The organism is Kordia periserrulae, assembly GCF_003054265.1.
Classification (GTDB): domain Bacteria; phylum Bacteroidota; class Bacteroidia; order Flavobacteriales; family Flavobacteriaceae; genus Kordia; species Kordia periserrulae.
Genome location: NZ_QBKT01000004.1, coordinates 1 through 230,686, shown reverse-complemented (window position 1 = coordinate 230,686; position 230,686 = coordinate 1). Strand labels below are relative to the sequence as shown.

The following is a 230,686-nucleotide window of genomic DNA, read 5'->3' as shown; positions in this document are numbered from 1 at the left end:
CTTACAGGACCAAATCGTGCTATTTTGGCGGATTATCTCAACATGACGACCGAAATTTTAAAACAAAAACAACTCGAAGAAAAAAATCAATTTGCCACAAATACCTTGCAATTTATTGATGAAATGATTTCTGGAGTGGAAGATTCGCTGCGAAAAGACGAGCAAAAACTCAAAGAATACAAGCAAGATAACAAAGTTTTCAATCCGTCACTCAAAGGAGAAGAAGTGTTCTCGAAGCTCAATCAATATAGTATTGAGAAAAACGGGTATATGCTCAAATTACAATACTATAAGTTGCTGGAAGATTACTTAACAAACAGTACAGACTTCCGTTCGTTGCCTGCGCCAGCATCTTCAGGAATTGACGACCCGAATATTGTCAACAATGTGTCAAAAATTGTGAGTTTATCGATTCAACGTGCAAAACTGGGTGAAACGGTAAAAAATGATATTTTCTTTAAAGAAATTGACCAAGATATTGAAGCCACCAAACGCGTTTTGCTCGAAAATGTAAAAACCGCACGTTCTTCTACCAATATTGATATCGAAAATGTGGAAAGTAGAACCGCTAGAGCCAATGCGGAATTCAGAAAATTGCCAGAAGAAGAGCAGCAATTGTTCAATATTGAGCGTAGTTATAAGCTAAGTGAAGCTTCGTACACGTTGTTGCTGGAAAAGAAAAACGAAGCAGGCATTGTAAAGGCTGCCAATGTTTCCGACGTAAAAGTTATCGATAGTGCTAAAGATTTGGGACAAGGTTCTATTTTGCCAAACACGCGTAAAAACTATTCCATTGCGCTATTTTTAGGTTTATTATTACCGCTGGGATTTGTCTTTTTAGTAACGGTATTGGATAATAATATCAACACACCAGAAGACATCAAAAAACTTTCCAACATTCCAATTTTGGGAATCGTAAGTAGAAGTCGTACAGAATCGAATTTAACGGTCTTTGAAAGTCCAAAATCGTCGGTTGCAGAATCGTTTCGTGGCATTCGTTCGAGTTTGCAATACATGTATAAAAATCTAGACAAAGACAAAACGAAAACCGTTATGGTAACGTCTTCGGTCAGTGGCGAAGGAAAAACGTTTTGTTCTATCAATGTCGCTTCGGTATTTTCCTTAACGGGAAAAAAGACGATTCTTGTGGGATTGGATTTGCGCAAGCCGAAAATCTTTGGCGATTTCGGAATTGACAATGATACGGGAGTTGTCAACTATCTCATCGGACAAAAAGAATTGGATGAAGTGATTCAATCGACAAAATACGACAATTTAGATGTCGTGACTTCAGGACCCATTCCGCCAAATCCATCAGAATTGTTAATCAGTCAAAAGCTGGATGAATTCATCACTGAGCTCAAAAAGCGCTACGAATACATCATTTTAGATACGCCGCCATTAGGATTGGTGTCAGATGCGTTAGATTTAATAAATCATGTAGACGCAACAATATATATGGTTCGACAAGACTATTCTAAAAAAGCGATGTTGAACATTATCAACGAAAAATATAAAAAAGGAGAAGTCAAAAATATCAGTTTCGTATTCAACGATTATCGCCAAAAAGCCAAATATGGCTATGGTTACGGATATGGCTACGGATACGGATATGGTTACGGAAGTTACGGAAACGGATATCATGAAAACGAAAACCAATCGCTGTTATCGCGACTCAAAAGAGCCTTTAAAAGAAATAAACACTAAAATCCCCAAAAGGAATATTCTACGGAATGTTTCTAGATGAACCGAATGATGACGATATTAGGAATATCCGCATTTTACCACGATTCTGCCGCAGCAATTGTCCAAGATGGCACAGTAGTCGCTGCCGCGCAAGAAGAGCGTTTTACACGTAAAAAACACGATCCAGCCTTTCCAACCAATGCTGTAAAATACTGCTTGGAATATACAGGAAAAACCATTGATGACTTGGATGCAATTGTCTTTTACGACAAGCCATTACTCAAATTTGAACGTTTACTAGAAACCTACTATGGCTTTTCGCCGAAAGGTGTTTCGTCGTTCATCACTGCAATTCCAGTATGGTTAAAGGAAAAAATGTTCCTAAAAAAGCTCATCAAAGACGAATTAAAAGAAATTCAACCGTTCAATAAAAAGAAGCTAAAACTACTATTTCCAGAACATCACTTATCGCATGCGGCAAGTGCGTTTTATCCGTCACCGTATCAAAAAGCGGCTATTTTAACCTTAGATGGTGTAGGCGAGTGGGCAACAGCTTCTATCTGTTTGGGAGAAGGAAAAGACATTACGATGCTCAAAGAATTGCAATTTCCGCATTCTGTGGGATTGCTCTATTCAGCATTTACCTATTTCTTAGGATTTAAAGTCAACTCAGGAGAATACAAATTGATGGGATTGGCGCCGTACGGGAATCCGAATTCGGAGCGCGTCAAAAAATTTAAGGAAATCATCAAAACGAAGCTGATTAAAATTCACGATGATGGTTCTATTTGGTTAGATCAACAGTATTTTAACTATGCGGTCGGATTGCGCATGGTCTATGATAAAAAGTGGGAGGAATTGTTCGGTTTCCCAAGAAGAACCTCTGAATCAGAATTTGAACAACAACATTCGGATTTAGGCTTGGCAATTCAGGAAGTCACGGAAGAAATTATCATCAAGCTAGCAAAACACGCCAAAGAAATTACAGGAGCAGAGTATTTATGCATGGCTGGCGGAGTTGCGCTCAACTGTGTCGCGAATGGAAAATTACAAAAAGAAGGTATTTTTAAAGATATTTTCATTCAACCAGCAGCAGGAGATGCAGGAGGTTCGTTAGGAGCAGCATTAACAGCGTATTACACCTATTTCGAACAAGAACGAAAAGTAAATCCAAACGACGCGATGAGCGGTTCGTATTTAGGTCCGGAATTCTCAGATTTAGACGTTGAAAAAGTCAATCGTAAATACAATGCAACAGCAACGCACTTTTCAGACTTTAGCGAATTGACCAAAGAAGTCGCAAAATACATCTCTGAAGGAAACGCCATTGGCTGGATGCAAGGTCGTATGGAATTTGGGCCACGTGCTCTCGGAAGACGAAGCATTCTAGGCGATGCACGCAATCCTGAAATGCAGAAAAAACTCAATCTCAAAATAAAATATAGAGAATCATTTCGTCCGTTTGCGCCATCGGTACTTTCGGAAGATGTGAACGAATTCTTTGATTATGAGGGAATTTCGCCATACATGCTGTTGGTACACAAAGTACATCCAAACATCCAACACGAAGTTCCTGCAAACTATCACGCGTTGCCAATTCGTGAAAAATTGTACGTACAACGCTCGTCATTACCAGCAATTACGCATATTGATTTTTCTGGACGAATTCAAACCGTACACAAAGAAACCAACGCAGAATACTGGGAACTCATCAACGAATTCAAGAAAATTACAGGTGTCGGCGTCGTAGTAAACACAAGTTTTAACGTTCGTGGAGAACCGATTGTATGTACGCCAGATGATGCCTATCGCTGTTTTATGCGAACGGAAATGGACTATTTGGTGATAGGAAATTTTGTCTATAAAAAAGAAGAACAACCAAGTTGGCAAGACACGGACGACTGGAAAGAAGAATTTTTATTAGATTAGTAGTTATCTATGTGGAAAACAGTTAAATACAATCTCATTGTGCTGTTGGTGCTTTTAGTGCTGACAGAAATTGTGTTGTGGTTTTTTCCAGTGCCTGATCCGTATGAAAATGCCAAGCAAAACATGTTTTATCCGCCGATTGGAAACATGTACATTGAATCGCAATTTGACCCGAATCTAAAACTACAATTTGCTACAGAAGAAGGCTTATTAGGATTTGAAAATTACAAAGACACCACAAACTTCACGATTAATAATTACGGTTTTCGCGGTGATAAACTCATCATGCCGAAACCAAGTAATGAATATCGTATTTTCGCGATTGGTGGCAGTTCTACAGAAAGTCTTTATATAGACGATGCAGATGTGTGGACGCAAGTGTTGCAAGAAAACTTAAATCGTGAAAACTATCAAAACAAAATCGTAAAAGTCTACAACGCAGGAAAATCAGGTGATAACATCCAAGATCATATTGCGATGTTATCACACAGAATCATTCACCTACAACCTGACGAAGTTATTGTTTTTTGTGGCATCAACGACGTTACACGTTTGATGCTCGATGACAATCCACTAAAATTCAACACTACCGAAAAAAAGGACAACAACGTAGGTTTTGGAAAAATGTTGGGTGTATTTCTATATGAATTTCAAATTCCGCGACGTTTGTATTACGCGTTCAAAAGTGAAGAAGATGCTCTGGAAACCATTGAAATTGAGTCCAATTACCAGAAAAAGGTTAAAAAAACACAAGCGCGACCTGTTGAAAATCAATTACCTACAACCGATTACGGCAATTATGCAAATAAAGTAAAAACCTTAATCGGGATTTGTCGAGCGAATAATATAAAGCTTATATTTGCCACACAAGTAGTCACTTGGGATACGGAAGATAAAGCCTTGCAAAACTGGCATTGGATGACCTCGCGCGGCGGTGTTCGTTACAATGCACAAAAGTTGCAACAAAAAGTAGACAGCATTAACGATGTTACAATCAATGAAAGTATGAAATTTGGTGTTCCTGTGTTCAAAACAGATTCTATCATTCCAAAAACGAGCGACTATTTATACGACGATTGCCATTTCAATCCTGCGGGAAACAAAAAAATGGGCGAGGAGTTGGCAACATTTATAAAGACCTTAAATCAATAAAATATGGAGTTTTTAAAAGATCTATTCAGATTCTTAAAAGAACGAAAAAAATTCTGGCTTTTGCCAATGATAATCGTACTATTATTACTAGGAATCATCTTGGTATTAGGCGGCGGATCAGCCATTGCACCATTTATCTACACATTATTCTAACAGATGAAAGAAAGCAATTCAAAAGTAATATTGGTTATTGTAGTTGGCTTTATGTTCATTGCTGGTTACTTATTTTGGAAAACTGATTATGATACATCAGCTACTGTTCTATTTTGTATTGCTCTAGGTGTTGGTATTTTGTCTTTTTTCATAGAAAGTGCCATTGTATGGGTTTGGGAAAAGTTTGCCTTAGCACTTGGTTGGATAAATACAAGAATTATTCTATCATTAGTATTCTTTATCTTCTTAACGCCATTTGCAGTATTATCGCGCGTATTCTCCAAAAACAGCAGTTTAAAGCTCAAAAACAAGGAAAACACGACGTTTGTAGAACGCAACCATACCTACACGAAAAAGGATTTAGAAAACATTTGGTAACCTAAAAAGCAATCCGTTTGGACAAGCCCCAAAAACATACGTGGTTATTTGAAATATCGCCAAAAAGCAATCTACTCGATTTCAAATTCAAAGAAATTTGGCAATATCGCGACTTATTGATGCTTTTTGTGCGCCGCGATGTGGTGACGTTGTACAAACAAACCGTATTAGGTCCGTTGTGGTACTTAATTCAACCCTTATTAACTTCGGTAATCTTTACCTTAGTTTTCAACGGAATCGCCGATATCAACACAGGAACGGTCAACGCTTTTCTCTTTAACCTTGCAGGAATCACCATTTGGAATTACTTTTCGGAATGCTTAAAAGCAACGTCTGATACGTTTAAGAAAAACGAAAATATCTTTGGCAAAGTGTATTTTCCGAGAGTCATCATGCCATTATCCATCACGGTTTCCAATCTCTTAAAATTTGGAATTCAAGTCTTAATCTTTATAGCGTTTTATATATTTTTTGCGATTGAAGGAAGCGCAGGAAGCATCTCACCATACTTGGCATTATTACCATTAATCGTATTCATCATGGGAATGTTAGGACTAGGCTTAGGAATGATCATTTCCTCTATGGTGACAAAATACCGCGATTTAACCTTTTTAGTGCAATTCGGAATTCAGCTCTTAATGTATGTTTCTGCCGTGATGTATCCACTTGCGATTGTATCACAAAAACTGCCATCATACGTTTCGTGGATAGTAGAATACAATCCGTTAGCAAGAGTTATCGAATCCTTTAGATACATGGTGTTTCAAGAAGGAGAACTAGATTTAGGATTTATATTTCTAACCTTAGGAATCTCCATAATTGTATTTTTATTCGGGTTGATTATTTTCAATAAAACAGAACGTAATTTTATAGACACGGTATAATGCAGGAGAAAGAAGTCATATTACGTGTAGAAAACCTATCCAAACAATACCGCTTAGGCGTCATTGGCACAGGAACCATCAGTCACGATTTGAATCGTTGGTGGCATAAAATTCGCGGCAAAGAAGATCCGTACACACGAATTGGTGAGCGAAACAAGCGAAATACCGTTGGAAAATCAAACTATGTGTGGGCAATCAAAGATGTAAGTTTTGATGTGCGTAGAGGAGAAGTGTTGGGAATCATAGGAAAAAATGGTGCGGGAAAATCGACCTTGCTTAAAATTCTCTCGAAAGTTACCATGCCGACACAAGGAATCATTCGTTCTAAAGGTCGAATTGCTTCCTTATTAGAAGTCGGTACAGGATTTCACCCAGAATTGACAGGAAAAGAAAATATATTTCTAAATGGTGCTATTTTGGGAATGACCAAAGCAGAAATCAAATCGAAATTTGACGAAATTGTAGAATTTGCAGGAGTACAACGTTATGTAGACACGCCTGTAAAACGCTATTCTTCAGGAATGAAAGTACGTTTGGCATTTGCCGTAGCCGCACATTTAGAACCCGAAATTTTGGTAGTTGATGAAGTCTTAGCCGTTGGCGATGCAGAATTTCAGAAAAAAGCCATTGGAAAAATGCAAGACATCGCAAAAGGCGAAGGTAGAACGGTTTTATTTGTAAGTCACGACATGGACGCGATTCAAAAATTGACACAACGAACTGTGGTTTTGGCAGATGGAGAAGTCATTTTTGACGGTGATACTGACAAAGCCATTCAAGAATATCTCAATCAAGGATTGGACACGAAACCGTATCACGAATGGGAACGCATGGAAATCGCGCCAGGAAACGATTTCGGACGCTTAAAAAGTGCCGCCATTCGCAATGAAAAAGGCGAATTGTGCAATCGTTTCAGCGTGCGAGACGACATTTTTATTGATGTAGAATATTGGGATTTAAACACCGAATATCACAATACAGCAATTATTCACGTGGTAAACGAGCGTGGGCAACGTTTGTTTGCTTCCAACGAATTCAACGCGCCAGATTGGTTGGAATATCACGACAAAAAGAACAAAGGAATCGTGACAGCAACTTGTACAATTCCACGTCATTTCTTGGCGGAAGGACAATTTAGTCTGTTAGTTGCGGTTGGAAATTACAATCCAGAAATCATTCACGCGGTAGAAGATAATTTGCTAAGTTTTGAAGTCTTTGACGATACCACTGGCGATGGCGTGCGCGGACCGTATGCTGGAAAATGGCCAGGAATTCTGCGTCCAATGCTCTCTTGGAAGATTAAAAAAGAACCGTTAGACAAAAACTAATCCGAACATGAATCAAGCCTATATAAAACTTCGAAAAGATATCATTTCACTCATAGAAGGCGAAAACTTAAAAGTCTTGGATGTCGGTTGCTCCAACGGAATCAACGGAAAATGGCTGCTCGATCAAGGAATGGCTACAGAAGTAATTGGTGTAGAAACACATGAGGAATCTGTAAAAAATGCCAAACAAAACATCACGAAAGTCATTGAAAAAAGCATTGAAGACCAAGAATTATTAGAAAGTTTGAAAGGTGAAGATTTCGATTATATCATTTTAGGCGATGTGTTAGAACATTTGATTGATCCGTGGCATGTATTGTCAGAACTGGAAAAATCATTAAAATCGACAGGAAAAATGATTATTTCCTTGCCAAATGTACAACACTTGGAGACTATCAAACACTTGGTATTCAAAGGAAAATTTCCGTACGAACCTAGCGGATTATACGATAAAACACACATGCGTTGGTTTACCCTCAAAAACATTGAAGATTTGGTAGATCAAGCCAATATGCACATAGAAAAACTCACGCGTGTAGAACGCTACAGCGCCTACAAAGGCGGATTTCCACTCATACCAAGAATTCTCAGAAAATTGGGATTATTCAAAAACTTCTTTACATTTCAGTACGTATTTCGCTGTGTAAAAAAATAACATGTTGTTTTCTGCCATCATACTGTCCAACACCAAAAGTCAATCGATTTTCGACATGACTTTGCAGTGTATTGAAAGTATGATAGCTGCGGAAAAAGACAATTCTGATGTCAAATTTGAAGTCTTACTCATAGAAAGTAATAAGCAAATTCACGAGGTATCTTTCAAATTTCCAGAACATGTAAAAGTCATCATTCCGACGGAAGATTTCAACTTTCATAAGTTTCTAAATATAGGAATCAAAGCCGCTTCGGGCGATTTTGTTGGTTTGTTCAATAATGATCTCATCTTTCAGAAAAACTGGTTGACAGAGATTTTAAAAGTCAAGCAACAATATCCAAAAGTGCAATCATTTTGTCCAGTGGATTACGATAGTAAATTTACACCAAAAACCTTTTTTAACGGCGAAAACTATCAATTTGGTTACAAAGTCCGTCGTCATATTGTCGGTTGGTGTATCATCGCGGAAAAATCTTTATTTGACAAAACAGGTTTGCTAGATGAGCGTTTTAGCTTTTTCTATGCAGATGATGATTATAGTTTGATGTTGCAGAAATACGGTCAACAACATGTATTGGTTGCAAATTCAGAAGTTTCACACTTAGAAAGTAAAGTCTCGAAAGAACTCGAAAAAAAGAAAAGTGCCTTTTTTGACGATGTAGAAATTCCCGAAAAGGACATTCCGAGATACATATACACAGCGCAAAATCGTTGGATGTTAGAACGAAAAAAGCTCTTACAGGGACACATCATTTTCCATAAAAAATGGGGAAATCCTAAAACAGTAGCGATTAAATCAAAACTAGCGCGTATCTTCATTGCAAACGGACTCGGTTTTTTAAACAAATACTTTCTGTGATGAATGTACTTTTTCTGGTCAATAACACGAAAATCTCTCCGAATGCCAATGGCGGCGCATCCGTCTATTTCAGTCATTTGCAATTATTAGCGAAGCTGAATTACAAAGTACATGTGCTATTGGTGGATTTTCAAGATGGGAAAAAGGCAAGACTTTCGTCAGAAGTAAACTCAGAATACATTCAAGAAATTGATGGATTGTACAAGGAAATACAACACTTTCAAGTCGCGCAAATTCATCCAAAAGGTATGTTTAATAGAATCAAAACGGCACTATTTCAACCTGAAAAATTTGAATATTTCTTTGTGAATTCAACCAATGAAGAAATTTTAAAGCAATATATCTCAAAAAACAATATCAATTTAGTGTGGGCTGAATGGCGTTGGACAGCGATTTTGGCAAACTATTCCAAACTCAACATTCCAATACTATACGCGCATCACGATTGGGAATTCAAATTGCGAAAGTTAAAAAGCAAACTTTCATTCATCCAAAAATTTCATCTCAAGCAAAAAAAACGCGTCGAATTGAATGTGGTCAAAAGTGTTTATGCTTGCGTTTCAGCTTCCTACACAGAAACCCAAGAAATCAAAGATTACGGAAACAAAAACGCATTGTACATTCCGCTGACCTATAAAAAAGTGGAATTGACAAAAAATGATGCAAAAACTCCGTCAATCGTGCATTTAGGTGGCATGGGAACGACAGCAAACCGCATCGGATTGGAACGCTTTTTAGAAGTCTGTTGGAAGGATTTAAAAGAACAAATTCCAAACGTCACACTAAAAGTCATTGGAAACCTCAAATACGCTTCCGAATCGCTCAAAAAACGTTTAGAAGACGAACAAATTCAGTGTTTAGGTTTCATAGAAAATTTACAATCTGAGCTAAAACCCTACGATTTGCACATCATTCCGTGGGAATACAACACAGGAACGCGCACACGAATTCCGTTGGTATTCAACTACGCACAAGTATTGGTCAGCACCAAAGCAGCGGCAAGTTGTTATCCCGAAATCGTTCACAATCAAAACAGTATTTTGTGTAACGATTTATCACAAATGACAACGCAATTGATAGATTTGTATAACAACGCAGAAAAGCGGATATTTATAGGCGATAACGCGCGAAAAACGTTTGAAGAAAACTTTACAGTAGAAGAACAAGTGGAGAAATTGAAAAAGTTTTTTGAAATGTTAAATTTTGAATGATGAATTACTGAAAGCGTCAGTTCGAGTGTTTTTCCGAAGGAAAAAAGTATCGAGAAGTACTATGAAGTAAAAAGCATGTAAATTTCAAAGCTGTTCTTGATACAAATTTGCTCCGCAGAAGGATGTTATTAAAACTAGATTTGAGAATTAGGATTCAAGACAAATCAACGAATCGACAAAAAACAAATAACCAAAAAGCGAAGCGACCTAACACCCAAAACCCAACACCTAAAAAAAATGAAAACAACCTATATCATAGCAGAAATCGCGCAAGCACATGACGGAAGTTTGGGAATGGCACACGCGTATATTGATGCTGTGGCGAAAACGGGCGCGGATGCGATTAAATTTCAAACACATATCGCTGTGGCGGAAAGTAGCATTCACGAACCTTTCAGAGTAAAATTCTCAAAGCAAGATGCAACGCGCTACGAATACTGGCAACGCATGGAATTCTCATTGGAGCAATGGAAAGGCTTGAAAGCACATTGTAACGACGTCGGATTGGACTTTTTATCGTCACCATTCAGCAATGCGGCAGTAGATTTGTTGGAAGAAGTCGGTGTGAAATGTTACAAAGTTGGTTCTGGGGAAGTCAATAACTTTCTATTATTAGAAAAAATTGCAAAAACGGGAAAACCGATTATCATTTCTTCGGGAATGAGCTCGTTTGCTGAATTGGATGCAACTGTGACTTTTCTTAAAGAAAAAAACTGCGAATTCTCCATTTTACAATGTACGACGTCCTATCCAACACAACCGAAACAATTTGGTTTAAACGTGATTCAAGAACTCAAAGAACGTTATCAAGTAAAAGTTGGATTCTCGGACCATTCAGCAGGAATCGAAGCGGGCATTGCAGCAGTGACGTTGGGCGCAGAAATCTTGGAGTTTCACGTGGTTTTTGATAAAGAAATGTTTGGGCCCGATGCAAAATCATCCTTAACAATGGCAGAAACGACACAATTAGTCAAAGCGGTTCGAAACATTGATGAAGCGTTGTACCATCCGATTGACAAAAAAGACAATTCACAATACGCTGAATTAAAACAAATCTTTGAAAAATCCTTAGCCATCAACAAGGATTTACCAAAAGGACATATCTTGACTTTTAACGATTTAGAAGCTAAAAAACCTAAAAACTATGGAATCTTAGCCTCAAAATTTCAAGAAGTCATCGGAAAAAAGCTAACAAAAGACATGAAGCAGTGGGATTTTTTGAATGAAGAGGATGTTGTTTGAAATGGTAAATTTTGAATCATGAATGTTGAATGTTGAATTTAAGGTAAATGTCAGTTCAAGTGATTTTTGTCATATTAAGCGCAGGCGAGATAGACATAAAATTGTATCGAGAATAGCTTTAAAATTCAAATCAAAATAGCTTCTGCATCAGGTGCGGAATGACACATAAACAAATTGAAGAAAAGTCAAATTAATAAACACCAAAAGCCAAAGGCTAAGAGCCAAAAGCAAAAAAAAGAATGAACAAACGAAAAATATGTGCCGTAGTTACAGCGCGACCGTCGTATAGCAGAATCAAAACTGCGTTGAAGGCGATTCAAGAGCATCCGAAGTTGGAATTGCAATTGGTCGTGGCTGGTTCTGCGTTGTTGGGACGATACGGAAATGCAGTGAAAGTCATTGAAAAAGACGGTTTTACAATTAATGAAAAGGTGTTTATGGTACTCGAAGGCGAAAATCCGACCGCCATGGCAAAAACGACGGGATTAGGTGTAATGGAGCTTTCCAACGTATTCTACAATCTAAAACCAGACGCTGTCATCACAATTGCAGACAGATTTGAAACGATAGCCACAAGTATTGCAGCGGCGTATCAAAACATTCCGTTGGTGCATATTCAAGGTGGAGAAGTAACGGGAAATATCGATGAAAAGGTCCGCCATGCGAATACAAAATTGGCAGATTTACACTTAGTCGCTTCAGAAGATGCACGCGACAGAGTAATAAAATTGGGAGAAGATCCAACATATGTCATCAACACGGGTTGTCCGTCGATTGATATCGCGAAAGAAGTTTTAGATACAAACGATTACAATTTCAACCCGATTGAAAAGTATGGTGGTGTAGGAGCTAATTTGGATATTTCTAACGGTTATTTGGTGGTGATGCAACATCCAGAAACGAATCGTTACGAATCGGCGCGAGAAGACGTTTTATGTACCTTAAAAGCAATTCACGAACTCAACATTCCGACATTTTGGTTTTGGCCAAACGTTGATGCTGGTTCAGACGGAACTTCGAACGGAATTCGATACTATCGTGAAAACTTTAATCCAGAAAACATTCGTTTCTTTAAAAACATGGAACCGAACGACTTTTTACACTTGTTAAAAAATAGTGATTGTTTGGTGGGAAATTCGAGTGTAGGTATTCGTGAATGCTCATTTATTGGCGTTCCTACTGTAAACATCGGAACACGTCAAAACAGAAGAAAACGAGGAAAAAATGTCGTGGATGTAGATTACGATACCAACGAAATCAAAAAAGCGATTCAAGAACGAATCTCACAAAAAGGCTTACTATCGGAGCATATTTACGGAGAAGGAAACTCAGGAAAACAAATCGCGGAAGCACTAGCAAACACAGCGCTCATTGCACATAAAACGATTATGTATTAATTTGAATAATGAATGCTTGATTTTAAATTTTGAATTATTCCAACCATCAGTTCGAGTGAAATTCTTTCAGAATTTCACTCGAACTGATGGTCTGAAACAAACAACAAACAACAAACAACCAAAAAGCGAAGCGACCCAACACCTAAAACCCAACACCTAAAAAAATGAAAACTCTAGCCATCATACCAGCACGCGGCGGAAGCAAAGGAGTTCCGGGGAAGAATAAAAAACTACTCCACGGAAAACCCTTGATTCAATACAGTATTGATGCTGCGTTGCAATCGAGCTATATCTCAGAGGTTTTGGTCACGACGGATGATTTGGAAATTGTGGAACTAGCAAAGTCGCTTGGCGCGAATGTGCCTTTTGTACGACCGAAGCACTTAGCAGAAGACAACACGCCGACATTGCCTGTAATACAACATGCGGTTTCGTTTTTAGAAAAGGAAGGAAAACACTTTGACGCGATTTGTTTACTGCAACCGACAAGTCCCTTTCGATCAAAAGGTTTTTTGGACAGTGCGTTGGAAACCTTTCAAGAAAGGCAGACAGATTCACTAGTTTCTGTGTTGGAAGTGCCGCATCAATACAATCCACATTGGACGTTTGAGGCGAATGAACAAGGTATTTTACAAATTGCGACAGGCGAAAAAAATATCATTACGCGCCGACAAGAATTACCGAAAGCGTATCACAGAGATGGAAGCATTTACATCATGAAAACAAACGTATTGATGGAGAAAAATTCGCTGTATGGCGATTCCATTTCGTATATTGTTTCTGATGAAAAATATTATGTAAACATTGATACGCTTGACGATTGGAAAAAAGCTACGGAATTAGCAAAAACACTTACGCTGTGACATTTGAAAAACATACCATCACCAACTTTCATATTTCTTTTAACAAGAACAAATTTGATGTGCAATTGTTCAAAAAGGAAAAGCAAGGAAGTTTGTTGTATACGTTTGACAGCGAACTGTTTGAAATTATTTGGTATTCGTCCGATCATACGCAAGAAAAAATACTGGATTTTATTAAAGAATTGCATGTTAATTTTGAGGAAAGTTTAAAAACTATCTACAATCAAATTGGTGGTGTTTTTGAGATTTTTATTTATGATAAAAAAAATAATAAGCTATTTACTGTAAGTGACTTATATGGGGTAAATGGAAGTTTTTATTTAATAAAAAATAATCAGATAAACTTCTTCTTAAACTTTCAAAATTTTGTTGAATTTCAAATGCCGTTACAATTTGATAAAATCGGAGTACAAGCACATTTTGCGTTTGGCTATCAAGTGCAACCTTTTCCATTGCCATACCAAGGAATTTCACGATTAGAAGGTGGAAAACTACATGTTTTTGATGAAAATCTAAAAAAGACTGAAAAATCCTTAAAAATCGATTTTTCAACCGAAAAACCATCATTTTCTTTAAAAAATGCACTAAATGTGGCGAAAAATCTGTTTTTTGGCGCTACAGCAGGAAAAGATAGTTTGACTTTGTTTAGTCAAGTCGAAGAAGGCAATGCAACCATCAAAACAGGAAATTTTGGCGAAGTCTATTCCGCAGATGTCATTCAAGGAAAAGAAATTGCAGTAAATTTAGGTGTTTCCTATAGTCATACAACCTTGTGTGACGAAGAAGAATTTGAATACTACGCCAACCAAATTGCTAATATTTCTGGTGGTTTGGCTACGATTTCCTATGTAGACATGCTCAAATTTGTCAATGAAGGCATTCCTCACGATTACAGTTTTGTGATGGGCGAAGCGGGCGAATGCGTCCGTATGTTTTTTCCTGAAGATTCCAATCTCGCGAAAGCGTTGCACAATTATCTCACACCAAAAGAATTTCTATCAGAATCATTTGTGTCTGATTATGAGTCTTTTATAAATGAATATCCTGGGAATATTTCAACAGAAATTACAAAAAACTATGACGGTAATTCCAACGCTGAAATTTTAATCAATTTCTACAGAAAAGGGCGTTTGCCAGGGAATTTTGGGAATCGTCACAAGATTTTATCCGCGTATCGAAATAAAATTACGCCATTTTTGCATGAAGATTTTATCAAACAAACTCATCATTTACCATTAAAACGCTATCAATACGATCAAATTCATGAGCAAATCGTTTACGATTCCAATCAAGATTTGCTGACGTTTTTTAAAAATCCTATCAAGTCTGATATTTCTGTGCAGGACTGGAATCATCGCATTTCCAATGAAATAGGAGAGCAGTTGTACAAAATGCTCAACAAACACATACATGCATTAAATACGGTCTTTGATATTGAAAAAGTACTACAATTAGCCAAACAGCAGCAAAAAAATCCAAATCGTGGCGTATATTTTCTTTTTAGAGTCCTTTCAATGGCTATATTTGCGGACAATATCAACAACGCGATAGCCCCATGCGAAAAAAGATAGTTTCCATATTTGTGGGATACCAAAGTTTTGAAAATCATTATGCAAGTGATTTCTTTGAAACTCCCGAAAACATTGACATGTTGGTTTGGCACAATGTAAAATCATCTGCCTTGGAAAAACTTCCAAAAAACATAGAAACACAACAATTACCAAGCTTTGATTACCAAGGGAAAACGGACTTTTTACGCTATTTAAAAGCAAAATCTACCTTACGATATAACGATAAAGCACAAAGGAACAAAAAGCATTTATTATACAGAGTTTCGCCAGGAAAGAGTACTTTCAAGAAAAAACTCAAGTTTGGATTAATCAGTTTTTTATCAAAGTTTTACGCTTCTAAAAAAGGAATCGAAAAGCTTGAAAATACTTTCTTCAAACAAACCCGAACTTCCAATTATTACAAAGAATGTTTGGCATATTTAACTGCAAACATGCCCGATTTAGTGTATTGTTCGCATCAAGTGTCGAGTTTGTCGCTAGCGCCTGTATTGGCGGCACGAGATTTGGGAATTCCTGTGGTGAGTTTTATTCATTCGTGGGACAATCTTCCGAAAGGAAATAAAATGCTCAAAGCCGATTATTACTTTGTTTGGAGCGATTATATGAAGGAAGAAATGACAACATATTATCCTGATGAAGTTCAACAAAACAACATTTTTGTCACGGGAACGCCGCAATTTACATTTTACACCAAATCGGAATACTTGATTCCCAAAGAATTATTTTACAAAGCGTATAATTTACCAACGGATAAAAAACTGCTCTGTTTTTCAGGAAACTTCACATCGATAGGCATGGATGATCCGTTGTATTTAAAGGATTTAGCGGAAGCTGTAAAGGCTTATAATCAAAGGAGTACGGAGCAATATCACGTCATTTTACGAGCAAATCCAGCAGATTACAACGAAGGTTTTAAGCCTGTGTTGGTGCAATACAAAGATGTGATTACGGAAGTCATTCCAACATGGAATCATGATGATTTTCCACTGCCAGAAAGTTATACGGTTAACTCAAACTTAGGCGTTTTATACAGTACATTGCAATATAGTGAAGCGATTTTCAATATCGGTTCCACGATGGCGTTGGACGCGATTTTACTCGGAAAACCTGCATTTTACTGTCGTTATCGTCAAGAAGATGGACATCAAGATTTTAATATTGAGCGTTTGTATCAATTTGTACATTTTAAAACCTTTGACAAGCATCCAAAAGCAGTATTTCAAGTACGAAAATCCGCTGAATTTCTTGAAGTTTTGCAAGATTTTGATACTTTAGAACAACAAAATAGCGCAGAGCGACTCGAATGGGCAAAAAGTATTGCCAAACATCCGTTGGATAAGGTCAGCGAGCGCATGTATCACGCTTTTCAAAACCTGTTGAACTAATGCACATTGCGTTTTTACTTCCTGAATATCCTCACGAAAAACTCCCAAAATCTGCGGGCATTGGAACAAGTACGAAAAACTTGCTCAAAGCGTTGGTAGACAAAGGTTTGAAGATTACGGTATTTACCTATTTTCAAGACAAACAAGAAGTATTTCAAGACGGAAAAATTACCGTTCACAAAATAAAATTGCGAAAATATCCCGCGTTGACGTGGAAATTGAATGAAGGAATCATCAACAAGTACATCAATAAAACTATCAAAAAAGAGCAAATTGATGTCTTGGAAGTGGTGGATTGGACAGGCATTTCGGCAAACATGAACTTTCCCATTCCACAAGTCATGCGTTTGCACGGAAGCGATACATTTTTCTGTCATTTGGAAGGAAGAAATATCAAACAAGCGAATTATAATCGTGAACAAAAAGCATTTCAAAAAGCGGATACAATCATTGCGGTGAGTCAGTTTGTAGCAGAAAAAACAAGTTCTTTATTCAAAACAGACAAAGAAATCACTGTGATTCCTAACGGGATTTATATAGTTGATTTTCAACCAGATATCAGCAAACAAAAAGAAGGCATTGTGTTGTATTTTGGAACCTTAATTCGCAAAAAAGGCATCTTAGAATTGGCGCATATTTTTAACGAATTGATACAGAAAAATAGTCATTGTCAATTGATTTTGGTGGGAAATGATGCCAAAGATGCAACCACACAACGTGCTACGTGGGAACTTTTTCAAGAAATACTTTTTGCAGAAGCGAAAGAAAAAGTAACATATTTGGGAGTTGTTGATTACAATCGCATGAAAGAATTGATCAATGAAGCCAATGTGTGTGTATTTCCGTCGCTGGCAGAATCGTTCGGAATGGTGACGATAGAAGCGATGGCAATGCAAAAACCGATTGTAAACACCAATTATCCGTGGGCAACAGAAATTGTAGATGATGGCGAAACCGGTTTTTTAGTCGATCCAAAATCGCATAAGGAATTCGCAGAAAAGATCAATTTATTATTAACAGATGTGGAATTGGCGTCTGAAATGGCAAAAAAAGCACGAGAAGTTGCTTTGGAGCGTTTTGACATTGCTAACATTGCTAATCAAAACATACAAGTGTATCAATCGCTCATAGAAAAATAATTATGAAATTTACACTCATCATTTGTACATACATGCGTCCAAAACCCTTGCAAACACTATTGCAATCGGTTACAAAGCAAATAGTGTATCCAAATGAAATCTTGATTGTAGATGGTTCTCGAAATGACGAAACGAAGGAAATGTTGAAGCAAAATTTGTTCGAGAATTTACATTATTTCAAAGTAGATGATTCTAATCGCGGATTGACCAAACAACGAAATTTTGGAATCAAAAACGTTTCTCAAACCAGTGAAATCGTTTGTTTCTTAGATGATGACACGATTTTAGACAAAAATTACTTTAAAAATCTACTAGAAACCTATACAATTCATCCAAACGCATTAGGTGTTGGCGGTTATATAACCAATGAAATTTCATGGACGAAAATCACAGAAAACACCAAACCTTCTGCTACTTCTTTCGTGTATGATGGATGGTTCCGAAAAGAGCCGTTACGCTTCCGATTGCGTAAAAAACTAGGTTTATTGGACGACACCAAACCGTGTTATTTACCATCGTTTGCACATGGTCGTTCGGTAAGTTTTTTACCGCCGACGGATAAAATTTATCCCGTAGAACTCTTTATGGGTGGGGTTTCTTCGTTTAAAAAGGAAGTTTTGGACAAAACAAAATTCGCCACGTATTTTGAAGGCTACGGATTGTATGAAGATGCTGATTTTACACTGAGAGTTTCCAAATTTGGAAAACTATACGTAAATACAACTGCAAAATTAGAGCATCATCACGATGTGGCTGGACGTCCAAATCAGTATCAATATGGAAAAATGGTCGTAAAGAATGGATGGTATGTGTGGCGTGTAAAATATCCAAAACCTTCGCTAAAAGCAAGAATACAATGGAATCTTACGACGCTGTTTTTGGCGTTTCTCAGATTTACAAATATATTTACCCAATCTAAAAAAAAGGAGGCTTTTACAGAAGCATCAGGACGATTTTTCGCCTGGTTTTCGTTATGGTTTCAGAAACCTAAAATAAAAAATTAGTACAGCTTAAAAGCTATAAATTAATATGAATTTCCTAATCATCACACACGTTTTACATGCTGAAAAAGATTCGGCATACTTTGCGTACGCGCCGTATGTGAAGGAAATGAACTTGTGGTTACAATATGTGGATACGGTAACAATTGTAGCGCCGTTGTTAACCGATAAAGAAATTCGTCCGATTGATAGCGCGTATCAACATGATATGATTGATTTCAAGAAGATTCCCGCGTTTAATTTGTTGAGTTTGAAGTCAAGCTTACAAACGCTTTTGGTGTTGCCAATCATCTTTTTTAAAATCGTTGCTGCCATGCGAAAAGCCGATCACATTCACTTGCGTTGTCCAGGAAACATCGGATTGATAGGTTGTGTGGCGCAAATTTTCTTCCCAAAAAAGACAAAAACAGCTAAATATGCTGGGAATTGGGATCCAAATAGCAAACAACCACTAAGTTACCGCTTGCAAAAAAAGATACTCTCCAACACCTTTCTTACCAAAAATATGAACGTTTTGGTGTATGGCGACTGGAAACAGCAAACGAAAAATATCAAACCATTTTTTACGGCTACGTATAGAGATAGTGATAAAGAAGCTGTTGTAAAACGTACTTTTAAAGATACAATTCGCTTTAGTTTTGTCGGTTCGTTGTCGCCCGGAAAACGTCCGTTGCTTACAATTCAAATTATTGAAGAACTCATCAAACGCAACTATAATGTGCAATTGGATGTGTTTGGTGATGGTGTAAAACGACAAGAACTAGAAAATTACATCAAGCAACATCAACTAGAAAAACATGTGATTTTACATGGAAATGTCACAGCCGAAACCGTAAAAGAAGTACATAAAACGGCTCATTTTATGATGTTACCGTCTAAATCAGAAGGTTGGCCAAAAGTAGTCGCAGAAGCCATGTTTTGGGGAAGTTTGCCAATTGTGACTAAAATTTCATGCGTTCCGTACATGTTAGACGAAGGAAATCGTGGAATTTTAATTGAACCGACGGTAGAAAGCGCTGTTGCAGAAATTGAAAAGGTATTACAATCAGAAGATTTATATCAAGAAAAAGTAAAAAAAGCCGTAGAATGGAGTCGAATGTACACATTAGATACATTTGAAACCGAAATCAAATCCTTGCTCTGATGTTACACGTATATACAGATAAGCAATTCATTGAGAAACATCCGAAAGGAGAGAAGTTTCCGCTGATTTATGCGTTGTTGTTTGACGAGCGAAACGAATTTACGGAAGTCAAAAAGTATTATCAATTGGTTGATTCCATTGACAATGCCGAAGTTGCGTTTTTGCCATTTTCTTGGAATTTTTATTTAAAACATAATTTACAGCAAGAAGCTGAACGGTTCATCGACGAATGTCACGACAAACAATTAAAAGTGTTAACGTATATTTCGGGAGATCAAGGTGTAACGCCGACCAACAAAGACGTGTATGTGTTTCGAAATAGTGGTTACAAGAGTAAAAAACTTAAAAATCAGATTTCGTTTCCTGCGTTTTTCAAAGATCCGTTGGAGCATTATATTGACAAAAAAGAGCATCAAATTCGTGTAAAAACAGCCAAACCTGTGATTGGATTTGTAGGTCAGGCAACGCCAAATTTACTCAAAGCCGCGAAAGATATAGGATTGATTATCTACAGAAACCTAAAATTTCGTTTGGGAAAAAGTTTGTTGGAGCCACAACAATGGTTTGCCGCGCCATTTATGCGTTACAAATATCTAAAACGTCTGGAAAAACATCCTGAAATAGAAACGAATATTGTGTATCGTGAGCGTTATCGTGCAGGTGTTCGGACAAATCGTTCTGTAGATAAAACAACGTATGAGTTTTATGAAAATATGAACGATTCCGATTATATTTTTAATTTGCGTGGTGCAGGAAATTTTTCAGTTCGATTCTATCAAACCATAGCTATGGGACGAATTCCGGTGTTGATTGATACCGATTGTTTGCTTCCGCTAGAAGGAATCATCGATTGGACGCAACATTGTATCCGAATTCCGCAAGGAAAAGAACACGAAATGGAGCAGCGATTGTTAGAATTTCACCAAAATATGACTCAACAAACATTTGAAGAAATCCAAAAAGCCAATCGGAAACTCTGGGAAGACTATTTAACACTCACCAGTTTTTTCGCAAGAATCCACGATTTGATTAAAAATGATGAATTATAAATGTTGAATGTTGAGTGTTGAATTGTAAATTTTGAATGAAGTCAGACGTCACTTCGAGTGTTTTTCCTGTCATTGAGCCTGTCGAAATTAAGGAAAAAAATATCGAGAAGTACTATGAAGTAAAAAATACATGAATTTAAAAGCTGTTCTCGATACAAAATTTCCACGAAATTTCACTCGATCTCACGGTTTGAAACAAATCGACGAATAACGAAGTTAAAAATGTAAAATAAAAAACCGCAAAATTTAAAATGAAAAAGTACTTTTAACCAGCAACCAGCAACTAGTTATAAGTTAAGAGTTAAGAGTTAAGAGTGATGAGTAACAAATAAACGAATAGACAATAATAAAAAAGTAACCTAACACCTAAAACCTAAAACCCAACACCCAACACCAAAAAAAAATGAAAACCCTTCAAATCATAGACACACTCGAAACTGGCGGCGCGGAAAAGCTGGCGGTTACGTATGCGAATGCGTTGGTGAGTGAAGTGGACGCTTCGTTTTTATGCGCAACGCGGAAGGAAGGCATGTTGAAAAATCAGGTGTCGGAAGATGTTGGTTATTTATTTTTAGAACGCAAACGAACCTTAGATTTTGGTGCAATAAAACGATTAAAAAAGTACATCAAAGAAAACGAAATTGATATTGTACATGCGCATGCAACGTCTTTTTTTATTGTGTTTTTGACAAAATTAATCTATCCGAAATTTAAAATGATTTGGCATGATCATTATGGAAATAGTGAGTTTTTGGCTGAACGAAAATCGTTGATGTTAAAAATTGCTTCATACGCCATGAATGGCGTTATTTCGGTAAATCAACAGTTAAAAAAATGGGCAGAGAAGAAGTTGTCCGTTTCAAAAGTTATCTATTTGTCGAATTTCCCTGTAAAGAGTGAAACCGTAAAGGCACAAACAAAACTACAAGGAACTGATGGAAAACGGATGGTGTGTTTGGCAAATCTACGTCCACAGAAAGATCATTTTAATCTATTACTTGCGTTTGAAACGGTTGCTAAAAACGGTTGGACGCTGCATTTGGTAGGAAAAGATTTTGAAGATGACTATTCGCGTCAGCTAAAATTGTTTATTCACGATCATCAATTGGAGGATTCTGTGTTTGTATATGGAAGTCGGGAAGATGTTTCAAACATTTTGAATCAGTGTGACATTGGTGTATTGTCATCAAAATCAGAAGGGTTGCCAATTGCATTGTTAGAGTATGGATTGCACAAGCTTGCCGTTCTCGCTACCGATGTCGGCGAATGTCACAGAGTTGTTTCTGACGAAACGAAAGGCTATCTTGTTCCTGCGAAAAACGAACAGGTATTTGCAGAGAAACTCCAGCTTTTAATAGATAATCAACAGGAACGTCTCGCGAAAGCGGAACAATTACACACACACGTACAAAAACATTTTTCGCAAAAAGCAATCATACAACAACTGCTGAGTTTTTACAACGAAATCTAATGGCAACACGCACAGAATACATGGAAAAACAACTAACAATACTTGGGAAATCTGGTTTCCTAAAGTTGACGTTGTTCGTGATTCTGATTTCGTATTTCTACAATGTGGCGGTGTTCAATTACAGCATTACAGGAAATAACGAATTGCGTTTGTATGATTTTGTAGGCGTGGTGGTTTTGTATCAATTTTACCAACATCGTATGGTACTTCTGTGGTTTATCAACCAAAAAAAGTACCTGTATTATTTGTGGACATTCATACGTTGGTGCATGTTCATGATGATTTTCACCTTTTTCATCAGTTACCTAAACGGACGCTTGACGTGGATTTTACGAACAACTTTGTTTATGTATCACTTTCTGATTTTTTACTTTTCGTTTGTCTTCTTTTTAATTTTAATGCGACGCGGAAAAGTGCTAAAACAATTTGTGTATTTACACATTATCATGGTGATTGTTGCCGCGATGGTCGTGCTTTTACAGCATTTTGGAGTCATTCCGTACTTGTGGAGCGATTTGGACAGAAAAGCCTATGGAGGTTTTCTTTCGGGTATTTTAGGACCGAATAAAATTGTGCTGGGAATGGTCATGTACATTTCGCTGATAACGTTTATCGGTGTTTTTATTCAGAAGGAATTACGAGTTAACAAGTTGATGTTGTTAGCGGGAATTCTCTTTGCTGTAATTGCGTTAGGTTTGAGCGGTTCACGAACGAGTTACGTGGGTTTATTGGTGTTTTTGGTATATTTCTTTTTCCGCTCAACGGGAAAATTTATTTACATGTCCGTCATGCTTGGCGCAGGATTTTTAATTGTTTCGATGTACAATTCAGAAATCTTCACCATGATAGAAAATGTCATCAACGGACGTGTATTTAGCAAAATATCCGATCCTTCACTAATTACACAAGGAAACGTAGACCAATTGTATGAAGATTTGGGTTCAGGGCGGAAAAACCTCTCGCTCATGTATATCGATTATTTATTAACAAACGTATATGTTGTGCCGTTTGGTTCTGGCTTTAACAACTTTATTTTGGTAGGAAATTCGGCGCATAACATCTATTTAACGCTAATTAATGAAGTTGGTTTGGTGGGATTGTTCTTTTATGTGCGATGGTTGACGAGTTACTTTAGCTTAGAATTTACAAACTTTACACAACTGGGAATTGTATTAAAAGGATTGGTGTTGGCAACAATGGTCACCTTATTATTTGGCGAACAATTGTATGTTTACCGACCTGTTTTTGCTATATTGGGCCTGTTTTTATTTGCAACAGCCATTTTAGTAAGCCCTCGATATTATAAAAAAACATGACAAACGTTGCTGAACATACTGTAGGAGTCGTCATTCCGTACTACAACGCCGCAAAACACATTGAAAATGTAGTGCGAAAGTTGCCTGAATTTATTGATAAAGTCATTATTGTGGACGATTGCGGCAAAGAACCAATTCCTGAAAGTCTGATTGCGCAAGCTGAATTGGGTGAAAAAATTGTGATTGTTCGCAACGAAAAAAACTCAGGTGTTGGTGGTGCCACAAAAAATGGTTTTAAAAAAGCCATCGAATTGGAACTTGATTTCGTCATCAAAGTAGATGCGGACGATCAAATGGACAGCAAATACATTCCCGAATTACTGCAACCATTATTAGAAGAAAAAGCAGAATACGCCAAAGGAAATCGTTTCAAAGACTTTAAAGCCTTGCGACAAATGCCGTTTGTTCGAAAAGTGGGCAATTTGGGCTTGTCGTTTTTAGTCAAAGCAGCTTCTGGCTATTGGAATAATTTTGATCCGACAAATGGTTTTTTTGCGGTGAGAGTAGATTTGCTAAAGAAACTCAACTTTAAAAACATTCACCGCGATTATTTCTTTGAATCATCGCTCATTGCAGAATTGTATTTTCATGAAGCTAGAATCAAAGACGTACCAATGCCCGCCAATTATGGCGATGAAAAATCGAGTATGAAAGTCTGGAAAATTCCGTTTATTTTCATTCCAAAACTGACCAAAACCTTTTGGAAACGCATCATCAAAAGTTATTTTGTGTACGATTTTAACATTGCGTCTATTTATTTATTATTCGGATTGCCAATGTTTCTCTTCGGAGTTATTTTCGGAATTTACAACTGGATATACTACTACAATATTGGCGAACTCACACCAACAGGAACCATCATGCTCATTACGGTTTCGTTGATTCTCGGGTTTCAGTTATTGCTGCAAGCCATCCAATTTGACATTCTAAAAGCTCCAAAATCTGTGTGATGAACAGCAAACACCTAATCGTCATTTTGCTAAATGTTTGCATTGCTTTTGGCTATTATTTGGGGAATTTGGATGCGAACGAAACACATTTGAGTTCCGATTTGCACAACATCATTCCAGTGTGTCTCAAAATGGACGATCCGAGTTTGTTTCCGCATGATACTTTTGCAAATGATTTGGACAACGTAAAATATTACACGCCTTTTTACATTGAAACCTTACGCTTTTTTGCCAATTTCACCGATGGAAACTATGTGCAAGCGTTAAACATTTTGACGTTTATCTGTCACATTCTATTTGGTTTGTTATGGTATTTTTTATTGTTTAAAATTACCAACAACTTCTGGATAGCCTTCTTTGTGTCTGTCTTTATGCGCGGTATAGTGTGGGTTCCAGGCTTTGAATATTGGGGAATTTCCGATTTATGGTCACTATTGCCACGCGTCGTGTATTATGCGATGATGCCTTTGCCTTTTTTGTTAATTAACTTTAGCAACAAACGAAAACTATATCTAGCGGCATTTTTAGTCGGATTGATCTTTAATTTTCATCCAATCACAGGATTGAGTGGTATTTTGCTCTTTATCGGTTACATCGCAATACATTCGTATTTCAATAAGAAACAACTCAAAGCAATAGTTAGTCTGCAAAATCTAATCCTTTTAGGAATCATTTTTGTTGGAATGCTGCCGTTTTTCATCAATTATATGGCGAATGTTTCGGTAACTGCAGATTATGATGTAGCGTTGTACAAAGAAGCCTTAGCACTCAAATATCCAAGTTTTATAACGGAACCAACAACCTTTTGGAAAGAATGGCTCACTTTAAAATATGGTTCCTATTTCTCAGTAGTTTTTGCGTGTATCGTGTATGCTTATTTAAAAGGAACTGCTCAAGACAAATTGCGAGTGAAATATTTGCTAATTCTCAGCGCGTTACTATTCATACTACCAAACTTAGCAACCTTTGTAGAATTGGCAGCAAATTCAGTCTTTGACCTCAATATTCGCATGTCGTTTCAGTTAGTGCGCATGCAAAAACTATTGATTCTCGCCTTTTACTTTGCCATTGCTTTTGGATTGATGATGTTAGTACGAGAAAAAAATATTCAAAAACTATTTCCGTACGCGGTTGGTTTTTATTTGTTACTCTTAGTAGTTGCAAAACACAATGAATTTGACAAAATTCCATTCGTATCAAATGATATCATTCGACGTGTATTGCCAAATTCTTTATCGGTTGGAAGCATTGTAAACGGGAACGAAAGTGACGATTTAAACGATGTTTTACTCTATATTCGAGAAAATACTCCAAAAGATGCTATTTTATTTGCGCCAGACATTGGTCGTTCAGGCGGACAACGTTCTGTAGTGTTAGACAGTAAAGGCGCCAATATGCTCATTGAAGGAAATCCGAAGCGCTATATACAATGGTATCAAGACTATCAAAATTACAACAAACTATCGCGCAAAGCGTCAAACCAATTTTTACGTGATTATGGTGTGGAATATGTATTAATTTATATAGATTTACCAGATTTTGAATTGCTCTATAAAAAAGGCAAATGGCGATTGTATGATACGGGAATTAGGCATTAGGTATTAGGGAATAGTATTTTTATCGTTGTCATTCCGCACTTGATGCGGAATCCAATTTGAAAATACTTGGACTTTGTGGATTCCTGCCTACGCAGGAATGACAGAAAAATAAAATTGAACTTGAAAATCATAAAAAAAATAGCAATCATACTATTCATCCTCGGATTTCTCTTTTCGGGATATATCGGGTATTGTTATGTGATGAAAAAACCTGTGCCGTTTTTTGGACGAAAAATAACAGGCGCCTATTATTCAATTGCGACGGGAATTAGTCAAAATCCACTACAGTGGAATGTGTCTGAAGCGAAGGTTTTTAATCGAGAATCCAATGAAATTCCTGAAAAAGTACTCATGGCTGATCCGTTTTTACACGAAAAAGACGGAAAATGGTATGCTTTTTTTGAAATCATGGGCGAAACACATGCCGATATTGGCGTTGCAGTAGAAGAAAATGGCACATGGAAATACCTCGGAATTGCGCTAGATGAAACAGTGCACTTGTCCTATCCAATGGTTTTTGAAAAAGATAGTGTTACGTACATGATTCCTGAAACCAAGCGTCACAGTCAAGTGCGATTGTACAAAACCACGAACTTTCCATTCGGTTGGGAAGTAGATAAAATACTCATCAATGACAAACGCTTGGTAGACGCAACCTATTTTGAAAAAGACGATGTTTCGTATTTGTTTGCTACGGAAGACAAAGAATTACGTTTGTACATCGCAGATAGTTTACACGGTGAATGGACAGAACATCCAAAATCACCAATATTGAGTGGAAATTATACACGCTCTGCGGGAAGAATTTTGACGTATGACGGACAATGGATTCGCTTTGCGCAAGATCATTTTGGCGGGTACGGTCGCGCTGTCTATGGTTTTTCCATCGATTCCATTTCAAAAACAGATTACAAAGAAACATCACTAAAAAATAACCCAATTCTTAAAAATCAAGGAGATACTTGGGCAAAAAACGGAATGCATCACATTGATATTCATTTACTTAAAGATGGCAGTTTTAAAGCTATTTTTGACGGTTATGGATATGGAAAAGAGAACATTACGTTTAGCCTAAGCAACAACTTTTAACAAAACATCATGAAGGCAACAAAAAAGCTTTTTAAAACAGAAATCGTAAAACGACTCAAAGCACAAGGAACAGACGAAGTATTATCAGAAGCGGCTTTACCAGCGTACGCACATAAAAATCCCGTAATTGACCACATTTTTTGGAAACGATTAAAAGTTGTGGCAAATTATATTCACCAAAAAAATAAAAAATCATTAAAAGTGTTGGATTTTGGCTGTGGGACAGGCGTAATGTCGTATGAATTGGCGACAAACTCACACGAAGTCGTTGGTTTGGATTTGGATTTGCGTCCTGTGCATTTGCTGAAAGAAAACATCAACTATCCAGATTCGATTACCTTTATGGAAGGCGATTTGTTTGATAAAGATTTAGAAGAAAACAGTTTTGATGCGGTGATTGCGCTAGACGTTTTGGAACACATGAACGACGAGCAATTGCGAAAATATATGGGTAAATTCAGAAGTCTACTAAAAGATGGAGGAGAAGTGATTATTTCTGGACCAACAGAAAATTTCTTGTATAAAATCGGGCGTAAGTTGGCGGGACAAGATTTTACAGGCGATTACCACGATTCTGAAATTCAATCAATTCGTAAAATTGTGAGTGAAACCTACGAAGTGAAAAGTTTAGCAAAAATTCTACCAATTTTACCATTATTTGACGTTTTTGTAGCGCATAAAAAAGCATGATTGTCTATGTTGGAAATATCATTTCTGGTCACGGAAAAACCGCAACAACCATTGAAACGTTGGGGAAATTACTCCAAAAAGAAGGTTTTGACGTTACTCTAACTTCCAACAAAAAAAACAAAATCATACGCTTAATGCACATGCTTTGGACGGTTTTTAAACACCGAAAAAAGCTCAATTACGTACTGATTGACACCTACAGCACGACCAATTTTTTATACGCGTACTATGTGAGTAAATTGTGTATTTGGTTGAAATTGAAATACATTCCAATTCTACATGGCGGAAATTTGGAAGCGCGACTCAAAAATAGCAAAGCAAAAAGTGATGTGATTTTTAAAAATGCGCATGCAAACGTTTCACCTTCGTTGTTTCTAAAAACGGTTTTTGAGCGTTACGGATACACCAATGTGACGCATATTCCCAATAATATTGAGCTTTCTGAATATCCGTTTACAGAACGTAAAAGCGTTGACGCAAAACTACTTTGGGTACGTTCGTTTGCCGAAATTTACAATCCGACATTGGCTGTAGAAGTGTTGTACGGTTTAAAACAAAAAGGAATCAAAGCTTCATTGTGCATGGTTGGACCGCGAAAAGATGCTTCTTTTGAGCAAACACAACAACTTGCAAAAGAATTAGATGTTGCCGTAAAATTCACAGGAAAACTGTCAAAACACGAATGGATTACACTTTCTAAAGAATATGATATTTTTATCAATACGACCAATTTCGACAATACACCTGTAAGTCTCATCGAAGCAATGGCACTAGGAATGCCGATTGTTTCTACCAATGTTGGAGGAATTCCGTTTTTAATCAATCATGAAGAAACCGGAATCCTAGTCAATCCGAATTCAAAAGAAGAAATGATAACTGCGATTGAAAGTTTAATCAATTCTCCCGAAAAAGCACAAAAACTATCCCAAAACGCTCGTAAAAAAGCAGCAACTTTTGATTGGGAAGTGGTGAAGGAGCAGTGGAAAATGTTGTTAATGTAACAATGTGTCAATTTGCTAATTTGAAAATTGGTTGATTTGAAAATGTGGTTTCCTAGCAGTTATGAGTTTCAAGTTCAGTTTCAATTTCAAGTTAAAGTAAACCATTGGTACATTTTCAAATTATCAAATTTGCACATTAAAAAAACCGTCACTTCGAGTGGATTTGCTGCTTATTGAGCTTGTCGAAATGGAGCAAATTTGTATCGAGAAGTACTTTTAAACATGATTTGCCTTTTAATAGATTCCTGCCTACGCAGGAATGACAAGTTGTGAAAAATAAAAGCCTTGAATCCTTAAATTTTTAAATCTTTGAATTGAGCGTAGCGATGAACAGAAAAAGTCTAAAATCTAAAAGCAAAGCGTTCTAGGCTCTAAAAGCGACAGCGGTCCAAAAGCGAAGCGAGTCTAAAAATCTATTCTTCCAATACGAGTGACTCCGAATTGATACAAAAACGCAATCCACTTGGTGGCGGTCCATCAGGAAATACATGTCCCAAATGTGCGTCACAAGTACTACATGTAACTTCTACACGTACCATTCCGTGCGAACTATCTTTGATATAATTGATGACATTATCCTTTACAGGTTCTGTAAAACTAGGCCATCCGCTACTGGAATCAAACTTTAAATTGGAATCGAAGAGCGGTGTTTTACAACAAACACAACTGTAAACTCCAGGATCATAGCGACTGCAATGTTCACCTGAAAAAGGACGTTCCGTTCCTCGTTGACGTGTAATGTAATATTGCTCAGGCGTCAATTGCGCTTTCCATTCCGCTTCCGTTTTTTCTACGCGTGTATCTGGTTCTTTATTGCCGTGTGTGGCATAGTGGATAATATCTTTCCAAGTAAGCATATTTCTTTTTTTACAAAGATAGGAATTTATCGATGGAAAATTTCACGGGTATATTCTAGCAAAAAACACAAAAAGTCCAACACAATATTGTGATTGGACTTTTAAAATAATTTCCGAATCATTCTTCCATTTTGGCTTCTGTTATTCGAAATGGATAGGATTCTTGAAGAATTTTAAGCTCTTCTTCGGTCAAATCTTCTACAGCTTTGTTGAATTTCTGCTTGCTCAATTCTTTCCGCAATTCAAAATACGCGCCCATCAATTCGTTTTGCACGCTAATGTACGTGTTATAAGAAGTTCTGCGATCTGTTTTGATGGAAATTACTGCTTTTTGTGGGTTTTCAGAGGAATGCTTATCCTTTGAACCGTTGCAATACGCGCACGAACTGTCGCCGTTATTATCCACAAAAGCTTTGATATCTTCTCTTAATTCTTCTAAAGAAATCAACTCGTTATTTGCCAATAATTCATCTTGTTGGTTGAGTTGAATGGTAAAAATATTCCGCTCTCTAATTTCGGAATTGCAATCAACGCCTTCGGGACAAGGTTTGGGAATGACACCTTTAATGCCTTCATCTTCGGTAAACGTAGTTGTTACTAAGAAAAAAATCAATAATAAAAACGCAATATCAGCCATAGAGCCTGCGTTTACGCCGGAATTGGTGTTTCTGGACATTTTCATACTAAAATCGGTTTTAATGTTAATGAAATGTTAACATCAAAAGTAGTGCCGAAATTACTTGAAAAAGAGTACTACAAATTTTAAAATATCGAGCTAAAAACTTCTGAAATAGACGAAAGTAGATTAGAAATGCTAGAGATAATCGCTAGTTCACTATCCATTCCTTTACACACAATATACACTACAAATAAGACATACAAGGTTATCAAAAAATAACCATGTGACTTTTTGATAGCTTTTGGAAGCAGATACACAAAAAAGGCAATAATAGTAATGATTAAGAGTAATACACGCAATTGACTAATGTTCTCTAAAGTATCGTTACTTATGGTAATTGGTCCGTTGATAATTGTGAACAAAAACAATGGCAAACCTAGCGCAAAACAAATGTCAAAAATATTGCTGCCTAAGGCATTGGCAACAGCATCATCGTAATTTCCTTTCATCGCGTCTTTCCATGAAATAATCGTATCAGGCACACTCGTCGCGGCAGAGGCTAAAATTACGGAAACAAAATACACAGGCATGTTTACAGCATTTCCGAATTGCTCACACGCTTCCACCAACCAATAACAGGCAATTCCAATAAAAAAGATAGAAATTAGCAGTAGCAACCACGCTTTTTTACGGTTCATGGTGCCGTTTCCTAATACGGTTGTGGCAAAATCTCCTCGAAAAAAAGCAACTGCACGATTGCCGCCATTAGCACTGGCTTCATAGTCATCATCAACACTTCCTTTTCCTTGACTCACCAACATATAGGTAATGTATATAACGTACAAAATCATCAATGTCAAACCATGATACCAGTCCAAAGTTGTATCAGAAATCAGCAGAATGAGTACGATTTCGCACAAAATCAAGGAAATTCCGTCGCGTTTGATGACTTTTTTTGAAATTTGAATTCGGTCAACAATTCCTTTTCCAATCACAGCCATAATTACCACTGCGGGAATAATCATTGCATTAAAAACCGCACTTCCAGCCGTTGTTCCGATGCCGCCCGAAAATCCATCTTTATCTTTCAATACAAAAAGAAAAAAAAGTGTGGTAAATAATTCTGGTAAACTGCTTCCAATGGCATTAATGGTAGCGCCTTTGATGCCGTCTTTCAAATTTCTCCCCAAATAATCAGAAGCCATTTCAAAGCCGTCGCACGCGCGCCAAATCACAATACATGTGATAATAATTAAGCCTAAAGCAGAAAGTAGTTCCATCAAAAATCAATTAAGTTGCAAAACTACAGTTTTCGTTAGACTTTCAATAGCGAACTCGCATTCCAATGACTTTTTTCTGTAAAAGTATGCCAATGTCTTGGGAATGGACACTGAATGAAAATTAGTTTTTGTAGCAAAGGATGTGTAAACGAGAGCGAAACTGCATGTAGAAACAACTCAGAAATATCAAATTCAGCCTGAAACATTCGGTTGTGAAAACGATCGCCGTATTTTGGATCGCCAACGAGTGGATGGTTGATTTTATTGAGATGTATGCGCAGTTGATGCATTCTGCCCGTTTTAGGCAACAATTTCACCAAACTATACCGCGACGTTTCAAAAGGTTTCACGGCAATTGGCAATTCAACCGTTGCCAAGGTTTCAAAAGCTGTCAAAGCATCTTTATACACCTTCGCATCACGCCCTTTTACGGGAGAATCTATCTGTCCGTTTTCGGGAGAAAATCCTCTGACAACACCGTAATATACTTTTTCAATCTGATTCGTCATAAAAAGGTGCTGAAACGCAGAAACATATTCCTTTTCTTTCGCACACAACACAATTCCAGAGGTTTTTCTATCCAAACGATGAATCGGGTAGAAGTGCTTATCAAACTTTTCATAAAGTAATTCGAGTAACGTTGACTCTTCCGACTGATTTCGCGCCATCGACGAATGATGTACCAATACATTATTGGGTTTTGCTACAGCAATTACAAAATCATCTTCGTATAAAATCATGCACAAAACTAGTAAACTATTGTATTTTTACAACATGACGGAAAAATTAAGAGAAATACTTGACTTGGAATATCAAATTCTAAGTTATGAGGACACAGAACGTAGAAAAATGCCGGATGTAGAATTTTTATTATTAGCGTCGAATTTTAATGTTACATATCCAGAGAATTTAAAGCAATTTGCGCATGAGATTGGTTTTGGAAAAGCGATGTTACTGCAGCAAGATTTCTACGATTGTTTATACAATTATTTTCATTACAAGGTAGCACTTACAAAGGATTTTATTAAACTTCTGTTAGATTTAGAATTTTCCTATTCTGAAATCGAAAACTTGGAATTTGATATTATCAAAGAAACTTTTAATTATCCAATGGTAGATGAACTCTATCAAGAATTTTCAAAAGATTTTGACTGTGTAGAAATCGCTATTAATACATTTGACGATGCGTATAATTGTCATGTCGTTTTAGTATTAACAGGAGAAAAACAAGGAATGATTTGTTTTGAAGAATGGCAACATATCCAGCATGATTCACATGATTTTAGTTTTTCCAGTTTTAATCCCAAAGCATTACTTGAAGATTTCATAATTTATGATATGAAAAAAGTACTTGCTAGAAATAGTCGGTAATGTAGTATCTTTACATCACAAGAATTGCTACACATGAAACTCAATATAAAAGATACCTTCAATAAAGAATTGCCTGCAGATTCCAACAAAAACAACACACGACGCAAAGTGTTTGAAGCGTGTTATTCGTACGTGACACCGCGAATTCCGTCTAATCCAAAACTGGTTCACGTGGCCGATGAAGTGGCGGAAATGCTCGATTTGGAAAATGATACGCAATCCGAAGAGTTTTTAGCGGTATTTTCAGGGAAAAAAGTCTATCCAAAAACACAACCGTATGCGATGTGTTATGGCGGACATCAATTTGGACATTGGGCAGGACAATTAGGTGACGGCAGAGCGATTAATTTAGCGGAAATTCGTGCCAATGGCAAACAGTGGACATTGCAACTGAAAGGAGCAGGAGCAACGCCGTATTCGCGTACAGCAGATGGTTTGGCAGTATTGCGCTCGTCTATCCGAGAGCATTTGTGCAGTGAAGCGATGCATTATTTGGGCGTTCCAACCACGCGTTCACTTTCGTTGGTATTGACGGGCGACGACGTTTTGCGTGATATGCTATACGATGGCAATCAGGAATATGAAAAAGGAGCGATTGTGTGTAGAGTGTCACCAAGTTTTGTACGCTTTGGAAACTTTCAACTATTTGCTGCTCGAAAAGATCATAAAAACCTTAAAAATCTGGCAGATTATACGATTCGACATTTTTATAAAGACATTCAAGCAGAAGGAAAAGAAAAATACATTGCCTTTTTTCAAAACGTAGTAAATGCGTCGCTCGATATGGTATTACACTGGCAACGCGTCGGATTTGTACACGGTGTGATGAACACCGATAATATGTCTATTTTAGGATTGACCATCGATTACGGACCGTACGGTTGGTTGGAAGGCTACGATCCAAATTGGACACCAAATACGACCGATAGCAGAAATCATCGGTATGCGTATGGAAATCAGCCTGGAATTACCTTGTGGAATTTGATTCAACTCGCAAATGCACTCTATCCACTTATTGAAGATGCCAAGCCTTTGGAAGCGATTTTGGAAGGTTATCAGCAAGATTTTGATAAAAAATACGTGGAAATGATGTCAAAAAAGCTCGGTTTAACGCAAATCAACGCAAAAACGGAGCAATTGATTGCAGATTTAGAAGAAAATCTTCAACTCACAGAGACGGATATGACCATCTTTTTTCGTGAATTGCCGCGTGTACAAAAGAAAAATACAGCTCAAGAAGCGTTTCAAAAAGTACATATTTCATTCTATAAACCTCTGGAATTAGCAGGAAAAGTAACGGCTGCGTGGCTGAAATGGTTTGAAAACTATCTTTCATTATTACATTTGGAAGAAGGCAAAGACGAAACGCGAAAATTCAACATGTACGACGTGAACCCGAAATATGTATTGCGAAATTATATGGCACAACTTGCCATTGATGCGGCAGATAAAGGCGATTATTCGGTGATTGAAGAATTGTACGAATTGCTAAAACGTCCGTACAATGAACAACCCGAATATGAAAAATGGTACGCCAAACGACCTGAATGGGCGCGAAATAAAGTAGGTTGTAGCATGCTTTCGTGTAGTTCGTAATGTTTCGTATTTTTAACGTACTAAATCTATGTGAAAACGCACGCAGATAAAAACAATCCTATGAAAAGTACTAAACTCCAAATAGTTAATAAAAACGGACATCAATTACACGCTTATTTAGAATTACCTGCCAATCAAAAGCCCAATTACTACGCTATTTTTGCGCATTGTTTTACCTGTAGCAGTACACTCTCTGCGGTAAAAAATATCAGTAGAGCCTTGACGACTCACGGTTTTGGCGTGGTTCGATTCGATTTTACAGGCTTGGGTAGGAGTGAAGGCGAATTTGCCGAAAGTCACTTTTCTGCGAATGTTTCGGATATTTTGGCGGTTCATGAATTTATCAAAGAAAATTATGATGCGCCGTCTTTATTAGTGGGACATTCGCTTGGTGGCGCGGCAGTGTTGGTTGCAGCTTCTAAATTAGACGATATCAAAGCTGTAGCAACCATTGGAGCACCATCTACCGTAAGTCATGTAAAACATTTATTCTCGCATGATATTCACGAACTTCCAGAAAACACAGAAACAGAAGTAAATATTGGTGGGCGTCCTTTTGTGATTAATAAAGAGTTTGTGAACGATTTTGATAAAACGGATTTGCCTGCGATTGTAAAAAAGCTTCGCAAACCATTGCTCATCATGCATTCACCGATAGATACGATTGTCGGAATTGAAAATGCTAGAGAATTGTATGTGAAAGCACATCACCCGAAAAGCTTTATTTCGTTAGATAATGCCGATCATTTGTTGCTAAAAGAGCGCGATAGTGTGTATGCCGGAAATATGATAGGAGCGTGGGTAGACCGTTATTTTCCACGACAGTACAATGAAATGCTGGATACAGAAGGCGAACAATTAATCGCGCATTTGAATTTGGTAGAAGATAATTTCACCACGAAAATTCAGATGAAAAACCACGATTTGATTGCTGACGAGCCTATTTCTGTTGGTGGAGATGATTTTGGTCCGTCGCCATATCAATTGTTGTACGCGAGTTTGGCGGCATGTACCACCATGACACTCAAAATGTACGCTGACCGAAAACAGTGGGATTTACAAGAAGTATTCGTCTATATTTCACACAGTAAAAAGAAAAATACCGAACTCGGCATCGAACTCGAAAAACCCACACGATTAGATTTTATCACCAAAAAACTCAAATTCGTCGGAAATTTGACGGATGAACAGAAAGAACGCTTAAAAGAAATTGCTGCGAAATGTCCGGTGCATCGTACGTTGGAGAGTCAGGTGGTTTTTGAGAGTGAGATAGTGGAGTAGATTTGTTAGAAGTGCTTTGCTTTTAGGTTCGCTACGCTGTTAGAATCTAGACCGCTTTGCTATTAGATTTTAGACCTTTTTCGCTTTGTTCAATTCAATATTTAGCATTTAAAATGTATAACTTCAAAGTACTTCTCGATACAAAATTTCTACGAAATTTCACTCGAAGTGACGTTGTTTTAAAATTGAATTTGAAAAGATGATGTTTTTTCAAGCAAGACAATCGAAAGCAATGCGTGTCTATGAGATTTATGCGAAAGCAGAAACAAGTCTAACAATCTAAATTCGTCTATTTCTTTATCACTTTTTCTTGAAGCAGTATTCTTCCTGCAGTATCATATCCTTTTAAGAAATACAAACCAGCTTGTAGGTTTGGAATGGCTATCGTTTTTTGAGTGGCGTTGATGGTTTCTGTAAACACCAAACGTCCTTCAATACTGTATAAATCTACTTTGGAAATGGTTTCGTTTGCGGTTTGAATTGTGAGTTGATTGGTAAATGGAACTGGATATACTTTTGTGGTATTTTGTGTAGATTCTTCAGTGCTTAATACGCCGTTGAAATAGTTATTTGCTTTGTTAAAAGCATCAACGCCCACTTGGATTCCGATGATACGCCCGCGAATGTCATCGATTGGTGGATGAATTCCGCCCCAAATTCTTGATAGACTTGTTTGATCAGAAGCATCACGGTAGGTTGCCCATTGTAATGTGAATGAAGCACTCGGTCCTTTTTCAAACACTAAAAAGTTATCTTGTTGAATGTCAAAAGTTCCCATTCCGCCAGGGAAAAATTCATCTCCCGTTAATAATGTCATGACTTCTGCAGCCGCTCTTGAAAAGGTGGAATGCCCTGAGAGATATCCTGCAAACGGAGGCGTTACAAAGGTTCCACGTTGGTATGGCCACCATCTACTTGCCAAAATCCAGTCAACACCTGCAATATCTTGAGTTGGGTCAGTGATATAGTCTGGTCCTTTCCATGCATAGACTTTTACTTTCCCCACGTTTTCATCATTGGTTCCTGCTAACGGATCGCCCGTTTCTATCAATTCAATAAAATTAGGAATCAACGGCAAACCATGTGGATCGTAGCTTGGAAGGGAAGCATCGGAGCTTTGTCCTTTGGCAGCCATGTATCGTATTGCAGAAATTGGTCGAATGTAATCGTAATAGCCTTTAACTCCCCATGTATTCACAGCCGCATCATGCATCGCGCCACCGAGCGCTAAATAACATTTTACATCCCATTCTAAATCGCTCAAAATTGGTCCTGTACCGTTCAAACGTTTTTCCAATTGTGGATGGTCACTTACATAGTTTAAAATCGTAAACCAGTGTCCTGGCGGCGTTTCTGAATCAGGTCCGTCAGCCCAAAATTCAGCCAACACACGTGCGTAATCTGCTCTTTTCACCATTTGTGGCGTATACGGCATATTTGTCGCAGGATTGATAGCATGTCCTGTACTTGGATCGCCACCATTGATGATATCGTAAAACGCTTGATATTCTTGAAATGTCGTTGGAAAAGCGGATGGCGGCAAGTTTCCAAGTGTGCCTGGCGAAATATCAATCATGGTATTGTCGGCAGGATCTAAGTGAGACGACCATAAAGCAACGAGCGCAAAGTGCCACTTGTACGGATCGTCAATACCATCTTCATTAGAGTTTTGAATGTATTCTGGCGCTCCAGGATCGTTATACACATAACAATCAAATCCATTATTGATGATTTGTAAATCTTGCGGTTTTAACGCAAAAGGAGTTACTTCTCCCCATTCTGGACTTAAAAATGCGGGTGTATTTAGCGGAAATGTATTTCCACTTTGGTCTATATATACATCAAAAGCTAGTGGTTGCCATTTATTCGGATTGATGTTGTCATTATCTTCATATAAATCGAGAATTAACGGACTGTTCGCGGGTTGATAGTGCTCGTTAGCGTAATCATTTTGTTCGTTAGAACCATCTTGCAGACCAAATGTTATGATTTCATCCGCAATGTGATTTCCTAAAGCGGCGTACGAACCTGTGCTGTAATCGGTTGATGTAAAGTTGATATCATAGCCGTACGATTGATGTAGTGTTTCAAATGAATTTAATGAAGCAATGTAGCCAGGAGCATTTTGAAAACGATGTTTTAGCAATCGGAACATTGCGTAACTCATGGCTTCATGTCGTGCAGCATCTACATCTGTCGGTGTAGCGATTCCGTTGAAGGTACTTGTGTAGTTTCCAAAGGTTTTTCCTAAAAAAACAGTTTCTGATGTAGCATCAAATACAGCCCAAATATCATACATGACAATGGCACTGTGAAATAGGTTTCGTGCGTGTACTGTAGGACGCGCAAAGTCGTTTCTGATGGCGTTCAACAATTCTTCATTCCAGTCACGAGCTACCGAATGTTGTGCGTTTACAAAGGGAATACTAAGAAATATACTTATGAAAGCTGCAATAATAATCTTTTTCATATTTTGGTCAGTCTAGGTTTCGCCGTAAACTTAGGTAAAAGATTGTTTTTTTACAAACTTATATGGTTGACAATGAAGCTGTTTTTCTCTCTCGATAATCGAAATTTATAATGCTCCGACGTTTACCTCGAAATGTTTCAATAGTTTCTACTTGATGCTTCGTGGAATTGCCTCCGAAGTAACTGATTTTTTTAGCATGATTAAAATTCCAATAGATGTTACGCCACAAATTAAAAATCCGATAAATAGAGGAGAAGCGGTATCTGTGATGAATCGTCCAATATAGGTTGCAATCGGAACTGCCATGATTGTTGAGACAAATCCGTTGATAGCGGCACCGACTCCCGCAATATGTCCGACAGGTTGCATCGCCAACGAGCGTAAATTCCCGAAAAGGAAACCTATAGAGAAAAACTGAATGGCAAAGAAAGCTACCAATACGTATGCGTTAGGATTTGGTTTTCCAAAATAGAATAGTAGGTATATGAGTGGAATGGTGGTGAACGCGATTAAAAACGCACGAACCAATTTGTACATTCCGAATTTTAGCACCAATGTTCCGTTTAAAAATGTAGCAAAACCCACCGAAATGGCGAGTGCGGCAAAGATGTATGGAAATTCTTCTTTGAGATTGTATTGATTTTGAAATATGTCTTGCGAAGCACTTAGATAGACCATGAACGAACCTGTGATGAATCCAGAAATTAGGGTAAACGCAATTGAGGTTTTAAATTTCATAAATTCTTTTAAACCATTGATAAATAATTCTTTAGATAGTTTTATTTTATGTTCTGGGTGAAGTGTTTCGGGTTGTCGTTTCCAAAGCCAAATCATGATGATTGCACCAAAAATTAGTTGACTGTTAAAGATGGCTTCCCAACCGAACGAATCGAGCAAAAGCTTTCCTAAAGCAGGTGCAACGACAGGAACTAAGATGAAAATCGCGACAATAAACGACATGATTTTTGCCATATAATCACCGCTAAAACTATCGCGAACCATCGCAATACTGATGGTTCTTGGAGCGGATAATCCGATACCTTGTAGAATGCGCCCAATAATCATGATTTCCAAATTTGGCGCTAGAACGCAGATAAAACTAGCGAGTACAAATACTGTAAACCCGATATAGATGATCGGTTTTCGTCCCATACTGTCGGAAAGCGGTCCGAAAATCAATTGTCCGAAGCCCAAACCTAGAAAAATCATGGTAATGAGCATTTGATTGTTTCGGTCGTCTGTAATTCCGATAGAATTTCCAATAACGTCTAGCGCTGGAAGAATGGCGTCAATGGACAGTGCTACAATGGACATCAGCGATGCCATAAGGAGAATAAATTCCGTTTGCGATTGCTTTTTTGAAATCATTTTGCAAAAGTACGGTGTTTTTTTGGGTTGTTCGTTGTTTGTTTTTTTGTTGTTTGTTTTTTGGTCGCTGCGCTTTAGGGTTTTCTTTTAAATGTTTGGAGTTTGTTGTTTGGGATAGAGCGGTGTGCTTTGGGATTGTTGGTGATGTGTTCTGTTTTCGTATAATTTTCTATTTAACATAATATAAATTATAGAGTAATTGTATTGTGTAATCTATGATTGCTTTGAGTTTAGCCTAATTGTGATATTCTGTACGATTGTCAATAATTTTTTAAATACGCGATTCTCAGCGATTGGATTATTTTGTGTATTGTGAAACTTTAAAATGAATTTATTGAAAATGTGAATAAGAAACTAAAAGATGAAATTATAGATTTTAAAAGTTAATTATGGAACTGGGAAGTTTAAGTGAAATGATCTTACATTATTTGTTTATAAAGTTGAGACAAATAATTTATAGAATCTCTTAAATGTTCATCTTTCGGATTTAGGTACAAGCCAAAACTTATTTTCCCCATTAGGTTAGTTAAAAATGTATTACTATTTATATTATTTCTCTCCATATGAGATTCTAGACCATATTTCTTTATATAATACAAATGCTGTCTAATTTCTTTTCTTGTTTCTTTATCTAATTGAGGTTTATCATTAACAACTATTCCTGTAACTATTTGCCTTTCACTATAAAGCATAAGTTTAGTTTTATCTTTATTCAGAATAAAATTATTTTCTGTCATAATTTCATTTATATAATTAAGTAAAGATGTTTCATCAAAATCTCCAGAAAAGGTTAAATCATCAGCATATCGTGTATATCTTATGTTTAAATTTTTACAATAAACAGCTATTATTTCGTCTATATTTTTAAAAATTAAATTAGATATATACGGGCTAGTTGGAGCTCCTTGAGGTAATTTTTCCTTAAGGCAACAAAGTTTAGCTAGGTAATTAGATAATTCTACGGAGTAACCTATAGTTAAGAATATATTTTCTACCTTTTCAAAAGTAATCGAAGGAAAAAAATCTTTTATATCTATGGATAGTACTTTTTTTTGACCTTTATGAAATCTAATATTTTGCTTTAAACCTCGCTTTTTTACATATGCTTTTGCATAAGCGCTAGGCTCAATTTTTTCCAAAATATTATGTAATAACCAATACTGAATTGCTTTTAAATTAGGTAGAGGTTCTTTTATTTTTCTAACATCTCCATTTTTTTTTAAAACTTTATGATATCTATAATATGCTTCTGAATGTTTAGATGCTATAGCAGCTTGAATAATATAATTTTTTTCATACCCAACTAATCTGCTTAAATGAGTCAGATTATAAATTATAGGTAATCCTTTTTCATATATTGGACTAGCATAATCAATACACTTAACAATATTGCTTTCTGAGTAACCTAAATTCTCAGCCTTTTCCCTAAACTTTCTTGTATAAATTTCAAAACTCATAGTTATTTAAATCTCAAATGGGACCCGAAGGTCCCAATATTTTGGAAGGCCGAATCAAATGCGACGACTCTGGAGGAGTATTTGATTCGGAACTGCTCTGAAATTATATTCCCTATACAGATATTACGACTCGCATATCCAATACAAAAATAGCTTTTTTTTTATTTTTTTCAAAATGTTAATTCGTCTTCAGAGGGAATAAATACATCATTTAGATTTATCAAATCTATTTTCTTACTAGACAATTGTGGCATTACAAATTTTTCAAGTTTTTCTATTTTTAATAACTCAATTAATCTTTGTTTTTCTTTTATTCCTTTTTTTGTAATAACTAACTTATCATCTACGAATTCTGCATTGTTATTTGAGATTTCCTCTTTTAAAAATTTAGTGATTTGAAAATATTTAAATCCTGCATTGTAGAGGTCATCAATACTTCCATTTTTTTCAATTATTAGCAAGACTCGTAGTTTTATTTCTTCTTCATTAAAAGCATTTTCCTTTTCCATTCTTTTTTACTTATAATTAACATATCTCTTAAATGGGGCAATCATATTTTTAGTCTCATACCAAAAGATTGGTAAAGTATTATTTGGGCTTTTATTCATAATAGAAACTAAAGCTTCAGACTTCTCATAACCTAGACTCCATTGTTTTGGAATATTTATAGTTTCTTCCATAGAAATTGCTTGATTCATTTTTTCTTTTAATTCATTACCTTTATAAAAGTCACTAACTGCTTTTCGCTTTAAATATTTAAAAAATGTAACAACTCTATTCGTATCATAAATTGAATTTGCGCCAATTTCTTGTGCTACTAATGTTAGTATAATTATATTATCAGAGTTAAATTTTGTATTGGTAAATATCGATTTAAGAATGTCATTTGCAGTTCTTCCTGAACCAATGAAATCATCTACAAGAATTAATAAATCTCTTTTTTCATCAAAAGACTTTTCAATTAAAGAAAAATTATCAGGTAAGTTAATTTTCTGAGAAAATTTCAACTCTCTATATTCATTCAATTCAATAAATAACTTTATTTTTTCTCCACTTTTTATTTTTGGTCTAGCTATTTTATTTTTGGTCGTTTTTTTTAAATCTATATATGGCTCTACCAATGGAAGTATATAAATCTTATTAAATGACTCTAAATAATCATCGTAAATTTGATTATATGAATCTTTAAAAATAGAATACACTTCACTTTCTTTTATTCTTAAAAACCTTTTAGAAAGTTCAATAAACAATGTTCTGTCAGTCTTTTTAATCCTTTCGTACCTATCAACAAATTTTTGATATAATGATGTCCTAATATCTAAATCTGGTTCAATTTCCCAATCTTTATCTTGAAATAATTGTTCAATTTTAATAAGCTCTACAGGTTCAATCTCTTTTTTCTTCATTCATTTTATAGTCTAGTTTTCAATTATATTTAATTGTTTTTGAACTATAATACCTTCATAATATTCTGTACAATTGCTATTATCTAGATAACTGTTAAAAATATTATCTGCCATAATATTTGCTGTACTTTCATTGTTAGCATAAAGAAACGATTGTAATAAAACAATTGATGAATTATCAATAACCGATACAATTTTTAATTCGTATTTATTCATATTTTTATTTAGAAATAGTGATATAATTGAAAATTTGAAATTATTAAAATAATAACTAAATATACTAATTTTTAACAAGTAATATTTTATAAAAAACTTCATAAACTAAAAAATTAAGTAATACTTATCCTATTCAACGACTATTCCACTTCCCTCCTACACTTCGGCAAGCTCAGTGCAGGCGTCACTTGTGTAAAAATTATTCTATTACCTTTCGTGAAGAAACTTTCTAGTAATAACTTTTTTTTAAAATTTGAGCACAAATAACGCTTCATCAATATCTCAGAGCGATTAAACACAAAACAAAAACGGTCATATTAAGATTGTTACCCCTAACAGAACCCCATAAAAGCGGTTGATGATAGGTTCTTTGAGGTTGTGTAATCTTTGTTTTGGATGTTTTATAGAAATTAAGGGCTTGTGCAACCGAAGGGAAATAATAAACAACTCTAAAAATTGATGAATGAACCGCTTCGCTTCTATTGTTGAACCGAATTTTAGGATTGTTTTGAGCAAAAGATTCTTTATGTAACCGAAAAGAAAGATTAATCAACCGAAAGTAAGGATTGTACAAGGTTATACTTTATTTTGATTTTATTTGTTGAATGTATGAATTCCGTTTTATGAGAAAGTTGTTAGAAAACAATGCTTCGTTCAACTTAGCTCTCCTTCCAAAATATTCCACCAATTAAACGAACGCCAAAGTATGCAATCCAACGTTTTAAGAATCCGACGCCTTCTAATTTCATGTGTTCTAAAAAGATAGAATCTGCCTCGTGCCTGCTGATATGAATGATTTCGCCTTCCTCAGAATCATTGGCAAGACTTAGCATTTTTTGATTGTTGATTTTTAATTTTCCTTTGTTGACATATAGAAAATCATGTACCAAAGGCGCAATGATGGAAAGCTCAAATGGCGCGACAAGTCCCCACAAAAATCTAGGAATTGTTGACAAATCAAACTTAAATCCTTTGGGGATTTTTACGCCAACAACTTTTGAAGCCTGTTTTGAGTTGATGTTTACGTTGACTTCTTCTTCTAAAATCCAAATTTTACTGAGTTGATTCCAACTGATTTTTGGATCGGGCAATTTAGAACCTTTGATGTAAATTCGAGTTTCTGAAATCGATTTAAACGGTCGCAACGCCACAAGTGTTTTCGGAACAAACCAAATGAGAAGAATCATCAAACCGTCTAAAACTGTGTGAAATAGTAGTAACTTATTTTTACGCTGTACTTTCTCTAGTTTCTGCCCTTTTTGCCCTTGGTCAATTTGCACAAGTGCATATAAGTTACGTTTTTCACCTGTTTTTTGTTGAAGTTCAGTCGCAATTGCATCTGCTTCTTTGTAAAGAATTCGTCGTTCTTCGTTTACATCATGCAATGCGCCATAATTTGCATACGCAAAAACAGCAAATCCGATAATAACAATAACACGCGCCAATGATGAAGACACATGTTTTGGAAATGAAATCATGGCTGCAATAAGTCCAATAACTACGGTGGTATAGATGCTCCAAAGTACTTGAAAAGCATCAAAACGGTTGTATATTAAATCTAAAACGTGATATAAATCTTCATTTTGCATGGTGTAGTTGTTGTTGAATACACTCACAAAATACAGAAAATATTTCAAACCTTTTTTAAAATTGACTTACCGCTTCCGCGAGGTAATAAAATACACGCCAATCAATAAGATTCCCGCAGCAATGAGCGATTGTGTGGTGAGTGTTTCGTCTAAAATCCACCAACCTAAAAATAAGGCTACAACGGGATTTACATAGGAAGCCGTCGCAACTTTTTCGGTAGAAACTTGTTTTAAGAGATAATTGAATGCGGTAAATGCTACCAAACTTCCAAAAATAATCAGCAATGCCATTGACCATTGTACATCGGTGCTCCACGCCAATGGAGATGTCCACTCCTCGCCTATTAGCAGACTTATAATTGCCAACATACAACAGGCAATACCCATTTGATAGCCTGTACTGATGAGATGATTTTTAGGCAAATCGGCTTTGGATACAAACACGCTGGCGTAACTCCAGCCTATCACACAAGAGAATATGATGAAGATTCCTAGCAAGGTGTCTTCATCCGTAACCAATTCGCGTTGACTTACCAAGAGATACATACCCACAATTCCGAAAACGATTCCAATGATGGACTTTTGACGCATGCGTTTTTTATCAATTAATCGCATCAATAGCAATACAAAAAGTGGTTGTGTAGACGCTAATAAAGCGGCAAATCCGCTATCTAAGAACTTTAATGCCCACACAAACAATCCGTTTCCTGACACCATAAATAGAAAAGCGACAAAAATGGAGTTTCGAAGTTGACGTTTGGTAATGGTGAGTTTTTTCCCCGAAAGGGCAGCAATTCCAAACAATAATACGCTGGCACATAAAAAACGAAAGGATGCTAAAAAGAACGCCGGCAACTCTGTAACCGCAATTTTGTTCATCAAATACGTACTTCCCCAAATAATGTAAATCGCGATAAACGCAAGAATAATGAGGACTCTAGACGAGATTGGCTTCATGTGCAAAAAAGTAAAGCGCAAAAATACAACCTTCGCGTCACTTCTCGCCTATTTTTTTTAGGGTTTAATTTTTTAAATGTTCTTCTTTTGGATGTAGCTATGATACTCTTTAATACGCTCCAAAAGAAAAGCCTGATAACAAATTTGCTATCAGGCTTTTCTTTTTCAATATGATTATTAAGTTATGAAATCACGTATTCATCGCGTTTTGCGACTTTGTCCATGGCTTTTCCAATTAAGGTTTCTCCAGTTAAGATTTCGAAAGTTCTGTTGTGAGCTGCATTGTCGTGTAACGAACGCACTAAGGTTTGTGCAACATCATCTCTACTTATAGAACCAGATTTATCTAAGCTATCGCCCAATTGAATTTTTCCAATCCCTGCTTTATCTGTCAACGCACCTGGACGTACAATGGCATAATCTAACGTACTGATACGTAGATAATCATCGGCGTTGGCTTTGGCTTCCATATATTCTCGCAATTCGCCCGCCAATTCAGGTTTGTCTGCGCCCATAGAGCTTAACATGACAAATTTTTGCACACGTTCTTTCTTAGAAGCATCCATCAAGCGTTTTGCTCCTTCTCTATCGACAGTATCTACTTTTTTACCATTCGATCCAGCGGCAAACACTACTTTGTCAATATTTTTAGTGACGTGTGATACATCTTCTTCCAAATCGCCCAAAACCGTTTCAATATTGTCCATTTCAAACTGTGCTTTTTGTGATTCTTTTCGAATCATCGCAACAGGATTAAAATATTGTGATTCTTTTAATAAGTTAATTACTTTTCTTCCAGTGGCACCAGTAGCTCCGGCAACCAATACATTTTCTTTATGCTTCTTCATGCTATCTTTTCTTTTTTTATTTGTGATTAATTATTTAGTGTATACAATTATATTCTATGCGTGCGTTTTCATCATTTCCTTACGTTTGCGCAACTGACGTTCCAACTCGCTAATCGATTCTACAATCGATTCTCTAAACGAATCATTGCTCGATTCCGCAAACAAACGTGGTCCAGGAAGACTCAAACGAATATTGCAAATCATTCCTGTGTCGGTTGATGTCGTATTTTCAGTTTTTAAAAACACATCGGCACGAATAATCATTTGATATTTGTCTCCTAGTTTGTTTAATTTTTCTCTTGCGAATGTTTCTAAAGATTCACTTGCGGTTACGCCGTCGTATTCGAATATAATTTCCATAGTTTTTTCTCTGTTTTTTAGTTAATAATTGAATTTATTTCAATATAACCTCACAAAAAGAATCTGCTTTGCTCGAATGCTATTTCCTTGAACTCATTTGCTTTTTTGTATTATTTTTACGGCTAAACTGTTAAATTTTGTCTGTTTTGTAAGATTTTGTATTTTCAAGAAACTAAGTAACGTGAGTTCAATGTAATAATTTTAAGATACGTTTCTCTATGAGCGATTTATGCCAAATGTCAAATCGAGCATTATCGTAGCTACCGAGCGAAGCTACAGAGATTCGATTGAAACTTTAGTTTTTCTTAACGTTCTCGACTGCGCTCGAACTGACAAGTGTTTATTTATTAGTAAATTAAGTGAAAAACAGGAATTTCTTATATCTAACTCACTTTGAAAGTTATAAAACGCAACCTTTTGTATTTTTTTACATCTAGTTAAAAATGTATAGTTATGAAAAAAATTATCTTCCTATTTCTAATTGCTTCATGTATAATTGGCTGTTCGGCTGATGATACCATTGAAACACCTCCCGCAATTGTATTTAACGGGAATTTAGTCTTAAAAACGCAAGCCGATGTGGATGCTATTGGTACGCAAGGCTATAATGTCATTAGCGGAACTTTAGTAATTGGTGACTTTTTTACAGGAACCAATACACCTGTTCCATCAGATATTGTTGATTTAACTCCATTAAGTACCATCACAAGTGTTGGACGACAGATAGAAATACAAAGTAATCCATTTTTAACATCTCTCGACGGATTGTCCAACTTACGCGTCACGTCTGGTTTGATTATTAGAGACAATCAAAACCTTACCTCTTTAGACGGATTGACAAGTTTGAACAGAATTGACGCAAATCCGATTCTTACAGGGCAAACTTTCTTTTCTGGAGGTGCCATTGTGTTGATTGACAATCCTGCGTTGACTTCTATTGAAGCATTAAGCAATATCAATCCGCAAGTGATTCATGAAGTTACCATTAAAAATACAGGTTTGGCTTCGCTTGAAGGTTTGGGAAATCTTACCGAAATCATACGATTGCAAATCATCAACAACGACAATTTGACCTCGCTAACGGCATTAGAAGGCTTGACTTCTGTAGAGAACACCGTTTTTATCTTTGGAAATGATTCGTTGAGCGATTATTGCGCATTGCAAACTTCCTTACAAAGCAATTTAGACTTGACCATTTATAATGTGTTTGATAATCAATTCAATCCGACATTTCAAAATATTGTTGATGGAGATTGTGTTCAATAAAACAACTATTAAAACTGTCTAAAAAGGCTATAAAGACGAAATTTTCCTTTTTAGACAGTTTTACGTTTGTATCTTAATTTGAGTTTTCCTTTTTTTCCGCATCAAAGTCAAACGGACTCCACGGTAAGAAGTGAAAAACATGATTTATGATTTCTTCACCAACTTTAACAAGTTTACCTCCTACTTCTTCAAAAGCTTCTCCAATGGCATCGGCAGTATACCCTACTTGTTTCATCAAATCGGCAATACCTTCTGCGCTCATACCATATATGTTTTCTAATATTTCAGCGGTTTCTTTCGCTCCTATACCAACACCATAAAAAATTTCAGTAACTAATTCTTGCCCAGCGTTAAATGTTGTCTTTAATGCTGCAGCTACTTCCTTAGAAGGCAAATATGGAACTTTAAGCAGCATTTTCCCTGTTTCCTTAATCACGACTTCACTTTCACCATATAATGATTTGATAGCTTCCGTAAGTTGTTGCGCGGAAATGTGATACATTTTCCCTATTTCACTAATATAAGGTGTCATATCAGGAATGGGAATGCCTAATTTTTGCAGCATCGACGTTAAAAATGTAGCGGCTTGCTCTATTTTCTCTATTAAAATGTGTCCCGTTTGGAATAATTTGATGAGCTGTAATGGATTCGCCATTAAATACTCCATGAGTATCGCGGGAAGTTTTTCAATGAGTTGATTGTTAATCACTTCCTGTATTTCTTCTATTGAGCTACAATGGCTAATATCAATGGAATAAATATTGTGAGTAGTCCCCATCAATTCAAATTGTATTTCTGCCATAAAATTAGAATGAGTGATGGTACTTGCTACAGCGATATCATTATTGAAATTATATATGCCCATGTTTTCAAGTAATGGAATTTTCACATCTACGTGAGAAGTATACGCAACATATACTTGATTATCATAAAGAGAAAATTGTATGCTTTGATGTATAAAATGGGAAATTTGAGTTCGAGTATCAAACGATATTTCATGCTCGTTTACATTCAAATCTACAATGCCCATTTCCATATTCAAGAACGTAACCTGTGCACTTCCAAAAATTTCATGATCATTGGTATCTACATTGATTACAGCTCCACCGCTTTTGCAAATAGTTTTTGGTTGGCTATGCTTAATTTTATAAGCATCTTCAGAATTTAATGGTACTTCCCAATTCTTAACTTCAGGATTTCCTAAAATCGCTTTTCCTTCCCCTGCTAGCGCAAGAATATTTTTTCCGTGAAGCGAAAACGTAAGCGGACCATCAAACTGTAATAAACATGATTGAAATTGTCCATTGTTTTGTTTAAAAGAAGCGTATACTTGAAATCCAAATATGTCTGCCATTCCTTGAAATGAAATACCAGGAGAAGCAGTAGTACCATTAATTAACGGCACTGATTTTTCACACCATGTAAACTCAGGTTCTTTTAAAACAACTGGAATATTGGCTAACGCTTCTACTTTCATTGCTGAAGGATTTGCAAACTGTAATGCTTCTGCGAGTGTAATTTCTCCAAATGAAAATGATATATACAATGGTGCAAAGTCAGCATCGGGTGTGCAAATAATAGCAAAATCATCAACGTGTAGCGTTTCCTTTGCTGTTTTTACTGTTCCGCTCGCACTAATCCCTAATAAAGCGATTGGCGGTTCAACAATCATTCCTGCTTCAATCCCTAAGCTTTCTGCATTTAAAGTCAAGCCTTTCAATTCTGGCGGAAGCGAAAGTAATTCTTTGGGTTTTGAAAATGTATGTGAAAGACTTCCCGCAAAAGAACTGAGACTTTTGTTGGTAAAATCTACTTGAAAATTAAGCAATACAGGATACGTTTTTGAATCAAACGCAGAGATGTTCACGTATCCCAAGAAATCTATAATGGTATCTGCTGACTGAAGATTCAACGTGATATCAAGTGTTGGCGTATCTATGTCTGCATTCACGCCATCAATGTGAATACTGAAATTTTGAATTCCATAAGCAATTGTGAGTGTATTTTGTGATTTGGTATAGGTAAATGTGATGCCAAATTTTCCTGATTGCAACTGCAATCCAACAAAACTCAAAAAGATTTTTAACTCAGATATCCAATAAAATGCGGATTGCCCATTTTGGAAAGGCATCACTGTAGCGGTCACTTTGATTTGATCGCCATTGTTCTGCAAAATTTGAGGTTGAGCAATAGTTATTTCTGGAAAATAGCGCGGCAAGAGGTAATGTTGACTTGCCAAAAACTGAGGAATTGTAGTCATAATAGTTTGGTGATTACTTGTATTATTTATTCTAAAACTAGTAGTTACTCTGTAGTTATCCTAATATTTTTTACCGTGTTTTAAAAATTACATAGAATCACCTAGCGCATCATACTGAATTTGTTAATATAATAGTCAACTACTTCAGGGCAAGCCTACGAAGCATCTAGTAGAAACTATTAAAACATTTTGACACACAAGCGTCGGAGCATTTTTAATCTCGATTATCGAGTAAATGTATTTGCATCAATGATTCTTTCGTTTGTGTCAAGCTAATTCTATAGAGGATAGTATATTTAGAATGAACAAAAAAAGAAAGATTATGAAAAATAAAGACAACAATTACAATTCTAATATTACTAAAGACGATGCTCAAGCATTACGTGAACGTACCGAAAACACAAGAACTGACGGTGGCGATGACCGAATGTTGCGAAATCGTGAAAAAGCAGTAGATTTTACAGGGAAAGATTTAGATGTTCCTGGAAGAGATTTGCCAAACGGAAAACAAACCACTTCTATCAAAGATGAAGAAAATCAATTGTACAGTCAAGGAAGCGATGAAAATGCTGATTTGGAGCGCAATACCAATCATATTGAAACGGTATCGTGATTTTTAGGTAGTAGGTATTAGGGAATAGGCATTAGAAATAGAAAACGCGTAACTTTTGATTACGCGTTTTCTATTGTTTTTATTTGATGATTTTAGACGTCATTTTGAACTTGATTCAAAATCTCATCACCGTGAGCTTCAATAGTATTTGTATGAGATGTCAAATCAAGTTTTACATGACGAACTAATGTTATATTCCTTATTTTTATCATCTTACTTGATAAGTCATCAATAGAGTATACGATTTCTCATGTTTTGTTTGCTTTACGCTAATATGTAGTTCTCCGAGGTTTTTTGGAGTGTAAGATAGTGTAAAGACGCCGTTTTCTCTTTTAAAATAAGTCCAGTTGTTTTTACTATCGATAATCGTCATTTGATCAGCTTCTGGAATTTCAAATTTAAAATCAATACTTTTTTGAGCTTTTAGGGTTTTGTACTTTGGAGCGGAAATCATTTTAGCAGGAATATCAAGAGTACTACATTTAGGAAACTTTACATGTTTGGTTTGGTGAATTTTTTTATATGTTTTATAACTATCAAATCCCAACAAAAAATACCCTTTTCCAACATTCGGAAACTTCATAAAAGTTTTTAAATCCATTTTTGGATTGACCGTGACAAGGTTTTTATCTTCTGGCAAATGTGTAAAAATACTAGTGTACGCATCAAGATTAAACCAGAACTCATCAAACTTTTTCTTACTCTTCAATCTCCCACCAACGGTAATACCATCTCCTGCTGCCCAAGTAGCATCAAAAAATCTCCATTCGTCGTTAATCTTAATCAAATTCCATGCATGGTTGGAATCTCTAAATTTAAAATTCAAACTGTAGCCATATCCTTTAGCATAACCAGAAACTTTCTTGATTTCTAAATTCATAGCTTTACCTAAAGCTAAGTACAAATTACTAAATCCTTCACACACTGCAACTCGGTTTTTCAATACGGATTTCGCATCGTAATCTTTATAATTTCCTGAGTTATACGCATAATCATCATAATCAATATTGTAGGCTAACCAAACATAAATAGCTCTTGCTTTTTCTAAATCATTTGTACAAATTTCCCCTAAATACTCTGCTAAACTGACAATATCTTTTTCTACATTGCTTGGGCAATTTTTTGCATGTGAATCAACTGCTTCAAAAGAATTTATGGGTTTATGATTTACAATAGATGCATCAACTATTTTTGAAGAAAAAGTGCTGCTATTATGCGACATATCAATTTGGAATATCCACAATAGTAGCGCAAAATGGAATATGTATTTCATGAGTGTTTCCAAGTTTTTTGTTAATTTCTAAATTTATTTTCAATTAAAAAAACTAACAATTTAAAAAATTATTATGCTTTTTTAGTCCGTAACATTACTCTAATCATCTTAACTTTGAATTAATATCACATAAAGTCACTATTGAAGCTCTCTCTAATAAGGTTTTAAATCAAGTTCAAAATGACGCTTCGAACCGTCAAAAAACAAACAACAAAAAACGCATAACCTTTAAAAAAGGTTATGCGTTTTTTATGGTTTCTAAATATTCAGTATCTAGGCTTTTTTTAAACTTTCCATGTCAATTACAAAACGATATTTTACATCATTATTTGTCACACGATCAAAAGCAACGTTAATATCTTGCATGTCTATCATTTCAATGTCAGACACAATATTGTGTTCTCCACAGAAATCTAGCATTTCTTGGGTTTCTTTAATGCCGCCAATCAGCGAACCAGCAACTCTTTTTCGTCCCATGATTAGATTTCCTCCATGCATTTCTTCTAAAGGTTCAATAGCGCCAACCATGACCATTGTGGAATCTCGTTTTAAAAGATTCAAATACGGATTGATATCATGTTTTACAGGAACGGTGTTTAGTAAGAAGTCAAAAGTTCCTTTGTGTTTTGCCATTTCATCTTCATTTTTGGAAATCAAAACGCCATCAGCACCTAATCGTTTGGCATCATCTGCTTTTTCAGGCGATGTCGTAATCATGATGGTTTCTGCGCCCATAGCATGTGCAAATTTGATTCCCATGTGTCCCAATCCGCCAAGTCCAATCACGCCTACTTTGTCACCTTTTTTTACATTCCAGTGATTTAGTGGAGAAAACGTGGTGATTCCCGCACATAATAATGGCGCAACACCTTTGGTGTCTAGATTTTCAGGAACGCTTAATACGAAATCTTCTTTTACGACAATACTTGTAGAATAGCCTCCGAAAGTTTGTTTTCCGGTATGGACATTTTTTCCATTATACGTTCCTACCATGCCTTCTTCGCAAAATTGCTCCAAATCGTCTTCACAGGCACTACATTTTTGGCAAGAATCGACCATACAGCCAACGCCGACCAAGTCACCTTCTTTGAATTTGGAAACGCTGCTACCAACTTCCACTACTTTTCCTATGATTTCATGTCCAGGTACTAATGGATAGGTTGAGTTTCCCCAATCGTTTCGTGCGGCATGAATATCACTATGGCAAACGCCACAATATAAAATGTCTATTTTGACATCATTTTCTAAAATATTTCTTCTTTCTATTTCTAATTCTTTCAAATCAGCTTCTGCCGATTTTGTTCCGTATGCTTTTATTGTTGTCATTTTGTTTGTTTTTTTATAAGTTAATTTTTGTAGTTGCTTTTGGATAATCTGTATATCCTTCTTTTCCAGTGGTGTAAAATGTATCTTTATCCCAATCCGCCAAGGCAACACCATGTCGAAAACGTTCTACCAAATCGGGATTGGAAATAAACGGTTTTCCGAAAGCGACTAAATCTGCATCACCGTTTTCAATGACGTTATTTCCAGATTCTTGATCAAAATTGGTGTTAATCATCAATGTTCCATTGTATAATGGGCGAAAATGCTTTGCAATATTAGTTACAGCGTGTTCTACTTCAGATACATCTGTAAAAGGCTCTGATAAGTGTACGTATGCCAAATTGTAATCGTTGAGTTTTTTAACGATGTATTCAAAAGTTGGAATGGTTTCCTCATCAATCGTAATTCCAAACAGACCATGTAACGAAGGATTAAAGCGAACACCTATTTTTTCTTCAGGCATTACTTTTTTAAGCGCGTCTAAGGTTTCAAAGAAAAATCGAGCTCTGTTTTCAATACTTCCGCCATACTTATCTGTACGCGTATTGGAACATTTGGTAAAAAACTGATGAAATAAGTATCCGTTAGACGAATGTATTTCCACGCCGTCAAATCCAGCTTTCATGGCGTTCATTCCTGCTTTGACAAAATCCTGAATAGTTCTGTCGATATCTTCTTGTGTCATTGCTTTGGGCGTTACCGTGTCTTTATTGCCTTCTGGAGTGTACGATTTTGTTTCCGGATTGATGGCAGATGGCGCTAATGGTAAGTTTCCATTGTGAAAATCGGGATGCGAAATTCGTCCCACATGCCACAATTGAATAAAAATCTTTCCGTCTCGCGCATGCACGCGTTCTGTTACTTTTTTCCAACCTGCTACTTGCTCTGTAGCGTAAATTCCTGGCGTATTGATATAGCCGACAGCTTCTTTGGAAACTTGTGAACCTTCTGTGATGATTAATCCCGCAGAAGCTCTTTGCTCGTAATACAAACCGTGTAAATCGTTGGTAGGAACATTTCCTTCATTGTCCGCTCTACTACGTGTCATCGGCGCCATAATAACGCGGTTGTTGAGTTGTAAACCCTGTAAAGTATATGATGATAATAGTGGTTGATTGTTCATGTTTTATATAGTTTAATTTTTTGTTTAATCAAAAATACGAAACAATAAACAAAGTTCTAAATCATTCAACCAATCAGGTTAACAATTGTATGGATTGGATTAAAAATAGGTCGTTAGAAGAACCAAAGCGTTGAAAATAGCATACAAATGTACTGTTTTAGTATGAAATGGTTTTGATGAATTCACCATTTTCATCATAAAAGGTCCAAAGACCTGTTCGGCGTTTCCAGTGTTTAAATGTGCCTGAAGCTTTAAGTTTTCCGTTGGAATGGTAGAGTTTTACAGGACCTTCTACTCTATTGTCTACATACGTTCCGACTTCTTTCGGATTGCCATTTTCGTAATAATTAATGTAAGTACCATTACCGATTCCGTTTTTATATTCTTGCAAGGTGAGATACTTTCCATTATCAAATTTACCGTACAAAACGCCTGTATACGGTGTTTTTGTGCCTTTTTTAAAGTATACGCTTCCTACTTTGTATGGTTTTTCGATTGTAGCACTCATGGGAAGCATTTTTTGTTGTAAGGTGTCTATTTGGGCAAATCCGAATGTCATGGAAAAGCATAAAGTAATTGTAAAGAAATGTTTCATAGCGTTTTTATTTTTTGTTTTCTTTTGTTGAAATCAACTCGTTATGTTGATAGGTTTCTGTTTTTTCTAAGATACCTGCGCTATCGTAATATTGCCAAATTCCGTGTTTTTTTCCAAGCAACCAACTTGATTTTTGTGCGACTTGTCCATTGTTGTAAAACTCTCTAAAAATTCCTGTAGCGCGATCTAAATCGTAGAATTCCTCTTGTCGCAACACACCATTTTCATGGAAATATTGCCACAATCCATGACCTTTTCCAGCTTTCCAATACGCGTTAAAACGCAATTGTCCGTTTTCGTACCATTCTTGCCAAAGTCCGTCAATAATACCTTTGTCAACAGAAATCCACGATTTAGGTTTGCCATTTTCGTAGCTGTCAGTCACCGCGCCAGAATACAATTGATTGTTGTAATAGATTTTCTCAATACCGTTTTCCTTCTTTTTAGTAATTTCTTTAGATGAAATATGCTGTTGTGCATTTGTTAGGGTAAATGCGGTAATACAGATGATGATGGTTAAAATGATTCGCATGTGACTGTTGTTTTTTTAATTGAATAATGATTTAAGTTGTAAGTAGTTGGATTCTATACTATAAATGTTCCAGATGTCTTCTTTTTCTTTGTATTTTCGGTTGCTTACAAAGAAAAAATACTGTCCATCACGTGAAAATTTCGGAAATGCATCTTCGTTTTTTGAGTTAATCAACCCTCCTAAATTCAAAGCTTTCGACCAACCGTTTGCTGTTTTTTGACTGACATAGATATCTTCTCCGCCAAAACCACCTTCCACATCATACGCGTTAAAAAGCAAATAATTACCGTCGGGTGACAATGTTGGCGAAGATGTCCAATACGAATCTTTATCAAATAAGCCTGTAATTCGCTTTGGCGTTGTAAATTGTTGCTTTTCAAGTGTTGTTGTATATATTCCGATAGCATCCGTATTCCGCATCATTGTTGAAAAGTAGAAGGTTTTTCCATCTTGTGTATACAATGAACTTTCGTTGGAAGAAGGCCATTTTTCGCCATCTATTTGTACTTTATTGATGATGGAATCTAGTGGTTTGGTAGTTTTCCATGAATCTTTTTCGAGATTCGTCACCCAAATATTCATATCAAAATCACCCTCACTTTCACGATTTGGAATTGGTCTGGTTGAGGCAAAATACACGTGTTTTCCATCAGGTGTAATTGCTGGCATTTCATCTCTGCTCAATGAAAAGTCTGCCACCGTAGGCGTTGTCCAATAATTTTCTTTGAAGTGTGATACGAATATTTTTTGCGGTTTGCCTTCTACTCTACGCGTAAAATAGATTGTTTTTCCGTCAGGTGTAAAATCGAGATTGAATTCGTTGTGTGCTGTTGAAATGATACCTTCTGCAAAAATAGCAGGGGCTGAAATCGTTTCTGAAACATAGCGCACTTTGGGTGAATTGGAGCAAGAAATCATTCCCACGAAAGTGATTCCAACAAAAAGTTTCGCAATATGCTTCATGAAGTATAGTTTAAAATTTGCATCCAGTTGTCGCGTAAAATTTGGGCTGCTTCTTGTGTTTCGTTCTTTTCTAAAAGCACAATCATTGTATCATGATGATGTTCAGATTCTTTGTAGAAACCGTTTTCATCCATAAATCCTTTTTCATAGAAGAAAATCCGAATCTTTAAATCGCTCAAAATCTGCGCACTTATTGGATTTTCGTATGCAGAGGTAAGCACTTCATGAAACAACATATCGGCATTGATACGCTCGATTGCGGTTGTAGTTTGTTGAAAAATAGCTTGTTGTACTTTTAATTTTTGTATGATTTCAGGCGAATACGTCGAATTTTCTACTGCCAAACCTTCCAAACACGCCACCAATTCGTATAAATTTTTTACTTCTTCATGTTTCAGCGTTGGCAACACAAATCCGCGATTTGGAATGGATTCGATGATGTTAGCTTGTTGTAATTGCGTCAATGCTTCCCGAATTGGCGTTACGCTCACGTTTAACTCACGCGACAATTGTGCAAGTGAAATCTTATCTCCAGCTTGCATTTCGCCAGATTTCATGCGTGCTAGCAAAATATTCCGCACCTGATCTCGATAACTAATTTTTTCAATCATGACGTAAATATAATATATCGTATACGATTTAACAAATAAAATTATGCTTGTCAATTATTTTTGAATATTTAGTTACATTTACAACTCAAAAATAATATTCCTAATATGCCCATAGAAGTCGCCATCATATTCATGCTTGCTTTGTTGACATTTCGTTTGTTAACAACCGTGATTCATGAGTTGGGACATGCGATTCCAGCGTTGTTGTTGACGAATGAAAAAGTCACGGTGTATATGGGCTCGTTGGGAAATCCTGAGAAATCGTTGCAGTTTCAATTCGGACGCTTGGAATGTTTTTTTAAGTTCAATTTGTTTTATTGGAAAGGCGGTTTATGCGTGATGCATGAAAAAGATATTTCTGTCCGAACGAGTTTTTTAGTGACTATTTGCGGTCCACTACTCTCGTTGATTGTCGCCACGATGGGTATTTTAGTCCTTTATTATAATCAATTCGGTGACGTTACGAAGTTGGTCATTTTCGCTTTGGTGTTTTCGTGTTTGCTGGATTTTATCAACAATATGGCTCCAAAAAGAGATTCCATAGCGTTACACGACGGTACTTTTACCAATAATGATGGCATGCAATTGTGGATGCTGTTTCAGTTTCGAAAGTCGTATCAAAAATTTCAAAAAGGTTCGCATTACATGGAGCAATCGGAATTTGGAAAAGCAGCGGCTATTTTTGAAGAAGCCATACCACAAGCAAAACACAATGCAGGCATGTTTTACCGCTTGGCGATTTACGCACATATTCAAAACAATAAACGAGAAAAAGCCAAGCAGCTACAAGAGATATTTACTGAAAAATATAAAGATACTTTTACTACGGACGATTTTATCAATGCGGGAATTATTCTCGGTTTCTTTGATGAATACGAGCAAGCAATTCATCTTTACACAGAAGCTTTACAAATAGATTCCAAGAATAGTCTAGCTTTGAATAATCGCGGATATAATTACGGATTGTTACACGAACACGAAAAAGCTATTGCTGATTTAGACAAAGTAATTGCAATTGATGCTAAATTTGCTTTTGCTTGGAACAATCGTGGGTTTTCTAAGTTGAAACTCGGACAATTGGAAGCTGGATTGCAAGATATTCAACAATCATTGCAATTGGACGATCAAAATAGTTATGCGTATCGCAACTTAGGATTATACTATTTTTATAAAAAAGAATACGAGAAAGCGCTGGAATTGTATCAAAAAGCGAAGGAACTGGATGCTTCTACAAAGTTTTTAAACAATTATATCAGTGAGGTAGAAAAGTTTTTACAGAAATAGTTCGTATCTGAAATAATTAGACACGAACTATAAAATATTAAAGTTACATTTAACAAAGACTATCCATCGTTTTGATGAGTAATTCCAATGCTTTACGCCATTTTGGTGGTAAAAAAGGAAATTTTGCAATCAATTTGATAATTCCTCCAATTTTGCTCCAAGCCTCACATATATATGCAGGAATCGCAGCAACTCCAGCTACATTTGCTTGTACTTGTACTTTTGCTCTCGAAGCTATATTTTTTTCTAATTGATCCAAATCTAAAGATTCAATCTGAGCGTTTACGGTTTCAAAATTTAATTCTGCCATAATTCTGATTTTTTATATTAGTAATGATGCTAAAGTATCTACTTTTCAAAAAGCATAACATCCTCATACCTAGGTATTTTTAAATTTTACGACTACAAATTTAGTTTTACGACTATTTTTATAGTCATAAGTTAAAATATTCTACTATATTTGCTGCATGAACGAGTTAACAAAAGCCGAAGAGCAAGTCATGCAATACGTTTGGAAGTTAGACAAAGCTTTTTTAAAAGACATTGTTGAGCAATTTCCAGAGCCAAAACCTGCATACACCACAATCTCTACCGTAGTACGAGTATTGGTGCGTAAAAAGTTTTTACAGTTTGAAACCTTTGGAAAGGTTCGCAGATATTCCCCTGCGATTTCTAAGCAGCAATATTTTTCACAGCATTTTAAAAATGTAATTGGAAACTTTTTTAACGGTTCTACCAGTTCGTTTGCTTCTTTTTTTGCGGAAAGTGATACGCTCAATCTGACCGAAATGGAGCAAATGAAAGCTATTTTGGAAGAAAAAATTAAAACCTTGAAAGAAAACGATGAATAGCTTTTTGATATATCTGTTCCAAGTAAGTTTGGTATTTAGCGGTTTTTATTTGCTTTTTAAATGCATCTTTAGCCGATTTACCTTTCACGCGTTTAATAGAATTTTTCTAGTCAGCATGATTCCGTTGTCGTTGTTATTACCATTGAGCGACACTTTGTTTTCTACACTTCAAATACCAATAGAACTTCCAATATTAAAAGAAGTTACCGAGTTCACTGAAAGCTTTACGTTAACTTCTGTAGAAACTACAAATCATCAAACTGTAGCCATTGGTTTTTGGATGTTTTCAATGTATTTAGTGTTGTTCGTAAGCTTTTTGATACGATTTACTCGAACAATTTTTTGCTTAATTCGTTTACAAAGCAAAGCCACACAAATCATGCTTCATGATACAAAAGTATATGCTACAAACGTTTCTGAAGTGTTCTCCTATTTTCATTGGGTTTTTGTTCCAAAAACTACTGTTGCTACGATTGAAAAGTGCATTCTCACGCACGAAAAAGCACATATTTCAAAGTTACATTCGATAGATATGATTTTGACAGAATTGTTTATTGCATTTCAATGGTTCAATCCACTCGCCTACTTTTATAGGAAATCGCTCAAATCCATTCATGAATTTCAGGCTGACGCTGCTGTTTTAACGAAGGAAAACATTAAGAAATCATCGTATTTAACCCTGCTTTTGACAAGTTTACAACCTACAAAAGTCAATCCAGCCTATAATTATTTTTCACAATCAACACTCAAAAAACGAATAGACATGATGACAAAATCACCTTCAAAAAATCACTCAAAGCTCGCGTATGTATTACTACTTCCTGTAATCGCGTTGACATTTATGGCTTTTAAAAATTCAGGAAAAAGTACCATTTTAAACGAATTGATACCAGTTGCTATCAACGAAAGTGGAGTTCCTTCCTTATTTCCTGTAAAAAATAAAACGGTTGACCATATTTCTTCAGAATTTGGTGCCGTTCGGAAACATCCTAAATTGAAGGATAAAATACCACATGGTGGCATTGACATCAAAGCTTCTTTGGGAACTCCAATCGTTGCTACGGCTGATGGAACGGTTATTAAAGCGAAAGACGAAGGCAATTGGGGAAATTTAATCATCATATCGCATTCCGATGGTTTTGAAACTTTGTACGCGCATTTGCAAGGTTTCAACATCACAGCTGGACAAACAGTGAAAAAAGGCGACATTATTGGTTATGTTGGCAATTCCGGATTGTCCACCGCGCCGCATTTACACTACGAAGTGCGTCAAAACGGAATGCGTTTAAATCCACTGAAATACATCACAGAATAAAGCTTTTACAGCTACTACAATTATTTTTTAAAAAGAGCGTTATAGTGGCAGTTCTCTAAAAATTTATATTGATTTAGAAATAGAATATATAATGAAAAAAGTATATCTACTCGTTTGCGCATGCGCCATTTTTGCTAGCATGAACGGGCAAACAAAAGATAGTCTTGCAGTTGAAATTGATACAATAGCAAGTACAACAATTGAAATCAACACGGTGTTTCCTGCAATTTCTTTGGCATTGCAAGCATTACAAGAAGGAAAAACTCCCAAAAAAGACTGGATTGCAGAAAACTGGAACACGAAAGTCTTTAATCCGTATAAAAAGATTCAAAAAGAGTATCCATTGCAGCTTACTTTTGAAGATGCTACGTATGCATCGCCAATTCCGAGAAAAAAAGTCATTACTTCTCGTTACGGCTGGCGAAATCGCAGACCGCACAACGGAATCGACATTGATTTAATCACAGGTGATGCTGTCATGACCATGTTTGACGGCGTAGTTCGCTATGTAAATTACCATTCCGGACACGGTAAAACGGTGGTTGTGCGCCATTTTAATGGCTTAGAAACCGTATACGCACATTTATCTAAACAATTAGTAAAAGTCAATGATACAGTAAAAAAAGGACAAATTATTGGAAAAGGCGGCACCACAGGAAATGCGCGCGGAAGTCATTTACATTTGGAAGTATTGTTTCAAGGAATTCCGATTCACCCAGAATATGTGTTCGATTTTTCAAACGAAGAAAACAAAGTTCGCAATAATGAAATTTGGGTGACACGTCGCTGGACAACCGCATACAGACACAATTCGAAACGTAAATCCAAAATTGAATTGTGTACTACAGAAGCAGAAGCAATTGCAAGTAAAGCCAACGAAACGAAGATTTATACTGTGCGTCGCGGCGATACACTTTCTAGAATTTCCAAAAAGTACAATATTTCGATTGCGTCTTTGTGTAAAGACAATGCGATTCGTAAAACATCTACCTTGCGAATTGGACAAAAATTGATTGTTAAACAATAAAATTCGTTTTCTTGCTTTATTTTAATAATTACATTAATATCGACGTATGAAAAACACCTTGTATTTACTTTTGTTTTTGGCACTTTCTTCGTGCGGAATTAAAACTACAGGAACAGGATATCCTACACAAACAGCATACAAACCCGATCCGCCGATTACAAAATCGTTATTCAATGATCAATCGGCAACGATTTCAGAAGAAAACATTCAAAAAATCTTAGACGGAACGTACACCTTACCGCAGAATTTACGCGTTTCATTGGTAAAGTTAGAAAGCACGCAAAACCAACGTTATTACTACGGAAACAATGAACAGTATTTAAAATCACAACAAGCGTATTTGGATTTATTCACAAAAAACTTCAAAGAATCCAATCGTGTGACTACGGTTTCACAAATTCCAGATTTACTAATTTCTAACAATCCGACATTTACCAGCATTCGCGAAGCTGCCGTCCGAACGCAATCGGATATCGTGGTGATTTATAGCATTAATAGCGATTTGTACGCGCGTTATAAACTATTTGCAAAGTCAGACATTAAAGCGTTTGCAACGACACAATTGATCATTTTAGACGTTCGTACAGGTTTGATTCCATTTTCTACGATTGTGACCAAAGAATTCCAATCAAAACGTCAGGAAAACGAAGTCAACGAAGCAGAAGCTGCCAATCGTATCAAAAACGAAGCGGTATTGCTAACGATACAGGAAATTGGTTCGCAGATTCGAGCTTTTTTGAAGAAATGATTCTCATATAAAACTTCTTAAACTTACATTTGCGTTTCAAACACTGATTTTTGGGCAATTCACTCATTACATATCTTCGTGAACCGTATCCGTACATTTACGGAAACAAGCGACAATTACTCGTCATTTTAGGCGTAATTTCACTATTAGCTTTTGTGTTTTCGTATGCGTTTGAACCGTTTGAAGTCAACACGACAGAACATAAAATAGCGTACGTTTGGATTTTAGTTTTGCATGCAACGTTACCAATCCCGATTGTCTTTTTGTATTTTACAATCGTAAATTTTACCATCAAAGACGATTCTCGCTGGACGATTGGCAAAGAAATGCTGCATTTGAGTATTGCGCTGCTTTTGATTGGAATTGGAAGTTTTTTGGTACGCGATATTATTTATGACAATCCAAACAATTGGTCGTTTCGTTATTTGTATGAAGAAATTCGAAATTCGTTTATGGTTGGCGTGTTGTTATTACTGATAATTTTACCGTTAAACGTCCAGCGATTGATTCAAAAACACAGCAAAAGCCTAGAAAGGCTCTCTTTTTCAAAAGCTAACCCTATAACTACAGAACCGCAAATTTGTCATATTTCAGGAAGCGATTTTCAATTTTACATACAAGATTTTTTATTCGCCAAAGTAGAAGGTAATTATACCGAAATCTTCCTCGAACAGCACGATAAAGTCACCAAAAAACTACTTCGTATTACATTAAAAGATTTGGAGAATCAGTTGCAAGACTTTTCAAATATTTACAAAACACATCGCTCCTATTTGGTGAATTTGGACAAAATAATTGAGTGCAAAGGAAATGCACAAGGTTATCAGTTAACGCTTCAAAAGTATGCTGAAAAAGTTCCTGTATCGCGTTCAAAGTTAAGCGATTTCAATTCCTATTTTTCTGCTACTACACAAAGCTGAATACTTTTGAATGTATTTCATCACAAAACCATGTAAACAGTCACTTTTACAAGGATTTCGTTATAAATCTTTATACGTTTGTGCTATCAAAAAACGAACAATTTTGCACACAAAAACTCGCAGATACGATTTAGATTGGCTTCGCGTTATCGCCATTTTAGCTGTTTATGCACATCATATTTGTATGCCGTTTAACGGAGATGATTTTCACATCATGAATACAGATTCAAGCAAATTATTAGATGATATTATGGTGTTTTTTGAGCAATTTCGATTGCCATTATTATTTCTCATTTCAGGAACAGGAACCATTTTTGCTTTTTCAAAACGTACGTGGATTGACTTTCTGAAAGAGCGTTCTGTGCGACTTTTATTGCCGCTATTTTTTGGAATTTTCATCATTGTGCCACCGCAAACCTTCTTTGAAAATCGCGCGCAGTATACTTCCTACTGGGAAATCTACACAAATGCTGATTTTGAAGTCAATCATTTGTGGTTTATTGAAAATTTATTTTGGATGTCAATAATCGCCATTCCGCTGATTTTATTTCTAAAATCTACCAAATCCGCTAAATTTTTAAACCTTTTTAAGCATTTTACCGCCAAACGCTTCGGATTGTTCGCCTTGGTCATTCCATTGAGTGTAGGGTTTTTGTGGCTCAAAAGCTACTATCTGAGTAATGATAAAGACCTGTTTAACTTGTCATCTACCTTTTTCTATAGTTTCTTTTTTGTATTGGGAATGTTGTTCGCTTCCGCAGATATGACTTGGAAACATTTGAATCAGTATCGGAAGCTAAATTTCCTGTTGTTTATCATCAGTTCCGTCGTTTTTTACACATATTATTATGTTCCCGGTGAATGGATTGCGCCGTATTTAACTAAAAATCAAGGCTGGATGCTTTGGTATTTAGTGTGTTGTTTGGTCGGCTGGAGTTTTGTCATTACACTTTTAGGCTACGGACAAATTTGGTTCAACAAAGAAAGTACGCTTGTCAAAAAACTGAACGAAGCCATTTACCCGTTTTACATCCTGCATCAAACTGTCATTGTGGTATTTGCGTATTATATTGTGCAATGGGAAATGCCAATTGGTGTAAAAGTTCTAATATTACTTATGACGACATTTCCCGTTATTATAATTATCTACAGATTTTTCATTTATCCGTTTGCTCTCACGCGAATTTTGTTTGGAATGAAAAAACGCTAAGATGACTTTTTTAATAGCTTGAGTTCCTTTTCCAATGCTGTATTCCAAGGATTGTATTCCAAAGACTTTTCCAGTAATGGCAATGCTTCTGCTTCTCTACCCAGTTTTCGCAGACTTTCCGCATAATAATCATAAATACGATGTGTATAATAGCCTTTGGGATAGATTTCCAGATTTAATTGATACATCAAAATAGCTTCTTCATGTCTCCCTTTTTCTGCTAACGACAAACCGTACTCGTTGATTAATCGCTCGGAAATTCCGTAATCGGAGTCTTTTGTATAGTTTTCTCTGATGAATTCGATGATTTCTGCGGTTGATTTCTCAGTTTCCAACGACGCGATTGGTTTTCGGTGTAACAACAATTTTCGCAGAATCCACCAATAACGCCATGTTGGTGTGGCAGTTCTGTCTGAAAAATGTAATAATGTGTAAATATCAACGGTTGTTTTGTGGGCTACTACCATATTTCGCTTTGGAATGACGGTGATGTATTGCCCAAATTCTCCCTGTGCTGTATAAGCACCTTCAAAATCTGGATTGTCGTAAAAGCGGTCAAAAATCCACCAAAAATGGCCGTATGACTGTTGCAACGGACTTGACACATCTCTATCAAAACGTGCATTTACCGTGTCTTTTGGCGTAAAAGTGGTCGTGATTTTCTGAATCCAGTCTTTGGAAATGAGTTGTTTTCCGTTCCAGTTTCCTTCTTGCAGCATCAATTGTCCAATTTTCGCCATATCGCGAGTTGATAAATGAAAATTATACGCCGCATAACGCGATTTACTTTTTTGAATCGTTTTATCTTGATTGTGATAATTCCAATCTTGAAAACCTAGTGGAACTGCTAGTTGCTCCTGAAATTCTGTAAAAATGGTTCTTCCTGTTTTTTCTTCCAGAATATGTGCTGCCACATTATAATCCCACTGATTTGGCAAAAAGTACGTTCCAGGTGGCTTAGTTCCTCTTTCTTGTTTTTCAAAAATAGCACGTTCATCGTGTACAGCTTCATGAAAAATACCTGAGCGCGCCGTCAATACATCTTGAATAGTCGCTTCCTTTTCAGATGAAAGCAATCCATCTTCTTCATCAATTCCGAGTGTTTCAAGCGTTTGATTAAGCTCAATTAAGCCATTTTCTACATATTTTCCATACAATAGTGAAACGATACCTTTACGAACCGTACTGACATTGCTAATTTCTGACACATCACCATATTCAAACACTACTTTTCCATTTTCCAACACCAGCATACTTGTGGTTTCGGCTTCTTCTTTGAGATAGTTGCTGATTTCTTGAATTTTTTCTTTCGTAAAGATGGAGTTCGTCAAGGAAGTATTTTTCGGAAATGCTTCACCTTCAAACGAAGCACTTTTATACAACCACGTTTGCGGGCTGGTATGTGAAACTAAAAAGACACTTCCCGAAAGGATAAAAAGCCCAATCAACACTTGTTTTAGCTTGTATTTTTTGTAGATAGAAATTAACAATTCTCGCTTATGAACCCACAAATAGGCAAATCCGAAATTGGGCAACCAACTTCCCCATACTGAAATGCTGTAAGCAAATGCAAAATCGCCCGTAATTTCGATGAGTGGATATAAAATAAAGCGCAACATTACGGCGGCAAAACTCCCAACATAGCTGTAAATCATGTATTCGCGGTGTTTTGCAATATTTCCGTTACGAATGGCTTTATACGCCAAATACGTAAACACAAACCAAATAAACGCACCAAACGTGAATCCTATTTGTGGTACAATGCCGCCACTTGCAAAAAGTCCAATGTAAAAGCCTACGGGCGCGCTAATTAAAACCGAAAGCACATATATTTTTCCAATGATTCTGTGTGCTTTTCGGAATTTGTCGCGAAACTTTTTGATGAATTGTATCCAACCAATGAGCAGTGCAATTCCGCCAAAAGTGATGTGAATGTAAAATGCCGTCATATAAATGACACTGTTGAGTACTTTATCGGGTTTGCTTGTGAGTAAATCGATTGGACCGTCGGCTAGAAAATATTTTAGTGGACGAAAAATTCCGATGTACATACACAAATAGATGATGATGAGCCAAGCTATTTTTTTCATTTTTTTGATATTTTATTTTGATTGATGCGTCAAAAATACCATCAAAATGAGTCGTGAAAAATAGGTGAATTAGGGAAAGGTATAAAGTGTGTTATTTAGGTTGAAAACGTACAGTTTAGGTATGAAATAAGCTGTTTTAGGTATAAAAATTACAGCGCTAATACCTGTTCTTTGTAGTTTTTGGAAACAGGAAGCTCCATTTGTGTCAACAAAATGGTAGAAGCATCTTTCCACGATTTAAAATGTGACGGATTTATCAAATGTGAACGATGAATTTGTAGCAAAAAATCAAAATCCGCTTGTAACTTTTTTAGGGACGTACGAATCAATTTTGATTGCAATTCGTTTTGGTCTAAATAGAAAATCTCCACATAGTTTTGTGAATTGGAAATGCAGATTAAATCGGAAGGTTTTATTTTGAGAATGTCTAGTTTGTTTTCACCTTTAATCGTAATTGTTTCTTCTCGTGAAGGAATTAATTTGATGGCATACGTTCTGAAAAGAATTAAAATTGGCGTTAAAATCAGCATCGAAGTCAAGATGATTTCTCGTAAAAACGTCGTAAAATCATAAAATCCTTTCACTAAGGAACTTCGGTAAAAAGTATAGGTGGCCACAGTGTATAACACAAAAAACAATAGCAACATACCAACTTCTAGCAGAAAACTCCATTTGGAAAGTTGTTGATATATTATTTTTTGAATGAAACTTACTATCGCATAACACACAAATGCCAGTACACTAAACCCTATACTTACGGTTATCCAAATGGTAAAGTCCATGCTGCCATGCTCATACGGACGAATAAAAAACGCAAATAGAAATATCCAAACACTAGTAAGGGCACCAATAAGCAAGTGCAATTTTATGGATGGATTGAGTTGTTTCATGTCACAAAAATAAAAATGCTGACCATAGCAAACAAATGATAATCATTAAACACGCCAGATTCAGGTTTGTACGTCTAACACATCTAAAGATTCTAAGGAGTCTAAACTTCTAAGAAATCTAATACGCTAACAACTCTAACAATGCTGCTTCAAAATCGTTTTTTGGTAAATATTGTTGCTCCAAGCCTTGATCGAATGGAATTGGTGTTTCCAAACTCGCCACACGCTTTACAGGCGCATCTAAATACTCAAAACAGTTTTCCATAATCATTGCCGAAATATCGCTAGAAATACTTCCAAATAGCGAATCTTCTTGTAGAATAATGGCTTTTCCTGTTTTCTTGACGGATGCATAAATTGCTTCTGTATCTAACGGTTGTAATGTACGTAAGTCAATCAAATCGGCAGCAATATCTGTGTTTTTTTCTAAAGTTTCCAATGCCCAATGTACCGCTGAACCGAAAGAGATAATCGTAATATCATTCCCTTCTTTTAACAACGATGCTTTTCCTAACGGAAGTGTGTAATAATCCGTCGGAACGTCTTGATACACGCTTCTATACAAGGCTTTATGTTCAAAAAACAATACAGGATTCGGATCGTTAATCGCTGTCGCCAACAAACCTTTAGCATCGTACGGAAATGCTGGATACACCACTTTTAAACCTGGTGTTTTGGTAAACCACGCTTCGTTGGTTTGTGAATGAAAAGGTCCTGCGCCAACACCTGCACCACAAGGCATTCGCACCACAACATCGGCATGCTGATTCCAGCGATAGTGTGACTTTGCCAATAAGTTTACAATCGGGTTGAATCCACTAGATACAAAATCGGCAAACTGCATTTCCATCACGGCTTTCATACCGTTTACGGAAAGTCCATATGCCGCAGAAACGATGGCAGATTCACAGATTGGCGTATTGCGCACACGCTCTTTTCCAAACTGATTGATAAAATCATTCGTGATTTTAAAAACACCACCATATTCCGCCACATCTTGTCCCATAATGACCAAATCATCATGTCGCTCCATCGATTGTTGCAAACCTTGCGAAATGGCATCTACAAAGCGTATATTATCTGTGTTTGAATTTGACGTAACTTCTTCGTATACTGAACTTTTATATACATCATTTAATTCATTACTTTTAGCAGAAGTAATCTTTTCTTCGTCAAACGCTTTTTGCAAGTTTTCGTTGATTTCGGCTGAAATTTCTTGTTGATACGCTTCTTCAATTTCTTGCGTAAGCACACCTTCTAATAGTAAAAAATTACGATAATTATCTATCGGATCTTTCGCAGACCACGCATTCATCAATTCGTCTGGAACATATTTTGTACCGCTCGCTTCTTCATGTCCGCGCATGCGAAAGGTTTTAAACTCCAATAAAATTGGTCTCGGATTTTCGCGAATGCTATCTGCCAATTCAGAAACTTTCGAATAGACTTCCAAAATATTATTTCCATCAATGATGTGCGATTCCATTCCGTAGCCTTTGCCTCTATCTGCCAAATGCTCACAATTATATTGCTCTGAAGTTGGTGTGGACAATCCGTAACCGTTATTTTCAATGCAAAACAACACAGGCAAACTCCACACAGAAGCTACGTTTAACGCTTCGTGAAAATCACCTTCACTTGTACCGCCTTCGCCTGTAAATACGGCACAGGCTTGTTTGTTGTCTTTTAACTTATTTGCCAGAGCAATTCCACTTGCCACACCTAATTGTGGTCCTAAATGTGAAATCATTCCCACAATTTTAAACTCTTGCGTACCAAAATGAAAACTACGGTCGCGTCCTTTGGTAAAACCATTCGCCTTTCCTTGCCACTGCGAAAACAAACGATATAGTGGAATTTCACGCGTTGTAAAAACTCCCAAATTTCGATGCATTGGCAACACATATTCGTCTTTTGTCAATGCAGAAGTTACGCCAACTGCGATTGCTTCTTGCCCAATGCCGCCAAACCATTTTGAGATTTTTCCTTGACGAAGCAGAATGAGCATCTTCTCCTCTATCATTCTCGGTTTCAGCATCTTTTTATATAGATTGAGCAACGTTTCGTTAGTCAAATTTCTTTTATCGTAAACCATTGGTTTTAGTGTCGTTGGCATGAATTGTATTTCTTTAATTGCGAAATTCAAAAATCATTAAAAAAAACGGTTCCTCAAAGCGCAATGAGAGAATTTTTACAATTGTTAATAACTCTCTTTTTTCAACCGTATATTTTTAGCTACATTTGTATTCGTAAGCCTTTTAGGCTGATAAAGTTATTAACAATTCAGTTTTCAGACGAACTTCGAAATCGTTTGAAATTTTAAGTTTCAGTAAAATAAAATTTGAATTACATGAAAAATATTCCAAGTGTAGATTTAGCCGATTTCCTATCAGACGATCCGAAACGCAAGCAAAAATTTATTGACGAAATAGGAAAAGCATACGAAGATATTGGCTTTGTAGCATTAAAAGGGCATTTTTTAAGCAATGCGTTGGTCGATAATCTTTATGAGGAAATCAAACAGTTTTTTGCCTTGCCTTTAGAAACGAAGAGCAAGTACGAAATTGAAGGTATTGGTGGACAGCGCGGTTACGTTTCGTTTGGAAAAGAAAGTGCCAAAGGTAGAAAAGTCGGTGATTTGAAAGAGTTTTGGCATTTTGGTCAGTATGTAGAAGACAATCCGAAATTAGAAGAAGAATATCCTGATAACGTTACGGTTGAAGAGTTGCCAAACTTTAATGAAGTTGGGAAAGAAACCTATAAAATGCTCGAAAAAACTGGAAAGTATGTATTACGTGCTTTAGCATTGTATTTAGGCTTGGATGAATTCTATTTTGACGATTATATCAAAAATGGAAACAGTATTTTACGTCCAATTCACTATCCACCAATTACGAGTGAACCAAAAGATGCGGTTCGTGCTGCAGCGCATGGCGATATCAACTTAATTACGTTGTTAATGGGCGCACACGGAAAAGGATTGCAAGTACAACGTCATGATGGCGAATGGCTGGATGCAATTGCTGAGCCAGACGAATTGGTCATTAATGTAGGCGATATGTTGTCGCGCCACAGTAATAACAAGCTAAAATCTACAATTCACCGCGTGGTGAATCCGCCAAGAGAATTGTGGGGAACATCCCGCTACTCTATTCCATTCTTTATGCACCCAATCAGTGAAATGCCGTTGGATTGCTTGGAAAACTGTATCGACGAAAACAATCCGAAACAATACGAAGACATTACTGCGGGCGAGTTTTTAAATCAGCGTTTGATTGAATTGGGATTGATTAAGAAGTAAGTTTATTTTAAAATTAGATAAATTTTCACAAGTAAGAAATTGTCTAAAAAGTATAACCCAGCGTCATTCTGAGCTTGACTCAGAATCTCATCACATGGATTTCCAACTGTTATGCGAAACCGAATCAAGTTCGGTTTGACGAAATCGGTACTTCTTAGACAATTTCTTATTTTTTCATGAAAAGAACATGATTTTTCATATATTCACTCGTTAATATAACATTCATGGGAAAGAAAAAAATGAACAGTTTGGAGGATTTAGGCGGATTTGTCTTTTCTACAAATGATGATTTTGAATTAGAAGAAGGAACAACTGAAGAAACATTATCGCCGGACGAACAATACTTGGAAGCACATTTTAGCAACAAAGGTCGCGGTGGAAAAGTAGTAACCGTAATCAAAGGTTTTGTTGGAACAGAAGACGATTTAAAAGATTTAGGAAAACTCTTGAAAGTAAAATGCGGTGTTGGCGGAAGCGTCAAAGATGGCGAAATCATCATTCAAGGGAATTTTAGAGATAAAGTCATCGAAATTCTTGAAAAAGAAAATTACAATGTAAAACGAGTTGGTGGATAAATGCTACACAAAACACTCCATATAGTTAATGGTGATAGCTTAACACCAAGACTCACAAAAATTGGTGTTGCAGACGACCAATTGGTGTGGCGCGAAATGTTGTGTGAAGGTAAAACGGTATATGATTTAAAAACGGATGCTTTTAAAGAGGCACGAATGGAGTATTTAAAGCAATTCATAGATACAGAACTAACATACGATGAATCGTTTTTAATTCCGTTACTCACCACAAATTTTTCCAAATACTCTACTATCGTTTTATGGTTTGAATACGATTTGTTTTGTCACATTAATATGTTGGCAGCACTCAGTCACATCAAACAACTTAAAATTTCAAGTAAAATCTATTTGGTGTGTAGTGGTTGGGTTGAAAATGAAACACAACTAAAAGGTTTGGGTGAACTTTCGGACGAACAGCTTCTAACGCATTATAAAAATAAAATACTGTTAACAGAAGCTGATATTGCACTGGCTGATACGTTATGGAAACTATACTGCTCTGACAATCATATTGATTTTAAAAACTACGTCACTACACGTTCTTCATTTCCATATTTAACCAATTGTATCAATGCACATTTAAAGCGTTTTCCAAACATCGCAAGCGGATTGAATGTGCTGGAAACTCACATTTTAAAAATCATTCGTCAAGAAGAAATAAAAAATACGCGTCAACTCACAGGATACATTCTCCAATATCAAGGATATTACGGATTTGGCGATTTACAAATAACGCATATTATTGACAAATTATCTCGCTTTTACGAAACCAAAAATGAGCGTTTAGACTTAAACAGAGAAGGTTTTTTAGCGGTAGATGAAATGCAAAACTTTTATGAAGAAGTATTGGATGAAACTATTTTTGGCAATTGTGAAAAATACAAATTCTGCTATCATCCATCAGAACAAATAGTAACAAAACATGAATAGAATAGCTGAGTCAGAACTCATTATAAATCCTGATGGAAGTATTTATCACCTTAATTTACTTCCTGAAGACATTGCGCCCATTATCATTACAGTTGGCGATCCTGATCGTGTAGATTCGGTAAGCAAGTATTTTGATACCGTTGAACTTAAAAAAGCGAAACGCGAGTTTGTGACGCACACAGGAACACTTCGCGGAAAGCGTATAACAGTGCTTTCTACGGGAATCGGAACAGATAATATTGACATTGTGTTTAATGAACTCGATGCGCTTGTGAATATTGATTTTGCTTCGCGAACGGTAAAAAAAGAGTTGACAAGCTTGGATATTGTCCGCATCGGAACTTCGGGTTCAATTCAAGAAAATATTCCTGTAGACAGCTTTGTCATTAGCGAATATGCAATCGGATTTGACAGTCTATTGCATTTTTACGACTGTGAACATGTATTGCAAACCGAATTTACAGAAGCATTCGTACAGCAAACCAATTGGTCTCCCAGAAAATCAGAACCGTATGTTGTGAAAGGAAATATGGAATTGATAGACAAATTATCCTCAGCGCAGACGACTTTAGGAATTACAGGTACAAATGTTGGCTTTTACGGTCCGCAAAGTCGTAAAGTTCGATTGCAAGTACAAGATGAACAACTGAATGAAAAACTAGCGACCTTCCATCACAATGGAAAAAAAATAACAAATCTCGAAATGGAAACTGCGGGAATTTACGGTTTGGCAAATCTATTAGGACATCGCGCACTTTCCATGAATGCGATTATTGCCAACAGACCTTTGGGAGAATTTAGTCAACAACCCAAACAAACCGTAGACCAACTGATACAATACACTTTAGACAAATTAGTATAAGAAAACTACATGAAAAAAATTAACATAGGAGGAGTTCCAGAACATTTCAATCTCGCGTGGTATTTAACCTTAAAAGAACGTGCGTACGAAAAAGAAGGTATTAGCTTGCGCTGGAAAGATTATCCAGAAGGAACAGGCGCTATGTGTAAAGCGCTTCGGAATGAAAAGATTGACATTGCTGTGATTCTTACGGAAGGAATTATTAAAGATATCATTGCTGGAAATCCGTCTAAAATTGTACAAACTTTTGTGGAATCGCCTTTAATTTGGGGAATTCACGTTGCTGCAGACGCACCCTACAATACGATTGACGATTTAAAAGGAACTAAAGCTGCTATTAGTCGTTTTGGCTCTGGTTCGCACCTAATGGCGTATGTAAACGCCGAAAATAATGGTTGGGACACGGACGATTTAGAGTTTGAAGTCATCAATAATTTAGAAGGCGCGATTGATGGTTTGAATAAAGGAAAAGGCGATTATTTTATGTGGGAACATTTCACCACAAAACCATTGGTTGATCAAGGAATTTTCAAACGTGTTGCGGACTGCCCTACTCCTTGGCCGTGTTTTGTCATCGCAGTACGAACAGAATTGTTAGAAAAAGATGAAGAAACGGTAAAGACCATTTTAAGCATCATCAACGAAATGACAGCGAAATTTAAAGATATTCCAAACATCGACGAAATGATTGCCTCACGCTACGAACAGCAATTGGAAGATGTACAAAAATGGTTGTCGTTAACCGAATGGAGTCAAGAAATCATAGACGAAAAAACGATTACTAAAGTACAAGACAAACTGTTAAGTTTGGATATCATTCCTCAAAAATGGAAATATAAAGACTTGACACATAAAGTAACGTGAGTTCGATATAACTATTTTATTATATATCTGATTATCAATATATTACACTCAATGTCAAATCGAGCATTATCGTAGATACCGAGCATAGCTCATGAGATTCCTTTGAAATTGTCAATTCTTAGTTGTTCTCGACTGCGCTCCTGAACTGACAATTAGTTATTTCTTAGTGAATTGTGAATTACATAGTGATTTCTTAAGTCGAACTCACATTAAAGTACTATAACAGTACTGAGCGACCGAAAGAGTCGCTCTTTTTTTACTTCACTTTCAAAAAAACAAAGACTTTAATCCGTTCCACACCCGTAAAAACACCTGTTTACGCAGAGGAAATTTCCCCTTTTTCAAAAGGGGTTTTGTGTCGATGAACGGTGTATTTCACCCTGTGAATTGACGTTAAAAGACGATTTTATGTAATTTAACGAAAATTTAAACGGGTAATCGATAAAATGTTTCATTTCAACTTTGCGATGGTACATTTGTATCAGAAAGTAAAAAGGGCAAAATGTTACTTTCTACCAATTAAACCAAAATTTATCAGATTATTAACATTACAATTACTACAATCATTATGAAAAAATCATTATTAGCAATCGCAGCAGCAGGATTATTATTAGCATCATGTGGATCGAACTGCATGGGAAAAGGTGTAAACTTCGCTGATACTGACGACGCAAAGGAAAACTACATTATGACAGCTACTGCTGAAGAAGCAAACTGCGTAGAAGTATACTAGTAAAAACTATCCAATTATAAATAATAAGGTTGTAACTTTTTGTTGCGACCTTTTTTTATGCTTTGAATTAAATGATTAAATGACTGAAAAATTGAATGATTCGATTATAAATCCTTTTGAAGCTTCATGGATTCCTGCCTTCGCAGGAATGACAGCAATAATAAATCAAGGAAGACGCTAAAGCACATTAAAAATCTAAGAGCGAAGCGATTCTAATAATCCAACAGCGACAGCGCATCTATGAGCGAAGCGAGTAAAAAAACTACCACCGAATTCCTTCAATACGCTTGCTAACCAAATAATCATTACAACGACTAAAATGTTTGTTATCAAACCAATATCCGCGATTGGCACTCAATGGCGATGGATGTCCAGAAGTTAACACATAATGCTTGCTTTTGTCCACCTTTGCTCCTTTTTTCTTTGCATATCCGCCCCAAAGGAGAAAAACAACATTCTCTTTTTTCTCAGAAATCACTTTAATCACAGCATCGGTAAACGTTTCCCAGCCTTTTCCCTGGTGACTTCCCGCTTGATGCGCTCGAACGGTCAACGTAGCATTGAGTAATAACACACCTTGTTTTGCCCAACGCTCTAAATTTCCACTGGTTGGCGTATCAACTCCAATATCACGTTTGATTTCTTTAAAAATATTTATGAGCGATGGCGGATGCGGAACACCGTCATTTACTGAAAAACATAAACCATTGGCTTGTCCCACACCATGATACGGATCTTGTCCAATAATCACCACTTTTAAGCGATGAAACGGACAATGATCAAATGCAGCAAAAATATCTTTGCCTTTTGGGAAACATTGGTGATTGGTATATTCCTCTTTTACAAAATTTATCAATTGTTGAAAATAGGGTTGTTCAAATTCGTCTTGTAAGTGAAATTTCCAGCTTTCTTCAATCTTTACATTCATAGTTTTTCTTTTGTCATCGTTGTAATCATCTCAAAAATCAACAATTTATATATTTCAAATTCCACATATAAATAAGTACCTTTGCAATCGTCTTTAAAAACAGACCTTAATTGAGACGCTTAGCTGTCCAAATGTACAATGATTAAAATACATTCCAAAACATTAGATGATTTAGAGTTTGAAACGGTTTTACAACAAGTTTCAGAACATGCCGTAACGGCGTACGGAAAACAGAAAATCAGCAATACCAAGCCTTTTCAGGATAAGGATATATTGTTGACGCATTTGTCGTATGTGAATGAATACTTAGCATCTTTTGAAAATGAAAACGTCATTCCGAATCATGGTTTTGATGGTATTTCGTTGGAAATTAAAATGTTAGCGATTGAAAACAGTTTCTTGGAAATTCAGGGATTTCGTAAAATTTCTGCGATTTCTAACACAGTTAATGTTTTAATTAAGTTTTTTAAGAAATTTCTAGAATACTATCCCACTTTACACAAACGCTCCGAACAGATTGAGTTTACCAAAGTATTAATTACCGAAATTGATAATGTTATCAATCGTTTTGGAGAAGTAAAAGATACAGCTTCGCCTGAATTGGCACGCATTCGACGTGGAATTTTAAGCATTCGTGGGAAAATAAATCAGAGTTTTTCTTCTGCCTTGAGCAGATATCATCAAGCAGATTATTTGGATGAAATTCGTGAAACAGTAGTTGATAATCGCAGAGTGTTGGCTGTAAAAGCTATGCATCGACGCAAAGTAAAAGGCGCGATCATGGGAAATTCTAAAACAGGTAGCATTGTGTATATTGAACCCGAAATCACGCTGCAATATTCACGAGAGCTTTCCAATTTAGAATATGAAGAAAAAGAAGAAGTTACGCGCATTTTAAAGGAATTGACAGATTTTACACGACCGTTTGCGCCGCTTTTACGTGATTATCAAGACTTTTTGAGCGATTTGGATGTAAGTTACTCCAAAGCAAAATATGCAGCTTCTATGAACGCTATTCTACCTGAAATTTCCGAGAAACGTGAGTTATTCTTGAAAGATGCGTACCATCCACTACTCTATTTGACGAACAAGGAGCGAAACGAAACTACCTATCCGCAAACTATTGAGTTGCGTCAAGGCAATAGAATTATTGTGATTTCTGGACCAAATGCTGGCGGAAAAAGTATCACGCTAAAAACCATTGGTTTGTTGCAGCTCATGTTGCAAAGTGGTATGTTAGTTCCGGTGCATGAACGTAGTAAAATGTGTTTGTTTGAGCGAATTTTGACAGATATTGGTGACGGGCAATCTATTGAAAATCATTTAAGTACATATAGTTATCGTTTAAAACAGATGAATTACTTCTTGAAAAAGTGTAATAACAAAACGCTGTTTTTAATTGACGAATTTGGTACAGGAAGTGATCCGGAATTGGGTGGCGCTTTGGCGGAAACGTTTTTGGAAGTCTTTTACGAACGTGAAGCTTTCGGAATCATTACGACGCATTACTCCAATTTGAAATTATTGGCAAATGAATTGCCGCATGCAACCAATGCCAATATGATGTTTGACAGCAAAACGCTGCAACCTGTTTACAGATTGGCGCTCGGACAAGCAGGAAGCTCGTTTACCTTTGAAGTTGCGCAGAAAAATGGTATTCCGTACAGTTTAATCAACAAAGCGAAAAAGAAGATTGAACGCGGAAAAGTACGTTTTGATGCTACCATTGCCAAACTTCAAAAGGAACGCAGCGAGATGGAGAAAACTTCAAAATTACTAAAAGAAGAAGAAATTAAAGCACGTGAAGAAAATCAACGATTGGACACGTTGAATACGAAAATGAAGTCCAAGTTGGAAAGTTACCAGCAATTGTACGATCATGATAAACGTATGATTTATTTGGGAAATAAAATCAACGAAATTGCAGAGCGCTATTTTGAAAACAAAAAGAAACGTCCGTTGATTTCAGAGTTTTTACGTATTGTAGAAACAGAAAACTCCAAGCGTAAAAAGCAATCTGCGAAAGAGAAAAAAGCACAAAAAGCCAAACAACAAGCGGCTAAAAAAGAAGTCATTCAAAAAGTAGCGGTGATTCGTGAAGAAAAGAAAATAGAGAAGAAAAAAGCAGCTAAAAAAGAAGCAGAAAAGCCAAGACCAATTTTAAAAATAGGTGATCGCGTTCGCATGCCCGATGGAAAAGCAGTCGGAACTATTGACAGTATTGAAAAAGGGAAAGCTGTGGTCAACTACGGACTATTTACAACTACCATTTCAGTAGACCAGCTGGAATTGGTGGAAGCGGCTAAGTAGAGTTGCTGGTTAAAATATTTTTCTTTTAACTAATTCAAAATTATCATTCACGCATTCAGTTGCCCTTCATACTAACTAGCTCTTTTTTAGCGTTATTCCATTAGGTAAATTTATCTCAAAACAGCTAACTATGAAGTATTTTTTCATCATTCTTTTTACGCTAAGCATTGGCCTTTTCTCAAAAGCAATCTCACAAGAAAAACTCCAACAATCTTTATACAGAATAATTGACAATAACGTTTGGGGATATATGGATGGTGACGGAAAGGTAGTCATACAACCTCAATTCACGCAGGCAGGTTATTTCATAAACGGTTTGGCACTTGTTGCAAAAAACGGAAGATTCGGATTTATAAACACCAAAGGAGAAATGGTTATTCCTGCAACGTATGATACTGGTTCGCGCTTTTTTAATGGTATTGCGAGAATGTATCGCGATGGAAAACCTTATTTTATCAATACCAAAGGTGAAGTACTTTTTAATCACGATTTTCAACAAATCAATTTGTTTTCAGAAAAAGGTTTTTCTGTAGTAACGGGAAAAGATGGTAAAAAAGGACTCATTAATCGTCAAGGAAATATCATTTTAGAGCCAATCTACAATTCTATTATTTTCTTTGATAAAGAAGAAATTGCTATTGTGGAAAAAGGACGAAGAAGTTATGGAGTTATTGACACAAACGGTAACATTGTAGTTCCTCTTGATAAATTTGACAGAATTAATTATTTCATAAATGGATTCGCTTTTGTAGAGTTTTCTACAGATGACGAAGACGACGCGAATGACTTTGATGGTTTTATTGATACCTCTGGAAATGTTGTTTTAAAAATTAAGAATCAGCCATGGAAATTTGAGTATGATGAAGAATATTTCTCTGAAAATATAGGTGTGGTTGATTTTTTTAAGAAAAATCCTGATAGCATTAGCGATTGGCAAGAAAGAAAAAACAATTCATACAAAGGAATTATCGACACCAAAGGAACTATTATCAAAAAAGATACTTCATGGGCAGAAATGTCTAGCTACAGTAAAGAGCGCGCTTTCGTTAAAAATAGAACTACCAAAAATTTTCGACTGATAGATACGAAAGGAAATTATGTTGGTACTAATACGTTTGACGAATTTGCACCTAACTTTTATGATGAAAAACCTGAAAACTTCTTCAATACTAACGAAGTTTATGTTGCGCTTGATGATGCTTGGGGAATGATCGATAGAAATGGTGAATATACCGTGCCACTAACTAACCTTACTGAAGAATACGACAGTTTTCAACAAGTTGGTAAATATTTAGTGTATCGAATTGAAGATGAAAACAGCTATCGTTATGGGTTTTGTAATTTAAAAACTAACGTGATTGTTCCTGCAAAGTTTTCTGGGATAAATCTAGATACAGTATACGACGACTTAATTCATGTACAACAGAACGATGTCATGATGTATTTGAATCAACAAGGAGAAGTTGTTTGGCAAGAAAAAGAATCCAACTCAGATGTATTAAAGCCATTCAATATTTTAGCCATGAACCGTGGTTATTTTTATGCATCTTCGCCTTCAGTTGACGAATTAAACGGTTTAGGAGGTTGGGGAGGTTCTGATAATTCATTTCAAAAAATAGAAAAAAAGCAACAATTCCCAGAGAATGCATTTGGAATTTCTATTGATACGGAAGCTATCGTTCCGTATTATAAAGAATATAAAGGACATAAGGTTTATGTGTACAATGCAACGAAAGATTCTATTTTCTTTGATGCACAAGACAGTCGTTTGTATATGAATGTACAAGCAAAAGATGAAAATGGTTTGTGGAAAGATATTGAATATACTCCTAATAGCTGGTGCGGCAATAGTTATCACAGTTTATTTTTGGCCAAAAAATCATTTTGGGAATTCACCATTCCGAAATATGAAGGTGCCATTCCAACGAAATTACGTATAAAACTCTTGTATAAAACCAATCACAACGATAGAGAAGATAAAATAGTATACAGTGAAGAATTTGACGGAAGTGTCAATCCTGCACAATTTTGGTATAAAGGAGAATATACGCCAAGCGGCATCATGGATCCGTATTATGATTAATCACGAAATCTTTAAACCGTTTGGGATTTTGGTAGAAGGTTCCATTAAAATGACATCATCGCCATCCACTGCGCCCATAACCAAACATTCGGAGAAAAAATTTGCGATTTGTTTTTTAGGAAAATTGACAACTGCCATGATCTGTTTGCCAATGAGTTCTTCTTTTGTATAACGTTTCGTGATTTGCGCAGATGATTTTCGAATTCCGATTTCCTCGCCAAAGTCAATGGTGAGTTGATACGCTGGTTTTCTGGCTTTTGGAAAATTATTGGCTTCAATAATCGTCCCGATGCGCATGTCTACTTTTTCAAATTCACTCCAAGTTAAATCTCCCATTGTATTTTTTTGAGTAAATTTATGCTTTAAAAAACAATAAATCAAATGGCACTTACTCCATCCAACATGCTTTCGCTTGGCACAAAAGCTCCCGATTTTTCTTTACAAGACACTGTTTCAGCTAACATCCTTTCTTTACATGAATTAAAAGGAGAAAACGGCACCGTTATTATGTTTATTTGCAATCATTGTCCGTTTGTAAAGCATGTGAATCAAGGAATGGTAGAATTGGCAAAGGATTATCAGTCGAAAGGCATTGGTTTTGTGGCAATTTCTAGCAATGATGTGGAAAATTATCCCGCGGATGCGCCACATTTAATGAAAGAAAACGCAAAAAAAGAAGGATTTACGTTTCCTTATTTATATGACAAAACGCAAGAAATAGCCAAAGCGTATGACGCAGCATGTACGCCCGATTTTTATATTTTTGATGGAGATTTAAAATTAATTTATCGCGGACAATTAGACGATTCAAGACCAAATAACGGAATTCCCGTAACAGGAAGCGACATGCGAAACGCGCTAGATGCTTTATTAAATGGAGAACAACTTCCTGCGCATCAAAAACCGAGTATTGGTTGTAATATTAAGTGGTTTAAGGTTTAAGGAAAATCGTAAATCGTAAATCGTAAATCTAAAATAAAAAAGATTCGTTTTATCATAGAAATCACGTTAACTTATAACCAGCCTTTTCGAATTATGAGTTGTTCTATATGCGCATAATGATGATTGCAATGCCACGCGTAGATTCCGATATTTTCTTTGAGTGATACTTTTTCATTTCCTTCTGGATGAATAAACACTTTTTCTAACTCTTCACTAGAAAGTCCTTTCAAGAAATACACCCATTTTGCATGCAATGCTTTTAAAGTATCTAACGAGAGTTGAATTGGAGCAGTTTTGCTATCAAACAATTCTGCCCAGCGATCTTCATAATATGCTTTGATAACAGGTTGATGCTCTGTTAAAGCCCATTTGAAACGCGTATAACTATTGTGATGACTGTCTGCAACATGATGAATCACTTGTCGGATTGTCCAACCGTCGGGACGATACTTAGTATTTAATTGTTCTTCTGAAAGATTTTCAACAAGATTATGTAATCGTTTCGGAAATGCTTCTAACGTAGAAATCCAATCTGAAATATGTTGTTGCGAAATAGCTTTTGGAATTTGTGGTTTCCCGATAGGATATTTTAGCTGTTCTATGTCCATTATATATAGGTATAAAAAAAACGCTCTGAAATTTTCAGAGCGTTTGTATCATTTTATTTGATATCCATCAATTCTACATCGAACATAAGCGTTGCGTTTGGTGGAATCACGCCGCCAGCGCCTCTTGCTCCATAGCCTAAATGTGGTGGAATTACGAATCGTGCCTTATCGCCTACTTTCAATAAAGCGATTCCTTCATCCCAACCTGGAATTACATTTCCTTGTCCTAATGGAAAATCGATTGGTTCATTTCTTTTATAGGAAGAATCAAAAACGCCACCATCAGGAAACATACCTTTATAATGTACAAAAACTGTTTTTCCAGCTTCTGCTTTTGGTCCGTTTCCTTCTTGAATGATTTTATAGCGCAAACCACTTTCCGTTTTATCAAAACCTGTTGCAATTTCTTCTAATTCTTTTTCAGCTTTTTCTTTGGCTGCTTTCTCTCTTTCTGCTTTCGCTCCGTTAAATACTCTAAATGCTTCTACGGCATTAAAGTTTTCAGCATCTGCTCCTTCACGAATAATTTCTAATTTTTCAATTTTATCACCTTGTGCAATTGCATCAACTACTTCTTGTCCTGCAGCCACATGTCCAAAAACCGTGTGTTTTCCATCTAACCAAGGAGTTGGTACGTGTGTGATAAAGAATTGACTTCCGTTAGTGCCTGGTCCAGCATTTGCCATAGAAAGTACTCCTGGTGCATCGTGTTTTAACTCTGGGTGAATTTCGTCATCAAAGTTATATCCAGGACTTCCAGTTCCAGTTCCTAAAGGGCAACCACCTTGAATCATAAAATCAGGAATTACTCTATGAAATTTGAGTCCATCATAATACGGTTTTCCTTGAGGTTTGGCTTTGTTTTCTAAATTTCCTTCGGCTAGCGCTACGAAGTTCCCTACTGTTCCGGGTGTTTTTTGATACGTTAAGCTTACTAGAATTTCTCCCTTACTTGTATAAAATTTTGCGTATAATCCGTCTTCCATTTGTATATTTTTAATTAACATTGCGAAGATACGCATCCTAAAACAATTAGAAAAAGCACAAGCTTAAATATTCATCTCTCAAATCGTATTGTTTTCCCGTATTTCTTTTACTGAAAAACCATATCGCATAAAAAAAATAAGATGCTAACTTGATTTTCGAAATCAAGTTAGAAAACTGTTTAATTTAAACTATTGATAATCAGCTGTTTATCTTGATTTTAGGTTCTAAAAAAAGTAAAAAAATGATTGAATTAGAGTTTCGATTAGAATTTTGTAAGAATTTCCAAAACGAACTTGCATTATAATCAGTTTTTTTTTTATTAATAAATTTTAAACAAGAAAAATATTACGGTATTCGCTTAAAATTTATTCATAAAAGAACCGAAACTAATTTTAGGAAAAAATGATAACCAAATAGAACTAGTAACTTAATTAAAATTAAAAGAGATGAAAAAAGTATTCGGATTATTCGCATTATTAGTAGTAGTAAATTTAGGATTTATAGCCTGTGAGCCAAACAGTACAACAGACGCAGGTGACGATAATGTGTTTGAAGATGTAACAGGAACGGGGAACGAAGAAGAAGTAAAAGATGATGGAGGAAGCAGTGAAGGATAAAAAGTTTACCCCTAAAAAATATAAAACCTTAATCTTTATAATGATTAGGGTTTTTTTTTACAAAAAAATCAGATAATTTTGTTACATGTACAATTTCAATCTTGCAAAAAAAAAATATAGTATCATACTATTTCTTCTCTTTCTTTGCCATATTTCAAATGGACAAGAACAATCTGTTGAAAAATTTGAGTATGTTGTATCTTTAATTGATTCATCTGAAAAGATAAAAGAAGGTAAAAAGGAATTATTACTGAAAGCCTTTGCTGAAAGTGATTATATAACCAATGATTCCCTACACAATGAAGCAATTTATAAGTTGTCAACTTCTTTTTTTAGCCTCAGAGATTCCTTCAACTTCAAAAAAATAAATAAGATTGGCATCAAGCTTTCTGAAGATCTTAAAGATACCGCTACTTTAGCAAATCACTATTGGGATTTAGGAGCTTTTTACAAAAGGCATCAACAGGTAGATAGTGCTTATATATCTTATGATATTTCTCAAAAACTTCATAAAAAAATTGGTAAAAGTAGTATTGCTGGGCGATTGCTTCTGAGAATGGCAAGAATTGAAAAAGATGTAAAAGATTATACCGGAAGTGAAATTACAACAACTAATGCCATTAAAATTTTTGAGCCTTTAAATGATTACAAAAATCTATACAATTGCTATAATAATCTTGGTATTGTTTTCAATAATCTTGAAGAGTACGGAAAAGCTATTAAATATCATCATGACGCTTTAGGGATTTTATCAGAAATAGAAGATCATAACAATGATATTAAAAAAGCAATTTCTTTAAATAATATAGGTATTGTTTATCAAAACTTAAATAACCATGAAGAGGCTATAAATATTTATAATGAAGCTCTTAAAAATGATAGTTTGCCTATAAAAAACATACGATTGTATGCAACGCTTATTGATAATTTAGCATATTCAAAGTTTAAATTAAATGACTTTAAGGACTTGCCTGATTTGTTCTACAAAGCATTACATATAAGAGATAGCTTGGACACTCCTGCAGGAATTGTTATTAACAAACTTCACTTATCTGAATATTATTGGAAATTAAATGATACGTTGAAGAGTTATCAATATGCGATTGAAGGAAGAAATTTAGCAAAGAAAGTTGAGTCAAACGACCATCTTCTGGATTTGTATAAATTATTATCTGAAATTGAACCTAAAAATGCATCAGAACATTTAAGATCTTATATTAGATTGACTGATAGTTTAACTAAAGTAGAGCGCTCCACGCGAGATAAATTTACAAGAATTAAATTTGAAACAGATCAATATATTACTAAGAATAAAAAATTAAGCGATCAAATTAATTGGATTGTAGCAATTTCTACAATAATCATCTTTTTTGCATTTTTAATTTACATCATCACGCAACAGCGAACACGCAATAAAGAACTCGAAATGGAACAGCAACAACAGCGTGCCAATGAAGAGATTTATAACCTGATGATTGACCAACAAGATAAGATTGAAGAAGGTAGAAAACGTGAAAAAGAACGAATTTCATTAGAATTACACGACGGAATTTTAGGAAGATTGTTTGGTACGCGCTTGAGCTTGGGAAGTTTGAATGCAAAAAATGATGACGATTCCAAAAAAATCCGCCAACAGTATATCAATGAATTGCAAAGCATTGAGGAAGAAGTACGAAATATTTCACACGAACTTGGCTTGGATAATTTCGATAAATCGACGAGTTATAGTACAATGATTACAAATCTTTTGGAAGAACAGTCGAAAATAACTAACTTTAAATATCAAATTGAAGACGACGACAGAATTGTTTGGACAGACATTCCAGGGCACATAAAGATTAATATTTATCGTATTATTCAGGAATCTATCCAAAATATAAATAAATATGCGCAAGCAGAAAACGTAATACTAGATTTTAAGAAGAATGACAATCGAATTATACTTACAATCAAAGATGATGGTGTTGGCTTTGATCAAGATAAACGCAGTAGCGGTATCGGATTGAAAAACATGAAATCGAGAGTCGCTTTACTTCATGGACAATTTACTATAAATTCTATTCCAGGTAAAGGAACTTCTATTAGTGTTGACGTTCCAATGACATAAAACGAACTTAACCTTACCAAATGAACAAAGATATTAAAGTACTTATTGTAGATGATCACCCAATGATTATTGAAGGATATAAAAATGCTCTTTTGGGTATTAATTCCGATGAAATGACATTGCGTATTGATACTTCTGACAGTTGTGATGGCGCGTATGCGAAAATTAAAAATGCTTCCACGGGCACTCCGTATGATGTGATTTTTTTAGATATTAAACTACCACCTTCAAGTGACGGGAAAATTATTTCTGGGGAAGATTTAGGTATTAAAGTAAAAGAATTATTGCCTGATACAAAAGTGGTGATTCTAACCATGTTTAATAACAATTTTAGAATTCATAATATTCTTAAAAACATCAATCCTGATGGCTTTTTAGTGAAAAGTGACGTGACTTCCGACGAGTTGATGCGTGCTTTTCAAGTCGTACTGACCGATCCTCCGTATTACAGTCATACAGTAACAAAATTGTTACGTACGCGAATTATTAATGAAGTGGTGTTAGATGATATTGATAGAAACATCCTTTTCCACCTATCTAAAGGAATCAAAACGAAAAACTTAACAGAGTACATTCCGCTATCGTTAGCCGCGATAGAAAAGCGCAAACGTCACTTAAAAGAAGTATTTGACGTGGAGAAAAAAGGAGACGAATCCTTGCTAGAACAAGCTAGAAATACAGGATTTTTATAGAAATTTATTGCATATAAAAAGCTGTTTTAAATCTTTTAAAACAGCTTTTTATATAAGTTGAATAGGTACTACTTAATTCGCAACTTCACTGATAAATTTGATGCGATACAAACGCAATTCTTCATCGTCATAATCGCCGTCAAACTCTTCCATCGCTTCAGAAATTTTGTCCGTTTCAGACTCTAAGAAATATTCGTGAATTTCCTCTTGTTGATCTTCATCTAAAATTTCGTCTATCCAATAGTTGATATTCAATTTTGTACCACTATACACAATTTGCTCCATTTCCTTAATAAAATCAGGCATTTCCAAGCCTTTTGCAGAAGCAATATCATCCAATGGTAACTTTCTATCTACACTTTGAATTATGTATAATTTCAATCCAGAATTGACTCCTGTACTTTTTACCACCAAATCATCAGGACGTGTAATGTCGTTTTCGTCTACGTATTTTTTGATGAATTCGATAAAGTCTTTTCCGTATTTTTTTGCCTTTCCATCGCCAACTCCATGAATATTTTTCATTTCTTGAATCGAAATCGGATATTTGAGCGCCATATCTTCCAAAGAAGGATCTTGAAAGACTACAAATGGCGGAACACCTAATTTTTTCGCCACTTTTTTGCGCAAATCCTTCAACATATTCATCAATTGTTTATCCGCAACAGCATCACTTCCTTTGGAAGCTGTAATAATATTTCCATCATTTGCATCACCAAAATCATGATCTTCCGTCATCATGAATGATTCAGGAGATTTTAAAAATGCCAATCCGTCATCGGTGAGCTTAATCACGCCGTACGACTCAATATCTTTGCGTAACAAACCAGCGACTAATGTTTGACGAATCAACGCCATCCAGTATTTATTGTCATGCGATTTTCCACTTCCAAAAAACGGTTGAGAGTGTGTTTTGTGCGACTTAATCAACGCGTTTTCTTTTCCAATCAAAATATTAACAATATTCTTTGCCTTATACGTTTGTTTGGTTTCGTTAACAATGCGCAACAATTTCGAAACTTGGTCTTTGGCTTCTACTTTTTTCTTCGGATTGCGAACATTGTCGTCCATATCGGCTCCTTCTCCATCATCAGGAAATTCTTCTCCAAAATAATGCAAAATAAATTTTCTACGCGAAATAGACGTTTCTGCATACGCTACAACTTCTTGTAACAACGCGTGACCGATTTCCTGTTCTGCCACAGGTTTTCCAGCCATAAACTTTTCAAGCTTTTCAATGTCTTTATACGAATAAAAAGCCAAACAATGTCCTTCTCCTCCATCACGACCTGCTCTTCCTGTTTCTTGATAATAACTTTCAATACTTTTCGGAATATCATGATGAATCACAAAGCGAACATCAGGTTTGTCAATTCCCATACCAAACGCAATCGTAGCCACTACCACATCACAATCTTCCATCAAAAACATATCTTGATGCTTTGCTCTTGTTTTCGGATCTAAACCTGCGTGATACGGAACTGCGTTGATTCCGTTGACTTGAAGTACTTGTGCCAGTTCTTCTACTCGTTTTCTACTCAAACAATACACAATACCACTTTTTCCTTGGTTTTGCTTGATGAATTTAATGATATCAACATCAACATCTTTTGTTTTTGGACGAACTTCGTAGAATAAATTAGGTCTGTTAAACGACGCTTTAAACGTGTTTGCGTCTGTCATTCCTAAGTTTTTCAAGATGTCTTCTTGCACTTTGGGTGTTGCCGTAGCTGTTAACCCAATAATAGGAATGTCGTCGCCAATTTTTTTAATAATACTTTTTAGATTTCTATATTCGGGGCGAAAATCGTGTCCCCATTCTGAAATACAATGTGCTTCATCAACCGCCATAAATGATATTTCTACTGTTCGTAGAAAATCTACATTTTCTTCTTTGGTTAATGATTCTGGAGCTACATACAATAATTTTGTAATTCCATTGGTAATGTCTTCTTTCACTTGTCGTATCTCCGCTTTGGTAAGCGAAGAATTCAACACATGCGCAATTCCATCTTGAGAAGATATTCCGCGCAAGGCATCTACTTGGTTCTTCATTAAGGCAATTAGGGGAGAAACAACAATCGCAGTTCCCTCTTTCATCAAAGCTGGCAATTGGTAACATAAAGATTTACCGCCACCAGTAGGCATGATAACAAAGGTATTTTGATTGCTAATGATGCTTTTAATAACTTCTTCCTGTAGTCCTTTGAATTGACCGAACCCGAAGTGCTTCTTTAGTTCCTTGTATAAGTCAATTTCTACTAAACTCATTCTATCGTTTTACTATTTTATATACATTTGCATTCACTAAAGATACTATTTTCTTTAGGAACGACAATTTTAAAAATTATTCATTTTGAAATATAAAGATAGTATTATTAGTGTTGCCAAGCAAACCATTGAAACAGAATATAATGCGATAAAAAATTTAATTCCATTAATTGATGATGAGTTTGCAGAAGCTGTCTCGTATATTTATAACTCTAACGGGCGCGTTGTGGTCACTGGAATTGGAAAAAGTGCCAATATTGCAACAAAAATTGTGGCAACGCTAAATTCTACCGGAACACCTGCTATTTTTATGCATGCTGCCGATGCCATTCATGGTGATTTGGGAATTATTCAAGAGCACGACACAGTTATTTGTATTTCCAAAAGTGGTAACACACCTGAAATCAAAGTGTTAGTGCCACTTATTAAAAACAGTGATAATAAATTAATCGCGATTACGTCTAACAAAGAATCGTTTTTAGGCGTGCAAGCTGATTTTGTATTACACGCGTATGTAGAAAAAGAAGCCTGTCCGAACGGTTTGGCACCAACTACAAGCACTACAGCACAATTAGTTTTGGGTGATGCATTAGCAATTTGTTTGTTAGAATTGAGAGGATTTTCAAGTAAAGATTTTGCCAAATACCATCCTGGTGGCGCTTTGGGGAAAAAATTGTATTTACGTGTGAGCGATTTGTCAAGTATCAATCAAAAACCAAAAGTCTTTAAAAACAGCTCTGTAAAAGATGTGATTATTGAAATTTCCAAAGGAATGTTGGGAGCAACAGCCGTTGTGAATGATGCAGATGAAATTATTGGTATCATTACGGATGGAGATATTCGACGCATGTTATCTAATAATGATTTTATTGGCGATTTAACAGCTGAAAATATCATGTCAACCACGCCAAAACGGATAGATAACGATGCAATGGCAGTAGAAGCCTTGGATGTAATGGAAGACAACGAAATTTCACAAATATTGGTAGAATCGGAAGGAAAATATGCAGGAATCGTACATTTGCATGATTTGGTAAAAGAAGGAATACTCTAATGAAGAAAAATAAAAACGAAATGTCGTTCTTAGATCACTTAGAAGAACTAAGATGGCATTTAATTCGAAGCTTTAGCGCAATTTTCATCATTGCGTGTGTCATATTTGTATTCATCACTCCTATTTATGACCATTTTTTAATTGTGCATTTGGATGGAGAATTTATCACGTATAAAATTTTCTGCAACGCGTTTCAACTTTTCGGAATCGAAAGTAACTTTTGCGCGTTAACGTTTGATGATAAATTGGTCAATTTAAACGTTACAGGACAATTCACCATGGCAATTTGGACATCTTTGGTTTTGGGACTCATCTTAGCATTTCCATACATTTTGTATGAAGCATGGCGATTCATCGCTCCTGGATTGAATAAAAAAGAACGAGGAAGATCAAGATGGTTTATATTTTATGCTTCGCTCCTATTTTTAGTGGGTTTACTCTTTAGCTATTATGTCATCATGCCAATGTCATCGTATTTTTTCTATAATTTCACGGTGACGGACACTATCAAAAATACCATCACAGTACAATCGCACATCAGTTTGCTAACCAACACCTTATTAGGAGTTTCCTTAGTGTTTGAGCTGCCGCTGATTATTTATTTCCTATCAAAATTAGGATTGATCACACCTGCATTCTTACGCAAGTATAGAAAACATGCGCTAGTAGTCGTTTTAATACTAGCAGCAATCATTACACCGCCTGATGTAGCAAGCCAGATTGTGGTAGCGATTCCAATATTAATCTTGTATGAATTTGGAATTTTAATCTCAAAAAGAGTCGAAAAAAATTATAAAAAGAAATTTAAAAATGTCTAATCAAGTAGAAGAATTTAACGCTTATAGAGCTAAAATGAATGAGAAAATTTTAGCCGATAATAATAAAGTAATCAAACGAATTTTCAATCTAGACACCAATGCGTATATGGAAGGCACTTTGGACGTAAAAACGAAGGAATTACTTGGTTTGGTAGCTTCTGCTGTATTGCGTTGCGATGATTGCATCAAATACCATTTAGAAACCTCGTACAAGGAAGGAATTTCCAAAGAACAAGTCATGGAAGCGTTGAGCATTGCTACTTTAGTTGGCGGAACCATCGTAATTCCACATTTGCGAAGAGCCTACGAGTTTTGGGAAGCCTTAGAAGCAGAAAGTTAGACTTTTAGACAACACCCAACACCCAACACCCAACACCCAACACCCAAAACCTAACACCCAAAAACCCAGTCGTAAAGTTAATTAACTATTAAAAAGTAGAAGCCTTTTGGCAGAATTGTTATTTTTACCCTTTATAAGCACCAAAATATATGATTTTAAGAGCTGACAGTATCATGAAGTCCTACAAAGGACGAAAAGTTGTAAAAGGAATTTCTTTGGAAGTAAATCAAGGAGAAATCGTTGGATTGCTTGGTCCAAATGGTGCTGGAAAAACAACGTCATTCTACATGATTGTTGGCTTGATAAAACCCAACGGCGGAAAAATCTTTTTGGACGACATGGAAATTACCAAATTTCCCATGTACAAACGTGCACAAAACGGTATTGGATACTTGGCGCAAGAAGCTTCAGTATTCCGTAAACTTAGTATTGAAGAGAATATTTTAAGTGTGTTACAATTGACCAAGTTGTCAAAAAAAGAACAACAGCACCGAATGGAATCGCTAATTGAAGAATTTGGTTTGGGACATATTCGCAAAAACCGTGGCGATTTATTATCGGGTGGCGAACGTAGACGAACTGAAATTGCACGTGCGTTGGCAACCGATCCAAAATTTGTATTGTTGGATGAACCGTTTGCGGGAGTCGATCCTGTAGCGGTGGAAGACATTCAACGTATCATAGCACATTTAAAAAACAAAAACATCGGAATTCTTATCACAGACCATAACGTACAGGAAACCTTAGCGATTACCGATAGAACCTATTTAATGTTTGAAGGAAACATTCTAAAAGCAGGAAAACCAAAAGAACTCGCCGAAGACGAAATGGTTAGAAAAGTATATTTAGGACAAAACTTCGAACTACGCGAAAAGAAACTGGATTTTGAAAAGAAAATGGAAGAGTAAATAATTATACAAAATAAAAATTCACTTTACTCCTTACTTCTTCACCAAAGAAATCAACACATATAAAATAATAATCACAGGAATCGCTGTAAATTGTAGAAAAACGAGCAATACAACACTCAAAAGAAGAAAAATATATTTGACAGCGTTGTTTTTAAAACTCCAATCTTTAAATTTTAAGGCAAATAGAGAAATTCTCGCATTTAACAAATAACTGCTCACGATTGTCATCACAATTAAAAACCATTTGTTTAAAATAATGTCGTCAATGGTTGGATTTCCTTGATAGGCTAAAATCAACGGAAATGATAAAATCAATAAAGAATTGGCGGGCGTTGGCAATCCGATAAATGAAGACGTTTGGTTTTCGTCAATATTAAACTTTGCCAAACGATATGCGGAAGCCAAGGTGATTACCAATCCGAAAAGTGGCAATAAATGTACTTCATTTTCAAGCCAATGCCACGTATCTGACCATGAATGTCCGTCGTTTACAGCTTCATGAATATTTAATGCTCTATTAAATAATTGATACATTACAATACCTGGCACAACACCACTAGTTACCATATCTGCGAGCGAATCTAATTGCAATCCCAATTCGCTTTGGACGTTTAATAATCGAGCGGCTAATCCGTCAAAAAAATCAAAAAAGATACCTATAAACACAAAAAATGCAGCAATTTCCAACTGATTCTTCACTGCAAAAATTACCGCCAAACAACCGCAAAATAAATTCAGTAACGTGATAAAATTTGGAATGTGTTTTTTGATGTTCATGGACGTGATTTTTTGTAAAAATAATTAAACTTTCCAAACTCCATACTTTAGAAGTAAAAATGTTGATGAATTCAACACAATAACTAGGTAATTTTTGAGTTAATTAGGTAGAAAATTGCATATTTGTAAAAAATTATATTCTTGAAAAAGTTACTTATATTCCTCTTAATAATAGTTGCCTATTCAGCAAATGGACAGTCTGTGGTGAAATATTCAAATGAATTTATGAATATTGGCGTGGATGCAGGCGCGTTTGGAATGGGAAATGCTGTTGTGGCAAACATTGGTGATGTAAACTCAGGATATTGGAATCCTGCAGGTTTGGTGCAACTTGAAGACAAGCAACTGGCATTGATGCACTCTAGCTATTTTGCCAATATTGCTTTGTATGATTATGCCGCTTTTGCAATGCCAATTGACGACCGAAGTGCTTGGGGAATTTCCTTAATTCGCTTTGGTGTCGACGACATTTTAAATACTACTCAATTAATTGACAGTCAAGGAAATATAGATTTTAACCGAATCAGCCTCTTCTCTGCTGCCGATTACGGAATTACGTTTTCGTATGCCCGTAGAATGCCTGTACAAGGACTGAATTATGGTGTGAATGCCAAAGTGATTCGTCGAGTAATTGGTGATTTTGCTTCTTCTTGGGGATTTGGATTTGACTTCGGATTGCAATTCAGAAAAAACGATTGGAAATTCGGTTTGATGGCGCGCGATATCACAACGACGTTTAATACGTGGAGTATTGATGAAGATTTATTCAATGATGTGAGCGATCAAATTCCAGAGCAAGATTTACCAGAAACGACTGAAATTACGATTCCGAAACTGCAACTTGGTGTCGCGCGTACTTTTACATTTAATTACGATTATTCATTAACCGCAGAAGTGGATATGATTATGCGTTTTGCAGAAACCAACGATATCATTTCTACAGGATTTGCCAGTGTAACACCTGCTGTCGGATTGCAATTTGCCTATACAGACTTGGTATTTGTACGTGCTGGTGTAGGAAACTTTCAAAACGAAAACAACTTTGGCTCAGAATCGTTGACGTTTCAACCCAATATCGGAATTGGCTTTAAATACAAAGGAATTCAAATCGATTATGCGTTGACGGACATCGGCGACCAAAGTGCTGCAGTATATTCAAACGTATTCTCACTAAAAATCGATTGGAGTTTGTTCCGATAAACGAATCTCATCAAAATATTTTAACAAAAAGATAACGAGTTCGATATTTTCTGTCACAAATAAAAAGTGATATTTTTAGCAGATGAAAAAACTCGTATTTCTACTATTTTTCTTTTTGGGAATTGCCTTTGGGCAGAACGATTCTCAAATTCAGCTTTCGCCAGAAGCGACTTTCTCTGTAATTACGTGCGGTCCTGGCTCTGAATTGTACTCTACGTTCGGACACAACGCGTTTCGATTAAAAGATCCAGTGTACAACTACGATGTCGTCTATAATTACGGAACGTTTGATTTTAATACACCTTTTTTCTATATCAAATTTGCGCAAGGAAAACTGCCATATCAACTCGGTAGAAGCAGTTTCAAAAATTTTGTCTACGCGTATAAATACGAAAAACGTTGGGTAAAAGAACAAGTGCTGAATCTGTCACCAAATCAAGTACAGACGCTTCTCGCCTATTTGGAAAACAATTACAAAGAAGAAAATCGTTCGTACAAATATGACTTCTTTTTCAACAATTGCGCAACAAAAATTGGAGAAGTCTTGCGTAAAAATTTCGATGATGAAATTGAGTTTTCATACAATCACATTACCACAGAAAAAACCTTTCGCGATTTAATTTACGATTACGTAGACAAAAACTCATGGTCAAGCTTCGGAATTGACATTGCTCTTGGTTCAGTCATTGACCGAGAAGCCACTGCAAAAGAATATGATTTCTTACCAGATTACGTCTATAAATCCGTTGAAAACGCCACATTACAAAACGGAGAATCGCTGGTCAAAGAAGTAAATGTCATTCTAAAAGAGCCAAAAAATACACAAAAAGCAGGTTCTTTTGCGCTTAGTCCTTATTTTATAAGTACCATTTTATTATTAATCGTGCTCATCATCACCTTTCTCGATTTCAAACACAAAAAACGCACACGTTGGTTAGACGCAGCGTTGCTGTTAATTACAGGTTTGGGCGGTATTATGGTATTATTACTCTGGTTTGCTACCGATCATTCTATGACGGTTAACAATTGGAATTTGTTATGGGTTTTCCCAATAAACTTACTCTTCATTCGCAAATTCAGATCCAAACAAAAAGAAGCCAAAAACCGCTGGAAATACACTGCTTTTTTAATAGGATTGATTGTAATTCTATTGTTTTTATGGTTGCTTCAGTTTCAAGTGTTTGCTTTAGCGGCAATTCCGTTGTTGATAATGCTTTTGATACGATATTCGTATTTGACGTATTATTTTTTGAAGCAGTAAAGTTTGAAAGCAAACCGTCACTTCGAGTGTTTTTCCGAAGGAAAAATGTATCGAGAAGTACTTTGAATCTTAAAATTTTAAATACTGAATGCTAGATTTTTGAATTGTCGTAAACTCCTAAACTTATAACCTATAAACTCCAAGAAAGCATTGCTACATTTTCAAATTATCAAATTGATACATTAGAAAAAAACTATCGCCCACGATAAAACAACACCGTACTCAACGTCTTTACAATGATGTTTAAGTCCAAAAAGAAGCTTCGGTGTTTGATGTAGTATAAATCATATTGGAGCTTGCGTAAACTGTCTTCAACTGATGCGCCATAATCCGTTTTGACTTGTGCCCAACCTGTTACGCCAGGCTTTACGACGTGACGAATTTCGTAAAACGTTAAATCTTCCGACAATTGTTTTACAAATGCAGGACGTTCTGGGCGTGGACCAATCATGCTCATTTCGCCTTTGAGAACGTTGATAAACTGCGGCACTTCATCCAGACGTGATTTTCGTAGAAATTTTCCAAATTTAGTCACTCGTGCATCATTTTTTGTTGCCCAAACCGCTCCATCTTTTTCGGCATCTACCACCATACTTCGGAGTTTGTAGATTTTAAACGGTACGCCATTTTTTCCCACGCGTTCTTGCGTGTACAATAACGGACCGCGATTTCCAATCATATTTCCAATCAAAATAAACGGAATAAAAATCAAACTTACCGTTAATCCTAATACAGAAAATAAAATATCAAAAAAGCGATGAAAGAATAAGTACAACTTATTTTGATTGCTGCGACTGAACGGAAAATATTTGTAAAAATCTTTCCCAATGTATTGAACTGGAACGCGATAAGTCAATTCTTCATACACTTGAATGTACTCTTTAATCGGCAATCCTGTTTCTAACAATCCGATTAGACTATCAAATAAAGGTTTGCTCAATTCTTCGCGTGGATTGCTGGCAATGATGATTTCTGAAACGTATTTTTCTTTTACGACCGAATTCAAATCCAAATTGGTAATTTCTTCAATCGCTTCCAAATCAGCATCTTTCACACCTTGATTCGGCGTAGAATTGATATAACCGACAATTTTGTAGTAATTCGTATTGCGCTCAATTGCTTCGGACATGATTTTAATTTCTTCCGTATTCCCAATAATGAGAATATTTTTATAGAAACGCGGCGAAGAAATGAAGAAAATATACGCACATCGCCATAAAAAAATCGTCACAGAAATCGCCAAGAAAAAATAAAGGATTTGCAAACGATTTTCAGGCAATTCTGGCGTAAAAAAGGGCGTCAATAAATAACATAAGACCGTAATAGAAACTGTGAGGATAATTCCCTGAAACGTGGTATCATAACGACTCGCTTTCTGTAAATTATACAACTCTAAAATCGTGGAAAACAGCATAAAATATACAATCAACACTACGCTCCACAACCAACGCTCTTTTGTAAATCTGAAATAGTCAAAATCAAACACATTTGACACTACGTACAATCCGAAAAGTAAGGACAATACATCGACAATTCGTAAAAGCAGCTTACGTTCCGAAATTTCGAAATGCATGTTGGAGGTTGTTGCCATAACTATTTTGTAAGATAAGAGATAAAACTTTTCGTTTTTTGCTTACCGACGCTCTGTGTTACATTTGGGCAAATAGTGTAGTCAATGTCGTCGGCAAAATAGGCGTGAATCTCTTGTCTTAGCTTTTCTTCATTTGTGTTGGTTAAGTTTTCTTCAAGGTTAAATATAAGAATTCCTTTTTCTTTTTGTATAATTTGATAGGTAAGTTTTATGTTATGTTTTTTGGCTAAGTTTTTAAAGATGTAATAAAAGTACAAACTCGGATAAATTTCTTTCTTTCCGTATACGTTTTCCCCTATTCTACCCGTAACTTCTTCTAAAATGTAATGCGATTTACCACAAGCACATTTTTTATTTTTAGAAGCCAACTCAATATAATCACCTAATTGATAGCGAATTACAGGAAAGGTTTTCATTTGTAAATTGGTCACCACAATTTGATTGTTCAGTTCTTCCACAATCACACCTTCCATGTTGATATGCATGTTTCCGTACGGACATTCAAAGGCAATAATTCCCGTTTCTGCGGCACCGTATTCGCTGATAATTGGCACGCCAAAGGCTGCTTTGACTTCAGCTTTGTAACTGTCGTAAATTTTCTCTGAAGTACCTTTCACCATTTTGATATTTTTTGGCTTTGGAAGCTTCTTTTCAGTAATCAATTTGGCAGATTGGTAAATCATGGAAGAATATCCATGAATATACTTGGCACGTTGTAGTTTTTTGACAAATTTTTGAAAGGATTTTTCTTTATAATCGAACACACGAAAACGATTTTGAAGTGCATCTAACAATCTGACTTTTAATCGTTTTACTGTTGAAAAATCAAATCCCCAAAAATATCCGTTGCGTTCCCACGGTTGCACATTGTACCAAGAATAGCCTCTAAAAATAGACGCTCTGTTGAATGAATCGGCACTTTCTTCTCGTTGATATACTAGCGGATCTCCCGAAGAACCTGAAGTTGTTGCGGTAAATACTTTTTTAAAGTGATGTTTGGTGTGAATTTTTTCGGTGTGTTGCAATACATCTTGCTTCGACAGTAATGGCAATTGCTTAATATCTTCCAAAGAAGAAAACGATGCTACGTCAATATCGGCAAGCGTTTCTTTGTAGTATTCAGAATGTGCTTTCGCGAAGGAAACGAGTTCTTTTAACTGTTGCAATTGATACGCTTCCAATTCGTCAATCGACCAATACTCCGATTGTTTTAAAAATGAAAACCATTGTCGCAACGAAGGATTTCGCAAGCGTTCGCCCAATTGAAAAATAAGTTTGTAAAACATACTCTACGTTCTATCAACGGCGAAATGTACCATAAAAAAAGTGGATTTCCAATGAAATTGTGGTAGAGTCATTTGTAAAATTGATTTTAAAGCAATTGACGATGCAAGAAGATTAAATTCCATTTTAAATTTGTTATTTTGCAACCGAATTACCTACTGTATGAATCACAAAGCCAAATCTTTTATATTTAAGTCACTAGACATTTTACCGAATTCGCTGGGTTACGGAATCTATCACCAATTGCAGAAGTTTCTCAATAGAAACAGTGTCAATTTTAAGATTAAAACCAACAATCGTTCTTTTAAAGAAGCCTTGGAGATTTTGGAAAAAGAAAATATCAGTCTAAAAGATAAAACCGTTTTAGAACTAGGTTCAGGTTGGGCACCGATTATCCCCTACTTTTTTACAAATTTTGCAGAAGTAGAACGTGTGGTAACGTATGATATCAACGAGCATTACGATGCCAAAACCATTGCCAAGCTCAATTCGTATTACAAAGAAAACTATCAAATAGACATTGCTGCTGAAAAAGGAAAATATCCGCTTCCGAGCAATGTTACATACTATCCAAAGACGAATTTAGCAGCTGAAAACACACAACTAAACGAGCAAATTGATTTAGTATTTTCACGATTTGTCTTAGAACACATTTCCCCAGAAGATTTATTGCAAATTCATCAAAGTTTCGCAAATATTTTACCTAAATCTGCATACATTCTACACATGATTTCGCCAAGTGATCATCGTGCTTATGACGACAAATCGCTTTCGTACTACGATTTTTTAAAATACAGCAAAGCGGAATGGAAAAAACAGCATACCAAGTTCGATTACCACAACCGATTGCGTTTGCCAGATTACCTAACCATTTTTAAAGAAGCAGGTTACGAAGTCGTTTCACTCGATTATGATACTTGCGACAAAGATTCTGAAAAATACAAGAAATTCAAGGAATTAACACTTCACGAAGATTACAAAAACTACACGGAAGAAGAATTGTTAGCAGGAAGTATTAATGTGTTGTTGAAGCTGAAAGTTTAATTTGACAAAGTGCGAATTTGAAGATTTGAAAATGTATTTTTCACAAAATCCATAGTACTTCTCCATTGCTCATGTTTCAAATGTAAGCATTCGGTTCGTATTTGCAAGTAACATTAAAAAACACAAAACAAAAAATCACAAAGTCGAGCAATAGAAGAAATTCCAAAAGCGAAACGAAACAAACAAAAAGAGCGAAGTGATTTCCAAACAAACCTTGAATCGAGCGAAGCGAGTCTAAAAGCGAAGCGTATCTATAATCTAGTAGCGAAGCGGTCTAGATTCCAACAGCGAAGCGAATCTAAAATCACGCTATCTCAAACGCCTTCTGGTAAATAAACTCATACACAGGCACAATTTTATTGATATCAAATTTCAACGCTTCTTTCTTAGCGGCAGCTTTGAATTTTTTGAGTTCTTTTTCGTCTTTTAAGATTTTTAACGCGTTTTGCGACATCTCTTCTACATCGCCTACTTCGCTTAAATATCCCGAAACGCCATGCACATTTACTTCAGGAATTCCACCTGTATTGCTTGATATTACTGGAACAGACGAAATCATCGCTTCCAACGCTGCCAATCCAAAACTTTCGGTTTCTGACGGTAATAAAAATAAATCGGAGAAACAGAGAATTTTATCGATTTCATTACTGTTTCCAAAGAAAATCACTTTATTCGCGATACCAAGTTTTTCACACAATAATTCCGCAGGTTCTTTTTCCGGTCCTTCACCAACCATCATGAGTTTGGCAGGAATTTCTTTTTGAATTTCATAAAAAATCTTCACTACATCGTCTATGCGTTTTACTTTTCGGAAGTTGCTAATGTGTGTGATGATTTTTTCATTTTGTGTTGCCATCATCGTTCGTTGACAATCGGTAAAATCATGATTGTATTTAGAAGCATCTATAAAGTTTGGAATGACATCAATGTCACCCTTAATATTAAACAAACGCAGCGTATCTTGCTTTAAACTTTCAGAAACCGACGTTACCACATCCGATTGGTTGATGCTAAACGTGACCGCAGGCTTGTAAAATGGATGACTTCCCACTAAAGTGATATCGGTTCCGTGCAATGTAGTCACCATCGGAATGGAAATACCTTCTTCTGCCAACATCTTTTTCGCCATATAACCTGCGTATGCATGCGGAATTGCGTAGTGTACGTGTAATAAGTCTATTTTATGAAGTTTGACCATATCTACCAATTTGCTCGACAAGGCAAGCTCGTACGGTTGGTAATGAAACAACGGATATTCGGGTACAAATACTTCGTGAAAGTGGATATTTTCACCCAACAATGCCAAACGAACTGGCTGTTTGTAGGTAATAAAATGTATTTCGTGTCCTCTATTCGCTAAGGCAATTCCGAGCTCTGTCGCTACAACGCCACTTCCGCCAAAGGTTGGATAACATACTATTGCTATTTTCAAATTTAGTTGGTTTATTTTTCAATAGCTTCGTAAATAAGCTTTTGAATTTCGGTTCGTATATTGGTTTTAATCAGTTTTCGGTTCGACATTGTCGGAAAGGTTCTGTTGGACAAAAATACATAAACTATTTCTTCCTCAGGGTCTGCCCATGTGTACGTTCCTGTAAAGCCAGAATGTCCAAAACTTTTCATGGATACACAACCACAGGTTGGACCTACGTCTCCTAGTTGTGGTTTGTCAAATCCCACACCACGACGATTGTCTTTATCACAATAGTAACAATTATTGAACTTTGCAATGGTGGCTGCATCCAAATATTGCACATCGCCATACACGCCATTTTGCAGATACATTTGCATTATTTTTGCCACATCATTTGCGGTGCTAAACAATCCCGCATGTCCGCCGATGCCGCCTTGCATCGCAGCGCCCATGTCGTGCACGTACCCTTGTACTACTTGATTTCGATAGTAGTCGTCTTTTTCAGAAGGAACTATCACGTCTTTTGAAAATTTTTCCAACGGATTGTACGTTGTTCGATGCGCCCCTAACGATTTGTAAAAGTATTGCTGCGTTACGGCGTTTAAATCAGCATTATACATCGTTTCTACATATTCTTTTAAAATATAAAAAGGCAAGTCGCTGTAACGATAGCGATGTTTTTCCAATAAGTCGCTGTCTATAATTCGCTGCATCATGGAATCTTTGTATTCCGCTTTCATGTATAATTTATCTGCGACTTTTATATTGAATTTCTTCGATTGCTTGCGTCGGTACCACTTTTTGTCGGGTTTCTTCGTAACACTGTCTAACGTGTTGATGTAAAAAGGAATCCAAGGTTTTAAGCGCGCGTAATGCGATAGTATTTCTACAACTTTGAGCGTGTCTTTGTTGGTTTCTTTAAACATTGGCAATAAATCTTCCAATTTGGACGTCAGCGCCATTTTTTTGTTTTCTTCCAACTTCATCACTAAGGGCAATGTGGCTAAAATCTTTGTCATGGAAGCCACGTCGTATAAATCTTGGTCTGTGACTTTATGTTTCTTTTCGTACGTGTGATACCCAAAATTTTTATTGTAAATGATTTTTCCCTTTCGGGCGATGAGTAATTGCACACCTGGCGCCATTTCTTCTGAAACCACCAACGCTGCAAGCGAATCTATTTTGGATAATTTTTTGGAATTGAGTCCAACCGCTTCTGGAAAATCATATCCCAAGCGTGCTAAGGTTTGTGTTTCAACGCCAGTTCCGATTGGAAATTCGTCTTTGATGGCTACGGGTAATTTTCCTTGTGCTTTTACCGCTCCAAAAATGATTTGCGCAGTGATTTCTTGCGAAAATTCACTGTTTTGATACGACATTAAAATGGTATCAATATTGGTAAAGCTTTTTATGTTGGATAAACTGTGCGGACTTGCAAATACTGCCAAAATCACCTTGCTTTCTCGCGAAATTTCTTGCAACCAAACGATTTCTCGTTCTGTAAACTTATAATCCGCTTTCGGACTCGCATCCGATTTGTGCAATCCGACAATGACGGTTGTGTAATTTTTTAGCTTTTCAGTAAGGTCTGCGAGATTTTTTTCTTCAATAACATCAATCGCTGCATATTTTAGTAAGGTATTTACAAAAGTTGCTTCGTTCGCGTCGCCCATTTTGATATAGGCAATTTTTTGTTGCGATAAGTTTCGAATGGGTACTATGGAATTGTCAATTTTCAATGCTGTTATTGCATGTTTTATCGCTTTGTAATGCAATGCTTTGTCTTTTCCACTCGCAAGTTTTTCTACAACAGCCACTTCCGATAACGGTTCAAGCGTATGCAAACCAGCCTTGTATTTGGCACGCAGTATATTTTTTACGGCACGAGAAACGTCTGCTTCTTTGATCAAGCCTTCATTGTACGCTTCTTCAAACTTTGCTATGACGGGCTGCACATCTCCTGGTAACAGTAATACATCATTTCCCGCTAAGAAAGCCGCTAATGCGACTTCACTGATTTCTTTGTCTTGCAGCAAACGTTCATCGTTTAACAATGGAGAAAATGTCAATCCTTGAAAACCGAATTCGTGTTTTAGTTTTTTGGTGACAATATTATGCGAAAAAGATGCTGGTGAACTCGATACAGAGGTCATACTTGGCACTAGAATGTGAGCCGTTTGCACGCCGCCAATTTTTTGTTTGATGAGTTCTTTATACACAGGAAACTGAATGCTGTCTAATTCTTCCGAAGAAAGTGTCAATTCGGGCAGGTTTTCTGAAGTGGTTACTGTATTTGGATAACTTGGAAAGTCTGTTGCAATTGCCATAATTCCTGTACTTTGAATTCCTTTGGTAAACGCAGTGACTTTTTTGGATACGTTCGCTATATTTTCTCCATACGAACGATTTCCCACAAATGCACGATTATCTTCCGTTTGCACCACAGATTGCGGCCCAAATACTGCATGTACACCTATTTGTTTGCTGTGTTTTCCGATGTGTTTTCCGATGTTTTCAATGATGGTATCGTTTTCAACAGCGCCGAGTAGTAGGTTGTACGGAAATGTGTGTGTGGAATCGAGTTTTTTACCAAAATCCCATTCGGCATCCATAGAAATTAATAATGGAACTTTTGAAAGTTTTTGAAACTGATTGGTCAATTCTACTTGATGTGTTGGATTTCCGCCCATGAAGTGAATTCCACCAACATGCTGCTTCATAATTTGCAGTTTTACCCGATTGTCATGCGCTAAATCTTTATCCGAATACGCTGTAATGGTGAGTAATTGTGCAAAGCGCTCTTTTTGCGTCATATTGGTGTACAAACTATCAACCCATTTTTCTTGTGCCTCAAAAGCAGCTTTGTTGGCAAAATGTGGTTGTTTCGCGCCAGTTATAAAAAGAGAAAGTATGATGATAAAGATGATGCTGAATTTATTCATAGGGTATTTCACTAACATTGATAGTGTTTGCAGGGCAAAAAAGATGCCATGCGAACGTCTTTTGCATTATAGATTTAAAAGTACTGACTTTATTGCACAGAAAAAAGCAAAGACGGAATTTAACATCATTTTTAGAAATGGTTTTTGGTTACTACTGATTGTTAGCGTCAATAAGGTTTTTGCGTAACTCGATAGCAGTTCACCGTAAAACGAAGTTAAAACTTATAAAAAAAGCTGTCTAAAAAGTACATATTCCGTCAAATCAAACTTGATTTGGTTTCTCATAACAGTTGAAAGTCAATCTGATGAGATTCTGAAGCCCGTGCTGAATTTATTTCAGTATCAAGCTCAGAATGACGAATACAAAAACCTTTTAGACAGCTTTTTGTGGTATTAAACTTTTTCTCGTTTGATTTCTGCTTCTTTTGTTGATTTTGGTAGCGAGCGTTTTAAGAATTCTTCTATAAAACGTTGATGTGCTTGCATACGTTGTTTCCAGATAGAGTCTGTTGATTGCTGTTTTAATAAACCAAAAGGATCTGATTGAAATTCGAATGGCATGTTTGGAAACATGTTGGAGAATTCCTTTGGAAAGAAGTTTTTCATGAGAGAATCGAATTTTAACGAATGTCCTTTTAGGTTTCCACTTGAATACGAATACACCGAATCAAAACGAATTAGATTTCCGTATTCGTCATATTCTTTGTGAACTTCAACACGTTCATCAGGTTGTGTTGTCTTGTCTTTGGCTTGTGCAGTGACTGTTTTCGCTGAGAGAAACGTCAATAATACACACATCATTGTTAGATATTTCATGAGATTTCTATTTAAACAGTTAAACAATATTCAGAATTTCATTGTTCATTTTACAAATAAAATGCCAGTCTATTTTTAGCATTTTCTCGTTTGATATTTGCTTTCTTTTTTTAGAAAAACTGTCATTTTTTATGTTGAAATTATACTAGAAACCTACTAAAATCAACTGATAGTGTCATTTTGACAGCTGTATAGTTTTTGCATTTTTCCAAAAGTTTTTTTAATTTTAGTTTCCAGAAATGGTATATATTTTGCCTTTCATATTGTGTTTTTAGATGGTTTAACTTTTTAATTTAATAGATTATGGAGAAACAACCTTTAAGAGTTCAATTACTTACCCAAAAGGGAGAAAGTTTTCAAATAAAACTCCCGCATTTAGACATTCCTGTTACAGTAGATCGTGAAATTTATCAGCGAATGTGCAAAGACCCAAATTATCAATTTAGCAACGCTGCGCTTGCTAGTTAAATCACAAAAAAATCAGTACATACAATAGTTGCATCGCTTATGCTGCTATTGTGTTTGTGTTATCTGTATATTTTGTTTCATAAAAAAAGCCTTGTTCGTTTGCAGAACAAGGCTTTCTTCTTTTATCCAATTTATTGAATCCTTACTTTAGGTTTCCTTATAAACATATTGAAGTTGGATAAAGTGATATGTTTTTTATTGCTCAGGGCAACCACAAGTCCAGTCGCCTCGTGTTGGCGTTGGACACGGATATTCTTTGGTTGGTCCTTGACAATTGATACATGTATCTTGTGTTCCAGAACAGATATTTGTTCCAGCTCCTTTTACAGTTTCTGCCTGTAAATTAGATACTAAATTTTTCTTCAATGCTAACTTTGCATTCAAATTTTTCTTTTTCATACTATTTTAATTTAAATTCATTATAAAGATAAAACATATGAAAATCAAATACTTACGGTATTTCCATAGTTCAATTACTTGAAAATCATAGTTACAGCAAAAAAGAAAGAAATTGGCTATAGTTCGTTAACATAATTTTATAATTTGATGTGAGTTGGTATAAATATTTTCATACTTAACTGACTTCTAATTACTTATAAAAAGTGTCAAATTGAGCATTATCGCAGCTACCGAGCGAAGCTACCGAGATTCGATTGAAACGCACAGTTTCTTGTGTTCTCGACTGCGCTCGAACAGGCAAAGGATTATTTATCAGTGAATTAAGAACAATTTGACGATTTCTTATGTCTAACTCACATAATTTAACGTGAGTTGGAATAAGTTTAATTCCAATAGAAATTGTTTTTTCTCTGTAAAAAAATTAAAAAACTAAAAAAGACACATCAGTAACAATGTGTCTTTTTAGTTTATTTTGATAGTATTGTTTGATTAACTCAAAAAGCGCCCATGCCAACTTTCTTTGGCAGGCACTTCCCAGTTTTCTAAAAATTCCGCTTTTGTGGTAACCAAGTTGTTGAAAACGATGGTGTTTCCTGTGACTGCACGGTCTTTTGCCATTTTTCGGAAGGCTTTTAAGTCTTTGTAAGCAACATATTCACCTTGTTTGTACGATACGTTCATTTTGTCCATCAAATCGACATTGTAGTCTTTTTCTAATTGTTGGATAAAATGTACCGAAGCATCAATAGAACAACCTGTTGCCATTTGCTTAGATTGGTCTACAGCAAGGATGATAAAACGTTTGTATTTGATGTCGAAAGCTGCTTCTAAATCGCTTCCATGCGCTGTCCATTGCGTGATAAAGTTAGAAAGTTTCGAGTTGATTTCTTCTAATTCTTCATCGCTAAAGGAGCGATTGGCTTGGTAAATCCAAATTCGCGCGTCGTCTGAAATGTTGTCAAATTCTACAAGCATCTGTCCTTAATTTACAATTTCAATTTTTCGCAACACTTTGTACGTACGGTAGTCTTTCAATTTAGGATCGTACATTTCTTTATCTTCAAAAGAAACTTCGATGTTTTTGTTTTTCAGACTTTTAAAATCTAGCAACAATTCTTGTCCTTCAAAGTATTCTTGCCAAAGAAGCTTATACGTTCGCTTGTTGTTTCCTTTAAAATACAACACATTGAATTGGTCATTGTCTAACTTTACCACTTCGCCTGAAACTGTAGAAACTTTTGAGTTTGTTTCGCTTTCAGGATTGTAATTTTCGACTTCTTCTTCAATCAAATCTTTCGCAAAAGCCATAAAGGTATCAGGACAAACTGTGAGCATTTTCATGCCGATTTCCTGCCCAAATTTCTCCATAGATTCTGGATCACTAAAGGCAATTTCCATGAATTTTTCAATGCGTTCTCTATATTTCCCATACGAATTGATAAGGCATAAGCCTAACTGAACTTCAATTTCTTTTCGTGGAATTCCTTCTGCTACCTTGTCTGAGACACATTCACACACATCTTTGGTAATGTCTTCTAATACCGCGTCTTTTGAGTCTTTATCTTGTGCGTTGACAACTATTGTTGTGCACAACGCAAGTAGTAATACTATTATTTTTTTCATTTTATAAATCTTGTGCATTTGCAATAAGTTCCGCAATATCTTGAACTACAATACTATCTTCTTTTTCTTTGTTTTTAATTCCGTCCGTCATCATGGTATTACAGAACGGGCAACCCGCCGCAATGATATCTGGTTTTACGTCTAATGCTTGCTCTGTACGTTCAATGTTGACTTCTTTATTGCCAGGTTCAGCATCTTTAAACATTTGCGCGCCACCAGCTCCACAACATAAGCCTTTTTTGCGGCAGTTTTTCATTTCGACCAATTCTACATCCAATTTGCGAATGAGTTCACGTGGCGCTTCATATACATCATTGGCACGACCTAAATAGCAAGGATCGTGGAAAGTGATGCGTTTTCCTTTGAAGTTTCCACCTTCAATGGTCAATCGTCCATCATCTAACAAGGATTTTAAAAATTGAGTATGGTGTACTACTTCGTAATTCCCTCCAAGCGAAGGATATTCGTTTTTAATCGTATTAAAGCAATGCGGACACGCTGTGACTACTTTTTTAACTTCATACGCATTCATGACCTCAATATTCGTCACGGCTTGCATTTGGAATAAGAATTCGTTTCCAGCACGTTTGGCAGGGTCACCAGTACAACTTTCTTCTGCTCCCAATACTGCAAACTCAACATTTGCATTGTTTAATATTTTTACAAAAGCTTTGGTTATTTTTTTGGCTCTATCGTCAAAGCTTCCTGCACAACCTACCCAAAAAAGAACTTCTGGTTGTTTGCCTTCCGCCATGTATTCTGCCATTGTGGGTACTTTCATCTTCGTATTTTTTTAGTTGTATTAGTTTTCGTCTTTCCAGTTAAGTCTGTCCATTTGATTGTACGGCCAAGGAGCACCGTTGTTTTCAATATTTCCCATCATTACGTTTAATTCTGATGGCGCTGCCGATTGTTCCATGACTAAATATTTTCGCATTTCCATGATAATGGACAACGGATCGATATTTACAGGACACGCTTCCACACAGGCATTACAAGATGTACACGCCCATAGTTCTTCTGGTGTTATGTAATCGTTCAACAATGCTTTTCCATCGTCTACAAAGGTGCCTTTGTTGGCGTCGATATTTTTTCCTACTTCTTCCAAACGATCACGCGTATCCATCATGATTTTACGTGGAGAAAGCTTCTTCCCTGTTTGATTGGCGGGACATTCACTTGTACAACGACCACATTCGGTACAGGTATACGCGTTCATCAATTGTACCCAGTTTAAATCTTGTACATCCGAAGCGCCAAATTTTTCAGGTTCGCCTTCGTCTTCTCCTTCTGCTGGAGCAGCAAACGGATCAGCATTTGGATCCATCATCAACATTACCTCTTTCGTTACATTGGCATCATTCTTAAATTGTCCTTTTGGCTTTAAGTTGGCATACCACGTATTAGGAAATGCTAAGAGAATGTGTAAGTGTTTTGAATAGTATAAATAGTTTAAGAATACTAATATTCCTGCAATGTGTAGCCACCAAGCAGCTCTTTCAATGGTATGTAAATGTTCTCCAGAACCAAATAATCCTGCGATATGCTTACTAATAATGTTTCCAGAGTTCATTGCCTGAAATTCCACATCTGTTGCATTCATCACCAAAAACAACGTCATTAAGACAACTTCAAAATAGAGAATGATGTTTCCGTCACTTTTGGGCCAACCTTTCATTTCGGCACTTAGAAATCGCTTTAGTTTGATAACGTTTCTTCGCAACCAAAAGATAATTACCGTAATTAATACTAACACAGCCAATATTTCAAAAGTTCCGATAAGGAAACCATATACGCTATCTGGCAATACTTTGGTAAAGATTCGATGCGTTCCAAAAAGTCCGTCAATAATGATTTCCAACACTTCAATGTTGATAATGATAAAACCCACATACACGATAACATGCAAGAACCCTGCAATAGGTCTGCGCACCATTTTGGATTGTCCAAGGGCAATCATTGCCATGTTTTTCCAGCGTTCTGATTTATTATCAGAGCGGTCTACATCTTTTCCTAGCTTAATGTTGCGCGTTAATTTTCGAACATTTTTGGTAAAATAGCCTACGCCAGCAATTAAAAGAATGGCAAATAGAATATTAGGAATGTACTCCATAAGTAGTGAATCTTTTGATGGTTAGTTTCGCTTAGTTTTTCTTTTCTTCTTCCTCCGTTGGTGGTTTGTACGGTTTTGGTTTTTTTCCAAATAATGAAAAATGTACGTATCGTTTCGGATTCAATTTCATGTCTTGAAACAACTGCTCTAGCTGAAAAGTCATTCCAGTAAGATTGTCGTATAGTTCTTTGTCTTTTAGCAATTTTCCAATAGAACCGTCACCGTTTTCAATTCCTGCCACGATATTATCGAGACTTTTAATGGTAGATTGCAACTGATTGATTGTTTTGTTAAATTCTACTTTTGATAACGAATCAGACACTTTGGCAAAGTTTTCTGTGATAGTTTCCATACTTGCCATGCTGTTGCCTAGTTTTTCTTTGTTGTCTTCTAATATGGTATTAAATGTCGAAGAAGCATTTTTAAAATTGGCTATCGTAGTATTTAATTCTTTCAAACTATTTTTTATGCTATTTCTCGATTCTTTATCTAAAATAGCATTGAGCGATGTCATTAAAGAATCGGCACTCACAACCATTCCTTCTACTTTGGCTTGCAAAGGTGAGAGTTGACTTTTAATATCATCAATCATACCTGGACTTACCGAAGTTTTGAGTGTGTCGCCTGAAACAGCTAAGGGAGAATCGTCATGTTTTAATAGAATTGCCAATGTTTTTCCGCCAATAAAACCGTTTTCTTGCAATTGCACGGTACTGTTTTTGGAGAATTGAAAATCGTGGTCTAACGCTATTGTAACGACTGATTTTCCTGAAGGTTGCAATTGAATGTCTTGTACTTTTCCAACTTGATAACCATTTATCATCACTTTAGTTGCTGTCACCAAACCGCCAACATCAGTGTATTCTGCATAGAATACTCTGCCAGTTGAAAAGACAGATTTTGACATTAAGTAACTAATTCCAACGTATAAAAGCACTAGCGCAGTAATTGCTATCAATGCTGTTTTAATTTCTCTAGATATTTTCAATTTGCAAATATTTGTGAATAGGACAAAATTAGCTATTTTTTTGCTAAGAATATGTCTAATTAAGCACTTAGTTCAACACTTCGCTCAGTGGAACTTTTTTTCCGTTTTTAAATGCTACAACATAACAATCGGTGTACCCTTTGCGTTTTGCGATGACTTGTAGACGCTTTATTTCCTCATAATCAGAAGTTTCTCCATAAAAATAACGAAATATTTTCCCTGATTTTTCTCTTGAAATTTGATCCAATCCTTTGAAATTATATGGCTTTGTAGCAATTTTCTTTGAACTTGCAGAAAGCTGTACTTTAAACGTAATGTCTTTGTAAATTTTAGGTGTCTTCGTTTCTGTATTGTCAACTTCGATTTCCAAATTGTCTGTATCAATATCATTATCTGTAATGGTTGTGATGGATTTGGAATGCAAATCGATATACTTTTTTACCGCATTGTACAACGACTCTGTCATGATTTTCTTCCCGCGCTTTGAATTTAAAAAATCTTCTTCTTTTTTGTGCGTTAAGAAACCCAACTCTACCAATACACTTGGCATGTATGTTTTTGACAATACCCAAAATCCTGCTTGTTTTACGCCTCTATCTTTTCGTTTTGCAGTTACTTTGAATTCTTTTTGAATGTAAGATGCAATTTCAATACTTTGGTCTAAGTATTCTTCTTGTAGAATGATTAAACTGATTAAGGATTCTGGCGAATTCGGATCAAAGCCTTCGTAGACTTCTTCATAATTATCTTCTAAAAAAATTACCGAGTTTTCACGTTTGGCAACTTCTAAGTTGGTTTTGTTATTACTCAACCCTAATACAAACGTTTCTGAACCGTATGCTGTTCCTTTTTTTCCAGGTTGCGCATTGCAGTGAATCGAAATAAATAAATCGGCTTTCTGCTTATTGGTCATCACGGCGCGTTGGTTGAGTGTCGGATACGTGTCTTTGGTACGTGTGTACAATACTTTTACATTGGGAAGTTTTTCCAACTTTTTCCCTAGCGCAAGCGAAACATCCAAAGCAATGTCTTTTTCGGTAGTTTTATAACGTTTGGTGCCTGGCGTTCCTGTATCACTTCCGCCGTGTCCTGGATCAATCATTACAACAAACTCTTTTCGCTTCTTAGTTATTTCTGACGAAGGCATTTCGTTTCCAAAAGTTAAATGGGTAGAAAAAAGAAAAAGAATTACAATTGAAAAATATCTATACATAATGATGATTTATATTCGTTTATTATCTAACTAATGTGATTTGTGCTTTCCTTATTGTGTTAATTATAATTAAATTATCATAAATGTATGATAAAAATACACGACTAGGTTTGGCACTTCAAATATTGAGCCATACTTTTACGGCTTTCGAATAAGAAACGAAAATATAAAAGTTAGTTGATTATTCATAAAAGAAAGCTTTCTTTTGTGTAATATTAAGATTATTGGATTTAGACCATTGCAAACAAAGAGATTTTACATAGGAATACAACTCGTCCTACTCTTCATGAGTGCCGTTGCTTTTTCACAAGAACTTCCGAAGCGAAAGCAACTTCCTTTTAAACCAGAAAAGGAAACTACACAGCCAATGGACACCTTGAAAGTGAATGCAAAGGATGCTGTTCGAATTGGAACACGAAAAGTGAGAGATTCCATCAAAAACGATTCTATCAAAACAGATTCCGTTCCAACTAAACAACCCATTTTGCTCGATCAAGTGAAATATAAATCGAAAGATTATGTAAAAATTAGTCAGCGAACGAAAAAAATATACCTGTACGACGAAGCCGAATTGTATTATCAAGATACAGAACTGAAGTCTGGAATTATCATTTTAGATTATGAAAAGAATGAAGTCTATGCAGGGCGATTGAAAGATACGGCAGGCGTATACTCGCAAGCGCCGTATTTTAAACAAGGAAATAATGTGGTAGAGCCCGATTCTATTCGTTTTAATTTTGATACGGAAAAAGCGCTGATTTGGAATTCGCGCACGGAACAAAACGGAACTCAGATTTTAGGGGAATTGACAAAAAAGGAAAACGATTCGGTGATTTTTATCCAAAATGCCAAGTTTACAACTTCTAAAGACATTAACAATCCTGAATATTATTTCTTGGCGCGAAAGATTAAGTTGGTTCCGAATAAAAAGATTGTTTCTGGAGTGACCAATATGTATATAGCCGATGTGCCAACACCAATCGGATTTCCGTTTGCGTATTTTCCATTGACGGACGACAGAGCTTCAGGATTCATCTTTCCAACATTTGGTGAAAACAGCAGTCGTGGGTATTTTTTCCAAAACGGTGGTTATTATTTCGCGATTAACGATTATATGGATTTGGCACTTTTGGGCGATTATTATACGAATGGAAGTTACGCCTTTCGAGTCGAGTCGAATTATGCCTTACGATATCGCTTCCGCGGAAATTTAAGTATGCGATTTGAAGCTGTAATTAACAGTCAACGTGGTTTTCCAGACTACAGCAAATCGAACATTTACAACATTCGCTGGTCGCACAATCAAGATGCGAAAGCCAATCCGAACTCGCGTTTTTCTGCTTCGGTAAACTTAGGTAGTAGTCAGTTTTATCAGGCATCTATCAACCAATTAAATACGCCAAACTTTTTAAATAATACGCTCAATTCATCCGTTTCGTACTCTAGAACATTTCCGTCATATCCATCGGTAAATATTTCGTTAACGGCAACACATTCGCAAAATACACAAACGGAAAGTGTCAATCTTACACTTCCAACCTTACAAGCAAGTGTAGAACGTATTTTTCCATTCGCACCAAAAGACAAACCCAAAAAAGGAGCGTTTCAAAATATCAACTTTCAGTACAATTTGCGTGGAGAAAATAGAATCAACACCACAGATTCACTCTTTTTTACCAAAGAAATGTTTAACGATGCTAAATTTGGTATGCAACACAGCATTCCTATCAGCACCAACTTTAAAGTATTAAAATATCTTAGTGTGAGTATGGGTGGAAATTACGATGAAGTTTGGACCTTACAAACGACCAATCGTACCGATGCTACAATAGACGCCACTACAGGTGAACAAATTGCTTCTGTGAAAGATACTATTGCCGGATTTGATTCGTATAGAACCTATAATTTTAGCGCCAGTGTCGGAACTACGATTTATGGTACGTTCGATCGTGGAAAAGACAAGAAAATACAAGCGATTCGACATACCTTACGACCATCTATCAGCTATAGTTACAATCCTGCTTTTAATCAGTATTATGACGAATATATTGTAGATGCGGATAATGGTACAAAGCAACAATACACGCGTTTTGAAGACGGACTTTTTGGCTCTCCAAGTAGAACTTTTGCAAGTTCTATCGGAATTAATGTAGCAAATACGGTGGAAGCGAAAGTTCGTTCGAAAGATTCTACGCAGACAGAGCCTAAAAAAGTAATGTTGTTAAACAGTTTAAACTTTTCTACAAGTTATAATATTGCGGCAGATTCATTAGCTTGGGCGCCTGTGCGTGTTTCTGGAAGTACAGTGTTATTCAACAACAAATTGAATGTAAACTTTGGAGCGAGTTTGGATCCGTATGCAATAGACAATCAAGGTGTTCGTATTAATAAGTTCAATATTGATAACGGTGGAAGTTTATTCCGTTTGACGAGTGCGAATTTGAACTTAAACTATTCCTTTTCGAGTAAAAACTTTGAAGGTGGCGGAAACAATGTCGATAATACCCGAAGCGGTGGACGTGATGATGATTTATTCGGAAAAGCACAAGATTTTAGCAATCGACAAACTTTTGACGACGACAGTGATGACGATGAAGAAAAAGAAGATGTAGAAGCCTACAAAGCCAAAATTCCGTGGGATTTACGAGTCGCGTACACAGTTACCTATCTCAACAGCAATCGACAGAACGAGATTTCTAACAATTCCGTCATGTTCTCTGGAAACGTAGAATTGACGCCGCAATGGAAAGTCGGTGTTTCTTCGGGTTATGACTTCAAAAACAAAGGATTTACCTTTACACAAATGCGTTTTGAGCGCGATTTGAAGAGTTGGCGCATCAACTTTAACTGGGTTCCATTTAGCGCACGAGCTTCTTGGTATTTCTTTATAGGAATCAAAGCTTCTATTTTACGTGACGTGAAGTGGGAACAACGAAGCGAACCAGATCGTAGACTTTGATGTTTTTTTGTTCTTTGTTTTTTGTGCTTTGAAGTTTTTTATGTGTGTATTTTGTATTGAGAAGTTATTATAAAAATCAAATCAACAAATAGCGAATAGCGAATAGCGAATAGCGAAAAAACAAATTAACAAACAACAAAACCTAATAGCGAAGCGACCAAAAACCTAAAACCCAAAACCTAGAAAAAATGCCAAAACAAATCATCACTACACCAAATGCGCCAGCGCCTATTGGCCCGTATAATCAAGCTGTCTTAATAAATGGAACCTTGTATACTTCTGGACAAATTGCGATTCATCCCAAAACTGGAGAGCTTGTGCTTGACTCTATCAAAGCGGAAACTCAGCAAGTCATGGAAAACATGAAAGCTGTGTTGGCAGCAGCGAATATGACCTTTGAAAATGTTGTAAAAACCAGTATTTTCATCAGTGATATGCACAATTTTAGTCAAATCAACGAAGTGTACGGTCAATATTTTGACGATGCTTCTGCGCCAGCACGAGAAACGGTTGAAGTTGCCAATTTGCCAAAATTTGTCAATGTAGAAATTTCGATGATTGCGATACAAGATGCGTAAAATTGGTGTTTCTACTTTTCTAAACAAAAAAAATTAAAAAATATTCCCAACGAACTTTGTTTCACTTTTTTCTGTAAGAAAATATACGGTGTAACCGTAGCTTAATTAGTGATATAATTCTTACTTTTTCTGTTATTAACCATAAAATACTATATCATGTTAAAAAACATTTCAAAAGTAGGAGCTGTTTTGAGCAAATCTGAACAGCAAAACATTAGTGGAAAAGGACCCGTAAGAGGTTGTTACCAACAATCAGGAAACACATGTTGTCAGCCATATAGCGGCGGATTTACCTTCTGTGATGCTGGAAGATGTGGCGGAAATGGCTATTGCTTCTGGTATTAATGTATAGATAGATTTTCCCCTAAATCTCTTGTTTTTTCATCTTTCATTCCTACAAATAAAATCTTCAAACTTTTTATTTACACATTAAACAATCTTCAAAAAGCATTACAATAAACTGCAAATGAGTCAAGAGTTTACTGTGCAAATGCCTAATTTCACGTTTATTAAAAGTATTTTCGTGACGATTATAATTGCCATACTATCCTATATTTTTTCGCTGGTAAGCTATTTGCCTGCATTTCCTATAGCACATTGGACATTTCGTATTTGCGATTACCTTCGCATTCAATTGTTAGCGATTCAAGTGATTCTTTTTGGCGTGAATGTATATCTGTTTGATAGCGAAAATTATTATATACTTTTTTCGCTTGTTCTTCTCGGAATTACGATTAGCTATCAAGCAATCATCATCATTCCTTATTTGCCTACACACAATATTTTCCAAAAGAAAGATGCTTCACGCGATTCCATTTCTATATTGAGCGTTAATGTATTACAAAGCAATACTTCCTATGAAAAATTGATTGCGTTGGTAAACAAAATTCAACCAGATATTCTGCTTACACTTGAAACCAATAAAGCTTGGGAAAAAGCCTTGGAAGCTATTGAACCACATTTTTCTTTTACACACAAAGTACCGAAGGAAAACCGATACGGCATTCATTTTTACACTAAATTTAAAGTTGAAAGCGCGCAAACACATTATTTTATTTCTGAGGAAAGACCAGCTATTGAAATCCAGCTATATGATACTAATGGAAATGATTTTGTGTTTTTAGGAATTCATCCGCCACCGCCGAGTCCAACAGAAAAGCCCACTTCCAAACAGAAAGAAGCAGAATTTATGAAAGTAGCCAAATTGGTTCGCTCATTAAAATCACCAAGTATTGTTACGGGCGATTTCAACAATGTTTGCTGGTCAAAAAGTGCCAAATTATTTGCCAAAGTAGCCGATTTGGAAGATTCGCGCATCGGAAAAGGAATTCACGGAACATTTCCTGTACGCCCATTCTTTATGCGATTTCCAATCGATTTGTTATTTACTTCGAAAGAAATTAAAGTACATAAAATTAAAACCTTAGCGGACATTGGCTCCGATCATTTGCCTTTTTATGCGGAGTTTTCTATGGTAACATCTAGTTTTGCTAAAGCTGATGAATTATCTCCTGAACTAGATAAAAAAGCAGCTAAAATCATAGATTCAGGTCTTGAAGCATTAGAAGAGGAAGAATAATTTTTATCATTACAAAGCATAAAAAAGAGGCTGTCTAAAAAGTTTTTATAAACGTCATTCTGAGCTTGATTCAGAATCTCATCGTATTAATTTCCAAGTGTTATGAAAAACCAAATCAAGTTTGATTTGACGAAATCTGTACTTTTTAGACAGTCTCTTTTAATCAACTTTTTAAGTTTTTATCCTTCACAATCAACTTGTTCAGTATATTTTACGAAGCAGTAAGGCTTTACATTTGCCGAAGGACAATCGTTGTTTACGGAATGACATGTAAACCAATGGCAGCTTAATTCAACAGCTGTAAGACCAGTTCCTCCAGTAAGTTCATGATTGTTAATTCTTGAAATTGACTTTTTGTTCAACTTCAAAGATTTAAGATTTCTTTTTTTCATGATTAAAAAATTAAGTTAATAATACTTCAATTTAAGAATCACTAAAAGAAGAAGCAATGCAACATACTCGTATTTTATGAATTCAGAAAAGTTACAAATCTTAAAAATAATTTAGTTAAAATACTGTTTTTCAATTATTTAAAACAAAAACTTTTTCTCGTAAAAGTTAAAATAAGTAGAGTTTCAGACAGAAAAATTATTAAGAAAAAAGTGATGGTTTCACTGTGTAAGAAGTTGTATTTTAAGATTTTGATTTAATGAAAAGAAAAAGCGAACCGAAGTTCGCTGTAAAATCTATTAGGCACAAACACACCCAATCTCTTCAGGAATCGTAACTACTGTTCCATCGTAAAGATAATAATCTTGTTCTCCATAAATTGGAGTGTTTCCACTACCTGGTCCACACATAACAAGACACATAAAGCTATCTCCTCCCGTAATGTTTTTTTGTTCATTCTTGGAAAGTTTCGTAACTCCCGCAATGTTTTTTAGATTTTTCAACATGATAATGAATTTTTGGTTAATCTTTTAAAGATAAATTGAAGCTGAAAAAAAATGATACGGTTTTACCGTAAAAAGAAAGAAACCGCTTTATTTTAAATGTGTTTTTTCTTTTAAAAAGTTCACTTCACACTTTTAACATTTTTTCGTAGTTTTAAACAAAACTACAACCTGTGAAAAAAGCCGCTAAAATTATTGGAGTTCTGATACTAATTATCCTCATTGCAGGATTTATTTTTTACAGAACCCTGCTTCCTACCTATGATGGAAGTTTCGATATTGAAAACATCCAAGAAGAAGTTACCATTCATTACGATACGTATGGAATTCCTCATATTTATGCTCAAAACGAGGAAGATGCCTTTACAGCCTTAGGATTTGTACATGCGCAAGACCGTTTATGGCAAATGGAAGTCATTCGTAGAATTGCTCCTGCACGATTGTCAGAAATTTTTGGAGAAACAACTATCGATACCGATCGCTTTTTTGCGACCATAGGTATAGATGAAGCCTCCGAAATTACATTGCAAACCGCTGACAAAAACTCCGAAAGTTATCAATTGATGCAAGCGTATGTTAATGGCGTTAATCAATTCATAGCACAAGGCGCTACGCCAGTTGAATTTTACTTAACAGGAATCGACAAAACAGAATTCACAGTCAAAGACATTCATAACATTTTAGGCTATATGGCTTTTAGTTTTGCCATGGCACATAAAACCGATCCATTACTGACAAGTATTCAACAAAAACTAGGTGATGAATATTTAGCTGATTTGGGACTAGAAGTTGACCCTAACACTACACTAATACAAAATTATCCACCAAAAAAAGCAGATACTACAAAAGTAAAAAACACCTTTATTGCTGCTATAGATAGAATTTTAAAACCGCTACCAATTCCTCAATTTATTGGTAGTAATAGTTGGGTTTTAGCACCACAAAGAACCGCTACAGGAAAAGTACTTTTCGCTAACGATCCGCATATCGGATTTGCGCAACCTTCTGTTTGGTACGAAGCACATGTACACACACCAACCTACGAAATATACGGATATCACTTAGCCGGAATTCCTTTTCCGCTCTTAGGACATAATCGTAAAATTGCCTACGGAATGACGATGTTTGAGAATGACGATATCGATTTTTATTGGGAAGAGAACAATCCCGCGAATGCGTCACAATACAAAACTCCAAATGGATATACGGACTATACAGAAGTTACAAAAACCATCAAAGTTAAAGATGCAGAAGATGTTACGTTAACAGTAAAACGAAGTCATCACGGTCCAATTTTAAACGGCATCGCTGACGGAATTGATTTTGAGCAACCTGTTGCCATGTCATGGATATATACACAACGAAAAAATGAACTTCTGGAGGCTTGCTATATAATGTCACACGCTAACAATCAAGTTGAATTTGAAAAAAGCATTCCTAAAATTCATGCTCCAGGACTCAATATCATGTACGGCGATGCAGAAGATAATATTGGTTGGTATACCGCAGGACAACTTTATGAACTCCCTGAAAATGTAAATTCTAAATTGATTCTCAATGGAACTTCTGGAGAAAATGAGCCGCTTCGTTTTTTAACAACTGATGAAAATCCGCGTGCGACCAATCCGCCATGGAATTATGTGTATTCTGCCAACAATCAGCCCGATAGTATCAATGGAAGTTTATATCCAGGATATTATTTACCCGAAAACAGAGCCAAGCGCATTGTGGAATTGATAGAAGCTAACGACAAATTCACTAAGGATGACATGATGAATATGTTGTTGGATAACACTTCAAAAATACACGCAAAAGCCATCAAAGATGTTGTAAGTCTTATTGAAAATGATGGACTTTCACTCAAAGAAAAAGAAGTCGCGACTGTACTTAAAAATTGGAATGGTGAAAATAAATTGACCGATATCGCGCCAACAATATATCACCGTTTTATCTATCAATATTTAAAAAATACTTTTGGTGACGAATTGGATACTACGACGTTTGACATGCTACTCAAAACACATCTTTGCAAACGTTTCACCGTACCACTACTCTATCAAGAATCGATTTGGTACGATAATGTTGCGACGGATAAAAAAGAAACACGAAAAGACATTTTGCTTAAATCTTTTAAAGAAATGGTAGTCTTGTTGGAAGTTCAATTTGGTAATAATATACAAGATTGGACTTGGAACAAAGTACACACCGTTGAACACGAACATCCGATTGGAAAAGTAGAAATGTTGCGTTCGTATTTCAACGTGGGACCTTTCGAAGTCGCTTCTACAAGTGAAACCATTAACAATTTAGGATTTCACTATGATGAATCTGGAACTTACAATGTGTATTTTGGACCGTCTACGCGACGTGTGATTGACTTTTCAGACATTGAAAACAGCATGAGCATTCTGCCTACAGGACAATCTGGAAATCCATTCAGCGCACATTACGACGATCAGGCAGAAATGTATGTGCAAGGAAAATTCCGAAAAATGATGTTAAATACAGAAGAAATCAAGCAAAACGCAAAAAATACGCTCACACTAGAATAAAAGCACCTAAACGCATGGAATACAATTGCTCCGAAATCGTTCAAGCACAAAAAAACTTTTATCAAACGCGGCAAACGCACGATATTTCCTATCGGAAAAAAGCGTTGAAAAAACTTTTAAAAGAAGTAAAAGCACGCGAAGAAGATATTTGTGATGCGTTATACGCTGATTTTAAGAAACCTAAGTTTGAATCGGTCATTACCGAAACAGGCATTGTCATTTCTGAATTGAAATTGGCGATAAAGAAACTAAAATCATGGTCAAAACCGAAACGAGTTTGGCCAGCATTGCTCAATTTTCCATCCAAAGACCGTATTCATTCAGAACCTTACGGAACTACCTTGATTATTGCGCCTTGGAATTATCCGTATCAACTAGCCATCGCGCCGCTGATTGGAGCTGTTGCTGCAGGAAATACAGTCGTTGTAAAGCCGTCAGAACTCACGCCAAACACATCGCAAATTGTAGAAGAAATCATTTCAGCCGTTTTTGACGACCGACACGTAAAAGTCGTGCAAGGCGGCGTGCCTGCTTCGGAAGCGTTACTAGCTGAGCGTTGGGATTATATTTTCTTTACAGGAAGCGTCAATGTGGGAAAAATTGTTGCCAAAGCTGCGGCTCCAAATCTTACGCCTGTCACATTGGAGCTTGGCGGAAAAAATCCATGTATTGTTGATATTCACACAGATTTTAAACTCACTGCAAAACGAATTGTATGGGGAAAATTTTTAAATGCGGGACAAACCTGTATTGCGCCTGATTATTTAATAGTGCAAGCACAGGCGAAATTTGATTTTATAAAAGCACTCGTTGATGAGATTGAAACTGCTTATGGAAACAATCCGCAGGAATCGCCTGATTACCCTAGAATCATCAACGAAAAGAATTTTGAGCGATTGGCAGAGTTATTAGAAGGTGAAAAAGTGTTGTATGGCGGAAAAGTGGATAAAGACGAATTGTACATCGCTCCTACACTACTTGATGAACCTTCGTTAGATAGCAACGTAATGCAAGATGAAATTTTTGGACCTATCTTGCCAATTCAAGTATATTCTTCCTTAGATGATATTTCAAACATGATTGCGAACTACGAAAAGCCGCTATCGCTGTATGTCTTTTCAAACGATAAAAAATTTGCCAATCGCATGATTGCGCGTCATTCCTTTGGCGGCGGTGCCATTAACGATACCGTTACACATTTTGTAAATCACCGCATGCCTTTTGGCGGCGTTGGACATAGCGGAATTGGCGCCTATCACGGCAAACACAGCTTTGATACCTTCTCACATAAAAAATCCATTACAAATAAAAAAACCTGGTTAGACATTCCGATGCGTTATGCGCCGTACAAAGGAAAGTTGAAGCTTTTAAAGTTTTTTTTGAAGTATTTTTAACATCAGTCCCAAATAAAATCACTCATGAATCCCGAAAAAACAGTTTCCGAAGCTATTCAATATAGACGCTCCGTTCGCGTTTTTGATAAAGACATCGATATTGATGCCGAAAAGGTGAAAAACTGCCTTAAAAACGCTGTATTGGCACCTACAAGTAGTAATTTACAATTGTGGGAGTTTTATCATATTACGGATGAAACGATGCTGAAGCAAATGACCGAAGCTTGTTTGGGACAGAATGCAGCCAAAACGGCAAAACAATTAGTCGTAGTTGTGACTCGAAAAGACAAATGGCGTCAACGCGCGAAAGCAAATATTCAATTTTACGAACAACTTTTTGACAAACCAAAAGAAGAATACTCTAGAAGGGAAAAATTTGCTATTAATTATTACAAAAAACTCATTCCGACAATTTATCCTGACTTTTTAGGAATTTACGGTTGGTTAAAGTATGCTGTTTTTAATGTCATTGGCTTATTTCGTCCTGTGTATCGACAAGTTCGATTGAGCGATTTACGCATCGTAGCGCACAAAAGTGCTGGACTAGCCGCGCAGAACTTTATGATTAGCATGGCGGCAATTGGTTACGATACCTGTCCGATGGAAGGAAGTGATACCTTACGGGTAAAGAAGCTTCTAAAATTACCGCGCGGTGCAGAAATCAACATGGTGATTGGTTGCGGCGTTCGTAGTGAAAATGGCATTTACGGTCCGCGATTCCGAGTTCCTTTTGATGCGACATACACAAAGATTTAACAATCAATTAGTAGTGTTTTTAGTTGAGATTGACGAATTTTAGTTTTCAAACTATTTTCAATGACTTTATGAAAACAACCACACTTTTTCTATACGCATTTGCTTTGAGTTTAGTGCTTCCCACAGCATCCTTAGCGTGTTCTGTGATGTATTATGTGGATGCCAATACAGGAAAAATTTACGTTGTTAATAGTGAAGATTATTTTTTGGATGTCGATGCGTATATTCAAATTGAACCAAAAACGAAGAAGAAATTTGCCCGTTTGTGGTATGGTTGGGATAATTTTGCACAAGGTGGCATTAATGAAAAAGGGTTGTTTTTTGATGCTGCCGTCACGCCAACTCAAAAGAGAGTGAAAGGTTATTCAAATCCGAAAAATAATTTAGGCGATAAATTGTTAGCAACATGTGCGACTGTTGAAGAAGCCATCGCTTTTTTAGAAGCGGAAAAAATCGCCTTGGACAAAAGTCACATCATGTTTGGCGATAAAACAGGAAAAGCTGTGATTGTGGAGTGGATTGATGGAAAAAAGAAACTTCATTGGATGCAGGATAATAAATTGATTATGACCAATTATTTACTTTCCAATCCCGAAGCAGGAAATTATCCGTGTTATCGCTATAAAAGTATTGAAAAAAGAATTGCAGATATGGAAAAAAGCGATGCTGAAATCAATCTGCTAAAAGTTGGAAATACATTCGGTCAAGCTGTGCAACCACCCAAAAAAACTTCCGAAGGAAAAATGGCGGGAACTGTGTATGCAACATTTATCAATATTACCGACAATGAGTTTGTGTTATCTTATAAATTGAGCAATGAAAAGATTGTAAAACTGGATTTAACAGCAGAGTTCAAAAAATCCAAAAAGCAAAAAATTACCCTAGAAGATTTATAATTCAAAAACCTAACACCAAACATCTAACACCTAAAATCTAAAACTACTTACTATTCACCAAATTATTTCGAATAGCGTACAGTACCAAGCCAATTCTACTTTTTACTTTAAAGTGTTTGAATAAGGATTCGCGGTAGCCGTCGATGGTTTTTGGACTCAAGCACATTTCTTGTGCAATTTCTTTATAGGTCATTTCCGTACACGCTAACTTCAAGAAAGTCAATTCGGTATCTTTTAATTGTTTTCCGTTGATAGCTTCCTTTTCGTCATTTCCGTGAAGGGAATTCAGCAAGGTGGTTGCCACACGTTCGGAATAGTAGATTCCGTTTGAAATGACTTCGTTTAAAGCTTTATAGAAGATTTCTGGATGAATGTCTTTCAGTAAATATCCTTTCGCGCCCAAGCGCAACATTTTGATAATGGTTTCTTCATGATCATCCATTGATAATGCCAATACTTGAATGCTTGGACGGTTTTCCTTAATCCATTCCATCGTTTCAAAACCATTCATTACGGGCATATTGATATCTAACAAAATAATATCTGGGACATTTTCAGACTCTAGTAATTTTTTTATCAGTTCGCCTCCATTCTTTACATGGTACAAAACCTCAAACTCATCAAATGCATCGACCAAGCCTTGCAAAGATTGCGCAAAGAGCAAATGGTCGTCTACAATTACAACAGAATGTTTTTTCATTATTTTCATTTATAGGGATATGATAAAGTTAAGGAAACTCCTTTATTTTTTTCGGATTTCATCTCAAATTCTGCATTTATAATCGCGGCGCGACTTTTCATGTTGATCAATCCAGAACCTTTTTCAATTTCTCCTTCGTCAAAACCAACGCCATCATCTTGTGCGGTAATACGCAAGCTATCTGCTTCATAGCGTAGCGTTACGGCTAAATTTTTAGCTTTGGAATGTTTGATAGCATTCGAGAAAAACTCTTGTAAAATACGGAAGAGAATGATTTCTTCTTTGATGTCTATTTCACATTCTTCTCCAGAAACTTCCAGCGTTGCGACCAAAAAGTTGAGTTTGTTAAAACGCTCCAACTCTACTTCTATCGACTTGATAAGTCCCATGTTTTGGATAATTTCCGTATTCATGGTTTTGGAGAGCAGTCGGATTTCTTGCAGACTTTTTCCAACAATTTCGCTGATATCATTGAGTTTTCCTTTATTCTCTTCTGCAAGTTGTGTTCCCAAAATATTGATATGCATGCGCGCTACCGACAATAATTGTCCGATATTATCATGCAACTCCCAACTCATATTTTGCAATGCTTGCTCTTGAATTTCAATTTGCGATTTCGCGATTTCTTCCATATATCGCTTTTCGGCTTCTTTCTTTTCTAGGATAAACTTAAGTTTTCGCTTCTGAAAGAACACAAATAAGATTATCACCGTTAGTAATAAAATAAGCAACACCGTTGATGTTGCCGCTACAAGCATATATACTTCTTGATCGTTCATAAGATTTCTTCAAATAATATATTTTAAGGAAATGTCTTTAATTTTGACTCTAGGTCAATGAATTTCCGCTTTTTTTTATGTAAAACAACGAAAGTAACAACTAGAAGTATTCCTACAACAAAAATCGTTGAAGCGCAAAAAAACACCAATATATGAATTTCTTCCTCTGTCATTTCTAGTAGTCAATTACTTTATTTTGCTTGTATGATTTGTAAAATCCTATCGAAAAGCATAAATACATAATAGCATTTAAGACAAATAAAACTAAACTTAAAATGCGCTGATCTCCCTTAAGAAATACGTGAAATGCAAAGAAAAACGGCATAAATGTTCCGTAAAACAATAAAACTCCTAGAATAAACCAGAACTTAATAGAGTCTGTAATGCGTAACATCGTTTCTTTATTGAATGATTCTACAAAATAAAAACTTATCGCAATCAGCAAGAAAATAACGCCAATAGCGTATGTGTACGTTTGTAATCCAGTCATAAACGATTGACCGTACATGGTATTTAGTACTGCAAATACTAAATAAGCAATCAATAAAAGTCCGACAATACGCTTTCTATTCTTTGAATTCAATATCAATCGAATCCACCATAAAAAAAAAGAAATTTGAACAATTGTAAAAATATTAGCTATTGGAAAGTTGGTATTGCCAAAGATGGCAGTATACCATTTTCCAAAAGATTCAAAATATAAGCTTGCGAATTCGATAATGACCGAAAACAATATGCAATAAATAAAATATTTGGCATCAGTCTTTGCGTAATTTTTGTATGAAATACAAGCATAAATCAAAGTAGCCAATGCCAAATATCCTGTAAATGATCTTAATTCTTCTAATGCAATCATTTCTTATTGTTCTCCATAATCATTTCGTGGAGGATTTCCAGTACTTCCATAGTTCATTGCAGAAATTGTAGTAACATCTTCGCTGTCCCCATTGTTAGTTGTACTTTCACCATCTCTTGAAGTTAATGTTGTATTCGCTTTTGTAGGACACATAAACAATGTGTTTTGTCCTGCTTTTGTCTTATCTTCGGTATTATCAGGATATACTCCAAAATAAAATCGAATTCCATCCACGCTAATTTTTTGTGCCAAAGCTTGCTCTTTTACATAATTGATGTAACCTTCCAAGTCTTCTAGCGAATACCAGCATGAACATGAAAAATTATTGTCGTTTTCGGCACTTAATACACTTTTTTGCTTAGCCTTAAAATTTGCATTCAATGCCAATGCTTTCTCACTGCTGATTAATTTGTCTTTAGGGGTTTTGTAGTCACTCATACTTCATATTATTGTTGATTATTTTGCCAAGTTATTTATAAAGTATTACAATAAAAAATTAAAAAAATGAACGCATCTTCGTTTTGCAAGGTAAAAAACTGATAATTAGATTTTTAGCTGTAAAACACCTAAAAAATATCAGGTGTTTTCCTTTTAAAAAGGGGAAAAATCCCCTTTTAATAAAGGCTCTTTCCTCTTGTTATAAATCTAGCAGACACTTAAATTCGCTTTTCAACTAACCATAGATTTTTAGACCAAATGACTTCCCTTGATAGAAACAAAAATGCTTCGCGTAGTATTATAAAATCGCATATTGATAAAGCCTTCACTGAAAGATTTATCCAATGGAATGATGGCTTGGATTATACAGAATTTATCCGCGCTTTGTGGCGTTTGTTTCGAAATCACGATGGTTTTAAAGAAGGAACACAAGTCATTTTAGGCAAATTAACCGAAGAAGACGCTTTACAGTTGCTTTCTGAAGAAATTGATATTACAAAATTGAGAGCTTCTTAAATATTATTGCATCTCGGGTGTGTTTTTGTGCCAATTTGAAGATACTTTTTTGGTCTAATTGTAAAATTCTTGGATAGCCGCCCGTTGTTTGACAATCTTTCATCAAAATAATCAACTTTCCCGAAGGTGTGAGCTGAATGGTGCCTGGCAATACTGCTGATGTGATAATGGATGGACAATCATTCTCTAAAATTTCTTCTAATTGATACGCCATTCTGTTATTGAGTCCGATCGTAAATGTCGTGTTGAAGAGCTTTTCCTGTTGTGTTTTTGATAAGTAATTGAACTCTGGTCCTTCATACACTGTAATTTCTGTATCTGTAAAAAGTGCTCGCTGTAGCGCGATGTTTGCACTAGCTTTTACAGGATTTGAATTGGTTTGATATGGAATGAAATCGCCTTTCTCAACTCTTGCTTTTGGAGTGATTCCGTCATAAAAACTGCGGCTTTTTAATATGTTTTCTGTTTGAAAACCATGTTTCACTGCTAGATACGCCCGAACACCATACAAACGCTTGCCAAATTGAAGTACATCGCCTTTTTTAACCGTCACTGGAACGTTCAAACGAATTGCTTGATGATTTAGTTTTGGAGACAAATCTGCGCCGCAAATCACCATTTGTGTAGCTTCATGAAACTCTACTGTTGCGCCTTGCAGCGTCATTTCCATCACTGCAGAATTTTCATCATTTCCTAACAACTGATTCACCAATTTCGCATGATATTCGTCCATGACGCCAGCAACAGGAACACCAACGTTTCGGTAGTGCAATCGTCCCAAATCTTGAATAGAAGTGTGCAATCCGCTATGTATAATTTCTAACATACTGTCGATTTTACTGTGTACGTTCCGTTTGTAACAGCATTTGCTATTTCATGATATTCTTCCAAAGAAATCGCTGTAAATTTGATAAAATCACCCGCTTTGGCAAAACAGGGTTTTTCTTTGGAAACATCAAAAAAATTGAGTGGAGAATTTCCAATAATTTGCCAACCTCCTGGACTCGTTTTTGGATAGATTCCTGTCTGCATTCCGCCAATTCCAACGGCACCTTTTTTCACCTTCAATCTCGGTGTCGATTTTCGGTCAATATGTAGTCGTTTGTCGAGTCCTCCCAAATATAAAAAACCAGGCAAAAAACCAATCGAAAAAACTTGATAGGTTGGCGCTGTATGCAGTTGAATAATTTCTTTTGTAGAAAGTTTATTTTTTTGTGTAATTTCATCCAAGTCAATTCCAAACTGTGCATCATAACATACTGGAATATCCCAACAATACTGTTTTGGCAGTTGAATGGTATCTGATAATAACAAAAAAAGCCGTTCCAACAAATGTTGGAGTGTTATAAAATCTATTTTATTAAAATTATAAATAATTAATAATGAGTTGTTTGATTGAATTACATCAAGTATTAATTTAAGTCTAAAGTTTGTTATTTTTTCTTGGTATTCCAACACACTATACAGCACTTTTTGTGTCATTTCAGCTTCCCAAGTGAGTAATAAACCGTTGTTTCCATACCTAGTAAACGTTGGAAATTTAGGTTGAACAGTTACCCTTTCCGTATTAAAATGTGTGTATAATTGTTGTACAATTTCAACCGCATTTTTCGTGTCAGAATGCACACAAAATGTATCTGATTTTAACGTAGTTTTTTCACCTGAAATTGTCTGTACTTTTTGTTCGTTTTGAAGCGTTGAAATATGTGAAATAATGGCATCTATTTTTGTTAAAATTGCACTGCTTTTTGTGCGAGAAACGAGTGTTAAATCATCGTTGTAGTTTCTATCTGCAAAAGCTTCATACACTACTTCGAAATTCTGTTTGATAGCCAGTTTTTCTATGGCCGAATTGTAAGGCACAAAAAGCTTATACCTGTCTTTATATTCAGAAATTGCTTTTAGAAATGCTTTTGCCTTTTCTTCGCTTTTGGCAACATCGTTATACAACGCGCCGTGTGGTTTGATATGATTGATGTTTACATCGTGCAACTTAACAACTACTTCCAAATTGGCAATTTGCTCTTGAATCGTGTTGATGAGTTCAGTTTCGGGCAATTCCATCGAAACTCGCCCAAAATTCTCCAAATCAGGATATGAAGGATGCGCGCCAATTTCAACTTGATATTTTTTTGCCAGCGCAACTACTTCATGCATGGTTTCAACATCGCCTGCATGTCCACCACACGCTATGTTACAAGCGTTTAGGTACGGCATTAAGATTTCTTCGTTATCTATGCCTTCGCCAACATCACAGTTGATATGAATCATTTTTTTATTAGATTTTTTAGACTTGTTAGATTTTTAGACTTGCTCCTTTGGGGCTTTAGAACACGACGTAAATTCCTTTGATTCCAAGCATTATCGCGATGAGAATGATGGTAATAGCTAGTATATTTTGAAACAACGTGTTTTTATAGCTTCCTAAAATAGTGGTTTTATTAACAATCCAAACGAGAAATATTGCCACAATTGGAAGTAGCAAACCATTCGCGACTTGTGCAAACGTAATGACTTCTACAGGTTTGAATTGTAACGAGGAAAACACCACACCCAAAACGAGAATGATTGCCCAAACAATGCGAAAACGGTAGTCTTTGAGTGTTCCTTTCCAACCAAAACAGCTTTTTGCTACATACGCTGCTGCTAATGGCGCTGTGATTGCAGAAGTAATTCCAGCCGCAAACAAGCCAATTCCTAATAAATATTTGGCATATTCACCGTATAAAGGTTCTAATCCTTTTGCCAAATCGAAAGCATTTGCAATGTTTCCATTGGTAGTAGCTGTAGCCGCTACGATGATTGCCATAGAAACAATTCCACCCAAAATAATAGAGATAAACGTGTCTTTTCTAGCACTTGCTAAATCTTCTTTTGTTTTCCACTTTTCTTTGACCAAAGACGCGTGTAAGAATAGATTATACGGCACAACCGTTGTTCCAATTAATCCAATGATGATAAAAATACTATTCTCAGGAATGGTTGGTATAAATGTTCCTTTGAGCATCGCCAAGATGTCTGGCTTGGTTAGAATGGCGGTGATTAAAAACGAAATACTCATCACAAGTACTAGCGCAACCAAACTGCGTTCTAGTATTTTATAATTGCCAATAAATAGTACCATAAACGCAATACAACCAATCAAAATTGGATAGAATGCTATCAGTTCTTTACCAAAAACCTGCATTCCCAACGCTGCTCCGCTAATGTTTCCTGCTTCGTAGGCAGCATTTCCAATAACAATCGCGCCAAGAATTAAAAAAATTGCTAAGTTTCGCAATAAGACATTCGCCATTTGACTTTTGATGACTTCCGCCAAACCTTTTTGTGTAACGATTCCTGTACGTGCTGCCATTTCTTGTAATACAATCGTTGCGATGATGGATAAGAGCATCGCCCACAACAATCCGTAGCCAAATTGTACGCCAGCTTTGGTACAAATTGTGACCGTTCCTGGTCCGATGAATGCTGCTGCTACCAGCGTTCCAGGACCGATATTTTTAATCCACTTGAACATTGGCTGCAGTGTTTAAAGCATAAATGGCAAACGAGCCTAACCAATGCGTTCCTTCGTAATTGTCGTCCACAATGCTCGGCAACGAATAATTTACATGCTGATTCGCGATGTTTTTTAGGTGTGCGTATTCTGGAAATTCATTGGCAATTCCGTACAAACACCACGCTCTGCTGAAGTTTACGCCGTCTAAATGAACCAATTTGCCATCCGTTCTATCAGATACTTTTCCTTGTGCTAGTTGAAAATCTTTGTCTGCTAATTGTGGTAAAAATGCTTGTAACCAACTTTTAAATTCGTCTTTTGTCAACACTCTGCGTATGATATCGGCTTCTTCCAGACATGGTGATAAAAAGTCAAATCCGCTAGGTTCCCAAGAAATTGGACAGTTTTCATCTGAAAGGTAAAAATCTTTTGCGCGCTTTGTGATAAGATTGAGAAGTGTTGTATTGTTAACCGTTTTCGCATAATCATACGCAAACGTGAGTCCAAACGCCGTATTGGTGTGCTCTCCTACTCTGATTGGATAGTTCAATTTTGGTAAGAAATCTAAATATCCTTGTACAATGATGTCTGTCAACGGTTGTAAATTCGCTTCCAATTCGCGCGCCAGCGAATCGTTCCAAGTATGCAATTCTTCTGCAAGTTTTAACAACCAAGCCCAACCGTACGTGCGCTCAAAAGACTTGTTATATTTTCCTTTAAAGTAGTCAATTTCAATTTCGATGTTTTCTTTGGAGATGTTTTCGGCTAATTTTCTTCTGATGTCTTCGCTGTTTTCCAAATCGGGAAATTGCTTTAACAGACTTACCAACGACCAATGTCCGTGCACCGAAGAATGCCAGTCAAAACAACCGTAAAATGCAGGATGTAATGCTTTTGGCGATTGCAAATCTTCCGCATTTCCAATGGTTTGATTGAGTTTGTTAGGATATTCTTCCTGCATGCAATGCAGCGGCAAAGTTGCCAAACGATTTGCTTCTTTGAGTGTTAATGTCGTTATTTTGGTAGAAATGGTGTCTTTTTGAGCTGTTTTTGCTTCTTTTTGTACTGTTTTTGATGATTTTTCTGTTTTTTCTTCCGATTGACATTGTACGCAGAGGAAAATCAAAAGTAGATAGCCTAGCTTTTTCAATAGTATTTGGGTTTTGGTTGAAAGTTCAATATAGGAATTTCTTGTTAGATTTGCTTCGCTTCGCTCAATTCAAAGATTCAAAAATTTAATTGTTAGACTTGTTAGACGAAATTAGTTATTCTTTGATTATCAAACGAAACGTCATAAAAAAAAGCGAGCCTAAGCTCGCTTTGATTCAAAATCGTTCAACTAAATTAACAGATAAAGCATGATAAATTACACCATGCCACTACACTACTTGCACATTGATTGTTTTGCGTAGCGCAGTTGTAATTTGTCAATGGTTGACATATATCAGGACAGCCAGAAGCGACATTGGTTGCTGGAACTGGTGCTGGCTCTTCAATTCCTCCTTTTACTTGCTGTAAGTCAGATACAGCATCTTTGTTTAGTGTTAGTTTTTTGAGATTCTTTTTTTTCATAATTCTAAAGTTTTTAATGATTATTAATTGGTTTTTCAGAAGTCCTATAGACAATTTGTGTATTGCCTAAAAAACGTTTTAAAATTACAGCGTGCTTTTAGAATTTGAAAAAAATTGTGATGAGTGCACAAGCTTTGTGATGAATGAACAACTACTGTTTTTCTTGTTTTTTAAGATAGGAAAGCATTTTTTTGACATAACTTTTACTTACAGGAATCTGTTCTTTTGAAGCTTCTAATTGTAATACAATACGTTGTGAATTTCCTTTGTAAGACTGTACTTTTTGAATATTTACAAAGTATTGTCGATGGCATTGTACAAGAAAAGCATACGATGACAAACGCTCAGAAACATGCCGTAATGAAGCGCGCAGAAGTTGTACTTTTTGAGTTTCACTACTATGAATTTCAACATAATTTCCTGAAGCTTTGATGTATGCAATTTGTGAAGGTTGTAGCTCAACACATTGATTCACTACTGGCGATTTCAGCACTATTTTTTTATCCGATTCGCAAATCGATGCATTATCCTGACTTTTTGAAATAGCTACTGTGCTTGCTTCTATGGTATTTTTTGAAGTGTACAACCTGTCTAAAAGCAACGTAATGACAAACAGTGGAATGGCAATGACAATGGAGCGCGGAATGGTCACAAATACGTAATATTGCGTATCTACGTCGCCCACATCCATCATGAATCGATGATATACTGTACCAATAAAACCTGCGAGTGCTAAAATAGCGATAAGTAATAACCAATGATGATAGGTTTTCCAAGTACGATGTTCTGTGGAAAATTTCAACTTTCGAAAGAGCAACCAATACAATCCGTAAATCACGATAGTCGTATTGATTCCGTAGCCTAATTGAATAATTTTTATAGGAATTTCAAATTTCGGAATCGCAACATAATTGTCATACGGATCGAAGATATAGACAAAAATGGTAAGTACCATTCCAACCACAATAGCGAGTTTGCGATAGTATGAAGTATCGTCAATCAGTGGATGTTGTTGTTGAAAGTAGTATTGTATGTTACTTAGTGTCACTATTTTTTGAATTTAAAAAGTGACATTAATTTACAAAAATGTTTTGGTTTTTAATGCTTGTGTTAAGAATTTGAAGGTGTTTGTGATTAATGAAACAAGATTACATTAAGAATCTAAATGGTAATCAACGTGAGTTCGATATAACTATTTTATTATGTAGCTGATTACTAATAGATTATTCTCAATGCCAAATCGAGCATTATCGTAGATACCGAGCATAACTCACGAGATTCCTTTTGAAATTATCAATTCTTAGCTGTTCTCGACTGCGCTCCTGAACTGACAATTAGTTATTTCTCTGTGAATTATGAATTGCATAGTGATTTCTTAAGTCTAACTCACGGTAATTATAGTCCGCGTAAGGGATTGAGCGTTTGTTGGAGCTCCTTGTAGTGCAACGGAAAGAGCGACTGCGAAAGCCCGACCTGAGTTTGCGAAGGATACGCCCAAAACATATTATTAAATGTAATTATTTTAATAACTGCACATAAGGGTCTTAAAATCAATATTTTGCGAGTTGATTTTTTCGGAAAGCAATTCGTAATTTGCTTCAGATGCTGGAAGTTTGTATGCTATATGACACGCGTAATTTTCGTCGATATGCAGTTTTTGAAGTCCGTACGCAATGCCTTCTATGTGTGTTTTGTTTTTATGAATTTCATAGGATTTTAAGTCAATCGACAAGCCTTTTCCGCCTGCTTTGATAACAGCTTCTTTTTGCGTCCAATAGTCGTAAAACGCCTGCTGTTTCTGAGAAGCGTTGTAAATTGTATTCCATTCGTTATCGGTCATTTGCAGTTTAAAATCGTGAATATTGATGGTTTCTTTTACTTCAATGTCAATTCCAATTTGAAGATGTTCTGAAACGGCGCATATTGCCATGTTTCCCGAATGCGAAATGTTAAAGCTTAGCGGATTGTTTTCAAAATACGGTTTGTTGTATGCCGTGTATTGCAATTTTTGCTCTAAGGCTTCTTTTCCAAGCTTTTGCAAGCTGTGACGCAGCAATAATCTGCCCAATAGCGATAATTGTGCATCTTGCCATCTCCGGAATTTCAACACTTTTGTTTGAAATTCTTGCGGAAACGTATGCAAATAGGCATTCAGTAACTGCTGATGAATGGATTCGTGTATGTATGTGTAGTAAATATTAATCATCTAGCAACGCGTCATCCATTTCGTACACGATTCCTTCTACAGCGCCTGTAGCAGAATTGATGATTCCGACATCCGTTTTTACTTCCGACATGCGCACCCAAACGCCACCATAAGTATCACCAAATCCGAAAGCGCCCCAAATGAGTTTGTGTGGTGTCCATTGATTGTGCTTGTTTGGTGCTACGTAATTTAAAGAATCGCTGAATTCTTGCGCAATGAAATCGGTTTCTGTTAGTGCCAGCGATATTGCTTCTTCCCATTCTGCATCAGCGCAAAATTTTCCGATAAATACGTCTTTCCCTTGATAGCCACGTGCCGATTTAATGACCAAATTTTCTCTGTTTTTTCGGATAAAGTCTAGCAAGTTAACCGTTTCTTTTTGGTGAATGATGTCGCGATTTTTGATTTCTGCCGTCCACGGAATACTTTTTAAAATTAATTCATTGTCTTCATTGGCGAATTTTTCCTGTGCTGCCAATTCAATCAATAAACCTAAATTGCGCTTGTCTCCATAGAGATTGAGCGCCAAATTATCAGGAAAATAGACTTGATCCATTAAAAACGCTCTAAATACGTCCACTGGCGGTTCTTCTTGGTCCAAACTTAGAATGATAATACCATGCACAACCGTATTGTTTAGGTATAGTTTTCCTTGTTTTAATTGTAATGCTGTGAGTTTGTCGCTAAACACTTTTCCTTTAAGTCCTCGTTTTTGCAATTCTTTTTGCAATAAAACGTCGAAGAAATCCAAACTGTCTTTTTTGATTTTTTCACTTTGTATTTGCTCAATGGGCATGAAAACGTTGAGTTCACCCGAAATGGAGCTTACTTGTGCTAAAATTTTATCGATTAGAAATGTAAGATAGTTTTCTTGCGAATTTTCCGATTGAAAATATGTTGCTGTTTCTGGATTGGATAAGTAGGGATGGTATTTACGAATGGCTTTTTCAAAACTCTGTACTTGCCAACCACCGATGGAAGAACCGATGTTTACTTCCAATACTTTAAATCCTTTTTCGGTATGCGTCAAATCTAATCGACAACCAATGTCTATCTTTTTTTCATGACAAATTAATGCGTATTGCGCGATTAATTCGTTGCCTCCATAATAATAATCTGCAACTTTTTTAGGATCGTTTTGAAAATACAATTCTGGAATTTTGTATAATAATTTTGGCAATCGCACACAAAGTTCCCGCAACTCATTTGCCATTTCTTTGTTAATGATGACTGGCCACGAACTTACCGGATAGATATAATTTTCTAATAAGCTTGGTAATTGATGAGCAGAAGGATTGATCCAAGCAGGAATGTCTGTCGCTGCCTGATTGGTAAATGCATCAAATTTATTGAGCAGTATGTTTTTTTCAATAGTTTTTATCATAATGAGATTATTTACAAACGATTTTTATCATATTTTTTTGTCATCGCTACAAGGCGAAAATTCCCCAATACAACATATAAGTAACAATCAAAATGTTTGAGAATATGACAGAAAACACAATGCTTCTATCGTGTATCTTTTTGATTTGTACCCCAAAAAATAGTACGGTAATGATAACCAATACTAAGAAAACTAAAGTTAACTGAAAGAGATAATTATAATTTTCTGGCAATCCGAAAGCTAGAATAAAGAAGTTGCTTTTAGAAACACTCAGCAACGCGTTGATTAATCCTAAAAAGGACAACAACCCTACAATTGAAGTAACAATCGTCATGATTCTGATGATTTTATCCGATGTATGTTGGTATTTCTTTTTGAACAAACGGAAGAGATATACAAAAATGAACGCTAGCATGATTCCCACAGCAATCAACAATGGTGCTAGAAAGAGAATGTTCATTTCATTTAAACTATTTCCCATGTTTCCAACGCCGCCGTTAAGCGCTACATTTTTTACCATTTTTATTTTTTGCGCTTTGGCAAACGCTTCCTTTTCTATCGATTGTGCCGGATTGTTGATAAAAGAAGTTGTCAACGACGTTCCAATTCTGGTAAATCCTGGAATGTGTCCATACGTGTATGCAGGAATGGCATTCGCATTGCTAAAACGTGCTGCCGTTTTTTGACCATTTGTTGCTGGTGTGATAGGATCGTATTCGCCCGAAAATACCAACACAGGAAATGCGGTTTCTTTTAAATTACTAAGGTCGTGTTGTATGAGTAACGAATCGGGAATGTTACGGTTCCAAACGTCACAGACTTTAAAATCTGATTTGTAAAAAGACAATCCACCATTGAGTTTTGGATAGTTGGCAGCATTGGCTTCAAATTCGGTTTCTTCATTGTTTGGTAATGCTTCGTTACAACTCACACAGTAATATACGCCATAATCCATGCTTAACAAGCTTGAAAACGCCGCGACTAAGTTTCCTAACGCGCCTTCGTTTTTTTCCTTGAATTGATAGATAAGCAACGGCACAACTTCTACCAATTGCTTGTTGTACAACGCTTGCTGAATGGCGATTTTGAAATCTTCACTGTTAAATGTAAAGGTGCCTTCTTCGACTAAGTTTTTAGCAACATCCACCGTGATTGGTGATTTTTCCATGTCGGAAATGACTTCGTAATACACTTTTTCCAAGTTTGGATATTGCTCATTACACTCAGGGTCATTCTCGCAAGCCGTAAAAACTTTTGCCAGACTCGTCATGTAATTGCTTGTATTTTCTGTGTAATAGGTTTCAATATCAGCAATAGAAGAATCTAACACCAAAGCTTCAATGTCTTGTGGAAACATGCTTGCGTACACTTGCGCCATGTACGTTCCGTACGAAGCTGCATAAATATTCCATTTTTTATACTTTAGGTGATTTAACAACGCATGCAAGTCTTTTGCCACTGAACCACTATGATAGGCTTCAATATCCACGCCATGACGTACCATTTCTTGCTTACACGCCAATGCTGCGTTGGTTTTTTGTTCTTCGTCAGCTTCCTTAGGTTGATCTTTTGCAAGAATTCCTAAAAGTTCTCTTCCTAAGTCTGGACATAAACGCGGTTGTGAATTTCCCGTTCCACGAATGTCAAACAATACAATGTCATGATTTTTACGAAGTGGGTGATTTTGCCAAGAAAAAATATTTCCAATTCCGCTCGCACCTGGTCCTCCTTGTATAAATACGGTTGCGGGTGCATTTTCCTTGTTTTCAAAGTTTTTGAGTACCGCTACGGCAATTCGTACTACCGTTCCGTTTTGGTCGTCCCAATTTTCAGGTACGTTCAAATATCCCCAACGAATGTTGTCATTGTTGAGCACTTCTGCGTGTTTGTAAAACGTTTCAATTTCGTCAAAAGTAATTTCCGTTTGCGCATTACTGAGAGAAGTCACGCTCAAACATGCAACGAAAAGTAAAAAGGTTATTTTTTGTGTGATAAGTTTCATGAGATATTTCGTATTACTCGCTGTTTAAAAATTAAAATCAATATCAATAGCTTCTTGTGCTTCAAAAGCTACGTCAATGTTAATGGTGTCTATAGTTTGGTTTATGTTTTGAATGATTTCTTTTAGGAATTTTTCATATTTCATAATTAAGATGTCCATCGTTTCTCGGTGATATTTGCTGGTATCGTACAGAATGGAACCGCGCAAATAGTCATCGCTCAATGCAAAGTCTAATAACATTGGTAAACGATTGTATTTGGCGATTACAGGACTGGTTTTTAATGTCAATTCATCCGTAACGTCAATTTTACCGTAGTTGAAGGTTTGGTTTTGCAATACCAAAATCGCTTCCAAACGCAAGGTATTTAACACTTCTTCTGGAATATCTTGATGCTCGTCTACTTGCAATAAGTTTTGATGCATGTTCAATACCGTTGTCAAGAAATTTTCTTCAGGATTAATTTTACTTCGCAATGGCAATGTTTTTACAAACATTCCGATGTGATCGTTGAGTCCAAATGAGGTTCTTCCTGAGTTAATTGTTCCTAAACAGATATCGTCAATTCCGTACATTTTGTAGAGCAATACGTGAAATGACGTCATCAGCAACGTATGCAACGTCACTTTGTTTTGTACGGCGATATTATTTAATTCGTTTAAGAAAGAGGCTTCCCAATTGAATAGGTAAAATTCTCCTGTGTATTTGTCTTCTGCAAACTCTGTATCGTACGGAAGTAAGCTTTTCCATTGATATCCTTGCAAATAGTTTGTCCAAAATGCGCTGTTTCTAGCTTCGTTTCTGGCTTCGTGTGCATTTTGCCAAACTACATAATCTCTAAATTGATAGTGTAATGTAGGTAAGTCTAAGGCAGTTTTATGAACATTTGCGGTATAGCGATCGGTGATTTCTTTAATCATTAATTCCAACGACCAACCGTCCATAATTACGTGATGCGTTGCAAATACCAACATGTCTACGCCGTCTTCTACGTGAAAAATGGCAAGTCGGACCAACATATCATTTTCCATGTCAAATTCTTTATTGGAGAATTCGGATAGTTGTTCGTCATACGTAGCAGTTGTTGCGTAAAATTCTTCTATTTCAAACGAAATTTCGTCACTGCTTTTTACTTTTTGATACGCAACTCCATCCACTTCAATAAAGTTGGTGCGTAAAATTTCATACCGTTCTATGGTGTCTAAAAACACTTCCAACATAATGCTTTTGTCCAACGTTCCCTGAATTTCATACGCGCCAAACATGTTGTACGCTACCGATTTTTCAGGTTGCAACGACGCCAACCAAATGGCGTACTGCGGAAAGGTAATTGGATAATACGGTTGTGTTGCCACAGGAACAATTTCTATACTATTGCTCAAGTCTTTTTGTTGCAAGTATTCAGCAAGTGAAAGAATGTCCGAATGCTCAAATAAGTCTTTTAACGATACACGATAGTGGAATTCTTTTTCAATATACCCAATGAGTCGCACTGCGTTGAGTGAATGACCGCCAAGCGCAAAGAAGCTTTCGGAAATATCAAAATCTTCTTGTGTTTGCAAGGCTTTTTGGTAAAATGTGTACAACGTTTTTTGCATGTCATTTTGCGCTACATGTACGTTTTTAGTGGTTTTTGCAGAAACAATATCGCGTTGCGTCAGTTGTTTTCTGTCTATTTTTTTGTTTGGTGTTAGCGGAAAATCTGTCACGGTGATGAGCGTGTACGGAATCATATATGCAGGCAGTTTTTGCTTTAGGAAATTGATGATTTCTGCTGTATCTATCGTTTCTTCTGTTGGAATGATATACGCTACCAAAAAAGCACTTTGATTGGCTTCTTTTTTCGCAATCACAACTGCTTCGTTGACTTTTTCGTGCTTGTTGAGTTGCGCTTCTATGTCTCCTAATTCAATACGGAAACCTCTTATTTTTACTTGTAAATCGTCACGTCCTAAAAATACGATTTCACCAGCTTCATTCCATTTTCCTACATCGCCTGTGTCGTATATTTTTTCAGTTGTTTTGAATGGATTTTGGATGAATTTCTGATTGGTTAAATCGCTTGCTTTGTAATAGCCTTTCGCCAACCCTTCACCGCCAATATACAGTTTCCCTTCTGTGTTGACTGGCAATACGTTTTGATGTTTATCCAAAATGTAAAAGCTCGTGTTCTGTATCGGTTTTCCAATGTTGGAAGCTTCCGAAGCTTTGTGAATGCGCTTGGTACTTGACCAAATAGTGGTTTCTGTCGGACCATACATATTCCATAACGAATGTGTTGCAGCTAAGAGTTTTTCTGTCAAAGCTTCACTAAGCAAATCGCCACCACATAATATTTTTAAATTGTTGTTTCCTTCCCAACCTTCATTAAATAGCATTTGATAGAAACTTGGCGTTGCTTGCATGAGCGTTGGTGCAACTGTTTCGAGTTCTTCAATAATGCGTTTCGGGTTTTGCAACGTTTCCTGATTTGCCACATAGACTGTTGCTCCCGAAATTAACGGTGCAAAGAATTCTAAAATAGAAATGTCAAACGATGGTGTCGTTACGGAATATAGCGTATCTACACTTGTAATTTCTATACTTTCTTGCATGCTGGTCAAGAAATTGAGCAATGACCTGTGCCCTATTTCCACACCTTTTGGTTTTCCTGTAGAACCTGATGTGTAAATAATATAGGCTGTATCTTCTTGAGAAACTGTTGGCAAAGTTGTTGCTTCCGTTGGAAGTTGCAATACGAGAGTTGCTTCTATGAATTTCGTTTGTTCGCTCAGCGAAATTAGCGTGTTGCTTGAACCAATGATGGTTTGTAATTCACTCGCTTCAATGATGTACTCTAAGCGTTCTTTCGGAAAATTCGGGTCGAGCGGAATGTATGAACGACCTGATTTTAGAATTCCAAGTAATATGACAATCATGTCAGCCGAACGCTCCATTAAGACACCAATCGGCGTATTTTCTTTTGTTTGTGCTTGCAAATACGCTGCAATAGCGTTGGTTTTGTCAAATACTTGCTCGTATGTGTACGAAATTGCAAAATCTTTAATCGCGATGTTGTCAGCTTGTGTTACTGCATTTTTGTCAATTTTAGTAATTAACGTCGTAGATGTATCAAGTTTTTTGTAGGTGTTGTTAAACGCTTGTACTACTTGTTTTTTTTCAGTGTCAGACACATATTCGTATGCCGCTATTTTTTTTGTCGGATTGTTTTTTACATCGTCAAGTAAATTTTCAAAATGCGTTACGACACGCGTGATTTCGCTTTCGCTGAAATAGTTGAGGTTGTAATCAAAATCAATTTTTACATCTTCTTTTTCGTCAAATTCTCTGATATACAACGCCAAACCAACACGCTCTGATTCGTGTGTCATAGGAATTACGCTGGTTTTGGTGTGTAAAAAATTTGGCGCGTAGTCTTGCTTTTCATACGAAAGTGTAATGTTGAACAATTCCCTGTTTTGCGTTGCCAAGTTGAGTCTGTTGATGAGTTTGCCCAACGGAAAACGCTGATGTCTGTAATCGGCGCGTAATTGTTGTTTGATTTGCGTTAGGAATTCATCAAAAGTAGCTTCAGAGTCTATATGTACTTTTAGCGCCGAAACGCCCATAAATAACCCTACCGTTTTTTTGAATTTCGCCGAACCTCTGTTCAATACTGGAACACCAATAACCAATTCCTCTTTTTGGAATCGTTTCGAAAAATATACATATAAAATTCCCAAAATAAAGTGAAAGGTTGACGAGCCACAGGCTTTGGAAATTTCAATAAGTTCGTTGTAAACTTCGCGTTTTATGTAGAGTTCTTTGCGCTTACTTTTATTGATGGTAACATTTTCGTCTATCTTTTTTAGTAAGGTATCTGGTAAGTGTTCAAATTTCTGCTTCCAATATGTTTCGTCATTTTTGTACGCTTCTGAAGTCGCATACGCAGTATCATTCTCAGCAAAATCAGCATATTGAAACGGATATTCACTTTGTATTTTTCCTACTTCTACAAGTTCGTTATAATTTGCCACCAAACGCTGAAACATCAAAGAAGTTCCCCAACCATCTGTAATGATATGATGGTATTTGGAATATAAATAATGAAAATCTTCGCGCACTTTGAGCAACACGAATTTGTGTAAATTTTCGTCATTTTCTAGTTGAAACGCTACTTGAAAATCTTTTTCCATATAGGTTTCAGCCGCAGCGAGCGCATTATTTTCATGAGAGAAATCGAGATAGTCTAATGCTTTGTCAAACGTAGCAATTGTGGTAATTTCAACGTTGTCGTAATTGGCTGTTAGTTGACTTCTATAGGCATCGTGTTGGTTGATTAAAGCAATGTAAGCTTCGTTCAATAGTTCGTACACGAGGTTTCCTTCAATGGCAATTTTGGCTCCTATATTGTATATTGGCTCGTTAGGATACAATAATTGCTCAAAATATACATCTTGTTGTGGAAGCGTTAGTTTCATGGTTTCTGGTTTCAGTAATAGTGTTGCTCTTCGGTAAGGTGTTGTTGCCTACGTTTAGGCAAAGAAAGTGCACATTTGAAAATGGTTAGTTTTCAAATAGTTACGGATGTTTTTCACTATATTGAGTTGATTTTAAGACACTTGAAAAGCTGTCAGTATCTGAAAAAGCAATCAGATACTGACGCTATGTATATGAAGTTTGGTGTTTACTTGGTGTATTTATGACTTCATTTTTGCTTTCATCTTGCTTTTTATTTTTCCTTTTTTAAGCATGATTAATTCTGAAGTACGCAATGTTTTGTTTTGCTCTTTGTTCATTTCGCTAATCCATTTCGCGTCAATGCCCATTGATTTGAACGCAATGATGTTAGACATAGAGATGTCTTCATATCCTAACGATTTGATTTCGTTGATAAAATCTGCTTTTACTCCTGTAGAAGCCACTGCTAATAAATCTTTCAAATCGAGTTCGCCTGTTTGTGCTTTTACAGCTTTGATATCGGCTACAGAAGTATCGGACATCGCTAATACTAGTAACAAACCGTCTGGAGCTTTGGTAGCAATTACTTTTTCTAATTGATTTTTAAAGTCGTCATTCTTAGCGAATGCGAATTTATTTTTAGGTAAAAACGTAACTGTTCCTGCGTTTCGTTGCAATTCGTAGGTTTTACCGTTGGAAGTGTTTTCTACATTAAATGCTGATAATGGTATAGTATGCGTAGAATTTATTTTATTTTCTGTCCCTTTATTGTATTGAAAAGCTACGTGTAGGTCGCTTCCTTGCTCTTGTGTGGCAACTTCCCATTTATTGATATCGTTCAGATATTTCTGGAATTTATTGGTTTTTGATTGTGAAAACATAGTTCCTACTGTTAATGTTAGTATTAGTAATGAATAGATTGGTTTTTTGAATGTGTGTGTGTGGTGTACTTTTTTCATGAGTTTTTTATTTGATATATTTATTACAGATAATAACTACAATAACCGTGCAATTGTTGTACAAAACGGATATTTATGTCCAAATTGAAGTTAATTCCTGTTCATTTTTCTGCGTTTCTATGTCTTTTACGATTTTTCCATAATTGAATTTGATGATTCTATCGGCAGATTTGAAATACGCATCGTCATGGGTTACGGCAATGATTGTTTTTCCTTCTTTTTTAAGTTTTGGAATGAGTTGCTCGTAAAAGAATTTTCTAAAATGTGGATCTTGATCGGCTGCCCATTCATCTAAGATTAAAATTGGCTTCTTTTCTAACAAGGCAAATATCATGGACATTCGCTTGCTTTGTCCTTTGGAAAATCGTCTACGCGCCGATTCTTCTTTGTCATTCGTCACAACTTCATTCAATTGCATGGTTTCCAACAACTTGGCATATTCTTCATTTCCTTCTAATGCATAATTGTCATAGTTTTTTGAGAAGATGTGATTGTTGGTGAAAATTGCCGCCATCGAATCTTGTAAATCTTCTTTTACATTGATGGCTTCTTCGCCATTCAGAATGATCTCTCCTTTTGATGGTTCGTACAATCCTGTAAGAATGTTTACAAACGTACTTTTTCCAGAACCGTTTCCACCAATGATAAAAATGACTTCTCCAGCGTTGATTTTTAAGTTTACAGGCCCTAAAGCAAAGGCACTGTCTTCTTGCTCTTTGTTATTGTATGAGAAGCATACATCTTTGAATTCTAAGGATTGTAATTGTTTGTCGGTTATAACTTCTTCTTCTGTTGACATTATATCAATTTCAAAATCTTTCATAAACGTATTGATACGCCTGTTAGCAACCATAAAACGTGTATAGGTTTGCTGCAAGTTGATTAAATTATTGATAGGTCCAGAAATAAAAAGAATAACTACAACATACGCTATGACTTCTTCACTATCGAGCAATCCCATCGCAGGCAATCCGAAAAGAATAGCTGCAATGACAAAGTACAGTCCGTATTGACTTATCATGTTGATGGACAAGAATACATAGTTGATTTTAAAATCCAATCCTTCCGATTCGTCACGGTTAGGTCCTAAGTATTTGTTGAGAATGTTTTTTCTTCGTGAAAGACTTAATTTTAACTCTTTAAATCCTGATAATAAATCTGTTACATAACCATAATAATGTTCGTTCAGTTTTCGCAATTGTCCTACTTGTGACGACATTGAGTTCATCACAATAAAATAACACAACGCTACCAACACGACCAATACCAACACAATAGCTGCTGCTTTTACCGAAATGGTAAACATGTAAATTACACCTAAAATTAGCATGAGTAACGAGCTTACCGTATGTGTAACTGTATATGGCAAATTGGCAAACAATCGCAAATCTTCCATGGCAGTATAAAATCGCTGACTACCGAAGTTTTCAAGCGTTTTGAGCGGTGCTTTTAGAATTTGGTTGAATAACTTTTTTTCATTGTCGTACAATATTTTAAACGCATATTTATTGAGTCCTTTTTGAAAGATGATATTTAACAAATACGCATAAAATACAATGGCTAGAAAGACAATAATCATATAGTCTTTCATAAAGTTTGGATTGCGTGCTAAGACTTTATTTATTATAAACACAATTCCAAAACTAAGAATGGTATTGGGAATGGCGTATAAAAATAAAAGAAGTATATCTTTCTTTTTAAGTTTGATCATGATTTAGCAATTTAGATTGTTGTGGTAACTATCACAAAACTCCAAAAAACAGCAAGGCTGATTAAGTCAACTACTTCGGGGTAAGCCCACGAAGCATTCAGTAGAAACTATTAAAACATTTCGACGCAAGCGTCAGAACATTATACATCTCGATTATCGAGTAAATAATTGTCTCTATGCTGATTTTTGTTGTGTGATTTTTAGTGTTGTACTTCAGTTCCCTTGGATATAGTTAGTATGGTATTGACTACTTGTTTTGGATGATTGTGAATGAAGAAATGATTTCCATCAAATACTTCAAAGTCAAATCCCGCAATGGTATAGCGTTTCCAGTTTTCAATATTGACAACTTGGTCTTCTTCCGAGCCCATCATTGCAAATATTGGACATAAGAGTTTGATTTTTAATTCTATGGAAAGTGGATCTTTTTCTAAAATTTCAAAATCAGAGCGCATGATTGGTTCAAAAAACGTGTATAGCTCTTCATTGACCAATACTTCTTCTGGGATTCCTCCTAGTTCTCTCAATTCATCTTTAAAAGTAGCTTCGTCCATTAAGTAACGTTTTCCCTTTTTAGGCTTTCCTGGCACTGGTGGCGCGCCTGGACCTGAGTTTCCAGAAACTACCAAATGTTGCGGTTGGTCGCCCAAACGTTGCATTTCATACGCTACCGATAAACCTAAAGTGGCGCCCATACTATGCCCAAAGATGATGTAAGGCAATGTGCGGTTTCTTTTGTTTTGTATTTGGGTAACATAGTCCTGAATAGCTTCTTTCTTAGAATTGATAAAAGTATCCTTGAATCGTTTTCCTCTTCCTGGTAATTCTAAAGGAATAAATTCAACATTCGCAGGTATATATGGTTTTAAGAAATCGTACGAATAGCCGTTTCCGCCTGCAAAATGCAATAGAAACAACTGTACTTTTCCTGTTTTAATTTGTTCTTCTCTGCTCTTCATCATTTCCTGATTTTCTGTTTCTAACATTAATTTTATTATTCCCAAAATTATAGCTCAACGAAAATCTGAATCCTCTACCTCTAAAAACACCAAAACCTAAATGCGTGGAACGAATTCCATTTACAGTGTTGATACTTTTTCTCGGACTGGTATCGAAAATATCTAAAAAGTTAATCCCAAATTGAACCTTCTTACTAAACATTGACATTCTGTAACCAATGTTTAATGCTTGATTGGATTCGTTTTCCGTTTGGTTTCTAGTAAATGGCGCTGAATACCAATAATTGATTTGTAAACTTTTGCTTCTATCTTCGCTCAAGTTGATGATGTTGTCTGTAGATAAGTAATAGCTAAAATCTCTTCGTTCTGGAATGTTTAACGCTGCATTGGTAATTCTAGAATCATAATTCACTAAAAACAATAAGTTTTGGCTACTCCACCATGACACTGGCTTAAAGCTATACGATTCTGAAAGTCCGTAACGGTATAATGTATAATAGTTAAACGGACTGATGAGTTCATTAAACGTTGTATTATCTGCCACTGCGATGGTTCCGATTCCGTCAGTTTCTCTTTCGAAAAAGATTGTGGTTGATAGTTTTCCTTTGTACAAGTGTGAAAGCTCAAAATTATCATTAAACGATGGCTGTAAGAACGGATTTCCTGTACTAGAAGCAAATCGATTGATGAAAAATTCTGCCGGATTCAATTGCGCAAAATACGGACGGTTGATACGTCTTCCATAGTTGAAGGAATACGAGTTGTTTTCGTTTGGCGCGTAGGCAAGATACACTGTTGGGAATAGTTTTGTATAATCAATATCAGTAGTGATATTTAACGAACCTGAAGTTCCTTGCGTGTCAGTATTTTCCAAACGCAATCCAAGTTGCATTGACCATTTATCGTTGAACTTTTTAAACATGTTAACATATACTGCTTGGATTCGCTCAATATAGTTAAACTTGTCTTGTTGATTTATATTAAAGATTTCATCAATGTTAGTTACTTCATAATCACTATCAATGTAACTTATTTTAGCTCCATACGAAAAATCGAAAGCTTTGAATGGATGTTCTATATCAATTCGTGCACTGTAATTGGAAACATCTCTATCGGTACCATTGAATCCTAAGAAGTTTGGATTTTGAAATTGATTGTTGGAATCAAATATATTTGCAACAATGTCACGTTCATCTGTTGCAGAGAATTTAAAATAGTCCAAATCAACTGAAATATTTCTACCTAATGTATCTAACTGCGCGCTGTAATGAGCGTTTAATGAAAGGTTATTGGTTCCTGCGTCACGTGTTCCGTTAGACTTGATAATAGAATCTAATTGTCTTGACGGATTTAAAATGTCTGTATTCGCAAAATCTTTCCAAAACGGATTGCTCGTACTTGCTGATACTTGGAAACCAATTTTTGATTTGTCGTTGATTTCGTAATCAAAAATCAAACGTCCTGAAAAATCTTCAATATCTCTATCTTGCGACGTATAGGTTTCCCACGTGCTTTGGTCATAGAAAATTTCCGCTTCTTGAATATACCGTTGATCTCCTAATCGCGCATTCGCTGTTGCTAAAATGTTGACTCTATTTTTTCGATATTTAAAGTTGTTTCCAACCGTAAACATTGGCAAAATCATTTGTCGATACGAGGTTGAAATAGAATTGTTCCAGCTATTTTCTCTTGCACGCTTTAAAATAATGTTTATCAAACCTCCATTTCCTTGCGCTTCGTATTTTGCTGGCGGATTCGTAATGATTTCAACCGACTTGATATCAGATGCTTGAATTGAGTTTAAGAAATTAAGCAATTCATCGCCTGCTAAGTTTGAGATTCTTCCGTCAATCATCACGCGCATTCCGCTTTTTCCTAACATGGAAATGACACCGTCTTGCACGGTAACGCCTGGCGCAACGCTCAATGCATCTAACGCATCTCCACCTTGTGCGGCAACACTTTGTTCCACATTGAACACCAAACGATCCGTTTTTCGTTGAAATATCGGTTTTTCAGCAACTACGGTAACGCTTTTCAACTCGGTAGCAGCTTCTTCCAAAACGATAGTTCCTACATCAAACACGGTAGCGAGTTCTTCTGTAAGGTCAATTTCCTTTCTCCATTCTTGATATCCTAAATAACTAATAGTAATGGTATATTTTCCCTTTTCTACACTTACAGTAAACGAGCCGTCATCTTCTGTAATCGCTCCTGAAACTATTTTATTCGCTTCATCTTTAACAACGACATTTGCAAATGCGATAATCTCTTTTTGACTAGTTACCTTTCCTTTAATTTCTACTTGTGCTAAGGCTGTTGATGAAATTATCAACAAGGTGAATAGACAAAGAATGTTTTTAATCATGATTGTAATGTTTATGTAATTCGTTTTAATGCCCTTAGGCTTTTGTTGGTGTTAGGTGGTTATTTTTGGCTAAAATGCAGAAAAATAGTCCCACTTTTTTTTATTATAACTTACTATTGTTACGGTAAAAACGTAATTCTAGTAATTGAAAAATATGTTATTGGTGTTTAATATATTTTTTGGATCAAATACCTTTTTAATGCCCTTCATAATGTGTAAGTTTTGCTTTGCAGTGAACTCTTGAAAATAGGTCTTATTATGCGTTCCTACACCGTGTTCACCCGATATTTCGCCTCCTACAGCAATTACTTTTTCAAAGAGAAATGAAATGCAGGAATCCATTTTATCAGCCCAACTTTTATGATTGATATTTTGGTCTTTAAAAATATTGATATGAAAGTTTCCATCGCCAATGTGACCGACTACAACAAACTCTAAATCGAGTGATGTACAGATGTAGTTGATAATGGCATAAATATCACTACTTTTTGAGCGCGGAACTACGATGTCTAAATCGTGAAAGTGGCCGTGATTCATCGCTGCTTCTCCAATTTTTTTGCGATATTTCCAGAGATTTTCAATTTCCTTTTGGGTTTGCCCAATTAACAACTCTTGGTCTGTAAATTTTGAAAGCAATGTGTACAATGCTTCTATTTTTGCCAAGTTTTCCTCGTCTGTATCCGATTCAAACTCAATCCACAACGCGCCTTGCGTAGCTTTTTCATCAAATCTTTCCTGTAAATAGTCAAAAACTAGACGACAGCCATTTTTGTCTAAAAACTCTAAACTAGAAGCATGCATTCCTACCTTAAAAAAGGCTTCCACAAAAGAAAATAAATTTTCAAGATTGCTAAACGGCGCATACACCAACGCTTCTTTTTTTACAGGAACAATTTGCAATACGACTTTGGTAATGATACCTAGTGTTCCTTCGCTTCCTACAAATAATTGTGTTAAATTGTAGCCTGTAGCATTCTTTTTAACGTTTTTTCCTGTCCAAATCACTTCTCCATTGGGCAATACCACTTCTAAGTTAATGACATAGTTTTTGGTACTTCCATATTTGAGTGATTTTGGACTTCCGCTAGATACCGCTACATTTCCGCCAATAAAACTCAAACTAGCGCTGCTGATGTTTTGTGGAAAAAATAAGTTTCTCTCTTTCAAACTATCTTGAAGCACTTGTGTTACAACACCTGCTTCTGCTACGACGTATCGGTCTATTTCGTTGATTTCGATGATACGGTTTAAACGGTCTAACGATACAATAATGTTTGATTCATCTGTTAAGCAACCACCACTTACGCCACTTCCACCGCCTCTTACGGTAATTCGGAGTCCGTGATCGTTGCAAAATTTTGCAATTTTTGAAATTTGCGCCGTAGAGTTTGGTCGTACAATACACATTGGAGACGCTAGTTTTCCCGTACTGTAATCTTTAACGTAGGTGTAAAAATCGATGGGATTGGTGATGATGTATTTTTCACCGACAATTGTTGCCAGTTCTTCTATAAATGTTGCTACTTCCATTCGATTTTATGATTTATTCATCATTACTTCCTCTTCCATCGCTTCAAACAACGCGTGAATGTTATCTAAACCGAAACCTTCATAATAATTTACACGTTGTATGATTTCATAGAAGAATGTTGCTCTATCGCCAATAGGTGCTGTAAATACTTGTAGTAAAAACGTATCGTCAATCACATCACATAAAACGCCGTGTTTCTGCATTTTATCAACATCGAGCTTTGGATATTTTTTGCGCAAATTGTTGTAATAAGAATCTGGAAACGATGTGAATTTTACGCCGTTTTTTCGCAGTATTTCTACCGATTTAAAGATGTTTGACGATGAAAACGCAATGTGCTGAATTCCAGAACCGTAATTTTGATCGATGAATAATTGTACTTGTGTGTTTTTGTGTTGATCAGGTTCTACCAAAACGTTATTGACTTGTTTATCGTCCGTTTGCAACACTTTTAAATACATTCCTATTTTATTTTCGCCATCTTTTTGGCGTTCATCAAAGCAGGATACCGTTTTGGATGAGAAAATGTTGTTAAAGTACGTTTCCCAAATTTTAATTTCATTGATTCGCAATGCGCTGGCAATATGGTCAATATCTTGCAAATAGGACTCTTCTTTGTCAAAATCCCATTCACCGCTTTCTACAGGTTCAAACCCTGGCATAAAAACGCCGTCATACTTATCATAATCGACAAAGACAATTTCGTTATCATCAAAAATTTTCACAGAGGCCATATCTACCGAACCATGCGCATCTGAAATGGTGTACGGAAAACGCATCGGAACTGCACCTTTTTCTAAAGCATTTTGATAAAAAGTTGGCACATCTTTAATTTTTACGCCAATTCTTTTGATTCCATTTCCGTGCAAATCGACAAACGATACAATTTGATATGATTTTGGATTGGAAGCTGAGGTGATGACCAATTTGATATCATTTTTTACGATGTAATACGAACATTGTTCCGGATAGCCCGTTTCTGGTCCGCAGTACGCTATGACTTCAAATCCGAGGGCTTTTACGTGCCAGTAGACGACCATTTTCGCCATTCCGACATAGTATTCTATAAAGTCATATTCGACTTTTAAGAAGTCTGATTCAATTAATTTTTTTTCCATGGTGTAATAAGGTTAATAAGTATTATGTATTGGTAATTTTTGTAGCGAGAAAACGTACCAAGTTTTCAATCGCTGTTTCTATTTGATTTATTTTGACATAACTGTATGCTATTCGGATTTGATTTTCACCTCCTTTAGAGAGATGAAAGAAAGACATCGGTGTAAAGATGACATGATAGTTTTTTGCACAAGCAGTAACGTCTTCTTTGGTTATGGCAAAAGGCAATGTAAGTGTTAAAAAGTAACCGCCTTCAGGCACATTCCAAGAAACCGTTTGCAAAGTTTCATTTTGAGAAGCATTGATATACTTGGTCAATGATGCCAATACACTATCTCGTTTTTGACGTACGTTGTGACACTTTTCTTCGTTATATTTTTGAAGTGAATAGTTATTTTTGAGCAATACTCCTCCTAAAATGGCTTGTGGAATTGCAGGTGAATTTACCGTGGTATAGCCTTTTATTTTGGCAACAATATCGCTCAGTTTTGTGCCGTCTTTAAACACTTTATCAGTGACCATCACGCCCATTCGTAAGGATGGATGCAAACTTTTAGAAAACGAGTGCAGATAGATTACATTTCCTTCTGTATCAAGCGATTTCAACGTTGGATAGGCTACGTCTTCAAACACAAAATCTCCGTAAGCATTGTCTTCAATAATCATGAAATTGTGCGTTGCTGCCATTTGCAACAGCTTTTTACGCTTTTCAATCGGTGTGCGAATTCCTGTAGGATTTTGAAAATCGGGAATGACATATACGGCTTTGACGCGTTTTCCTTTCGTTATTGTCGCTTCAATGGTTTTTTCCAATGCTTCCAAATTGATTCCTTCTGCATCTACAGCTATTGGAGCAGTTTCGTAACCGTTAATCAACGCAAAGTGACTGATTCCCACATAGGAAGGATCTTCCACACAAAACACATCCTCATCACGATTCATAAGTGCTAACAAAGAAAGAATCATGCTTTCTTGCGAACCTACATTTACAATGATATCCGCTGGTGAGCAATCAATTTGATAGTCGTTTTTAAGATATTTAACTACAATATCGTTGATGATTCCTTTGGTTCGGTTGTATTGTCCCAAACTTCTCAAAAAGGCGTCGGTGGAAACATTCGTTTCCTTGCTTCTAAAATTCACAAACATATCCATGTATTCCTGTGCATGTTGTAAATCGAAAAAAGATTCCTCAGGTCTTCCAGAAGCCATCGAAATGGCTTCTGGAAAGTTGAGTTGTACTTCATTTAGGAAGCCCATTACATCTTCTTCTAGCTTGTTGAGTGATTTGTTTGTCATTGTTGCTCTAATTAAGCGTTGATGTTGGTTGATAGCAAATCTTCTGCAAAGAGTTCTTTTCCAAAGGAATCGTCCATTTTTTCTAGAATTTCTTTGCTGCATACTAAGGTTACTTCCAACGCATTGGCATATTCAATACAATTTAAGTGTATGCCTGGCATTACGTACATATTGGTCAAGTTGCGCGTGCTGTACACTTGCGAAAGACTGTGTTTTTTGTTTTGCCAAATTTGATAATTGAACTGTCCCGCCATCACCGCATCAATGTTTTTGTTGTATGCGTGTTGTGCATCTTGTAACATGGTTGTATACGGAATTTGCTGGTATTGACGCGCTTCTAAGTATTGTTGATAACTCTGTAGAATCAATTCGTTTTGTGATAGCAATTCGTTTTTAATGATTGGCAATGGCAGTAGATTATCAATTACACCAATCATAGTTTCCATTTCCAAATTCGCCACTTGTTGCTCTCTTCCATTCACCATGACACCGACAATTTCTTTTTCTGGTGCCAACGTTTGCAATAGTTTTTGGTAATATCCATACAATACTGCTGAAACAGGTACGCCCACACTTGCCGCCAATTCTTTTAACAGCTGTAATTTGGTACTGTTTAGCACAATTTTTTGTTCAACGTATCCAGAAACTTCTAATGAAATGCTGTTTGTGGTTTCGTGTTGAATTGTTTTATTTAAGAGGTTTTTCCAATAGTTTCTTGTCGTTTCAGCTTGAGCGGAATTCAAGAAATTTTGCTGCCATGCTACAAAACTGAAATAATCCTCTTGTGAATTTGTAGTTACATTTTCTCCGTTGAAGTATGCTTTGAAAGCAGTTTCAATCGCATTGTTACTATACGCATCCAATAAAGCGTGATGCGTGCTAAACACTATTTTTGCTGAGTTTTCGTCCTTTTCGAGAATAAAAATTCTGAGCAATGCACCATACACATCAAATTCGCTATGCATGCGCTCATTTATATTTGTAATTGTTGCGGCATCATAAATTTCAATAGCAACTTTTGCAGCGTTTGCATATTGTTGCGTTACCGTAGTTCCGTTGTTTGCAAACTGAATGCGTAGCATTGGAAATTGTTCTAAAAATGCTCGTAACGATGTTTCAAAGTCGATTGTCGTTGTAAAAGGAATTTCCGCAGTAAAACTTACTTGACTGTGTGGCAATCGGAAGAAACGTTCTTGATTTCCTGAAATATTTACCACTTTTTGCGCTTTCCAATCGGTTGAAGTTGCGGTAATTTCTTCCTTTTTACTTGGTTGCATCGCTTTAGCAATGGTTTCAATTGTTGGATTGTTTAGCAGATTTTTGATTTCTAAATCGTATCCTGCTTTTTTCAATTGCGAAACTACTTTCAGCGATGTGATAGAGTTTCCGCCTAAGAGATAGAAACTATCGAACATGCTGATATTGCTCGTTTGCAAGATGTTTTCCAGAATGCTTGCCAATACCTTTTCTTCTTCGGTACTTGGCGCTACGTATTCCACTTGTGTGTTCAACGCGGTGCCTTCTATTTTTGACAAGGCAACTTTGTCCACTTTACCATTCACCGTGAGTGGAATTTTATCTAACAACGTGAATTTCGCTGGAATCATGTACACAGGTAGTTTTTCAGCCAAATGTGTATAGATTTCCGTTGCTGTTATTGCAGATGAAGCTACGATAAAGGCCATCAATTCTTTTTCGCCCGAAGTGGTTTCTCTAACAGATACGACTACTTCTGAAATTGCTGTCATTGCTTTTAATTGTGCTTCAATTTCACCCAACTCAATACGATGACCACGAATTTTTATTTGATCGTCTTTACGTCCCACATACGCAATGTTTCCATCTGCCAAACGTTTTCCTAAGTCGCCCGTACGGAACAGTTTTGCTCCTTTTTGGAACGGATTTTCAATGAATTTCTGCTCTTTTTGATCTAAGTTCATATAACCAGCCGAGACACAATCGCCCGAAACACATATTTCGCCTGTAACGCCAATTGGAACAATTTCCAACGCTTCGTTCATGATGTAGATTTGCACGTTTCCAATTGGTTTTCCGATAAGAATATTCTTATTTGACGCTTGAAAAGCAGTTTGCGTTCCTGTAAAACGTTCAGTCGCAATGGCTGCTTGCTCTTCCAAGATGCTTTGCAAATCTTGCTTTGTGGTGTACGGATTCATAAAAACCGTGCGCATTACGACATGATCTTCTTCATTTTGTTCTTTTTTGATGCGCGTGTACGATACAAATGACGAACCTTTTTCTAGCTGTAGTGCATGAATTTTCAAATTGACTTCGTTTATCGCTTTGATATCTTCATCCGTCAGCGTTGGTAAGTTTCTGTATGCTTGTGGAATGAATTGATACAATACAATATTTAAGTCTGGCTTGTAAAACAAACGAAATGCAGGATGCGCTTCTATCAATGCCGCAAAGGTTTGTGCCGTTTGATAGTTGTTGTGAATGACTTCTGCAAAGGACTCTTTCCCATACGTGCTTAGTATTCCGTGCAGTATCAAACTGTTGAAATTACGCGTTCCTTCAATGGTGTGTTTTCCTAAATCGTAACTTCCTTTTCGTGCTTGGTAGTTGGAATTATGCTCCGAAGCCGAGGCAAAACTCGTATCGTTGAACAAGCAAATACTCAATCCGATTGGTAAATACATTTGCTTGTGCGCACAGATAGATACTGAATCTGCAGCTGCAATTCCTTTAAATTTTGGCTTCAATTGGTCGTCCATCAAGAAACTTCCGCCAAAAGCAGCATCTACATGAAAATGCAATTGATGCTCTTTGGCGATATCGCCCAACATTTCTAAGTGATCAATGTTTCCAGATTCCGTTGCGCCAGCAATTCCCACAATTCCGATAACTAAGGTTCTTGCCGCTCGCAATGCCTTAATTTTGTTGGTGATTTCTGCGTGAATTTCCTCAGTAGTTTTGTGATCGTAATCAAATTCAATAAATGCATCTGAGCCCAAACCTGTAAGCTTCATGGCTTTGTCGAACGAGTAATGACACATTTTAGAGCCTAGTAACGCTACATTTTCATAACCATAATATTTTAATGCAGCAATCAATCCTTCTTTTTTGATGCCTTTAAAGTTTCCTTTTGGTCCTAGTTTGTGATTTAGAATGTAACTAACTGCAGTAATGTTGGAAATGGTTCCGCCATTGGTGATGATTCCGAAGGTATGATTGACATCTTGCAAGGTTTCATCATAAAGTGCCGTTGGTTTGTCGAATACCAGTTTATGAAAATACCCTATGATTTGACGCTCAATCAGCGTGGCAGCCATTGAGGTTTCAATTTTTACCTGATTTTGATTTAACGCAATGACCAACGCGCCTAATTCGCGAACAATAGCAGGAATTGGTCCAGTCATGTGTCCGATGAATTTTGACGCAGCAACATTCATCACGTTTGGCAATATTTCGTTTTTGAGCAGTTGTATATATTCTTGTGACGAGTATTTTTTCTCAAAGTCCAATCCTTTGTACATATCACTTTCTAATAGCGATGCAAATGAATTGGCTACAATGGTATCATCATGCTCACGATTCGTAATTAACGTATCGATTTCATCTTTGAGCGAATGCTTGAATAAATCGAATTTCGCGTATGTATTGTACTTTTCGGAAGTATCGTAATACGTGGCATCTGCCGTCACTTCTGTTGAACCGTAAATGTTGAGTAATTTGATGTCTGCACGTCTGAATGTGTTGTAAAAACGTTGCACATCATTTTCTTTCAATGCTTCTCCACTACTCACCCAAAGATTCAGTTTTTGAAGTTTGGTTTGACATAGTTCTTTTTCAGCCAACAGTGCGCGTAATAAACTTGGCACTAATACAATTCTGCTCACCTTGTCTTTGCTGAGTTTTTCGATGAATTGTGGAATTTCCAAGATTTCTTCTTTGTTGTAGAATACGATTGGAGTTCCTTTGAGTAACGGTCCAAAAAATTCCCAAATATGGTCTACGAAACTGAGTGATGTTTTGGCACAGCATACTTCAGAAGCTTCAAAAGGATAGGTCTCCCACATCCAATTGAGACGATTAATCACACTTTGTGATGCAATTTTCACACCTTTTGGAACTCCCGTTGAACCTGAGGTATAGATAATCGCTTCTGTAGTATTGCCTGCTTTTCGGTCAATTTTGACGTTGCTTGTAGCTTCAAAAGCATTCATCAATTTGAGTGTTTCCGCGTCTATTTTGAGTACCGAATGACTGTTTTCAGCGTAGAAGTTTACACGTTCTTTAGGCGTGCTTGGGTCAACAGGAACGCACACGGCTCCTATTTTCTTTACGGCTAGTAATGCTGCCATCATTTCTGCATTGTGTGGCAAGCTTATGATGACGCAATCCGTTTGTTGTACACCTTCTTGTTGTAAATATGACGCGTAGCGTGTTGCCAATTCGTTCAACTCCGCGTACGTATGATTTTTTTCGTTTCCTACAATTGCTGTTTGGTGCGGATGTTCAGTAGCATATTTTTCGAATATGTCAATTACCGTCACGTTTTTTGGATAGGAGATGTTTGTTCCGTTGAAATCCAACAGCAATTGTTGTTTTTCCACCTCGTGCATGTAATCCAAGTCCGAAAGTTTGGCAGATTTGTTGTCTAAGAATGCTTCTATCAAATTGTGGAAATGGTTCAAACAGCTTTGTACACCAGCTTCGTCATATTTTGTATTGTCGTATCTAAAATCAACGATGAGTGCATTGTTTTCAGGATATCCAACTACGTTAAAGTCATAATTGGTTTGTTCAATAAGATTGGTGGCACCTGTAATGGTTAATCCGTTTGAAGTCGTATTATTGGTTGCTTCTTGAGTTTCCGCTGCTTTTTCGCCTTCTTCATATTCTTGTACGTGATAGTTTTCAAAAATCATCAAATGATTGATAAGGTCACTTCCCAATTCACTTTGCGATTGCACTTCCGATAAGGTCAAGTAATGATGCTTGTTTCCTGCAATCGTATCTTGGTGAACATTTTTGAGGATTTCTTCCACCGTAGTGTCATTTTCGTATTGCACGCGCACGGGAATGGTGTTTACAAATAACCCAATCATGTCCTGAATTCCATCCAACTCGGCAGGTCTGCCCGAAACAACAGCACCATACACCACGTCTTTGGTGTTGTTGTATTTTGATAATAAATATCCCCAAACTGTTTGCAAGAAGGTGTTTTGCGTAATGGCAACTTCACTACAAAACGTCGTTAATTTATCATATACCTCATCTTGAATGGCAAAACTTTTCGTCGTATTGATTTGGATGCGATTCGTTGTGTTTTCTGTTGATTTGAAAGGAATTTCAACAAATTCTGCATACGAGCCTAAATATTCTTTCCAATAGGCTAACGATTTGTTTTCGTTGAGTTTTTCAAGCCATTGAATGTAATCTGAATACTTGTAATTTACCGTAATATCTACTTCTTCATTAGCTTGTAGACTTGCAATTATTTTATAGAAATCGTTGATTAAAATGCTCACACACCAACCATCCATGAGAATGTGATGATGACTCCAAATAAATTCGTATCTGTTGCTTCCAAAGTCTAGCACGTGCAATTTCATCAAAGAAGCATCGTTTAGATTGAAACCGTCTTCCTGCGTTTTGCGACGCACTTTTTCCGTGAATGCTTGCATTGCTTCCGCAGAATGTTCGCCTTGGTATTTTTCGTAAATGAAGTTTCCTTTTAGGTCTTTGTGTACGATTTGAAGTGGCGTTCCAGCATATTCGTTGGTAAATCCTGTTCGCAATGCTGCATGTTTTGCGACTAAATATTGATACGCTTTTTCAATCATTTGAATATCAATACTCGCTTCCACACGATAAGAAGTTTGTTCAAAGTAGAGTTTTGAAGAACTTCCAGTCAACCAATCGTAATAGATTCCTTGCTGCAACGGCGATAGTTTGTAAATGTCTTCTATGGTTCCTTTTTTGGTGATTTCTGATAATTCTTCAACAGTTATTTCTTTAAATGTCAAGTCAGAAGGCGTAAGTTGTGCGTGTTCCTTTGCAACGATTTCTGCAATGAGTTGTTCTAGATTTTCTTTGAAGGCATCTTTGAGTTGCTGCATCGTGCTTGCTGTGTAGAAACCTTCTGGATAGCGAATAGTCATTTGCAAACGTCCATTGGTCATGATTCCAGAAACGTTGAGCAGACTACTTTCTTCATTTTCTGTAGCCACACTGCGACCAATATTGTCTGAACTTAGATTGAACGTGGTTGTTTCCGTATTTTCTGTGCTAGATGCTGCGCCAAATTCACCTAAATAGTTGAATAACAAACTTGGAGTAACGTCTAACTGAACATCTGAACGCAGGTATTTTAACATTCCATATCCAATTCCTTTGTTTGGTATGTTACGGTAATTTTCTTTGATTGCGATGAGTGCATCACTTTTTTTCTGGGTGTTTTTGATGTTTAAAATCACAGGATAGGTTGTCGTAAACCAACCCACAGTTCTGCTGATGTCTGTGTTTTCTAATATGTCTTCACGTCCGTGACCTTCTAATTCTATGACACTGATGTCCAAGTTATACGTATCTCGAATTGCCAATGCCAATCCTGTAAGCAAGGCTTCGTTGATGTTGGTATTGTACACTTGGTGAAATTTTGTTTGCAACGCTTGCGTTGTTTCTTCACTCAGTTGGAAACCGATTTCTTTTTGTGCGAATTTGGTATTGCTTTCCGAAGTTGATTCTATCGGAATTGGTGTAATGGTTTCTTTTAACAAGTCTTCCCAATAGACTTTTTCAGCTAACATTGCATCACTTTCTGCTTGTTGTTGTAAAGCTTTTGCCCAATCTTGGAAAGAATTTGTTTTTTGCGGTAATTTGATGGTATTTCCTGTACGTCTTTGTTCATACGCCGTAGCGAAATCTTCCAGTAAAATTCGCCAAGAAACGCCGTCAATTACTAAATGGTGAATGATGATGGCAATGCGATCTTCTTGTTTGAGTTTGAAATGTGCGACTTTAATTAAAGGCCCGTTTTGTAAATTGAAACTCGTTTGTAAGTTTTGACCAATGGTTTGTATGCTTGCTGCCGCATTGTCATCTTCTGATAGATTGTGGAACGAAACTTCGTATGTAGCTGGACTGTATTTTTGATTGATTTGTGTCCAGCCGTTTGCTGTTTGTTCGTAACGCATGCGTAATGCATCGTGATGTTTTACGAGCGCTTCCACAGTTTCAATCAACAGTCGATTGTTGATACGAACTGCACTTTGTAATACGACAGATTGGTTGTAATGTGTTTTGTTTTTGATTTGATTGCTTTCAAATAGATAGTGCTGAATTGGCGTTAATACTACTTCTCCTGTAACTTCCGACTGGTCTACGATATGCGTTACCGCTACCATGTGTGTTGCCAAGTCTTTGAGTTTTGGATAGCGTAAAATGTCGTCAATTTTTAATGCATAACCTTCTTGTTTTAAGCGTGAAATCACCAAAATTGATTTGATAGAATCGCCTCCTAAGTTGTAGAAACTGTCTTCAATGCTGATGTTTTGCTTTTTAAGAACGCTTTCCAAAACATTGACCAATACTTTTTCTTCTTTTGTTGTGGCTTCTTGGTACGCAACGCCAGAGTTAATAGTTTCACCTTCGTAATTTTCAAGATATCTTTTGTCTACTTTTCCGTTTTTGGTAAGTGGAATTTTGTCTAATTGTACAAAGCTTGCAGGAATCATGTATGCAGGCAGGTTTTCCTCTAAGTCTTTTCGTAAGTCGCTTCCATTTAGCGCTTTTTCTGCAACTACAAAAGCTACCAGTTCTTTGTTGCCTTCTGCATCTACAATAGCAATAACCGCAGCATCTTTGATATAAGTAAGTTCTAACAGGCGTTTTTCAATTTCGCCCAATTCTACACGATATCCTCTAATTTTTACCTGATCATCAGCTCTTCCGATGAATTCGATGTTTCCATCTGCGGTCCATTTACCTAAATCGCCTGTTTTGTACATGCGTTCTCCTTTTCGGAAAGGATTTGGAAGGAATTTTTCGTTTGTTAATTCTTCTCGGTTTAAATAACCAACTGCAAGATTGTTTCCACCAATGTACAATTCGCCTACAACGCCAAGTGGCATTAGTGCATGTTCTTCCGAAAGTACATATATTGGTGAGTTGTCAATTGGTTTCCCAATGGTGATGTTTTCTATATGTTCAGGAATTTCACAAACACTTGCCCATACGGTGTTTTCCGTTGGTCCGTATTCGTTGTAGAGTTTGCAGTTGGTAGTTTTTTCGTAATGCAACGCTACTAACGGTTTCGGCAAGGCTTCTCCCGCAAGGATGACACGTTTTAACGCCATTTCCACAAATCGCTCATCACTAATGATGACTTTGTAAAACGATGGAACACCCAAAATTCCTTCTATTTTTTGTGTTTTTAATACGCTTAGAATTGCCTCTGGATTTTTGAGTGTTTCGTTATTTACTACATGCAAGGTTCCGCCCGTAGTCAACGTATTCCAAATAACGGCAATGGAGGAATCGAACGCGAATGATGGCACTAATAGAAACGAATTGATGTTTTCTTCGTAATAGTTGTTTCGAACTATTGTGGAGTTTGTGAGCGTGTAATGATTTACCGCTACGCCTTTTGGCATTCCTGTTGAACCTGAGGTGTAGATGATATATGCCAAATTGTCCACCGAAGCTTTTGGTGTGAAGTTAGACACATCTTCTGTTAAGTATTCGTCTTCTACATCTAGTGCAAACAATTCACCTTCAAAATAATCCATGTCAAACGCATAGGTAGCTTCTGTTATGACTACCGAAACATCGCTATCATTCAACATGTGCTTTTTACGGTCTTCTGGTATGTCCGTTGCTATTGGTAAGTATGCGCCGCCCGCTTTTAAGATGGCTAAAATAGCAACTACTACTGTTTCGTTTCGCGATAAGTGTATTCCAATAATGGTATTTGGCTCAATTGTGTACCTAGATAGTAAATAGGCTGCTAATTGATCGGTTTGCGTGTCTAGCTCTTGATACGTTAGACTGCGATTTTCATAGGATACAGCAATATTTTCTGGAGTTTTTGCTACTTGTTCTTTGAAGTAAGAAAGAATGGTTTTTCCATGAACCAATTCTTTGACTGTCGGATTGAAATCTTCTAGTTGTTGTGTACGTTCTTCTTCTGTAAGAATATTGATAGCATCAATAGATTCGTTAGGAGCTTCCAAAACAACTTGAAGTAAGTTTCTGAAATGTTCCATAAAACGAACAATCATCGCTTCTTCATAGACAGAAGTATTGTACGTGACATCAAAATGAAGCAAATCTGAAATGACATTAATTCCAATATCTAAATCAAATTTCGATAAGACCAATCCGTTGTCTTTTATACCATCTTCATGAAATTCACTGTTTTTTTCTTTTGTTTCAATGTTGAGATAGGTAATGAAAACATCAAAAAGTGCACTTCTTGACGGATCTCTTGTGATGTTTATATCTTCTACTACTTTGTCAAAAGGATATTCTTGATGTGAAAAATCACTTAGAATTGATTTTTTAATTTTTGAAAAGAAATCGAGAAAAGTTGTATTTCCTTCTAACTGGTTTCTGAGAACAATTGTGTTTACATAAAAACCGATTTGCGTTTCTAATTCCGACATAAAACGATCTGCTGTAGACGTTCCTACCAAAATGTCGGTTTGTCCTGTGTATTTGTATAATAATACTTTTAAAATTGCTACCAAACCTGTATATAAACTGGTGCCTTCTTTGGTACAAAATGCTTTTAATTTTTCGACATGTTCTTTAGAAACCGCCATACTTAAGCGATGACCTTCGTGACTCATGATACGCGGACGTACTTTATTTGTCGGTAAATTGATTAATCCTAATGAACCCGATAAACGATCTTTCCAATAGGCTTTGTGTGGTTCGTATTTTCCAGAAGTAAGCTGTTCCAATTGCCACACGGAGAAATCTTTGTATTGAATTGGAAGTTCGGGTAATGGAGAAACTTGTTCCAGAGCAAACGATTGGTACAACGTCATAATGTCTTGTAACAGTATGCTAGACGACCAACCATCAAATACCAAATGATGAATACAGAAGTAAAAAGTATAGGTGTTTTCAGCTAATTTAAACAGACAAATACGAATTAGCGGTCCTTCGGAAAGTACAAACGGTTTTTTAGCATCTTCGTCAATATACGCTACCATTGCTGCTTTTGGATTGTCCGCTACGCTTACATCTTTTTCTTCTATCGAAAGGTTGAAAGATGTTACAGGAATAATCCATTGACGAACTTCTCCAAGATGGTTTTCTTTAAAGATTGTTCGTAATACCTCATGACGTTCAATACAAGCTGTTACAGCCTTCTTGAATATGTCCGTATCGCATCCTATTGGCAGTGAACGATAGTCATGAATGTTATACAAGCCAGCCATGTCTTCATATTGACTAATGACCCACAAACGGCGCTGATTTAAAGACATTGGATAGTTTTTCTGCTCCGCAGCTTTGGTAATTTCCATGTCTGTATGCGCATTGTTTTCTTTTAAGTATGCAATCAACTCTGCTTTATTAGCTTTGAGTTGTTGCACCAATGCAGGCGCTATTTTTTGCCCATAGGATTTTATTTGTAAGTTATCATCTTTCAATGAAACTTTAATATTAGCTTCCCTTAGTATATTTAGTAACTTTTTTACTTCTGTATTCATAAAGTTTGTTGTAATGGTGTAGGTTTATATATCGAATAGCTTAGTTTAGTATTCGATGGTCTTTTCCCCAAATAGACGCTCAGCTTCAATTCCAGCTTCTAAACAGTGATTAATTAATTTGTTAGATTCTACAATTGGTTTAGACTCGTCTGTGTATTTGATGGAGCTGATGAATTTTAACCAAGGTTCTAATCCCATAGCGTACACAAATACATTTTTTGGTTTGAAGATTTCTACCAAATCATTTCCTTGCGTATAGTTACATCCTGCCAAACGTCTCGATTGATCTTTGTCGCGCTCAATATTATTGGACATTAACGGACCATACAACCATGATAATGGCGCTCCGTCACATTCCATTCCTAAGAATAAGACATCGATGTCGCCAAGAATATTGTGAACTTTTCTATAAATTTCTGGTTGTACATTACATGAATCGGCAGCAAATAAGACCTTAAAATTATTGTGCAATGCTACGTGGAAACATAGTTTGCTTCGTACGTCTAAGTCAGAATGCTCTCCTAAAAACGGAATTCCTGTAATGGTACATTTATCCAATTTGATGGTTTCCATATCGCTTAATTCAATAATGTTATCGAATCCGATATTGTTGAACATCAGTTTTAAATCTGGATCTTGTAGGTTTCCTTTTCCACTGGCTGGTACTACAATGTTTTTCGTCATGTGACGCAATTGTAATAACGTTTCAAGCAATACGTGATCTTGGTGATTGTGCGTGATTAAGATATAATCGATTTGCTCTGGAAGATCGTTCACCGTGTAGCGATTTACGTCTGTTTCATAACCGTCATAGCTAATTACAGGATCAACCAAAATGGCAATTTCTTTTGTTTCTACCAATACACACGCATGTCCAAAATAACGCGTTCTGATTCCTTCTCCTTGGTATCTTTCGTATTTTGGTGGTGGCGTTTTGGTAAAGAACGATTTGAACAATTCTTCTTGTTCTGGTTTGATTCCTAATCGGTCTACCAATTTGGTAAAATCGCCCGGTGTTTTTTTCATTCGGAATAAATCGTCAATGACTTGATCTCTAAACGGAATGTGTGAATGAATTAAGTGTTCGTCATCCAATCTTGGTGTACTTAATACAAATGAGCGACTGTCATCAGATTCTACCAATTGCAATGAGATGGATTGTGCTGCTTCGTCATAAAATTCACTTTGGTATAAAAGCGATTCAAAAAAGCGGAAATTTGGCTTGTTGTTTAAGTCATAATACAATTCTACATATCCTTTTAAAGCTTCAGGAATTTTGTCGTATAACGGATCTAAACTGTACCCTGTAGCTTCCGTTTGAAGCATATCGTTCAATTCAACAATGGCTTCGTTCAATTTGAGCATGCTAGCTCTTTTTTCTTTCGTTTCTTCTAAAAGTTGTTTGATATCTTCTACGCGTCCGCCATCATAATCGATGAAAGGTCCGCCTAACATTTTTGGTGTTTTTACGGCAGCTGCATGAATTTTTGGATTTTTTATGTACGATTCCATAATTTTTATGTGACGCTCCTTAATATTCATTGCCGCAGTTGCTGGCGACACTAAATGTGCCCAACCGTACCATCTGTCTACAAGTGCTTCAATAGCTACATTTAATTTTAAATAATAAAGATTTTCTTCTTGATTCATGGTGTAATAATTTTTGTGTGATTTTTTATTTTAAGTAATTTTTGATTTTATATTTCTAAGATGTCAACCGCTTCATCCTTTGATTCTTCTTCGTTTTGCCATAAACTGTTGGCAATATCTTCCGCCAATGATTTGATGGTTGGTTGTTGAAAAAAGAGTCCCAGACTTACTTTAACATTGTATTCTTTTTTGATGTCAGATATGATGCGAATCCCTTTGATACTGTCGCCTCCCAAATGGAAAAAATTATCACTAACGCCTATGTTTTCAAGGTTTAGTATTTTTTCCCAAAGCGCTACCAGCATGGTTTCTATTTCGTTACTTGGTGCTTCGTATTCAATTCCGCTTTCCATTCCTAAATCAGCAGGATCTGGCAAGGCATTTTTATCTAGTTTTCCGTTAGCTGTCTGAGGAATTTCATCTAGGTTTACGAAAAAGGAAGGAATCATATAATTAGGTAATGTTTCTCCTAAGTAGTTTCGCAACTCAGTAACATTTTGAGTTTCTTTGCTTACTACGTAGGCAACCAATTCTTTTTGTTCCTGTTTTCCTTTTACAACAACTATTGCTTTTTCGATACCCACTTTTGATTGTAAGCGTTTTACAATTTCTTCTAGTTCAATTCGGTGACCTCTAATTTTTACTTGGTTGTCTTTACGACCAATAAATGTGATGTTTCCATTTGGCAACCACTGCGCTAAATCGCCCGTTTTGTAGATTTTTTCAGTTGCTTTGAAAGGATTTTGAATGAATTTTTCAGCAGTCAAAGCTTCATTGTGCAAATATCCTTTTCCTACTTGCGCGCCGCCAATACAGAGTTCGCCTGTTACTCCAAATGGTACTTTTTTATTGTATTCATCCAAAATATAAATCTGAGAACTTATGTTTGGTGTTCCAATGACAGCACCTTTGAACGTAGTTTCTTTACGTTCGTAATTTTTAGTAGTTACAAAAACAGTTCCTTCTGTTGGTCCGTAGAACACATGTATGGTTGCATTTGGAAACACTTCATACATATCTTCTAAAACATGCGTTGGCACTTCGTCTCCTCCAATGTAGAGTTCTTTTACTTTGGTATACTTATGCTGAATTTCGTGCTCTTTTATATACTTTACAATTTGCGCCATTAATACAGGAACCGCGTGGAAAGCAGCCACATTTTCTAAGGTTGTAAGTAAATAGTCTAAATCTCTTACTTCTTCATCTTTTAAAAGAATGACTTTTCCGCCTGAGAGTAACGGATTGAAAAGTTCAAATAGAAAAATATCAAATCCGTTAGAAGCCAATACTGGTTGACTTGAGATGTTTTTGAATTGTCCTTCTACATTCATTAAAAATGCTCCTAAACTTTGATGCGTAAGCACCACACCTTTTGGTTTTCCTGTAGTTCCAGAGGTGTAAATGATGTACGCTTCTGAATTTGGCGAAATGTCTTTGTTTGGATAGCCCGAAGACTCCAACGAAAGTTGTTCAAAATCTATGTGTAATACTTGTGTTTCCTCTGCTAATTTTACAGCGTTTATCAACGATGTTTTTGTTACAAAGTAGCCTGCTTTTGCATCATCAACAATGTATTGTACTCGTTCTTTCGGAAGATTTACATCTAATGGAATATATACACCGCCCGATTTGAAAATTCCTAAAATCCCTACAATCATTTCCAACGAACGCTCTACATATAAAGGCACATAATCTCCTTTGGAAACTCCTTGACTTATTAAATAGTTGGCAAATTGATTTGATTTTTCATCCAATTCTCTGTAGGTTAGTGTTTCTCCAGAAACTTCTAATGCTATTGCATCTACATTTTTTCTTGCTTGCTTTTCAAATAAACTGCTGACTAGTTCAATTTCTGGAAAAGCCGTTTTTTCATTGTTGAAATCAGCTAGTTGTTTATTTTCTTCTTCTGTCAGGTATGCTATTTCTCCCAATTTTAGAGAAGGATTGCTCACCAACGCTTCTAATAACATATAGTAATGTGTTATTAATTGTCTGATGAAGTTTTCTTCGTAAATGTCTGTGTTAAATATCAAGTTGAAACTTAAAAATCCACCTTGTACTTCGCGCATTTCTATATCCAAATCGAATTTGGAAAGACTAGAACCCTTAGTTACTTCATGAACCGTATTTATTTTTTCAGGATCGATGGTTGTAGCTTTTGCAGAATCGTCATCTAAGGTAAACATAACGTCAAATAATGGATTCCTACTCAAATCTCTAACCAATTGCAAGTCGTTCACCAAATTGTCAAACGGATAACTGTTATGTGAAAAATCGGAAAGAGTATCTTCTTTTACTTGTTGATATAAACCGTCAAAATTCGCTTCCCAATCAATTTTAGTACGCAATGGTAATGTTTCAATATAAAAACCTATCTGACTTTCTAAATCTGCATGATTTCTTCCTGATACAGAAGCTCCAATCACTACTTCGTTTTGTGAGGAATATCTTGCCAAAAGCACATTCCAAACGCTTAATAAAAACATGAATAACGTTCCGCCATTTTGATTGACGTAATTTGATGCTTTTTGCATCACTTTAGCATCAATATACATGTGTAAATGCTTTCCATTATTGGTTAACACTTTCGGTCGTATGTTGCTTGAACCTAAGTCCAGCAAAGGCAATTCTCCTGAAAAACGCTCTAACCAATACGATTGATGCGCTTTGTACGTAGCTGATGTTTGCTGATTTAATTGCCAAACAGCATAATCTTTGTATTGTATTTGCAATGGCGGTAATTCAGGCGTTGTATGTTGCAAATATGCTGTGTAAAACACCATCGTATCACTCATCAATACTTTGATAGAAATATCGTCGCTAATGATGTGATGCATGTTAAAATAGAACATATAGTTTTCAGTCGAAAGCCTGTAAAGATGTGCTCGCACCAATGGTCCATGTTCCAAATCGAACATATTGTATTTGTCAGCAGCAATGTGTTGTTCGGCAACGCTTCTTGGAGTTTCCTCTGTGCTACAATCTACAAACAACACTTTAAAATTTAATGCTGTTGACGGAAGTATCCACTGACGAATTTCACCGCTTTCGTCTTCTTTAAAAACAGTTCGAAGCGATTCGTGTCGTTCAATGACACTAGCTACCGATTTGTTAAAGATTTCGATATCAACATTTTGAAGAAACTCAGTATTCGGAATATTGTATGCCCTTGAATTATCATCTATTTGGCATACTGTCCACAAGCGCTTTTGTGCATTGGAAAGTGGATAACTTTCCTGCATTTCAACCGCTTTAAGTTCGTTTTGTACATCTTCTATATTGTGTTTTTGAAGAAGATTTATTAAATCTTGTTTATGTAGTCTAATCTTTTGAATTAATTCAGCATCCAGTTCGCCTTCAAAACTTACTTCTAGCTCGCCATCGACGACAGCAATGTGTATCTCTTTCGATTTTATTTCGGCAATAAGTTCTTTCATGATTGTTTTTATTGTAACTATTATTGGTTATATTTTGATTGTAGTTTTTCCTTTTTTGCTAATCTGCAAGCTTTGAACTTGAAGTGCTAAATCTATTTCTTCTGCCAACTCTTTTACGGTTGATTTTGAAAAGAAGTCTTTCAAATTGTACGAAATGTTGAAGGTTTTATTCATTCGTTTGATTACAGTCATCGCTTTTAAGGAATCGCCGCCTAAGTCGAAAAAGTCATCTTGCAAACCAACTTTTTCATAGCCAAAGAATTCTTCCCATAAGGCACATAATTCTTTTTCCGTTTTGGTAGTTGGTTCTTGGTACGAAGTTTCAATTTCTGGGCGCTCAATAATCAACTCATTTGCTGCAGCTGTTTCTTTATTAGCAGCTTGTTGTTGCTTGTTGTTTCTGGCATTGATATCTGTTGAAGATATAATTAGTTGATGGACTTCTTTGGTGTGAATTGAAGTTTCAAAAATTCGAACGATATCTGTCGCCTGCAATCCTTTGTCACTTACACCATCTAAATTTACCCACGACCAGTTTTGCAATTTGTTCATTTTAGATTGCATGAAAGCATCGATATACTTATTTGCTGAGGCGTATGTTCCGTAGGTTAATCCGCCAAGAACAGAAGATAAACTCGAAGTAATCCAAGCAAAATCTAACGGTTTGTCTTTAAATACATTGTACATGTTTTGTGTACCTGTAACTTTTCCAGAGAAATGTGCCTGAATTGTTGGTTGATCAATTTCTTCTACGAATTTGTACATATTTGTGTCTGAAATTCCTGCGGCATGAATCACGCCAGCTACTTTACCATATTCTGACTCTATATCAAAAATCGTTTTTAACAGTTCCGCTTCTTTAGCTATATCTGTAGTAACATAATGTACATTTCTACCATTCTTTTGGTGCGCCACTAGGTGTGCAATTTTTTGAATGATTCCTGGATTTACATCTTTATTTCTCGAATATTGTAACCATTCACTTTTGGGAGGTAATTCCGTTCTTCCCAATACAATTACGGTCGCATTATAGGTATCGCATAAATGACTAATAAGTGCTTCACCTACAATTCCCAATCCGCCTGTAATCACATAGGTTTTAGCGCCTAAAATTGAGTTGTTGATTTCTGAAGTTTCAAACGCTTCAAAAAACGACGTCCATTTTTGACGATTTCTGTAAGCCGATTGCTTTGGTGCTTCACTGTCTTGAATGTCATTGATGATGTTTGCAATTACTGAAGCGTCCGAAGTTTCCATACTAACATCGATGGTGATGGTTTTTAATAGCGGATTTTCCTGAGAAGCAATGTCCAAAATTGTATTGGAAGCTAAAGCGTTTGTTTGCACAGTTTCGTTTCCTAAGACTTCTTCTTGGTAATTACCAATAAGAACCAATTTGCGTTTGCTTTCACTTCTGTATGCTATTAATGCTTTTCCTAGGTTCAGTTTTGCGTTGAAAACTGTTTCATACGAATCTTCTGTAAAGACACTATCCCATGTGTACAAAATTGTATCAACTTCAACTTCGTTCGTTAAGGCTTTAAATAGTTGTTGATACTCTTCTGCGTTTGTTGGATTCATTGCAAACTGAACATCACTCAGTTTTTGAAATGTATCTCCTTTCATAACTTCAACGACTACATTACCAGAAGCTAGCAACGATTCTTTGATTGCATTACTACACGGAGTTTCGTTTGAAAAGAGAAGATACGTTTGTTTGTCTTTTGAAATCGCTGCTTTTTTAGATTGAAAGGTTTTTTTCCAATTTTGCACATAAAATAAATCGTTTTGTGTGCTTGTAGCAGCATTTTGCGCCATTCCTAATTGTGCATATAATTTTTTCAAATTGATTCGTGCAGGGAACTTGTATGGTTCAAAACTGTAAGTTGGTAACGGAATTTTATACAGTATTTCATTATTGTAATACGCTTTCCAATCAATGGAAATTCCTTGACTCCACAATGTTCCCAACGCATTGGCAAGTACAAAACTGTCTTCTTCTTGCTTTTTTGGATGACTCATGGTTTGAACAGCCGTATTTGTTTTGTCTCTAAAGCTTTTTTGCTGTTTTGCGAAATACGAAAGCGTTGTACCAGGACCAATTTCTAAATAAATTCCGTTGTATTTTTTGGTTAATTCTTGTAACCCTTTGTTGAATTGTACTGTATTACGAATGTGTTCTGTCCAGTATTGAGGAGTCGTGGCTTCTGTAGCAGTAATTTCTTTTCCTGTACGATTTGAAATAAAAGGAATTGTTGGATTGGAGAAACGAATGGTTTGCAATTCTTTCTCAAACGCTGGCAACATTTCATCCATCATTTCTGAGTGAAACGCGTGTGATGTGTGTAATTTTTTAAACGATATTTCTTGTGCGTCTAACAGTTTTTCAAATGCCGCAATGCTTTCTGGATTTCCAGAAACTGTGCATGAATCACTAGTATTTATAGCAGCAATCGAAAGTTCTTTTGGCAATATAAGCGCGATTGCTTCTGCCGTTTCGCCAACAGCCAACATATCTCCTTTTGGCAACGCTTGCATCAATGTTGCACGTTTGGTGATGAGTTTTAATCCATCTTCTAGTGAAAATACACCTGCAATACAAGCAGCAGCATATTCGCCCAAGCTATGACCAATCATTTGCGAAGGCTGAATTCCCCAACTCATGAGTAATTTTGCCAACGCAACTTCGATTAAAAACAATAAGGGTTGTGTGTATATCGTATGGTTAATCTGAGACACATCTACGGAAGTGTTATCAGTATAGCCAATAATTGCTTTGTAATCTTCTTTTAGATGCGCTTGAAGCCATGCAAAACCAGTATCCATCACAGATTTGAATATCGCTTCTTCTTGATAGAGCGTTTTCCCCATGGTCACAAATTGACTTCCTTGACCTGGAAACATAAAAATGATGTTTTTGTTTCCTGAGAGTGAATTTTTGGTGTTGGTTTCAATATTCTTTTCTAAGTTTTTGATTCCATTTGTAGTAGTATCACAGACAATAAAATCGCGTACATTGAATTCTGTACGACCAGTTTTGGAGGTGTATGCTACGTTTGCAAGTTGCGTTTCATCAATGGTTGCTAAAAAGTCTTTGAGTTTTGCTTTGTAACGATGCAACGCCGCAGAAGTTTTTGCTGAATAGGTAATTAGCTCGTGTTTTCTTAGTTTTTTATCAGCCGTTATTTCTGGAGCTTCTTCTAATAGAATGTGTGCATTGGTTCCTCCTATTCCCAAACTACTTACGCCAGCACGCAATGGAGAACCGTTGGAACGCACCATTTTTTGTAACGTATTGTTAACGTAGAATGGTCCTGAAGCAAAATCAACGTTTTCATTTTTTTCATTGAAATGTAATGTTGGTGGAATTTCTTCATGATACAATGCTAAAGACGCTTTGATGAATCCTGCAACACCAGCTCCAGTATCTAAATGTCCCATGTTCGATTTTACAGAACCTAAAGCACATTTGTGACCTTTTGCATCTTTAAATACTTTGTTTAACGAAGCCACTTCTACAGGATCGCCTAATTGTGTTCCTGTTCCGTGTGCTTCAATATAGTTGATACTTTTGGGTTCAATATTGGCAAATTTGTAGGTGTTAGTGATACATTTTGATTGTCCTACAATACTTGGCGCTGTATATCCAATTTTCGTATTTCCGTCGTTATTTACAGACGAAGCTCTAACCACTGCATAAATATGATCTTTATCGCGCAACGCATCTTCCATACGTTTTAACACAACGACACCAGCACCTTCTCCGCCGATAGTTCCTGAAGAGTTTTTGTCAAAAGGTTTACAGCGTCCGTCTTTGGAGTATATCATCCCTTCTTCGTAGAAATATCCTTTGTTATCAATCGTGTTAATATTTATGCCGCCAGCAATTGCAATGGTACATTCTCTCAATAGTAAATTTCTACATGCCAAGTGAATTGCTACTAATGAACTTGAGCAAGCAGTATCTATTTTTAAGCTTGGTCCCGTAAGATTGAGTTTGTAAGAGATAAGCGTGTTGATGAATTGACTATCTCCTAAACGTCTTGTAAAAAAGGTATCTACGTCTTTACTTGGATTTAACCGAGTATAGTTTAACCAGTTATAGCTATTAGCGGCAGCAACGTACAATCCAATATCATTTTTATATGTTTTTGTATCGATTGATGCGTCTTCCAATGCTTCCCATACGACTTGGTGCATCATTCTTGATTGCGGATCCATGATTTGAGCTTCTCCTTGCGTATATCCAAAAAAAGAAAAATCGAATTCCTCGGCGTTGTCAACTTTGGCATCTATTCGTTTAAAGTTTGGGTTTTTGATGAGAGCTTCTTCTATTCCAAATTGCTTTAATTCTTCGTCGGAATATGTATGTACCAAATCTTCTCCATTTCGAAGATTGTCCCAAAATTGGGTAATACTCTCCGATTTAGGAAAATTGCAAGCCATACCGACTATAGCTATATCTTTTACGTTACTTTTTTTCATTGTAAAGTGCTGGTTGTCATTCAACTGAAAAATACTTGTAAGTGTATTTTTCCTTTTGAATTTATAGGTTTGTGTAGTGCGCTATGTCACTAATTTTTTTGGTTTGATTGTTATTTTTAAAATAATTCGTCCAACGTATCATCAATTGCATCTGAAATATTGACTTCTTCTACTTCTTCTTGTGTATGGAATGTATGTGCCACTAAATCTTTGATGGTTGTATGTTCAAACAATGTGGTAATGTGTATTTCTGTTTGAAACTCTGTGCGAATCATGTGTTGCAACTTCATTAATTCTAAGGAATTGATTCCCAAGTCAAAGAAGTTGGCTATTGTACTAATTTTGTCTGCCGGAATTCCGATGAGTTGGTGAATAATATTTGTCATTCGCGCTTCTTCATCGTTTGCTGGAGCTACGTAATCTACTTGCGATAACATGGCACCGTTTGCAGGATTTGGCAATTGTTTTTTGTCAATTTTACCATTGGTTGTCAATGGCATGGTTTCCAATTGCATAAAGTAACTCGGAATCATGTATTCTGGCAGTTTTTGTCGAAGTACCTCTTTTAACTGTTCAATGTTTTCTTCTGCGGAAGCGGTAAAATATGCAATCAACTTTAGCTGATTTTCCGAAGTTTTTTGCGCAATGACAATACAAGAGTTAATAGTTTCAATGGCCTGAATGTTTTCTTCTACTTCACCCAATTCAATTCGGAAACCATTTATTTTTACTTGATTGTCCACACGTCCTAAATAGATGAGTTCGTTATTCTCAGCCAATACCGCTAAATCGCCTGTTTTATAGAGTTTAGCCGTTTTGTCGAAAGGATTTTCAATGAATTTTTCCGCCGAAAGGTCAGCTCGATTGAGATATCCTTTTGCCAACGCAGTTCCCGAAATACAGATTTCTCCAGCAATTCCTTTTGGTACTAGCTGCAGGTTTTGGTCTAAAATGTAGATATCCGTATTCGCAATTGGCTTTCCAATAGTGATGTTATTAGCGTCAGCAATTTCTTTTACAATACAACCTACGGTAGCTTCCGTTGGTCCGTATTCGTTGTAAATTCGAATCGCAGGATTGAGTTGTTGCAAGGTTTCTACATGTGTGCTTTGCAATGCATCGCCACCGACAATTGCCATTTGAATGTTTGTATCTAAAGACGTTGGAATTAACGTTGTCATTAAACTGATGTGCGCTGGTGTAAGTTTGATACATGCTGCGCCCGACGTTAAGTATTTTTGTAAGGTTGTACTGATTTCATCCGTATCGTTGAATACATTTAATTTTCCGCCGCTAACAATTGGCAAGAACAAACTTGTAATGGTTAAGTCAAATGCTAATGAAGTGAACAATCCGAAATCAAAGTTTGCCAAATCGTCTGTCAGATAGCTTTGCTTGCTCCACTGAATGTAATTGCGAAGTGATTTGTGTCCGACTTGTACACCTTTTGGCAATCCTGTAGAACCTGATGTATAGATAATGTATGCCAAATCTTCTTCGGTTACTGTTGTTGTGATGGTTTCTCCTTCAAATTCGCTTGCTTCAAATTCTACATCAATCGCGGTCATATTTCCATCGTAGAAATCCAATTCAAACATGTAATTTGTTTCTGTAACAAGCAATTTCATGTTGGTATCTTCTACCATAAACGCTTTTCGGTCATCTGGCAACGATGCTTGGATTGGCACAAATACAGCGCCTGCTTTTAGGATTCCTAAAATCGCCACCAATGTCCAATCGCTGTGATTGAGATAAATGCCCACAACATCGCCTTTGTCAATTTGATGTTCTTGTTGTAAAAACGCTGCATACGCTGTACTCATTTTTTGCAGTTCAGCATACGTATGCTGTTTCTCCTCATATTGAAGCGCTACACTTTCTGGAGTTGTCATGGCTTGTTGTTCAAATAAATCAATAACTGTAGTAGTATCATTTGTATGAATTTCAACTCCAGATAAGTTATGGTGTAGCTGTTGTTTTTCTTCTTCTGATATATAATCTACGTCCGCTATTTTTTCTGTTGGATTTGCCACAAAAGCCGCTGCAATGTTTTTGAGATGTTGCAACGTATTTTTAATAAATGCTGTGTCAAATCGATATGTGTTGTAGTTGATATCTACGCGAATTCCACGTGCTGACGGAATGACTTCTATATTGTATTGGAAGTTGTTTCGTTCTAAAATTTGCGTGTCTTCTACCACCGAATTTTCAAACGCATTTTGATCATTTTCTGTTACTTGTTCTTGTACCAAATAGTCTTTGAAAACCATAATGTGGTCAATCAGTTCAGCGCCTAAATCGCATTGTGCGTTGACTTCTGAAAAGTTCAAATAGTGATGGTCTGCTGATTCCAACGCTGCTTTGTGTGCTTTGATAAGCGTTTCCGCGATGGTTTCTTCTGCCTGATAATTGATACGAACAGGAATCGTATTGATGAACAATCCTAAAATTTCTTCAATGTTTGGAATAGCTGCTGGTCTACCCGAAACCACCAATCCGAAAACTGCATCAGAGGTGTGATTGTAACGCGACAATACATATCCCCAAACCGTTTGCATAAATACATTTTGCGTAATGCCCAATTCTTGACACAACTTCGTGATTTGTGTGTGTAATTCGCCGTCAATTACGGTGAATTCTTTGAGTTCTTCGTAGGCGTTTATGTCAAATCCTTGTTTGGTGTATGGCAAGTGTACTTTTTCTTCATAGTTTGCCAAATAAGCTTTCCAATGTTGTAAAGAAGCTTGTTTGTCAACTCCGTCCAACCATTCAATGTAGTTTGCATATTTTACTGGCGGCGCAAGTGTCGTTTCACGATGGTTGGTAAGGTCGTTTAACAATTGATAGAAATCATTGATTAAGATACTTACACACCAACCATCCATCAAAATATGATGATGACTCCAAATGAACTCATAGCCTTCGTTTCCAAAGTCCAACACGTGCAAACGCATTTGCGAAGGTTCTTCCAAGTTGAATCCTTTTTGTCGATCTGCTTTTTTAACTGAATCCACATAGTTTTTACGCTCTTCTGCGGTGAAACCTTTATCGTATAAAGCTTCATGCGTAAAGTGAATTGGCACCTTTTTCCAAACAATTTGCAACGGATCTTCCGAATGACTACTTGTAAAACTCGTTCGTAAGATTGCATGACGCTGAATGAGCAATTCGTATGCTTTTTGAAGATTGTCAATGTCAAACCTAACTCCGTTAAGCTTGTAATACGTTTGCTCAAAGTAAATTTCTGGGGCAATTTGCGATAGCCAGGTAAAGTAAATTCCTTGTTGTAATGGCGCTAAACGATAGATATCTTCTACATTGTTGTCTACATTTAAGTTTTGTAGCGTATCATACGTCAATCCCTTGTAGGTCAAATCAGAAGCCGTTGTATATTCTTGTTTTTCAACTACTAACGCTGCTACCAATTGTGTAATGTGACGCTCAAAAGCTGCTAGCAAACTGTTGATTTTTTCTGCGGAATATTCCGAAGCATCGTAAGTGATGGAAAGATTCAGTTGGTCAGACGCAATCATTCCAGAGACTTCTAAGTGACTTTTCCAATTGTTGTTAGCATCTATACTGTTTCCAGCATATTCGCTTGCATATTCGAATAAAGCATTGGTGTTGTTTTCCGTATTTGTATCACCAACCGACGAACCAAAATCTCCCAAATAATTGAATAAAATCGCTGGCGCAATTTCTGGCAATTTGGTATTTGACAAATAATGTAACATTCCGTAGCCAATTCCTTTGTTTGGAATGTTTCGCAGCGAATCTTTTACATGTACTAATTGACGCTCTGCATTGTCAAACGGAACTTCTAATACATACGGAAACATGGTTGTAAACCAACCTATGGTTCTGCTCACATCTATATTTTCTACGATGTCTTCTCGTCCGTGACCTTCCATTTCAATGACACATTTTTCTTGACCAAATACGTCTTTGAGTGCCAAGCCCAATCCCGTAATAAGAATGTCATTGACTTCGGTATGATATACGTTATGAATTTTGGTTTTTACGGCATCTGTGACAGAAGCATCCAATTGCGTGCTTGCTGTTTTTCTAACAGGTGTTGGTTTTTCTTCATGTTCAAATTCTACATAGAATGCTGGAATTTCCTGAGCACACGTTTTTTCCCAATACTTAATTTCGTTTTGAATTTTGGTACTGTTTGCATACGCTTGTTGTTGCGCTGCCCAATATTGGAATGAATCCGTTTTTTGCGGCAATACTACTGTTTGATTGGTATGATATGCAGTGTATAGCGTGATAAAATCTTCCAACAAAATTCGCCATGAAACACCGTCGATTACTAAGTGATGAACAATGAATGCAATGCGATAGCTGTCTTTTAACTTGAATATCGCTACTTTACACAATGGTCCATTTTCCAAATTGATAGAACTTTGTAAGCTGTCGCCGATAGTGCCCATTTCTTGTAACGGATGTGCAGTTTCACTAACGTCATGTGATGTGATTTCAACATGATTTGCTGCAATAGCTTCATTGTATTGTGTCCATTTGCCATTTTCATGATGATAACGCATACGCAACGCATCGTGATGTGTAACCAAATCATGCATGACTTTGGTCACGATTCCCTCATGGATAGCTTCCTCACTTTTTAACATTACAGATTGATTAAAGTGTGAAGGAACGCGCATTTCGGCAAAGAATTTTTCCTGAATTGGTGTTAAAATCACCTCTCCAGAAACCGCCGATTGGTCAATGATACGAACTTCTTTGCGAAGTAATTTTGCCACATCTTCTACAATTGGGTTACGTAAAATTTCTTCTACTTTGATTGTAAATCCACTTTGCTTCAACTTAGAAACTATTTGAATGGATTTGATAGAATCGCCGCCCATATTGTAGAAATTATCTTTGATTCCTACTTTATCTCTTTTGAGAACTGTACGTAAAACTTCTGTAAAAGCCTTTTCTTCTGCCGTTGTTGGGGCAACGTATGTTTCTTCAATTGTGGCAAATTCTGTTGGTGTTGGCAGCTTCTTTTTGTCTGCTTTTCCATTCACGTTGAGCGGAATTTCATCAATTTGCATAAACAAACGCGGCACCATATAATCTGGTAGCTTTTGCATTAATACATTTTGAATGGCTTTTCGGTCAATTTCTGTGTCTGCTACTATGTACGCCACAAGTTCATCTCCTGTTTCCGTTGTATGTACTTTGACAACCGTTTTTTGAATGTTTTCAATTTCTTGAATGACTTGCTCAATTTCGCCAAGTTCAATACGATAGCCTTTTATTTTGACTTGATCGTCAATTCTTCCTTTAAATTGTAAGGTTCCATCTGCATTCCAACACGCCAAATCGCCCGTTCTGTAGACAGTTTCATCTGCTTTAAAAGGATTTGGAATGAATTTTTGAGTAGTTAATTCTGAACGATTTAGATAACCTTTTGCTACTTGTACGCCACCAATGAGCAATTCGCCATATACCCCAATTGGTTGTGGTTGCAACGCTTCATCTACAATGTAAATTTGTGTATTTGCTACTGGCGCACCAATACTTACATTGGTAGTAACTGCAACATTTGACAAATTGATAGCTGTGACATCAATTGCGGCTTCTGTGGGTCCGTAATAGTTGTGTAACTCAACCGTTGGAAGTTTTGTTTTAAAATCGTTAGCAATGTTTGCAGATAATGCTTCTCCACTACATACTACATGTTTTAAGTTTGCAAAAGTTACTTCTGATACACTTTCCAAAAAAGCTGCCAACATGGAAGGTACAAAATGTACTAACGTAACTGCTTTTTCTTGAATGATTTCTTGCAGATAGAACGGATCTTTGTGACCATTAGGTTTTGCAATGACCAATTCGTTTCCTGCGATGGTTCCCATGAGTAATTCCCATACAGAAACATCGAACGTGTATGGTGTTTTTTGTAGTAAAACCGACGTGTTATCAATAGCTACATCATCTTTCATCCATAACAAACGGTTTACTAAACCTGCGTGTCCGTTGACGACACCTTTTGGATTTCCTGTCGTTCCAGAAGTGTAGATAACATACGCATTGTCTGCTGGTGAAATGGTCATCTTTGGCATTTCTGCGGAAGCGTCTGAAAGATTTTTAAGCGAAATAGCCAATACGTCAACAGCACTTGTTAGATTTGATGCCGTTTTTTGAGTGGTTAGCAACAGTTTCGCGTTGATTTCTTTTAAGATAAAGTTGATTCGCTGTGCAGGATAATCGGTTCCGATGGGTACATACGCACTTCCTGTTTTGAGCACTGCCACTATTCCAACCACCATTTCCAACGAGCGCTCTATACAAAGTGGTACAAAGTCTCCTTTTGAAATTCCTTTTGCTAACAAGACATTTGCCAATTGATTTGATTTTTCATCCAATTCAGCATACGTTAACGAGTTATTTTCAAACGTAATTGCTTTGGCATTTGGTGTTTTTGCTACATTTTCTTGAAAGAAATCCAAGATGGTTTTGTTAGCTTCATAATCAACCTTAGTATCGTTGAACGTTTGTAATAATTGCTCTTTTTCTTCCGACGAAATCAGTTGAATGTCTTCAATTTTTGTTTGTAAATGCGATTCCATTTCCATCAAAAATGTTGAGAAATGCGTCGCAAATTGGCGCATGAGCGGCACTTCATACACATCTGAATTGAAAATGATATTTAGGCATAACGCATCGCCCATTTTTTGCGCTTTACAGATGATGTCGAATTTTGCTTTGTTCGCTCCTAAGTCAATGACACTTCCTGCTTCTTGCGAAAAGCGTCCGTGTTCTACCGTAGTGATATCTGCGTTTTCGATGGCAAGTGACACATCAAATAGTGGGTTGCGACTTACATCTCTTTTTAAATCGAGTTCTTGTACCAATTCGTCAAAAGGATAGGCTTGATGCTTGTACGCATTAAGAATGTTTGCTTTGACCGTATTGAAAAATTCCAAATACGTTTGCGCTGTTTCAATTTCACTGCGTATGGCAAGTGTATTCACGTAAAAACCTATTTGTTGTTCTAAATCTTTGTGATCTCTTCCAGCAATTGGCGAACCGATAACGATGTCTTTTTCACCTGTGTATTTGTGTAATAAGAATTGAAATGCAGACATTAAACCGATAAAGAGACTTCCGCCATTTTTTTGGAAAGTTTCTGTTATTTTTTGTGCGATATCGGCAGTAAAGTTTATTTTTAAGTGATGACCATTATCTGTTTTAAACGCTGGTCTAACCTTGTTTGTTGGCAAATCGATTAGTGTCAATTCTTTTGCAAATTGTGCTTTCCAGTAGTTTCTATGCGCTTCATAGGCTTCACTTTGCAATTGCTGTTTTTGCCAGTATGCATAGTCTTTGTATTGAATTGGAAGCGTATCGGCAACTACATTTTCTCCTGTTTTTATGGTGTGATAAAACCCTAAAATGTTTTCAGTAATGATATTAGACGACCAACCATCGCTGATAATGTGATGCATGTTGTAGTAAAAGAAACATTCTTTTTCAGAGAGTCTGATAAAGACTATTCTAAATAACGGCCCTTTTTCTAGATGGAATGGTTTGTTTTTGTCTGTATTGAAATAGTCTTGCGTTTTTTGATATTTGTTTGCTTCGTTGGTATAGTCGAGGGTTTTGATATCTAAATTCGCTTCTGAAACAGGAAGAATCCACTGGCGAATTTCATCTTCAGCATTTTCTTTAAAAACCGTTCGCAAAATTTCGTGACGCTCAACTGTTGCCAGAATTGCTTTTTCCATGATTTCGATATCAAACGAATCATCTAACATTAGTTGAGCAGGCATATTGTACGCTCCTGAGTTTGGATTCATGTTTTGAATTACCCACAAACGATATTGTCCTGACGATAACGGATACGACTCCATTGCTGGCGCTTTTTCAATCGCTTGAAAAGTGGCAGAGGTTCGTTTGGACTGCAAATACGCTATCACATTTGCTTTGTGTTCACGAATTTCAGCCTTTATGTCGTCGGTCAAATTTCCGTTGTGACGTACTTTTATATTGCCATCATCTAGCAGTAAGTGAATGTCTAGATTTGATAGTTTTTTAATAAAATCTTGCATAATTTATATGATGTCTTCGTATTTGGTATTGCTAACTACTTCTTGTTTTTTCTTTTCTTCTTGAAGCAATTCTATTTCTTGTGCCAATGCTTGAATGTTGGGTTTTTCGAAAAAATCTTTGAGTCCTAATTCTACATCAAATGTTTTGTGAATGGAGTTTGATAATGACATTGCTTTGAGCGAATCGCCTCCGAGTTCAAAGAAATCATCATAAATTCCGATACCTTTTGCCCCAAAGAAACTGGTAAATAGTTCAACCAATGCCGTTTCGGTTTCGGTTGTCGGTGCTGTATATATTGATGATAGATTGGTTCTGTTTATTTCTAGTTGTTGTGTTTCGTTTGTTTCCGCATTTGCAGTGTCTTGTTGCGTTTTTTCAAGACTATTTTTTAAACGTTCTTTTACATCTCCCGTTGACACTATTATTTGAGATAGTGATGTATTTGCTAAAGCATATTCTAAAACAGTAATCGCTTCTTGTTGATTTAATCCATACGCAAATGTTTCATCATTAAAGTTGAGTCCATCATAATTGATACTTACTGTATTTTTCAACACTTGCGCTTTTGATATTTCATCTAAATATGTGTTGGATGCTGCATACGCTGCTGTTTGCTTTCCTCCCACAATTGCAGAAAGAGACGATGTTAGTATACAAAAGTCCAATTCATGAGATTTGAACACCTTGGTTAATACATTGGTTCCTATTATTTTAGGTTTAAAATGTTTTTGACTGGTTTCTTCATCAATTAAGTGAACTGGTTTTATAGCATCGTTGGAAACATTTCCTACCGAGTTGATGATTCCGTTTATTGGACCCAGTGTAGCTTCTAATTCTGAAATTAGGTTTGTAAATTCTTCTTCATTGCACACATCGGCTTGTGTATACGTAACCTTTCCTAGCGCCGTTAGTTTTTTAAGTTGACGTTGTTTTTCTGCGTTTTCAGCGAGTGCTGATCTTCCAATTAGCACCAATGAAACTTGATAGTTGCTTAGTAAATATTCCGCATAAACACTTCCAAGCGAACCTAATCCTCCAGTAATGAGATAGATACCATTTTCACGAATGTTTAGTGCTTTTTTCTCAGGTTTTTGCAGTGAAATGTTTTCATAGGTTTGAATCCAACGTTTGTTGAATCGGTAGCCTACAAACATTTCTTTTGTTTGTGCTTTTATTTCTTTGAGTATTGAAGCACTTATTTCTTTCATAGCCTCTGATGAGTGAATATCAATACATTGAGTTGTAATATTTGGCTGTTCTTGCGATGTTACCAATAGTACATTTTTGAGCATTGCTTTTTCAGCTTCAACAGTTTCATAACCAATAATTTGGCTTGTGTTGTTAGCAATTATGGTAAGACGAATTTTTGTATCAACGTGACGTATAACGGCTTTTGTAAGATATAAAGTCGTGTAATAGTCTACATAGTTTCTGTCTTGATTGCTAATTTTACTTTCGCCTTCATCTATTTGCCAAAGTGAAATGATATTTGAAGGAATCGTTTTTAATGCTACCAACGTTTCCAATAGTTTTTGATAATCGTTTTCGTAGTATGGATTTACGATAAACTCTTTGGCACTAAGCTGTTTAAATTCTGTTCCTTTGAATACTTGAATGAGGTGTTCTTTGTCTTCAAAACCTTTTACCACTGCGTCTGCATATCCGTAAATATCCATGAATACAAGTGTGGTTTCAGCCGTTTTGTAATTATCCGTTGAAACTAAGGTATTCGATTGCCATGTTGATTGATAGAACCATTTTGAACTGTCTATTTCTCTTGCTGAATTGGACAGTTTCATTCGTTCTGCAATCATTGTTTGCAAGTTTTCGCCGATAGGATATTTTATTTTGGCAAATGGATAGGTTGGTAAAGATATTTTCTTCGGAAGTGTTGTTCCATGCACTTGTTTCCAGTCAATTTTCGCCCCTTTTGTCCAAAGTTTCCCTATGTTTTCTAAGAAATATTCCGCATCGTTTTTGACTTCTTTTGGATGTCTTAACAAGTTTACGGTTTGAGTTGTAGCATCTTTTTCTGGCTGATTTTGACGCACAAAGTTACTCAATGTCTTCCCTGGTCCTACTTCAATACATATCAAGTCTTGTGTAGCTGCAAACATTGTTTTTAGTCCATCAGCAAAGCGAACAGTTTTACGAATATGATTGAACCAATAGTCATCATCTTTGACATTTGCTTCTGTAATTTCTTTTCCTGTGATGTTAGATATGTATGGAATTTTTGGTGCGTTTCGTTCAATTTGTGCAATGACTTCCGTGAATGTTTCCTGTATTGGTAACATCATTTGCGAGTGAAATGCGTGTGAAGTATGTAAATCTTTGTAGTTTACTTCAAAATCGTCTAACTGCGCTTTGAACTGTTCAATATTTTCATGAGTTCCTGATAGCACACATCCGTTTTGCGTGTTGATTGCCGCAATGTCAATTGCCGGATTTAAGAAAGGAGCTACTTCTTCTGCACTTAAATCAATACTGATCATCGTTCCTTTCGGCAATGCCTGAATCATTTCGCCTCGTTTTACTACCAAACTTAACGCGTCTTTGAGTGATAATACTCCGCTGACACAAGTAGCTACATATTCACCGATGCTGTGTCCAATCATAAGATCAGGGTGAATCCCTAAGTGCTGTAATTGCTTTGCTAGTGCATATTCTATACAAAAAAGTAATGGTTGTGTATTTTTTGTCTGATTGATGATACTCGCATCATTCGCCTCTGTAAATAGTAGTTGTTTTAGATGTATGCCGTGTTGCTCTTGCACAATTGTAAAGCAATTATCGAGTACTTTTGTAAAAACGCCGCCTACTTCATATAAATCTCTTCCCATGTTGAGATATTGCGATCCTTGCCCAGGAAACATGAAGACGATGCTTTTTGTGGAGTCTTTTACAGTACCATACGCAGCATGATTTGGTTGTTGTAATTTGTCTTTTAAGTCACTTATAGAGTCTGCCACTAGTGCAGCTCTTTGCGGAAATGCTCTTCGTGCTGTTTGCAATGTATAAGCGATGTTGGCTAATGATGTTTGTTCATTTTTGCTGACAAATTCTAGTAAGTTTTCTTTTTGTCTTTGTAGCGCATCTTGTGTTTTTGCAGAAAGTACAATTAGCTCCTTCTTTTTTGTTGGGACTTCTTTTTCTTCTGTAACAAATTCTTCTACAATAACATGTGCATTGGTTCCTCCTATTCCAAATGAACTTACACCTGCTCTGAGCAAATTTTGATCTTGTGCTTCCCAATCTTTGAATTCCGTATTTACATAAAATGGCGATTCGTGATAATTTAGATTGGTATTCGGTTTTTTGAAATGTAACGATGGAACTAATTTTTTGTGCTGTAAACTCAATACTGTTTTTATGAATCCGCCAACTCCAGCAGCTGTATCCATGTGTCCCAAATTACTTTTTACAGTTCCCAAAGCACAGTGTTTGGTGTTGGAGTTTTTAAATACTTTGCTCAGTGCTTCAAATTCTACTGTATCGCCTAAGCGTGTAGCTGTTCCGTGTGCTTCTATGTAACTAATGGTTTCTGGTGCTACTTGTGCTACTTGTTGTGCTTTTTGTATCACTTCAATTTGACCGTCAATACTTGGGGCCGTATATCCTACTTTTCGACTTCCGTCGTTGTTGATAGCACTTCCTTTTATAACTGCTAGTATGTTATCGCCATCTCTTTTGGCGTCTTCTAATCGTTTTAATACTACAATTCCAGCACCTTCTGACTCTACTGTTCCATTAGAATCGTTGTCAAATGCTTTGTTGTGTGCATCTTTGGAATTGATCATTCCTTCTTGATAGAAATATCCTCTGTCAAAGTTCTTTTTGATGGAAACACCTCCAGCAAGCGCTATGTTATTTTCTCCAGATAACAAGCTATCTACAGCTCTGTGAATTGCTACCAACGAAGTAGAACACGCAGTATTTAATACGTACACGCCTCCTTTAAGATTGAGTTTGTAAGCAATTAACGTTGTAGCAAATTCCTTGCTTTGCAATTGTGCTGCCGTAAACGAATTGACATTTTGATTCTCATTGATGAGTGTGCTGTAAATTTCCCAGTTAACATTAGCGCGCAATCCTGCATACAGACCTATGGCACCTTCATAGACATGCGGGTCGTACCCTGCATCTTCCAATCCTTCCCAAACCAATTCGTGCAACATGCGTGTTTGCGGATCCATAAGTTTGGCTTCATCTGGCAAATAGTCAAAGAACGCTGCGTCAAAGTTTTCTTTCCCATCCATAAAGAATCCGGCTTTTACATAGTTTTCGTTCTCTAAGGTTTGCTGAGAAATACCTAATTTTAAGAGTTGTTCGTCTGTGAAATAGGTTAATGGTTCTTCTCCATTTTTGAGATTATCCCAAAATTCACTCACATTCGCAGCTCCTGGCGTTTTTATTGCCATTCCAATGACTGCTACATCTGAATTTTGTTCGTTTCTAGTTCGAGTAGCTTTGAAATCATCAATTTCTGTATTGTCTGCTTCATTGTTTTTTTCTAGTAAGGCTACTTGTGAGGCTACAGTAACATTTTGAAATAGGTTTGCTATTTGAATATCTGTGGAGAATGCTTTTTTAATTTCCTGATGCATTTCCATAATCAGTAACGAGTTTCCTCCTAATTGGAAGAATCCAGTGTTTTTATCAATCGTAGAAGGTTCTTGATGTAGTAGTTTGCCCCAAATTTCTAAGATTTTATTTTCTACGTTGGTGTTTCGAGAAATTGAATTTGTATTTGTAGTCGCTTCAAGTGTTTTTAACAGTGCTTTTTTGTCAATTTTACCATTGGTTGTTAAAGGCATTTTTTCAACAATACTAATTTGCGACGGCACCATATATTCTGGCAGTACTTCTTTAACTTTTTCTTCTACAGCAGTTGTTTCAGTTAACGTTTGAGACGTGATAAAAGCCAACAATTGTTTTTGATTGTTTCCAAAAGTTTTTACGACAACCGCTACTTCATCTACTGTATTAATTTGTAAAAACTGAGCCTCTATTTCTTCTAATTCTACACGATAACCTCTAATTTTGACTTGATCGTCTTTTCTACCCAAAAACTCTAAATTCCCATCGGGCAACCAACAAGCTAAATCGCCCGTTTTGTATAGTTTTTCTCCTTTTTTAAATGGATGATCTATAAATTTTTCAGCCGTTAGAGCTTCTCTATTCAAATATCCTTTTGCCAATTGTGCGCCACTTGTACAAAGCTCACCCGTAACGCCTACAGGCACTATTTCTAAGGCTTCATTTAAAATGTAGACTTGTACATTGTTTAAAGGTTTTCCTATGGTTGCTTTTGTTTCGTCATATACAGGATTTAGTGACATTGTTGTACAAACACTATTTTCTGTAGGACCGTATCCGTTGATGACTTTTACTCCTGCAGCTTGCAATTTTTTAGTTTGTGGAATGTTTAATGCTTCACCCGCAGAAACAATGACACGAAGCGAATTTAGTGATGTGTTGAGAACAACTTGATACGATGGAGGCAACGTAGCAACCGTGATGTTTTTGTCTGCAATTATTGTACTAATGGCATCTTTTGATTTGATAGTGCTTTCGCTTACCATAACCAATTCTCCGCCTGAGAGTAAGGTAGCATAAAGTTCAAAACCAAAGGCGTCAAACGATACAGACGCAAACTGTAACGTTTTATCGTTTGCCGTAAGCTCCATTTTTTCAATTTGATTCTGAGCTAAATTCAATACACCTTTGTGTCCACAAACGACTCCTTTTGGTTTTCCTGTAGTTCCAGATGTGTATATGATATAGATTGCATCTTCTGATTGAACCGTTACTTTTGGAGTTTCCGTTTGCAACTGCGTAATTTCTTCAAATATCGTATCAATAGCTATTAGTTGTAGGTTTTCTTGATATGAGGCAAATTTTTCTAGTAAGTGCGATTGTGTTACTACATATGTTGCTTTGATATCTTCTAAGATAAAATCAATTCGTTGTTGCGGATAATTTGGATCTATCGGTATATATACACCTCCTGATTTTATAATCCCAAAGATGGCGATTATTGTATGCAGTGAGCGTTCCATAGAAATAGGAATGTGTGTTCCTTTTTCAATTCCTTTTGCAATGAGATAGTTTGCAAATTGATTGGATAGTATGTCCAATTGCTCGTATGAAAGCTTTTCCTCTCCCAAACTTACTGCAATAGCATTTGGAGTGGCTTCTACTTGTGTTTTTAAAATGTCAAGAACTGTTTCTTCTAATCCGTAGTTGACTTCCGTTTCATTGAAGGTTTTTAGTAATTGTGTTTTTTCTTCTTTCGTTAAGTAATCTATTTCAGAAATTAATGTTTTTGGTTTTGCCATTAATAACTGAAGTGTGTTTTTGAAATGGTGAATAAATTTCTCAATCGTAGTTTTACTATAAATTTTGTTATAGTAAGAAATATCTAATCGAATATAATCATTGACTTCTGTAAATGCGATTTCAATATCAAGCTTTACTAAGGTTTTACCTATAAACTCAATAGATTCAAAGTCTTCTTGACGTATTTGTGAATCTTTGATATGATTGTGAAAAACTATAGAAACATCAAAAAGTAAATTTCTACTAGAGTCTCTGTTTAGTTTTAAATCTTCTACTTGACTGTCAAAAGGATAATCTTGATGAGCAAAAACTTGTTTGATGTTTTCTGAGGTTCTTTTGAAAAAATCCAAAAAGCTTTCTTGAGATTCTATGTTGCTTTTAATTGCAAGTGTATTTACATAAAAACCAACCTGATTTTCCAAATCACTGTGTTCTCTTCCAGAAACAGCCGTTCCAATGATTAATTCTTTTTCTTGTATATACTTGCTGAATGTAATTTTCATTACTGAAAATAAAAGCGCAAAAAGACTTCCCTTTTCTTTTTTCAAAAAGGTGTTACAATTTTTGGTGATTTTTGGTGAAATATAAGTGATAACCTTTTCGCCATCATTTGTTCTTGTAATAGGTCTTTTATTTTTTAACGGCAGCTCTAATTTTGGTATTTCTCCTTTAAAATACTGAAGCCAAAAATCTTTACTTTTTTGATACGTAGCCGTATCCTTGTTAGCCTCTTTCCACAGGGTAAAATCTTTGTACTGTATTTTTAATTCTGGAAGATTTGGTGTTCTGTTATGTACAAAGGATTCATAAAACTCTAAGATGTCTCTTTTTAAAATTTCTTCCGACCATTCATCACTAATGATATGATGTATATTAAAGTGAAGAATATTCATTTCATCAGAAAAATTAATAATTGAGAACCTAAATAAAGGACCTTTACCCAAGTCAAAACTCTCTTTTTTATATTCTTCCAAGAATTTTTGAACAGCTTTTGCTGGCTCTTCTGAATTTCTAAAATCTTTATAATCTACCGAAAAAGTCAGCTGCTCAAAAGGAACAATCCACTGACTTACTTTTCCTTCATTGTTCTTTTTAAATATGGTACGAAGACTTTCATGTCTTTTGACAACTTCAATGATTGATTTTTCTAAGATAGCTACATCGTATTCTGTACTTAAAAAGATATCTGTAGGAATATTATACGCCGTACTTTTTTCTTCTAATTGTGATGCTATATAAAGTCGCTTCTGCCCATTAGAAAGAGGATAACTCTCTTGCTGTGGAGCTTTAGGAATTGGTGAGTACGCTTCTTTCTCTTCTAAAGATTTTTGTTGCACTAAGTATGCTGTAATTTGCTCCTTCTTACTTTTAATTTCTTTTAGAAGTGCTGTATCAATATTTTTTTGTTTGGTCAAGACTTTTAGCTCACCATCTTTTAGCTTAAAGAAAATTCCTTGTTTAGCCAATCTATTTAACCATGAAATCATATGAGTCTTTTTTGTTTTGGTTGGTAGTAACTATTGTTTGTTTACAGTTCAATTTCATTAAGATCAAGCGATTCAATAGCATCTTGATTTTGAATGAATTCAATATACTCCGCCGTTTCTTGGATGGTATTTTTACCATACATTTCCGCCAAGCTTAAGGATAGATTGAACTGTTTGTGATATTGGTTTTTCAGTCTGAGTAGTTTTAAACTATGTCCTCCTAACTCGATAAAATCGTCAATAAGTCCTACTTTTTCAACGCCTAAAACATCTTCCCAAATAGCTGCCAATTCTTTTTCAAGTTCCGTTTCTGGAGCTACATAGGTTGCTTTTAGTACATCTTTTTCTTGAACAGATGGAAGTTTACCGTACGCTATTTTACCATTCATTGTAAGTGGAATGCTATCCAATTCAATGATAAAACTTGGAATTTTATAGGATGGAAGTACAATTTTCATACTGTCGCGAAGTTGTTTTTTATCAAAACCTTCATTTGCAATAACATAGGCTGCAATATGCTCTTCGCCTTCAAACTCTGTAATTGTAAGAATCGCTTGTTTGATTGTCTTGAATGATAGCATTACTTTTTCAATCTCTTCCAACTCAATTCGGTAGCCTCTGATTTTTACTTGACTGTCTTCTCGTCTGAGATATACCATGTTTCCGTCTGGCAACCATCGTGCTTTATCACCCGTTTTGTATAACGTTTCTGCTAAGTTGAATGGATTCGGAACAAATTTTTCAGCGGTCAACGCTGGCTGGTTCAAATACCCTTTTGCCAATTGTTTTCCTCCTAAATAAATCTCACCTTCAACACCAACTGGCACTATTCTTTGTGCTGCGTCTAAAATGTATGCCTGAACATTGTCCGTTGGTTTTCCGATAGCAACAAATCGTTCGTTACTGTCTTTTGCTACTTCTTTGACAATACATCCTACGGTAGCTTCTGTTGGACCGTATTCGTTCCAAACGATAGCGCTATCACCAAAATAATTGAAAATACTGTTGACAACTTCATTCTTTAACGCTTCTCCTCCAATGATGAATCCTTTTGGTTTTCCTGTATAATTTCCTTCTTTGGATTGCAAGGTATCAATCAAAGCCGTAGCATGCGCTGGCGTCAATTTAATAATGTCAAAATCGTTCGTTTCTACCATATCAATCACTTGTAAATCGTGCTCTTTTGTTGGCATGATGTGAATACTTCCGCCGTGACACAATGGTGTAAAGAGCGTTGTAATGGTTAAATCGAAAGAGATAGACGTGAATAATAAGAATTTAGACATGTCTTCTTTCATGTACGTCTTTCCTGCATATTGTACATAATTGCTCAACGCTTCATGCGAAATCATTACGCCTTTTGGATTTCCTGTAGTTCCTGACGTATAAATGACGTAAGCTGTATCCGTTGGTTGAATTACTGTTGCTACGACATCTGAAGTCAAGGTGTTTACCTGAGAAATAAAGTCTGAAATTACCATTGCATCGACACAAATTTTAGCTTTTGAATCGTTTAGAATGAAATCTCTTTGTGCTTCAGGATAGTTGATTTCGATAGGAATAAACGTTGCGCCCGTTTTGAGCGTTCCTAAAATTGCTATGAGAAGCTGTTCGTTACGCTCCAAATGTATGGCTACATAATCGCCCGAAGTAATACTGTGTTTTTGTTGTAAATACTGTGCAAATTGATTGCTTTTTGCTTCCAATGTTGCATAACTGATGTTAGTTCCTTCAAAAGTCAACGCTGTTGCCTCTTTGTTTTGAGTTGCCGTTTCTTGGAACAATTCAATCACCGTTTTGTCAGCTACTACTGTTTCAGTATCGTTGAATTCGTTTAAAATACGCTCTTTTTCAGTATCAGCAATGTAATCGATATCTTCAATAATTTCTTCTGGATTGTTGAATACTTCTGTAAGTAGCGCTTTGTAATCATTGATGAATTTTTCTATGAATTCACGTTCGTACACGTTGGTATTGTATTCGATTCTAACGTTTACTTGCTCGCTCATTTCATTTAAAGCAATGTATAAATCGTATTTACTAGTTTTATTTCCAACTGCTACAATTTCGTCTCCATAAATCGTGGTGTCTTTTTCTTCAATTTCGAGCATATCTCTACGCTTCTGCACCACGAACATCACATCAAAAGCCAAACTTCTTGATGGGTCTGCTTTTAAATCCAAATCTTCCACCAATAAGTCAAACGGATAGGTTTCATGCGAAAATGCATCTAAAGTCGTCTGCTTTACTTGGTCAAATAATTGATTGAAGGTTTGTGTTTCATCTACTTGATTTCGCAATACAATGGTGTTTCCGTAAAGACCAATTTGATTTTCGATATCGGTGTGCTCTCTCCCTGAAACAATACTACCAATAACAATGTCTTTTTGTCCCGTATAGTGATAGAACATCGCGTTGAGCGACGCCAAATAGCCCATAAAGGCAGAACCGTTGTTTTTGTTTACATAGTCGCGCACTTTATTACTGATATCAACTGATAAATACGTAGTTAAGGTTTCACCGACAAAAGTTTTAAGTTTCGGACGTTCTTTACGAACTGGCAGTTCTAGTGTTGGTAATGGTCCTTCTAATTGTTGTAACCAGTATTGTTTATGGTTTTCCAACGCACCTTCTTGAATCAGTTTTGTTTGCCAAACTGCATAGTCTTTATACTGAATTTTTAATGGTGGAATGTTGACGCCATCGCGATAATAGAAATCCATGATTTCCTCAAACGCTAAGTGCAATGACCAACCATCAATGATAAGATGATGTACGTTGAAATAGAATACATATTCGTCTTCTGATGTACGGAACATGTGCATACGCAACAATGGCCCTTCTTCAAAATTATAGTGAATTACAAAGTCTGTACTGATGTAGTCGTGAATGGCTTTTTGCTGATTTTCAACGCTTCTGATGTCTTCAAAACCAAATTTAAAACCAAGCTCTTCTGTTGGAATAATCCATTGTCTGATTTCTCCTTGCTCGTTTTCTCTAAACAAAGTTCGTAGAATTTCATGACGCTCAATCAATGCTGTGATGGCATTTTCGAATTTGTTAGCATCAAAATTTGGCTCGCGCAAGTTGATAGACATTCCCACATTATACGCCAACGACGCATCTTGGAATTGACTTAACAACCACAATCCTTTTTGTGCTGCCGATAGCGGATAGCTTTCTTGTACTTCTGCTGGTGTTATGTCTACATATTCGTTGATTTGCAAGCTAGAAACCAAAGTCGCCAATTCTTTAATAGTTGGATGATGGAATACTTGTCCGACACTAATATTGTAATTCATTTTCTTGTGAAAACGCGCTACGAATGACGCTACCGATAAGGAATACGCTCCCAATTCGAATAGGTTTTCATGTATGCTAATTTGTGGTACGTGCAAGATGCCTTTCCAAACCTCTTCAATCGATTTTTCTATAGCGGTGCTTGGCAATACCATTTCTTTCGCTTCTTCTGGTGCCATTGTTGGCTCTGGAAGTGCTTTTCTATCAATTTTACCATTGCTGTTTAGTGGCAACGCTTCCAATTCCATAAAGAAACTTGGCACCATGTATTCTGGTAATTTTTCTTTTAGGTATGATTTGATGGTTTGTAAGTCGTAATCTGCCGTTGGAACGATATACGCACACAATAAGTTTTGTCCTTTTTGGTCTTTTACGACATGTACTATGGCTTCTTTTAACTGTTCATGTTTGGATAAGATGCTTTCTATTTCGCCCAATTCTACTCGGAAGCCTCTAATTTTTACTTGATTGTCCTTTCTTCCGATGAATTCCATGTTTCCGTTGCGCATCCATCTTCCTAAATCGCCTGTTTTATACATACGTCCGCCCATTTTATCATTGAACGGATCTTTCATAAACGCGGCATTGGTTTTCTTTTCGTCATTGTCGTATCCTCTTGCCACTCCAATTCCTCCGATAAATAGTTCACCAACCGTTCCTTTTGGTACAGGACGCAATTGGTCATCTAAAATGTAGAAGAAGTTGTTGCGCATTGGTTTCCCATACGGAATACTGCTCCAGTCCTCGCCTACTTCTTCAATTGGATAGTAGTTGGACCAAACGGTTCCTTCTGTGGCTCCACCTAAACTGATGATTTCTGCATTTGGGAAGAATGCTTTGGCTTTGGTTGGCAGTTGTACCGGAATCCAATCGCCACTCATAAATACCAAACGTAAATCTGGAAGAATACTATTTTCTCCTTCTTCGCGTAATTCGTCTACCAGATAGTTAAACGTTGTTGGCACCGAATCCCAAAACGTGATTTTTTCATCGCGCATGAGCGTTTTTAATTTGTTGAAATCTTGTACTTCATCTTTCGTGGCAATAACAATACTTCCGCCAGTTGCCAGCATTCCGAACATATCGTACACTGATAAATCAAAACACTCAGAAGTGATGAATAATAAACGGTCATCTTGATTCACGTTAAAACGCTCATTTACCCAACGAATTAGGTTTACGGCTGAGTAATGTTCAATCATTACTCCTTTTGGTCTTCCTGTTGAACCCGAAGTGTAAATGGTGTATGCCAATTGATTTCCTGCAATGTCAACTACTGGATTTGCTAGCTTTTGTGTATAGTCTAAACCTTCTAATCGTACAAATTCACAATCAAAAGCATCTGAAGAAACTTCTTCTAGATTTGTTAATACCAATTGTACTTTTGAGTTTTCAACGATGTATTGCTGACGATCTATCGGATAGCTTGGGTCAATCGGCACATAGCTTCCGCCTGCTTTTAAGATTCCCATAAGTCCCGCAACCATGTCAAAACTACGCGTACACAACAATCCTACATTGGTGGCTGGTGTAATTCCTTTGGTTAATAATTCATGTGCAATGACATTTGCGCGTTCATTCAACGCTTCGTATGTCATGGTTTCTCCATTTTGACGCAACGCAATATTGCTTGGTGTATTTGCAACTTGCTCCTCAAACAGACTGTGCATGGTCACTTCTTGGTCTTCTTCTACAATGGTGTCGTTGTAGTCGTACACAAGTTCGTTGTATGCTTCTTCCGTCATGACATTTTTCGGAGTCAATTCGCCTTTATTTGGAAGGTTTACCAAGATATTTTTAAACACTTCTAAGGTATCAACCGCATCGTCATGTGTAAAGTGCGTTGGCATGTATTTTACACGCAATACCAATCCGTCTGCTCTTCGTGACAGTTCAACATCCATCAAGGTATTGGTCATTTCTTCTGGCGCTAATACAGCATATTCTAAGTCAGATGCCGCCGAAGTAATGGTCGAATCAAAGTCTACTTTTTCATAGATGTGGAAGTGTGTATAGTTTAACAACGTATCAAATATCGGATTTGACATGGTTGTCTTTTCACCAATGATGCTCGCAATTTCACTAATGTGAACTTCGTGTTTTTTGGAGTGAATTAAATAGTCATTCACATGTAAAATCAAGTCTTCAACGGTGTGAATATCTTTAAAATTCACACGTGTTGGAACGGTGTTTAGAAAACATCCCATGATTAAATCACTGTTTTCCAACTCTGGACGTTCGTGCGAAACGACTCCTGTTACGATGTCTTCCTGCGAACAAATGGTACGCAATAAATACGCATGCGCTGCCAAAATCACTGCTTTGAACGATACTTGCAATTCTGTCGTCAAGGCTTCTAAGGCTTTTAATGTTTCTTCACCAACGCTACGCTCTACAATACGCATTCCGTGATCGTCACTGATTTTAACACCTTTAAAGTTGAACGGCAATTTTGTTCTGGTATAGTCTTCTAATAAGTTTTTCCAATATGCTTCCGTTGCTTCTGACGATTTTTTGCTAAATACCGAAGCTGCATAGTCTACATACGAATACGGCAAGTTTGGTAATTCTTTGTTGTCTTTTTTAGACAATAATACCGTCAATTCCTGCGTGAATACTGACGTACTCCAACCATCTAACAATGCGTGATGGAAATTCCAAATGATACAGTATTTTGAATCTTGCAATTTGATGAATCGGAAATCGTACAAGAATTCGTCGTCAAACGTAAGACGCTTTTTCATGTCAGCTTCTCGAATTTGATTCATGTACGCAATAAATTCTTCTTTCGATTTGTTACTGTAATCTTCAAAAACCATCGGAATGTCAATGTCTTTGTACACTACTTTGATAGGTTCGCTAAAGCTTTCCATATAGTATTTGGTACGCAAAATGGTATGTCGTTGCACCATTTTTTGCATCGCTTCTTTCAGCATTTCGATGTCTTCAATATCTACAATGTACACGAATCTGTCATAATACATTGGCTCTTCTACGTGTAGTAAGGAAGAGTAAATCATTCCTTCTTCTACAGGAACTAGCGGATAAATAACATCATACGCATCCGAAATAAGCTCAGGATTTTCAGCCTCAACACGTTCTTGAACTTCTTTGATGTATTCATAACCTTTAGTAAAGTCATTGATTTCTTCGTCTGCATTTCCTGCCAGAATGAAATCGCTCAAGGTTTTTACCGTCGTATTGATGTATAAGTCCGATACTGTAATGTTGGTGTTGAGTTTTTTGTTGACTTTGATGATGATGTTAATCGCTTTGATAGAATCGCCACCCAATGCAAAATAATTATCGTTAACTCCAATTTGCTCTTTTTGTAGAATTTCTTTCCAAATGTCTATAATCGCTTCTTCAGTAGCATTGCTTGGTGCCACATATTCCACTCCTGTGGAAAGTCCGACTTCTTTTGACGAAGGCAAGGCTTTTTTGTCCACTTTTCCATTGCTTGTTAATGGAATTTCTGGAAGCTGTATAAAATACGTCGGAATCATATATTCTGGCAACGATTGCTTCAAATATTCATGCAATTGTACTACGGTTTCTTCTTGTTCAGAAACGATGTAAGCAATCAGTTCTTTTTCGTTTGCGTCGTTTTCTTCTACAACAATCGCAACATCTTGAATGCTTTCTTTTTGTAATAAATGCGAAGTGATTTCCCCGATTTCAATTCGGAAACCTTTGATTTTGATTTGATCGTCAAAACGTCCTTCATACGCCAATTCACCATTTGCCAGCCATTTTCCTTTGTCACCTGTGCGATAGAAACGTTTTCCTTCATGCGTGATGAATTTTTCAGCGTTTAATTCTGCTTGATTCACATAGCCTTCTGCCAATCCTTTTCCTGCTATTACAATTTCTCCACTCGTGTGAATTGGTTGCCATGCAAAGGCTTCATTTACAATATAAATTTCAGTATTGTCAATTGGTTTACCGATAGATACTGCTCCGTTTTCTTCCGTTTTTGCCAAATACATCATACAACCTACAGTTGCTTCTGTTGGACCGTATTCGTTGTAAATGTTCATGTTTGGATTGATGTTTCGTAAAATCTCCACATGATGTGCGCCCAAAGCATCTCCTCCAACCACGGCGACTTTGATATTGCTATTTTGAATGTCTAAAGCACCTAACACGCTGATATGCGCTGGCGTCAGTTTGATACATTCAATATCGCTTTCTACGTAATTTTTTAATACCGAAGAAACTTCTCCATCTTTCAATAGTGTAAGCGTGTTTCCTGAGAGCAATGGCAAGAATACGCTGGTTACGGTAAGGTCAAACGATAGAGTTGTGTATAATCCGAAGTTGAGCGGAATTTCGCCTTCGCTGGAATAGTAGTTCGTTGCCCATTGTACATAATTCATCAACGATGTGTGACCGATTTGAACACCTTTAGGCGTTCCTGTAGAACCCGAAGTGTAAATGATGTACGCGCTACTCGATTCGTTTATATGATTGATAGCTTCTGTACTCCACGAATCTTCAAACTCAACATCAATTGAGAAGAGTGTTCCGTCATATTCACTGAGTTCAAAAATGTAATTGGTGTCTGTAATGAGTACTTTTAAATCCGCATCTGAAAAGATGAAGTTTTTGCGTTCTTCTGGCAATTCTGTATCAACATATACGTAGGTCGCGCCTGCTTTTAAGATTCCTAAAATAGCCGCAATCGTCCACGAATTGGTATCAAAATGCAATCCGACCGTATCTCCTGAAACAACTCCATAATTTTCGCGCAAGCCAACAGCTATTTGATTTGAACGTGCTTCCAGTTGTTGATAGGTTAACATTTCGCCATCACTTACCACAGCGACAGCATTTTTATTTTGTTTCAAATTCGCCTGAAAAGCTGTAATGATATTTTCGTGTTCCAATTCGCGCAAAGCACCTTTTGAGAACGTTTCTATAGCTGTAGTTTCACTTTCTGAAAGGAAATTTGCTGTTCCGAGTTTTTCGGTCGAATTGATATTTTGTAAAACCACTAAATAGTGCGTCATCAGTTGCTTGATGAGTGCTTCTTCGTAGATGTCTGTGTTGAAAATAAAACGCAGTTCAATCGTATCATTTACTTCGTAAAAGTGAAGTTCAATGTCAAATTTTGCCGAAGTTTTTCCTATGACGTCTATTTCGCCCGCAGGCACTTTTAATAAAGATTCTTTTGCAACACCATGATAATCAATTAAAACGTCAAAAATTGGCGTTCTGCTTTGGTCGCGCATGATGTTCATTTCCTGCACTAAAACATCAAAAGGATAATCTTGATGCTTGTAGGCTTCAAGCGTATTTTCTTTAACTGTTTTGAAGTTTTCTACAAACGTAGCTTGCGCATCTACTTCATTTCGCAACACTAAATTGTTCAGGTAAAACCCAATTTGATCGTCTAAATCTGGGTGATCTCTGTTTACCACAGGAACTCCCGTCACGATATCTTTTTCGCCTGTATAGCGACTGCACAACCAATTCCACGCTGTGAGTAATACCATAAACGTACTTCCACCATTGGCTTTGGTAAATTGTTTGATATTGCTTGTAATTTCTTTCGAAATCCCTAATCCGAGATTGAAACCGTTATACGTTTTTTGATTGGGTCTTTTTTTGCTCGAATGAAAATTAAGTACTGGAATTTCAGCACCTAATTTTTCTTGCCAATACAATTTATGATATTGATATACAGAAGTTTCCAAATTGCGCAATTGCCATGCGGTAAAGTCTTTATAATGAATACGTAACGGTTCTTTTTCCAACACATCTGCATCACTAATTGCTCTGTATGCTGCTAAAATATCGTTTGACAATACTTGCATGGACCAACCATCACTAATGATGTGATGCATGTTGTAATAAAAGATAAAATGCTCGTCAGTAATTTGCGACAGACTCAATCGCACCAACGGACCATTTTCCAAGTCAAACGGTTGTTCCCAGTCTTCTCTAATGTGTTTGTTTGCCTTTTTATTTCCATCTTCTACACCTCTGTAATCTTCATATTGAAGCTCAATTCCCAAGTCAGCTCTCGAATGTACTATTTGCTCAGGAACACCATTTTCATTTGCTCTAAATGTGGTACGCAAAATTTCGTGTCTGTCCACTACCGCATTGATGGCTTTTGTAAACACATTTACATCATAGGAACCATATAAATCAAAGGAAAGCGGAATGTTGTAGGTTGTCAATGCATCTTCAAATTGACTTAAAATCCACAATCTACGTTGCCCGTACGAAACTGGATACGATTCGCTTTTTGCAATCGCAGGAATTTCTTCAGACATCTGAGCTTTTTCCGAAAGAAATGTGACCAATTCGTCCTTGTAAGTTGCTATTTGCTGTTTTAATTCATTGGTCAATGAACCTTTAGAAGCGTCCAATTTGAGTTTGTCTGCTTCTAAGTATAAACGACATCCGAGCTTGTCTAAGCTTTGTAAGAGTTTGAAAATTTCTTTGTTCATGGTGTATTTTTATTACGAATGATGGTAAGTCAACGTGTGTATTTTTGGTTTTTTATGTTGAAATGGTGTAGCGTTTGTTTTTAAAACTCAAACGTTTCTATCTGTGCTTCTTCCTTGTTTTGGGTTTGTGCAATCAATTCTTTATGATCTTTAAGTGTGCTTTTTACAAAAATGTCTGTCAACGAAATTTTTGTTTGAAAGTCTTTTTGATACGCATTTACCAATTTGATAGCTGATAGACTGTTTCCGCCAAGCGTGAAGAAATCATCGAGCATTCCTATCTTTTCGCGTTGCAACACTTCTTCCCACAAAGCGACGAGTTTAAAGTCCAGTGCATCTTCAGGCGCTACGTATTCAATTCCTGTCGAAATACCGTCGTTGTTGAGTTCTTGCAGTGCTGAACGGTCTACTTTACCGTTTTTAGTCAATGGAATTTCTTCTAATTGAATAAAATGCTCAGGAATCATGTATTGTGGCAATTTGTCTGCTAAGAACGTGCGAATATCGCTTGCGTTTTCTTCTTTAGAAGCGGTGATGTACGCTACCAATTCTTTTTCCTTGCTTTCTGTTTCACGAATTAATACAACTGCTTGTTGAATGCTTTCTTTTTTTAATAAATTGGAGATGATTTCATCCGTTTCAATTCGATAGCCTCGCAATTTCACTTGATTGTCAATTCTACCCAAATAATCAAGTTCTCCGTTGGTTGTCCATCGTGCCAAATCGCCCGTTTTGTACAAACGTTCTCCAGTAGTTGTTGTGATGAAACGTTCTGACGTAAGTGTGTCCAATCCGTGATAACCTTCTGCCAATCCTGTTCCGCTTACGTACAATTCGCCCGCAACTCCAATAGGTTGTGCCGTTAACGCATCGTTTAGGACTTGAATTTTGGTGTTATACACAGGTTTTCCAATTGGAACTGCGTTGTATGATGTATTTTTTACTTTGTAAATGCTACAACCTACCGTAGTTTCTGTGGGACCGTATTCGTTGTAAATTGCAATTTCAGGATTGATGTTGCGTAAAATTTCCACATGATGCGGATGCAACACATCGCCACCAACAATGACGGTTTGCAATTTGGTGGCTACATTTTGGAAATCTGATAGCAAATCAATGTGCGCTGGCGTAAGTTTGATACATTCTAGCTCACTTTGTACGTATTCCTGCAACATTTCCAAGATTTCTCCTTTTGGAATTACTTTTAATGCGTTTCCTGCTGTAAATGGTAAAAACAAACTTGTTACGGTTAAATCGAAAGATAAGGTGGTGAACAATCCGAAGTTGAGTGGCACCGTATGTTCGTTTCCATAACAATCTTTCGCCCATTGCAGGTAATTCATCAACGCGGTATGTCCGACACGAACTCCTTTTGGAACGCCTGTAGAACCTGAGGTATAAATGATGTAGGCTGTGCTATTTTCTGTGATGTTGTTGATGCTTGCTGTGCTCCATTCTTCGTTCAATTCAACATCGATTGAGAATAAATTCCCGTCGTAGTTTTCCAAATCGAACATATAATTGGTTTCCGTGATGACCAATTTTACCGCTGCATTTTCAAGAATGAAATATTTACGTTCCAACGGCAAATTGGTATCCACAAACGTATACGTTGCACCCGCTTTTAAGATTGCTAAAATTGCTGCAACTGTGGTATGATTCGTATCAAAATGCAACGCAACTACATCACCACTTTGTACATCGTATTCAGTAGTTAAACCATACGCAATTTGGTTCGACAAAGCATCTAATTCAGCGTATGTCAACGAAGTATCTTCAAACTGTAATGCGATTGCTTCTGTATTCGTTTCAACTAGCGCTGTAAAGTTTTCAATGATATTTTGATAGTCTAACGCAACTTTTTTGCCTTGTTCAAAGGTAGCAATTGTTGCTTTTTCATCTTCAGTTCTGAAATCAATGTTTCCTATAGTTTCCTGATTTCCAATATGTTTTAATACTTCAATATAATGTGTTGCCAAATTCTTGATAACAGTTTCGTCATAAATGTCTGTATTGAAATTGACTAAAAATTGTATCGTATTTTCTACTTCATAGAAGTGAAATTCCAAATCGTATTTTACCAATAAGTCTTTTGTACTTACAATGCCTTCTTGTTCAACAGCGTGCAACGCGCCAGCTTCGCCGTGATAATCTACCAAAATGTCAAAAATTGGATTGCGTCCAGGATTTCGGTCTACCTCTAAGGTTTCTAGCAATACATCAAATGGATAATTTTGATGTTCAAACGACTGAATCATATCTTCTTTTACACGCTGATAGAATTGCGTAAAGTTTTCTTCCGTATCAATTTGTGACCTGAAAACGAGCAAATTCAGATAAAAACCAATCTGATTTTCCAATAAATAATGATCCCTTCCCGAAACTGGCGTTCCTAAAATGATGTCGTTTTCATTGGTGTATTTGTGTAATGTTGCTTGCAATCCGGATACCAATAGCATAAACAAACTTCCGCCATTTTCCTTGATGATTTTTTGCAAATTCGTACTTACAGATTTTGGAACTGTTACGCCAACACTTTTTCCGTTGAACGATTTCATTTTCGGACGTGGTTTTTCAAAAGGTAAGGTCAATCGCGGCAATTCTCCGCTTAGTTTTTCTTTCCAGTAGTTGGAAGGAACTTCAAAACTAGCATCTTCTTTACGACTGATTTGCCAAGATGCGTAATCTTTATACTGAATTGACAACGGTTGTATGGTTGCTTCCGAACCTTGCAAAAACGCCTGGTAATACGTTATAACGTCATTTGCAATTACGTTCATTGACCAACCATCGCAAATGATGTGATGCATGTTGTAGTAAAACATATATTCGGTTGCCGAAACACGAATCAGCATGGCGCGTAACAACGGACCGTTTCTAAAGTCAAACGGTTTTTTAACATCTTCAACCATGTATTGTTGTGCAATTGACTCTGCATTTTTTTCTTCGTGAAGATCAATGATTTGCAAAAACGGCTGCATGTCGGCTCTTTGTTGAATGAACTGTCGCACTTCACCGTCTTTATTTTCTCCAAAAACCGTTCGCAATATCTCGTGACGATCCATCGTAGCGTGAATTGCTTCCACAAACTTAGATTCATCTTCAATCGTTAGTTTCGTTGAAAACGACATATTATATGCTACCGAAGCTTCTTCAAACTGACACAAAACCCACAAACGCGATTGTGGCGAAGACAACGGATATCCGTCTTCACTTGGCGCCAATACAGGAATCTTCAACGCTTCTTTTGAGCTTTCATTTGCCTTTAAATACGCGACAAGCGCTTGTTTATTGGCTTTGATTTCTTTGACAAGATGTTCCGGAAGTTTCGTCCCGTTGAACTTAATTTTTAAGTCGTTTTCTTTAAGAGAAATGTGAATGTTCTCTTTTCGTAAAGATGCTAATAATTGATCTATCATTATGGTTGAGATTATATGATCACTTCGTTTTCTGAGGCTGTATTTTCTGCCAGCCATTGTTTGTTTTGAATATGTGTTGCCAATTCTCGAATCGTAGCGTATCTAAAAAAGTCCGCTAGTTTCACTTCTACATCGAAGTTGTGATTGAGTTGGTTGATGAATGAAATGGCTTTTAAGGAGTTTCCGCCAAGCACAAAAAAGTCATCGTTTACACCAATTTTTTCTTTATTGAGCAACGTTGCCCAAATTTCCGCCAACTTGATTTCTACGTCCGTTTCTGGCGCTTCATACGCCACATCAGAGGCAATTTGGTCGCCGTGCATCGCTTGCAAGGCTTTTCGATCGGCTTTTCCACTGATGAGTAACGGAATTTGTTCAACAGCAATAAAATGACTTGGTACCATGTATTGCGGCACTTGCTGCAGTAAATGCTCACGAAGTTCTTTGCTGTTTTCTTCTCCTGAAGAAACAATATAGGCTACCAATTCGTTGGAATTATCAGTTGTTTTTCGAATCAGTACGATGGCTTTTTCTATGGTTTCTTTGGTGAGTAAGGCACTTTCTATTTCGCCTAATTCAATACGATGTCCGTTGACTTTTACTTGATGGTCAATGCGTCCTAAATGCACGAGGTTGTTATCAGCATTCCAGTAGCCAATGTCGCCTGTTTTGTACATGCGCTCATTTTCTTTGAACGGATGTGTTACAAAGCTTTGTGCTGTCAATTCTGGTAGATTTAAGTATTCGCGTGCAACGCCTTCACCTGCAATGCAAATTTCGCCCGTAACGCCCATTGGAAGTACTTCATTGTTTTGATTCACCACAAAGATTTCTACGTTTTGCAATGGTTTTCCAATGGTCAATTCCGTTTGTGGCGTTAATTTTTCTTGCGTTGCATACACCGTTGCTTCTGTTGGACCGTACGCGTTTCGAATGTTTAAGTATGACAAACGCGCTAAGTTTTCATGTACATCGTTGTGGAAGGCTTCTCCTGCTACGATTAAGTGTTGTAATTCGCCCACAGGCACATCATACAAATATTCTTTAATCATGCTCAAACGCGTTGGCGTGATTTGCAATACGTGTACTTTTTCGTCTATTAACGTCTGCATGAATTTTTCTGTGTCCGAAAGTTGTTCGTCACCAAAAAGAATGATTTGTTTTCCGTGTGCCAACGCACCAAATATTTCTACTACCGAAACGTCAAAAGATGTATTGGTCACTGCGCCAATTCGAGTGGCGTTTTCAAAATCTAATTGTGCGTCAATCGTATTGACAAATGCATTAAGATTTTTATGTTCTAACACAACACCTTTCGGATTTCCCGTACTTCCCGACGTGTAAATGATATATGCGATTGACGAAGGAGAAACTTCAATTCCTGTTGGCGCATCGGTTGAGATGTGTGCTTGCTTCGCTTCAAAATCGGCAATGACTTCTGTTGAAATGCGCAACACATATTCAGTATCTTTTTCAATGAAATCAATTCTGTGTTGCGGATACGTAATGTCTAACGGAATGTATCCAGCGCCTGCTTTTACAATCGCGAGTAGCGACATGATTAGTGCTTCTGTTCGTGGCAAATGCACCGCTACTAAGTTTCCAGCTTGTACGCCGTGTTCTTGAATGAGATAATTCGCAAATTGATTTGATTTTTCATCCAATTCTTGATATGTGTACGTGTTTCCATTAAATGTTAACGCGTCACTTTGCGGAGTTTCCGCTACGTGTTTTGCAAATTTCGTTACGAAGGTTTCTGAAGCATCGTGTGCTAGTTTTGTATCATTTACTTTCTGAATGCTTTCTAATTGCGAATCCGCCAACAAGTCTGCCACAGCAGCGATACTCTTCGTTTCATCTTTTAATATGTTTTGAATGAACGACATGTAGATTTCTGTCAATTCCTTGTTCGTCAAGCCAGAAACCAACTTGCGAGAGCGATTCCATTCTACGACCATTCCGTCATCGGTTGGACTTACCAATACGTCTAAATAGGTATTGTTCAACTCAAAGCGAGAAACATCTAAAATGCGCTCGTCTTTAGATGCCATTTCGTCTACAGACTTTTCAGCTTTTTTGTAAATGTGAAAATCTACATAGATGAATAAGCTGTCAAAAAACGGATTGTGACGGTTTTCGTCTTTTCCAAAGCGTCTGTTCAATTCTGCCAAACTTAAACGCTCGTAACGCTTTTGAATGTTGAGTTTTTCGTCAATATTTTTGGTAAATGATAACAAGGTATCATTTGTACCGTTGTAACGATACGGCGTGGTGTTTAGGAAACAACCCAATACTTCGTCTCCGTGCGTTTCCAACAAACGTCCGTTGGTCACCAAACCTGTAAGAATGTCGGTATTGTACGATAAACTTCTCAACGTGAACATATACGCCGCAAAACAAATCGCTCTGGTACTAATTTGATGTGTTGCCGCAAAGGTTTCTAGTTTGTCAAATGTGGCATCTGTTAGGTGTAATTTGGTACTTTCATGTTCGATTTCAGTTGAAAAACAATCCAAACGTTTGTAATCGTGCAAAGTTTCTTCCCAATACGAAAGCAAGGCATTACTTTGTTTTAGACATTCTTGGTCAATCACATAATCTTTGTACGTCATTGGCAAGACTTCTGGTGCAAACGCCTCATTTTCCGTAAGCTTGAAATAGATATTGTTCAATTCTGTAATCAACGAAGCTCTACTCCAACCGTCTAAAATAGCGTGATGGAATTGAAAGAGTAAGATTTGCTCTTCCGCATTGAGCTTAAATATTTTCATGCGCCACAAGCCTGGCTTCGTAATTTCAAACGGAACTTCCTTGCGTTCTGTCGTCATGAAATCGTTGACATACGTGCTTTGCGCATCTTTTGTTAAGTGTGAAATGTCTTCGTACGCCGCCGAAACTTCTAAGCTTTTGTGTATAAAGCGCAACGGTGTTTTGTAGGTGTCAATGTTGTACGATGTGCGTAAGATATCGTGCTTTGCCACCATTAAATTCAACGCGCGATTGAACCTTTCTAAATCGAAAACTGGAATGTAAATCGGATATAAAAACTGATCGTGATATACACTTTGCTCTCGGTTGATGATGTAGTTGTAACACATTCCGATTTCGATGTCACTCATCGGATAGGCATCTTCAATGCTTTCATCTGCGATGAAATCGTTTTTGTAGGTTTCAAAAGTGGCAATAATTGCTTCTTTTTCCTCGTCTGAGTATAAACTTTGACTGACTTTTTGTTTGGCAGCTAGTTCTTGAATGCTTGGCGCTTCAAAAATATCGGCAACGTCTAGTTTGGTTTGCAGTACTTTGTTGATTTTACTCAACACACGAATCGCACGAATAGAATCGCCTCCTAAGTCAAAGAAACTTGTAGTAACGCTGATAGCTTCCAAGCCAAATTCTTCTTTCCAAATCGACACAATTGTTTCTTCCGTTGGCGTAGAAGCTGCTACGAATACTTCTTCGTCGGTTTTTATTTTATTGTTGATTTGCTGTAACGCTTTACGGTCAACTTTTCCATTGTTCGTTAGCGGCAACACTTCCAATTGATGGTAGTATTGCGGAATCATATATTCTGGAAGTTTGTTGGCTAAGAATCCGCGAATGTCTTTTACATTCAGTTCTGTATTTCCAACAATATACGCTTCGAGTGTTTTTTCAGCTTCCGAATCGTTTACAATAACGGTTGCTTCTTTGATGTTTTCGTGTTGATGTAAGTGATATTCTATTTCACCTAATTCGATACGGAATCCTTTGATTTTTACTTGATGGTCTTTTCTACCTTTAAAATCCAATTCATTGTCAAAACTCCAACTTGCGATGTCGCCTGTTTTATAGATTTTTTCTGAGGAATTGAAAGGATTTGTGATGAATTTCTCATTGGTCAATTCAACAGTATTCACGTAGCCTTTTGCCAATCCTTTTCCTCCAATACAAATTTCGCCCGAAACACCTTTTGGTACTAATTGATGATGCTCATTAAGAATATACACTTGCGTATTTGCAATTGGCGTTCCGATGTAGATTTTTTCGTCTGCTGATTTGATTTCTTTGACGATACAACCCACCGTTGCTTCTGTTGGACCGTATTCGTTATAGATTTTTATATCAGGATTGATGTCTTTTAAGATTGCTACTTGATGATTGCTCAAGGCATCACCACCAACAATTGCTACTTGCAAAGCTTCACTTTGAACGTTTAACGAACCTAATACACTGATGTGCGCTGGTGTTAATTTAATCGTAGAAATTCCCGTTTCTATATAGGTTTGCAAATTGTTAGTTACATCTTTTCGACTATCGAGAATGTGTAAACTTCCGCCAGCAACTATTGGTAAAAACAGACTTGTAATCGTTAAATCAAAACAGATGGAAGTAAACAATCCGAAGATTGGAGTTGCTTGTGGTTGAACATAGGTTTCTTTCGCCCATAACAAATAATTGAGCAGCGATTCGTGTCCTACCAACACGCCTTTTGGTGTTCCTGTAGAACCTGAAGTGTAAATAATATATGCGTCGTCAGTTGGTAAAATACTTGGTAATGCTTTTATTTCAAAGTTTTCTGGCAAGTATTCAATATCAACCGTCAAGATTTCCAAATCATATTCCATGAAGTCAAACATGAAATCGGTTGTGGTTATCATCAGCTTCATTTGAGAATCTTCAATGATGAATTGCTCTCGTTCTGAAGTGTATTTTGGGTCAATCGGCACAAAAACGCCACCTGCTTTTAGAATGGCTTGTAAGGCAATTGGAATGTGTTCAGAATTCTCCATTTTGATTCCAATACGATCGCCTTTTTGAATGTTGTATTCTTGCTGTAGGAAGCTTGCGAGTTTGGTAACTTCCGATGCAAATTGTTCGTAGCTTAGTGTGTTTTCTTCACTGATAATTGCCGCTTGCAGTGGAATGGATTGTTGTTGTTTTGCTAAATGGTCAACAACCGTTTCATTCGCGTCAAGCGTCACTAAGGTATTGTTCAACGTTTGGATGAATGCTGTTTGTTCCGCTTCAGAAAGCAAAATAGTTTCGTTGATGTTTTTATCAAAATTCGCTTCTAAATGGTCTAAAAAGTGCGCATAATGCGTCATGAATTGACGAATCATCGCTTCTTCATAGATATCTGTGTTGTAGTGGAAACTGATGCCCAAGGTGTTTTCACATTCTGAAAAGTGCAATTCAATATCATACTTTACAGGTTTGGCTTCCGATTGTTCAATCGTGCCTAAACGCTCATCTTCAATAGTCAGACTGAACGATTTGTGATAGTCCAGCAAAACGTCAAAAACCGCATTACGACTCACATCACGCTTGACGTTGATTTCTTCTACCAATTTATCAAAAGGATACGCTTGATGCGAATACGCATTCAACACATTTTTCTTAACTTCTTCGTAAAAATCGCCAAAAGTTCCGTTGCTATCTACCTGATTTCTAAGGACAATCGTGTTTAAGTAAAATCCAATTTGATTTTCCAAATCGGCGTGGTCTCTTCCTGCAATTGGACTTCCAATCAACAAGTCGGTTTGTCCTGTGTAGCGATAACACAAGCTTTTAAAAACACTCATCAGCAACATAAACGGACTTCCGCCGCGTTGTTGGATTGCTTCACGAATGCGCTCGCTAGTTTCCTTTTTTAAGTATGCTGTGAGAACGTTTCCGTTGTAGGTTTTTGATTTAGGACGCAGGTTTTCCGTTGGCAAGTTGAGCGTTTGCAATTCGCCTGACAAGTGCGTTTTCCAGTAGTTTCCGCTTTCGTTGAATCCGTTTCCTTCCAATTGTGAGCGTTGCCATGTTGCATAATCTTTGTATTGTATTTTAAGTTCTGGTAATTCTGGTAATTCGTTTCTTTTGAATGCTTCGTACGATTTTAAGATATCTTTCATCAACACTTCCATCGACCATTCATCGGTAATGATGTGATGCAAGTTGTAATACAGATGATACGCTTCTTCCGAAAGTTTGAAGAAACAAATTCGAAATAGTGGTCCATTTTCCAAGTCAAAAGCTGTCAACGCATCTTGCTTTCGGTAGTTTTGTAGTGCTTTTTCGGTGTTTTCTTCGTTAGAAAAATCGCGATAATCCATCTGAAAGTTAAAATCTTCCGCAGGAATGATGTATTGATATACTTCGCCATCATCTTCCAATTTAAAAACCGTGCGCAATGATTCGTGTCGTTCAATCAAGTATTGAATTGATTTTTCCAGTACATTTTTATCTGAAAAATCACTCGAAAGTGGCACTGAAAACGGCATATTGTACGCCACAGAAGCTTGTTTTATTTGACTTACAATCCACAAACGTTTTTGCGAAGAAGACAACGGATATTTTTCAGCCGAAGCCGCTTTTGGAATGGCAACATAATCGTTGTCTTTTCCGATAAGCTTCAAATAGTCAATCAGTTGTTGTTTGTGTTCTTTCAGTTCTTGTAAAACATCTGCAGGAATTTCATCTCCGTCAAAGTTGATTTTAAGACTGTTTTCTACGTACGATATGTAAATTCCTTTACTGCGTAAAGATTTTATAAGGTGCTCCATATTGATACCTTGATGTATGGGTTATATGAATATTTCGTTTTTGGTGGTTGGCTTTTCTGCTAGCCATTTTCTGTTGTCAATCAATGATGCGAGTTCGTTTACGGTGGCATTATTGAAAAAGTCCGACAGTGTGAGTTTGATAGAGAATTCCTTGTTGATTTTGTTGACTAATGAAATTCCCTTTAATGAATCGCCGCCAAGCGCAAAGAAATCGTCTTCCGTGCCAATGCCTGTTTGACCGAATAAGTCTTCAAACAAAGCTACAATACGTTCTTCCGTAGGTGTTTTTGCGGCAGTAAATTGTGTGTCTAATTGTGTTCTGTTGATTTCGAAACGTGCTTCTTGGTTGTCTTCGTTTAATGTGGCTCTATCTTCAAATTGATTGAGATTTCTACGCGAAATGATGAATTGTGATTCACTTGTGTAAGCAGTCGATTTTTCAATATTTTCAATGATGTCTGTGACTGAAATTTGTGTATCTTCTGTTCCTAATTTGTCAAAATTAAATACAGAAACGTTAGTTTTTTCAGCGAACAATCCGATAGCTACTTCATCTAACAATGCATTGGAAGTTGCATACGCGCCAAAGGTAACGCCTCCTAATTTTGCGGACAGACTTGAAAAAACTTTCAAAAAGCCTAACTCTTTGTTTTTAAATATTTTATATAAGTTCACCAAACCATTTACTTTTACTGAAAAATGGTTGTGAATTGAGTTTTTTGTCGTCGAAGAAACCAAGAAATGTTCTCTCGATTGAAAACGTGCAGCGTGAATAATTCCATTAATTTCACCGTGCTCCGCTTCTATGTTGGCAACGATTGTTTCTAGCGAATTCAAATCTGAAACATCACCTTTGGCAAACGCAAAACTTCCGTTAGCAATTGCTTGCAATGCTGCAATTTTTTCAGCGTATGCTTCATCCAAAATATTTTTCCCAATTAAGAAGAAATTGCTTTTGTAGGTTTCTTTTACATGTTTGATGAATTCAAATTCTACCGTGCCTAATTCGCCTGTAATCATATAAACTCCTTCGCTTGAAAAGCTTGTGTTTTCAACTTCGATGTCTGTTTCTAGGTTTTCGTAGGTTGGAATCCAGCGTTTTCCGTTTCTGTAGGCAACTTTGTAATAATCTGCCGTATGGTGAATTTCTTTGTGAAGCTGGTCAATATCAACTTTTTTATCAAAATCGACATCAATATGTGTGGCTTGAATGTGACTCGCTTCTTGCACCAACACACGCAACAAAATACTCGTGTGATTGTTAGTACCTTTTAGAGTATCAACGCCTGTTACTTGTGCATTGCTGTTTGTAAGCAACACAATGTGCGCGTCATTTTCAAGCGTATTGATTTCAAACGTACGCATGAATTCCAATACCGTTGAAAATTGTTGATTGTACGCTTCAAAATTGTCTTTTTCAAAATTGAATTCAGGTGTTTCGTTATTCCAAGAGAAAATTACTTTATCAACTACGATTCCTGCTGCTGCAAATGCTTGTTTTAGTGCTTCTAAACTGCTTTTTTCAGTCGGATTGATTTGATACTGTGTTTCAGAAATTTGTTTAAATTCCGCACCATTCTTCACCGTAATTACCTGAATGTCATTTAGTTTCCATAAAGCGATGAGTTCATTGTTTACGTTGCTTTCATCACAAAACACGATGTATGTTTTACCTACAAAATTTTTAGGTGTTTCAAATACTTTGGTTTCCTGTTTCCACGTTGCGACTTGTAAAGTGCTTGTTGGTTGCTCTGCGCCTAAGTTGATGTTTTGACTTTTTAATTGCTCGTCAATAGAAACTTTCGTTGGAAAGTCGTACGTATCAAAACAATAGGTTGGCAATGCTATTTTACTTGGAATGTTTCCTTGGTAGAATGCATTCCAATCAATGTCAAACTTGTGCTGCCAAATTTGTCCTAAAAGATGCAAGAAGTGCGTACGCTCGTCAACCGTTTCTTTTGGATGTTTAATCGTATTAATCGCTACATTTTTGTCGCCAGTTGTATTGCATTGGTTGAAAAATGTCGTCAATGTTCTTCCTGGGCCGATTTCTAAGAACAATCCGTTGTTTTGTTGTTGCAAGAATTCAATTCCTTTTTTGAAATCGACCGTATTTACAATGTGTTTTGCCCAATAACTTGCTGAACTCGCTTCTTCTGTTGTAATGTATTCGCCAGAATTGTTAGATACAAACGGAATTGTTGGTGCTTGAAGCGTGATTTTTTGAAGTGCTGTTTCAAATTCTGCCACAATGGCTTCCATCATGGAAGAATGAAACGCGTGTGATGTTTTTAGCACTACATGTTGAATGTCTTTTGCCTGTAATTCATTGACAACTTTCTGAATGTCATCATCCGTTCCAGAAACTACAAAGGAATTTGGTGAGTTAATGGTTGCAATTGATACATTCGCAAATAACGCTTTATCAAGTGTTTCTTTGTTAGCACTGATACTCAACATGCTTCCTTTTGCAACCGTGTACATTAAATTGGCGCGTTTGCACAGAATTTGAAGCGCGTCTTCCAACGTAAATACGCCACTGATGGTTGCTGCTACATATTCGCCCAAACTGTGACCAATCATGGCGTTTGGTTGTAATCCGAGCTCAATAAAGAGTTTTGCCAATGCATATTCAAATAAGAATAAGATGGGTTGTGTGTATTTTGTTTCGTTGATTTTTTCTGTATCCGCAGTATCGAATAAAATTGCTTTGTAATCGATTCCGTTGATTTGAAATAGTGTTGCAAAACCATCGTCCATCGTAGTTTTGAACGAAGAAAAGTGCTCGTATAGAAATTTCCCCATGCCAACGTACTGACTACCTTGCCCAGAAAACATAAATATCAAGTCTTGCTTTTCTTTGACTTCTTTGGTTTTTATTCTTTTGTCAGAGAGTTTTTCAATCAGTTCTGCTTTGGTTTTCACTTCAAACGCTTTGCACAATCCAAATTGTTTTCTTCCTACTTGTAAGGTATAAGCCAGCGCGCCTAAGTTTACTGTTGGATGTTCATGAATGTGCGCGAGTAAAGCTTTTTCAAAGTTTTCCAATGCTGAAAGACTATCCGCTGAATATCTGATTTGATACGATGCTTCAGGAGTGGCGATTTTTTGCACACCGATTGGTGTTTCTTGCAATACCATGTGAATGTTAGTTCCGCCAATTCCAAACGAGCTGATTCCCGCCGTTAAGGGTTTGTTGTTGATGCGATTCCAAGCAGTGGTTTTAGTATTTACATAAAAAGGTCCGCCCGCAAAATTAATCGCAGGATTGGCTTTATTGTAATGCAAACTTGCTGGAATTGTTTTGTTTTTGATAGAAAGCGTCGTTTTGATAAGTCCCAAAATTCCCGCAGCTTCATCGGCATGGCCTACGTTTGACTTCACCGTTCCGATAGCGCATTTGTGTGTACTATCATTGTTAAATGCTTTGTTGAGCGATTCTATTTCTATAGGATCGCCAATTTTTGTGGCAGTTCCGTGCGCTTCTACATAGGTAATGTCTGTAGGTTGTACACCTGCAATTTTGTGTGCCAATTTGATACATTCCGATTGTCCACTCACGCTAGGCATGGTATATCCGCCTTTAGCGCTTCCATCATTATTCATCGCAGAAGCTTTGATCACCGCATACACATGATCGTTATCTTTGATGGCTTCTTCTAGTTTTTTCAAAACCACAACACCGGCACCATCACAAAAGATGGTTCCTGACGAAGACGCGTCAAAACTACGTACGCTTCCATCTTCCGATACAATCGTTCCAGGTTCATACAAGTAACCATTATCATGATGTGATAATAAGCGAACACCACCGACAATTGCCGTTCCGCATTCGTTCAACAGTAAACTTCTGCATGCCAAATGTGCCGTACTTAGTGACGTAGAGCAAGCTGTGTCGATAAAATAACACGGACCGCGCAGATTCATCTTGTACGCAATTAACGATGCCATAAAGTTTGGATTCGTGATTTTTGCTTTTGTCATCGCATCCACATTTCCAGCTTCTGCCAATGTTGCATACACGCTCCAGTTTAAATCGCGATTCGCTCCTAAAAAGATACCTGCTTTTTTGTTGTATGTATCTAAGTTCAATCCAGCGTCTTCAATGCCTTCCCAAACCAATTGATGCATTAATCGCGTTTGCGGATTCATCAATTTGGCTTCGTCTGGAGTGTATTTGAAAAACGAGTAATCAAACGTGTTGTACGTGTCTATAAAAGAAGCCGCTTTTATGTAGGAGCTGTCGTTTAGTTGTTTGGCATCAATTCCTCTTGAAAGTAGTTCTTCATCCGTAAAGAAGTGAACTAATTCTTTTTCGTCTACTAAGTTTTTCCAAAATTCTTGGACATTAGTAGACTTGGGGAATTTCCCAGAAATCCCTATGACAGCGATGTCTCTCTTCATGTTGCGCTATAAAAGTTTAGGTGTATTGGTGTGTTGTTATTGTTGGGTTTAAAGACTTTCCATAAAATCAATTACATCGTCTACGTCTTCCATTTCTTCTTCAATCAATTCAGGTGTTTTGTTGTGTTGTTGCAAGCTTTCTGCTAAGACACGAATGGTTGGAAATTGAAAAAACGAAATGATTTGCAATTCCAATCCTAAGGTAGAATTCATAATGTTTTGCAGTTCAAAAGCTTTCATGGAGTTTCCTCCTATTTCGAAGAAGTTATCGTCAATACTTATTTTTTCAATATTCAAGAAACGCTCCCAAATTTCTGCGATTTGTGATTCGAAATTGTTTCTCGGTGCTACGTAATTTTTAGTTTGAACCGAATCTGTGGTTGGTGTTGGTAATTGCTTCGGATCTATTTTTCCGTTTGGCGTATATTTGAATTCATCCACAAAAATGATATGCTGCGGAATCATATAGGTTGGTAATTGTACGCGCAAGTAATCTTTGATGTATTCAGTTTCAAGTGCTTTGTCCGCTTTGATATATAACGCTAAGGTATCGCCAGAAACATCTCGAATGGCTTTTACCACACATTGCACAATTCCTGAAATGGAAGCCGCTACGGCCTGAATTTCTTTTAATTCAATACGATAACCACTAATTTTTACCTGACTATCACGTCTGCCCAAATATTCCAATTCACCATTTGGCAACCAACGTGCTAAATCGCCCGTTTTGTAGATAATGCCTTCACCTGTGATTGGATTTTTGATAAAGTTTTCGTCTGTTTTGGCTTTATCGCCCAAATATCCTTGCGATACACCTTCTCCGCCAATGCACAATTCGCCCACCACTTCTTTTGGACATATTTGTTGGTTTTCATCTAAAATGTAGATGTGTGTATTTGCAATAGGTGTTCCGATGGTGACATTTTCTGCCGAATCAACTTGTTTTACCGCTGACCAAATCGTGGTTTCTGTCGGACCATACATGTTGTAGATTCGCTCCGTTCCCACAATATCGATTAGTTTTTTAGCGAGTGAGCTTTTCAATTCTTCTCCGCCAACCAATAAAGAGTTTATATTTTGTAAAGCCGCATCAACATTGTCCGTTAGCAAGAAATCTTCATAGAAAGATGGCGTTGCCTGCATTGCTTTGATGTTGTGCGCTTTTAATAGTTGTAAGGTAGTTTCTTCTTGAGTCAATTGTTGCAACTTGCTTACAATGTATTCTTGCTGCGTTCTGCTACGTTTTACAATGTCTTTTACTTTCTTTAAGTTTGACAGATTGTCTAACACAACGTCTTCCTCAATACCGAAGTCTAGCAAACACGCGATTTCATTGATGCCTGCTTGATACAGTTTGTTCACCATATCCAAACATTTTTCTGGTGTACCAAAAAGACTTGACGTATTGTAATAACGCTTGAAGCCCATTTCCAACACCTGATCCATGTCGTCTTCAATGTCCATATTGTTGTTTTCCGCTACAGGAACCAACAAGCCTAACGAGGTTTTCAGGTATTCTTTGAATGGTTTTTCAACGGTGTTGTACACGTAGTTTTCATCTTCGTGAATGAAGGTATGCAACATAATCGCCACTTTTCCTTTTGCTGGATCAAATCCGTGTTCTTGTAAGGATTCGCGGTAAGCTTTTATTTTGTCTTCTAAATCTTCAATGGATTGTCCCAATAAGTGCGTTAAAACGTTTGCGCCAATTGAACCTGCGTATTTGAAGGTGTGAATGCTTTTTGCAGCCGTAATCCACAAAGGTAAGGTTGGCTGAATTGGTTTCGGGTGAATTTTGAATTCGAATTCTTTCCCAACACCATTAGTTCGTGTGCGTGTTTCACCTTTCCATAAACCTTGCAACGCGTCAATTTTATCAAACATGATTTGATGTCTGTCCTTGAAGTTGTTAGGTTGCAACACGAAATCGTTTGGTTGCCAACCCGATGCTATAGACAGTTCTACTCTACCGTTTGACAAGTTATCAACCATTGACCATTCTTCTGCCACTCTAATTTCGTCGTGCAATGGCAATACCACACTTCCAGAACGTAAACGAATGTTTTTTGTAATGGTTGACACTGCCGCCGCTGCTACTGACGGATTTGGAAATTGATCGCCAAACTCGTGAAAGTGTCTCTCTGGAACCCAAATTGCTTTAAAACCGTGTTCATCTGCGTAGGTGGCACCTTTTAGTAAAAGATTGTATTTGTTGGTACTTTGACTGTCTGATGTTGGAAAGTAAAAGAAACTAAAGTCCATTTCAGGCTTCGTTTTGATTTCCACAGGACGTTCTAAGTGAATGACAACTTTGTTTCCGTTGGTCAGCGTCCATAACAATTCTAAAATAGAAATATCAAAACTGATACTTGTACTTGCCAACCATGTTGTGGCTTCTTTTCCAAGTTTTTCATTCATTCCTACCACAAAACTCAATAGATTTTTGTGCGCTACTTGCACACCTTTTGGCTTTCCTGTAGATCCTGAAGTGTATATGACATACGCCGTTTGTGAAGGAAGTACTTTTGGCAAGGTTTGCATAGTGGTTTCTTTCCAAGTAGTATCAGTAATGTTGATAGCTTCTGCACTATCGCCGATGATATTGTTGGTAGCATCATCCACAATAACAAATTGCGAACCGCTGTTTTGCAAGCTGTAATCGATACGCTCTATTGGATAGAAAGGATCTAACGAAACATACGCGCTTCCCGCTTTTAGCACACCCAAAATCGCAATCATCATTTCTATTGATCTTCCCATGCAAATTCCTATGTATGAATTTGGCTGAATGCCTTTGTTCAATAAGTAACTTGCAAAAATGTCTGATTGTTTTTGAAGTTCTTTGTAGCTGATAGCAACGCCCTGACATACAACAGCCGTCGCGTCAGGATTTGCAATGGCTTGCTGCGCGATTAAATCCGTCACCAATTCGTCTTGGTTGTACTCAACTTTTGTATTGTTGAATGTCGAAAGCAGTTCTTGTTGCTGATTTTCAGAAATATATGGTAATTGTGATAGTTTTTCGTTGCCATTTTCCAATCCGTTTGCTAAGAAACTCCACGTGTTTTCTGCCAAATTTTCAATATACGATGCGCCGTATAAATCGGTATTGTATTCAATAACCAGTTTGATAGACGTTTCGCCTTCTACAAATTTGAACGTCATGTCAAATTTACTCACACTCGCTTCTGCATCTTTTTGAATGGTATATTGCAAATCTCCAAAACCAGCGTTGAGTTCACCCACCTCATCGTGTCGTTGATGCGTGACTAGAATGTCAAATATCGGTGAACGACTGATATCGCGCTGAATGTTGAGTTTGTTGACCAAATCGCCAAACGAATAGTTTGCGTTTAAGTAGGCTTCTTGCAAGCATTGTTTTTCAATCGCCACCAATTCATTGAACGTTGTATTTTTTTCAAACGTCGTTCGTATTGGCAAGGTATTGATGTACAATCCAACTTGATGTTCCAATTCCGGATGCATTCTCCCAGAAACAGGCGTTCCTAAGATGATATCCGTTTGGTGAGTGTATCGTGATAAGACACCATTTAACGCAGATAGTAATATCATAAATGGCGTACACGCATGCGCTTTGGCGTATTTTTTTACGTTTTGGAATGTGCTGTCGCTCAATATCAATTCGTGCTGCGCTCCGTTATAGGTTTTTAATGGAGGACGCTTAAATGTGCTTGGCAAATTTAACACAGGAAGTTCACCAGAAAATTTATCCAACCAATAGGCTTCTTCTTTGGTAAGCTCGAGATTGTTGGTGTACCAATCTGCATAATCTTTGTATTGAATTGGCAATTCTGGAAGTGCTATTTCAGCATTAGCCGTCGTATTGTTATACGCTGTGATGAAGTCTTTAATCAAAATTTCTTGCGAACGCGCATCTGAAATGATGTGATGTACGTTTAAGTAAAAGAAATATTCTTGTGCTTGACTTTTTACAACACCAACTCTAAATAATGGTCCATTTTTAATATCAAACGCATCCGAAACATACGAGTTTACAATAGATTTATAGGTTTCAGGTGTTGCTTCTTCATAGTTAAAAATCGTTTCAAACTCACTGATATTTTGAATGGTTTGCGCAATTTTACCATTGCTTGTTTCTACAAATTTGGTTCGCAATACTTCATGACGCGACACGATAGTATTGACTGCTTTTTGCAGATTTTCTACTTGTAAATCACCGTTAATTTTTATGACCACTGGCAAATTGTAGGCTTTGTTGATGTCTTCAATTTGGCATAAAATCCAGAATCTGAATTGTGTAGAGGTAATCGGATAGAATTCTTTGTTTTCCGCTTGTGGAATCGTGATGGCAGCAGCATCTTGCTGTAACGACGTCAAATAGGAAATGATGTCGCTTTTGTGCTCTTTAATCAGTCCGATCAAAGCGTTATCCACTTCTTCCGTAAGGAAATTGAGTTCCAAGTTTTCTCCTTGCAATTCAATGTGAATTCCGTTATCTCTACAGTGTTTTATGAGTTCGGGTGTTTTCATAAATTATATGATGATTTTTTTGTTTACTGTTTGTGTAGTATCCATTTGTGTTGCCAATACGTTTTCAATGTGTACTACCAAATAGGCGATGGTTGGTTGTGCGTAAAATTCTTCGTAATTGAAGTTTACTTTGTATGTTGTTTTTAATTGGTTGAGCATTTTGTTCATGCTCAAACTGTGTCCGCCAAGTTCAAAGAAGTTATCATTAACACCTATTGTGCTGGCAGCAATTTTTAAGATATCTGCCCAAAGTTCTACCATACGGAATTCCATATCGCTTTGTGGCGCTTTGTACGGTGTTTTTTTGAGGTCTGCCATTGTTGGTTGTGGCAAGGCTTTTCTATCTATTTTACCTGTTCGCGTCAGCGGAAATGCTTCAATAAACATGTAGATAGAAGGAATCATGTACTTTGGCAGTTGGTTTCTGAGTTGTTGCTTTAACGCGTCGGCTTCTATGTTTTCTGTTTTTTCAAGATATGCTGTTAAGAATTTTATTTCTTCTACTTCAGTTACCAAAACGATTGCTTTTTTGATACTTGGCAATTGTTCTAGTTGATATTCGATTTCTGGCAATTCTATTCGGACACCATTTAGCTTGACTTGTGAATCTTTTCGATGTAAAAATTCAATTTCTCCGTTGGACAATCGACGTCCGATGTCTCCTGATTTGTAATAACGATGTCCTTTTTCATCGGTTAAGAATGCTTTTTCTGTTAATTCTGGACGATTCAAGTAACCAAGCGAAATATAGTCGCTTTTGAATACGATTTCGCCTTCCTGATACATGCCAACTTCCGTATTGTTTTCATCCCAAATATATACTTCCGTGTCTACAACAGGTTTTCCTAAAGATAAATTCGTTCGGTGCCATGCTGAGTCGTGTGACAAGAATTTTTGCGAGATAATCGTTGCTTCTGTCGGTCCGTAATCGTTTACTAAAAAGGCGCCTTTCGGGAAATGTTTTTTGAACAATTCCAAATCCGATTTGTAACTCGCTTCTCCACCAGAATCCAACAAACGAACCGTGTGTAAGATGCTTGATGGCTCCAATTCTTTGATGAAGTAACGATACAAGGTTGGCACCATGTGAATGATGCTGATTTTTTGTGTAGCAAGCCAGTTTTGAATATTCGCAACACCTTCTGCCGCAATATTGTAGAAACTTACCGTTGCGCCGTTTAAGATAGCTCCATAGATATCTTTGATTGACGCGTCAAACGTATAGGTTGAGAATACGCTGAGATTGTCTTGGTTGGAAATGTGCACATTGTTCGTATATACGCGAATGTAATGCAACATATTTCGCTGCGTTTGCACCACACCTTTTGGCTTTCCTGTAGAACCTGACGTGTATAATACATACGCTTCTGTGCTTGGCGCAATTGTTTTGTTAGGATTTTCAATTTCCGTAACTTCTTCTGGCAAACAGATGAGTTTTACCGCTGGATAGTCTGCTTGTACTTCTTGTGCTTTTTGTAATGTACGTTGGTTGCACACTAAAATATTCGCACTCGCATCTTCCAGAATAAAGGTGATTCTGCTATTCGGATTGTTTACGTCAATCGGCACATAGGAATAGCCTGCTTTTAGTGTTCCTAACATTCCGATGACACAGGTTTCATCATGATCTAATAATAACGCAATTCGCTGCGTTGCTGCGGTAGCTTCTGCTAGAATTTGATGTGCTACGTGATTTGCATGCGCGTTTAATTCGGCATAACTTACTGCTTTGTTTTTAGCATGAACTGCAATCGCGTTTGGATATTTTGAAACTTGCTTTTCAAATCGTGCAGTGACATTTTGTTCAATTTCTGATGCTTCAAATACTTCAAAAGCATTGGTTGGCATTGCATCTGTCGCGATTTCGATGTTTGTGTTGAAAATGTCAATTTCTGAAATGTGTATCGCCGTATTTTCAACTACTTGCTGAATGAGCTGTAGCAATTCGTTCGTCCAATAGGTAATGGTTTCTTTTGAGAAAAGTTCGCTATTGAACACACTTTTGAGCATGTATCCGTTTTCAAAGCTTTGAATATACCATTCCAAATCGAATTTTGGCGATGCTTCAATTGTTCCTGTTTGCGCTGTAAAATCTTGAATTTTAGCCGTAGTTTCTGCTTCAAAATCAAGCATATTCAAGAACACAGGACTTATCGGGAAACGTTTGTCTTCAGCCGTAATATCTAAATCGTCTAGCAATTGCTCAAACGGATAGTTTTGATTTGCCAATGCAGCAATGAGTGTTGTGTTTACCTTTTGCAGAATCGTTGTAAAATCTGCGGAAGCGTCCATTTCATCACGAATCATCAACGTATTTAAGAAACAACCGACTATATTTTTGAGTTGTTCGTGATTTCTATTTGCCGCTGGAATTCCGACGGTAATGTCGTTTTCTGCTGTTAGTCGTTGCAATAAGACTTTTATCGCGGTCAAATAAAACGCAAACGGACTTACCGAATGTTTCGCCGTAAAAGCTGTGATTTTTTCTTTGATTTCGTTGGAAATAAAGATGGTATGATAGCCTGAAATCGTTTGATTTGATTTTATCGCTGTATTGTAATCTCTAGGCAATTCTAAATACGGAATGTTTCCTGAAAGCTGTTGTTTCCAGTAGTTGCCTTGTGCTGCAAGTGTTTCTGTTTGCAAGGCTTTGTTTTGCCAAGCTGCGTAATCTTTGTAATCGATGGTTAGCGCAGGTAACGCTGCTGTTGCTTTTTCAAGTTTCGCTTGATAGATTGTCAGCAATTCTTTGATGATGATTTGCATGGACCAACCATCGCAAATACTGTGATGAATGTTGAAATATAGTTTTGTTTCTTCACCATTGGTAAGCGTTCCGATTTTGAATAGCGGATAGCTTTCCAAGTCAAATTCATGTTGAATGACTTCGTTTGTAATGGTTTCAACAGTATCGTATCTTTTGATTGTTGTAGGTTGAAACGCTTCTATGCGCTGTTTTGGTGCTTCTATTGCATCTACAAATACTGTTCGTAGTATTTCGTGACGTTGTAAGATTTCGTTAAATGCGGCTTCTAATACGTCAATATCAGTTTCTTTTTCTAAATCGAAAATGTTTGAGATATTGAATTCTTTTGATGCACCTTGAATTTTATGAATCAACCAAAAACGTACTTGTGTTGGCGAGAGTTCATATACTTCTTGTTCGGCTATTTTTTCAATTTCTTCGTATTGAACTTTCGTTCCCGAATCTAACAATATAGCGTGCGATTCCAATGAAGTTTTTACATACACATCTTCTAAAGACAAGCGCACATTGAATACTTTGTGATACGCGTTGATGAGTTTTGTGAGAATTAAACTGTGTCCGCCCAACTCGAAAAAGTCATCCAACACACTTATTTTCTCTTTGTTGAAGAAGTCTTTCCAAATAGTGACTAACATTTCTTCTGTTTCCGTTCTTGGCGCAATGTATGTTGCTTGAATACTGTGCGTTTCCGAGATTTCAGGCAATTGTGCTACTGCAACTTTTCCGTTTGGTGTTAGCGGAATTGCGTCAATTGGAATGTAATATTGCGGAATCATATACGATGGCATTTCCGCCAATAATCGCTCTTTAAAAGTTGCGGTATTTATTTCATTTTCAGCAATATAATACGCCACCAATACTTTTTCTTTTTGAACGATTTTCACTAAAACTACCGCTTCTTTAATTTCTGCAAAATCGGTAATCGCTTGTTCTATTTCACCCAACTCAATGCGGTGACCTCTAATTTTGATTTGCGTGTCTTTTCGTCCAGAAAATTCAAGTGTTCCGTTTGGCAACCAACGTACCAAATCGCCCGTTTTGTATAGTTTTTCTTCCGAATTGAATGGATTTTTAACAAAAACCGTATTTGTCAACGCTTCTTGATGTAGATAGCCTTCCGACAAACCAATTCCAGCAATACACAATTCGCCCACAACACCAATTGGTTGCAGTGTTAATTCATCAGACAAGACATATACTTTCGTGTTGTCTACTGGTTTTCCAATAGCGATATTTCCCTTTTCTGAGTTCGTGTATTTGTGGAATGTGGTAACGACTGTATTTTCTGTAGGTCCGTAATTGTTGTAGATGTGAAGTGAAGTTGTTTTGTTGAAAGACAATGCTTCTCCACCTGTTAATAGTATTGTACTTACATCGTCAACATCGTTTGCTACCAATTCTTGACAGATTCTCGACGGTACGTACGCATGTGTAATTTTATTATGATTCAAGAAATTTTTAAACTTGAATATGTCCAATCGAACTTCTTTGCTCGTAATTGGAAATAATGTCGCTCCTTTGGTGAGATACGGGAAAATTTCCCATACCGAAGCATCAAAGGCAATTCCTGAGAATAGTGTTGCGCGACTTTCACTGGTAACGCCATACGCAGCTTGATGCCACTGACAAAGATTTACCAGACTTCGTTGCGAAATCGGTACGCCTTTTGGCTTTCCTGTAGAACCAGAAGTATAAATTACATAGGCAATATCATTTCCGCCTAGTGTTGCAGCTGTAAAGCCTCCTGTATCAATGCTTGCATTGTGATAACTTTCGATGAAATTTGTATCTATTACTAATACTGCGCCTGCATCCTGAATCATATAGCTGATTCTGTTTTCAGGATAGTTTGTGTCAATTGGCAAATAGGTTGCTCCTAGTTTCATGATTGCCAATAGTGACGTGATGTAATCGATTCCTCTATCTAATTGAACTGCTATAATAGCTCCTTTTACAATTGCAGTAGTGTTTTGAATGTGTACTGCAAGTCTGTCTGATTGTGCATTGAGTTCGTGGTATGAAACGTTGGTTTCTTCAACTGTAATAGATGTATTTTGCCCATTTTTCACGACTTGTTCAGCAAAAAGGGATAACACATTCGCGTTTTCTGCAACAGGCACTTCTTTTCCTTGAAATGCTTCTAGTAATTGTACTTTTTCTTCTGGAGAAGTGATATCAATACTGTTGATTTTTTGTGTAGCATCTTCCAAATACTGCTCAAAAATCAATTCCAAATGCTCACAACTACTTTTGATGAATGTTGTATCATATACATCCGTATTGTATTGTACTTCTAAGAACAACTCTTCGTCAACTTCCACAAACGTATAAGTGATGTCAAACTGCGCTGCTGTTCGTTCAATTTCGTAGGCATCTACGGTTAATTCACCTAAAGATTGCTCTTTAAAGTTGCCTAATTGCTGTTGATTTTGCAAGGCAACCATCACATCAAATAATGGTGAACGAGACGTATCGCGCTTTAATCCTAATTGCTCTACCAATTGGTCAAACGGATATTCTTGATGCGTGTAGGCATTGAGTAATTGTGCTTTTTCTTTTTCTAATAAGCTCGCAAGCGTTTCGTCATGTTGAATTTGTGTGCGAATTGCTAATGTATTGAGATACAGTCCAATTTGATTTTCTAAATCTGGATGCTCTCTTCCAGCAATTGGCGTTCCGAGAATGATATCATCTGCATTGGAATATTTATGCAATAACGCTTTTACCGCCGCCATAATGGTCATGAATAGCGTTACTTGATGTTCTTTAGAGAAGTTTTTCAGTTTTGTGAGGTGTTCTCTTGAATAGGTATATCGAATTTGACTTCCCGAATAGGTTTTAATTACAGGACGTTTGCGACTTTGTGGTAGTTGCAATACTGGCAATTCTCCTGAAAATTGTTGCAACCAAAATGCTTTTGATGCTTCTAATCGTTCAACCGTTTGCGATTGTTGTAACCAAACTGCATAATCTTTGAATTGAATGTCTAATGATGCTTTGTCACTAGTGATTCCTTTGCTTGCTTGCAGGTAGTTATCTATGATTTCATTGGTGAAAATTTCAAGCGACCAACCATCGCCAATAATGTGATGAATGGCAACTACAAATATGGTTTCCGTCGCCGTTTTTTTGATGAGTGCTGCTTTGAAAAGTGGTGTTGTCGCTAAATTGAACCCTTCTGACAACAAATCGTCAATATATGCATCAATAAACGTTTCAGGTTGTTCCTTTTGCGAAAAGTCAATTTGTGCGATAGAAACATCAATAGCTTCAAACGGCACAATATATTGTTGTGGAATTCCGTGTTCGTTTTCTTTGAAATAGGTGCGCAAACTTTCATGTCGCTTCACCACATTTGTAAAGGCATTGATAAAGATTTCGTCGTCTAAATTTCCTTTAAAATGATATGCTCCCGTGATTTGATAGGCATTTGTTCCGCCTTCTAATTGACTTAATAACCACAAACGATGTTGTGCTGGCGTCAACGGATAGGAAGTCGCTTCTGCCGCTACTGGAATGGCTTCGTATTGCTTTTCGTTTAATTCGGCACTGAGGTTTTCAATGGTTGGATTTACAGAAAAGGTTTTAAAACTTACGCTTTTGCCCATTTCTTTATACATCGTGTTGATGACTTGCGAAATCATCAAACTATGTCCACCAAGTTCAAAGAAATTGTCTTTGATTCCGATAGTGTCTACGCCAATAATTTTTTCCCAAATTTCTTTTAATTGCTCTTCCACATCGTTTCTCGGCGCTACATATTCCGCCTTGATGATGTTGTCTGTAGAAATTTCAGGAAGTGCATCTCTGTTGATTTTTCCGTTCGGCGTTAATGGAATGTCTTTAATGTGTACAAAATACGTTGGTACCATGTACGAAGGCAATTTTGCTAGCAAATGTGCTCGCAAACCTGATTTGTCAACACCTTTATCTCCTACATAATACCCTACCAATACTTGTTGTTTGTTTACCAATTTTACAGCAACTACTACACGTTGAATCGCATCAGTAAAATCGAGCATTTCGTTTTCAATTTCGCCAAGTTCAATACGATAACCACGCAATTTCACTTGATGATCTTTTCTACCTAAGAATCCAATGTTTCCGTCTGGCATCCAATAGGCTAAATCGCCCGTATCGTACATGCGTTCGCCTTCTAAGTACGGATTCGGAATGTATTTTTCAGCTGTTAATTCTTCGCGATTCAAATAGCCTTTCGTCACACCCAAACCAGATAAATACAATTTACCAGGAACTCCGATAGGAACTACTGCTAAATTTTCATCCAAAATAAACGCTTGGGTATTCAACAATGGTTTTCCAACAGGAATGGAATTGTATCTGATGCCTTCTTCCAATTGGTAATACGTACTATACGTCGTATCTTCAGAAGGACCGTATAAGTTTCTAATTTCTGCATCGGAATCTGCCAATAATTTCATCGCAATATCCACAGGAAAAGGCTCTCCTGCTAAGTTAACCGCAACTACATTTTCAAGACTGTATCCTTTTTCCAACAGATTTCGCATGCTTGATGGAACCGTGTTGATTAAGATATTTTTGTCTTCTAAAATATAGGTTCCGATGTCGAGTGAGTTTTGCAATAATCTGATTCTTTTTCCTGTAGAAAGCGTATAGAATATTTCATAGACCGACAAATCAAAACAATGCGAAGTCACCGCAAATGTTACTTCGTGACCTGTATTGGCAAATTCGTGATGCGCCCAATAAATCATTGCCACAGCATTTTGATGCGTAATCATCACACCTTTTGGTTTTCCTGTAGTTCCCGAAGTGTAAATGATATAGGCTAAATCGTGCGCATCTTTTTGAATTCCGAGATTTTCTGTAGCGTATTGTTTGTTGTTGTTGAAGAAATCCAATTCTTCTTCTATCACCAATTTGCACTGACTGTCATTTTCAATATATTGAATTCGTTCTGCAGGATAACTTTTGTCGATTGGCACATACGCAGCACCTGTTTTTAAAACCGCCAATAGCGAAATCACCAATAATTCTGTTCGTTCTAATTTTACACCCACAAAATCATTTACTTGAATGTTTCGCTCATCTACCAAATAATGCGCTAAGGCATTCGCTTCTTCGTTGAGTTCTTTGTACGTATATGACTTTTCTTGAAAAACTAATGCCGTATTGTTAGGTGTTTTTTCAACTTGCTTTTCAAACAAATCAATGATAGATTCTTCTAAAGGAAAGTCGTAATTTGTGTCGTTAAATGCTTTTAAAATAATGTCTTCTTCCTCGCGTGTCGTAATAGAAATATCGCAAATTATTTTTTCCAGATTGCTTTCTAAATTCTCCAAACAAGTTTGAAAATTCTTTAAAAAGTGCGTCACTACGTGTGATTTTTTAAAGCTCTCTGCAAAGCGAATAGCTAGTGTTATTCCTTTTACTTCTTTATTGATTTCTAAAAAGAATGGAATTTCATTTTGTTCCACCGAAGTATTGTACGAAAACCCAAAAGGGCTGTAATTTTTGAATTTTTGAGGCAATACAGCATCTTTTTCAAAACTTGCATACTTATATACTTCTTGAATTTCCAGCTTAGTTTCGTTTAAATATTCCTTGAAATTTTTCTTTTCAATCAGAATATGATGCAACAATAATGGTGTCTCCGCATCTTGCACTTTTGTTGAGAAAATAAAGTGCGATGGCTCAAAATAGCGTTGCAACATTGCGCTATAGATAGACAGCAAAATCGTGTATTCAACAATAGGCTTTTCGTTGGTGATTTTCAGAAAATAAGAAATATTTTCATTCGGAATCAACAACTTTTCAGTAGTTTCTAGTTGAAATTGTTCTTTTGCAGAAACGGTTTGTTTTTTCAGTTTCTGAATCCAATAATCAGAAACCAATTTACGTTCAATAGTTGGCATGCAGGTAATGTAAGTTATAGTGTTACTGCTTCGCTTTCGAAGTAATATGAAGGAAGAATTGCGGTAATATTTTGCTGTAGTTGCTCAATACGCACTACAATTTTATTAACATTGTCTACTTTAAGAATTTCGCACTCTAAACCGCTTAAAGAGCCAAATTCTATTTTTCTAAACTCTCCTACTTTTGGGAGTTGTGAACCGACTTCTATATTCATAACGTCCTCAGCTCCTACCAAGAGTTTCATTTTTACAATTTCTTTTTCAGAAACTTTTGCAAATGAGTTTCCAAATCTGATATACGCACAAGCGCCGTCTGCAGATAAGGCTTTATGGAAGTCTTGAGGTGATGTAAGGTTTACAAATATATAGGAAGGAATCAAAGGTAGTTCAACAATCTTGGTTCGGTCACTCCACTTTTTCTTCGTTTTTATCAACGGTAGAAAAGTTTCAAGAGATAGTTTTATTAATGCATCTAAAACTTTCTTTTCATGACGAGATTTGACATATAAAACATGCCAACCATGATATTTTTGATTCATCATTAAGCTAAATTTTCTTCTGATTACTTTTTGATTTTTTGACAGAGCTTCGCTTCCCTCAGTCACATGAGGCACTCTTTCATTACATTTTAAAGTGAGGGAAATTTCTAAAATTACTTTTAGATCAATTCGTCAAAATAGTTGAATTGATGTATCATTTTTTCGTGTACAATTATAACAGAATTTTTTCTCGCAAAACAACTCAAAATTCATAAAAAAGGTAGAATCACAAAATGATTATGGTTAAACCGTAAACTATATGTCTTTATAGTTAAAATGACGTTAAATTGACGTAAAACGTTTAAAAGTTGTTAAAAAAGGTGAAACAATTTGGAAATTTAATTGAAAAATCATTTCTGCTTTTTGCTGTTTTTGTAATAAAAAATAATGTTTTTAATACTAAAAATATTACAAAATTAAACTAAAGATTCTAGTTTTGGTTTTTTCATCGGAATAATTGGCATTTTTATCGTTTGAAATAGTATATAAATCTGTCAGAATTTATTTTTGAATGATATCTCTGTCGTACTTAATGATTTTTCTTACTATTATTTTTTTTTAAATACAACTCAATCAAGCAAATACATTCAAAAAATTGAAAAATAAGTGCAAAAAAAACTAATCAAATAAACTATGTAATTTTTCAAAGACTTCTTTTGCATACGCTTTGTTAAAAGGCACGTATTTTTGAGCGAGTTTGGTATCGGTTAGTTCAGCTTCAACTTGTGCTAATGGTATCAGTGTAACATCGGCAACTTCTTCTTCTTGGAGAGTAACAATCAAAGGTGCATCTGGAATTTCAGAAGCGAAAATGGTTATGAATTCTCGATCACGATAGTCTTCTGCATGTTGATAATCAATTCGGAAGCGTCCGATGTGTTGTAGTTTTGCTGACTGAACTTTGATTCCTAATTCTTCTTCGGCTTCTCTAATGGCAGTTTCTTTGGCAGTTTCGCCACTACTTATATGTCCCGCCACTGACACATCCCAACGATTTGGAAAGTTAGGTTTTGTCGCTGCACGCAATTGCAATACGATTTTCCCTGTTTTGGTGTACAACCATAAATGCGTTGACGCATGAAAATGTCCGTAGCGATGCACTTCGCGTTTGGGAAGTATTTCGCCAGTTGGATTTCCGTGTTCGTCTAGAATGTCAATAAGTTCCATTTTCTGAGAAGTTTAAGGGCTTTATGAGTTAAATATATGCTTTCAAATGATGAAAAACAATCAAACTTGCTGACTTCGGTATGACTTTGGTGAAATTCCTGTTTTTTTACGAAAGGCGTTGTAAAAAGAGGTGCGATTGTTAAATCCGACGGTATAAATAATTTCGTTGATATTCAAATCACTTTGTTTGTCTTGCAATAGTTTGATAGCTTCTTTGATACGATAGGTATTCACAAATTCAAAAAAATTCATCTGAAAATGCTCATTAATCAATTGTGAAGTGTGATGTCGTGATAAATTCAACCGTTCTGATAATACATCTAGCGTAAGCGCACTATCCAAATACAACTGTTCAGATTCCATCAAAGCCGTCAGCTTATCTTTCATTTCAATAGCCATTGACGAAGACAAACCGTTATTTTGGTACTTTACAAATGGAATTTTGACTGTCCCCGAAAATATATTAGGCTGCATAAAACTGAAATACGACACAATTCCCATAAAAAAGACCATGGCATACCCAATTAAATAATCTTTATAAGGTGTAATCAGTCGGAAATAAATCAAAATAAAATATAAAAAGAACACAAACGCATAACCTGTAAAGCACAACCACAACGATTTAATCCAAAGACGTTTGGCTTCAGACACCTTACTTTTTTCTTTTCGATACAAAAGATACATTTTTACGGCATAAAAAACCATGAGTAATGTTACAACATCTACCATATTATATCGAGGAATCAGCCACCAATTGACATACGCAGAATAGCCATTGGTTGCCGCAAGTTCCAATTTAACATCATGCGATAAAAAGTAAAAGCGCCCAAATACAGAAAGTATCCAAATCAGCGGAAGCAAATGTCCCAAATCGCGCCATGAAAAAGAACTGCGAAGCACGCGTTTTAAATAGACATATAACAAAGGCCCATACGAAACCCAAGGAATAAAGTTGGTAAACGACAAATGCTCAGAAAACGAACTTTGGTAATCTGTCCAAAAAGCGCAATTAAACAATTGATTATACGAAAAAAGCAATAAAAAAACGCCAAATATGCTATTGGCGACGCGATCTCCTTTGGGTTTTAAGAAAAATAAAATTCCCAATACAAAGGCTTGAATGGCAAATGCAAAAAAAAGCAATATCCATATATCTATGTTGGTAGTATTCATCGGCAGTAGTTTTAGAAACAACTTGTTAATTGATTGATGCGTTTTCAAAGTACAAAATAGACCGTAAAATCTGTCTTAAAAAACTCTTAATTCTCAAAAAAACTACCGAAAAGAAAGACTATACAAACTGTGCTAGCGATATTGTATTAATCTGACTATGAGAGGCATGCACAACACTAACCCTATTTTTTACAATGATTAATTGCGGACTTTCATGCCATACCTGAAAACGTGCGGCGATTTCTTGAGAAATCGGACGGTAATTCAACAAATCTAAATAATAAACCTGCATTTGGTTTGCTTCCAAATCGTATGAACGCTCAAATTGATTGATAACCATTTTACTAATTCCGCAACGTGTACTGTGTTTAAAAATAGCCACAGGTGTTGTTTTTGATGTTTCTTCAATCGTATCCAATTGTGCCATTTCTGTCAGTGGAATCCATGGAACTTTTGAAGGCTCTGGTGTTTCGGAAGCTTCTGAACTTCCAAAAATTTTATTGAATATTCCCATAAGTATCTGTACTTTTAAAGATATGAGTCGCTCGCATTATGAAAAACTTGCAAAATGTCAAAATGTCTTATAAATACGTAGTTTAACCGCCATTTTGTCTTGTATTTTCAATTGGAATAACTATTGCAAAACTACCAAAAAAACACAGAACTAAACGCTATGAATTTTAACAATTACACTATAAAATCACAAGAAGCTGTGCAGCAAGCACAGCAACTGGCGCAAACTTATGGACATCAACAAATTGAAAACGAACATTTGTTTAAAGCAATTATTGATGTTGACGATAATGTATTGCCTTTTTTATTAAAGAAACTGAATGTAAACGTATCTCTGCTGAATCAAATTTTAGACAGCACGCTGAATAGTTTTCCAAAAGTAAGCGGCGGAAATATTATGCTATCAACAACAGCAGGAAAAACGTTGACCGATGCGAATATTGTTGCGAAAGAAATGAACGACGAATTTGTGTCTACTTCACATTTAATCCTTGCTATTTTTAAATCGAACAGTAAAATTTCGCAAATCTTAAAAGATCAAGGAGTTACTGAAAAAGGGTTAAAAACTGCCATTCAAGAATTGAGTAAAGGCGAGCGTGTTACCTCTGCAAACGCAGAAGAAACTTATAATGCGCTCAACAAATACGCAAAAAACTTGAACCAATTGGCAAACGACGGAAAACTCGATCCTGTAATCGGTCGTGACGAAGAAATCCGTCGTGTGTTGCAAATTCTTTCTCGTAGAACAAAGAACAACCCTATTTTAGTAGGAGAACCTGGTGTGGGTAAAACCGCTATTGCGGAAGGATTGGCACACAGAATCATTCAAGGTGATGTTCCGGAAAACTTAAAAGACAAGCAAATCTATTCGCTCGATATGGGCGCGTTGATTGCTGGAGCAAAATTTAAAGGTGAATTTGAAGAACGTTTAAAAGCGGTTATCAAAGAAGTAACTTCATCAGACGGTGACATTGTGCTCTTTATTGATGAAATCCACACACTGGTCGGCGCTGGTGGCGGACAAGGTGCTATGGACGCCGCAAACATTTTAAAACCTGCATTGGCGCGAGGAGAACTCAGAGCGATTGGTGCGACCACGTTGGACGAATACCAAAAATATTTTGAGCAAGACAAAGCCTTAGAACGTCGTTTTCAGAAAATTACGGTAACCGAACCGGATACGGAAAGTGCGATTTCGATTCTGCGAGGTATCAAAGAAAAATACGAAACACACCATAAAGTTCGTATCAAAGACGAAGCAATTATTGCGGCCGTAGAACTTTCGCAACGTTATATTACCAATCGTTTTTTGCCAGACAAAGCAATTGACTTGATTGACGAAGCCGCTTCCAAATTACGCATGGAAATCAACTCAAAACCAGAAGAATTGGATGTGTTAGATAGACGCATCATGCAGTTGGAAATTGAGATTGAAGCCATTAAGCGTGAAAATGACGAAGCCAAATTGAAAGCGTTAAATCTTGAATTGGCAAACTTAAAAGATGAGCGTAACGAGATTTTCGCCAAATGGCAATCTGAAAAAGATGTCGTAGACCAAGTTCAAGCAACAAAAGAAGCTATTGAGAACTATCGCGCGGAAGCGGAAAGAGCTGAACGCGAAGGAAACTACGGAAAAGTAGCCGAATTGCGTTACGGGAAAATCAAAGAAGCACAAGCAAAACTGGATACGCTGCAACAAGAATTGGCAACACAGGAAGAAAATGCTTTAATTAAAGAAGAAGTCACCAACGAAGACATTGCAGAAGTCGTTGCCAAATGGACAGGAATTCCTGTAACGAAAATGTTGCAAAGCGAACGCGAAAAACTGTTACAGCTAGAAAACGAATTGCACAAACGTGTGGTGGGACAAGAAGAAGCCATCACAGCAGTTTCAGATGCTGTTCGAAGAAGTCGCGCAGGATTGCAAGATGCCAATCGTCCAATAGGTTCGTTCCTTTTCTTGGGAATGACAGGCGTTGGTAAAACCGAATTGGCAAAAGCATTGGCAGCCTATTTGTTTGATGATGAAAACGCCATGACGCGTATTGATATGAGCGAATACCAAGAAGCACATTCGGTCAGTAGATTGGTGGGTGCGCCTCCAGGATATGTTGGCTATGACGAAGGCGGACAATTGACAGAAGCTGTGCGACGCAGACCGTATTCTGTAGTCTTATTAGACGAAATTGAAAAAGCGCATCCTGATACGTTCAACATTCTATTGCAAGTGTTGGATGAAGGTCGTTTGACGGATAATAAAGGACGTGTGGCGGATTTCAAAAACGCCATCATCATCATGACATCGAATATGGGAAGTCATATCATTGAAGAAAAGTTCAAGGCGATGCAAGACATGCACAGCGCTACCGAAGCTGCCAAAGTAGAAGTGTTAGGCTTGTTGAAAAAAGCGGTGCGACCAGAGTTTTTAAATCGTATTGATGATATTGTGATGTTTACACCGTTGACGCAAAGTGACATCAAGGAAATTGTGCGTTTGCAGATAAAGAAAACTGTTAAAATGTTAGCAAAACAGCAAATCACGTTAGATGCTACCGAAGAAGCAATTACCTACTTAGCTCAACAAGGATTTGACCCACAATTTGGTGCGCGACCTGTAAAACGTGTCATTCAACGCAAGGTGTTAAATGCACTTTCAAAGGAAATTTTAAGTGGTCGAATTACGGCAGACAGCATCATTTTACTGGATGAATTCAATGACGAATTGGTCTTCAGAAATCAAACAGATTTGATAGAGAATTAATTTTCCATAGATACTAATAAATAAGAGCAGCTTTTTGGGCTGCTCTTATTGTTTACTAACAAAGACAGGAAACAAATATATTTTCCTGAACTACAAGATTCTTTAGTAAAACGTTTGGCAAAAGGCTTTATTTTGTTGGGAAACGTTAAAGTTTTGAGAATTCTATCTAGCAAAAACAACTGTTAATTACACTTAAATTCGGCGTAAGAAATCGCCATATTATTCGTAATTTTCTGATAAACAACTATTTGTCATTTCGATTTCTATGATAAAAACAAGCGATTTTGGTAAAAAGTTTGATTTCTAATTACAGCCATAGCAATATGTAATAATTTGTTTCTTACAGCATTAAGAACACTCATTTT

The 230,686-nt window shown here is 36.5% G+C and carries 150 protein-coding genes (1 of these 150 cut by a window edge); 68 read left to right on the top strand and 82 right to left on the bottom strand.

Annotated features, from left to right (window positions below; all coding sequences use genetic code 11):
* From C8N46_RS09920 to C8N46_RS09800, 26 genes are all read left to right on the top strand, one after another.
* Positions 1–1,707 carry the 3' portion of an exopolysaccharide transport family protein gene (locus C8N46_RS09920; protein ID WP_108114742.1) on the top strand. Its footprint begins 753 nt before the window's first position, so the window shows 1,707 of its 2,460 coding nt (coding positions 754–2,460); the start codon falls outside the window, past its left edge; its stop codon occupies positions 1,705–1,707.
* 45 nt (positions 1,708–1,752) lie between these two features.
* A complete protein-coding gene (locus C8N46_RS09915; protein ID WP_245896803.1) occupies positions 1,753–3,615 on the top strand; it encodes a carbamoyltransferase family protein in 1,863 nt (620 codons plus the stop codon).
* 9 nt (positions 3,616–3,624) lie between these two features.
* Positions 3,625–4,767 (top strand): GDSL-type esterase/lipase family protein, encoded by a 1,143-nt coding sequence (locus C8N46_RS09910; RefSeq protein WP_108114740.1) that lies wholly within the window; start codon positions 3,625–3,627, stop codon positions 4,765–4,767.
* Positions 4,768–4,770: 3 nt separating this feature from the next.
* The gene (locus C8N46_RS20950) at positions 4,771–4,920 is read left to right on the top strand and encodes a DUF5989 family protein (protein ID WP_262498073.1); all 150 of its coding nucleotides are present in this window, start codon (positions 4,771–4,773) and stop codon (positions 4,918–4,920) included.
* 3 nt (positions 4,921–4,923) lie between these two features.
* On the top strand, positions 4,924–5,298 hold the full coding sequence (locus C8N46_RS09905) for a hypothetical protein (RefSeq protein WP_108114739.1): 375 nt from the start codon (positions 4,924–4,926) through the stop codon (positions 5,296–5,298).
* Between the two features lie 17 nt (positions 5,299–5,315).
* Entirely contained in the window at positions 5,316–6,182 is an 867-nt protein-coding gene (locus C8N46_RS09900; RefSeq protein WP_108114738.1) for an ABC transporter permease, read from the top strand.
* The gene (locus C8N46_RS09895) at positions 6,182–7,510 is read left to right on the top strand and encodes an ABC transporter ATP-binding protein (RefSeq protein WP_108114737.1); all 1,329 of its coding nucleotides are present in this window, start codon (positions 6,182–6,184) and stop codon (positions 7,508–7,510) included. The genes C8N46_RS09900 and C8N46_RS09895 overlap by 1 nt, the downstream gene beginning before the upstream one ends.
* A 7-nt stretch (positions 7,511–7,517) precedes the next feature.
* On the top strand, positions 7,518–8,165 hold the full coding sequence (locus tag C8N46_RS09890; protein WP_108114736.1) for a class I SAM-dependent methyltransferase: 648 nt from the start codon (positions 7,518–7,520) through the stop codon (positions 8,163–8,165).
* Between the two features lies 1 nt (position 8,166).
* A complete protein-coding gene (locus tag C8N46_RS09885; protein ID WP_108114735.1) occupies positions 8,167–9,024 on the top strand; it encodes a glycosyltransferase family 2 protein in 858 nt (285 codons plus the stop codon).
* Positions 9,024–10,235 carry a glycosyltransferase gene (locus C8N46_RS09880; protein ID WP_108114734.1) on the top strand — a complete coding sequence of 404 codons (1,212 nt, stop codon included), beginning with the start codon at positions 9,024–9,026 and terminating at the stop codon, positions 10,233–10,235. Before C8N46_RS09885 ends, C8N46_RS09880 begins: the two co-directional genes overlap by 1 nt.
* A 237-nt stretch (positions 10,236–10,472) precedes the next feature.
* Positions 10,473–11,477, top strand: a complete 1,005-nt coding sequence (locus tag C8N46_RS09875) for an N-acetylneuraminate synthase family protein (RefSeq protein ID WP_108114733.1) — start codon at positions 10,473–10,475, stop codon at positions 11,475–11,477.
* Between the two features lie 239 nt (positions 11,478–11,716).
* Positions 11,717–12,874: a UDP-N-acetylglucosamine 2-epimerase gene (gene neuC / locus C8N46_RS09870; RefSeq protein WP_108114732.1), complete on the top strand. Its 1,158-nt coding sequence runs from the start codon at positions 11,717–11,719 to the stop codon at positions 12,872–12,874.
* A gap of 164 nt (positions 12,875–13,038) precedes the next feature.
* Complete coding sequence (locus tag C8N46_RS09865) at positions 13,039–13,737, top strand: acylneuraminate cytidylyltransferase family protein (protein WP_108114731.1); 699 nt, start codon at positions 13,039–13,041, stop codon at positions 13,735–13,737.
* On the top strand, positions 13,734–15,308 hold the full coding sequence (locus tag C8N46_RS09860; protein ID WP_146169788.1) for a hypothetical protein: 1,575 nt from the start codon (positions 13,734–13,736) through the stop codon (positions 15,306–15,308). The genes C8N46_RS09865 and C8N46_RS09860 overlap by 4 nt, the downstream gene beginning before the upstream one ends.
* On the top strand, positions 15,293–16,693 hold the full coding sequence (locus C8N46_RS09855; protein WP_108114729.1) for a glycosyltransferase family 28 protein: 1,401 nt from the start codon (positions 15,293–15,295) through the stop codon (positions 16,691–16,693). The genes C8N46_RS09860 and C8N46_RS09855 overlap by 16 nt, the downstream gene beginning before the upstream one ends.
* Positions 16,693–17,832 carry a glycosyltransferase family 4 protein gene (locus C8N46_RS09850; protein WP_108114728.1) on the top strand — a complete coding sequence of 380 codons (1,140 nt, stop codon included), beginning with the start codon at positions 16,693–16,695 and terminating at the stop codon, positions 17,830–17,832. The genes C8N46_RS09855 and C8N46_RS09850 overlap by 1 nt, the downstream gene beginning before the upstream one ends.
* Positions 17,833–17,834: 2 nt before the next feature.
* On the top strand, positions 17,835–18,836 hold the full coding sequence (locus tag C8N46_RS09845; RefSeq protein WP_108114727.1) for a glycosyltransferase family 2 protein: 1,002 nt from the start codon (positions 17,835–17,837) through the stop codon (positions 18,834–18,836).
* 25 nt (positions 18,837–18,861) lie between these two features.
* On the top strand, positions 18,862–19,977 hold the full coding sequence (locus C8N46_RS09840) for a glycosyltransferase family 4 protein (protein WP_108114726.1): 1,116 nt from the start codon (positions 18,862–18,864) through the stop codon (positions 19,975–19,977).
* Positions 19,977–21,026 (top strand): exostosin domain-containing protein, encoded by a 1,050-nt coding sequence (locus C8N46_RS09835; protein ID WP_108114725.1) that lies wholly within the window; start codon positions 19,977–19,979, stop codon positions 21,024–21,026. Before C8N46_RS09840 ends, C8N46_RS09835 begins: the two co-directional genes overlap by 1 nt.
* 403 nt (positions 21,027–21,429) lie before the next feature.
* Positions 21,430–22,497: a glycosyltransferase gene (locus tag C8N46_RS09830; protein WP_108114724.1), complete on the top strand. Its 1,068-nt coding sequence runs from the start codon at positions 21,430–21,432 to the stop codon at positions 22,495–22,497.
* Positions 22,497–23,813, top strand: coding sequence for an O-antigen ligase family protein (locus C8N46_RS09825; protein ID WP_108114723.1), 1,317 nt, complete (start codon positions 22,497–22,499; stop codon positions 23,811–23,813). The genes C8N46_RS09830 and C8N46_RS09825 overlap by 1 nt, the downstream gene beginning before the upstream one ends.
* Positions 23,810–24,763 (top strand): glycosyltransferase family 2 protein, encoded by a 954-nt coding sequence (locus tag C8N46_RS09820; protein ID WP_108114722.1) that lies wholly within the window; start codon positions 23,810–23,812, stop codon positions 24,761–24,763. Before C8N46_RS09825 ends, C8N46_RS09820 begins: the two co-directional genes overlap by 4 nt.
* Positions 24,763–26,361 carry a hypothetical protein gene (locus C8N46_RS09815; RefSeq protein WP_108114721.1) on the top strand — a complete coding sequence of 533 codons (1,599 nt, stop codon included), beginning with the start codon at positions 24,763–24,765 and terminating at the stop codon, positions 26,359–26,361. The genes C8N46_RS09820 and C8N46_RS09815 overlap by 1 nt, the downstream gene beginning before the upstream one ends.
* Before the next feature lie 120 nt (positions 26,362–26,481).
* Positions 26,482–27,450, top strand: coding sequence for a glucosamine inositolphosphorylceramide transferase family protein (locus C8N46_RS09810; protein WP_146169787.1), 969 nt, complete (start codon positions 26,482–26,484; stop codon positions 27,448–27,450).
* Between the two features lie 9 nt (positions 27,451–27,459).
* Positions 27,460–28,140: a class I SAM-dependent methyltransferase gene (locus C8N46_RS09805; protein WP_108114719.1), complete on the top strand. Its 681-nt coding sequence runs from the start codon at positions 27,460–27,462 to the stop codon at positions 28,138–28,140.
* Positions 28,137–29,141, top strand: coding sequence for a glycosyltransferase family 4 protein (locus tag C8N46_RS09800; RefSeq protein ID WP_108114718.1), 1,005 nt, complete (start codon positions 28,137–28,139; stop codon positions 29,139–29,141). Before C8N46_RS09805 ends, C8N46_RS09800 begins: the two co-directional genes overlap by 4 nt.
* Before the next feature lie 413 nt (positions 29,142–29,554).
* Here the strand turns inward: C8N46_RS09800 and msrB are convergent, their stop codons facing one another.
* The 4 genes from msrB to C8N46_RS09780 all read right to left on the bottom strand — a co-directional run bounded on the left by msrB (position 29,555) and on the right by C8N46_RS09780 (position 32,637).
* The gene (gene msrB, locus C8N46_RS09795) at positions 29,555–29,998 is read right to left on the bottom strand and encodes a peptide-methionine (R)-S-oxide reductase MsrB (RefSeq protein ID WP_108114717.1); all 444 of its coding nucleotides are present in this window, start codon (positions 29,996–29,998) and stop codon (positions 29,555–29,557) included.
* 118 nt (positions 29,999–30,116) lie between these two features.
* Positions 30,117–30,680 carry an ExbD/TolR family protein gene (locus tag C8N46_RS09790; protein WP_245896798.1) on the bottom strand — a complete coding sequence of 188 codons (564 nt, stop codon included), beginning with the start codon at positions 30,678–30,680 and terminating at the stop codon, positions 30,117–30,119.
* An 80-nt stretch (positions 30,681–30,760) separates the two neighbouring features.
* A complete protein-coding gene (locus C8N46_RS09785; protein WP_108114716.1) occupies positions 30,761–31,897 on the bottom strand; it encodes a sodium:calcium antiporter in 1,137 nt (378 codons plus the stop codon).
* 35 nt (positions 31,898–31,932) lie between these two features.
* Positions 31,933–32,637: a pseudouridine synthase gene (locus C8N46_RS09780; RefSeq protein ID WP_108114715.1), complete on the bottom strand. Its 705-nt coding sequence runs from the start codon at positions 32,635–32,637 to the stop codon at positions 31,933–31,935.
* Here C8N46_RS09780 and C8N46_RS09775 point away from each other — a divergent pair.
* The 3 genes from C8N46_RS09775 to C8N46_RS09765 are packed head-to-tail and all read left to right on the top strand — an operon-like array spanning position 32,636 to position 36,145.
* Positions 32,636–33,268 carry a hypothetical protein gene (locus tag C8N46_RS09775; protein WP_108114714.1) on the top strand — a complete coding sequence of 211 codons (633 nt, stop codon included), beginning with the start codon at positions 32,636–32,638 and terminating at the stop codon, positions 33,266–33,268. The two genes, C8N46_RS09780 and C8N46_RS09775, sit on opposite strands and share 2 nt — an antisense overlap.
* Before the next feature lie 33 nt (positions 33,269–33,301).
* The gene (locus C8N46_RS09770) at positions 33,302–34,864 is read left to right on the top strand and encodes a protein adenylyltransferase SelO (RefSeq protein ID WP_108114713.1); all 1,563 of its coding nucleotides are present in this window, start codon (positions 33,302–33,304) and stop codon (positions 34,862–34,864) included.
* Positions 34,865–34,924: 60 nt separating this feature from the next.
* On the top strand, positions 34,925–36,145 hold the full coding sequence (locus tag C8N46_RS09765; protein WP_108114968.1) for a bifunctional alpha/beta hydrolase/OsmC family protein: 1,221 nt from the start codon (positions 34,925–34,927) through the stop codon (positions 36,143–36,145).
* Positions 36,146–36,434: 289 nt separating this feature from the next.
* Here C8N46_RS09765 and C8N46_RS09760 read toward each other — a convergent pair whose 3' ends face one another.
* The 10 genes from C8N46_RS09760 to hpf all read right to left on the bottom strand — a co-directional run bounded on the left by C8N46_RS09760 (position 36,435) and on the right by hpf (position 46,816).
* On the bottom strand, positions 36,435–38,615 hold the full coding sequence (locus tag C8N46_RS09760) for a T9SS type A sorting domain-containing protein (RefSeq protein WP_108114712.1): 2,181 nt from the start codon (positions 38,613–38,615) through the stop codon (positions 36,435–36,437).
* Between the two features lie 147 nt (positions 38,616–38,762).
* Positions 38,763–39,983, bottom strand: coding sequence for a multidrug effflux MFS transporter (locus C8N46_RS09755; RefSeq protein ID WP_108114711.1), 1,221 nt, complete (start codon positions 39,981–39,983; stop codon positions 38,763–38,765).
* Positions 39,984–40,402: 419 nt separating this feature from the next.
* Positions 40,403–41,440 carry a reverse transcriptase family protein gene (locus C8N46_RS09750; RefSeq protein WP_108114710.1) on the bottom strand — a complete coding sequence of 346 codons (1,038 nt, stop codon included), beginning with the start codon at positions 41,438–41,440 and terminating at the stop codon, positions 40,403–40,405.
* Positions 41,441–41,610: 170 nt separating this feature from the next.
* A complete protein-coding gene (locus C8N46_RS09745; protein ID WP_108114709.1) occupies positions 41,611–41,949 on the bottom strand; it encodes a hypothetical protein in 339 nt (112 codons plus the stop codon).
* 6 nt (positions 41,950–41,955) lie between these two features.
* Positions 41,956–42,846 (bottom strand): phosphoribosyltransferase-like protein, encoded by an 891-nt coding sequence (locus C8N46_RS09740; protein ID WP_108114708.1) that lies wholly within the window; start codon positions 42,844–42,846, stop codon positions 41,956–41,958.
* Between the two features lie 12 nt (positions 42,847–42,858).
* Complete coding sequence (locus C8N46_RS09735; RefSeq protein WP_146169786.1) at positions 42,859–43,062, bottom strand: hypothetical protein; 204 nt, start codon at positions 43,060–43,062, stop codon at positions 42,859–42,861.
* A 659-nt stretch (positions 43,063–43,721) separates the two neighbouring features.
* Positions 43,722–44,678, bottom strand: a complete 957-nt coding sequence (locus C8N46_RS09730) for a DUF1353 domain-containing protein (RefSeq protein ID WP_146169785.1) — start codon at positions 44,676–44,678, stop codon at positions 43,722–43,724.
* A gap of 39 nt (positions 44,679–44,717) precedes the next feature.
* A complete protein-coding gene (locus C8N46_RS09725; protein ID WP_108114705.1) occupies positions 44,718–45,608 on the bottom strand; it encodes an EamA family transporter in 891 nt (296 codons plus the stop codon).
* A 182-nt stretch (positions 45,609–45,790) separates the two neighbouring features.
* Complete coding sequence (locus C8N46_RS09720) at positions 45,791–46,456, bottom strand: SDR family oxidoreductase (RefSeq protein WP_108114704.1); 666 nt, start codon at positions 46,454–46,456, stop codon at positions 45,791–45,793.
* Between the two features lie 54 nt (positions 46,457–46,510).
* Positions 46,511–46,816 (bottom strand): ribosome hibernation-promoting factor, HPF/YfiA family, encoded by a 306-nt coding sequence (gene hpf, locus C8N46_RS09715; RefSeq protein WP_108114703.1) that lies wholly within the window; start codon positions 46,814–46,816, stop codon positions 46,511–46,513.
* Between the two features lie 453 nt (positions 46,817–47,269).
* Here hpf and C8N46_RS09710 point away from each other — a divergent pair, with 453 nt between their 5' ends.
* Positions 47,270–48,082 carry a hypothetical protein gene (locus C8N46_RS09710; RefSeq protein ID WP_108114702.1) on the top strand — a complete coding sequence of 271 codons (813 nt, stop codon included), beginning with the start codon at positions 47,270–47,272 and terminating at the stop codon, positions 48,080–48,082.
* A 73-nt stretch (positions 48,083–48,155) separates the two neighbouring features.
* On the opposite strand, the gene C8N46_RS09705 is transcribed toward C8N46_RS09710, so the two are convergent.
* On the bottom strand, positions 48,156–50,342 hold the full coding sequence (locus tag C8N46_RS09705) for a hypothetical protein (RefSeq protein WP_108114701.1): 2,187 nt from the start codon (positions 50,340–50,342) through the stop codon (positions 48,156–48,158).
* Between the two features lie 322 nt (positions 50,343–50,664).
* Between C8N46_RS09705 and C8N46_RS09700 the strand changes: the two genes are divergently transcribed.
* Positions 50,665–50,955: a hypothetical protein gene (locus tag C8N46_RS09700; protein WP_108114967.1), complete on the top strand. Its 291-nt coding sequence runs from the start codon at positions 50,665–50,667 to the stop codon at positions 50,953–50,955.
* Positions 50,956–51,163: 208 nt separating this feature from the next.
* Here the strand turns inward: C8N46_RS09700 and C8N46_RS09695 are convergent, their stop codons facing one another.
* The 7 genes from C8N46_RS09695 to C8N46_RS09665 form a co-directional block, all read right to left on the bottom strand.
* Positions 51,164–52,228, bottom strand: a complete 1,065-nt coding sequence (locus C8N46_RS09695) for a transglutaminase domain-containing protein (RefSeq protein WP_146169784.1) — start codon at positions 52,226–52,228, stop codon at positions 51,164–51,166.
* Positions 52,229–52,501: 273 nt separating this feature from the next.
* Positions 52,502–53,554 (bottom strand): NAD(P)-dependent alcohol dehydrogenase, encoded by a 1,053-nt coding sequence (locus C8N46_RS09690; protein WP_108114699.1) that lies wholly within the window; start codon positions 53,552–53,554, stop codon positions 52,502–52,504.
* A gap of 13 nt (positions 53,555–53,567) precedes the next feature.
* A complete protein-coding gene (locus tag C8N46_RS09685; RefSeq protein ID WP_108114698.1) occupies positions 53,568–54,677 on the bottom strand; it encodes an alkene reductase in 1,110 nt (369 codons plus the stop codon).
* A gap of 157 nt (positions 54,678–54,834) precedes the next feature.
* Positions 54,835–55,272: a toxin-antitoxin system YwqK family antitoxin gene (locus C8N46_RS09680; protein WP_108114697.1), complete on the bottom strand. Its 438-nt coding sequence runs from the start codon at positions 55,270–55,272 to the stop codon at positions 54,835–54,837.
* 7 nt (positions 55,273–55,279) lie between these two features.
* Positions 55,280–55,804, bottom strand: coding sequence for a toxin-antitoxin system YwqK family antitoxin (locus tag C8N46_RS09675; RefSeq protein ID WP_108114696.1), 525 nt, complete (start codon positions 55,802–55,804; stop codon positions 55,280–55,282).
* A 15-nt stretch (positions 55,805–55,819) separates the two neighbouring features.
* Positions 55,820–56,767, bottom strand: a complete 948-nt coding sequence (locus C8N46_RS09670; RefSeq protein WP_108114695.1) for a TolB family protein — start codon at positions 56,765–56,767, stop codon at positions 55,820–55,822.
* Entirely contained in the window at positions 56,764–57,378 is a 615-nt protein-coding gene (locus tag C8N46_RS09665; protein ID WP_108114694.1) for a GntR family transcriptional regulator, read from the bottom strand. The genes C8N46_RS09670 and C8N46_RS09665 overlap by 4 nt, the downstream gene beginning before the upstream one ends.
* Before the next feature lie 105 nt (positions 57,379–57,483).
* Between C8N46_RS09665 and C8N46_RS09660 the strand changes: the two genes are divergently transcribed.
* Positions 57,484–58,662, top strand: a complete 1,179-nt coding sequence (locus tag C8N46_RS09660; RefSeq protein WP_108114693.1) for a tetratricopeptide repeat protein — start codon at positions 57,484–57,486, stop codon at positions 58,660–58,662.
* Between the two features lie 49 nt (positions 58,663–58,711).
* Here the strand turns inward: C8N46_RS09660 and C8N46_RS09655 are convergent, their stop codons facing one another.
* Complete coding sequence (locus C8N46_RS09655) at positions 58,712–58,972, bottom strand: hypothetical protein (protein WP_108114692.1); 261 nt, start codon at positions 58,970–58,972, stop codon at positions 58,712–58,714.
* A gap of 157 nt (positions 58,973–59,129) precedes the next feature.
* On the opposite strand from C8N46_RS09655, the gene C8N46_RS09650 reads away from it, so the two are divergent.
* The 6 genes from C8N46_RS09650 (at position 59,130) to C8N46_RS09625 (ending at position 64,733) form a co-directional block, all read left to right on the top strand.
* A complete protein-coding gene (locus C8N46_RS09650; RefSeq protein WP_108114691.1) occupies positions 59,130–59,513 on the top strand; it encodes a BlaI/MecI/CopY family transcriptional regulator in 384 nt (127 codons plus the stop codon).
* Entirely contained in the window at positions 59,506–60,828 is a 1,323-nt protein-coding gene (locus C8N46_RS09645) for a peptidoglycan DD-metalloendopeptidase family protein (RefSeq protein WP_108114690.1), read from the top strand. The genes C8N46_RS09650 and C8N46_RS09645 overlap by 8 nt, the downstream gene beginning before the upstream one ends.
* A gap of 91 nt (positions 60,829–60,919) precedes the next feature.
* A complete protein-coding gene (locus C8N46_RS09640) occupies positions 60,920–61,855 on the top strand; it encodes a M23 family metallopeptidase (protein WP_108114689.1) in 936 nt (311 codons plus the stop codon).
* A 46-nt stretch (positions 61,856–61,901) separates the two neighbouring features.
* Positions 61,902–62,603 (top strand): hypothetical protein, encoded by a 702-nt coding sequence (locus C8N46_RS09635; RefSeq protein ID WP_108114688.1) that lies wholly within the window; start codon positions 61,902–61,904, stop codon positions 62,601–62,603.
* 50 nt (positions 62,604–62,653) lie between these two features.
* A complete protein-coding gene (locus C8N46_RS09630) occupies positions 62,654–63,523 on the top strand; it encodes a LytTR family DNA-binding domain-containing protein (protein WP_108114687.1) in 870 nt (289 codons plus the stop codon).
* A gap of 103 nt (positions 63,524–63,626) precedes the next feature.
* The gene (locus C8N46_RS09625) at positions 63,627–64,733 is read left to right on the top strand and encodes an acyltransferase family protein (protein WP_158269126.1); all 1,107 of its coding nucleotides are present in this window, start codon (positions 63,627–63,629) and stop codon (positions 64,731–64,733) included.
* Here C8N46_RS09625 and C8N46_RS09620 read toward each other — a convergent pair.
* The 3 genes from C8N46_RS09620 to C8N46_RS09610 all read right to left on the bottom strand — a co-directional run bounded on the left by C8N46_RS09620 (position 64,730) and on the right by C8N46_RS09610 (position 69,829).
* Positions 64,730–66,823 (bottom strand): DUF2306 domain-containing protein, encoded by a 2,094-nt coding sequence (locus C8N46_RS09620; protein WP_108114685.1) that lies wholly within the window; start codon positions 66,821–66,823, stop codon positions 64,730–64,732. The genes C8N46_RS09625 and C8N46_RS09620 overlap by 4 nt on opposite strands.
* Positions 66,824–66,972: 149 nt before the next feature.
* Positions 66,973–67,713 (bottom strand): LytTR family DNA-binding domain-containing protein, encoded by a 741-nt coding sequence (locus C8N46_RS09615; protein WP_108114684.1) that lies wholly within the window; start codon positions 67,711–67,713, stop codon positions 66,973–66,975.
* A gap of 118 nt (positions 67,714–67,831) precedes the next feature.
* A complete protein-coding gene (locus tag C8N46_RS09610) occupies positions 67,832–69,829 on the bottom strand; it encodes an alpha-ketoacid dehydrogenase subunit alpha/beta (RefSeq protein ID WP_245896796.1) in 1,998 nt (665 codons plus the stop codon).
* Positions 69,830–70,063: 234 nt separating this feature from the next.
* Here C8N46_RS09610 and C8N46_RS09605 point away from each other — a divergent pair, with 234 nt between their 5' ends.
* The 6 genes from C8N46_RS09605 to C8N46_RS20450 all read left to right on the top strand — a co-directional run bounded on the left by C8N46_RS09605 (position 70,064) and on the right by C8N46_RS20450 (position 74,978).
* Complete coding sequence (locus tag C8N46_RS09605) at positions 70,064–71,014, top strand: isopenicillin N synthase family dioxygenase (protein ID WP_108114683.1); 951 nt, start codon at positions 70,064–70,066, stop codon at positions 71,012–71,014.
* Positions 71,015–71,238: 224 nt separating this feature from the next.
* Positions 71,239–71,589, top strand: a complete 351-nt coding sequence (locus tag C8N46_RS09600) for a translation initiation factor (protein ID WP_108114682.1) — start codon at positions 71,239–71,241, stop codon at positions 71,587–71,589.
* Positions 71,590–72,519, top strand: coding sequence for a DUF1835 domain-containing protein (locus tag C8N46_RS09595; protein ID WP_108114681.1), 930 nt, complete (start codon positions 71,590–71,592; stop codon positions 72,517–72,519).
* On the top strand, positions 72,512–73,381 hold the full coding sequence (locus tag C8N46_RS09590) for a nucleoside phosphorylase (protein WP_108114680.1): 870 nt from the start codon (positions 72,512–72,514) through the stop codon (positions 73,379–73,381). The genes C8N46_RS09595 and C8N46_RS09590 overlap by 8 nt, the downstream gene beginning before the upstream one ends.
* Positions 73,382–73,390: 9 nt before the next feature.
* The gene (locus tag C8N46_RS09585) at positions 73,391–74,245 is read left to right on the top strand and encodes a substrate-binding domain-containing protein (RefSeq protein ID WP_108114679.1); all 855 of its coding nucleotides are present in this window, start codon (positions 73,391–73,393) and stop codon (positions 74,243–74,245) included.
* Positions 74,246–74,813: 568 nt separating this feature from the next.
* Positions 74,814–74,978, top strand: a complete 165-nt coding sequence (locus tag C8N46_RS20450; RefSeq protein ID WP_158269125.1) for a hypothetical protein — start codon at positions 74,814–74,816, stop codon at positions 74,976–74,978.
* Positions 74,979–75,240: 262 nt separating this feature from the next.
* Here the strand turns inward: C8N46_RS20450 and C8N46_RS09580 are convergent, their stop codons facing one another.
* Entirely contained in the window at positions 75,241–75,906 is a 666-nt protein-coding gene (locus tag C8N46_RS09580) for a uracil-DNA glycosylase (protein WP_108114678.1), read from the bottom strand.
* Between the two features lie 138 nt (positions 75,907–76,044).
* On the opposite strand from C8N46_RS09580, the gene C8N46_RS09575 reads away from it, so the two are divergent.
* Both C8N46_RS09575 and C8N46_RS09570 read left to right on the top strand, forming a co-directional pair.
* A complete protein-coding gene (locus C8N46_RS09575) occupies positions 76,045–78,216 on the top strand; it encodes an endonuclease MutS2 (protein WP_108114677.1) in 2,172 nt (723 codons plus the stop codon).
* A 130-nt stretch (positions 78,217–78,346) separates the two neighbouring features.
* On the top strand, positions 78,347–80,299 hold the full coding sequence (locus tag C8N46_RS09570; RefSeq protein ID WP_108114676.1) for a WG repeat-containing protein: 1,953 nt from the start codon (positions 78,347–78,349) through the stop codon (positions 80,297–80,299).
* Here C8N46_RS09570 and C8N46_RS09565 read toward each other — a convergent pair whose 3' ends face one another.
* Positions 80,300–80,635: a tRNA-binding protein gene (locus tag C8N46_RS09565; protein ID WP_108114675.1), complete on the bottom strand. Its 336-nt coding sequence runs from the start codon at positions 80,633–80,635 to the stop codon at positions 80,300–80,302.
* A gap of 45 nt (positions 80,636–80,680) precedes the next feature.
* Here C8N46_RS09565 and C8N46_RS09560 point away from each other — a divergent pair, with 45 nt between their 5' ends.
* On the top strand, positions 80,681–81,241 hold the full coding sequence (locus tag C8N46_RS09560) for a thioredoxin family protein (protein ID WP_108114674.1): 561 nt from the start codon (positions 80,681–80,683) through the stop codon (positions 81,239–81,241).
* A gap of 71 nt (positions 81,242–81,312) precedes the next feature.
* Here C8N46_RS09560 and C8N46_RS09555 read toward each other — a convergent pair whose 3' ends face one another.
* Positions 81,313–81,849: a YfiT family bacillithiol transferase gene (locus C8N46_RS09555; RefSeq protein ID WP_108114673.1), complete on the bottom strand. Its 537-nt coding sequence runs from the start codon at positions 81,847–81,849 to the stop codon at positions 81,313–81,315.
* Between the two features lie 53 nt (positions 81,850–81,902).
* Positions 81,903–82,835 (bottom strand): peptidylprolyl isomerase, encoded by a 933-nt coding sequence (locus C8N46_RS09550; protein WP_108114965.1) that lies wholly within the window; start codon positions 82,833–82,835, stop codon positions 81,903–81,905.
* 447 nt (positions 82,836–83,282) lie between these two features.
* Between C8N46_RS09550 and C8N46_RS20445 the strand changes: the two genes are divergently transcribed.
* From C8N46_RS20445 to C8N46_RS09540, 3 genes are all read left to right on the top strand, one after another.
* On the top strand, positions 83,283–83,453 hold the full coding sequence (locus tag C8N46_RS20445; RefSeq protein WP_158269124.1) for a hypothetical protein: 171 nt from the start codon (positions 83,283–83,285) through the stop codon (positions 83,451–83,453).
* A gap of 85 nt (positions 83,454–83,538) precedes the next feature.
* Entirely contained in the window at positions 83,539–85,560 is a 2,022-nt protein-coding gene (locus C8N46_RS09545; RefSeq protein ID WP_108114672.1) for a tetratricopeptide repeat-containing sensor histidine kinase, read from the top strand.
* 20 nt (positions 85,561–85,580) lie between these two features.
* Complete coding sequence (locus C8N46_RS09540; RefSeq protein ID WP_108114671.1) at positions 85,581–86,252, top strand: response regulator; 672 nt, start codon at positions 85,581–85,583, stop codon at positions 86,250–86,252.
* Positions 86,253–86,324: 72 nt separating this feature from the next.
* On the opposite strand, the gene recQ is transcribed toward C8N46_RS09540, so the two are convergent.
* Entirely contained in the window at positions 86,325–88,523 is a 2,199-nt protein-coding gene (recQ, locus tag C8N46_RS09535) for a DNA helicase RecQ (protein WP_108114670.1), read from the bottom strand.
* Positions 88,524–88,608: 85 nt separating this feature from the next.
* Here recQ and C8N46_RS09530 point away from each other — a divergent pair, with 85 nt between their 5' ends.
* From C8N46_RS09530 to lptB, 4 genes are all read left to right on the top strand, one after another.
* Complete coding sequence (locus C8N46_RS09530; protein ID WP_108114669.1) at positions 88,609–89,577, top strand: KpsF/GutQ family sugar-phosphate isomerase; 969 nt, start codon at positions 88,609–88,611, stop codon at positions 89,575–89,577.
* Positions 89,577–90,395 carry a twin-arginine translocase subunit TatC gene (gene tatC / locus C8N46_RS09525; protein WP_108114668.1) on the top strand — a complete coding sequence of 273 codons (819 nt, stop codon included), beginning with the start codon at positions 89,577–89,579 and terminating at the stop codon, positions 90,393–90,395. Before C8N46_RS09530 ends, tatC begins: the two co-directional genes overlap by 1 nt.
* Positions 90,388–90,735 carry a carboxymuconolactone decarboxylase family protein gene (locus C8N46_RS09520; RefSeq protein ID WP_108114667.1) on the top strand — a complete coding sequence of 116 codons (348 nt, stop codon included), beginning with the start codon at positions 90,388–90,390 and terminating at the stop codon, positions 90,733–90,735. The genes tatC and C8N46_RS09520 overlap by 8 nt, the downstream gene beginning before the upstream one ends.
* Positions 90,736–90,884: 149 nt before the next feature.
* Complete coding sequence (lptB, locus tag C8N46_RS09515; protein WP_108114666.1) at positions 90,885–91,643, top strand: LPS export ABC transporter ATP-binding protein; 759 nt, start codon at positions 90,885–90,887, stop codon at positions 91,641–91,643.
* Between the two features lie 33 nt (positions 91,644–91,676).
* Here the strand turns inward: lptB and C8N46_RS09510 are convergent, their stop codons facing one another.
* Positions 91,677–92,417 (bottom strand): CDP-alcohol phosphatidyltransferase family protein, encoded by a 741-nt coding sequence (locus C8N46_RS09510; protein ID WP_170110082.1) that lies wholly within the window; start codon positions 92,415–92,417, stop codon positions 91,677–91,679.
* Between the two features lie 147 nt (positions 92,418–92,564).
* Here C8N46_RS09510 and C8N46_RS09505 point away from each other — a divergent pair, with 147 nt between their 5' ends.
* Together C8N46_RS09505 and C8N46_RS09500 are read left to right on the top strand one after the other, a co-directional pair.
* On the top strand, positions 92,565–93,623 hold the full coding sequence (locus tag C8N46_RS09505) for a putative type IX sorting system protein PorV2 (RefSeq protein WP_170110079.1): 1,059 nt from the start codon (positions 92,565–92,567) through the stop codon (positions 93,621–93,623).
* An 82-nt stretch (positions 93,624–93,705) separates the two neighbouring features.
* Entirely contained in the window at positions 93,706–94,884 is a 1,179-nt protein-coding gene (locus C8N46_RS09500; protein ID WP_108114663.1) for a lipoprotein N-acyltransferase Lnb domain-containing protein, read from the top strand.
* Positions 94,885–95,077: 193 nt separating this feature from the next.
* On the opposite strand, the gene C8N46_RS09495 is transcribed toward C8N46_RS09500, so the two are convergent.
* Together C8N46_RS09495 and C8N46_RS09490 are read right to left on the bottom strand one after the other, a co-directional pair.
* Positions 95,078–96,475 carry a sugar transferase gene (locus C8N46_RS09495; RefSeq protein WP_108114662.1) on the bottom strand — a complete coding sequence of 466 codons (1,398 nt, stop codon included), beginning with the start codon at positions 96,473–96,475 and terminating at the stop codon, positions 95,078–95,080.
* A gap of 2 nt (positions 96,476–96,477) precedes the next feature.
* Positions 96,478–97,761 (bottom strand): phenylacetate--CoA ligase family protein, encoded by a 1,284-nt coding sequence (locus C8N46_RS09490; RefSeq protein ID WP_108114661.1) that lies wholly within the window; start codon positions 97,759–97,761, stop codon positions 96,478–96,480.
* A 160-nt stretch (positions 97,762–97,921) separates the two neighbouring features.
* Between C8N46_RS09490 and C8N46_RS09485 the strand changes: the two genes are divergently transcribed.
* A complete protein-coding gene (locus tag C8N46_RS09485) occupies positions 97,922–98,803 on the top strand; it encodes a methyltransferase domain-containing protein (RefSeq protein ID WP_108114660.1) in 882 nt (293 codons plus the stop codon).
* 304 nt (positions 98,804–99,107) lie between these two features.
* Here C8N46_RS09485 and bshA read toward each other — a convergent pair whose 3' ends face one another.
* From bshA to C8N46_RS09470, 3 genes are all read right to left on the bottom strand, one after another.
* A complete protein-coding gene (gene bshA, locus C8N46_RS09480) occupies positions 99,108–100,235 on the bottom strand; it encodes an N-acetyl-alpha-D-glucosaminyl L-malate synthase BshA (protein ID WP_108114659.1) in 1,128 nt (375 codons plus the stop codon).
* A gap of 11 nt (positions 100,236–100,246) precedes the next feature.
* Positions 100,247–103,159 (bottom strand): glycoside hydrolase family 3 N-terminal domain-containing protein, encoded by a 2,913-nt coding sequence (locus C8N46_RS09475; RefSeq protein WP_108114964.1) that lies wholly within the window; start codon positions 103,157–103,159, stop codon positions 100,247–100,249.
* Positions 103,160–103,552: 393 nt separating this feature from the next.
* Positions 103,553–103,975, bottom strand: a complete 423-nt coding sequence (locus C8N46_RS09470) for a hypothetical protein (protein WP_146169783.1) — start codon at positions 103,973–103,975, stop codon at positions 103,553–103,555.
* Positions 103,976–104,278: 303 nt separating this feature from the next.
* On the opposite strand from C8N46_RS09470, the gene C8N46_RS20440 reads away from it, so the two are divergent.
* Entirely contained in the window at positions 104,279–104,443 is a 165-nt protein-coding gene (locus C8N46_RS20440) for a hypothetical protein (protein WP_158269123.1), read from the top strand.
* A gap of 195 nt (positions 104,444–104,638) precedes the next feature.
* Here C8N46_RS20440 and C8N46_RS09465 read toward each other — a convergent pair whose 3' ends face one another.
* The 7 genes from C8N46_RS09465 to C8N46_RS09435 form a co-directional block, all read right to left on the bottom strand.
* A complete protein-coding gene (locus C8N46_RS09465; RefSeq protein WP_108114657.1) occupies positions 104,639–104,842 on the bottom strand; it encodes a hypothetical protein in 204 nt (67 codons plus the stop codon).
* Between the two features lie 489 nt (positions 104,843–105,331).
* A complete protein-coding gene (locus C8N46_RS09460) occupies positions 105,332–105,817 on the bottom strand; it encodes an ABC transporter ATPase (RefSeq protein WP_108114656.1) in 486 nt (161 codons plus the stop codon).
* Between the two features lie 6 nt (positions 105,818–105,823).
* Complete coding sequence (locus C8N46_RS09455) at positions 105,824–106,465, bottom strand: hypothetical protein (protein WP_146169782.1); 642 nt, start codon at positions 106,463–106,465, stop codon at positions 105,824–105,826.
* 1 nt (position 106,466) lies between these two features.
* A complete protein-coding gene (locus C8N46_RS09450; RefSeq protein WP_108114654.1) occupies positions 106,467–107,246 on the bottom strand; it encodes a (Fe-S)-binding protein in 780 nt (259 codons plus the stop codon).
* A 21-nt stretch (positions 107,247–107,267) separates the two neighbouring features.
* Positions 107,268–108,578 carry a (Fe-S)-binding protein gene (locus tag C8N46_RS09445; protein WP_108114653.1) on the bottom strand — a complete coding sequence of 437 codons (1,311 nt, stop codon included), beginning with the start codon at positions 108,576–108,578 and terminating at the stop codon, positions 107,268–107,270.
* A gap of 31 nt (positions 108,579–108,609) precedes the next feature.
* Entirely contained in the window at positions 108,610–109,566 is a 957-nt protein-coding gene (locus C8N46_RS09440) for an MlaD family protein (RefSeq protein ID WP_108114652.1), read from the bottom strand.
* Between the two features lie 67 nt (positions 109,567–109,633).
* Positions 109,634–110,713, bottom strand: a complete 1,080-nt coding sequence (locus C8N46_RS09435; RefSeq protein WP_245896794.1) for an N-acetylmuramoyl-L-alanine amidase family protein — start codon at positions 110,711–110,713, stop codon at positions 109,634–109,636.
* A 352-nt stretch (positions 110,714–111,065) separates the two neighbouring features.
* Between C8N46_RS09435 and C8N46_RS09430 the strand changes: the two genes are divergently transcribed.
* The 4 genes from C8N46_RS09430 to C8N46_RS09415 all read left to right on the top strand — a co-directional run bounded on the left by C8N46_RS09430 (position 111,066) and on the right by C8N46_RS09415 (position 115,895).
* Entirely contained in the window at positions 111,066–113,738 is a 2,673-nt protein-coding gene (locus tag C8N46_RS09430; RefSeq protein ID WP_108114650.1) for a putative LPS assembly protein LptD, read from the top strand.
* A gap of 188 nt (positions 113,739–113,926) precedes the next feature.
* Positions 113,927–114,316, top strand: coding sequence for a Rid family detoxifying hydrolase (locus C8N46_RS09425; RefSeq protein ID WP_108114649.1), 390 nt, complete (start codon positions 113,927–113,929; stop codon positions 114,314–114,316).
* 156 nt (positions 114,317–114,472) lie between these two features.
* Positions 114,473–114,661, top strand: a complete 189-nt coding sequence (locus C8N46_RS09420; protein ID WP_108114648.1) for a hypothetical protein — start codon at positions 114,473–114,475, stop codon at positions 114,659–114,661.
* A 121-nt stretch (positions 114,662–114,782) separates the two neighbouring features.
* Positions 114,783–115,895, top strand: coding sequence for an endonuclease/exonuclease/phosphatase family protein (locus C8N46_RS09415; protein WP_108114647.1), 1,113 nt, complete (start codon positions 114,783–114,785; stop codon positions 115,893–115,895).
* A 689-nt stretch (positions 115,896–116,584) separates the two neighbouring features.
* Here the strand turns inward: C8N46_RS09415 and C8N46_RS09410 are convergent.
* A complete protein-coding gene (locus tag C8N46_RS09410) occupies positions 116,585–116,791 on the bottom strand; it encodes a hypothetical protein (protein WP_108114646.1) in 207 nt (68 codons plus the stop codon).
* A gap of 170 nt (positions 116,792–116,961) precedes the next feature.
* On the opposite strand from C8N46_RS09410, the gene C8N46_RS09405 reads away from it, so the two are divergent.
* The 4 genes from C8N46_RS09405 (at position 116,962) to C8N46_RS09390 (ending at position 122,386) form a co-directional block, all read left to right on the top strand.
* Positions 116,962–119,340 carry a penicillin acylase family protein gene (locus tag C8N46_RS09405; protein WP_108114645.1) on the top strand — a complete coding sequence of 793 codons (2,379 nt, stop codon included), beginning with the start codon at positions 116,962–116,964 and terminating at the stop codon, positions 119,338–119,340.
* Positions 119,341–119,354: 14 nt separating this feature from the next.
* Positions 119,355–120,734, top strand: coding sequence for an aldehyde dehydrogenase (locus C8N46_RS09400; RefSeq protein WP_108114644.1), 1,380 nt, complete (start codon positions 119,355–119,357; stop codon positions 120,732–120,734).
* A 24-nt stretch (positions 120,735–120,758) separates the two neighbouring features.
* The gene (locus C8N46_RS09395; RefSeq protein WP_108114643.1) at positions 120,759–121,490 is read left to right on the top strand and encodes a nitroreductase family protein; all 732 of its coding nucleotides are present in this window, start codon (positions 120,759–120,761) and stop codon (positions 121,488–121,490) included.
* Between the two features lie 68 nt (positions 121,491–121,558).
* The gene (locus tag C8N46_RS09390) at positions 121,559–122,386 is read left to right on the top strand and encodes a carcinine hydrolase/isopenicillin-N N-acyltransferase family protein (RefSeq protein WP_108114642.1); all 828 of its coding nucleotides are present in this window, start codon (positions 121,559–121,561) and stop codon (positions 122,384–122,386) included.
* 43 nt (positions 122,387–122,429) lie between these two features.
* Here C8N46_RS09390 and C8N46_RS09385 read toward each other — a convergent pair whose 3' ends face one another.
* The 4 genes from C8N46_RS09385 to C8N46_RS09370 all read right to left on the bottom strand — a co-directional run bounded on the left by C8N46_RS09385 (position 122,430) and on the right by C8N46_RS09370 (position 125,159).
* Positions 122,430–123,086, bottom strand: coding sequence for a response regulator (locus tag C8N46_RS09385; protein ID WP_108114963.1), 657 nt, complete (start codon positions 123,084–123,086; stop codon positions 122,430–122,432).
* A 5-nt stretch (positions 123,087–123,091) separates the two neighbouring features.
* Positions 123,092–123,865, bottom strand: coding sequence for a sensor histidine kinase (locus tag C8N46_RS09380; protein WP_108114641.1), 774 nt, complete (start codon positions 123,863–123,865; stop codon positions 123,092–123,094).
* A gap of 175 nt (positions 123,866–124,040) precedes the next feature.
* Positions 124,041–124,721: a hypothetical protein gene (locus tag C8N46_RS09375; RefSeq protein ID WP_108114640.1), complete on the bottom strand. Its 681-nt coding sequence runs from the start codon at positions 124,719–124,721 to the stop codon at positions 124,041–124,043.
* Between the two features lie 3 nt (positions 124,722–124,724).
* Positions 124,725–125,159: a hypothetical protein gene (locus C8N46_RS09370; RefSeq protein ID WP_108114639.1), complete on the bottom strand. Its 435-nt coding sequence runs from the start codon at positions 125,157–125,159 to the stop codon at positions 124,725–124,727.
* A 258-nt stretch (positions 125,160–125,417) separates the two neighbouring features.
* Here C8N46_RS09370 and C8N46_RS09365 point away from each other — a divergent pair, with 258 nt between their 5' ends.
* Entirely contained in the window at positions 125,418–125,675 is a 258-nt protein-coding gene (locus C8N46_RS09365; protein WP_108114638.1) for a hypothetical protein, read from the top strand.
* Here the strand turns inward: C8N46_RS09365 and C8N46_RS09360 are convergent.
* From C8N46_RS09360 to ytxJ, 33 genes are all read right to left on the bottom strand, one after another.
* Entirely contained in the window at positions 125,653–126,501 is an 849-nt protein-coding gene (locus C8N46_RS09360; protein WP_108114637.1) for a 5-oxoprolinase subunit C family protein, read from the bottom strand. The genes C8N46_RS09365 and C8N46_RS09360 overlap by 23 nt on opposite strands.
* Positions 126,495–127,946 carry a 5-oxoprolinase subunit PxpB gene (pxpB, locus tag C8N46_RS20880; RefSeq protein ID WP_245896792.1) on the bottom strand — a complete coding sequence of 484 codons (1,452 nt, stop codon included), beginning with the start codon at positions 127,944–127,946 and terminating at the stop codon, positions 126,495–126,497. Before pxpB ends, C8N46_RS09360 begins: the two co-directional genes overlap by 7 nt.
* A gap of 55 nt (positions 127,947–128,001) precedes the next feature.
* Positions 128,002–129,192: an Nramp family divalent metal transporter gene (locus C8N46_RS09350; protein WP_108114636.1), complete on the bottom strand. Its 1,191-nt coding sequence runs from the start codon at positions 129,190–129,192 to the stop codon at positions 128,002–128,004.
* Positions 129,176–130,324 carry a DUF2891 domain-containing protein gene (locus C8N46_RS09345; protein WP_245896789.1) on the bottom strand — a complete coding sequence of 383 codons (1,149 nt, stop codon included), beginning with the start codon at positions 130,322–130,324 and terminating at the stop codon, positions 129,176–129,178. The genes C8N46_RS09350 and C8N46_RS09345 overlap by 17 nt, the downstream gene beginning before the upstream one ends.
* Positions 130,325–130,518: 194 nt before the next feature.
* Entirely contained in the window at positions 130,519–130,746 is a 228-nt protein-coding gene (locus C8N46_RS09340) for a hypothetical protein (protein ID WP_108114634.1), read from the bottom strand.
* Positions 130,747–130,897: 151 nt separating this feature from the next.
* Positions 130,898–131,794: a LytR/AlgR family response regulator transcription factor gene (locus C8N46_RS09335; protein WP_108114633.1), complete on the bottom strand. Its 897-nt coding sequence runs from the start codon at positions 131,792–131,794 to the stop codon at positions 130,898–130,900.
* A 474-nt stretch (positions 131,795–132,268) separates the two neighbouring features.
* Complete coding sequence (locus C8N46_RS09330; RefSeq protein WP_108114632.1) at positions 132,269–132,952, bottom strand: 4'-phosphopantetheinyl transferase family protein; 684 nt, start codon at positions 132,950–132,952, stop codon at positions 132,269–132,271.
* Positions 132,945–134,336, bottom strand: a complete 1,392-nt coding sequence (locus tag C8N46_RS09325; RefSeq protein ID WP_108114631.1) for a hypothetical protein — start codon at positions 134,334–134,336, stop codon at positions 132,945–132,947. Before C8N46_RS09325 ends, C8N46_RS09330 begins: the two co-directional genes overlap by 8 nt.
* A gap of 46 nt (positions 134,337–134,382) precedes the next feature.
* Positions 134,383–136,338, bottom strand: a complete 1,956-nt coding sequence (locus C8N46_RS09320) for an alpha/beta fold hydrolase (protein ID WP_108114630.1) — start codon at positions 136,336–136,338, stop codon at positions 134,383–134,385.
* 24 nt (positions 136,339–136,362) lie between these two features.
* Positions 136,363–140,796, bottom strand: coding sequence for a non-ribosomal peptide synthetase (locus C8N46_RS09315; protein WP_108114629.1), 4,434 nt, complete (start codon positions 140,794–140,796; stop codon positions 136,363–136,365).
* 219 nt (positions 140,797–141,015) lie between these two features.
* Positions 141,016–141,735, bottom strand: coding sequence for a hypothetical protein (locus C8N46_RS09310; RefSeq protein WP_108114628.1), 720 nt, complete (start codon positions 141,733–141,735; stop codon positions 141,016–141,018).
* A gap of 73 nt (positions 141,736–141,808) precedes the next feature.
* On the bottom strand, positions 141,809–143,446 hold the full coding sequence (locus C8N46_RS09305) for a cyclic peptide export ABC transporter (RefSeq protein WP_108114627.1): 1,638 nt from the start codon (positions 143,444–143,446) through the stop codon (positions 141,809–141,811).
* A 200-nt stretch (positions 143,447–143,646) separates the two neighbouring features.
* Positions 143,647–144,432, bottom strand: coding sequence for a thioesterase II family protein (locus tag C8N46_RS09300; RefSeq protein ID WP_245896787.1), 786 nt, complete (start codon positions 144,430–144,432; stop codon positions 143,647–143,649).
* Entirely contained in the window at positions 144,380–146,773 is a 2,394-nt protein-coding gene (locus C8N46_RS09295) for a TonB-dependent receptor domain-containing protein (protein WP_108114626.1), read from the bottom strand. The genes C8N46_RS09300 and C8N46_RS09295 overlap by 53 nt, the downstream gene beginning before the upstream one ends.
* A gap of 138 nt (positions 146,774–146,911) precedes the next feature.
* Positions 146,912–148,303 carry an FAD-binding oxidoreductase gene (locus C8N46_RS09290; RefSeq protein WP_108114625.1) on the bottom strand — a complete coding sequence of 464 codons (1,392 nt, stop codon included), beginning with the start codon at positions 148,301–148,303 and terminating at the stop codon, positions 146,912–146,914.
* Between the two features lie 6 nt (positions 148,304–148,309).
* Positions 148,310–149,422, bottom strand: coding sequence for a VOC family protein (locus C8N46_RS09285; RefSeq protein WP_108114624.1), 1,113 nt, complete (start codon positions 149,420–149,422; stop codon positions 148,310–148,312).
* 22 nt (positions 149,423–149,444) lie between these two features.
* Complete coding sequence (locus tag C8N46_RS09280; protein WP_158269121.1) at positions 149,445–150,719, bottom strand: aminotransferase-like domain-containing protein; 1,275 nt, start codon at positions 150,717–150,719, stop codon at positions 149,445–149,447.
* 11 nt (positions 150,720–150,730) lie between these two features.
* Positions 150,731–161,410, bottom strand: coding sequence for a non-ribosomal peptide synthetase (locus tag C8N46_RS09275; protein WP_108114622.1), 10,680 nt, complete (start codon positions 161,408–161,410; stop codon positions 150,731–150,733).
* Between the two features lie 45 nt (positions 161,411–161,455).
* Positions 161,456–163,060: an MBL fold metallo-hydrolase gene (locus tag C8N46_RS09270; RefSeq protein WP_108114621.1), complete on the bottom strand. Its 1,605-nt coding sequence runs from the start codon at positions 163,058–163,060 to the stop codon at positions 161,456–161,458.
* Positions 163,061–163,107: 47 nt separating this feature from the next.
* On the bottom strand, positions 163,108–166,497 hold the full coding sequence (locus C8N46_RS09265; RefSeq protein WP_108114620.1) for a non-ribosomal peptide synthetase: 3,390 nt from the start codon (positions 166,495–166,497) through the stop codon (positions 163,108–163,110).
* Between the two features lie 27 nt (positions 166,498–166,524).
* A complete protein-coding gene (locus tag C8N46_RS09260) occupies positions 166,525–170,982 on the bottom strand; it encodes a type I polyketide synthase (RefSeq protein ID WP_108114619.1) in 4,458 nt (1,485 codons plus the stop codon).
* Positions 170,983–171,098: 116 nt separating this feature from the next.
* On the bottom strand, positions 171,099–179,045 hold the full coding sequence (locus C8N46_RS09255; protein ID WP_108114618.1) for a non-ribosomal peptide synthetase: 7,947 nt from the start codon (positions 179,043–179,045) through the stop codon (positions 171,099–171,101).
* Positions 179,046–179,048: 3 nt separating this feature from the next.
* On the bottom strand, positions 179,049–186,875 hold the full coding sequence (locus C8N46_RS09250) for a non-ribosomal peptide synthetase/type I polyketide synthase (protein WP_108114617.1): 7,827 nt from the start codon (positions 186,873–186,875) through the stop codon (positions 179,049–179,051).
* Positions 186,876–186,916: 41 nt separating this feature from the next.
* The gene (locus tag C8N46_RS09245) at positions 186,917–196,636 is read right to left on the bottom strand and encodes a non-ribosomal peptide synthetase (RefSeq protein ID WP_108114616.1); all 9,720 of its coding nucleotides are present in this window, start codon (positions 196,634–196,636) and stop codon (positions 186,917–186,919) included.
* Between the two features lie 80 nt (positions 196,637–196,716).
* Positions 196,717–200,055 (bottom strand): non-ribosomal peptide synthetase, encoded by a 3,339-nt coding sequence (locus tag C8N46_RS09240; protein WP_158269120.1) that lies wholly within the window; start codon positions 200,053–200,055, stop codon positions 196,717–196,719.
* 11 nt (positions 200,056–200,066) lie between these two features.
* Complete coding sequence (locus C8N46_RS09235; protein WP_108114614.1) at positions 200,067–206,588, bottom strand: non-ribosomal peptide synthetase; 6,522 nt, start codon at positions 206,586–206,588, stop codon at positions 200,067–200,069.
* Between the two features lie 21 nt (positions 206,589–206,609).
* On the bottom strand, positions 206,610–210,992 hold the full coding sequence (locus C8N46_RS09230; protein WP_108114613.1) for a type I polyketide synthase: 4,383 nt from the start codon (positions 210,990–210,992) through the stop codon (positions 206,610–206,612).
* A 48-nt stretch (positions 210,993–211,040) separates the two neighbouring features.
* Positions 211,041–215,504 carry a MupA/Atu3671 family FMN-dependent luciferase-like monooxygenase gene (locus C8N46_RS09225; protein ID WP_108114612.1) on the bottom strand — a complete coding sequence of 1,488 codons (4,464 nt, stop codon included), beginning with the start codon at positions 215,502–215,504 and terminating at the stop codon, positions 211,041–211,043.
* A 3-nt stretch (positions 215,505–215,507) separates the two neighbouring features.
* On the bottom strand, positions 215,508–224,168 hold the full coding sequence (locus C8N46_RS09220; RefSeq protein WP_108114611.1) for a non-ribosomal peptide synthetase: 8,661 nt from the start codon (positions 224,166–224,168) through the stop codon (positions 215,508–215,510).
* Between the two features lie 14 nt (positions 224,169–224,182).
* Positions 224,183–224,710 carry a UpxY family transcription antiterminator gene (locus tag C8N46_RS09215; protein ID WP_245896785.1) on the bottom strand — a complete coding sequence of 176 codons (528 nt, stop codon included), beginning with the start codon at positions 224,708–224,710 and terminating at the stop codon, positions 224,183–224,185.
* A gap of 615 nt (positions 224,711–225,325) precedes the next feature.
* Positions 225,326–225,874, bottom strand: a complete 549-nt coding sequence (locus C8N46_RS09210; protein WP_108114610.1) for an NUDIX hydrolase — start codon at positions 225,872–225,874, stop codon at positions 225,326–225,328.
* 60 nt (positions 225,875–225,934) lie between these two features.
* Positions 225,935–227,047 (bottom strand): helix-turn-helix domain-containing protein, encoded by a 1,113-nt coding sequence (locus tag C8N46_RS09205; protein ID WP_146169781.1) that lies wholly within the window; start codon positions 227,045–227,047, stop codon positions 225,935–225,937.
* A gap of 118 nt (positions 227,048–227,165) precedes the next feature.
* The gene (ytxJ, locus tag C8N46_RS09200) at positions 227,166–227,561 is read right to left on the bottom strand and encodes a bacillithiol system redox-active protein YtxJ (RefSeq protein ID WP_108114608.1); all 396 of its coding nucleotides are present in this window, start codon (positions 227,559–227,561) and stop codon (positions 227,166–227,168) included.
* 159 nt (positions 227,562–227,720) lie between these two features.
* On the opposite strand from ytxJ, the gene clpB reads away from it, so the two are divergent.
* Positions 227,721–230,321, top strand: coding sequence for an ATP-dependent chaperone ClpB (gene clpB, locus C8N46_RS09195; protein ID WP_108114959.1), 2,601 nt, complete (start codon positions 227,721–227,723; stop codon positions 230,319–230,321).
* Positions 230,322–230,686 lie beyond the last annotated feature (365 nt).

Bases quoted from the DNA above. Each gene is read 5' to 3' on its own strand.
- C8N46_RS09825 (WP_108114723.1), top strand. From the start codon at position 22,497: ATGGCAACACGCACAGAATACATGGAAAAACAACTAACAATACTTGGG.
- C8N46_RS09235 (WP_108114614.1), bottom strand. From the start codon at position 206,588: ATGGAGCACCTTATAAAATCTTTACGCAGTAAAGGAATTTACATATCG.
- C8N46_RS09490 (WP_108114661.1), bottom strand. From the start codon at position 97,761: ATGTTTTACAAACTTATTTTTCAATTGGGCGAACGCTTGCGAAATCCT.
- C8N46_RS09450 (WP_108114654.1), bottom strand. From the start codon at position 107,246: ATGAAAGTACCCACAATGGCAGAATACATGGCGGAAGGCAAACAACCA.
- C8N46_RS09645 (WP_108114690.1), top strand. From the start codon at position 59,506: ATGAATAGCTTTTTGATATATCTGTTCCAAGTAAGTTTGGTATTTAGC.
- C8N46_RS09655 (WP_108114692.1), bottom strand. From the start codon at position 58,972: ATGGCAGAATTAAATTTTGAAACCGTAAACGCTCAGATTGAATCTTTA.
- C8N46_RS09370 (WP_108114639.1), bottom strand. From the start codon at position 125,159: ATGAGTGACTACAAAACCCCTAAAGACAAATTAATCAGCAGTGAGAAA.
- C8N46_RS09340 (WP_108114634.1), bottom strand. From the start codon at position 130,746: ATGAAAAAAAAGAATCTCAAAAAACTAACACTAAACAAAGATGCTGTA.
- C8N46_RS09875 (WP_108114733.1), top strand. From the start codon at position 10,473: ATGAAAACAACCTATATCATAGCAGAAATCGCGCAAGCACATGACGGA.
- C8N46_RS09225 (WP_108114612.1), bottom strand. From the start codon at position 215,504: ATGAAAACACCCGAACTCATAAAACACTGTAGAGATAACGGAATTCAC.
- C8N46_RS09745 (WP_108114709.1), bottom strand. From the start codon at position 41,949: ATGGAAAAGGAAAATGCTTTTAATGAAGAAGAAATAAAACTACGAGTC.
- C8N46_RS09460 (WP_108114656.1), bottom strand. From the start codon at position 105,817: ATGCTTGTAGAATTTGACAACATTTCAGACGACGCGCGAATTTGGATT.
- C8N46_RS09620 (WP_108114685.1), bottom strand. From the start codon at position 66,823: ATGAAAAAAATAGCTTGGCTCATCATCATCTATTTGTGTATGTACATC.
- C8N46_RS09855 (WP_108114729.1), top strand. From the start codon at position 15,293: ATGCGAAAAAAGATAGTTTCCATATTTGTGGGATACCAAAGTTTTGAA.
- C8N46_RS09320 (WP_108114630.1), bottom strand. From the start codon at position 136,338: ATGAAACTTATCACACAAAAAATAACCTTTTTACTTTTCGTTGCATGT.
- C8N46_RS09830 (WP_108114724.1), top strand. From the start codon at position 21,430: ATGAAAACCCTTCAAATCATAGACACACTCGAAACTGGCGGCGCGGAA.
- C8N46_RS09580 (WP_108114678.1), bottom strand. From the start codon at position 75,906: ATGAATGTAAAGATTGAAGAAAGCTGGAAATTTCACTTACAAGACGAA.
- C8N46_RS20440 (WP_158269123.1), top strand. From the start codon at position 104,279: ATGGAGAAACAACCTTTAAGAGTTCAATTACTTACCCAAAAGGGAGAA.
- C8N46_RS09240 (WP_158269120.1), bottom strand. From the start codon at position 200,055: ATGATAGATCAATTATTAGCATCTTTACGAAAAGAGAACATTCACATT.
- ytxJ (WP_108114608.1), bottom strand. From the start codon at position 227,561: ATGGGAATATTCAATAAAATTTTTGGAAGTTCAGAAGCTTCCGAAACA.
- C8N46_RS20950 (WP_262498073.1), top strand. From the start codon at position 4,771: ATGGAGTTTTTAAAAGATCTATTCAGATTCTTAAAAGAACGAAAAAAA.
- C8N46_RS09885 (WP_108114735.1), top strand. From the start codon at position 8,167: ATGTTGTTTTCTGCCATCATACTGTCCAACACCAAAAGTCAATCGATT.
- C8N46_RS09245 (WP_108114616.1), bottom strand. From the start codon at position 196,636: ATGAACAAAGAAATTTTCAAACTCTTACAAAGCTTAGACAAGCTCGGA.
- C8N46_RS09680 (WP_108114697.1), bottom strand. From the start codon at position 55,272: ATGAAACATTTCTTTACAATTACTTTATGCTTTTCCATGACATTCGGA.
- C8N46_RS09805 (WP_108114719.1), top strand. From the start codon at position 27,460: ATGAAGGCAACAAAAAAGCTTTTTAAAACAGAAATCGTAAAACGACTC.
- C8N46_RS09215 (WP_245896785.1), bottom strand. From the start codon at position 224,710: ATGATGAATCAAAAATATCATGGTTGGCATGTTTTATATGTCAAATCT.
- C8N46_RS09455 (WP_146169782.1), bottom strand. From the start codon at position 106,465: ATGAAAAAAATAATAGTATTACTACTTGCGTTGTGCACAACAATAGTT.
- C8N46_RS09865 (WP_108114731.1), top strand. From the start codon at position 13,039: ATGAAAACTCTAGCCATCATACCAGCACGCGGCGGAAGCAAAGGAGTT.
- C8N46_RS09590 (WP_108114680.1), top strand. From the start codon at position 72,512: ATGAATAGAATAGCTGAGTCAGAACTCATTATAAATCCTGATGGAAGT.
- hpf (WP_108114703.1), bottom strand. From the start codon at position 46,816: ATGGAAATTATATTCGAATACGACGGCGTAACCGCAAGTGAATCTTTA.
- C8N46_RS09685 (WP_108114698.1), bottom strand. From the start codon at position 54,677: ATGAACAATCAACCACTATTATCATCATATACTTTACAGGGTTTACAA.
- C8N46_RS09910 (WP_108114740.1), top strand. From the start codon at position 3,625: ATGTGGAAAACAGTTAAATACAATCTCATTGTGCTGTTGGTGCTTTTA.
- C8N46_RS09550 (WP_108114965.1), bottom strand. From the start codon at position 82,835: ATGGAAGACGGATTATACGCAAAATTTTATACAAGTAAGGGAGAAATT.
- C8N46_RS09615 (WP_108114684.1), bottom strand. From the start codon at position 67,713: ATGAAACAACTCAATCCATCCATAAAATTGCACTTGCTTATTGGTGCC.
- C8N46_RS09210 (WP_108114610.1), bottom strand. From the start codon at position 225,874: ATGGAACTTATTGACATTCTAGACGAACACGGAAATCCAACTGGCGAA.
- C8N46_RS09250 (WP_108114617.1), bottom strand. From the start codon at position 186,875: ATGATTTCATGGTTAAATAGATTGGCTAAACAAGGAATTTTCTTTAAG.
- C8N46_RS09205 (WP_146169781.1), bottom strand. From the start codon at position 227,047: ATGAATACTACCAACATAGATATATGGATATTGCTTTTTTTTGCATTT.
- C8N46_RS09675 (WP_108114696.1), bottom strand. From the start codon at position 55,804: ATGCGAATCATTTTAACCATCATCATCTGTATTACCGCATTTACCCTA.
- C8N46_RS09330 (WP_108114632.1), bottom strand. From the start codon at position 132,952: ATGATTAATATTTACTACACATACATACACGAATCCATTCATCAGCAG.
- C8N46_RS09575 (WP_108114677.1), top strand. From the start codon at position 76,045: ATGATTAAAATACATTCCAAAACATTAGATGATTTAGAGTTTGAAACG.
- C8N46_RS09445 (WP_108114653.1), bottom strand. From the start codon at position 108,578: ATGGAGTACATTCCTAATATTCTATTTGCCATTCTTTTAATTGCTGGC.
- C8N46_RS09710 (WP_108114702.1), top strand. From the start codon at position 47,270: ATGAAAAAAATTATCTTCCTATTTCTAATTGCTTCATGTATAATTGGC.
- C8N46_RS09380 (WP_108114641.1), bottom strand. From the start codon at position 123,865: ATGAACGATCAAGAAGTATATATGCTTGTAGCGGCAACATCAACGGTG.
- C8N46_RS09410 (WP_108114646.1), bottom strand. From the start codon at position 116,791: ATGTTGAAAAATCTAAAAAACATTGCGGGAGTTACGAAACTTTCCAAG.
- C8N46_RS09305 (WP_108114627.1), bottom strand. From the start codon at position 143,446: ATGATCAAACTTAAAAAGAAAGATATACTTCTTTTATTTTTATACGCC.
- C8N46_RS09815 (WP_108114721.1), top strand. From the start codon at position 24,763: ATGAACAGCAAACACCTAATCGTCATTTTGCTAAATGTTTGCATTGCT.
- C8N46_RS09785 (WP_108114716.1), bottom strand. From the start codon at position 31,897: ATGGAACTACTTTCTGCTTTAGGCTTAATTATTATCACATGTATTGTG.
- C8N46_RS09695 (WP_146169784.1), bottom strand. From the start codon at position 52,228: ATGAAATACATATTCCATTTTGCGCTACTATTGTGGATATTCCAAATT.
- C8N46_RS09270 (WP_108114621.1), bottom strand. From the start codon at position 163,060: ATGAATCAAGAAGAAAATCTTTATTATTTAAAATTAAATGTAGCTATT.
- C8N46_RS09280 (WP_158269121.1), bottom strand. From the start codon at position 150,719: ATGACAAACAAATCACTCAACAAGCTAGAAGAAGATGTAATGGGCTTC.
- C8N46_RS09705 (WP_108114701.1), bottom strand. From the start codon at position 50,342: ATGACTACAATTCCTCAGTTTTTGGCAAGTCAACATTACCTCTTGCCG.
- C8N46_RS09850 (WP_108114728.1), top strand. From the start codon at position 16,693: ATGCACATTGCGTTTTTACTTCCTGAATATCCTCACGAAAAACTCCCA.
- C8N46_RS09415 (WP_108114647.1), top strand. From the start codon at position 114,783: ATGAGTCAAGAGTTTACTGTGCAAATGCCTAATTTCACGTTTATTAAA.
- C8N46_RS09260 (WP_108114619.1), bottom strand. From the start codon at position 170,982: ATGAAAAAAAGTAACGTAAAAGATATAGCTATAGTCGGTATGGCTTGC.
- C8N46_RS09475 (WP_108114964.1), bottom strand. From the start codon at position 103,159: ATGAATAAATTCAGCATCATCTTTATCATCATACTTTCTCTTTTTATA.
- C8N46_RS09275 (WP_108114622.1), bottom strand. From the start codon at position 161,410: ATGAATACAGAAGTAAAAAAGTTACTAAATATACTAAGGGAAGCTAAT.
- C8N46_RS20450 (WP_158269125.1), top strand. From the start codon at position 74,814: ATGAAAAAATCATTATTAGCAATCGCAGCAGCAGGATTATTATTAGCA.
- C8N46_RS09360 (WP_108114637.1), bottom strand. From the start codon at position 126,501: ATGTTAGAAATTATACATAGCGGATTGCACACTTCTATTCAAGATTTG.
- C8N46_RS09840 (WP_108114726.1), top strand. From the start codon at position 18,862: ATGAATTTCCTAATCATCACACACGTTTTACATGCTGAAAAAGATTCG.
- C8N46_RS09230 (WP_108114613.1), bottom strand. From the start codon at position 210,992: ATGAAGAGAGACATCGCTGTCATAGGGATTTCTGGGAAATTCCCCAAG.
- C8N46_RS09325 (WP_108114631.1), bottom strand. From the start codon at position 134,336: ATGATAAAAACTATTGAAAAAAACATACTGCTCAATAAATTTGATGCA.
- C8N46_RS09765 (WP_108114968.1), top strand. From the start codon at position 34,925: ATGAAAAGTACTAAACTCCAAATAGTTAATAAAAACGGACATCAATTA.
- C8N46_RS09395 (WP_108114643.1), top strand. From the start codon at position 120,759: ATGAATCCCGAAAAAACAGTTTCCGAAGCTATTCAATATAGACGCTCC.
- C8N46_RS09600 (WP_108114682.1), top strand. From the start codon at position 71,239: ATGGGAAAGAAAAAAATGAACAGTTTGGAGGATTTAGGCGGATTTGTC.
- C8N46_RS09500 (WP_108114663.1), top strand. From the start codon at position 93,706: ATGAAAAAACTCGTATTTCTACTATTTTTCTTTTTGGGAATTGCCTTT.
- C8N46_RS09495 (WP_108114662.1), bottom strand. From the start codon at position 96,475: ATGGCAACAACCTCCAACATGCATTTCGAAATTTCGGAACGTAAGCTG.
- C8N46_RS09400 (WP_108114644.1), top strand. From the start codon at position 119,355: ATGGAATACAATTGCTCCGAAATCGTTCAAGCACAAAAAAACTTTTAT.
- C8N46_RS09890 (WP_108114736.1), top strand. From the start codon at position 7,518: ATGAATCAAGCCTATATAAAACTTCGAAAAGATATCATTTCACTCATA.
- C8N46_RS09545 (WP_108114672.1), top strand. From the start codon at position 83,539: ATGTACAATTTCAATCTTGCAAAAAAAAAATATAGTATCATACTATTT.
- C8N46_RS09915 (WP_245896803.1), top strand. From the start codon at position 1,753: ATGATGACGATATTAGGAATATCCGCATTTTACCACGATTCTGCCGCA.
- recQ (WP_108114670.1), bottom strand. From the start codon at position 88,523: ATGAGTTTAGTAGAAATTGACTTATACAAGGAACTAAAGAAGCACTTC.
- C8N46_RS09905 (WP_108114739.1), top strand. From the start codon at position 4,924: ATGAAAGAAAGCAATTCAAAAGTAATATTGGTTATTGTAGTTGGCTTT.
- C8N46_RS09585 (WP_108114679.1), top strand. From the start codon at position 73,391: ATGAAAAAAATTAACATAGGAGGAGTTCCAGAACATTTCAATCTCGCG.
- C8N46_RS20445 (WP_158269124.1), top strand. From the start codon at position 83,283: ATGAAAAAAGTATTCGGATTATTCGCATTATTAGTAGTAGTAAATTTA.
- C8N46_RS09605 (WP_108114683.1), top strand. From the start codon at position 70,064: ATGAAAAATATTCCAAGTGTAGATTTAGCCGATTTCCTATCAGACGAT.
- msrB (WP_108114717.1), bottom strand. From the start codon at position 29,998: ATGCTTACTTGGAAAGATATTATCCACTATGCCACACACGGCAATAAA.
- C8N46_RS09770 (WP_108114713.1), top strand. From the start codon at position 33,302: ATGAAACTCAATATAAAAGATACCTTCAATAAAGAATTGCCTGCAGAT.
- C8N46_RS09385 (WP_108114963.1), bottom strand. From the start codon at position 123,086: ATGAAAAAACATTCTGTTGTAATTGTAGACGACCATTTGCTCTTTGCG.
- C8N46_RS09285 (WP_108114624.1), bottom strand. From the start codon at position 149,422: ATGGAAAAAAAATTAATTGAATCAGACTTCTTAAAAGTCGAATATGAC.
- C8N46_RS09720 (WP_108114704.1), bottom strand. From the start codon at position 46,456: ATGAAGAAGCATAAAGAAAATGTATTGGTTGCCGGAGCTACTGGTGCC.
- C8N46_RS09465 (WP_108114657.1), bottom strand. From the start codon at position 104,842: ATGAAAAAGAAAAATTTGAATGCAAAGTTAGCATTGAAGAAAAATTTA.
- C8N46_RS09540 (WP_108114671.1), top strand. From the start codon at position 85,581: ATGAACAAAGATATTAAAGTACTTATTGTAGATGATCACCCAATGATT.
- C8N46_RS09350 (WP_108114636.1), bottom strand. From the start codon at position 129,192: ATGTTCAAGTGGATTAAAAATATCGGTCCTGGAACGCTGGTAGCAGCA.
- C8N46_RS09375 (WP_108114640.1), bottom strand. From the start codon at position 124,721: ATGATTGCATTAGAAGAATTAAGATCATTTACAGGATATTTGGCATTG.
- C8N46_RS09665 (WP_108114694.1), bottom strand. From the start codon at position 57,378: ATGATTGAAAAAATTAGTTATCGAGATCAGGTGCGGAATATTTTGCTA.
- tatC (WP_108114668.1), top strand. From the start codon at position 89,577: ATGAAGAAAAATAAAAACGAAATGTCGTTCTTAGATCACTTAGAAGAA.
- C8N46_RS09300 (WP_245896787.1), bottom strand. From the start codon at position 144,432: ATGTTAGAAACAGAAAATCAGGAAATGATGAAGAGCAGAGAAGAACAA.
- C8N46_RS09595 (WP_108114681.1), top strand. From the start codon at position 71,590: ATGCTACACAAAACACTCCATATAGTTAATGGTGATAGCTTAACACCA.
- C8N46_RS09435 (WP_245896794.1), bottom strand. From the start codon at position 110,713: ATGCCTTCGTCAGAAATAACTAAGAAGCGAAAAGAGTTTGTTGTAATG.
- C8N46_RS09310 (WP_108114628.1), bottom strand. From the start codon at position 141,735: ATGAAAAAAGTACACCACACACACACATTCAAAAAACCAATCTATTCA.
- C8N46_RS09420 (WP_108114648.1), top strand. From the start codon at position 114,473: ATGTTAAAAAACATTTCAAAAGTAGGAGCTGTTTTGAGCAAATCTGAA.
- C8N46_RS09670 (WP_108114695.1), bottom strand. From the start codon at position 56,767: ATGAAGCATATTGCGAAACTTTTTGTTGGAATCACTTTCGTGGGAATG.
- C8N46_RS09390 (WP_108114642.1), top strand. From the start codon at position 121,559: ATGAAAACAACCACACTTTTTCTATACGCATTTGCTTTGAGTTTAGTG.
- C8N46_RS09780 (WP_108114715.1), bottom strand. From the start codon at position 32,637: ATGATTTTATACGAAGATGATTTTGTAATTGCTGTAGCAAAACCCAAT.
- C8N46_RS09760 (WP_108114712.1), bottom strand. From the start codon at position 38,615: ATGAAAAAGATTATTATTGCAGCTTTCATAAGTATATTTCTTAGTATT.
- C8N46_RS09520 (WP_108114667.1), top strand. From the start codon at position 90,388: ATGTCTAATCAAGTAGAAGAATTTAACGCTTATAGAGCTAAAATGAAT.
- C8N46_RS09265 (WP_108114620.1), bottom strand. From the start codon at position 166,497: ATGAAAGAACTTATTGCCGAAATAAAATCGAAAGAGATACACATTGCT.
- C8N46_RS09485 (WP_108114660.1), top strand. From the start codon at position 97,922: ATGAATCACAAAGCCAAATCTTTTATATTTAAGTCACTAGACATTTTA.
- C8N46_RS09560 (WP_108114674.1), top strand. From the start codon at position 80,681: ATGGCACTTACTCCATCCAACATGCTTTCGCTTGGCACAAAAGCTCCC.
- C8N46_RS09635 (WP_108114688.1), top strand. From the start codon at position 61,902: ATGAAAAACACCTTGTATTTACTTTTGTTTTTGGCACTTTCTTCGTGC.
- neuC (WP_108114732.1), top strand. From the start codon at position 11,717: ATGAACAAACGAAAAATATGTGCCGTAGTTACAGCGCGACCGTCGTAT.
- clpB (WP_108114959.1), top strand. From the start codon at position 227,721: ATGAATTTTAACAATTACACTATAAAATCACAAGAAGCTGTGCAGCAA.
- C8N46_RS09790 (WP_245896798.1), bottom strand. From the start codon at position 30,680: ATGAAAATGTCCAGAAACACCAATTCCGGCGTAAACGCAGGCTCTATG.
- C8N46_RS09295 (WP_108114626.1), bottom strand. From the start codon at position 146,773: ATGATTAAAAACATTCTTTGTCTATTCACCTTGTTGATAATTTCATCA.
- C8N46_RS09750 (WP_108114710.1), bottom strand. From the start codon at position 41,440: ATGAGTTTTGAAATTTATACAAGAAAGTTTAGGGAAAAGGCTGAGAAT.
- C8N46_RS09220 (WP_108114611.1), bottom strand. From the start codon at position 224,168: ATGCCAACTATTGAACGTAAATTGGTTTCTGATTATTGGATTCAGAAA.
- C8N46_RS09565 (WP_108114675.1), bottom strand. From the start codon at position 80,635: ATGGGAGATTTAACTTGGAGTGAATTTGAAAAAGTAGACATGCGCATC.
- C8N46_RS09755 (WP_108114711.1), bottom strand. From the start codon at position 39,983: ATGATTTCAAAAAAGCAATCGCAAACGGAATTTATTCTCCTTATGGCA.
- C8N46_RS09800 (WP_108114718.1), top strand. From the start codon at position 28,137: ATGATTGTCTATGTTGGAAATATCATTTCTGGTCACGGAAAAACCGCA.
- C8N46_RS09640 (WP_108114689.1), top strand. From the start codon at position 60,920: ATGAAAAAAGTATATCTACTCGTTTGCGCATGCGCCATTTTTGCTAGC.
- C8N46_RS09690 (WP_108114699.1), bottom strand. From the start codon at position 53,554: ATGACAACAATAAAAGCATACGGAACAAAATCGGCAGAAGCTGATTTG.
- C8N46_RS09660 (WP_108114693.1), top strand. From the start codon at position 57,484: ATGCCCATAGAAGTCGCCATCATATTCATGCTTGCTTTGTTGACATTT.
- lptB (WP_108114666.1), top strand. From the start codon at position 90,885: ATGATTTTAAGAGCTGACAGTATCATGAAGTCCTACAAAGGACGAAAA.
- C8N46_RS09430 (WP_108114650.1), top strand. From the start codon at position 111,066: ATGAGTGCCGTTGCTTTTTCACAAGAACTTCCGAAGCGAAAGCAACTT.
- C8N46_RS09735 (WP_146169786.1), bottom strand. From the start codon at position 43,062: ATGAATAAATACGAATTAAAAATTGTATCGGTTATTGATAATTCATCA.
- C8N46_RS09425 (WP_108114649.1), top strand. From the start codon at position 113,927: ATGCCAAAACAAATCATCACTACACCAAATGCGCCAGCGCCTATTGGC.
- C8N46_RS09610 (WP_245896796.1), bottom strand. From the start codon at position 69,829: ATGCCAACGACACTAAAACCAATGGTTTACGATAAAAGAAATTTGACT.
- C8N46_RS09880 (WP_108114734.1), top strand. From the start codon at position 9,024: ATGAATGTACTTTTTCTGGTCAATAACACGAAAATCTCTCCGAATGCC.
- C8N46_RS09255 (WP_108114618.1), bottom strand. From the start codon at position 179,045: ATGCAAGATTTTATTAAAAAACTATCAAATCTAGACATTCACTTACTG.
- C8N46_RS09365 (WP_108114638.1), top strand. From the start codon at position 125,418: ATGACTTCCCTTGATAGAAACAAAAATGCTTCGCGTAGTATTATAAAA.
- C8N46_RS09895 (WP_108114737.1), top strand. From the start codon at position 6,182: ATGCAGGAGAAAGAAGTCATATTACGTGTAGAAAACCTATCCAAACAA.
- C8N46_RS09650 (WP_108114691.1), top strand. From the start codon at position 59,130: ATGAACGAGTTAACAAAAGCCGAAGAGCAAGTCATGCAATACGTTTGG.
- C8N46_RS09740 (WP_108114708.1), bottom strand. From the start codon at position 42,846: ATGAAGAAAAAAGAGATTGAACCTGTAGAGCTTATTAAAATTGAACAA.
- C8N46_RS09555 (WP_108114673.1), bottom strand. From the start codon at position 81,849: ATGGACATAGAACAGCTAAAATATCCTATCGGGAAACCACAAATTCCA.
- C8N46_RS09845 (WP_108114727.1), top strand. From the start codon at position 17,835: ATGAAATTTACACTCATCATTTGTACATACATGCGTCCAAAACCCTTG.
- pxpB (WP_245896792.1), bottom strand. From the start codon at position 127,946: ATGATTCATATCAACTGTGATGTTGGCGAAGGCATAGATAACGAAGAA.
- C8N46_RS09470 (WP_146169783.1), bottom strand. From the start codon at position 103,975: ATGAAATATCTAACAATGATGTGTGTATTATTGACGTTTCTCTCAGCG.
- C8N46_RS09700 (WP_108114967.1), top strand. From the start codon at position 50,665: ATGAAAAATAAAGACAACAATTACAATTCTAATATTACTAAAGACGAT.
- C8N46_RS09820 (WP_108114722.1), top strand. From the start codon at position 23,810: ATGACAAACGTTGCTGAACATACTGTAGGAGTCGTCATTCCGTACTAC.
- C8N46_RS09290 (WP_108114625.1), bottom strand. From the start codon at position 148,303: ATGGAAGTAGCAACATTTATAGAAGAACTGGCAACAATTGTCGGTGAA.
- C8N46_RS09775 (WP_108114714.1), top strand. From the start codon at position 32,636: ATGCACAAAACTAGTAAACTATTGTATTTTTACAACATGACGGAAAAA.
- C8N46_RS09570 (WP_108114676.1), top strand. From the start codon at position 78,347: ATGAAGTATTTTTTCATCATTCTTTTTACGCTAAGCATTGGCCTTTTC.
- C8N46_RS09315 (WP_108114629.1), bottom strand. From the start codon at position 140,796: ATGAAACTAACGCTTCCACAACAAGATGTATATTTTGAGCAATTATTG.
- C8N46_RS09835 (WP_108114725.1), top strand. From the start codon at position 19,977: ATGTTACACGTATATACAGATAAGCAATTCATTGAGAAACATCCGAAA.
- C8N46_RS09725 (WP_108114705.1), bottom strand. From the start codon at position 45,608: ATGAAGCCAATCTCGTCTAGAGTCCTCATTATTCTTGCGTTTATCGCG.